This is a genomic window from Microbacterium sp. AC215 (genome assembly GCF_979258645.1).
On sequence record NZ_OZ409869.1, the window covers coordinates 834,692 to 1,061,776 of the forward strand.

212 protein-coding genes, 1 tRNA gene and 1 pseudogene (2 of these 214 only partly in view) are annotated in these 227,085 nt (G+C 68.2%); 88 read left to right on the forward strand and 126 right to left on the reverse strand.

Annotation, left to right across the window (positions count from 1 at the left end; all coding sequences use genetic code 11):
• Positions 1 to 653, forward strand: the 3' portion of a protein-coding gene (locus ACZZZF_RS04370) for a response regulator (RefSeq protein ID WP_187249520.1). Its footprint begins 46 nt before the window's first position; only the last 653 of its 699 coding nucleotides appear in the window; its start codon lies beyond the left edge, outside the window; it ends in the stop codon at positions 651 to 653.
• A gap of 83 nt (positions 654 to 736) precedes the next feature.
• Here ACZZZF_RS04370 and ACZZZF_RS04375 read toward each other — a convergent pair whose 3' ends face one another.
• From ACZZZF_RS04375 to ACZZZF_RS04385, 3 genes are all read right to left on the reverse strand, one after another.
• A complete protein-coding gene (locus ACZZZF_RS04375) occupies positions 737 to 2,089 on the reverse strand; it encodes an FAD-binding oxidoreductase (protein ID WP_463497206.1) in 1,353 nt (450 codons plus the stop codon).
• 80 nt (positions 2,090 to 2,169) lie between these two features.
• The gene (locus tag ACZZZF_RS04380) at positions 2,170 to 2,814 is read right to left on the reverse strand and encodes an FMN reductase (protein ID WP_463497208.1); all 645 of its coding nucleotides are present in this window, start codon (positions 2,812 to 2,814) and stop codon (positions 2,170 to 2,172) included.
• 1 nt (position 2,815) lies between these two features.
• Positions 2,816 to 4,039: an LLM class flavin-dependent oxidoreductase gene (locus tag ACZZZF_RS04385; protein WP_463497209.1), complete on the reverse strand. Its 1,224-nt coding sequence runs from the start codon at positions 4,037 to 4,039 to the stop codon at positions 2,816 to 2,818.
• Positions 4,040 to 4,148: 109 nt separating this feature from the next.
• Here ACZZZF_RS04385 and ACZZZF_RS04390 point away from each other — a divergent pair, with 109 nt between their 5' ends.
• Both ACZZZF_RS04390 and ACZZZF_RS04395 read left to right on the forward strand, forming a co-directional pair.
• Positions 4,149 to 5,306 (forward strand): acyltransferase family protein, encoded by a 1,158-nt coding sequence (locus ACZZZF_RS04390; protein WP_463497211.1) that lies wholly within the window; start codon positions 4,149 to 4,151, stop codon positions 5,304 to 5,306.
• Positions 5,303 to 6,166 carry a serine hydrolase domain-containing protein gene (locus ACZZZF_RS04395; RefSeq protein ID WP_463497213.1) on the forward strand — a complete coding sequence of 288 codons (864 nt, stop codon included), beginning with the start codon at positions 5,303 to 5,305 and terminating at the stop codon, positions 6,164 to 6,166. The genes ACZZZF_RS04390 and ACZZZF_RS04395 overlap by 4 nt, the downstream gene beginning before the upstream one ends.
• Before the next feature lie 13 nt (positions 6,167 to 6,179).
• On the opposite strand, the gene efeB is transcribed toward ACZZZF_RS04395, so the two are convergent.
• From efeB to efeU, 3 genes are read right to left on the reverse strand one after another with little or no spacing between them, the layout of a single operon-like run.
• Positions 6,180 to 7,493, reverse strand: coding sequence for an iron uptake transporter deferrochelatase/peroxidase subunit (gene efeB / locus ACZZZF_RS04400; RefSeq protein WP_400340901.1), 1,314 nt, complete (start codon positions 7,491 to 7,493; stop codon positions 6,180 to 6,182).
• A gap of 22 nt (positions 7,494 to 7,515) precedes the next feature.
• Positions 7,516 to 8,748: an iron uptake system protein EfeO gene (gene efeO, locus ACZZZF_RS04405; RefSeq protein ID WP_463497216.1), complete on the reverse strand. Its 1,233-nt coding sequence runs from the start codon at positions 8,746 to 8,748 to the stop codon at positions 7,516 to 7,518.
• Positions 8,745 to 9,695, reverse strand: a complete 951-nt coding sequence (efeU, locus tag ACZZZF_RS04410) for an iron uptake transporter permease EfeU (protein WP_463497219.1) — start codon at positions 9,693 to 9,695, stop codon at positions 8,745 to 8,747. The genes efeO and efeU overlap by 4 nt, the downstream gene beginning before the upstream one ends.
• Before the next feature lie 155 nt (positions 9,696 to 9,850).
• On the opposite strand from efeU, the gene ACZZZF_RS04415 reads away from it, so the two are divergent.
• The gene (locus tag ACZZZF_RS04415) at positions 9,851 to 10,855 is read left to right on the forward strand and encodes an isopenicillin N synthase family dioxygenase (protein WP_187249516.1); all 1,005 of its coding nucleotides are present in this window, start codon (positions 9,851 to 9,853) and stop codon (positions 10,853 to 10,855) included.
• A 108-nt stretch (positions 10,856 to 10,963) separates the two neighbouring features.
• Here ACZZZF_RS04415 and rpsO read toward each other — a convergent pair whose 3' ends face one another.
• A complete protein-coding gene (gene rpsO, locus ACZZZF_RS04420; protein ID WP_017203073.1) occupies positions 10,964 to 11,233 on the reverse strand; it encodes a 30S ribosomal protein S15 in 270 nt (89 codons plus the stop codon).
• 185 nt (positions 11,234 to 11,418) lie between these two features.
• On the opposite strand from rpsO, the gene ACZZZF_RS04425 reads away from it, so the two are divergent.
• Entirely contained in the window at positions 11,419 to 12,711 is a 1,293-nt protein-coding gene (locus tag ACZZZF_RS04425; protein WP_463497221.1) for an MFS transporter, read from the forward strand.
• Positions 12,712 to 12,738: 27 nt separating this feature from the next.
• On the opposite strand, the gene ACZZZF_RS04430 is transcribed toward ACZZZF_RS04425, so the two are convergent.
• The 4 genes from ACZZZF_RS04430 to ACZZZF_RS04445 all read right to left on the reverse strand — a co-directional run bounded on the left by ACZZZF_RS04430 (position 12,739) and on the right by ACZZZF_RS04445 (position 16,111).
• Positions 12,739 to 13,293 carry a YceI family protein gene (locus tag ACZZZF_RS04430; RefSeq protein WP_463497223.1) on the reverse strand — a complete coding sequence of 185 codons (555 nt, stop codon included), beginning with the start codon at positions 13,291 to 13,293 and terminating at the stop codon, positions 12,739 to 12,741.
• A 181-nt stretch (positions 13,294 to 13,474) separates the two neighbouring features.
• Positions 13,475 to 13,843, reverse strand: a complete 369-nt coding sequence (locus ACZZZF_RS04435) for an FKBP-type peptidyl-prolyl cis-trans isomerase (protein WP_053095804.1) — start codon at positions 13,841 to 13,843, stop codon at positions 13,475 to 13,477.
• A 219-nt stretch (positions 13,844 to 14,062) separates the two neighbouring features.
• Positions 14,063 to 14,758 (reverse strand): alpha/beta fold hydrolase, encoded by a 696-nt coding sequence (locus ACZZZF_RS04440; RefSeq protein ID WP_463497225.1) that lies wholly within the window; start codon positions 14,756 to 14,758, stop codon positions 14,063 to 14,065.
• A gap of 12 nt (positions 14,759 to 14,770) precedes the next feature.
• Entirely contained in the window at positions 14,771 to 16,111 is a 1,341-nt protein-coding gene (locus ACZZZF_RS04445) for a PrsW family intramembrane metalloprotease (protein WP_463497227.1), read from the reverse strand.
• 88 nt (positions 16,112 to 16,199) lie between these two features.
• Here ACZZZF_RS04445 and ACZZZF_RS04450 point away from each other — a divergent pair, with 88 nt between their 5' ends.
• Positions 16,200 to 17,066 carry a fumarylacetoacetate hydrolase family protein gene (locus ACZZZF_RS04450; RefSeq protein WP_463497229.1) on the forward strand — a complete coding sequence of 289 codons (867 nt, stop codon included), beginning with the start codon at positions 16,200 to 16,202 and terminating at the stop codon, positions 17,064 to 17,066.
• Between the two features lie 72 nt (positions 17,067 to 17,138).
• On the opposite strand, the gene ACZZZF_RS04455 is transcribed toward ACZZZF_RS04450, so the two are convergent.
• Positions 17,139 to 18,599 carry an aspartate ammonia-lyase gene (locus tag ACZZZF_RS04455; protein WP_053095801.1) on the reverse strand — a complete coding sequence of 487 codons (1,461 nt, stop codon included), beginning with the start codon at positions 18,597 to 18,599 and terminating at the stop codon, positions 17,139 to 17,141.
• Between the two features lie 93 nt (positions 18,600 to 18,692).
• On the reverse strand, positions 18,693 to 19,607 hold the full coding sequence (locus ACZZZF_RS04460) for a metallophosphoesterase (RefSeq protein WP_320488044.1): 915 nt from the start codon (positions 19,605 to 19,607) through the stop codon (positions 18,693 to 18,695).
• An 80-nt stretch (positions 19,608 to 19,687) separates the two neighbouring features.
• Here ACZZZF_RS04460 and ACZZZF_RS04465 point away from each other — a divergent pair, with 80 nt between their 5' ends.
• Positions 19,688 to 20,254: a TetR/AcrR family transcriptional regulator gene (locus ACZZZF_RS04465; RefSeq protein WP_056278461.1), complete on the forward strand. Its 567-nt coding sequence runs from the start codon at positions 19,688 to 19,690 to the stop codon at positions 20,252 to 20,254.
• A gap of 25 nt (positions 20,255 to 20,279) precedes the next feature.
• On the opposite strand, the gene ACZZZF_RS04470 is transcribed toward ACZZZF_RS04465, so the two are convergent.
• Positions 20,280 to 20,615 carry a peptidase gene (locus tag ACZZZF_RS04470; RefSeq protein ID WP_187249511.1) on the reverse strand — a complete coding sequence of 112 codons (336 nt, stop codon included), beginning with the start codon at positions 20,613 to 20,615 and terminating at the stop codon, positions 20,280 to 20,282.
• Entirely contained in the window at positions 20,612 to 21,991 is a 1,380-nt protein-coding gene (locus tag ACZZZF_RS04475) for an inorganic phosphate transporter (RefSeq protein WP_372983654.1), read from the reverse strand. The genes ACZZZF_RS04470 and ACZZZF_RS04475 overlap by 4 nt, the downstream gene beginning before the upstream one ends.
• A 159-nt stretch (positions 21,992 to 22,150) precedes the next feature.
• Between ACZZZF_RS04475 and ACZZZF_RS04480 the strand changes: the two genes are divergently transcribed.
• Positions 22,151 to 24,250, forward strand: coding sequence for a S9 family peptidase (locus ACZZZF_RS04480; protein ID WP_463497232.1), 2,100 nt, complete (start codon positions 22,151 to 22,153; stop codon positions 24,248 to 24,250).
• A 73-nt stretch (positions 24,251 to 24,323) separates the two neighbouring features.
• Here the strand turns inward: ACZZZF_RS04480 and ACZZZF_RS04485 are convergent, their stop codons facing one another.
• From ACZZZF_RS04485 to truB, 6 genes are all read right to left on the reverse strand, one after another.
• Complete coding sequence (locus tag ACZZZF_RS04485) at positions 24,324 to 25,352, reverse strand: ATP-dependent 6-phosphofructokinase (RefSeq protein WP_053095796.1); 1,029 nt, start codon at positions 25,350 to 25,352, stop codon at positions 24,324 to 24,326.
• 222 nt (positions 25,353 to 25,574) lie between these two features.
• Positions 25,575 to 27,719 (reverse strand): DEAD/DEAH box helicase, encoded by a 2,145-nt coding sequence (locus tag ACZZZF_RS04490; RefSeq protein WP_463497235.1) that lies wholly within the window; start codon positions 27,717 to 27,719, stop codon positions 25,575 to 25,577.
• 209 nt (positions 27,720 to 27,928) lie between these two features.
• On the reverse strand, positions 27,929 to 28,882 hold the full coding sequence (locus ACZZZF_RS04495; RefSeq protein WP_463497238.1) for a bifunctional riboflavin kinase/FAD synthetase: 954 nt from the start codon (positions 28,880 to 28,882) through the stop codon (positions 27,929 to 27,931).
• Positions 28,879 to 29,325, reverse strand: a complete 447-nt coding sequence (locus tag ACZZZF_RS04500) for a hypothetical protein (RefSeq protein ID WP_261987734.1) — start codon at positions 29,323 to 29,325, stop codon at positions 28,879 to 28,881. The genes ACZZZF_RS04495 and ACZZZF_RS04500 overlap by 4 nt, the downstream gene beginning before the upstream one ends.
• A gap of 53 nt (positions 29,326 to 29,378) precedes the next feature.
• Positions 29,379 to 29,747 carry a hypothetical protein gene (locus ACZZZF_RS04505; protein WP_053095792.1) on the reverse strand — a complete coding sequence of 123 codons (369 nt, stop codon included), beginning with the start codon at positions 29,745 to 29,747 and terminating at the stop codon, positions 29,379 to 29,381.
• Positions 29,744 to 30,637, reverse strand: a complete 894-nt coding sequence (gene truB / locus ACZZZF_RS04510; protein ID WP_463497240.1) for a tRNA pseudouridine(55) synthase TruB — start codon at positions 30,635 to 30,637, stop codon at positions 29,744 to 29,746. Before truB ends, ACZZZF_RS04505 begins: the two co-directional genes overlap by 4 nt.
• A 104-nt stretch (positions 30,638 to 30,741) precedes the next feature.
• Here truB and ACZZZF_RS04515 point away from each other — a divergent pair, with 104 nt between their 5' ends.
• Positions 30,742 to 31,641 (forward strand): HhH-GPD family protein, encoded by a 900-nt coding sequence (locus tag ACZZZF_RS04515; protein WP_463497242.1) that lies wholly within the window; start codon positions 30,742 to 30,744, stop codon positions 31,639 to 31,641.
• Positions 31,642 to 31,650: 9 nt separating this feature from the next.
• Here ACZZZF_RS04515 and ACZZZF_RS04520 read toward each other — a convergent pair whose 3' ends face one another.
• The 5 genes from ACZZZF_RS04520 to nusA all read right to left on the reverse strand — a co-directional run bounded on the left by ACZZZF_RS04520 (position 31,651) and on the right by nusA (position 38,620).
• On the reverse strand, positions 31,651 to 33,813 hold the full coding sequence (locus ACZZZF_RS04520) for a helix-turn-helix transcriptional regulator (RefSeq protein WP_463497245.1): 2,163 nt from the start codon (positions 33,811 to 33,813) through the stop codon (positions 31,651 to 31,653).
• Between the two features lie 100 nt (positions 33,814 to 33,913).
• Positions 33,914 to 34,348, reverse strand: a complete 435-nt coding sequence (gene rbfA / locus ACZZZF_RS04525; protein ID WP_053095788.1) for a 30S ribosome-binding factor RbfA — start codon at positions 34,346 to 34,348, stop codon at positions 33,914 to 33,916.
• A 71-nt stretch (positions 34,349 to 34,419) separates the two neighbouring features.
• Positions 34,420 to 37,227: a translation initiation factor IF-2 gene (infB, locus tag ACZZZF_RS04530; RefSeq protein ID WP_463497248.1), complete on the reverse strand. Its 2,808-nt coding sequence runs from the start codon at positions 37,225 to 37,227 to the stop codon at positions 34,420 to 34,422.
• 95 nt (positions 37,228 to 37,322) lie between these two features.
• Positions 37,323 to 37,577 (reverse strand): YlxR family protein, encoded by a 255-nt coding sequence (locus ACZZZF_RS04535; protein WP_072591126.1) that lies wholly within the window; start codon positions 37,575 to 37,577, stop codon positions 37,323 to 37,325.
• 59 nt (positions 37,578 to 37,636) lie between these two features.
• Positions 37,637 to 38,620 carry a transcription termination factor NusA gene (gene nusA / locus ACZZZF_RS04540; protein WP_053095786.1) on the reverse strand — a complete coding sequence of 328 codons (984 nt, stop codon included), beginning with the start codon at positions 38,618 to 38,620 and terminating at the stop codon, positions 37,637 to 37,639.
• Between the two features lie 131 nt (positions 38,621 to 38,751).
• Here nusA and ACZZZF_RS04545 point away from each other — a divergent pair, with 131 nt between their 5' ends.
• Positions 38,752 to 39,345 carry a flavin monoamine oxidase family protein gene (locus ACZZZF_RS04545; RefSeq protein ID WP_463497250.1) on the forward strand — a complete coding sequence of 198 codons (594 nt, stop codon included), beginning with the start codon at positions 38,752 to 38,754 and terminating at the stop codon, positions 39,343 to 39,345.
• Positions 39,257 to 40,108 carry a flavin monoamine oxidase family protein gene (locus tag ACZZZF_RS04550; RefSeq protein WP_463497253.1) on the forward strand — a complete coding sequence of 284 codons (852 nt, stop codon included), beginning with the start codon at positions 39,257 to 39,259 and terminating at the stop codon, positions 40,106 to 40,108. Before ACZZZF_RS04545 ends, ACZZZF_RS04550 begins: the two co-directional genes overlap by 89 nt.
• Here ACZZZF_RS04550 and ACZZZF_RS04555 read toward each other — a convergent pair.
• On the reverse strand, positions 40,077 to 41,117 hold the full coding sequence (locus ACZZZF_RS04555; protein WP_053095785.1) for an LOG family protein: 1,041 nt from the start codon (positions 41,115 to 41,117) through the stop codon (positions 40,077 to 40,079). The two genes, ACZZZF_RS04550 and ACZZZF_RS04555, sit on opposite strands and share 32 nt — an antisense overlap.
• 124 nt (positions 41,118 to 41,241) lie before the next feature.
• Here ACZZZF_RS04555 and ACZZZF_RS04560 point away from each other — a divergent pair, with 124 nt between their 5' ends.
• Positions 41,242 to 41,745, forward strand: coding sequence for a pyridoxamine 5'-phosphate oxidase family protein (locus ACZZZF_RS04560; RefSeq protein WP_053095784.1), 504 nt, complete (start codon positions 41,242 to 41,244; stop codon positions 41,743 to 41,745).
• 66 nt (positions 41,746 to 41,811) lie between these two features.
• Here ACZZZF_RS04560 and ACZZZF_RS04565 read toward each other — a convergent pair whose 3' ends face one another.
• Positions 41,812 to 43,569, reverse strand: coding sequence for a proline--tRNA ligase (locus ACZZZF_RS04565; protein WP_463497255.1), 1,758 nt, complete (start codon positions 43,567 to 43,569; stop codon positions 41,812 to 41,814).
• Between the two features lie 43 nt (positions 43,570 to 43,612).
• Entirely contained in the window at positions 43,613 to 44,383 is a 771-nt protein-coding gene (locus ACZZZF_RS04570) for an isocitrate lyase/PEP mutase family protein (RefSeq protein WP_053095782.1), read from the reverse strand.
• A gap of 163 nt (positions 44,384 to 44,546) precedes the next feature.
• On the opposite strand from ACZZZF_RS04570, the gene ACZZZF_RS04575 reads away from it, so the two are divergent.
• Both ACZZZF_RS04575 and ACZZZF_RS04580 read left to right on the forward strand, forming a co-directional pair.
• Positions 44,547 to 45,962, forward strand: a complete 1,416-nt coding sequence (locus tag ACZZZF_RS04575; RefSeq protein WP_463497258.1) for an RNB domain-containing ribonuclease — start codon at positions 44,547 to 44,549, stop codon at positions 45,960 to 45,962.
• A 40-nt stretch (positions 45,963 to 46,002) separates the two neighbouring features.
• Positions 46,003 to 46,695 (forward strand): nucleotidyltransferase domain-containing protein, encoded by a 693-nt coding sequence (locus ACZZZF_RS04580; protein ID WP_463497260.1) that lies wholly within the window; start codon positions 46,003 to 46,005, stop codon positions 46,693 to 46,695.
• A 7-nt stretch (positions 46,696 to 46,702) separates the two neighbouring features.
• On the opposite strand, the gene ACZZZF_RS04585 is transcribed toward ACZZZF_RS04580, so the two are convergent.
• Positions 46,703 to 47,569, reverse strand: a complete 867-nt coding sequence (locus ACZZZF_RS04585; protein WP_463497263.1) for an alanyl-tRNA editing protein — start codon at positions 47,567 to 47,569, stop codon at positions 46,703 to 46,705.
• 84 nt (positions 47,570 to 47,653) lie between these two features.
• Positions 47,654 to 48,805 (reverse strand): flavodoxin-dependent (E)-4-hydroxy-3-methylbut-2-enyl-diphosphate synthase, encoded by a 1,152-nt coding sequence (gene ispG / locus ACZZZF_RS04590; protein ID WP_187249498.1) that lies wholly within the window; start codon positions 48,803 to 48,805, stop codon positions 47,654 to 47,656.
• 230 nt (positions 48,806 to 49,035) lie between these two features.
• Here ispG and ACZZZF_RS04595 point away from each other — a divergent pair, with 230 nt between their 5' ends.
• Positions 49,036 to 50,919, forward strand: coding sequence for a chorismate-binding protein (locus ACZZZF_RS04595; protein ID WP_463497264.1), 1,884 nt, complete (start codon positions 49,036 to 49,038; stop codon positions 50,917 to 50,919).
• A gap of 43 nt (positions 50,920 to 50,962) precedes the next feature.
• Here ACZZZF_RS04595 and ACZZZF_RS04600 read toward each other — a convergent pair whose 3' ends face one another.
• Positions 50,963 to 52,279, reverse strand: a complete 1,317-nt coding sequence (locus ACZZZF_RS04600; protein ID WP_150115054.1) for a M50 family metallopeptidase — start codon at positions 52,277 to 52,279, stop codon at positions 50,963 to 50,965.
• Positions 52,280 to 52,361: 82 nt separating this feature from the next.
• Between ACZZZF_RS04600 and ACZZZF_RS04605 the strand changes: the two genes are divergently transcribed.
• From ACZZZF_RS04605 to ACZZZF_RS04615, 3 genes are all read left to right on the forward strand, one after another.
• The gene (locus tag ACZZZF_RS04605; RefSeq protein ID WP_463497267.1) at positions 52,362 to 52,934 is read left to right on the forward strand and encodes a hypothetical protein; all 573 of its coding nucleotides are present in this window, start codon (positions 52,362 to 52,364) and stop codon (positions 52,932 to 52,934) included.
• Positions 52,935 to 53,022: 88 nt separating this feature from the next.
• Positions 53,023 to 53,718: a YcnI family copper-binding membrane protein gene (locus ACZZZF_RS04610; RefSeq protein WP_463497270.1), complete on the forward strand. Its 696-nt coding sequence runs from the start codon at positions 53,023 to 53,025 to the stop codon at positions 53,716 to 53,718.
• A gap of 89 nt (positions 53,719 to 53,807) precedes the next feature.
• Positions 53,808 to 55,430, forward strand: a complete 1,623-nt coding sequence (locus tag ACZZZF_RS04615) for a Mur ligase family protein (protein WP_320488028.1) — start codon at positions 53,808 to 53,810, stop codon at positions 55,428 to 55,430.
• 84 nt (positions 55,431 to 55,514) lie between these two features.
• On the opposite strand, the gene dxr is transcribed toward ACZZZF_RS04615, so the two are convergent.
• A complete protein-coding gene (gene dxr, locus ACZZZF_RS04620; protein WP_463497273.1) occupies positions 55,515 to 56,597 on the reverse strand; it encodes a 1-deoxy-D-xylulose-5-phosphate reductoisomerase in 1,083 nt (360 codons plus the stop codon).
• 36 nt (positions 56,598 to 56,633) lie between these two features.
• Entirely contained in the window at positions 56,634 to 57,623 is a 990-nt protein-coding gene (locus ACZZZF_RS04625; protein WP_056278410.1) for an FKBP-type peptidyl-prolyl cis-trans isomerase, read from the reverse strand.
• A gap of 123 nt (positions 57,624 to 57,746) precedes the next feature.
• On the opposite strand from ACZZZF_RS04625, the gene ACZZZF_RS04630 reads away from it, so the two are divergent.
• A complete protein-coding gene (locus ACZZZF_RS04630; RefSeq protein ID WP_053095771.1) occupies positions 57,747 to 58,526 on the forward strand; it encodes a lysophospholipid acyltransferase family protein in 780 nt (259 codons plus the stop codon).
• Positions 58,527 to 58,538: 12 nt separating this feature from the next.
• Here ACZZZF_RS04630 and ACZZZF_RS04635 read toward each other — a convergent pair whose 3' ends face one another.
• Complete coding sequence (locus ACZZZF_RS04635; RefSeq protein ID WP_400340868.1) at positions 58,539 to 59,033, reverse strand: OsmC family protein; 495 nt, start codon at positions 59,031 to 59,033, stop codon at positions 58,539 to 58,541.
• 91 nt (positions 59,034 to 59,124) lie between these two features.
• On the opposite strand from ACZZZF_RS04635, the gene ACZZZF_RS04640 reads away from it, so the two are divergent.
• On the forward strand, positions 59,125 to 60,120 hold the full coding sequence (locus ACZZZF_RS04640; RefSeq protein ID WP_053095770.1) for an asparaginase: 996 nt from the start codon (positions 59,125 to 59,127) through the stop codon (positions 60,118 to 60,120).
• A 19-nt stretch (positions 60,121 to 60,139) separates the two neighbouring features.
• On the opposite strand, the gene ACZZZF_RS04645 is transcribed toward ACZZZF_RS04640, so the two are convergent.
• The 16 genes from ACZZZF_RS04645 to prmC form a co-directional block, all read right to left on the reverse strand.
• A complete protein-coding gene (locus tag ACZZZF_RS04645) occupies positions 60,140 to 62,914 on the reverse strand; it encodes an FtsK/SpoIIIE domain-containing protein (protein ID WP_463497275.1) in 2,775 nt (924 codons plus the stop codon).
• Between the two features lie 57 nt (positions 62,915 to 62,971).
• Positions 62,972 to 63,790, reverse strand: a complete 819-nt coding sequence (locus tag ACZZZF_RS04650; protein WP_053095767.1) for a PP2C family protein-serine/threonine phosphatase — start codon at positions 63,788 to 63,790, stop codon at positions 62,972 to 62,974.
• Positions 63,791 to 64,032: 242 nt separating this feature from the next.
• Complete coding sequence (locus tag ACZZZF_RS04655) at positions 64,033 to 64,812, reverse strand: DUF5684 domain-containing protein (RefSeq protein WP_157538147.1); 780 nt, start codon at positions 64,810 to 64,812, stop codon at positions 64,033 to 64,035.
• Positions 64,813 to 64,930: 118 nt separating this feature from the next.
• Positions 64,931 to 65,677: a YaaA family protein gene (locus ACZZZF_RS04660; protein ID WP_463497278.1), complete on the reverse strand. Its 747-nt coding sequence runs from the start codon at positions 65,675 to 65,677 to the stop codon at positions 64,931 to 64,933.
• Positions 65,678 to 65,749: 72 nt separating this feature from the next.
• Positions 65,750 to 66,010: a F0F1 ATP synthase subunit epsilon gene (locus tag ACZZZF_RS04665; RefSeq protein ID WP_053095764.1), complete on the reverse strand. Its 261-nt coding sequence runs from the start codon at positions 66,008 to 66,010 to the stop codon at positions 65,750 to 65,752.
• A gap of 2 nt (positions 66,011 to 66,012) precedes the next feature.
• Positions 66,013 to 67,467 (reverse strand): F0F1 ATP synthase subunit beta, encoded by a 1,455-nt coding sequence (atpD, locus tag ACZZZF_RS04670; protein WP_053095763.1) that lies wholly within the window; start codon positions 67,465 to 67,467, stop codon positions 66,013 to 66,015.
• Between the two features lie 23 nt (positions 67,468 to 67,490).
• Positions 67,491 to 68,390 (reverse strand): F0F1 ATP synthase subunit gamma, encoded by a 900-nt coding sequence (locus ACZZZF_RS04675; RefSeq protein WP_053095762.1) that lies wholly within the window; start codon positions 68,388 to 68,390, stop codon positions 67,491 to 67,493.
• 20 nt (positions 68,391 to 68,410) lie between these two features.
• Complete coding sequence (gene atpA, locus ACZZZF_RS04680) at positions 68,411 to 70,051, reverse strand: F0F1 ATP synthase subunit alpha (protein ID WP_053095761.1); 1,641 nt, start codon at positions 70,049 to 70,051, stop codon at positions 68,411 to 68,413.
• 47 nt (positions 70,052 to 70,098) lie between these two features.
• On the reverse strand, positions 70,099 to 70,887 hold the full coding sequence (locus tag ACZZZF_RS04685) for a F0F1 ATP synthase subunit delta (protein ID WP_053095760.1): 789 nt from the start codon (positions 70,885 to 70,887) through the stop codon (positions 70,099 to 70,101).
• Positions 70,887 to 71,441 (reverse strand): F0F1 ATP synthase subunit B, encoded by a 555-nt coding sequence (locus tag ACZZZF_RS04690; RefSeq protein ID WP_053095759.1) that lies wholly within the window; start codon positions 71,439 to 71,441, stop codon positions 70,887 to 70,889. The genes ACZZZF_RS04685 and ACZZZF_RS04690 overlap by 1 nt, the downstream gene beginning before the upstream one ends.
• 27 nt (positions 71,442 to 71,468) lie before the next feature.
• Positions 71,469 to 71,705 carry an ATP synthase F0 subunit C gene (gene atpE, locus ACZZZF_RS04695; RefSeq protein WP_042541851.1) on the reverse strand — a complete coding sequence of 79 codons (237 nt, stop codon included), beginning with the start codon at positions 71,703 to 71,705 and terminating at the stop codon, positions 71,469 to 71,471.
• 43 nt (positions 71,706 to 71,748) lie between these two features.
• Positions 71,749 to 72,531, reverse strand: a complete 783-nt coding sequence (gene atpB / locus ACZZZF_RS04700) for a F0F1 ATP synthase subunit A (protein WP_053095758.1) — start codon at positions 72,529 to 72,531, stop codon at positions 71,749 to 71,751.
• Between the two features lie 146 nt (positions 72,532 to 72,677).
• Complete coding sequence (locus ACZZZF_RS04705; protein ID WP_463497281.1) at positions 72,678 to 73,253, reverse strand: hypothetical protein; 576 nt, start codon at positions 73,251 to 73,253, stop codon at positions 72,678 to 72,680.
• Positions 73,250 to 74,422: an MraY family glycosyltransferase gene (locus tag ACZZZF_RS04710; RefSeq protein WP_053095756.1), complete on the reverse strand. Its 1,173-nt coding sequence runs from the start codon at positions 74,420 to 74,422 to the stop codon at positions 73,250 to 73,252. The genes ACZZZF_RS04705 and ACZZZF_RS04710 overlap by 4 nt, the downstream gene beginning before the upstream one ends.
• Entirely contained in the window at positions 74,419 to 75,126 is a 708-nt protein-coding gene (locus ACZZZF_RS04715; protein ID WP_053095755.1) for an L-threonylcarbamoyladenylate synthase, read from the reverse strand. The genes ACZZZF_RS04710 and ACZZZF_RS04715 overlap by 4 nt, the downstream gene beginning before the upstream one ends.
• A gap of 48 nt (positions 75,127 to 75,174) precedes the next feature.
• A complete protein-coding gene (gene prmC / locus ACZZZF_RS04720) occupies positions 75,175 to 76,035 on the reverse strand; it encodes a peptide chain release factor N(5)-glutamine methyltransferase (RefSeq protein WP_056278391.1) in 861 nt (286 codons plus the stop codon).
• A 99-nt stretch (positions 76,036 to 76,134) separates the two neighbouring features.
• Here prmC and cysK point away from each other — a divergent pair, with 99 nt between their 5' ends.
• Together cysK and epsC are read left to right on the forward strand one after the other, a co-directional pair.
• Positions 76,135 to 77,073 carry a cysteine synthase A gene (gene cysK, locus ACZZZF_RS04725; RefSeq protein ID WP_053095753.1) on the forward strand — a complete coding sequence of 313 codons (939 nt, stop codon included), beginning with the start codon at positions 76,135 to 76,137 and terminating at the stop codon, positions 77,071 to 77,073.
• A 7-nt stretch (positions 77,074 to 77,080) separates the two neighbouring features.
• Positions 77,081 to 77,650, forward strand: coding sequence for a serine O-acetyltransferase EpsC (gene epsC / locus ACZZZF_RS04730; RefSeq protein ID WP_053095752.1), 570 nt, complete (start codon positions 77,081 to 77,083; stop codon positions 77,648 to 77,650).
• 13 nt (positions 77,651 to 77,663) lie between these two features.
• On the opposite strand, the gene ACZZZF_RS04735 is transcribed toward epsC, so the two are convergent.
• Both ACZZZF_RS04735 and ACZZZF_RS04740 read right to left on the reverse strand, forming a co-directional pair.
• Positions 77,664 to 78,077 carry a hypothetical protein gene (locus ACZZZF_RS04735; protein WP_463497284.1) on the reverse strand — a complete coding sequence of 138 codons (414 nt, stop codon included), beginning with the start codon at positions 78,075 to 78,077 and terminating at the stop codon, positions 77,664 to 77,666.
• An 18-nt stretch (positions 78,078 to 78,095) separates the two neighbouring features.
• Complete coding sequence (locus ACZZZF_RS04740) at positions 78,096 to 79,640, reverse strand: CitMHS family transporter (RefSeq protein ID WP_320488019.1); 1,545 nt, start codon at positions 79,638 to 79,640, stop codon at positions 78,096 to 78,098.
• Positions 79,641 to 79,797: 157 nt separating this feature from the next.
• Here ACZZZF_RS04740 and ACZZZF_RS04745 point away from each other — a divergent pair, with 157 nt between their 5' ends.
• Both ACZZZF_RS04745 and ACZZZF_RS04750 read left to right on the forward strand, forming a co-directional pair.
• Positions 79,798 to 81,447 carry a sensor histidine kinase gene (locus ACZZZF_RS04745; RefSeq protein WP_463497287.1) on the forward strand — a complete coding sequence of 550 codons (1,650 nt, stop codon included), beginning with the start codon at positions 79,798 to 79,800 and terminating at the stop codon, positions 81,445 to 81,447.
• Positions 81,444 to 82,097: a response regulator gene (locus tag ACZZZF_RS04750; RefSeq protein ID WP_056278385.1), complete on the forward strand. Its 654-nt coding sequence runs from the start codon at positions 81,444 to 81,446 to the stop codon at positions 82,095 to 82,097. Before ACZZZF_RS04745 ends, ACZZZF_RS04750 begins: the two co-directional genes overlap by 4 nt.
• Positions 82,098 to 82,124: 27 nt before the next feature.
• On the opposite strand, the gene prfA is transcribed toward ACZZZF_RS04750, so the two are convergent.
• The 5 genes from prfA to lysA all read right to left on the reverse strand — a co-directional run bounded on the left by prfA (position 82,125) and on the right by lysA (position 89,109).
• Positions 82,125 to 83,204, reverse strand: a complete 1,080-nt coding sequence (gene prfA, locus ACZZZF_RS04755) for a peptide chain release factor 1 (RefSeq protein WP_053095748.1) — start codon at positions 83,202 to 83,204, stop codon at positions 82,125 to 82,127.
• 11 nt (positions 83,205 to 83,215) lie between these two features.
• Positions 83,216 to 85,195, reverse strand: coding sequence for a transcription termination factor Rho (rho, locus tag ACZZZF_RS04760; protein WP_463497290.1), 1,980 nt, complete (start codon positions 85,193 to 85,195; stop codon positions 83,216 to 83,218).
• Positions 85,196 to 85,393: 198 nt separating this feature from the next.
• A complete protein-coding gene (gene thrB, locus ACZZZF_RS04765; protein WP_072591107.1) occupies positions 85,394 to 86,323 on the reverse strand; it encodes a homoserine kinase in 930 nt (309 codons plus the stop codon).
• 2 nt (positions 86,324 to 86,325) lie between these two features.
• A complete protein-coding gene (locus ACZZZF_RS04770) occupies positions 86,326 to 87,633 on the reverse strand; it encodes a homoserine dehydrogenase (protein WP_053095745.1) in 1,308 nt (435 codons plus the stop codon).
• Between the two features lie 66 nt (positions 87,634 to 87,699).
• The gene (gene lysA, locus ACZZZF_RS04775; protein ID WP_463497293.1) at positions 87,700 to 89,109 is read right to left on the reverse strand and encodes a diaminopimelate decarboxylase; all 1,410 of its coding nucleotides are present in this window, start codon (positions 89,107 to 89,109) and stop codon (positions 87,700 to 87,702) included.
• Positions 89,110 to 89,259: 150 nt separating this feature from the next.
• On the opposite strand from lysA, the gene ACZZZF_RS04780 reads away from it, so the two are divergent.
• On the forward strand, positions 89,260 to 90,315 hold the full coding sequence (locus tag ACZZZF_RS04780) for a YihY/virulence factor BrkB family protein (protein WP_053095743.1): 1,056 nt from the start codon (positions 89,260 to 89,262) through the stop codon (positions 90,313 to 90,315).
• 7 nt (positions 90,316 to 90,322) lie between these two features.
• On the opposite strand, the gene ACZZZF_RS04785 is transcribed toward ACZZZF_RS04780, so the two are convergent.
• Positions 90,323 to 91,174 carry a DUF2993 domain-containing protein gene (locus tag ACZZZF_RS04785; protein ID WP_463497296.1) on the reverse strand — a complete coding sequence of 284 codons (852 nt, stop codon included), beginning with the start codon at positions 91,172 to 91,174 and terminating at the stop codon, positions 90,323 to 90,325.
• 38 nt (positions 91,175 to 91,212) lie between these two features.
• On the reverse strand, positions 91,213 to 92,877 hold the full coding sequence (argS, locus tag ACZZZF_RS04790) for an arginine--tRNA ligase (protein WP_463497298.1): 1,665 nt from the start codon (positions 92,875 to 92,877) through the stop codon (positions 91,213 to 91,215).
• 70 nt (positions 92,878 to 92,947) lie between these two features.
• On the opposite strand from argS, the gene ACZZZF_RS04795 reads away from it, so the two are divergent.
• The gene (locus ACZZZF_RS04795; RefSeq protein WP_463497301.1) at positions 92,948 to 93,757 is read left to right on the forward strand and encodes an SGNH/GDSL hydrolase family protein; all 810 of its coding nucleotides are present in this window, start codon (positions 92,948 to 92,950) and stop codon (positions 93,755 to 93,757) included.
• Positions 93,758 to 93,773: 16 nt separating this feature from the next.
• A tRNA-Arg gene (locus tag ACZZZF_RS04800) sits at positions 93,774 to 93,846 on the forward strand.
• Positions 93,847 to 93,951: 105 nt separating this feature from the next.
• Here the strand turns inward: ACZZZF_RS04800 and ACZZZF_RS04805 are convergent.
• Together ACZZZF_RS04805 and ACZZZF_RS04810 are read right to left on the reverse strand one after the other, a co-directional pair.
• Positions 93,952 to 94,509 (reverse strand): YegP family protein, encoded by a 558-nt coding sequence (locus tag ACZZZF_RS04805; RefSeq protein ID WP_463497304.1) that lies wholly within the window; start codon positions 94,507 to 94,509, stop codon positions 93,952 to 93,954.
• A gap of 57 nt (positions 94,510 to 94,566) precedes the next feature.
• Positions 94,567 to 94,788, reverse strand: coding sequence for a hypothetical protein (locus ACZZZF_RS04810; RefSeq protein WP_230100619.1), 222 nt, complete (start codon positions 94,786 to 94,788; stop codon positions 94,567 to 94,569).
• A 106-nt stretch (positions 94,789 to 94,894) separates the two neighbouring features.
• Here ACZZZF_RS04810 and ACZZZF_RS04815 point away from each other — a divergent pair, with 106 nt between their 5' ends.
• Positions 94,895 to 95,209, forward strand: coding sequence for a hypothetical protein (locus tag ACZZZF_RS04815; RefSeq protein WP_072591100.1), 315 nt, complete (start codon positions 94,895 to 94,897; stop codon positions 95,207 to 95,209).
• Positions 95,210 to 95,582: 373 nt separating this feature from the next.
• Here the strand turns inward: ACZZZF_RS04815 and ACZZZF_RS04820 are convergent, their stop codons facing one another.
• Together ACZZZF_RS04820 and ACZZZF_RS04825 are read right to left on the reverse strand one after the other, a co-directional pair.
• Positions 95,583 to 97,190 carry a DHA2 family efflux MFS transporter permease subunit gene (locus ACZZZF_RS04820; RefSeq protein WP_463497306.1) on the reverse strand — a complete coding sequence of 536 codons (1,608 nt, stop codon included), beginning with the start codon at positions 97,188 to 97,190 and terminating at the stop codon, positions 95,583 to 95,585.
• A 64-nt stretch (positions 97,191 to 97,254) separates the two neighbouring features.
• Positions 97,255 to 98,046: an SDR family NAD(P)-dependent oxidoreductase gene (locus tag ACZZZF_RS04825; protein ID WP_463497308.1), complete on the reverse strand. Its 792-nt coding sequence runs from the start codon at positions 98,044 to 98,046 to the stop codon at positions 97,255 to 97,257.
• A 250-nt stretch (positions 98,047 to 98,296) separates the two neighbouring features.
• Between ACZZZF_RS04825 and ACZZZF_RS04830 the strand changes: the two genes are divergently transcribed.
• From ACZZZF_RS04830 to ACZZZF_RS04850, 5 genes are all read left to right on the forward strand, one after another.
• Positions 98,297 to 98,671 (forward strand): MarR family winged helix-turn-helix transcriptional regulator, encoded by a 375-nt coding sequence (locus ACZZZF_RS04830; RefSeq protein WP_463499913.1) that lies wholly within the window; start codon positions 98,297 to 98,299, stop codon positions 98,669 to 98,671.
• Positions 98,672 to 98,800: 129 nt separating this feature from the next.
• Complete coding sequence (locus ACZZZF_RS04835) at positions 98,801 to 99,757, forward strand: HAD family hydrolase (RefSeq protein ID WP_400340834.1); 957 nt, start codon at positions 98,801 to 98,803, stop codon at positions 99,755 to 99,757.
• Complete coding sequence (locus ACZZZF_RS04840) at positions 99,754 to 100,872, forward strand: AI-2E family transporter (protein ID WP_463497310.1); 1,119 nt, start codon at positions 99,754 to 99,756, stop codon at positions 100,870 to 100,872. The genes ACZZZF_RS04835 and ACZZZF_RS04840 overlap by 4 nt, the downstream gene beginning before the upstream one ends.
• A complete protein-coding gene (locus ACZZZF_RS04845) occupies positions 100,869 to 101,576 on the forward strand; it encodes a potassium channel family protein (RefSeq protein WP_463497313.1) in 708 nt (235 codons plus the stop codon). Before ACZZZF_RS04840 ends, ACZZZF_RS04845 begins: the two co-directional genes overlap by 4 nt.
• A gap of 74 nt (positions 101,577 to 101,650) precedes the next feature.
• Positions 101,651 to 103,279 carry a SulP family inorganic anion transporter gene (locus ACZZZF_RS04850; RefSeq protein ID WP_463497315.1) on the forward strand — a complete coding sequence of 543 codons (1,629 nt, stop codon included), beginning with the start codon at positions 101,651 to 101,653 and terminating at the stop codon, positions 103,277 to 103,279.
• 16 nt (positions 103,280 to 103,295) lie between these two features.
• On the opposite strand, the gene ACZZZF_RS04855 is transcribed toward ACZZZF_RS04850, so the two are convergent.
• The 9 genes from ACZZZF_RS04855 to ACZZZF_RS04895 form a co-directional block, all read right to left on the reverse strand.
• On the reverse strand, positions 103,296 to 105,629 hold the full coding sequence (locus ACZZZF_RS04855) for an arylsulfatase (RefSeq protein WP_463497316.1): 2,334 nt from the start codon (positions 105,627 to 105,629) through the stop codon (positions 103,296 to 103,298).
• A 107-nt stretch (positions 105,630 to 105,736) separates the two neighbouring features.
• Positions 105,737 to 107,434, reverse strand: coding sequence for a SulP family inorganic anion transporter (locus ACZZZF_RS04860; protein WP_463497318.1), 1,698 nt, complete (start codon positions 107,432 to 107,434; stop codon positions 105,737 to 105,739).
• Between the two features lie 10 nt (positions 107,435 to 107,444).
• Complete coding sequence (locus tag ACZZZF_RS04865) at positions 107,445 to 108,074, reverse strand: hypothetical protein (RefSeq protein WP_053095729.1); 630 nt, start codon at positions 108,072 to 108,074, stop codon at positions 107,445 to 107,447.
• A 76-nt stretch (positions 108,075 to 108,150) separates the two neighbouring features.
• Positions 108,151 to 109,515: a coiled-coil domain-containing protein gene (locus tag ACZZZF_RS04870; RefSeq protein WP_463497320.1), complete on the reverse strand. Its 1,365-nt coding sequence runs from the start codon at positions 109,513 to 109,515 to the stop codon at positions 108,151 to 108,153.
• Positions 109,516 to 109,540: 25 nt separating this feature from the next.
• Positions 109,541 to 110,215: a GAP family protein gene (locus tag ACZZZF_RS04875; RefSeq protein ID WP_072591091.1), complete on the reverse strand. Its 675-nt coding sequence runs from the start codon at positions 110,213 to 110,215 to the stop codon at positions 109,541 to 109,543.
• Between the two features lie 31 nt (positions 110,216 to 110,246).
• Entirely contained in the window at positions 110,247 to 110,603 is a 357-nt protein-coding gene (locus ACZZZF_RS04880; protein ID WP_053095727.1) for an SHOCT domain-containing protein, read from the reverse strand.
• 1 nt (position 110,604) lies between these two features.
• Positions 110,605 to 111,036: a DUF6325 family protein gene (locus ACZZZF_RS04885; RefSeq protein WP_053095726.1), complete on the reverse strand. Its 432-nt coding sequence runs from the start codon at positions 111,034 to 111,036 to the stop codon at positions 110,605 to 110,607.
• Positions 111,033 to 112,700 carry a SulP family inorganic anion transporter gene (locus ACZZZF_RS04890; protein WP_463497321.1) on the reverse strand — a complete coding sequence of 556 codons (1,668 nt, stop codon included), beginning with the start codon at positions 112,698 to 112,700 and terminating at the stop codon, positions 111,033 to 111,035. Before ACZZZF_RS04890 ends, ACZZZF_RS04885 begins: the two co-directional genes overlap by 4 nt.
• A 108-nt stretch (positions 112,701 to 112,808) precedes the next feature.
• Positions 112,809 to 113,939 (reverse strand): AI-2E family transporter, encoded by a 1,131-nt coding sequence (locus tag ACZZZF_RS04895; protein WP_463497324.1) that lies wholly within the window; start codon positions 113,937 to 113,939, stop codon positions 112,809 to 112,811.
• A gap of 131 nt (positions 113,940 to 114,070) precedes the next feature.
• Between ACZZZF_RS04895 and ACZZZF_RS04900 the strand changes: the two genes are divergently transcribed.
• On the forward strand, positions 114,071 to 114,457 hold the full coding sequence (locus ACZZZF_RS04900; protein ID WP_053095723.1) for an SHOCT domain-containing protein: 387 nt from the start codon (positions 114,071 to 114,073) through the stop codon (positions 114,455 to 114,457).
• A 26-nt stretch (positions 114,458 to 114,483) separates the two neighbouring features.
• On the forward strand, positions 114,484 to 114,906 hold the full coding sequence (locus ACZZZF_RS04905) for a DUF6325 family protein (protein WP_053095722.1): 423 nt from the start codon (positions 114,484 to 114,486) through the stop codon (positions 114,904 to 114,906).
• Positions 114,907 to 114,937: 31 nt separating this feature from the next.
• Here the strand turns inward: ACZZZF_RS04905 and ACZZZF_RS04910 are convergent, their stop codons facing one another.
• The gene (locus ACZZZF_RS04910) at positions 114,938 to 117,478 is read right to left on the reverse strand and encodes a LuxR C-terminal-related transcriptional regulator (RefSeq protein ID WP_463497327.1); all 2,541 of its coding nucleotides are present in this window, start codon (positions 117,476 to 117,478) and stop codon (positions 114,938 to 114,940) included.
• A 225-nt stretch (positions 117,479 to 117,703) separates the two neighbouring features.
• Here ACZZZF_RS04910 and ACZZZF_RS04915 point away from each other — a divergent pair, with 225 nt between their 5' ends.
• The 9 genes from ACZZZF_RS04915 (at position 117,704) to ACZZZF_RS04955 (ending at position 127,541) form a co-directional block, all read left to right on the forward strand.
• Positions 117,704 to 118,417, forward strand: a complete 714-nt coding sequence (locus ACZZZF_RS04915; protein WP_072591087.1) for a GAP family protein — start codon at positions 117,704 to 117,706, stop codon at positions 118,415 to 118,417.
• Between the two features lie 111 nt (positions 118,418 to 118,528).
• Positions 118,529 to 120,871 (forward strand): arylsulfatase, encoded by a 2,343-nt coding sequence (locus ACZZZF_RS04920; protein ID WP_463497329.1) that lies wholly within the window; start codon positions 118,529 to 118,531, stop codon positions 120,869 to 120,871.
• 90 nt (positions 120,872 to 120,961) lie between these two features.
• Entirely contained in the window at positions 120,962 to 121,243 is a 282-nt protein-coding gene (locus tag ACZZZF_RS04925) for a MarR family winged helix-turn-helix transcriptional regulator (RefSeq protein WP_463497331.1), read from the forward strand.
• Positions 121,162 to 121,389, forward strand: a complete 228-nt coding sequence (locus ACZZZF_RS04930) for a transcriptional regulator, SarA/Rot family (protein WP_463499915.1) — start codon at positions 121,162 to 121,164, stop codon at positions 121,387 to 121,389. Before ACZZZF_RS04925 ends, ACZZZF_RS04930 begins: the two co-directional genes overlap by 82 nt.
• 25 nt (positions 121,390 to 121,414) lie before the next feature.
• Positions 121,415 to 121,837 (forward strand): organic hydroperoxide resistance protein, encoded by a 423-nt coding sequence (locus ACZZZF_RS04935; protein WP_053095718.1) that lies wholly within the window; start codon positions 121,415 to 121,417, stop codon positions 121,835 to 121,837.
• Positions 121,838 to 121,881: 44 nt separating this feature from the next.
• Positions 121,882 to 122,859, forward strand: a complete 978-nt coding sequence (locus ACZZZF_RS04940) for a zinc-binding dehydrogenase (protein WP_463497333.1) — start codon at positions 121,882 to 121,884, stop codon at positions 122,857 to 122,859.
• Positions 122,860 to 122,957: 98 nt separating this feature from the next.
• Positions 122,958 to 125,381: a glycosyl hydrolase family 95 catalytic domain-containing protein gene (locus tag ACZZZF_RS04945; protein ID WP_463497336.1), complete on the forward strand. Its 2,424-nt coding sequence runs from the start codon at positions 122,958 to 122,960 to the stop codon at positions 125,379 to 125,381.
• Positions 125,371 to 126,375: an acetylxylan esterase gene (locus ACZZZF_RS04950; protein ID WP_463497338.1), complete on the forward strand. Its 1,005-nt coding sequence runs from the start codon at positions 125,371 to 125,373 to the stop codon at positions 126,373 to 126,375. Before ACZZZF_RS04945 ends, ACZZZF_RS04950 begins: the two co-directional genes overlap by 11 nt.
• Positions 126,375 to 127,541 (forward strand): ROK family transcriptional regulator, encoded by a 1,167-nt coding sequence (locus tag ACZZZF_RS04955; RefSeq protein ID WP_083569309.1) that lies wholly within the window; start codon positions 126,375 to 126,377, stop codon positions 127,539 to 127,541. The genes ACZZZF_RS04950 and ACZZZF_RS04955 overlap by 1 nt, the downstream gene beginning before the upstream one ends.
• Positions 127,542 to 127,672: 131 nt before the next feature.
• On the opposite strand, the gene ACZZZF_RS04960 is transcribed toward ACZZZF_RS04955, so the two are convergent.
• The 3 genes from ACZZZF_RS04960 to ACZZZF_RS04970 all read right to left on the reverse strand — a co-directional run bounded on the left by ACZZZF_RS04960 (position 127,673) and on the right by ACZZZF_RS04970 (position 131,321).
• Positions 127,673 to 129,301: an extracellular solute-binding protein gene (locus ACZZZF_RS04960; protein ID WP_463497341.1), complete on the reverse strand. Its 1,629-nt coding sequence runs from the start codon at positions 129,299 to 129,301 to the stop codon at positions 127,673 to 127,675.
• 65 nt (positions 129,302 to 129,366) lie between these two features.
• Positions 129,367 to 130,350: a carbohydrate ABC transporter permease gene (locus ACZZZF_RS04965; RefSeq protein ID WP_463497343.1), complete on the reverse strand. Its 984-nt coding sequence runs from the start codon at positions 130,348 to 130,350 to the stop codon at positions 129,367 to 129,369.
• Positions 130,347 to 131,321 carry an ABC transporter permease gene (locus tag ACZZZF_RS04970; RefSeq protein ID WP_463497346.1) on the reverse strand — a complete coding sequence of 325 codons (975 nt, stop codon included), beginning with the start codon at positions 131,319 to 131,321 and terminating at the stop codon, positions 130,347 to 130,349. The genes ACZZZF_RS04965 and ACZZZF_RS04970 overlap by 4 nt, the downstream gene beginning before the upstream one ends.
• 454 nt (positions 131,322 to 131,775) lie before the next feature.
• Between ACZZZF_RS04970 and ACZZZF_RS04975 the strand changes: the two genes are divergently transcribed.
• The 3 genes from ACZZZF_RS04975 (at position 131,776) to ACZZZF_RS04985 (ending at position 136,830) form a co-directional block, all read left to right on the forward strand.
• The gene (locus ACZZZF_RS04975; RefSeq protein WP_463497349.1) at positions 131,776 to 133,689 is read left to right on the forward strand and encodes an alpha-galactosidase; all 1,914 of its coding nucleotides are present in this window, start codon (positions 131,776 to 131,778) and stop codon (positions 133,687 to 133,689) included.
• 89 nt (positions 133,690 to 133,778) lie between these two features.
• The gene (locus tag ACZZZF_RS04980) at positions 133,779 to 136,340 is read left to right on the forward strand and encodes a X2-like carbohydrate binding domain-containing protein (protein WP_463497352.1); all 2,562 of its coding nucleotides are present in this window, start codon (positions 133,779 to 133,781) and stop codon (positions 136,338 to 136,340) included.
• An 88-nt stretch (positions 136,341 to 136,428) separates the two neighbouring features.
• Positions 136,429 to 136,830 (forward strand): RidA family protein, encoded by a 402-nt coding sequence (locus ACZZZF_RS04985; RefSeq protein WP_400340800.1) that lies wholly within the window; start codon positions 136,429 to 136,431, stop codon positions 136,828 to 136,830.
• A gap of 15 nt (positions 136,831 to 136,845) precedes the next feature.
• Here ACZZZF_RS04985 and ACZZZF_RS04990 read toward each other — a convergent pair whose 3' ends face one another.
• The 5 genes from ACZZZF_RS04990 to ACZZZF_RS05010 all read right to left on the reverse strand — a co-directional run bounded on the left by ACZZZF_RS04990 (position 136,846) and on the right by ACZZZF_RS05010 (position 140,907).
• Entirely contained in the window at positions 136,846 to 137,922 is a 1,077-nt protein-coding gene (locus tag ACZZZF_RS04990) for a DNA polymerase IV (RefSeq protein WP_463497354.1), read from the reverse strand.
• 65 nt (positions 137,923 to 137,987) lie between these two features.
• Complete coding sequence (locus ACZZZF_RS04995; RefSeq protein ID WP_053095709.1) at positions 137,988 to 138,380, reverse strand: DUF1304 domain-containing protein; 393 nt, start codon at positions 138,378 to 138,380, stop codon at positions 137,988 to 137,990.
• A 28-nt stretch (positions 138,381 to 138,408) separates the two neighbouring features.
• A complete protein-coding gene (locus ACZZZF_RS05000; RefSeq protein ID WP_463497356.1) occupies positions 138,409 to 139,302 on the reverse strand; it encodes a CPBP family intramembrane glutamic endopeptidase in 894 nt (297 codons plus the stop codon).
• Entirely contained in the window at positions 139,299 to 140,024 is a 726-nt protein-coding gene (gene trmB / locus ACZZZF_RS05005; RefSeq protein WP_053095707.1) for a tRNA (guanosine(46)-N7)-methyltransferase TrmB, read from the reverse strand. Before trmB ends, ACZZZF_RS05000 begins: the two co-directional genes overlap by 4 nt.
• 43 nt (positions 140,025 to 140,067) lie before the next feature.
• On the reverse strand, positions 140,068 to 140,907 hold the full coding sequence (locus ACZZZF_RS05010) for a DUF3097 domain-containing protein (protein ID WP_463497358.1): 840 nt from the start codon (positions 140,905 to 140,907) through the stop codon (positions 140,068 to 140,070).
• A gap of 122 nt (positions 140,908 to 141,029) precedes the next feature.
• Between ACZZZF_RS05010 and ACZZZF_RS05015 the strand changes: the two genes are divergently transcribed.
• From ACZZZF_RS05015 to ACZZZF_RS05030, 4 genes are all read left to right on the forward strand, one after another.
• A complete protein-coding gene (locus ACZZZF_RS05015) occupies positions 141,030 to 143,078 on the forward strand; it encodes a TPM domain-containing protein (protein WP_463497359.1) in 2,049 nt (682 codons plus the stop codon).
• A gap of 55 nt (positions 143,079 to 143,133) precedes the next feature.
• Positions 143,134 to 143,877 (forward strand): PspA/IM30 family protein, encoded by a 744-nt coding sequence (locus ACZZZF_RS05020; RefSeq protein WP_053095704.1) that lies wholly within the window; start codon positions 143,134 to 143,136, stop codon positions 143,875 to 143,877.
• 67 nt (positions 143,878 to 143,944) lie between these two features.
• Positions 143,945 to 144,748 carry an arginase family protein gene (locus ACZZZF_RS05025; protein WP_463497362.1) on the forward strand — a complete coding sequence of 268 codons (804 nt, stop codon included), beginning with the start codon at positions 143,945 to 143,947 and terminating at the stop codon, positions 144,746 to 144,748.
• Positions 144,745 to 145,215: a Fe-S oxidoreductase gene (locus tag ACZZZF_RS05030; RefSeq protein WP_463497365.1), complete on the forward strand. Its 471-nt coding sequence runs from the start codon at positions 144,745 to 144,747 to the stop codon at positions 145,213 to 145,215. The genes ACZZZF_RS05025 and ACZZZF_RS05030 overlap by 4 nt, the downstream gene beginning before the upstream one ends.
• Here ACZZZF_RS05030 and ACZZZF_RS05035 read toward each other — a convergent pair.
• The 3 genes from ACZZZF_RS05035 to ACZZZF_RS05045 are packed head-to-tail and all read right to left on the reverse strand — an operon-like array spanning position 145,205 to position 146,910.
• Positions 145,205 to 145,675, reverse strand: a complete 471-nt coding sequence (locus ACZZZF_RS05035; RefSeq protein WP_295102786.1) for an SIP domain-containing protein — start codon at positions 145,673 to 145,675, stop codon at positions 145,205 to 145,207. The two genes, ACZZZF_RS05030 and ACZZZF_RS05035, sit on opposite strands and share 11 nt — an antisense overlap.
• A 33-nt stretch (positions 145,676 to 145,708) precedes the next feature.
• Positions 145,709 to 146,431 carry a tyrosine-protein phosphatase gene (locus ACZZZF_RS05040; RefSeq protein ID WP_053095700.1) on the reverse strand — a complete coding sequence of 241 codons (723 nt, stop codon included), beginning with the start codon at positions 146,429 to 146,431 and terminating at the stop codon, positions 145,709 to 145,711.
• Positions 146,428 to 146,910 carry a carboxymuconolactone decarboxylase family protein gene (locus ACZZZF_RS05045; protein ID WP_056278311.1) on the reverse strand — a complete coding sequence of 161 codons (483 nt, stop codon included), beginning with the start codon at positions 146,908 to 146,910 and terminating at the stop codon, positions 146,428 to 146,430. Before ACZZZF_RS05045 ends, ACZZZF_RS05040 begins: the two co-directional genes overlap by 4 nt.
• A 171-nt stretch (positions 146,911 to 147,081) precedes the next feature.
• On the opposite strand from ACZZZF_RS05045, the gene ACZZZF_RS05050 reads away from it, so the two are divergent.
• From ACZZZF_RS05050 to ACZZZF_RS05075, 6 genes and pseudogenes are all read left to right on the forward strand, one after another.
• On the forward strand, positions 147,082 to 148,008 hold the full coding sequence (locus ACZZZF_RS05050) for an alpha/beta fold hydrolase (RefSeq protein WP_463497368.1): 927 nt from the start codon (positions 147,082 to 147,084) through the stop codon (positions 148,006 to 148,008).
• Positions 148,009 to 148,102: 94 nt separating this feature from the next.
• Positions 148,103 to 149,623 carry an ABC transporter substrate-binding protein gene (locus ACZZZF_RS05055; RefSeq protein ID WP_463497371.1) on the forward strand — a complete coding sequence of 507 codons (1,521 nt, stop codon included), beginning with the start codon at positions 148,103 to 148,105 and terminating at the stop codon, positions 149,621 to 149,623.
• Positions 149,624 to 149,636: 13 nt separating this feature from the next.
• Entirely contained in the window at positions 149,637 to 150,584 is a 948-nt protein-coding gene (locus tag ACZZZF_RS05060; protein ID WP_053095696.1) for an ABC transporter permease, read from the forward strand.
• A pseudogene (locus ACZZZF_RS05065) lies at positions 150,584 to 151,449 on the forward strand (ABC transporter permease). The gene ACZZZF_RS05060 and the pseudogene ACZZZF_RS05065 overlap by 1 nt, the downstream one beginning before the upstream one ends.
• Positions 151,446 to 152,237, forward strand: a complete 792-nt coding sequence (locus tag ACZZZF_RS05070) for an ATP-binding cassette domain-containing protein (protein WP_463497373.1) — start codon at positions 151,446 to 151,448, stop codon at positions 152,235 to 152,237. Before ACZZZF_RS05065 ends, ACZZZF_RS05070 begins: the two are co-directional and overlap by 4 nt.
• A complete protein-coding gene (locus ACZZZF_RS05075; protein ID WP_187249456.1) occupies positions 152,234 to 153,028 on the forward strand; it encodes an ABC transporter ATP-binding protein in 795 nt (264 codons plus the stop codon). Before ACZZZF_RS05070 ends, ACZZZF_RS05075 begins: the two co-directional genes overlap by 4 nt.
• A gap of 9 nt (positions 153,029 to 153,037) precedes the next feature.
• Here the strand turns inward: ACZZZF_RS05075 and ACZZZF_RS05080 are convergent, their stop codons facing one another.
• From ACZZZF_RS05080 to ACZZZF_RS05095, 4 genes are read right to left on the reverse strand one after another with little or no spacing between them, the layout of a single operon-like run.
• Positions 153,038 to 153,655: a GNAT family N-acetyltransferase gene (locus ACZZZF_RS05080; RefSeq protein WP_320487976.1), complete on the reverse strand. Its 618-nt coding sequence runs from the start codon at positions 153,653 to 153,655 to the stop codon at positions 153,038 to 153,040.
• Between the two features lie 4 nt (positions 153,656 to 153,659).
• Entirely contained in the window at positions 153,660 to 154,370 is a 711-nt protein-coding gene (locus ACZZZF_RS05085; RefSeq protein WP_053095692.1) for a uracil-DNA glycosylase, read from the reverse strand.
• A gap of 2 nt (positions 154,371 to 154,372) precedes the next feature.
• On the reverse strand, positions 154,373 to 155,155 hold the full coding sequence (locus tag ACZZZF_RS05090; protein WP_463497376.1) for an SDR family oxidoreductase: 783 nt from the start codon (positions 155,153 to 155,155) through the stop codon (positions 154,373 to 154,375).
• Positions 155,149 to 156,135 (reverse strand): DMT family transporter, encoded by a 987-nt coding sequence (locus tag ACZZZF_RS05095; protein ID WP_463497378.1) that lies wholly within the window; start codon positions 156,133 to 156,135, stop codon positions 155,149 to 155,151. Before ACZZZF_RS05095 ends, ACZZZF_RS05090 begins: the two co-directional genes overlap by 7 nt.
• Before the next feature lie 34 nt (positions 156,136 to 156,169).
• Here ACZZZF_RS05095 and ACZZZF_RS05100 point away from each other — a divergent pair, with 34 nt between their 5' ends.
• From ACZZZF_RS05100 to metX, 4 genes are all read left to right on the forward strand, one after another.
• A complete protein-coding gene (locus ACZZZF_RS05100; protein WP_463497380.1) occupies positions 156,170 to 156,760 on the forward strand; it encodes a TetR/AcrR family transcriptional regulator in 591 nt (196 codons plus the stop codon).
• Between the two features lie 143 nt (positions 156,761 to 156,903).
• Entirely contained in the window at positions 156,904 to 158,226 is a 1,323-nt protein-coding gene (locus tag ACZZZF_RS05105) for a bifunctional o-acetylhomoserine/o-acetylserine sulfhydrylase (RefSeq protein WP_056278296.1), read from the forward strand.
• A 209-nt stretch (positions 158,227 to 158,435) separates the two neighbouring features.
• A complete protein-coding gene (locus ACZZZF_RS05110) occupies positions 158,436 to 159,281 on the forward strand; it encodes an endonuclease/exonuclease/phosphatase family protein (RefSeq protein WP_463499917.1) in 846 nt (281 codons plus the stop codon).
• 83 nt (positions 159,282 to 159,364) lie between these two features.
• A complete protein-coding gene (gene metX, locus ACZZZF_RS05115) occupies positions 159,365 to 160,573 on the forward strand; it encodes a homoserine O-acetyltransferase MetX (protein WP_463497382.1) in 1,209 nt (402 codons plus the stop codon).
• Here metX and ACZZZF_RS05120 read toward each other — a convergent pair.
• Genes ACZZZF_RS05120 through ACZZZF_RS05140 form a run of 5 tightly spaced genes read right to left on the reverse strand, consistent with a single transcriptional unit; the run spans position 160,570 to position 164,845 of the window.
• Complete coding sequence (locus ACZZZF_RS05120) at positions 160,570 to 161,178, reverse strand: NUDIX hydrolase (protein WP_463497385.1); 609 nt, start codon at positions 161,176 to 161,178, stop codon at positions 160,570 to 160,572. The genes metX and ACZZZF_RS05120 overlap by 4 nt on opposite strands.
• A 28-nt stretch (positions 161,179 to 161,206) precedes the next feature.
• Complete coding sequence (locus ACZZZF_RS05125; RefSeq protein ID WP_463497388.1) at positions 161,207 to 162,427, reverse strand: MFS transporter; 1,221 nt, start codon at positions 162,425 to 162,427, stop codon at positions 161,207 to 161,209.
• Between the two features lie 9 nt (positions 162,428 to 162,436).
• Positions 162,437 to 162,769 carry a thiamine-binding protein gene (locus ACZZZF_RS05130; protein ID WP_463497391.1) on the reverse strand — a complete coding sequence of 111 codons (333 nt, stop codon included), beginning with the start codon at positions 162,767 to 162,769 and terminating at the stop codon, positions 162,437 to 162,439.
• 4 nt (positions 162,770 to 162,773) lie between these two features.
• Positions 162,774 to 164,012, reverse strand: coding sequence for a hypothetical protein (locus ACZZZF_RS05135; protein ID WP_463497394.1), 1,239 nt, complete (start codon positions 164,010 to 164,012; stop codon positions 162,774 to 162,776).
• Positions 164,009 to 164,845: an NAD(P)H-hydrate dehydratase gene (locus tag ACZZZF_RS05140; RefSeq protein WP_295105615.1), complete on the reverse strand. Its 837-nt coding sequence runs from the start codon at positions 164,843 to 164,845 to the stop codon at positions 164,009 to 164,011. The genes ACZZZF_RS05135 and ACZZZF_RS05140 overlap by 4 nt, the downstream gene beginning before the upstream one ends.
• A 56-nt stretch (positions 164,846 to 164,901) precedes the next feature.
• Here ACZZZF_RS05140 and ACZZZF_RS05145 point away from each other — a divergent pair, with 56 nt between their 5' ends.
• A complete protein-coding gene (locus ACZZZF_RS05145; protein WP_053095683.1) occupies positions 164,902 to 165,969 on the forward strand; it encodes an NADH:flavin oxidoreductase/NADH oxidase in 1,068 nt (355 codons plus the stop codon).
• Positions 165,970 to 166,029: 60 nt separating this feature from the next.
• Here the strand turns inward: ACZZZF_RS05145 and ACZZZF_RS05150 are convergent, their stop codons facing one another.
• The 3 genes from ACZZZF_RS05150 to guaB1 form a co-directional block, all read right to left on the reverse strand.
• Positions 166,030 to 167,091 carry a hemolysin family protein gene (locus tag ACZZZF_RS05150; RefSeq protein WP_053095682.1) on the reverse strand — a complete coding sequence of 354 codons (1,062 nt, stop codon included), beginning with the start codon at positions 167,089 to 167,091 and terminating at the stop codon, positions 166,030 to 166,032.
• Positions 167,088 to 168,404: a hemolysin family protein gene (locus tag ACZZZF_RS05155; protein ID WP_053095681.1), complete on the reverse strand. Its 1,317-nt coding sequence runs from the start codon at positions 168,402 to 168,404 to the stop codon at positions 167,088 to 167,090. Before ACZZZF_RS05155 ends, ACZZZF_RS05150 begins: the two co-directional genes overlap by 4 nt.
• 114 nt (positions 168,405 to 168,518) lie before the next feature.
• Positions 168,519 to 169,973, reverse strand: coding sequence for a GMP reductase (gene guaB1 / locus ACZZZF_RS05160; RefSeq protein ID WP_053095680.1), 1,455 nt, complete (start codon positions 169,971 to 169,973; stop codon positions 168,519 to 168,521).
• Positions 169,974 to 170,132: 159 nt separating this feature from the next.
• Between guaB1 and ACZZZF_RS05165 the strand changes: the two genes are divergently transcribed.
• Positions 170,133 to 173,816: a multifunctional oxoglutarate decarboxylase/oxoglutarate dehydrogenase thiamine pyrophosphate-binding subunit/dihydrolipoyllysine-residue succinyltransferase subunit gene (locus ACZZZF_RS05165; RefSeq protein ID WP_072591063.1), complete on the forward strand. Its 3,684-nt coding sequence runs from the start codon at positions 170,133 to 170,135 to the stop codon at positions 173,814 to 173,816.
• 62 nt (positions 173,817 to 173,878) lie between these two features.
• On the opposite strand, the gene ACZZZF_RS05170 is transcribed toward ACZZZF_RS05165, so the two are convergent.
• The 3 genes from ACZZZF_RS05170 to ACZZZF_RS05180 all read right to left on the reverse strand — a co-directional run bounded on the left by ACZZZF_RS05170 (position 173,879) and on the right by ACZZZF_RS05180 (position 176,158).
• Complete coding sequence (locus tag ACZZZF_RS05170) at positions 173,879 to 175,183, reverse strand: GNAT family N-acetyltransferase (RefSeq protein ID WP_463497395.1); 1,305 nt, start codon at positions 175,181 to 175,183, stop codon at positions 173,879 to 173,881.
• Positions 175,184 to 175,247: 64 nt separating this feature from the next.
• The gene (locus tag ACZZZF_RS05175) at positions 175,248 to 175,493 is read right to left on the reverse strand and encodes a zf-HC2 domain-containing protein (RefSeq protein ID WP_053095677.1); all 246 of its coding nucleotides are present in this window, start codon (positions 175,491 to 175,493) and stop codon (positions 175,248 to 175,250) included.
• Positions 175,490 to 176,158 carry a sigma-70 family RNA polymerase sigma factor gene (locus ACZZZF_RS05180; RefSeq protein ID WP_053095676.1) on the reverse strand — a complete coding sequence of 223 codons (669 nt, stop codon included), beginning with the start codon at positions 176,156 to 176,158 and terminating at the stop codon, positions 175,490 to 175,492. Before ACZZZF_RS05180 ends, ACZZZF_RS05175 begins: the two co-directional genes overlap by 4 nt.
• Before the next feature lie 69 nt (positions 176,159 to 176,227).
• Between ACZZZF_RS05180 and aroA the strand changes: the two genes are divergently transcribed.
• Genes aroA through bcp form a run of 3 tightly spaced genes read left to right on the forward strand, consistent with a single transcriptional unit; the run spans position 176,228 to position 179,103 of the window.
• Positions 176,228 to 177,553 (forward strand): 3-phosphoshikimate 1-carboxyvinyltransferase, encoded by a 1,326-nt coding sequence (gene aroA, locus ACZZZF_RS05185; RefSeq protein ID WP_056278260.1) that lies wholly within the window; start codon positions 176,228 to 176,230, stop codon positions 177,551 to 177,553.
• The gene (gene rsgA, locus ACZZZF_RS05190; RefSeq protein ID WP_053099066.1) at positions 177,550 to 178,620 is read left to right on the forward strand and encodes a ribosome small subunit-dependent GTPase A; all 1,071 of its coding nucleotides are present in this window, start codon (positions 177,550 to 177,552) and stop codon (positions 178,618 to 178,620) included. The genes aroA and rsgA overlap by 4 nt, the downstream gene beginning before the upstream one ends.
• A gap of 9 nt (positions 178,621 to 178,629) precedes the next feature.
• The gene (gene bcp / locus ACZZZF_RS05195; RefSeq protein WP_053095674.1) at positions 178,630 to 179,103 is read left to right on the forward strand and encodes a thioredoxin-dependent thiol peroxidase; all 474 of its coding nucleotides are present in this window, start codon (positions 178,630 to 178,632) and stop codon (positions 179,101 to 179,103) included.
• A 3-nt stretch (positions 179,104 to 179,106) separates the two neighbouring features.
• Here bcp and ACZZZF_RS05200 read toward each other — a convergent pair whose 3' ends face one another.
• Positions 179,107 to 179,490: a hypothetical protein gene (locus ACZZZF_RS05200; RefSeq protein WP_053095673.1), complete on the reverse strand. Its 384-nt coding sequence runs from the start codon at positions 179,488 to 179,490 to the stop codon at positions 179,107 to 179,109.
• Positions 179,491 to 179,725: 235 nt separating this feature from the next.
• Between ACZZZF_RS05200 and ACZZZF_RS05205 the strand changes: the two genes are divergently transcribed.
• Positions 179,726 to 179,974, forward strand: coding sequence for a WhiB family transcriptional regulator (locus tag ACZZZF_RS05205; protein WP_028503730.1), 249 nt, complete (start codon positions 179,726 to 179,728; stop codon positions 179,972 to 179,974).
• A gap of 71 nt (positions 179,975 to 180,045) precedes the next feature.
• Here ACZZZF_RS05205 and ACZZZF_RS05210 read toward each other — a convergent pair whose 3' ends face one another.
• Entirely contained in the window at positions 180,046 to 181,530 is a 1,485-nt protein-coding gene (locus ACZZZF_RS05210) for a sensor histidine kinase (RefSeq protein WP_053095672.1), read from the reverse strand.
• Positions 181,531 to 181,554: 24 nt separating this feature from the next.
• The gene (locus ACZZZF_RS05215; protein ID WP_171821901.1) at positions 181,555 to 181,941 is read right to left on the reverse strand and encodes an Rv3235 family protein; all 387 of its coding nucleotides are present in this window, start codon (positions 181,939 to 181,941) and stop codon (positions 181,555 to 181,557) included.
• A 127-nt stretch (positions 181,942 to 182,068) separates the two neighbouring features.
• Here ACZZZF_RS05215 and ACZZZF_RS05220 point away from each other — a divergent pair, with 127 nt between their 5' ends.
• The gene (locus tag ACZZZF_RS05220) at positions 182,069 to 182,680 is read left to right on the forward strand and encodes a hypothetical protein (RefSeq protein ID WP_053099064.1); all 612 of its coding nucleotides are present in this window, start codon (positions 182,069 to 182,071) and stop codon (positions 182,678 to 182,680) included.
• On the opposite strand, the gene ACZZZF_RS05225 is transcribed toward ACZZZF_RS05220, so the two are convergent.
• Positions 182,668 to 182,946 carry a helix-turn-helix domain-containing protein gene (locus tag ACZZZF_RS05225; RefSeq protein ID WP_463497397.1) on the reverse strand — a complete coding sequence of 93 codons (279 nt, stop codon included), beginning with the start codon at positions 182,944 to 182,946 and terminating at the stop codon, positions 182,668 to 182,670. The two genes, ACZZZF_RS05220 and ACZZZF_RS05225, sit on opposite strands and share 13 nt — an antisense overlap.
• 97 nt (positions 182,947 to 183,043) lie before the next feature.
• Between ACZZZF_RS05225 and ACZZZF_RS05230 the strand changes: the two genes are divergently transcribed.
• Positions 183,044 to 183,664 carry a hypothetical protein gene (locus tag ACZZZF_RS05230; protein WP_463497398.1) on the forward strand — a complete coding sequence of 207 codons (621 nt, stop codon included), beginning with the start codon at positions 183,044 to 183,046 and terminating at the stop codon, positions 183,662 to 183,664.
• On the forward strand, positions 183,661 to 184,902 hold the full coding sequence (locus ACZZZF_RS05235; RefSeq protein ID WP_463497401.1) for an AAA family ATPase: 1,242 nt from the start codon (positions 183,661 to 183,663) through the stop codon (positions 184,900 to 184,902). Before ACZZZF_RS05230 ends, ACZZZF_RS05235 begins: the two co-directional genes overlap by 4 nt.
• Here the strand turns inward: ACZZZF_RS05235 and ACZZZF_RS05240 are convergent.
• Both ACZZZF_RS05240 and secA read right to left on the reverse strand, forming a co-directional pair.
• Positions 184,826 to 186,052, reverse strand: coding sequence for a pyridoxal phosphate-dependent aminotransferase (locus ACZZZF_RS05240; protein WP_053095668.1), 1,227 nt, complete (start codon positions 186,050 to 186,052; stop codon positions 184,826 to 184,828). The genes ACZZZF_RS05235 and ACZZZF_RS05240 overlap by 77 nt on opposite strands.
• A gap of 67 nt (positions 186,053 to 186,119) precedes the next feature.
• A complete protein-coding gene (gene secA, locus ACZZZF_RS05245) occupies positions 186,120 to 188,927 on the reverse strand; it encodes a preprotein translocase subunit SecA (protein WP_463497404.1) in 2,808 nt (935 codons plus the stop codon).
• Between the two features lie 175 nt (positions 188,928 to 189,102).
• Here secA and ACZZZF_RS05250 point away from each other — a divergent pair, with 175 nt between their 5' ends.
• Complete coding sequence (locus tag ACZZZF_RS05250) at positions 189,103 to 189,705, forward strand: PadR family transcriptional regulator (RefSeq protein WP_053095667.1); 603 nt, start codon at positions 189,103 to 189,105, stop codon at positions 189,703 to 189,705.
• 62 nt (positions 189,706 to 189,767) lie between these two features.
• On the forward strand, positions 189,768 to 191,105 hold the full coding sequence (locus ACZZZF_RS05255) for a coiled-coil domain-containing protein (protein WP_463497406.1): 1,338 nt from the start codon (positions 189,768 to 189,770) through the stop codon (positions 191,103 to 191,105).
• Between the two features lie 63 nt (positions 191,106 to 191,168).
• On the opposite strand, the gene hpf is transcribed toward ACZZZF_RS05255, so the two are convergent.
• The 5 genes from hpf to mtrA all read right to left on the reverse strand — a co-directional run bounded on the left by hpf (position 191,169) and on the right by mtrA (position 196,798).
• Entirely contained in the window at positions 191,169 to 191,825 is a 657-nt protein-coding gene (gene hpf, locus ACZZZF_RS05260) for a ribosome hibernation-promoting factor, HPF/YfiA family (RefSeq protein WP_053095665.1), read from the reverse strand.
• A 94-nt stretch (positions 191,826 to 191,919) separates the two neighbouring features.
• Positions 191,920 to 192,609, reverse strand: a complete 690-nt coding sequence (locus ACZZZF_RS05265; RefSeq protein WP_463497407.1) for a ComF family protein — start codon at positions 192,607 to 192,609, stop codon at positions 191,920 to 191,922.
• A gap of 109 nt (positions 192,610 to 192,718) precedes the next feature.
• Complete coding sequence (locus ACZZZF_RS05270) at positions 192,719 to 194,437, reverse strand: GerMN domain-containing protein (protein WP_053095663.1); 1,719 nt, start codon at positions 194,435 to 194,437, stop codon at positions 192,719 to 192,721.
• A complete protein-coding gene (gene mtrB, locus ACZZZF_RS05275) occupies positions 194,434 to 196,110 on the reverse strand; it encodes an MtrAB system histidine kinase MtrB (protein WP_053095662.1) in 1,677 nt (558 codons plus the stop codon). The genes ACZZZF_RS05270 and mtrB overlap by 4 nt, the downstream gene beginning before the upstream one ends.
• 7 nt (positions 196,111 to 196,117) lie before the next feature.
• Entirely contained in the window at positions 196,118 to 196,798 is a 681-nt protein-coding gene (gene mtrA, locus ACZZZF_RS05280) for an MtrAB system response regulator MtrA (RefSeq protein WP_053095661.1), read from the reverse strand.
• 96 nt (positions 196,799 to 196,894) lie between these two features.
• On the opposite strand from mtrA, the gene ACZZZF_RS05285 reads away from it, so the two are divergent.
• From ACZZZF_RS05285 to ACZZZF_RS05305, 5 genes are all read left to right on the forward strand, one after another.
• Positions 196,895 to 198,334 carry a DUF3824 domain-containing protein gene (locus ACZZZF_RS05285; protein ID WP_463497410.1) on the forward strand — a complete coding sequence of 480 codons (1,440 nt, stop codon included), beginning with the start codon at positions 196,895 to 196,897 and terminating at the stop codon, positions 198,332 to 198,334.
• Positions 198,331 to 198,972, forward strand: a complete 642-nt coding sequence (locus ACZZZF_RS05290; protein WP_320487958.1) for a DUF4129 domain-containing protein — start codon at positions 198,331 to 198,333, stop codon at positions 198,970 to 198,972. Before ACZZZF_RS05285 ends, ACZZZF_RS05290 begins: the two co-directional genes overlap by 4 nt.
• Entirely contained in the window at positions 198,969 to 200,162 is a 1,194-nt protein-coding gene (locus ACZZZF_RS05295; RefSeq protein ID WP_463497412.1) for a DUF4350 domain-containing protein, read from the forward strand. The genes ACZZZF_RS05290 and ACZZZF_RS05295 overlap by 4 nt, the downstream gene beginning before the upstream one ends.
• 99 nt (positions 200,163 to 200,261) lie before the next feature.
• Positions 200,262 to 201,185, forward strand: a complete 924-nt coding sequence (locus ACZZZF_RS05300; protein ID WP_463499918.1) for an AAA family ATPase — start codon at positions 200,262 to 200,264, stop codon at positions 201,183 to 201,185.
• Positions 201,186 to 202,493, forward strand: a complete 1,308-nt coding sequence (locus ACZZZF_RS05305; protein ID WP_056278220.1) for a DUF58 domain-containing protein — start codon at positions 201,186 to 201,188, stop codon at positions 202,491 to 202,493.
• 10 nt (positions 202,494 to 202,503) lie between these two features.
• Here ACZZZF_RS05305 and ACZZZF_RS05310 read toward each other — a convergent pair whose 3' ends face one another.
• Positions 202,504 to 203,496, reverse strand: a complete 993-nt coding sequence (locus ACZZZF_RS05310; RefSeq protein ID WP_053095656.1) for a stage II sporulation protein M — start codon at positions 203,494 to 203,496, stop codon at positions 202,504 to 202,506.
• 16 nt (positions 203,497 to 203,512) lie between these two features.
• Here ACZZZF_RS05310 and ACZZZF_RS05315 point away from each other — a divergent pair, with 16 nt between their 5' ends.
• Positions 203,513 to 204,322, forward strand: coding sequence for an RDD family protein (locus tag ACZZZF_RS05315; protein WP_053095655.1), 810 nt, complete (start codon positions 203,513 to 203,515; stop codon positions 204,320 to 204,322).
• A gap of 32 nt (positions 204,323 to 204,354) precedes the next feature.
• Here the strand turns inward: ACZZZF_RS05315 and ACZZZF_RS05320 are convergent, their stop codons facing one another.
• The 4 genes from ACZZZF_RS05320 to ACZZZF_RS05335 all read right to left on the reverse strand — a co-directional run bounded on the left by ACZZZF_RS05320 (position 204,355) and on the right by ACZZZF_RS05335 (position 207,663).
• Positions 204,355 to 205,569 (reverse strand): ABC transporter permease, encoded by a 1,215-nt coding sequence (locus tag ACZZZF_RS05320; RefSeq protein ID WP_053095654.1) that lies wholly within the window; start codon positions 205,567 to 205,569, stop codon positions 204,355 to 204,357.
• Positions 205,566 to 206,420 (reverse strand): ABC transporter ATP-binding protein, encoded by an 855-nt coding sequence (locus ACZZZF_RS05325; protein ID WP_372984452.1) that lies wholly within the window; start codon positions 206,418 to 206,420, stop codon positions 205,566 to 205,568. The genes ACZZZF_RS05320 and ACZZZF_RS05325 overlap by 4 nt, the downstream gene beginning before the upstream one ends.
• The gene (locus ACZZZF_RS05330) at positions 206,417 to 207,376 is read right to left on the reverse strand and encodes an efflux RND transporter periplasmic adaptor subunit (RefSeq protein WP_222839162.1); all 960 of its coding nucleotides are present in this window, start codon (positions 207,374 to 207,376) and stop codon (positions 206,417 to 206,419) included. Before ACZZZF_RS05330 ends, ACZZZF_RS05325 begins: the two co-directional genes overlap by 4 nt.
• Positions 207,377 to 207,456: 80 nt before the next feature.
• Positions 207,457 to 207,663: a DUF3499 family protein gene (locus ACZZZF_RS05335; protein WP_053095653.1), complete on the reverse strand. Its 207-nt coding sequence runs from the start codon at positions 207,661 to 207,663 to the stop codon at positions 207,457 to 207,459.
• A 165-nt stretch (positions 207,664 to 207,828) separates the two neighbouring features.
• Between ACZZZF_RS05335 and ACZZZF_RS05340 the strand changes: the two genes are divergently transcribed.
• On the forward strand, positions 207,829 to 208,170 hold the full coding sequence (locus ACZZZF_RS05340; protein ID WP_053095652.1) for a metallopeptidase family protein: 342 nt from the start codon (positions 207,829 to 207,831) through the stop codon (positions 208,168 to 208,170).
• 30 nt (positions 208,171 to 208,200) lie between these two features.
• Here ACZZZF_RS05340 and ACZZZF_RS05345 read toward each other — a convergent pair whose 3' ends face one another.
• The 4 genes from ACZZZF_RS05345 to manA form a co-directional block, all read right to left on the reverse strand.
• Complete coding sequence (locus ACZZZF_RS05345) at positions 208,201 to 209,583, reverse strand: DUF5719 family protein (RefSeq protein ID WP_394194281.1); 1,383 nt, start codon at positions 209,581 to 209,583, stop codon at positions 208,201 to 208,203.
• Positions 209,580 to 212,561 (reverse strand): glycosyltransferase, encoded by a 2,982-nt coding sequence (locus ACZZZF_RS05350; RefSeq protein ID WP_463497414.1) that lies wholly within the window; start codon positions 212,559 to 212,561, stop codon positions 209,580 to 209,582. The genes ACZZZF_RS05345 and ACZZZF_RS05350 overlap by 4 nt, the downstream gene beginning before the upstream one ends.
• Before the next feature lie 92 nt (positions 212,562 to 212,653).
• On the reverse strand, positions 212,654 to 212,971 hold the full coding sequence (locus ACZZZF_RS05355; protein ID WP_072591048.1) for a WhiB family transcriptional regulator: 318 nt from the start codon (positions 212,969 to 212,971) through the stop codon (positions 212,654 to 212,656).
• Positions 212,972 to 213,129: 158 nt separating this feature from the next.
• Positions 213,130 to 214,272 carry a mannose-6-phosphate isomerase, class I gene (manA, locus tag ACZZZF_RS05360; protein ID WP_463497417.1) on the reverse strand — a complete coding sequence of 381 codons (1,143 nt, stop codon included), beginning with the start codon at positions 214,270 to 214,272 and terminating at the stop codon, positions 213,130 to 213,132.
• An 84-nt stretch (positions 214,273 to 214,356) separates the two neighbouring features.
• Between manA and ACZZZF_RS05365 the strand changes: the two genes are divergently transcribed.
• The 5 genes from ACZZZF_RS05365 to ACZZZF_RS05385 all read left to right on the forward strand — a co-directional run bounded on the left by ACZZZF_RS05365 (position 214,357) and on the right by ACZZZF_RS05385 (position 218,746).
• Entirely contained in the window at positions 214,357 to 215,772 is a 1,416-nt protein-coding gene (locus ACZZZF_RS05365; RefSeq protein ID WP_285363038.1) for an O-antigen ligase family protein, read from the forward strand.
• Positions 215,769 to 216,575, forward strand: coding sequence for a hypothetical protein (locus tag ACZZZF_RS05370; protein ID WP_463497419.1), 807 nt, complete (start codon positions 215,769 to 215,771; stop codon positions 216,573 to 216,575). The genes ACZZZF_RS05365 and ACZZZF_RS05370 overlap by 4 nt, the downstream gene beginning before the upstream one ends.
• Positions 216,473 to 217,066, forward strand: a complete 594-nt coding sequence (locus ACZZZF_RS05375; RefSeq protein WP_463499919.1) for an O-antigen ligase family protein — start codon at positions 216,473 to 216,475, stop codon at positions 217,064 to 217,066. Before ACZZZF_RS05370 ends, ACZZZF_RS05375 begins: the two co-directional genes overlap by 103 nt.
• Positions 217,067 to 217,164: 98 nt before the next feature.
• Positions 217,165 to 218,121: a glycosyltransferase family 2 protein gene (locus ACZZZF_RS05380; RefSeq protein WP_053095647.1), complete on the forward strand. Its 957-nt coding sequence runs from the start codon at positions 217,165 to 217,167 to the stop codon at positions 218,119 to 218,121.
• Between the two features lie 4 nt (positions 218,122 to 218,125).
• Complete coding sequence (locus tag ACZZZF_RS05385) at positions 218,126 to 218,746, forward strand: hypothetical protein (RefSeq protein ID WP_463497422.1); 621 nt, start codon at positions 218,126 to 218,128, stop codon at positions 218,744 to 218,746.
• Between the two features lie 29 nt (positions 218,747 to 218,775).
• Here the strand turns inward: ACZZZF_RS05385 and ACZZZF_RS05390 are convergent, their stop codons facing one another.
• Both ACZZZF_RS05390 and ACZZZF_RS05395 read right to left on the reverse strand, forming a co-directional pair.
• The gene (locus ACZZZF_RS05390) at positions 218,776 to 219,141 is read right to left on the reverse strand and encodes a hypothetical protein (RefSeq protein ID WP_053095645.1); all 366 of its coding nucleotides are present in this window, start codon (positions 219,139 to 219,141) and stop codon (positions 218,776 to 218,778) included.
• Positions 219,142 to 219,184: 43 nt separating this feature from the next.
• Positions 219,185 to 219,874: a glycosyltransferase family 29 protein gene (locus tag ACZZZF_RS05395; protein ID WP_198032389.1), complete on the reverse strand. Its 690-nt coding sequence runs from the start codon at positions 219,872 to 219,874 to the stop codon at positions 219,185 to 219,187.
• A 92-nt stretch (positions 219,875 to 219,966) separates the two neighbouring features.
• On the opposite strand from ACZZZF_RS05395, the gene pseI reads away from it, so the two are divergent.
• Complete coding sequence (pseI, locus tag ACZZZF_RS05400) at positions 219,967 to 221,028, forward strand: pseudaminic acid synthase (RefSeq protein ID WP_053095644.1); 1,062 nt, start codon at positions 219,967 to 219,969, stop codon at positions 221,026 to 221,028.
• Between the two features lie 9 nt (positions 221,029 to 221,037).
• On the opposite strand, the gene ACZZZF_RS05405 is transcribed toward pseI, so the two are convergent.
• A complete protein-coding gene (locus tag ACZZZF_RS05405; protein WP_463497425.1) occupies positions 221,038 to 222,522 on the reverse strand; it encodes a GNAT family N-acetyltransferase in 1,485 nt (494 codons plus the stop codon).
• Positions 222,523 to 222,628: 106 nt separating this feature from the next.
• Between ACZZZF_RS05405 and pseB the strand changes: the two genes are divergently transcribed.
• Genes pseB through ACZZZF_RS05420 form a run of 3 tightly spaced genes read left to right on the forward strand, consistent with a single transcriptional unit; the run spans position 222,629 to position 225,473 of the window.
• Positions 222,629 to 223,618 carry a UDP-N-acetylglucosamine 4,6-dehydratase (inverting) gene (pseB, locus tag ACZZZF_RS05410; protein ID WP_056278197.1) on the forward strand — a complete coding sequence of 330 codons (990 nt, stop codon included), beginning with the start codon at positions 222,629 to 222,631 and terminating at the stop codon, positions 223,616 to 223,618.
• A 2-nt stretch (positions 223,619 to 223,620) separates the two neighbouring features.
• Positions 223,621 to 224,745 (forward strand): DegT/DnrJ/EryC1/StrS family aminotransferase, encoded by a 1,125-nt coding sequence (locus ACZZZF_RS05415; RefSeq protein ID WP_463497428.1) that lies wholly within the window; start codon positions 223,621 to 223,623, stop codon positions 224,743 to 224,745.
• Entirely contained in the window at positions 224,631 to 225,473 is an 843-nt protein-coding gene (locus ACZZZF_RS05420; protein ID WP_463497431.1) for a cytidylyltransferase domain-containing protein, read from the forward strand. Before ACZZZF_RS05415 ends, ACZZZF_RS05420 begins: the two co-directional genes overlap by 115 nt.
• A 25-nt stretch (positions 225,474 to 225,498) precedes the next feature.
• Here ACZZZF_RS05420 and ACZZZF_RS05425 read toward each other — a convergent pair whose 3' ends face one another.
• The 3 genes in view from ACZZZF_RS05425 to glf are tightly spaced (at most 10 nt apart) and all read right to left on the reverse strand, a layout consistent with a single transcriptional unit that may run on beyond the window.
• Positions 225,499 to 226,236, reverse strand: a complete 738-nt coding sequence (locus ACZZZF_RS05425) for an ABC transporter ATP-binding protein (RefSeq protein ID WP_053095640.1) — start codon at positions 226,234 to 226,236, stop codon at positions 225,499 to 225,501.
• A complete protein-coding gene (locus ACZZZF_RS05430) occupies positions 226,233 to 227,054 on the reverse strand; it encodes an ABC transporter permease (RefSeq protein WP_295105250.1) in 822 nt (273 codons plus the stop codon). The genes ACZZZF_RS05425 and ACZZZF_RS05430 overlap by 4 nt, the downstream gene beginning before the upstream one ends.
• A 10-nt stretch (positions 227,055 to 227,064) precedes the next feature.
• Positions 227,065 to 227,085, reverse strand: partial view of a UDP-galactopyranose mutase gene (gene glf / locus ACZZZF_RS05435; protein WP_072591042.1) — the 3' portion only. It continues 1,116 nt past the right edge of the window; the window shows 21 of its 1,137 coding nt (coding positions 1,117-1,137); its start codon lies off the right edge, out of view; it ends in the stop codon at positions 227,065 to 227,067.

Genomic DNA, 227,085 nt, shown 5'->3' on the forward strand with positions numbered 1-227,085 from the left:
TCCACCGCTCGTACCTCGAGAGGATCGACGGCTTCATCGTGGGCGGCGAGTGCACCGGCGCCAGGGCCGCATTGACCGCCGTGCTCGATCAGCCGCACGACGAGCCGTTCGACCTGGTCCTTCTCGACATCACGATGCCCGACGGCTCCGGCATCGATGTGCTCCGAGGGCTGCGTGCCCGACACGCTGCCGTCGATGTGATCGCGATCACCGGCGTGCGCGATGCGGACACCGTCCGGCAGATGGCAGCTCTCGGCGTCTACCAGTACCTCGTCAAGCCGTTCCCCTTCGCGGTGTTCCACGAGCGTCTCACCGCGTATCGCATCCATCGGGAGCAGGCACGGTCGACGGCCGGAGAGGCGACCCAGGCGGAGATCGATGCGCTTCTCGGGCGCACGACGGGGACGATCCCGATTCCCAAAGGGCTGTCGACCGCGACGCTGCAGAAGGTGACGACAGAGCTGCGCTCCTCCAGCGCCGCGGTCTCGGCGAGCGAGGCCGCCGCGCGACTCGGGATGTCACGCGTGTCCGTACGGAGGTACCTGGAGCATCTCACCGATTCGGGCATCATCACACGCAGCGCTCGCTACGGCGCACGTGGACGCCCGGAGACGGAGTACCGCTGGACGAGACGCGTCGACGGAGACGAATGATGCCGGCGCGGCACCCCGCCCGTCCCGATCGTTCGAACGACGCGGATCCTTTCCGCTGGATGCGGCCCGGTCTCAGCCCGGTGTCAGCGCGGGAGCCGCCCCTCGTGGATCAGCGAGTCGGGGTCGGCGGCGGCCCTGATGGCGCGAAGACGATCGATCGCCGTCGGGTCACCGCAGCGCTCGAGGGTCTCACCCGGACCCAGGAACGTCGGGACCGTGCACGGGGCGATCGCGTGCGCCAGCACCTCTCGGAAGCCCGCCATGCTCGCCTCCCCCGGTTCGCTCGGCACCCCGGGGAAGACGGGCACCAGGGCGTGGAGCAGCCAGCCGACGCCCTGAAGTGTCGCGAATCCGGCGCGTCGAGGATCGTTCAGCGCGCCACCGAGCATCCGGATGTCGATGCCCATGATCGGCCACTGATCCGGCAGCTCGCGGAACCGCAAGAGATCGTCGATCGTCGCGTCGTCGAGCGACGAGAGCGCAGCAGACACGCCTTTGCCCGGCGTCGGTTCGGTGGGTTCGCCGCTCGACGCCGCGACGGTCTTCGGCGATGTGGCCCCCGACATCTCACGACGGACCGTGCCCGCTCGCCGCACCCGCTCGAACAGCTCATCGGCGGATCCGACCGTGGACAGCGCCCGCACGCTGAGGAAGCTGCGTCCGCGGATCTCCTCGGGAAGCTGCGGAGCGTCGGGCATACGCATCGAATTCACGAACACGTTGAGCGATGCCGGGGCCTCTGCGGACAGATCGCGGACGGCCCGCAGCACCGACCCGGCGTCTGCGGCGTCGAAAGTGAGTTCGGTTCCCCACAGCGACGGCGCGGGAACCAGGTCGATCTCGAGGGCCGTCACGATTCCGACGACGCCGCCCGCTCCGCGAAGCGCCCACATCATCTCCGGGTCGCTCTCGTCGTCGACCCGATCATGGGTCCCGTCGCTCCGCAGCACCCACGCGGCCCTGAGGTTGTCCGACCCGAGTCCTGCTGTGCGACTGAACCAGGAATGGCCGCCACCCAGGGTGTACCCCGCGACGGCGACGACCGGGCTCGTGCCGGCAGGAGCCACCCAGCCCGTTCCTTCGAGCGCCTCGACGACGGCGCCCCAGCGGACTCCGCTGCCGATGCGGACCACCCCCGAACCGAGGTCGATCGACAGCTCGTCGAAGGCCGCCATTCGGACGATGACGGCGTCGGCCAGGTCTCCGCCGGCGCCGTGCCCGGTGGGCTGGACCGCGAGCGTCACGCCCGCGTCGCCCGCGGCGTCGAGAAGAGCGCGCAGATCGCGCAGATCGGCCGGTGAGGCCACGCCGGCCGGATGCTGTTCGATCGCCAGGTTCCACGGACGACGCGCCGCGTCGAAGGATTCGTCGCCGGGGAGGACAAGAGCGCCGCGCAGGGCATGCCGCGCGGATTCGAGGACAGAGCGAAGGGCCATGAGGTCACCGTACGACTCCCTTCGGACATCGTCTACGGCCTCATGGCCCTGCGCTCATTCCCGGTCGTGCCGGGGATCGATCACTCGCCGGCGAGACCGCCGAGCATGTGGCCGAACGAACGGCCCTCTCCGAGATACGTCGCCGGGTCGTACGGGTCGGCGGCCGCAGCCACCTCGCGCGTCGCGATCGCCTCAGCCAGCTCGCGAGCGCCCTTCTCGACGCGCTTGGCCAGAGGCGCGACGTCGTCGCCGCCCCCGCCCCAGTCGCTCGACGCCGCGAACACACCGGTCGAGACGGCGTCGGCATGCAGGTAGGCGAAGAGCGGACGGATGGCGTAGTCGATGGCGAGCGAGTGCCGAGCCGTGCCGGCGTTCGCTCCGATCAGCACCGGCTTGCCCGTGAGCGCGTCGGGATCGAGCACGTCGATGAACGACTTGAAGAGCCCGTTGTAGCTCGTCGAGAAGATCGGCGTGACGGCGATGAGCGCGTCCGCCGACACCACTGTGTTGATCGCGGTCTCGAGCGCGGGCGGTGCGAATCCGGTGAGCAGGTTGTTCGTGATGTCGTGGGCGTAGTCGCGCAGCTCGATCACGTCGACGCTCGCCTCGATGTCGTGCCCCGCGAGGGCCTTCACGGTCTCGGCCGCGAGGCGATCCGCGAGCATGCGCGTGGACGACGGGTTCGAGAGCCCGGCAGACACGACGGCGATACGACGAGTGGTCATCTCAGGCCCCCTTCCGGCTGAGTCCGAACGCGGCTCCCGCCGGAGCGGGAGAGTCCTGATAGGGCGAATCCCCCGTCAGGTTGTCACCGCGGTTCGCACCCGGACGAGCCTGACGCGTCGGTCCGTCGCCGAACTCGGCCCTCACCCGTGCGGCATGGGTCGGAGCATCCGGCACGCCGGCCGGACGATCCTTCGCCAGCTCCTTGCGCAGCACGGGCACGACCTCGGAACCGAGGATGTCCAGCTGCTCGAGGACGGTCTTCAGCGGAAGGCCCGCGTGGTCGATCAGGAACAGCTGACGCTGGTAGTCGCCGTAGTGCTCGCGCATGGCGGCATAGCGGTCGATGACCTGCTGAGGCGAGCCCACCGTCAGCGGGGTCATCTCGGTGAAGTCCTCCATGCTCGGTCCGTGACCGTACACAGGGGCATTGTCGAAGTAGGGGCGGAACTGATTCACGGCATCCTGCGACTTCGCCGCCATGAACACCTGGCCACCGAGGCCGACGATCCCCTGTTCGGGTGTCCCGTGTCCGTAGTGCGCGTAGCGCTGGCGGTACAGCTCGATCAGGCGCTGGTAGTGCTCCTTGGGCCAGAAGATGTTGTTCGCGAAGAAGCCGTCGCCGTAGTACGCGGCCTGCTCGGCGATCTCCGGGGTGCGGATCGATCCGTGCCACACGAACGGCGCGACTCCGTCGAGCGGACGAGGCGTCGAGGTGAAGCCCTGCAGCGGGGTGCGGAACTTGCCCTCCCAGTTCACGACGTCCTCACGCCACAGCTTGTGCAGCAGGGCGTAGTTCTCGATCGCGAGCGGAAGCCCCTGACGGATGTCCTGACCGAACCAGGGGTACACCGGACCCGTGTTGCCGCGGCCGAGCATGAGGTCCATGCGTCCGTCCGAGACGTGCTGCAGCATCGCGTATTCCTCGGCGATGCGCACCGGGTCGTTGGTCGTGATCAGGGTGGTCGACGTCGAGACGATCAGACGCTCGGTCTGAGCCGCGAGGGCGGCGAGGAACGTCGTGGGGCTCGAGGACCAGAACGGAGGGTTGTGGTGCTCGCCGATCGCGAAGACGTCGAGGCCGACCTCCTCGCTGTGCTTGGCGATCGCGAGGGTCGCCTTGATCCGCTCCTGCTCACTCGGCGTCTCGCCGGTGGTCGGGTCGCGGGTGATGTCGCTGACCGACATGATGCCGAACTGCACCGGGACGCCTGCCTGCTCACTCATGATTGCTCCGTCTTCTCCGAATCGGGTGCCCTGCATCCGGTTCTATTCATTTGAATGTATCTGAGTCAACGCGATGCGAGCAACTTTATTCCCCGAGTAGCCTCAGAGCATGCACAGCGACGGATCCGCCCTGACGAACCCCGCCACCGGATCCGTCCAGAAGCCCCGCAAGCGCGTGCCGTTCTGGGACAACGCGCGATATGCGTGCATCGTCCTCGTGGTGCTCGGCCACGCGATCCAGCGCCTCACCTACGACTCCGACATCGCGCTCGCGGCCTATCTCGCCCTCTACGCCTTCCACATGCCGGCGTTCGCGATCATCTCGGGCTACTTCTCGAAGTCCGGTTCCCCGACGCGTGTGCAGATGGCCAGGGTGATCACCGACATCCTGCTGCCCTACGTGATCTTCGAGTTCCTGTGGACCCTCACGAAATGGCTGGTCGAGGGTCAGGCCGACCCGAACTTCACCAAACCGTCCTGGACCCTCTGGTTCCTCCTGGCGCTCGGCATCTTCCGCCTCGTCCTCCCCTACCTCGCGCTGCTGCGGTGGCCGCTGCTGTGGACCGTCATCATCTCGATCGGCGTGGGCTATCTGCCCAACGTCGACAGCACGTTCTCGCTCTCGCGGACCCTGGGCCTTCTGCCCTTCTTCGCACTCGGCTGGTGGCTGCGCGAACGCGACGTCGTCACTCGCTTCCGCCTCCTCGAGATCCGCCCGTGGTGGATCCGCGTCGTCAGCGTCGTACTCCTCGCCGCGGCAGGATTCTCGGCCTGGCGGTGGATCGATGTCTGGAAGGAGCTCGATCTGCGCCACTGGTTGTTCTACGAGGACGCGTACGCGGACCTCGGCGGAGAGCAGTGGTGGGCCGGCGGAGTGCGCGTCGCACTCATGCTGATGGCAGTGATCCTGAGCGCCGCCTTCTTCGCTCTGATCCCCCGCGGAACCTACTGGTGGACGAAGTTCGGCCAGTACACGATGTACGTGTTCCTGCTCCACTCGTTCGTGCTGTACCCCTTCCGCGAGACCGGGGTGCTGCGCGACCTCGACCCGACGTGGCTGTGGCTGCCGCTCGTGACGCTGCTGTCGGTGGTGCTGGCTCTCGCGCTCGCCACCAAGCCCGTGCGCCGGCTCTTCCGCCCGCTGGTGGAGCCTCGCCCGTCCTGGCTCTTCCGAGACCCCGAGCTGGCTCGACGCGAGGGCCACCGCAGCGACCCGACCGGCTCTCGTCGGCCCCGTCAGGGCGCAGCGGCTAGCCTGAAGGAGTGACGAGAGCCGAGATGATCCGCGACCGCCTCGTGGACCATGCAGACTCGTCGGGGTTCGGGGCTCACGGGCTCCACGTGCTCGTGGGTGACGACGTCGCCGAGCACCGGTGGACTGCCGACGTCCGCGAGGAGATCCACTCGGTTGCGAAGGGCGTGTGCGTCCTCGCGGCCGGAATCGCTGCCGCCGACGGTCTCATCTCGCTCGATGCCCCGATCGCAGAGTACGTGCCGGACCTCACCTTCGGAGACGGCGTCGAGCACCTCACGCTGCGACGACTGCTCTCGATGTCGAGCGGAGTCGATCTCGCCTGGTCGGAGACCATGATGACGGACTGGCCCGATCTCGCACGAGAGTTCCTCTCGCGCCCGTCTCGCGGTCACGTCTTCCAGTACTCCAACGCCAGCACGTACGCGGCGATGATGATCCTGGCCACGCGGACCGGTGACGTCGTCGAGTATCTGCGCCCCCGGCTGCTCGCGCCTCTGGGCTTCGACGACCTCGAGTGGGAGCGGTGCCCGCAGGGACGCATCGTCGCGGGAGGCGGCATCGCACTGCGCACGGAGGAGATGGCGCGCCTCGGTCGGCTGATCCGCGACCGTGGCGAATGGCAGGGCCGACGACTCGTGCCGACCGAGATCATCGACGCGATGCACTCCGACTGGGTGGTCGCCGGTGAGAATGCCGGTTACGAGCGCTATGCGCTCGCGGGCTGGGACGGCCCGGGCCAGGTGTGGCGCCTGCACGGGGCGTACGGACAGCTGCTGATATTCGGTGAGGATGCCGTCGTCACGATCACAGCCGACGACCATTTCGGTGCGGATGCCTACGCGACCTTTGTCGCGGAGACGCTGCGCTCCTGACCCTCGACCGGCATCAGGCGAAGAGGTCGGCGCCGACGAACGAGCCCGGCTTCGAGCCTCCGGGGACCGCCCAGATCCCTGACCCGACATGCGTGACGTACTCATTCATCCGATCCGTCGACAGCCGGCGCTGCAGCGAGACGAACTGAGCGGGATCCCGCTGGTACGACAGGAAGAAGAGCCCCGCGTCCAGCCGTCCGAGATCGTTGTTGCCGTTGACGTAGTTGAATCCTCGCCGCAGGATCCGGATGCCGTCGTTCTGGTCCGGATGCGCGAGACGCACGTGCGCGTTCTGATCGATGGCCGACGTACCGAAATCCGGCGCCGCGAACTCGTCGCCGCCGGAGAGCGGAGCGCCCTCGCCCTTGTCTCGCCCGATGATGGTGTTCTGCTCGGAGAGCCGCACGCGGTCCCAGGTCTCGATCCGCATCGCGATCTTGCGCGCCACGAGGTACGACCCGCCGACCATCCACTCGGGCCTGTCATCGGGGCCGAGCCACACGTTCTCGTCGAGGGCGACGGAGTCATCGGCGAGGATGTTCGCGGTCCCGTCCTTGAAGCCGAACAGGTTGCGGGGCGTCGCCTGCGCCGACGTCGTGCGGGACGTCTTGCCGAACCCGAGCTGGGACCAACGCAGCTTGGCACGACCGAAGGCGATGCGGCTCAGGTTGCGGATCGCGTGCACGGCGACCTGGGGGTCGTCGGCGCACGCCTGGATGCAGAGATCGCCGTGCGAGGTCTGCGGGTCGAGATCGTCGCCGAGGAAGGCGGGAAGCCTCTCGAGCCGCTCGGGACGCAGGGAGGCGATGCCGTACCGGTCGCCCTCGTCGCTCTCGAACAGCGTCGGGCCGAAGCCGAACGTGATCGTGAGGCCGGCTGCCGTCAGCCCGAGAGCCTCGCCCGTGTCATCCGGCGGCACCTCCGCATCGCCCCCGACAGCGCCGGTGGCACTCACCTCGAGCCCCTGCGTCATCCGCGAGGCGGCATAAGTCCAATCCTGCAGCAGCGAGACCAGGTCTTCGCGGTCGGTGCGAGGCATCATGTCGAAGGAGGCGAAATGCAGATGCTCCTGCACGGGCGTCGTGATTCCCGCCTGATGGGCGCCGAAGAAGTCGTACGCACGCTGGGCGTCCGCTTCTGCTCTCGCGCGTCCGAGCGCGACTCCCCCCGACAGTCCGGCGCCGACTCCGACGGCGAGGGACGCGACGCCGCCGCCGAGTGCCAGTCCGAGGAGTCCGCGCCGGCTGAGACCCGTGGCCGAGGATGCCGCGGCCGCCGACTCCGGGAGGGAGTCGGCAGCTGCAGCGTCCTTCGCGCTGTCGTTCATGTGCGAGACCGTGTCCGTCGGATCAGTCGAGGACGGTGCCGGTGAGCTGCGAGAGCGGCTCTGCGAGGGCGTTGATGAGATCGGTGAACTCGCGCTTGTCCGCATCGGTGAGCTCGGCGTAGCCGACGAAGCCGTCGGAGAGCGAGCCGTGCGCCGCGAGGGATTCCTCGAGAGCGGAGTATCCGCCTTCGATCTCGGTCACGAGCTCCGCGCCTTCATCCCCCTGTGCCGTGGCGAAATCCTGAACGAGCGAGAACGCCATCTTCGACCCCTCGACGTTCGCGGCGAAGTCGTACAGGTCGGTGCCGGACCACCAGTCCTCCTCGCCGGAGATCTTGCCCGTCGCCACTTCGTCGAGCAGCGCGATCGCGCCGTTCGAGATGCCGCCGATCCCCTGGTCGTCGAGAGCCGCGGTGAAGTCGTCCGAGTGCACGTAGTCGTAGAGCTCCTGCACGTCGGCGATCAGCTGGTCGCCGTACTCGGCGCGCTCCTCCGTCGTCGACGGTGCCCAGTCCTGCCATGCGGGCGTCTCGCCGTCGGCGTTGAGGGCGTCCTGCGCCGGCACCCAGAGGTCCTTCTCGATGCGGTGGAAGCCCGTCCAGTCGAGGCCCTCCGCCACAGCGTCGACCTCGCGGTAGTCGATGCGGGGGTCGAGCGTCCCGAGCGCTTCGGCGACGGGCTCGATGCGCTCGTAGAACGCGCGCGTCTGGGGGAACAGCGCTCGCGCGGCCTCATCATCGCCGGACTCATAGGCGGTGACGAACTCGTCGACCGACGGAACCAGCTGACCGACCTGGTCCTTGACGAAGGCGGCGTAGAGGTCGACGGCCTGCTGCTTCTGATCGGCATCCTCGCCGTCGACCGCGACCCGGTCGCCGGTCACGGTGAACGCGGACTTGCCGACCCCCTCGCCGATCATGCCCGGCTTGCACAGCGTGAAGTACTCCCCCGGCTGAGCCACCACCGTGAGGGTCCGCGACGCTGAGGGCGCGATGTTCTCGACCTCGCCGACGATGCGGAGGCCGTCTTCTGCGAGCAGATAGAACTCCGAGGTCTGCGCGCTGTCGTTCTTCACATCGAACGTGAGTGTGCCGCTCTGGGCGGTCGCAGCCGAGACGGCGCACGCCGAGTCGGTCGACGAGACGTCGAAGGATGCACCCGCGGCGACATCGCTCTTGGCGACGCACCCGCTGAGGACGAGTGCTGCCGCGCCTGCTGCGGCGACGGCACCGAGGATTCGGCGAGAGGTGGTCATGCTGCTCCTTGCTGGGTGAGAGTGGATGCCGACGTGTCCCGGCCAGGGGACGTCTGCACATGTGGGGAGGCGGACCGGCGTGACCGGAGCCCCCGGATGAAGAAGAGCCCGACGACGACGACGTACACGGTCCAAGCCGTGACCTGGAGCCACGTCATCCGTGGCATGAAGCCGACGGTCGCCTGCAGGATGGTCGCCCAGGCACTGTCGGGCGCGATCACGTTCGTGACATCGAAGGCCCAGCCGAAGGGGAATGCCACCCAGCCGAGAGCGACCGCCCCGGTGGCCGCGTCGATCGGTGCCGCCGCGGTGAACGGTCCCGGCAACGCGCCGGCCTCCTGGAGGTCCATGATCGCGTAGGCGAGCACCCCGGCTGCGACGATGACGAGGAACCCACTGGTCCAGGTGAAGAACCGGCGAAGGTCGAGCCGGACGGCGCCGCGGGCGAGCGCCCAGCCGATCACCACGGCGGCGAGAAGCCCGAGCACCGCGCCGAGCAGCGCCGACGGAGCATCGCCGAAGGACTGCACCATCGACCACAGCAGAAGAGTCGTCTCGATCCCCTCGCGTGCCACCGAGACGAAGCCGATCGCGATCAGCGCCCAGACGCCGCCCTGTGTGAGCGCGCGGTCGAGTCCGCCCTCGAGGGTCGCCTTCATCGTGCGCCCGGCCTTCTGCATCCAGAAGATCATCCAGGTCACCATGCCCACCGCGAGCAGCGACAGTAGTCCGCCGATCAGCTCCTGAGCCTCGAAGGTCAGCGAGTACGCACCGAAGGTCAGGACGGCCCCGATGCCGAGTGCGAGGACGATCGCCAGGCCGACCCCCGCCCAGAGCCTGGGCAACGCGTCACCGCGACCGAGCCTGCGCAGGTAGGCGACGAGGATGCCGACGACGATCGCGGCTTCGAGGCCTTCACGAAGACCGATGAGAAAAGTGGCGAGCACGGAGGGAACTCTCTGGGAAAGACTGAGGTAAGGCATCCCTTACTTCAGAGACATTAGCACCCCTTCCGCTCGCGCCTCGCACGCACGCGATCGCCTCTCGGTAATTCGGCGCAACACTGAACCGCACTCGCCCAGACCCGATCTACGCTCGGTGAATGGCTGATCTCTCGCTTCCCATCCTCGACCTGTCCCAGCTCGATGCCGGTCCCGAAGCCGCTGCTCGGTTCCGCGACGACCTTCGCGCGGCCACGCACGACGTGGGCTTCTTCTATCTCACCGGCACAGGCGTCTCCCCCGAGCTGGAGGCGAGGTTGCACCGCGCGGCGCTCGATTTCTTCGCGCTGCCCGACGACGAGAAGCTCGCGATCGAGAACGTCAAGAGTCCTCATTTCCGCGGGTACACGCGGGTCGGCGGCGAGCGGACGCAGGGCAAGGTCGATTGGCGCGAGCAGATCGACATCGGCCCCGAGCGCGAGCCTGTCGAGGGCGGTCCGGCCTTCAATCGACTCGTCGGCCCGAATCTGTGGCCCTCCGCACAGCCCGAGCTCAAAGCGGTGATCACCGAGTGGCACGACACGCTGACAGAGGTCGCCCGCAAGCTCCTGCGCGCCTGGGCCGTCACGCTCGGGGCGGACGAGTCGTACTTCGACGAGCCCTTCCGTGATCCGTCGACGCTGATCAAGATCGTCCGCTACCCCGGCACCCACGAACCCGAGCCGCAGCAGGGCGTCGGAGCGCACAAGGACTCCGGAGTGCTGACCCTGCTCTGGGTCGAGCCCGGCAAGGGCGGCCTGCAGGTCGAACGAGACGGCGAGTGGGTGTCAGCCCCGTCCGTCCCGGGCGCGTTCGTCGTCAACATCGGCGAGCTGCTGGAGTACGCGACCGGCGGCTACCTCAAGGCGACCAACCACCGCGTCATCTCCCCTCGGGCACCCGAAGAGCGCATCTCCATCCCGTTCTTCTTCAACCCCGCGCTCGATCAGCAGCTGCCGCTTCTCGAGCTTCCCGCAGATCTCGCCGCGGCGGCGACCGGCATCACCGAGGACCCGAGCAACCCCATCCATGCCACCTATGGCGAGAACGCCATGAAGTCGCGACTGCGTGCGCACCCCGACGTGGCTGCGATCCACCACCCCGACCTGGTCGGCACGAACGCCTGACCCGGGGAGGCGCCGCACGCCTCCCCCCGAACATGACGAAGGCCGCCCCACACCTGGGGCGGCCTTCTCAAGAATGTTCTGCGCGATTGTACGCTGGCTCGCTCCGCGTTATCGGCGGAGACCCAGGCGTGCGATCAGCGAGCGGTAACGCTCGATGTCGACGCTCTGGAGATAGCCGAGCAGACGACGGCGCTGACCCACGAGCAGGAACAGGCCACGACGCGAGTGGTGGTCGTGCTTGTGCTCCTTCAGGTGCTCCGTGAGGTCCTTGATGCGCTGCGTCAGCATCGCGGCCTGCACCTCGGGGGATCCGGTGTCACCGGGGTGCGTCGCGTACTCTTCGATGATCGCCTTCTTGACGTCTGCTTCCAGTGCCATAGATTCGATCCCCTCTCTGCTTGTTGCGCGGTGCCCGACGCCTGATGCGGGAGCTCTCTTTATCCGCGGCCGATCAAACGGCAACCTGAAGAGTCTACCAGGACTCGATGCCGCTGGGTGACCGTGCCCACGCCCGCCCGACGGCACCTCGGATACTCTCGAATCATGCATGACGGATACGCGGCGTGAGCGCTGCACGCAGCCATCTGATCGATCTCAGCCCCCTGCGGGCCAGCCCTGCGTTCGCACGCATGTGGATCGGCTCGGTGCTCGCGGGGATCGGCGGGCAGCTGACGATCGTCACGGTGATGCTGCACGTCTTCGCGCTCACCGGAAGCACCTTCGCGGTATCGATGATCGCGGTCGCCGGACTCGTCCCCATGATCCTCGCCGGCCTCTACGGCGGGATGCTCGCGGACGCGTTCGACCGCCGCCGCGTGGCGTTGGTCGCGGCCACGGTGACCTTCGCCTCGACCGCGTTGCTCGCCGCGCTCACCTGGACCGGTGCGGAGACGATCTGGTGGCTCTATGTGCTGAGCATCGTCAACTCCGCCGCGAACTCGGTCGGCATGGCCACCCGGACCGCGATCGTGCCACGGCTCATCCCCCGCGACAAGCTGGCCGCCGCGTCCGCGCTCAACGGAGTGGCGTTCGGCCTCACCGTGATGGCCGGCCCCGCGATAGCCGGCATACTCGTCGCGCTGACAGGCTACGGGTGGACTTACACACTCGACGTCATCCTGATGCTGTCGATGTTCCTCGGCCTGTGGAGTCTCCCTCCGCTGCGGCCGGAAGGGGACATCGTGCGGCCGGGGTTCGCATCACTCGTGGACGGGTGGAGGTTCCTGCGCCGCGCGAACAACATCCGAATGCAATACGTGGTCGACATCATCGCCATGACATTCGGGCAGCCCCTCGTGCTCTTCCCTGCACTCGGCACCCTTCTGCTGGGCGGCGGAGCGGTGACCACCGGCATCCTCACCGCAGCCGTCGCCGCGGGCACATTCGCATCGAGCCTCTTCTCCGGTCGGGTCGTGCAGTACCGCTGGCACGGACGCGGCATCGAGCGCGCGGTCGAGGCCTATGGCGCGTCCATCCTGCTCTTCGGCGTGGTCCTGGTCATCGGAGCCATCTCTGCCGGGGCGACCGAGGCGACGCCGAACGTCGGGCTGATCATCGCCTCGTGCATCGCGCTCGCGCTCTCCGGCGCATCCGACAACATCAGCTCGATCTATCGCAACACGATGATGCAGGCGGCCGTGCCCGACACCATGCGCGGTCGACTGCAGGGGGTCTTCATCATCGTGGTCGCCGGCGGCCCCCGGATCGGCGCCCTCTACGCGGGCACGCTCGCGACCCTCACGACCCTGTGGTTCCCGCCGCTGCTGGGCGGATTGCTGGTGATCACCCTGGTCGCCCTGCTCGCACGGCGCAGCCCGGGATTCCGCGGCTACGACGCAGAGAACCCCGAGCCCTGAGGGCCCGGGGTTCTCGAGATCAGGTGATCAGTCCTGCTGCAGAGCGCCCTGCAGGTCGAGGCTGATCGTGACGTCCTTGCCGACGAGCACGCCGCCGGTCTCGAGCGCGGCGTTCCACGTCAGGCCGAAGTCCTCGCGGTTGATGACCGTCTTGGCCGATGCGCCGGCCTTGTAGTTGCCCCACGGGTCGGAGCCGAAGCCACCGAAGTCGAGCTCGAAGCTGACGGGCTTGGTGATGCCGCGGATCGTCAGGTCGCCGTCGACGAAGAGCTCGCCGTCGTCGGCGCGCGCACCCGTCGACACGAACTCCATCGTGGGGAAGTTCTCGGTGTCGAAGAAGTCGCCGGAGCGCAGGTGCGTGTCGCGCCCCTCGTCCTTGGTGTCGATCGAGGTGACGTCGACGCTCGCCTCGACGCGGGCCTCGAGCGGGTTCTCGGGAGCGATCAGCGTCGCGCTCTTGACGCCGAACGTGCCGCGCACCTTCGAGATCATCATGTGGCGCACGCTGAACGTGACCTCGCTGTGCGACGGGTCGAGCACCCAGGTGCCGGGACGGTAGCCGGGAATGTCGATGCTGGTCATGGTTTCTCCTCTGGAGACATCAGCCGCATGTGTGCGGCAACGGATGAGGGGCCGTGTTCACGGCGTCACGCGTAACAACTTACATGCACATGCATGTATTCCCCTGAATGCGGATATTTCCTCGGGCGACGAAAAGGCGCCGAGCCCGCAGTGGGCCCGGCGCCTTCCGGCGTCGATCGGGTCAGCCGACGGCGACGAGATCGATGATGAAGATGAGGGTCTTGCCCGAGAGGAAGTGGCCTCCTCCGACCGGGCCGTATGCGAGGTGCGGCGGGATGACGAGCTCGCGCCGTCCGCCTTCCTTCATGCCCGGGATGCCGTCCTGCCACCCCTGGATCAGGCCGCGAAGCGGGAACTGGATGGTCTCGCCGCGACCCCACGACGAGTCGAACTCCTCGCCCGATTCGAACTCGACACCGGCGTAGTGCACGGTGACCGTGTCGCCGGGCTTGGCCTCGGCTCCGTCTCCCTCGATGATGTCGCGGATCACGAGCTCCGCGGGGGCGGGTCCGGTGGGGGCGTCGAACTCAGGCTTTGTGCGATCAGTCATGTCCTCCATCAAACCCGAGTCGCACGGCGCGGGTCAACGCGATCGCTCCGCTGAGGGCGAAACGGCGATGCCGCCCGTCGACTGCCCCTAAGCCCTTGACACCCGCGCACACCGGGTGCACCCTGTTTACAGATCAACTCAGCGCCCGGTAGACATGCAGGCATCGCCGCAGCACCGGGCGCTGAGTCTTGGTACGGAACCTGCTTGACGGCTCGAGCATCATGACGCTTGCTGCTCCTGCGCGTAGGCGATCAGCATCGATGCGAGCTCTTCGGGCCGGCTGAGGGCGACACAGTGACTCCCCTCGATCTCGTCGGCGACGATGCCCAGGCGCTTCCGGGCGAGGTCGCGAAGGAATGCGGGCGGGAAGAATCTGTCCTCCGTGCAGACGACGAACCGAGTGGGAACAGAGGGCCAGGCCGTGAGCGGCCACGGGACGGCCATTGATGCGACCGACGGATGTGCTCTCTCCCGACCGATCGCCTCGTCGGCGAGCGCTCGCGGCACGTCGTGATAGAAGCCGATGTGCGGATCGTCGTTGCCGGTGAGGCCTCCGTCGCGGGCTGCCTGCGCCGCCACGGCATCCTCGAATCCGGTGTTGGACCACCACTCGTCCGGACGCTCCCCCGGGTCGGGAATCATCGCCGCCAGCATCACGAGCACGTCCGCCGCCAATCTCTCGGCGACGATCGGTGCGGTGAATCCCCCGAACGAATGGCCGACCACGACACCGCCCCGTCTCGCGTCTGCCGCGGTCACGACGGCATCCGCGTAGTCGGTGAGAGTGAGGGACTCGTCATCGCCCGGCAGGTCGGGTGCGATCACCTCATGTCCGCGCTCCCGCAGGACGGCGGCGAGCCGATGCCATGACCACCCCGTGTCTCCTGCTCCGTGCACGAGGATGAAGAGGGCCATGATCAGCGGGTCTCAGTAGGCCAGCAGAGCAGCCCGAGTGGCGCGGGTTCGGGCGAGCAGCGCCTGCTCGTCCGCCGGTGCCATAGGGTCGCGCCCCGTTATCGCGCGCTGACGGACGGATGCCAGCATGGTGGCGTCCTTGATGAACTCGCGCATCAGCGGACGCCGATCGCCCCGAAGCTGCGACGCCCATGCCAGGCCGGTCTTGCGCCCGGCGGGAGTCGCGAGCATCGTGACCTCCTCGGGGGTGAACCACCCGGCGGCCGCGTAATCGCCCAGACGCGCCTTCGTGAGGCGAGACTCCTCGCGCCTCAACGCGATGATCCCCACGATGAACCCCACGAACAGCGGCACCTGGAGGACGAAGTAGAGGAGGAAGAAGTTCGCGAAGGACGATCCGTTCCACAGGCCGTGGAGCACCATCGCCCCCAGCATCCCGAGCAGACCGAACCCGAGTGCGGCCCCTGTCGACGCGTGCCGTCGAGCGGCCAGGCCGATGGCGAGACCCGTCAGCGATGTGAACATCGCGTGGGCGAAGGGCGACATGATCGCCCGAAGGATGAACGTCACCGTCAGCTGCTCGCCGCCGCCCTCGATGAGGCTGATCGCGAAGTACTGGATGTTCTCGGTGAACGCGAAGCCGGCACCGACCAGCGCCCCGTAGACGATCCCGTCGACCGGACCGTCGAACGAGCGACGCGCGATCAGGAAGATCAGGAAGACTCCGAAACCCTTCCAGAACTCCTCGACGATCGGCGCCTGGATGACGGCGCCCGCCACTTCTCCCCGGAACCCCAGGAGCGCGGTCAGCCCGAGGTCGACGAGGAGCGTGAGTCCCACGGCGGCGATCGCACCCCAGGCGATCGCGAAGAACACCAGCGACTTGGGCTCGGGTTCCCACCGGTCGATCATACGGACGACGAAGAAGACGATGGCGAGCGGGACGAGCGCGAGGACGAGGCCGATGATCGATGCGAGCGGACCCAGGAACAGACCGAAGTAGGCGATGAGCCCGAGCATCAGCAGACCGAGGAAGCCGAACAGCGCGAACAGCGCGACGCGTCCGCCTCGGCGTGCCGCCGGCAGGGCAGGAAGACCGGGGGCAGGCGAGGGTGCGGCCGGAGCGGGAGGCGAATACGGGGTCGGCTGAGCGAGGACCGAGGCGTACTGAGGACGCTGGGAGAACTGCGGCGGGGCGTAGTTCGACTGCGCGTACTGCTGCGCCGAATACTGCGGGGGCTGCGCAGCATACTGCTGGGGATACGTCGGCGGCTGCTGGGGATACGTCGGCGGCTGCTGCTGCGCGGGCGGCGGCGTGTACGGCGATGGCTGGGACGGTCCTCCGGAACTCATAGCCAAAGCATATGGCGAACAACCAACTTCGCCCGGGTCTGGCGACTTCCTCCAGGCAATCGAGCCGAGCAGCGGATAGCGTAGGAGCATGCGGTTCGCTCATCTGCGTCGTGCCGACTCTCCCGCTGCGCATCTCGCAGTGGTGGAGGGTGCCGATGCCATCCTCGTCTCCAATCTCCTTCCCGACCCCCCTGCGACGCTTCAGCAGCTGATCGAAGGGGGCGAGCAGACGCTCACCGCTCTTCGCTCGGCCCTCGACGGCGATGCTCCGCGGCACCCGCTCGACGGGTGGAGCTTCGCCTCAGCGGTCATCGCTCCCCCGGCGGTCCTCGCGGTCGGCCTCAACTACGCGGCTCACTCGAGCGAGCTCGGTCTGAAGACCGACGCCGCTCCGACCGTGTTCACCCTGTGGCCGAACTCGCTGACAGGCCACGAGCAGACGACGTCGTGGCCGCGTTCGCTGAGCGAGGCTGTGGACTACGAGGCGGAGCTCGGTGTGCTGATCGGCACCCCGGCGAAGGATGTCGCAGAGGCCGACGCGCTCTCGCACGTCTGGGGCTACACCGTCGTGAACGACATCACCGCGCGGAACGTCCAGTTCTCTGAAGCGCAGTGGTCACGGTGCAAGTCGTTCGACGGCTTCACCCCGACCGGTCCCTTCGCCGTCACGGCCGACGAGGTCGCCGACCCGCAGGACCTGCACATCTGGGCGATCGTCGACGGCCAGACCGTCCAGGACGCGAGCACGGATCAGATGGTGCGGTCGGTCGCGAAGCTCATCGCGCATCTCTCGCAGTCCCTGACGCTGCTTCCCGGCACCCTGATCTCCACCGGGAGCCCCGGCGGTGCCGGATACTCTCGAGACCCCCAGATCTTCCTCCGGGATCGTTCGACGGTGACGGTCGGCATCGACGGCATCGGCGAGCTCACCACCCACTGTCGCGTGCTGGACTGATCCCCCGCTCGCTCTGTGACACACGGAAGGGCCCCGGCGAGATGTCGCCGGGGCCCTTCCGTGTGCTCGGAGTCAGATCTCGATGAGGTCCTCGGACCCGATCACCGGGATCGCGGCCGTGATGGCCTCGAGTCCCGACAGGCGCGCGGGCGACAACTGCTTGATGACCTCTTCGCGAGACATCAGTCCGGCTTCGACGACCAGGTCGGCGACGTTCCTGTTCGTCAGCAGCGCGGTCTTGGCCAGCGCCGCCGCGGCGGCGTATCCGATGAACGGCGTGAGTGCTGTGATGACGCCGACCGAAGCGCCGACCATGGCGCCGAGGCGGTCTCGGTTCGCCGTGATGCCATCGACGCAGTTGACGCGCAGCGTCCACATCGCCTGACGCATCCAGGTGATGGACTGGAAGATCGAGTGGGCGATCACGGGCTCGAACGCGTTGAGCTGGAGCTGCCCGGCCTCGGCCGCCATCGTCACCGTCATGTCGGCGCCGGCGACCGCGAACGCCACCTGGTTGACGACCTCCGGGATCACCGGGTTGACCTTGCCCGGCATGATGCTGGAACCGGCCTGCATCGCCGGCAGGTTGATCTCGCCGAAGCCCGCCTGCGGACCCGACGACAGCAGTCGCAGGTCGTTGCAGATCTTCGACAGCTTCATGGCGTTGCGCTTCAGGGTCGACGAGAACGACATGAACGAGCCGGTGTCGCTGGTCGCCTCGACGAGGTCGCCGGCCGTCACCAGGTCGAGTCCGGTGATCTCGCGCAGATGCTTCAGCACAGCGGGTGCGTAGTCGACGTGCGTGGTGATGCCGGTGCCGATGGCGGTCGCACCCATGTTGATCTCGAACATCAGCGAGGCGTTCTCGGTGAGGCGCGTGTGATCGTAGCCGAGGGTCGAAGCGAAGCCGTGGAACTCCTGACCCAGAGTCATGGGAACGGCGTCCTGCAGCTGCGTGCGTCCGACCTTGAGCACATCGTGGAACTCGTGCGACTTGTGCAGGAACGAGATGCGCAGCAGATCGAGCTCTTCGAGCAGCGAGCGGAGTGTCAGAGAGAGACCGATCTTGACCGCCGTCGGGTAGACGTCGTTGGTCGACTGACTGCGGTTCGTGTGATCGATCGGCGAGAGGAACGCGTAGTCGCCCTTCTCGCGTCCGGCGAGCTCGAGGGCGATGTTGGTGATGACCTCGTTGGCGTTCATGTTCGTCGACGTGCCGGCACCGCCCTGGATCACACCGACGGTGAACTGATCGTGGAACTCTCCGTCGATGACACGCTGGGCGGCCCGATCGATCAGGTCCGCACGCTCGGGGTCGAGGACGCCGATCTCGCGGTTCGCTCTGGCGCTGGCCTGCTTGACCATCGCGAGTGCGACGACGAGGTCCGGATAGACCGAGATCGGACGCTTGGTGATCGGGAAGTTCGCGTCGGCGCGGGCGGTGTGGATCCCCCAGTACGCGTCGGCGGGAATCTCCATGCTCCCGAGCGAATCGGTCTCGGTGCGGGTGGGGGCAGGCGCGGCAGAAGCCATGTCACATCCTTGTGGGTAGTGGCGAGTGTGTGGTGCGGGGGATGCATCCAGTCTACGCCTGCGTGCATGCACGGCCAGGGATACGACGGCGGGTCAGCGTTTGCGAGAGAAAGCCTCGAGACGCTCTGCCGGGCTGAGACGGGCCATTCTCTCCAGCCACGCCATCGAGAAGTGATCGCCGGTCGGCGCGTCGGTCACGGGCACCACGGTGTGGGTGATCGTCTCGGGTCGTACATGCACGATCTGGAACGCCTGCGCCGCATCCATGCCGTTCACATCGGCGGCCGGACGAGCGACATTCATCGTGTAGCAGGTCGCCGAGGACACGCTGACAGGCACGCCCGCGAAGGTGCCGTGCGACGAGTAATGCAGGTGGCCGGCGAGGATACCGCGCACGTCCGTGTCACGAATGACCTCTGCGAGTTCGTCCTGGTGCCGCAGCTCGAGTATGTCGAAGAGCGGAAGGTGGCTCGGGAGCGGCGGGTGGTGCATCGCGAGCAGCGTGCCGTGCGGCGCCGGTTGCTTCAGGATCTCCGCCAGCCATGAGAGCTGGCCGGGGTCCAGGTCGCCGTGATGCCATCCGGGCACACTCGTGTCGAGGGCGATCAGGCGCAGACCGTCGAGGTCCCATGCGCCCGTCACGGGCTCCTCCGTCGCGGGCAGGTCGAGCAGCCCCTCGCGCAGCGCCGGCCGCTCGTCGTGGTTGCCGGCAACCCAGACGACGGTCGTCCCCAGCTCCTGCGCCACCGGCTCGACGGCGCGGCGGAGACGGCGATACGCATCCGGCTCCCCCAGGTCGGCCAGGTCGCCGGTGATGACGATCGCCGACGGGTGCGGGTGCACGGCCCTGATCGCCTCAAGGGTGCGAGCGAAGTTCGACTCGACGTCGTATCGTCCGCCGAGCCGCGCTCCACCCGCGAGGAAGTGCGGGTCGCTCACATGGATGATGACGTGCGAGGCGGGATCATGGCGACCGAAGACGAAGCCGCTGTCGGAAGGCGCTGACATGGTCTCAGCCTAGGCCGCGGCGCGACACCGGACGGGCGACGACTCCACGGCAGCTGTAGTAGTCGCGATACAGTGCTCGGATGGCGAAGAACGAGACACGGCGACGGATCATCGCGGATGCAGGGCTGACCGTTCTGGCGACCGATGGCTCTCGCGGTCTCACCCACCGAGCCGTGGACATCGTCGCGGCCGTGCCGGTGGGCACCACCTCGAACTACTTCCGCAGCCGAGAGGCACTCATCGCGGGCCTCGTCGATCGGATCGGCGAGCGTCTCGCCCCCAGCGACGACGACCTCGCACGGCGGTCATCGGAGGAACCGAGCAGAGAGCTCTTCGCCGAGTACATCCGCGACATCGTGCGTCGCCTCACCGACGACCGCGACGTCACACTCGCACTGTTCGAGCTGCGGCTCGAGAGCAGCCGCCGCCCCGAGGTCGGCGCCCTTCTCGGCGCGTGGCAGCGAGCGGGGTTCGACGCGGACGTCGCTTTCAACGCGGGAGCGGGTCTTCCGGGCGGTCGCCGAGAGATCGCGCTATTCCACTATGCGATCGACGGCCTGCTGCTCGATCGGCTCACGACCCCGATCGATCCGGACACCACCACCGACGAGATCGTCGACGACCTCGTCGCCGGTCTCCTCCGCTGACGCCCTCCTGGGCAGGACTCGTCGGTCAGTGCCCGACGACGATGATCAGGATGCCTGCCACGACCGCAGCCGCGCAGAGCGCGAAGCATCCGTACGCGCCGAACAGTGCGATCCGTCGCTGCCCCTCGGTGAGCGGACTCTTCTTCGCCGCCTTGGCCGCCTGCTTGGCAGCCCGCTTGAGCTCCTTCTCGGAGATCACGGTGATGGCGTCGGTGAACTCCGCCGGACTCACGACCGGCGCGTGTCCGCTGCGAACAAGAAGCCGAAGACCGAACGCATAGAACGTCACGACCGCGCAGGCTCCGATCAGAGCCGCAAGGAACACCTGGACGAATGCGCCCCAGTCGATGCCGACACTCACTTCGACTCCTCGCTCTTCGCCGTCTCGGGACTGTCGACCCCGGGGCCGTCGACCCGCGTCGAGGCGCCCGCCTTCGGGGCCTTCTTCGCGGCCTTGGCCGCTGCCTTCGCCTTGGCGTCCGCCTTGGCCTGAGCCTTGACCTTCTCGCGCGCCTCCGCACGAGCCTTGGCCTCGGCCTTGGCCTCGATGATCCGCTGCTGTCGACGCGTGGGCGGGGGCGTGTCGGGGTGCTCGATCGCGAGCCCCGACTCGGCCACATCGCTCATGGCGTTCGCGGAGGTCACTGCATCCTTGCGGGAGCGAAGGAACAGGCCGATGATCACGGCCAGCGCCAGGACCGCGTCGATCGCGATGCCCCAGAGGCCGAGCCAGGTGATGAGCAGGGCCGCGAGGGCACCGACTGCGCCTGCAGCCGGAAGTGTGAGGAGCCAGCCGATGGCGATTCGACCGGCGGTCCGCCAGCGGACCGTGGAGCCGCGGCGGCCGAGGCCGGAGCCGATGACCGAGCCCGAAGCGACCTGCGTCGTCGAGAGCGCGAAGCCGAAAGCGCTGGAGGCGAGGATGGTCGCTGCCGTCGAGCTCTCGGCCGAGAAGCCCTGCGCGGGCTTGACCTCGGTCAGCCCCTTGCCCAGAGTGCGGATGATGCGCCACCCGCCGAGATAGGTGCCGAGGGCGATCGTCACCGCACAGGCGATGATGACCCAGAGGTACGGATCGGCCTGCTCGCTGCTCTGCCACCCGACAGTGATCAGCGCGAGGGTGATCACGCCCATCGTCTTCTGAGCGTCGTTCGTGCCGTGCGCGAGTGCGACCAATGACGACGTGAAGATCTGTCCCCAGCGGAAGCCGTCGCGCCCGTCGGGCTTGCCGTCGTAGCGTCGGGTGATCGAGTACGCGAGCTTGGTCGCCGCGAAGGCGATGATGCCTGCCGTCAGCGGGGCGATGAGCGCCGGGAGGATGATCTTCGAGAGCACCATGCCGAAGTCGATGCCGTTGACTCCGACGCCGACCAGGGTGGCTCCGATCAGGCCGCCGAACAGCGCGTGGGACGAGCTCGAGGGCAGACCCAGCAGCCACGTCAGCATGTTCCAGGTGATCGCGCCGATGAGACCGGCGAAGATCATCGGCAGGAACACGTCGCCTTGGATCGTGTCCTCGCGGATGATCCCGTGCGACACGGTCTTGGAGACCTCCGTCGACAGGAATGCTCCGACGAGGTTGAGGACTGCTGCGAGAAGGACAGCGGTCTTGGGCTTCAGCGCGCCTGTCGCGATGGGCGTGGCCATCGCGTTGGCGGTGTCGTGAAACCCGTTGGTGAAGTCGAAGAAGAGTGCCAGCAGGATAACCAGCACGACGATGAGGGCTGCGGTTTCCACCGTTCGCTTTCGGTCGTTGAGGAAGAAAGGAGAGGTGTCGACGGGATCGACGTGACGAACGAAGAGTTCACCGTGGGTTTTACTTCCGTTAACCGGCCCCGGTAGATCCTCCCACCCTCCCGGGTGCCGGTCAACTTGACCTGGGATAGCGTGGGAGGCGTGACTGATGCCCCGATCGCAGACCGCCGCTCGACCCTTCGCACGCACCACGGTGACACCTTCGATGATCCATACGAATGGCTTCGGGAGAAGGAATCCGGCGAGGTCATCGCACACCTCGAAGCCGAGAACGCGCACACTGAGGCCGAGCTCTCCCATCTGGCCGACCTCCGCGAGACTCTGTTCCAGGAGATCAAGGGCCGTGTGCAGGAGACGGATCTGTCCGTGCCCACGCGGCGCGGTGCCTGGTGGTACTACAGCCGCACCGAAGAGGGCGCGCAGTACGGCATCCACTGCCGTACCGCCGCGGCCGAGGACGACTGGACTCCCCCGGTGCTGGAGCCGGGCGTGGCGGTGCCGGGCGAGATCGTGCTGCTCGACGGCAACGTCGAGGCCGAGGGGCACGAGTTCTTCTCCCTCGGAGCGTTCGACACCTCGGACGACGCGACGAAGCTGCTCTGGGCGACGGACTTCGAGGGCGACGAGCTCTACACGGTGCACGTGCGCGACCTCGTGACCGGCGAGACGCTCCCCGACGAGATCCCAGACACGGGTGGCGCGTTCTTCACACCGGATGGCACCGGGATCCTCTACACGACACGCGACGAGGCATGGCGGCCCGACACTCTCTGGCTGCATCGTCTCGGCACTCCCGTCTCGGGCGACGTGAAGCTCTTCCACGAGCCCGATGAGAAGTACTGGCTCGGCGCCGGCATCACCCGCAGCCGCAAGTACCTGGTGATCGCCGTCGGATCGAGCATCACCAGCGAGGAGTACCTCGTCGATCTCGCCGGAGACCTCACCGCAGCTCCTCGGATCGTCTGGCCGCGCCGCGAAGGCGTCGAGTACTCGCTCGAGCACGCCGTGGTGGACGGCGAGGACCGCCTCTACATCCTGCACAACGATGAGGCCCTGGACTTCGAGCTCGTCTCCGTGCCCGCCTCCGACCCACAGAGTGAGCGCCGCATCGTCCTCGCGCACGAGCCGGGTCGTCGACTGCTCGGGATGGACGCGTTCCGCGACTTCGCGACGGTGGAGTACCGCCGTGAAGGCCTGGAACGGGTCGGCATCCTGGACTACACGACGGACTCGGTCGACGACATCGCCTTCGACGAGCCCCTGTACTCGGCAGGCGTCAGCGGCAATCCGGAATGGCACTCGCCGTTCCTCCGGCTCGGCTACACGTCGTTCGTGACTCCGGGAACCGTCTACGAGATGGATCTCGCCACCCGCGAGCTGCATCTGCGCAAGCAGGTCGCCGTCCTCGGCGGGTATGACCCCCGGGAGTACGGCCAGAAGCGCGACTGGGCCACGGCGTCGGACGGTACCCGCGTGCCGATCTCCCTCGTGTGGAAGCGATCGTTCGGAGAGCCTGGCGCCGACCCGCGCCCCGTGCATCTCTACGGCTACGGCTCGTACGAGCACTCGATCGACCCCGGCTTCTCGGTCGCGCGGCTCTCGGAACTCGACCGCGGCATCGTCTTCGCCGTCGCTCATGTCCGCGGCGGTGGCGAGATGGGTCGGCAGTGGTACGAGGACGGCAAGCTGCTGAACAAGCGCAACACCTTCACCGACTTCGTCGCGTGCGCCGAGCACCTCGTGGAGCAGGGAGTCACGTCGCCCGAGCGCCTGGTCGCCGAGGGAGGAAGCGCGGGAGGACTCCTCATGGGCGCGGTGACGAACCTCGCTCCCGAGCTGTTCGCCGGCGTGCTCGCGGCAGTGCCGTTCGTCGACGCGCTCACCACGATCCTCGACCCCTCCCTCCCCCTGACGGTGATCGAGTGGGATGAATGGGGCGACCCGCTGCACGGAGCCGAGGTGTACGAGTACATGAAGTCGTACTCGCCGTATGAGAACGTCCGCGACGGCGTGCGCTACCCGCGCATCCTGGCCGTGACCTCGCTCAATGACACACGCGTCCTCTACGTCGAGCCTGCGAAGTGGATCGCTGCCCTGCGCGTCGCCGGTGCGACCGACGCCCTGCTCAAGTGCGAGATGGTCGCCGGTCACGGCGGTGTCAGCGGACGCTACAACTCGTGGAAGGAGCGGGCGTTCGAGCTCGCCTGGATCCTCGACACGGTCGGCCTCGCATCGCGCTGACCTCTCGAAGAACGCAGAGAACGGGCCGATCCGCACGGATCGGCCCGTTCTCTGTGGTGCACGCGATCGAGACTCAGCCGAAGAGCGCTGCTGCCTCGTCGTAGCGGCTGCGCGGAACGGTGTTCAGCTCGCCCAGAGCCTCGGCGAACGGCACGCGCACGATGTCCGTGCCCTGCATCGCGACCATCTGGCCCCATGCCTTGTCGATGATCGCGTCGGCCGCGTGGAGTCCGAGGCGCGTCGCGAGCACGCGGTCGAAGGCCGACGGCGATCCGCCGCGCTGGATGTGGCCAAGGATCGTCGCGCGGGTCTCGATGCCCGTGATGCGCTCGATCGCCGGAGCGAGCTGGTCCCCGATGCCGCCGAGTCGAGGACGGTTGAATGCGTCCAGGCCCTTGTCGCTGTAGGCCTCATCCATACCGAGCAGCTTGAACCCCTCCGAGACGACGACGAGCGGTGCGCGACCGCGATCGTGCGCGCTCGAGACGAGCTCGGTGATGTCGTCGATCGACATGGGGACTTCGGGGATGCAGATGGCGTGAGCGCCCGCTGCCATGCCCGCGTGAAGGGCGATCCAACCGACGTGGCGCCCCATGACCTCGGCGACCATGCAGCGCTGGTGGGAGTCGCCCGTGGTGCGCAGACGATCCATCGCGTCCGTGGCGATGTTGACCGCCGTGTCGAACCCGAACGAGTAGTCCGTGGCGCGCAGGTCGTTGTCGATCGTCTTCGGCACGCCGATGACGTTGATGCCGTCCTTGGCGAGGCGGTCGGCTGCTGCGAGGGTCCCCTCGCCGCCGATCGCGATGATGCCGTCGATCTTGTGTCCGTACAGCGTCTTGGCGATGTTCTCGGCGCCGCCGCGCTCACCCTCGTAGGGGTTCGTGCGACTGGTGCCCAGGATCGTGCCGCCGACCTTCGACAGGCCCTTCACCTCGTGTCTGGTGAGCGGGAAGAAGTCCCCGTCGACCACGCCGCGCCAGCCGTCGCGGATGCCGACGAACTCGAGGTCGTAGGTGGTGGTGCCCTTGAGCACGATGCCGCGGATGACCGCGTTGAGTCCGGGGCAGTCGCCGCCGCTCGTCAGAATGCCGATCTTCATGCTTGCCTCAGACGGGTTCAGGGAAGGGGGAACAGGCGACGTTGCCTGCGATCGACACTAGCGCTCCGGGCGGACCGGGCGCCATTCGAGACGATGAAAACCGAGGATCTTGCCGCCGTTGCGCGACGATTCGCCAGAAATGCGCGATACGTCCGCCCGACATGAGAAATCGGCGCCAAGAAACAAAGTTCTTAACGCCGATTTCTGTCGACTCGAGAAGGCTCAGACGACGCCGAGCGTCTCCCGCAGAAGATGCATGAGAGCGCCCAGCTGCACAGGCTCGGCCGCCGCCTCGTCGACGGCCTCGCCGTCCAGGGCACGGGCCGCGAGGCCCTGCTTCTGATCGATGAGCTCCGCGATCTTGGCGTCGATCGTGTGCGCGGCGATGATCCGCCACGCCGTCACCGGCTCGTCCTGACCGATACGGTGCACGCGGTCGATCGCCTGAGTCTGCTCCGCGGCCGTCCAGGACAGTTCCGCCAGGACCACGTTGGATGCGGCCTGCAGGTTCAGGCCGACACCGGCAGCGGTCAGCGAACACACCGCGATGCCGACCTCGGGGTCGCTGTTGAAGTCGTCGATCGACTGCTGCCGCACGGTCGAGGTCTGGTCGCCGCGGATCGAGACCGAACGGATGCCGGCCGACGCGAAGTGCGCCTCCGCCTGGTCCATCACGTCGATGTGCTTCGCGAAGAACACGACCTTGCCCACCGATCGCTGCAGCTGGGCCGCGTAGTCGGCTGCCAGGTGCGCCTTCGCCTGTCCGATGCGCCGCACCATCGTGAAGACGTTGTCTCCCCCGGTGCCAGCGGCCTTCGACTCCTCGAGCTCGTTCTGGGCGACCAGACGCACGATGTCGTCGTCGATCTCGCCGTGTGCCAGTCCGCGATCCCCTCGCGCCTCGATGATCCGCCGGTAGCGGGCGGCGAGCCGCTCGCCCAATTCCCGCTCGGCCTGACGGATGCCGCGGCCGAACTCGTCGTCCAGCTGCACGGGAAGGTCGGCGATGAGCTTGTCGGGAAGGTCGGCGGCGACGTCCTTCTTCTTGCGCCGCACGATACCCATCGAGATCACGGCTTCGCGGGCCTCGGGGTAGAACGCCTTGTCTGCGGGGGTGAAGCCGGTCGCGTCGAGCTTCTCCATCAACTCCGGCCCGGGCTTCTCACCCGTCGTCCACCCGAGGAAGCGCCAGATGGCGTCGAAGTCCTCGACGTCGTTGATCAGTGGGGTTCCCGTGAGCGCGAGCATCAGCGGGTTGCCGCCGGGGGTGCGCTCGCGAACGCGATTCGCGAGCGACAGCACGTTCTGCGACCGCTGGGAGCTGAGGTTCTTGATGAAGTGTGCCTCGTCGACGACCATGCCCCGAAGCCCGATGGATGCGAGCCACGACATGTGGCGATCGAGGATCTCGTAGTTCACGATGAACACATCGGCGAAGGCGTCGATGTCATCACCATCGCCCTGGATCACGGTGGCCCTGCGCTGAGGGGTCCAGCGCTCGACCTCTCGCGCCCAGTTCATCTTGACCACGTTGGGCACGACCACGAGCAGCGGGTAGGCCCCGGCCACGGACGCCGCGAGCACCGACTGCGCCGTCTTGCCCAGACCGGGCTCGTCGGCGAGGAGGAAGCTCCTGTGCCCCTCTCGCACCGCTTCGAGGAAGCGGGACTGATGCACCATGACCTCGAGACCCTTGGGCGAGAGGTGGTCGTACTCGGGCGCCGGAGGCAGGTCCATACTGGCTGCTCCTCCCCCGGCTCCGGTCTCGAAAGCCTTGTACAGCGGGCCCATGAGCTCCCAGCCGTCGAGACGTCGACGCGGAGTCGTGGTGGCGCGCGGGGTGAGATCGGGCGCGAGGAACGGGTTCGCCAGTTGACGCGCCTCGACAGAGGGCGGGGTCACCTGGCGCTCAGCGATCGCGGCGGACACCACGGGTGCCTGAACGGGCGCGATGTCGGCGATGATCAGCTCTTCCGGAGCCAGTTCGGCTCCCGACTCGAGCAGCCAGTCGCGTCGCATGCGCTTCGCGACCGGTGAGGTCGCCTGATCGGCTTCGAGAAGCTGGATCAGGGACGTGTCGCGCGCCGCCGTCTTCGCCAGGATCGTGGCGACGCCGTCGAGTCGCTTGAGAAGCTCTGCGCGGGCGGCATCGGCGATGTCGGCATCCGCCTTGACCCTGGCGCGCTCTTCACGCACCAGGAAGGCGATGACCTGGAACTTGACCCGGTTGGTGGGTCCGAGCTTTCCTCGCTGCGACTTCGCCTCGATCTCACGCACCTTGCGGGCGAGGATCGGGATGAGGGGTGCCTCATCGTCGCGACGGGACGTCTTCTTGCGCCGTGTTGCGGCGGTTGCCGTGGTCGGCATGCTCCTCCTGAGCGTGAAGGCCGGAACACCCTGAGGATGCATCGGCCGTTCTCGGTGTCCGCGTGTGGCGTGAGCCAGGACCGTACGAACAGTATTTCCGGCGGTCGTCGACGAGCGAAGGACGCGCGAGGATCAGGGACCACCGAGGCCCATTCTATGCCATGCAGCCTGAGCCACGCAGATCAGGACACGCAGAGTTCAGGGCGAGTTCAGCAGGCGTCGCGCGACAGGACGGTCTCGGCATCGGTCACGTCGGCGGCCATCTGGGATTTCAGCTTCTCGATCCCCTCGAACGCGACCATTCCGCGCAGACGCTCGACGAACTCGACGGTGACGTCGTGACCGTACAGATCGAGATCGGTCTCTCCGATGACGTGCGCCTCGACCTGACGTTCGAGCACGTCGTCGAAGGTGGGGTTGGTGCCGACCGAGATGGCAGCCCGGTGGCGGAGGCCGGTCTCGTGGTCGACGAGCCAGCCTGCGTAGACTCCGTCGGCCGGCACGAACGAGTCGACGGACGCCGAGAGGTTCGCCGTGGGGAAGCCGAGCTCGCGTCCGCGCTTGAGTCCGTGCACCACCTCCCCGCGCACGTCGACGTTGCGGTCGAGCACACGCGCGGCGGCGGTGACATCTCCGGCCATCAGCAGTTCCCTGATCCAGGTGGACGAGACCCGACGGTCGGAGCCGTCGAGGAAGACGTCGTCGACGACCTCTACGGTGAAGCCGTATTTCGGTCCGAGCTGTCGGAGGAGATCGGGGTTGCCCGCTCCGCCGCGGCCGAACCGGAAGTCTTCACCCACGAGAACGGTGGACACGTGCAGGGCACTGGTCAGGATGCCGGCGACGAAGTCCTCCGCGCTGCGCGCTGCGAGCTCCTCGTCGAACGTCAGAAGCAGCGTGGCGTCGAGCTCGAGCTCGCTCAGCAGCTCGATCTTCCGCTCGACCGTGACCACGTTCTCCGGGCAGCGGTCGGGCCGCAGCACGGCGAGCGGATTGCGGTCGAACGTGACGGCCACGGCGCGGATCCCCGACTCGGCAGCGATCTCCTTGAGGCGCCCGATCACCGCTCTGTGCCCCGCGTGGACGCCGTCGAACTTGCCGATCGCCACGGCGGAGGGACCGAAACCGGGGGGAACCTCGCTCGGGTCTCGGAAGACGATCATGCGCTCGCCTCGACGCGGAGAGCGGACGCGACCGCACGGGCAGGCCTATGCGTGCGCAGCCACCAGATGCCGAAGATCGGCAGCACGAGCGGGATGAACAGATACCCGCGCCCGAACATCGACCAGACCGTGTCGTGCGGAAAAAGCTCGGGGAAGAAGATGCTGAGCGAGCCGACCACGAGGACGCCGGCGAGCTCGAAGACGATCGCCACCCAGGCCACCGCGTACCAGCCGCGTCGATTCGCGAGAACGAGTGCCAACGTCGCCAGGATGTACACGACGGCAGCGAGTGCCGAGAGCGCATACGCGAGAGGCGCTTCGCCGAACTGGCGGAAGATCTGCACGAAGCTTCGCCCGGTCGCCGCCAGCGCCATCACGGCGTAGACGATCACGAGGACACGACCGATGCCGGTCATGCGGGAGGTGGGAACGGTGGTGCTCATAGCGTCCTCCATTCTAGATCCGGGCGGGAAGCCCCGGATGCCTCGCCGACCGGTCAGGCCACCTGGATGGTCCAGATCACGTGCATGCGCCAGATCATGATCGCGACGGCCAGCGCCGCCACCCCGAGGATCACCGTGCTCCAACGGCTCCTCTCCATCAGCGCCCAGAGCACGGCGCCGATGGGGAGCAGCACCGCGGAGACGAGATAGACCCAGTACTCGAGCAGGTCGCCCGTCGGCGGGTTCCCCACCAGCGGCGCCACGATGGCGACGATCACCTGCACGACGAGGAGCAGCTCGACGAGCGCGAGCGCACCGACGGAGTAGTCGCTCGGACGTCGTCCGGCCAGGCCGAGTGACACGCAGAACAGTCCGGCCAGGGTCGCGACCGCCACCTGGGCGATCGTCAGCCAGAGGATCATCGAGCCGCCTCCGGCATGTTCATGGCGCTCTTGAGATCGGCACCGCGCCTCTCGACGACGCCGACCAGGACGCCGTCCTCGTCGATCGCAGCCGCGAGGGAGCCGGTCAGCCGATCCGCCTGGCCGACCAGCCGCTTGCCGTGACGCAGATCTCTCGCTTCCTCTGCCGACACCGGCATCACGTCCAGGACCCGCGCGGCCGCGGCGGCCGGAGTCAGCAGCGCTGTCTCGACGACGCCGTCGACCGTCACGGCATCCGCGACGTCGAAGTCGCCGACTCGCGAGCGCCGAAGGGCCGTGAGATGCCCGCCGACCCCGAGCGCTGCCCCGAGATCACGAGCGAGGGAACGGATGTACGTGCCGGAGGAGCAGTCGACGACGACGTCGAGATCGAGGAACCCGTCACCGGAACGCTCCGCCAGAACCTCGAACCGCGACACTGTGACGTCACGAGCGGCCAACACGACCTCTTCGCCGGCCCGCACACGGTCGTACGCGCGACGTCCGTCGACCTTGATCGCGGACACCGAGCTCGGGACCTGAGAGATCGCGCCGGTGAGCGCTTCGATCCCCGCCGCGACCCGATCGGGGGTGACCGAGTCCCAGGCCCCCGCCGTGGCTCGGGTCAGGATCTCGCCGTCCGCATCGTCCGTGCCCGTCGTCTGTCCCAGTCGGATCGTCGCCTCGTAGGTCTTGTCCGCTCCGACAATGTAGGTGAGCAGTCGCGTCGCGCCCTCGACGCCGATCACGAGCAGACCCGTGGCCATGGGGTCGAGGGTTCCGGCATGCCCGACCTTGCGAGTGCCGAGCGCACGTCGAGTGCGTGCGACGACGTCATGGCTGGTCAGTCCAGCTGGTTTGTCGACGAGGAGGATGCCGGGCGAGACCATCTCTCAAGCCTAGGGTGCGCTCGAACTCCCCTCTGCCCGTCGCGACCCATGTCGACGCCGTCCGCCGCTCTTCAGCGGGATCGGGGTTCGCCTAGGCTGACGAGGTGCCTTCGACTTCGCATCCACCCGCCGAGGTGTCCGAGCCTCTCGCGGACTGGTACCGGGGTGCCGCACGCGACCTGCCGTGGCGGCGCACGGAATTCCGCGAGGATTTCGGCGCGTGGGGAACGCTGGTCAGCGAGTTCATGCTGCAGCAGACGCCCGTGAACCGAGTGATACCGCACCTCGAGGCGTGGCTCGCCCGGTGGCCGACGCCCGCGGCCATGGCCGCCGCTTCACCCGCCGAGGTCGTGCAGCAGTGGGCCAACCTCGGCTACCCGCGCCGCGCACTCTGGCTGCATCGCGCGGCCATCGAGATCTCTGAGCGACACGGCGGCGTCGTCCCCAGCGACATCGATGCCCTCCTCAAGCTCTCGGGCATCGGCGACTACACGGCCAGGGCTGTCGCTGTCTTCGCCTATGGCGACCGGCACCCCGTCGTCGACACGAACACTCGACGTGTGATGGCGCGCGCCATCCTCGGCCAAGCACAGCCGGGACCGCCCTCGCGTCGCGACCTGGCGCTGATGGACTCGCTGCTGCCCGCCGATGTCGCCGAGTCCGCCGTGTTCAACGCGGCCGCGATGGAGCTGGGCGCGACGGTGTGCACGGCACGCTCGCCGCGCTGCGACGTCTGCCCGCTGAGCGACACATGCGCGTGGCTGGCCGCAGGGCGACCCGAGACCGGTGACACCCGCAGACGCCAAGCCGCCTTCGAGGGTTCTGACCGCCAGGCACGAGGAGCCGTGCTCCGGGTGCTGCGAACCGCCGCGCCCACCCCGGTGCTGATCGACTCCGTGCTGGCCGACTGGCCCGATCCGCTTCAGCGCGACCGTGCGATCGTCTCGCTCATCGCCGACGGCCTCGCCGAGGCCGATGGCGAACTGCTGTCGCTTCCCCGCTGAGTCCGCCCGTCAGACGAACTGCCCGATGCGGTGAGCGAGCACCGTGAGCTCGACTCGGGTCCTCACCTCGAGCTTCACGAAGACCCGACCGAGGTGCACCTCCACGGTGCGCACCGAAACGTGGAGCGCATCCGCGATGTCGCGGTTAGAAGCTCCGCCGACCGCCAGCATCGCCACCTCGAACTCTCGAGCGGTGAGCATCGACTCCCACACTCGCCGGCACGAGGAGAGCGGGTCACCGCTGGCGGCAGCTCCGCCGGAGGCCTCCACCTGCTCCAGACGCACGGAGACCGCTCTCGCCCATGCCGTCGCACCGGAGACCTCGAGCAGGTTCCGTGCCATCGAGAGGTGCTCCCGTCCGAGACCCACGTCTCCCTTGATCAGGGACCTCGTGCCGATCATCGCCTCGACCCGCCCGCGCGAGAAAGGCGAGGTCAAGGTCCGTGCGGCGGCGACCACGACCGGCCGCGCAAGGCGCCACTCGTCGTCCGAGCAGCTGGTGATCTGCACGCGCAGCCGTTGCGCCAGAGCGATCTCGGGCGGTTCGATCCGCTGCGGGCTCCATGATCCCCCATGCGTGACCACGATCGCCTCCTCCAGCCCCGGCACCGACAGGGTCGGCTGAGGAGCGCCGCGATCCCTCCAGAGCCGCATGCACGCCGCGGCTTCGGCCGAGTCTCCCGACAGGAATGATTCGATCCCCCTGTCCACCAGCTGATCGATGCGCAGAGGGGCCGGGAGGGCGGCGGTGAGAGCCTTGGCGAACGGCCCCAGATGTCCGAGAACCGCGAGATCGAGGCGTCGTGCGATCACGACGCCGAGCCCGGCGAAAGGCAGCGCCACAGGCAGCTCGACGGCCGCACGAAGCATCCTGTCGCGCGCGGCGCCGATGTCTCCACGCCACATCAGGAGCAGCACCTCGGCGACCGCGCGGTACGCCGCGACGAGTGGACTGAGCTCGAAGCCGGCCACGAACGGGTCGACCTCGACGCCGACCGGCGAGTCACCGGCGGCGAGCAGGCTCAGCCCCCGGTCGACGTCCCCGTCGACCGCCGCTTGCAGAGCCCTCAACAGGCCGCCGGTGAGGGGCCCGGCCCCGCGAACGTCGTCCTTCTCGCGGTCGCCGATGACGAGCCAGGCCAGTGCGACGACCGGATCTCGGAGTTCGCGATCGGCTTCGACGCGCGCGCTCGCGTGACGGAGAGCGTCGAGCCACGAGCGCATCGTGCGACGGTCACCGCGTTCGGCGCACAACATCGCCGCGAAGGCAGCAGCTCGCGCCCAGGAGTACCAGTGCTCCGCGTCATCGCGATCCGGTCGGATCACGCTCATGTCGACCTCGGGAACTGACCCCCGCAGATGCGTCTCGGCGACGAGCAGCCCGCCGAGACCCTGGATCCGATAGAGCTCGTCCCCACCGGGGAAGAGACTTCCGAGCCGTCGCGCCGCCTCGATCGCGTGCCCGGCCGCGATGGCGGCGACACCGGCGACGAGGTTCGCCTCGTCCTGCTCGACCCCGCTCGAATGGGCGGCGGCTTCTGCAGCGAGGTGGAAGGCGCGCTCGCTGAGTCCCGCCTCCGAATGTTCCCTGGCTATCCGTGTGAGCTCCCCGGCAGTCACCGGTTCGCCGTGCATCGCAGCTCGAGCGCTGTGCCAGTCGGCGTCCACCTGCTCGCCGCGTTCGTCGAAGAGTCGGTGGAGTCGCAGGTGCACTGCAGCAGCCGCGGAGGAGGGCGTCGTCGCTCGCAACCAGATCGCCAAGCGGGGGTCGGACAGACGGACGCGACCGGCGTGGATGTCGAGGAGCGCTCCGAGAGGGCCTGTGGTGAGCTCCGCGGCAGAACGACCGGCGAAATCGACCAGCGGATCCAGCCTGTCGTCGAGGCGCATCGACACCGCGATGAGCACCTCACGGTCGCTGTCGTCCAGCTCCAGCTGGGCGAAAAGCCTCTCGACCGATGACACCATCGGCAACGGTGAGGGGAGCGCCCTGAGCCCTTGCCGTTGAGCCGCGTCGAGACGAGCTGCGACGGCCAGGATCGTGGGAGGGTCCTCCGACAGCTCGGCAGCGAGTCGTGCCGCGACATGCGGCGCGCAGCTCAAGTCGTGCTTGAGGAGTTCCTCGAGAATCGTCTCGACAGCTGCCGGTGCGACCGGAGCTGTCCTCTGCACACGCGAAACGTCGATGCTGAACTCCCCAGTCCCCACGGGCGACCGCCCGTTAGGCCGAGGTTACCAAGACTGCTCACGCCCTCAGACGAGGGCGCGATATTCAGGCCTGCGTGTCGTCGTCTTCCTGGCGCAGGTACGGGTCTGCGTCACCGGCGTGCGAGGCGGAGGAGGCGAGCTTCGCCACGTCGGCATCGCGCTGCTGCGCCTCGCGAAGAAGCGCCGAGATGTGATCGGCGTTCTCGGGCAGAGCGTCGGGGATGAACTCGAGCGTCGGAACCAGGCGGGTGCTCAGCTGCTTCCCGACCTCGCTGCGGAGCATGCCGGTCGCGGAGGTCAGCGCCGCACCGCTGGAGAGGCGCTCCTCCTCGGTGCCCAGCACCGTGTAGAACACGGAGGCGTGCTGCAGGTCTCCGCTCACGCGGACGTCGGTGATGGTCACGAATCCGAGTCGCGGGTCGCGCAGACCCTTCTCCAGTCGCTCTGCGAGGATCACACGAATGCGATCGGCCAGACGTGCCTGTCGTTCACCAGCCATTGTTCTCTCCCTCTACGTACCCTTCGGGCGAGGGTGCATGACGCACCCTCGCCCGAAGATATCGAACTCGATCAGCTGCGAGGCTTCTCGACCAGCTCAGTGGTCTCGATCTCGTCGCCGATCTGGATGTCGTTGAACTTGCCGAGGCCGATACCGGCCTCGTAGTCCGTGCGAACCTCGGTGACGTCATCCTTGAAGCGACGCAGCGACTCGATGGCGAGGCCATCGGCGATCACCACACCGTCGCGGATGACGCGAGCCTTGGCGTTTCGCGTGATCGTTCCCGAGCGCACGATGACACCGGCGATGTTGCCGAACTTCGAGGAGCGGAACACCTCGCGGATCTCGGCGACACCCGACTGGACCTCTTCGTACTCCGGCTTGAGCATGCCCTTGAGCGAGCTCTCGATCTCATCGATCGCGTTGTAGATCACCGAGTAGAACCGGATGTCCACGCCCTCACGCTGTGCACGCTCGCGCGCCTTCGTGTCGGGACGGACGTTGAAGCCCACGATGATCGCGTTGTCGATCGTCGCGAGGTTGACGTCGGACTCCGTGATCGCACCGACACCGCGGTGGATGATGCGGAGCTGCACCGAGTCGTCGACCTCGATCTTGAGAAGCGACTCCTCGAGCGCCTCGACGGCACCGGAGACGTCACCCTTGATGATGAGGTTGAGCGACTCGACCTTGCCCTCTTCGAGAGCACGGGTGAAGTCCTCGAGCGAGATGCGCTTGCGGGCCTTCGCCAGCTGCGCGTTGCGCTCGACAGCTTCACGCTTCTCGGCGATCTGACGGGCCATGCGGTCTTCCTCAGTGACGATGAAGACGTCGCCGGCACGCGGCACGGAGTTCAGACCCTGCACCTGCACGGGACGCGACGGGTAGGCCTCGAGGACCTGCTCGCCGTTCTCATCCGCCATCGCACGCACGCGGCCGTACGCCGTTCCGGCGACGATCGCGTCACCGACGCGCAGCGTTCCGGACTGGATGAGCACCGTGGCGACCGAACCGCGACCCTTGTCGAGCTTCGCCTCGATGGCGACACCGCGAGCGGCCTTGTTCGGGTTGGCGGTCAGGTCGAGGCCTGCATCGGCAGTGAGCAGCACCGCGTCCAGGAGCTCCTGGATTCCGGTGTTCGCACGGGCCGAGACGTCGACGAACATGACGTCTCCGCCATACTCCTCTGCGACCAGGCCGTACTCGGTGAGCTGCTGGCGCACCTTGGCCGGGTTGGCGTCGGGCTTGTCGACCTTGTTCACCGCGACCACGATCGGCACGTTCGCCGCCTGGGCGTGGTTGAGCGCCTCGACCGTCTGCGGCATGATGCCGTCGTCGGCCGCGACCACGAGGATCGCGAGGTCGGTGACCTGCGCTCCACGAGCACGCATGGCCGTGAAGGCCTCGTGACCCGGGGTGTCGATGAAGGTGATGGCACGCTCGATGCCCTCGTGCTCCGTCCACACCTGGTACGCACCGATGTGCTGGGTGATGCCGCCGGCTTCACCCTCGATGACGTTGGTCTGACGGATGGCGTCGAGAAGGCGCGTCTTACCGTGGTCGACGTGGCCCATGACGGTGACCACCGGAGGACGGATCTCGAGGTCGTCCTCGCTCTCCTCCTCGAGCTCCTGCTCGAGGTTGAGACCGAAGCCCTCGAGGAGCTCCTTGTCCTCGTCCTCGGGCGAGACCATCTGGATCTTGTATCCGAGCTCCGCACCCAGGACCTCGAACGTCGCCTCATCCAGCGACTCGGTGGCCGTGGCCATCTCGCCGAGGTTGAAGAGGATCGTCACGAGGGTTCCGGGCTGGACCGTATAGCCGGTCAGCGTCTCGATCTTGTCGGCGAAGTCCGAGATCGACGCGCCGCGGCGCATACGAATGATCTCCCCGTTACCGCGGGTGACGTTGACGCCACCGACGACCGGGGCGCTCCGCATCTCGAATTCCTGCCGCTTCGCCCGCCGCGACTTGCGCTGCTTGCTCTTGCCGCCGCCCTTGCCGAAGGCACCTGCGGTACCTCCACCGGGACCACGACCGCGACCTCCACCGCCACCGGGACGACCTGCGAAGCCTCCACCGGGACGAGCGCCGGGACCTGCACCGGGTCCACCGGCACCGCCGGGACGACCGGGTCCACCCGGACGCTGCTGGAACGGTGCGCCACCGGGACAACCGCCCTGACCGCCGCGCGGGGCGCCGGGACGGGGGGAACCGGGACGAGGTGCACCCGGACGCGGCGCGCCGGGACGCGGAGCCTGCGGACGCGGGATGTTGCCCGGCGTCGGGCGCTGGCCCATCCCCTGCGCGGAGGCGAAGGGGTTGTTGCCGGGTCGCGGTCCGTTGGGCCGTTGACCCATGCCCTGAGCGGACGAGAACGGGTTGTTGCCCGGGCGCGGGGCTCCGGGCTTGGGTGCGCCGCCATCAGCGGGCTTGGAAGCTGCGCTGTCTGCGGACTGGGGAGCTGCCGGCGTGGCGGCAGCCGGAGCGGCGGCCTCGGCCGGAGCTTCGGGTGCCGGAGCGGCAGCAGGCGCCTCGGGCGCGGGCGCGGGCTTGGGCCCGGGCTTGGGTCCGGGTGTCGGTGCACCGGCACCGGGCTTGGCGGCACCGGGCTTGGCTGCACCGGGCTTGGCAGCACCGGGCTTGGCTGCACCGGGCTTGGCGGCACCGGGCTTCGCTGCGGCGGGAGCCGCATCCGCGGAGCCCTTCAGCGAGGCGTCCGACTCGATGGCAGCGCGAAGCTTGCGCGCCACCGGCGGTTCGATGGTCGAAGAGGGGCTCTTGACGAACTCTCCGAGTTCCTTGAGCTTTGCAAGTGCGATCTTGCTGTCGACGCCGAGTTCGGCGGCGATCTCGTGTACGCGTGGTTTACCAGCCACAATTCTCCTGTCTGGGGTCGGTCCACCCAGACAGGGCAGACCACTAGTCGCGGACGGGTCTCATTTCGAGCCGTTCACTTTGTTTCCATAGCCGTTCAGCCTTTGTTTCTTGGTGGGTGCTGTTCGATGATCCGCGTGTCCAGATCGCTGGAGACGCGCAGTGCTCTTCCGAAAGCCCGGCGCCGCAGAGCGGCATCCACGCATTCCGGTGTCGGATGGACCCACGCGCCTCGCCCTGGCAGAACGGCGCGCTCATCGAGGATGAGGATGTCGTTCTGGGACACCACTCTGAGAAGAGCGGCGCGGGGAGCACGCGTGCGACAGCCGACGCACGTTCGTACGGGTTCCATCTTACACCTGTGTTCCCGTCCGACTCGCGCGGCTGGCGCGAGTCGGACGTGGCGAGCGGTCAGTCCAGGACGCTGTCCGGCTGGATGTCGATCTTCGCTCCGGTGAGCTTGGCAGCCAGTCGGGCGTTCTGCCCCTCCTTGCCGATCGCGAGCGAGAGCTGATAGTCGGGCACGAGTGCACGCACGGCCCTGGTGTTCGCGTCGAGGATGAACGAGCTCGTGACCTTGGCGGGAGAGAGGGCGTTCGCGACGAACGCGGCGAGCTCCGGGTCGTGATCGACGATGTCGATCTTCTCGCCGGCCAGCTCCTCGGTGACGGCACGAACGCGTCGGCCCATCTCGCCGATGCAGGCGCCCTTCGCGTTGATCGCCGGGTCGTTCGCACGGACGGCGATCTTGGTGCGGTGGCCGGCCTCACGAGCCAGCGAGACGATCTCCACGAGACCTGCGGCGATCTCGGGCACCTCGAGCGCGAACAGCTTGCGGACGAGACCGGGGTGCGTGCGCGAGACGGTGATCTGCGGTCCCTTGAGACCCTTAGCGACGCTGGTCACGTAGACGCGGAGGCGCGACCCGTGGGTGTACTCCTCGCCCGGCACCTGCTCCTCCGGAGGAAGGATCGCCTCAACGGCTCCGAGATCGACGTGGATCATGCGGGGATTCGGTCCCTGCTGGATCACGCCGGCGACGATGTCGCCTTCCTTGTCCTTGAAGTCTCCCAGCACGACATCATCCGCGATGTCCCGCAGGCGCTGGCTGATGACCTGCTTGGCGGCGAAGGCCGCGATACGTCCGAAGTCATTCGGCGTCGCGTCCTCTTCGCCGATGATCGCGCCCTCTTCGTCCTTGACGACCTGCAGCACGGCGACGTGCCCGGTGCGACGATCGAGTTCGACGCGGACCCCCTCGGGGGTGGCGCCGTCGTCCGAGACGTGCTTGGAGTAGGCGGTCAGGATGGCCTGTTCGATGATCGAGACCAGCTCATCGAAGGGGATCGCCTTCTCCTTCTCGATCCCACGCAGCAGACTCAGTTCGATATCCATGACGACTCCCTATTCAGCTCTCGTCGCGCGGGTGTTCACGCGCGACATCCGTACCACGATACCCTGTGCCCACCGCCCGATGCCACGGAGGCGGCCGCACCGACGCGGTGCCGAGCGCGCAGGAGGACTCAGTGACGACGTACGACACCATCGTGATCGGGGCAGGGATGTCGGGTGTGACGGCGGCCCGCATGCTCGACGACGCCGGAGCCGACGTCATCGTCCTCGAGGCGAGGGATCGCGTCGGGGGCAGGATGCACACCGACCGCGCTGCGGGTTTTCCCGTCGATCGCGGTGCGTCGTGGGTCCACGGCATCGACGACTCCCCGCTGTGGGATCTCGTGCAGGCGCTCGGCATCCCCACCCTCGAGTACACCGTCGGCAGCTTCCAGGCCGGAGGCAGGCCGATCGAGAACTTCGACGGGGAGGGCAGGGCGATGGATCCTGCGAGCACTTCTCAGTGGGTCGCCGATGTCGAGCAAGCAGATCGACTGTTGGCAGAGGAGATCACCCGGTCCTCCCCCGGCGACACCTATCTGGATGTCACGGAGCGCGCGCTCGACCGCTCGGGCTTCGAGCCGGAGCGCATCGATGAGGTCCGCGAGTTCTTCCGTCACCGCGTCGAGGAGCAGTGCGGTGCATCGGGTCGGGGACCTCGACGCGCACGGGCTCGACGAGGATGCGATCGACGGCGACGAGGTCATCTTCCCGCGCGGCTACGATGAGCTCCCGCGTCGGATCGCCGCCGGTCTCGACATCCGACTCGGTCACGTCGTCACCCGCATCGAGCGGACCGACCGGGGCGTCACCGTGTCGACCCGGAACGGAGAGTTCTCGGCCCGCAACGCGCTGGTGACCGTGCCGCTCGGCGTGCTCAAGGCGGAGTCGATCGAGTTCGCCCCTCCGCTGCCCGACGCTGTCGGCGGACCGATCGCGCGACTGGGCATGGGAGTGTTCAACAAGGTGTTCATCCAGTTCCCGGAACGCTTCTGGCGCGAGGACAGCTACGTTCTCCGGGCGCTCGGCGAGGCCGGTGAGCACTGGCACTCCTGGTACGACGTCTCGGCGGTCAGCGGGATCCCGACGTTGCTGACCTTCGCCGCCGGCCCGTTCGGCCGCCGGATGCAGGATCTGTCGGATGAGGAGGTCGTCGCGGACGTCGTGAGCGCCCTGCGGTTCCTCTACCCGGATGCCGTCGGCGACCCCACCGCGCACTGGATCACGCGATGGGGACAGGACGAGTTCTCGAACGGGTCGTACTCGCATCTCGCGGTCGGCTCGACACACCACGACCACGACGAGCTCGCGGGGCCGGTCGACGCAGTGCTGCACTTCGCCGGTGAGGCGACATGGGGCGACGAGCCGGCGACCGTGGGGGCCGCGTACTACTCGGGGCACCGCGCCGCTGAGCGCATTCTCGGTCGGTCGATCGACCTGGCGGAATTCGCGGCAGGCATCACAGCGCGGGAGCGGACTCCAGCGAGTTGATCGCGCCGATCAGACGGAACAGGTTGCCGACCTGTCGCTGGTCGAGATGCAGGGAGAGACGAGGAAGGTGCAGCAGATCGTCGTCTGCGACCTCCGGCGACCGCGGAGCTGTCCGTTCGATCCGTCCGCTCGCCAGCATCCCGGCGAACCGGTCGTTGAGATCCTCGAGCTCTTCGTCCGTCGGCTCTCCACGCAGTCTCAGCACGAGCGAGTCCCCCACCCAGCGCAGCGAGTCGTAGTTGCGCCAGAACCCGGCGATCACGGCGGCTGCCGACTCGACGGAGTCGGTGATGACCACGCGATCGAAGTCGCCCTCCGAGATCACCCCTGTCGGCGCCAGGTCCTCGTCGATGAATCGCTTGAGGCCGTTCCAGAACGTGCCTCCCGGCTCGTCGAGCAGCACGATCGGCGTCGGCTCGGCCTTTCCGGTCTGTTGGAGGGTCAGCAGCTCGAACATCTCGTCGAGGGTGCCGAATCCGCCAGGGAGACAGATGAAGCCGCTGGACTCCTTGATGAGCATGAGTTTGCGGGTGAAGAAGTACTTCATCGCCACCACATGCTCGCTCGCCGCGATCAGGCTGTTGGCCTTCTCCTCGAACGGCAGCCTGATCGACACGCCGAGCGAGAGCGCGGGGCCGGCACCTTCAGCGGCAGCCTGCATGATTCCCGGTCCTGCTCCGGTCACCACCATCCATCCGTCCGCTGCGAGAGCAGCCGCGACATCACGGGCCTGGACGTAGAGCGGATCGTCGTGGAGGGTACGCGCCGAGCCGAACACCGTGACCTTCGGCACCCCTTCGAACGGTGCGAACAAGCGGAAGGCGTCCCGCATCTCGGCGAGGGCGGCGGAGGCGATCTTGAGATCGAGGCGGTTCGTGCCGTCCTCCCCCAGCAGGACCGCTGTGCGCATCATGCGCATCACGAGCCTGCGATCGGTCTTGACCCCTGCTTCGTCGAGGACGTTGTTGATCTCGGCGCTCAGCGACGCCGTCAGCGGTTCGTCGGTCATGCCCTCAGCCTGTCATGGGAGCGCGTCGGGCGGGCCGCCGCAACGCCGCCCTCCGCCCTCACCACGCTCACGTCCCCGTGTCAACGCCCGTGCCAAGTCAGGTCTCCTGCGGGACAGTGGCTGCATGACAGAGATCACTGGACCGGAAGCACTGGCACGCGTCACCGAACTCGTCGAGGACATCGACTTCACGATGCTGACGACCACCGACGACGACGGCAACCTCGTGAGCAGGCCGATGTCGACCCGGCAGATGGACGACGCCGGCGACATCTGGTTCTTCACCGCCGAAGACACCGAGAAGGTCGAGGAGGCGCGCGCCCATCGACAGGTCGGCCTCTCGTACTGCGACGCGAAGGGCATGCGATACGTGTCGGTGGCCGGCAACGCGTCCGTGGTGCACGACCGCGCGAAGATGGAAGAGCTCTATTCGCCCTCGCTCGACATCTGGTTCGAGGACGGGCTGGACACTCCCGGCATCGCACTTCTCAAGGTGACGCCGACGGTGACCGAGTTCTGGGAGCCCTCCAAGGGCAAGATCGCGATGGCGGCCGGCGCGCTCAAGGCCCTCGTGACCAAGGACACGCCCGATGACGACATCATGAACCACGGCCGGATCGTCTGCTGACGTCCGCTCCGAACGACAGAATGCCGCGCACCCGGTGAGGTGCGCGGCATTTCTCTGTCGTCGAGGTCAGCGCTGGGTCAGCTGATCGACGGCGTCGGCGACGGACACCGCGCTGCGATCCCCCGTGCGCCGGTCCCACAGCTCGACCTGACCGTCCGCGGCCCCTCGGCCGACGATGACGATCTGCGGAACGCCGACGAGCTCGGCGTCTCCGAACTTGACTCCGGGCGAGACCTTCGGGCGGTCGTCGTAGAGCACGTCGAGACCGGCGGACTCGAGCTGAGCGGAGAGCTCAGCTGCCACGTCGAAGGCCACCTGGTCACGACCGGCAGCCACGACCTGCACGTCGAAGGGCGCGACCGAAGCCGGCCAGATGAGACCCTTCTCGTCGTTGTTCAACTCGGCGATGATCGCCAGGATGCGCGTCACGCCGATGCCGTACGACCCCATCGTGACCGTGACGAGCTTGCCGTTCTCGTTGAGCACCTTGAGTCCGAGCGCGTCCGCGTACTTGCGACCCAGCTGGAACACGTGACCGATCTCCATTCCGCGCGCGAGCTCGACCGGACCGGAGCCGTCAGGAGCCGGATCGCCGGCGCGGACGTCGGCGATCTCGACGATGCCGTCGGCGAAGAAGTCACGTCCGGCGACAACCGAATGCGCGTGCTTCTCGTCGAGGTTCGCACCGGTGATCCAGCTCGTGCCCTCGCTCACACGGGGGTCGACCAGGTAGCGGATGCCGGTAGCCGATTCCTCGCCGAGCACAGCTCCCGTGGGCGACCAGGGGCCGATGTAGCCCTTGACGAGCAGCGGATTCTTCTCGAAGTCGTCTGCCGTGGCGGTCTCGACCTCGGCGGGCGCGAACGCGACCTCGGCCCGCTTCTCGTCGACCTCGCGGTCGCCGGGGATGCCGACGACGACGAGTTCACGGGTGCCGTCGAGGTGCGTGAGCGCGAGCACGACGTTCTTGAGCGTGTCCGCAGCCGTGTAGTCGCCGTCGAGGTGCACGTTCGAGTGCGCGACGAGAGTCTCGATCGTGGGTGTGTTCGGCGAGTCGAAGATCACCGGTGCCGCATCCGCGTCGAACGCGATGGCGTCGGGAACGGCGGTCGTGAATGCCTCCACATTGGCGGCGTATCCGCCGGCGCTGCGGACGAACGTGTCCTCGCCGACGGGAGTCGGGTGCAGGAATTCCTCGCTCCGCGAACCGCCCATCGCTCCGGCATCCGCCTGGACGATGACGTACTCGAGACCCAGGCGCTGGAAGATGCGCTCGTAGGCATCGCGCTGAGCCTGGTAGCTGAGATCGAGACCCTCATCGGAGGAATCGAACGAATAGGCGTCCTTCATCGTGAACTCGCGTCCGCGAAGCAGTCCTGCCCGCGGACGCGCCTCATCGCGGTACTTGTCCTGGATCTGGTAGAGCGTGAGGGGAAGATCCTTGTACGACGAGTACAGGTCCTTCACGAGCAGCGTGAAGGACTCTTCGTGCGTCGGGGCGAGCAGGTAGTCGCCGCCCTTGCGGTCCTGGAGACGGAACAGCAGGTCGCCGTACTCGTCCCAGCGTCCGGTCGCCTCATACGACTCGCGGGGCATGAGAGCCGGGAAGTGCACCTCCTGTGCGCCTGCCGCGGCCATCTCCTCGCGGACGACGGTCTCGATCTTGGCCTTCACGCGGAGACCCAGCGGGAGCCACGCGAAGATACCGGCAGCCTGCGGCCGGATGTACCCGGCGCGGATCAGCAGCTTGTGGCTCGCGACCTCTGCGCCTGCAGGGTCTTCACGGAGCGTGCGGAGGAAGAATTTCGAGAGACGAGTGACCACCGGGCAAGTCTACTGACCGGTGGTCGCTCGTTTTCGCGATGCGTCAGTTGAGCGCGGGCAGGCCGTTCGGGATCACGCCGCCCGCGTAGAGGCTTGCCGCAAGATCCTGGACCGCGGTCAGGGCGACCCGCTGAGGGAGCGGGCCGTAGGAGATGCGGGCCACACCGAGCTTCTCGTACTCCGAGGCGGCGAGGGTGCCGGGGAGCCCGATGACGCTGAGCTTGCCCTCGCCGAGCCCCTCCACGAGCTGACGCGTGATGTTGGCGTCGAGCATGCCCGGAACGAAGACAGCCGTGGCGCCGGCGTCGAGGAACGCCCGGCCGCGCTGGATCGCATCGGCGATGCTCTCGGCGACAGGACGGTGGCCGGCGCGCACGAAAGCGTCGGTACGAGCGTTCAGAGCGAACGGAACACCCTCGGCCTCGGCGGCCTTGACGATGGCCTCGACGGCCGCGACCGACTCGTCGAACGGCTTCAGACGGTCTTCGACGTTGGCACCCACCACGCCGGCGCCGATCGCGAGTCGCGTGGTCTCTCCTGCGTCGCCGTATCCGTCGTCGAGGTCGGCGGTCACCGGAACGGAGACGGATGCGGCGATGCGGCCGACCATGTCGATCATGATGTCGCGGGTGATGGTGCCGTCCTCGAAGCCGAACGAGGCGGCGATGCCGTGTCCGGCCGTCGCGATCGCCTTCGTCTCGGGAAGCTTGGCGACGGCGCGGGCGGACACGACGTCCCACACGTTCACGACGCGGAGGATCTCCGGAGCTTCGTAGAGTCCGATCAGGGTCTGGGCTTTCGCAGCAGTGGTCATGCCCCCACGCTAACGCCCAGTATTCCGGTCGGGGCCGGACGGACACGCGAATCTCAGGTTCCGGGTGGTGCGCATCGCTACGGCTGACGGCTCGACCCCTCGGCTCCCGCGGTGCTGCCCCGACGGCACCGGCTCGCGAAAGCGAAGGATCTAGTGTGGGGTCATGCCTCAGCGCCGATCCCACGTTGCTCCGTCAGCCGCGCAGACCGAGCTCGCCGTCGCGCTCGCCACCCTTCGGGAATCTCTGGGCGCCCCCACGGACTTCCCTGCGGCGGTCCTGGCGGAGGCTGCAGCCTCGGATGCTGCCACCCCAGAGCTCGATCTGCGCGACATCCCGTTCGCCACCCTGGATCCGCTCGGGTCGCGCGACCTCGACCAGGCCTTCCACCTCGAGCGCCGGGGATCCGGCTACACCGTCCGCTACGCGATCGCCGATGTACCCGCTTTCGTGCGACCGGGCGGCGCTGTCGACGCGGAAGCCCGCCGGCGAGGTCAGACCCTGTATGCAGCGGACGGCACGATCCCGTTGCATCCGAAGGTGTTGAGCGAGGATCGTGCGTCGCTGCTGGCCGATGTGGATCGCCCCGCGCTCGTCTGGACCTTCGCGTTGGATTCCGCGGGAGTCGTCGAGGAGTTCCGGCTCGAGCGAGCGCTGATCCGCTCGCGCGCCCAGCTCGACTACGCCAGCACGCAGGCGGCACTCGATCAGGGCGAGGCGGGTCCCGCCGAGCTTCTGCCGGAGATCGGCGCGCTCCGCGTCGCGCAGGAGAAGCTGCGGGGCGGTGCGAGCCTGAACCTGCCGGACGAAGAGGTCGTGCGGGGCGTCGACGGAACCTTCGCCATCGAACGCCGGCATCCGCTTCCTGTCGAGGAATGGAATGCTCAGCTGTCGCTCATGACGGGCATGGCAGCCGCGTCGCTCATGATCGACGCAGGCATCGGGATCCTGCGGACGATGCCCCAGCCCGACGAGAAATCGTTCGAGGCGTTCCGCCACCAGACCGAGGCCCTCGGGCGGCCGTGGACGACCGGCAGGTATGGTGACTACCTCCGCGAGCTGGACCGCGAAGACCCCATGACCCTCCCGATCCTCGAAGCTGCGGCGTCCCTGTTCCGCGGAGCGGGGTATGTGACCTTCGACGGCCCGGTGCCGCCCGACACGGAACAGGCGGCGATCGCCGCCCCCTACGCTCATGCCACCGCACCATTGCGGCGTCTCGTCGACCGCTGGTCGCTCACTGTCTGCCTCGCCGCATCCGAGGGTCGCGAGGTTCCGGGCTGGGTGCGCGAGTCCCTCGCCGAGCTTCCTGCACTGATGCAGGAGTCCGGCCAGCGTGCCTCCCGACTCGATTCCGCGACGATCAACTGCGTCGAGGCTGCGCTGATGACACCGCTGGTCGGCGCATCCGTCGACGCGACCGTCATCGAGATGCGCGGTGAGCGCGCGACCGTCCAGATCGCCGATCCCGCGGTGACGGCCTCCGCCCCTGTGCCGCCCGACACCGTCCCCGGCGCGATCGTGCGCCTCCGTGTCGAGCGGGTGGACGTCACCCGAGGTGAGATCGAGTTCGCCGTCTGACTCTCTCGGAACACACGCGGAGGGCCGTTACGCTGGCGGCGTGGACCACCTCGCCATCGCTGAACGATTCGTCGTCGCTCACTATCCCGAGGCAGACGTCGCGGTAGTTGCGGGGAGCACCGCGCGCGGAGAGCGGACACCGTCGAGTGACATCGATCTGCTGCTTCTCGGCGACCGCCCCTTCGCGGTCGAGGAGCAGACGAGCGAGGCCTCGACGCACGAGTTCGAGGGCGAGATCTTCGAGGTCTTCGCATACACCCCGGCGGGATTCGACGAGTGGGCCGACCGCGGCGTCGCACAGCATCGACCGGTGACGGTGCACATGCTCGTCGAAGGCATCGCGATCCGAGACGACGGTCGCCTCTCCGCGCTGCGCGCTCGATGGCAGAGCGTGCTCGACGACGGCCCCTCCCTGAGCGCGAAGGAGTCGGCCTTTCGCCGATACGTCATCACCGATGTGCTCGACGATCTCAGGGATGCGACGGATGCGCTGGAGCAGCAGGTCGAGGCCGCCATCCTGTTCGAGAGGATGGCGGAGCTCATGCTGTTGAGCGAAGGACGCTGGACGGCGACGGGCAAGTGGCTTCCGCGACGGCTTCGGAGCCTCAGTCGCGAGCGTGCCGACCTCCTGAGCACCCCTCTGCTCGCGCGGGACTACGCCGCCTTCGCCGCCCGGGTCGAGGACGAGCTCATCCGCGCGGGCGGCCGGGTGCAGAGCGGCTTCGTGCGCTGAGCGGGGCTCAGGATGCAGGCACGGCCCGCGTCGTCATGACCAGCAGCTGCGGATCGGTCAGGTCGAGTGTCACTGAGATCGAGACGAACTCGGCGAGGGACGCCACGTGCGTGCCGCCGCAGAGAATCTCGGCCGTGCCCTCCGGCAGCTCGCAGTGCCAAGTGCGGCGGTCCACGATCGTCTGGCCTTCGGTCACCACCCTGCTCGATGCGCCGGAGGCCACCCATTCGGCCAGCTGAGCGTTGATCGCCGCCTCGCGCTCAGCGAGCGTCGTCGCGAAGGTCTCCGTGTCGAAGCCTGCCCGGCGCAGACTCTTTCCCAGTCGGTATTCGTCCACAGCACCGTCGACGTGGATGCGGCTGGACTGATTGGCCTTCCCCTCGAAGTTCGGGTTGCCCAGAGCATCCTCGCCCGGGTCCTTCCGCCAGAGGTCGGCGAGAGCCAGGTCGAGCGCCAACGACGCGAGGTGGCAGGCCGTATGTCCGCGGCTGAGACCGGCCCGCCGGGACGAATCGACCGACAGCTCGACACGTGCGCCCTCGACCAGCCAGGACGGGGCCTCCCCCTCCAGCGGATGACCGACGAGCCATGTCCATCCCTCGGCGCCGCGCTTCACCGGGATGTCGGATGCTACGGCGAACTCGCCCTCGTCGGAGACCGCTGCCATCACAGCCTCGGAGACGCGGACTCTCGAACCGTCCTGCGCGATCTCGCCGCTGTCTCCCGGCTGATCGGGCCAGGTGTGGTCGACGGGGTGGAAGGGCGTCGCGTCGACGACGACGACGACACCTGCGGGAGTCCACTCGACCCGCGCGACGGTGCTCGAACCCGAGACGTCGCCACCGGCGAAGGACACGACAGTTGACGAGGACATGGAGCTCCTTGAGGTGTGCTGGATGGTCGCCGTCCCCCGCCGACAGGACCCGCTTTCGAGTCCGAGCGAGGGAACGCTCCGCGGTCAGACCGTGACGACCTGCGCGGTGCCGAGTGGCGCTTCCGGCCCCATGTCGGCCGCGATGCGGTTCGCCTCTTCGATGAGCGTCGCGACGATGTCGGCCTCCGGCACGGTCTTGATGACCTCGCCCTTGACGAAGATCTGTCCCTTGCCGTTGCCCGAGGCGACCCCGAGGTCAGCTTCGCGCGCCTCGCCGGGACCGTTCACGACGCATCCCATGACGGCGACGCGCAACGGCACCGTCATGTCTTTGAGACCCTCGGTCACGTTCTCGGCGAGCGTGTACACGTCGACCTGTGCGCGCCCGCACGAGGGGCACGAGACGATCTCGAGCTTGCGCTCTCGCAGGTTCAGCGACTGCAGGATCTGGTGACCGACCTTGACCTCTTCGGCGGGCGGTGCGGACAGGGAGACGCGGATGGTGTCTCCGATGCCCTCACCGAGCAGGATGCCGAACGCCGTGGCACTCTTGATCGTGCCCTGGAACGCCGGACCGGCCTCGGTCACACCGAGGTGCAGCGGCCAGTCGCCCCGCTCGGCGAGCAGGCGGTAGGCCTTCACCATGACGATCGGGTCGTTGTGCTTGACCGAGATCTTGAAATCGTGGAAGTCGTGCTCCTCGAACAGCGACGCCTCCCAGACGGCACTCTCGACGAGGGCCTCAGCCGTCGCCTTGCCGTACTTGGTGAGGATGCGCCGGTCGAGCGACCCGGCATTGACACCGATCCGCAGAGAGACACCCGCGGCCTTGGCCGCCTCCGCGATCTTGCCGACGTTGCCGTCGAACTCCCGGATGTTCCCCGGGTTCACACGCACGGCGCCGCATCCCGCATCGATGGCGGTGTAGATGTAGCGCGGCTGGAAGTGGATGTCGGCGATCACCGGGATCTGGCTCTTCATGGCGATGATCTTCAACGCGTCGGCGTCGTCCTGATGAGGGACGGCGACACGGACGATCTCGCATCCGGACGCGGTCAGCTCGGCGATCTGCTGGAGGGTCGCGTTGATGTCCGTCGTCTTCGTCGTCGTCATGGACTGCACGGTGACGGGAGCGTCACCACCCACGAGCACCTTGCCCACCTTGATCTGGCGAGACTTGCGGCGCGGGGCGAGGACTTCGGGGATCTTCGGCATCCCAAGATTCACTGCTGGCACAACCCCCAGCCTACGCCGCCTGAATGCACACAGGCTGGATGTCGCCCGGCTCGGATGCGCGTCATACGACCGGGAACGCGGCGTTCGGTGTGATAGTTTTCAGCCCATGCTCGCGAACTTCACCTGGTGGCCCGCCTCTTAGGCGGTGTGTTCGCGTTCCCACGAATCCAGACCGCCTCCGGGGCGGTCTTTTCGTTGAGCCGAGCCGGAGCCACGCACAGGAGACACCGATGACCCTCTCACGTCTTGCCGAGCTCACCGCAGATCCCACGGCCTCGTTCGTGCTGATCGCCCGCGACGGCGCCGACACCGTCGAGCTGCTCACAGGCGAGGTCGTCGACGTCGACCTGCTCGCCGACATCCCGCTCACGATCGAGGGCACCCTTCGCGAGATCTTCGCCATGGTGCCGTACCGCCAGGTGCGCGAGCGCGGGTTCGTCGCCCAAGACGACGGCGCGCCGCTGCGATGCATCGTGGTCGACGAGCATCTGCATCTCCCGGCTTCCGAACTGGTCGCCGAACTCCCTTCCGCCCCTGTCCCCCTTCGTGACGGCGGCTTCGACATCGCCGACGACGACTACGCCCAGATCGTCGAGACCGTGATCGCCGACGAGATCGGACGGGGCGAGGGCGCGAACTTCGTGATCCGCCGCGACTTCACCGCCGAGATCGACGTCGACGACCGAGCCGCGGCCCTCACCTGGTTCCGCGCCCTGCTCACGCACGAACGCGGCGCCTACTGGACCTTCGCGGTCGTCACGCCCGGACACATCGCCGTCGGCGCGAGCCCCGAGGCGCATGTCGTCGCGCGAGGCGGGGTCGTCACCATGAACCCGATCTCGGGCACCTTCCGCCACCCGGCCGGCGGAGCGACTCGGGACACCCTGGTGGACTTCCTCTCGTCGACCAAGGAGACCGAGGAGCTCTTCATGGTCGTGGACGAGGAGCTCAAGATGATGAGCGCCGTCTGCTCCGACGGCGGGCGCATCACCGGACCGCATCTGAAGGAGATGTCCCGCCTCACCCACACGGAGTACATGCTCCGCGGGCGCAGCACGCTCGACCCGCGGGACATCCTGCGCGAGACGATGTTCGCGCCGACGGTGACGGGCTCGCCGATGCAGAACGCATGCGCGGTGATCCGCCGGCACGAGAAGAAGCCCCGCGGATACTACTCGGGCGTCGCCGCACTGTTCACTCCGAACGTCGACGGTGGTCACGATCTCGACGCCCCGATCCTCATCCGAACCGTGTACCTGCAGAACGGATCGCTCAGCGTTCCGGTGGGTGCGACCCTGGTTCGGCACTCGGATCCCCACGGCGAGGTGTCGGAGACGCATGGCAAGGCCGCTGGAGTGCTCGGCGCGATCGGAGCGATCGACCGAGACCGCGTCGCCGAAGCCCGCGACGACGCGGACGCCCCGGGTCGGCCGCAGACGCTTGCCGACGACCCCGCGGTCTCGGAGCTCCTCTCGTCCCGCAATGCGCGGCTCGCGGACTTCTGGTTGAATCCGCAGGGCGACGACCTGAGCGGTCCTTTCGCCGGGCGATCGGCGATCGTCGTCGATGCAGAGGATCGTTTCACCACGATGCTGGCGCATCAGCTGCGCCACCTGGGACTCGACGTCGCGATCCGCGCCTGGAGCGACGCCGACGACGCGGAGCTCGATGCAGCCGACCTCGTTGTCGCGGGTCCGGGCCCCGGCGACCCCCGTGACGTCGAGAGCGACCGCATCACTCGACTGCGTGAGGTCGTGTCCCGACGCGTCGACGCCGAGGCGCCACTGCTCGCGGTATGCCTGAGCCACCAGATCCTCAGTGATCGCTTCGGCATCGAACTGACACCCCTCACGGCGCCACACCAGGGGCTGCAGAAGGCGGTGCCCGTGTTCGGCGAGAACGCCTCGATCGGCTTCTACAACACCTTCACCGCCAGGGTTGCTCCGGGCACGACGTCGATCGGCTCGGTCGAGGTGTCGGCAGACCCGGAATCGGGCGACGTCTATGCGCTTCGGGGCGACCGCTTCGCGTCGGTGCAGGGGCACCTGGAATCGATCCTGTCCCGCGACGGCATCCGCACTCTCGAGCGCCTGGTCACGCACGCGCTCAGCTGATCCTCGACCGGGCGCAGTCCGGTGGATCGGCCGCACCGGCCGCTCAACCTCCGAAGAGCTTCACGGGGTTGAACACGTCGGCGAGGAGCAGCACGGCCCCCATCGCGATGAGAAGAGTGGCGACGACGACCGTGAGCGGCACGAGCCTGGTCGCGTCGACGGGCGCGGGCGGCGGACGACGGAACAGCTTCGCCCAGGCGCGCCTGATGCCGTCCCACAGGGCGACCACGACATGACCGCCGTCGAGCGGCAGGAGCGGAATCAGGTTGAACACGAACAGGGCCACGTTCAGGGAGCCGAGAAGTCCGAGAAGCACGGAGAACCGATTGAGGACCGGCGCATCGGTCGCTGCGACCTCACCGGCGATGCGTCCGACCCCGACGACGCTCAAGGGTCCATTCGGGTCCCGCTCCGAACCGGTGACCAGTGAGACGCCCACGTCCCAGATCCGAACGGGAAGGGTGACGATCATCGACCCCACGCGGGCGACGGTGTCCGCGGCCATCTGGGGGCCGGCGGAGAGCGGCTGCGGCACGAAGCCCATCTGAGCGGCCATACCCACGTAGCCGACCTCTCGCACGACGGGTTGCCCGTCGTCGTCGAGGACGGGCTGCCCACTCGCATCCGTGATGGTGCGCTCAGCTTCGATAGGCGTGATGCTCAGCGTCTCCTCGGCACCGTCCCGCAGCACCACCATTTCCAGGGTCTCGCCCGGCGCCGCCTGCACGATGGCGGTCGCCTGAGCGAACGTCGACACCGGCTGCCCGTCCACGGACACGAGGACGTCGCCCGGGAGGATCCCGGCTTCTGCCGCGGGCGTGGCCGGATCGTCCGGCGTGCATTCGGTCGCCGATGAGCCGGCGGGGAGCACGCACTCGTTCACCGAAGCGATCGTCGTGGTTCCCTGCTGGACGCCGATCCCGGAGACGAGGACGGTGAAGATCACGACCGCGAGGATCAGATTCATCAGCGGACCGCCGAGCATCACGATGACGCGCTTCCACACGGGAAGCCGGTAGAAGACGCGGTCCTCAGCGCCCTCGGCGATCGTCTCGTCATTCGCCGTCCGTGCGTCCTGGACGAGAGCGCTGAACACGCCCTTCGCAGGCCCCGATGCGGCGGAAGCCGGGTACATCCCCGACATCGAGATGAAGCCACCGAGCGGCAGCAGCTTGAACCCGTACTCGGTCTCGCCGATTCGCTTGGACCAGATCCTCGGACCGAAGCCGATCATGTACTGGCCGACGCGCACGCCGAACAGCTTGGCCGGCAGGAGATGTCCGACCTCGTGCAGACCGATCGACAGACCGAGGCCGATCAGCATGAACACGATGCCGGCCAGATAGAGCAGTGCTTCCACTCCCCCAAGCTAGTGCTCGACGCCTAGGAATACGCCCCGAGAGCTGCACGGGGCGACCGCGTCGCACGGTTAGGCTTGTCCCGTGACCTCCCGCCAGCTGCGACTTCTGCGCGCAGCGACGGCATCCGGTGCTGCGACTCTCGTCGCCGCCGCATCGCACACCACCGCTGGCGGGGCCGCGCCGCATCCGCTCCTCGTGGTCGCCGTGGCGATCCTCCTGGTCCCGCTCGCCGCACTGCTCATCGGCGTAGGGATGTCTCGCGCGCGGATCGCTCTGACGGTGCTGATCAGCCAGGGGCTCTTCCACCTGGTGTTCCAGCTGCTCGGCACGCCGACCGGAACGGCGGCACCGGCGGGACATCAGCACCACCTCGATCTCGCCGCTCTGGGCCCGGTGGTCGCGACGACCGCCCCCGACTCCCTCATGCTCATCGGCCACGTCGCCGCGGCGATCCTCACCACTGCTCTGCTGTGTCACGGCGAATCGTCGGTGCGGGCCATCGCCGGATGGGTGCGGGCTCGCCTTCGTCACGCGGTCGCCGTGTTCCGGCCCATGTCCGAGCACCCCGCGATCCCCGTGTTCGCGATCCGACTGCCGGATCAGGACCTTCTCGCTGCGTCGGTCTCCCGCCGCGGACCTCCCGCACTCGTCTGATCTCGCATCGCCTCCCCGAGGCGTTTCCCCTTCCCGCGGACGACGCGCACACCGACGCGCCCGCAGATCAGCACACAGGAGTACCACCATGCGTTCCACCAACACCCGCACCACCCGTCGCAACGTCACCGCAGGCCTCATCGGGGGTGCGATCCTCGCACTCGCCATCCCGGCCATGGCCAGCGCACACGTCAGCGTCAGCCCCGACGAGCTGAGCGCAGGAGACCACGGCGTTCTGACCTTCTCGTTCGCGCACGGCTGCGAGAACTCTCCGACCACCTCGCTGAAGGTCACGATGCCGGAGGGGCTCGCGTCGGTCGCGCCCACCATGGACAGCGACTGGACGATCGACATCGAGAAGGGCGACGACGGACTCGTCAGCGCCGTGACGTACACCGCCGTCACACCGGTGCCCAACGACCTGCGCGGAGCGGTCAGCATGGCGGTCGGCCTCGACGAGAACACACCCGCTTCTCTCGCTTTCCCCGTGATCCAGACCTGCGTCGAAGGCAGCACCGAATGGACCCAGCTCGCGGAGGACGGCGAGGACCCGCACAGCCTCGACGCGCCCGCTCCCGTGGTCGAGGTGACCGCGGCCGCTGCCGACGGGCACGGCGAGCATGACTCTGCCGAAGATGCCGGAGATGCAGACTCCGCCGGTGCGGACGCGGCCGACGATGCGGGATCCGCGAATGCGGTCGGCACGGCGCTGGGCGCAGGCGGCCTCGTCGCCGGCATCGCCGCGCTCGTGGTCTCGGTACTGGCGTACCGCCGCGCGGCGTGACGCGCCGGAACGTCTCCCCGATCGCATGCGGCCGGGGAGACGTGCCGCACCCGGTCATCGCGCCGCGGGCGTGAGATCATGAAAGGGACATGTCGATTGAACAACAACCGAGCCTGCCTCCCGTGCTCCGCCCCGCGAACCCGCCCCGGCGTGAGCTGTCCGAACTCGCCTCTCGATTCGCACGAGACGTCCGTGGCGAGGTGACCGGTGTCACCCTGTCCGGCATCACCCTGGCCACCGCCGATCTCCGCCCCGGCGAGGCGTTCGTCGCGATCCGAGGCGTGAACCGCCACGGCGCCGATTTCGCGGTCACCGCCGCGGAGAAGGGCGCTGTCGCGATCATCACGGATGAGGACGGCGCCGAGATCGCCGAACCCGCGGGCCTGCCCGTGCTCGTGGTGGACGACCCGCGCGCAGTCCTCGGCGCCCTCAGCGCCTGGGTCTACGGCACCGGCGCAGGCGAGCCGCTCCCGCTGCTGTTCGCGACGACCGGGACGAACGGCAAGACGAGTGTCTCGCACCTCCTCGAGGGCATCCTCGACCAGCTCGGCGTCGTCACCGGACTCTCATCGACCGCCGAACGACACATCGCCGGCGAGGTGATCGTGTCGAGACTCACCACTCCTGAGGCATCCGAGATGCACGCGCTCCTCGCCTTGATGCGCGAGCGCGATGTCGAAGCCGTGGCCGTCGAGGTCAGCGCGCAGGCGCTCTCACGTCATCGCGTCGACGGCATCCGCTTCGACGTCGCCGGCTTCACCAACCTCAGCCATGACCACCTCGACGACTACGCCGACATGGAGGAGTACTTCGAGGCGAAGCTGCCGCTCTTCCGTCCGGATCGAGCGACCCGCGCAGTGGTATGCCTCGATTCCCCGTCGGGCGCCACGGTCGTTCAGCGCTCGGAGATCCCCGTGGTCACCGTCGGCACGCCCTCCATCGCCGCCGACCCCGATGCCGCGGCCCGTGCCGACTGGGTCGTCGTGATCGACGACGAACGCGCGTCCGGCACCACGTTCACTCTCACCGGCCCGGCCGGCAGGCTCACGACGACGGTTCCCGTGATCGGTCCGCACATGGCCGCGAACGCAGCACTCGCCATCGTGATGCTGCTCGAGGGCGGCTACGCCTGGGATCGAATCGCCACGGCACTCGACCGTGACGGTGGCATTCTGGCGCACCTTCCCGGTCGCACCCAGCTCGTCTCCGGCGACACCGGCCCGGTCGTCTTCGTCGACTTCGGGCACTCCCCCGACGCGTTCGAGAAGACGCTCGCCGCGGTGCGCCGTGTCACACCGGGCAAGGTACTGATGCTCTTCGGCGCCGATGGCGACCGCGATGCCAGCAAGCGCTACGACATGGCGCGCACGGCCGTCGAGGGCAGCGACATCCTCGTCGTCACGGACCACCACCCCCGTTTCGAAGACCCCGACTCGATCAGAGCCACTCTCGTGGCCGGCGCACGCGCCGCGCGCCCGGACGCGCAGATCCATGAGTACTCGCCTCCCGAGACGGCCATCGTGGCGGCCGTGGGCCTGGTCGGCGAAGGCGACTCGATCCTGTGGGCGGGACCCGGCCACCAGGACTATCGCGACATCCGGGGTGTTCGCACGCCGTACTCGGCCCGCGAGCTGGCGCGTCGTGCCCTCCGAGCAGCCGGATGGCCCGTGCCCGATTCTCACTGGCCGGTCCCCTACCCGGACGAGGACTGACCCGGGCGCGGATGCCGTCGACGACCGCATCCGCGCCCGGGTCGACCGCGCGGCCTGGGCGGAATACCGCCCAGAACCGTTCGGTCAGGCTCGAGCGATGAGCTGGTCGGCTTTGCGGCGCGCCCACTCCTCGGCATCCGCCAGCGACTCGACCGTCAGCGTCTGCGGGGGCTCGTGGGAGTCGACGACCCGAGAGATCGTGTCGACGATCCCGAGGAACGGCAGGCGACCCTCGTGGAAGGCATCGACGGCCTGCTCGTTGGCCGCGTTGTAGACCGCAGGGAAAGTGGCAGCCGCACGACCGACGGACTTCGCGAGATCGACCGCCGGGAACGCGACGTTGTCGAGCGGCTCGAAGGTCCACGAAGTCGCCTGAGTCCAGTCGAGCGGGCGACCGACGCCGCCCACACGGCTCGGCCAGTCGAGACCCAGCGAGATCGGCAGACGCATGTCGGGCGGGGACGCCTGAGCGATCGTCGAGCCGTCGATGAATTCGACCATCGAATGCACGATGGACTGCGGGTGCACCACGACCTCGATGTCGTCGTAGGCGACATCGAACAGCAGGTGCGCCTCGATCACCTCGAGTCCCTTGTTCACGAGCGTCGCGGAGTTCGTCGTAACCATCCGGCCCATGTCCCAGGTGGGGTGCGCGAGCGCTTCCTGCGGCGCGACATCGAGCATCTGATCACGCGAACGGCCGCGGAACGGACCACCGGATGCCGTCACGACCAGGCGGCGCACCTCGGCGTGCGTGCCGCTTCGCAGCGCCTGGGCGAGCGCCGAGTGCTCGGAGTCGACCGGGACGATCTGATCAGGGGCAGCTGCTGCGCACACCAACTCGCCTCCGACGACGAGGGACTCCTTATTCGCGAGAGCGAGCGTTCTTCCCGCCTTCAGCGCCGCGAGAGTGGCGCCGAGTCCGATCGATCCGGTGATCGCGTTGAGAACGACGTCAGCCTCGACGTCACCTACGAGCTGCTCGGCCTCGGTCGCGCCGAGCGCGATGTTCTCGACCCCGAAAGCGGCAGCCTGCTCTCCGAGCATCTCGGCATTCGTTCCGGCCGCGAGCCCGACGAGTTCGAAGCGACGTGGATTCGCCCGGATGACGTCGAGCGCCTGTGTGCCGATGGAGCCGGTGGAGCCGAGGACGATGATGCGACGCATGCCGCCAGCCTATGGCAAGCCCTCGACCCCTCCGTCTTACTGGGCCTGTTCGATCGGCGTGGTCGCGAGGATGTCGACGACGAAGACCAGGGTCTCGCCGGTCAGATCGGTGTCGTTGATCTCGCCCTCGCCATAGCCATCCTTCGGAGGCATGGTGACGATGACCTGCGAACCGACCTTCTGGCCCTCGAGTGCCATCTTGAAGCCCGTCACGACACCGCTGGTCTGGAACTGCGAGGGAGCTGCATCCCGGCTCCAGCTGGAGTCGAACTCCGAGCCGTCCGACCACTTCACACCGCGGTACTGCACAGTGACCAGGTCGCCTGCGCCGACGACGGCGCCGTCGCCCTGCTTGAGGACGGCCACCTCCGTCTCGGCGGGAGCATCGGAGTCCGGGAGCGTGATCGTCGGCGAGCCCTCGTCGTCGAGCTTCACGGTCGGCATGCCTTCGGTCGCGTCGACATCAGAGCCGGATGCGGTCGTAGGAAGCTGTTCGATCGTCTCGACGTAGAGGACGCTCGGGTTCATGCCCTCCTGCGCGGCGGGCAGCGTCAGCACGACACTCGAACCGATCGGGAGGCACTCGGCCGCCACCGTGAACACCGTGGACTGCGTCGGGTCGACGATCTGCTGAGGCTGCTGCACCGCGAGCAGGGCTGACAGTACCCCGTCAGGGCCCCGCTCCGAGGTGCTGAGCACCTCGTTGGTGGTGGCGTCGATGAGCTGGTAGCGCAGAGACACGAGATCGCCGGGCATGACGTCGTCGCCGTCACCCTCGACGACGACCGAGCGCTCGGCCTCCGCGAGGTCGGTGCCCGCCGGCACCGTGACCTTGGCGTCTGCCCCGGATCCCTCGACGGTCACGGCATCGGAGCCGGCGCCCGACGCGATGTCCGCCAGGCAGGAGGTCTCGGCGGCAGGGTCAGGAGTGCTCGTGGACTCGGGGTCCGAGCCTCCGGCGCACCCGGCCAGCAGAAGGGTCGCCGCGGCGACGGTGGACAGGACGATAAGCGGACGCTTGCGCACAGTGGAACCTCAGGATCGCGGGCGGGACACCCCATCATCCCCCATACCCCTTTGCCGATGCTGGGAGACTCGCTCCGGCGCTTCATTCCCACCGGGGCATGATCGCCGGGGTAATCTGCTCTGATGACGTCAGAGCAGTCCGTGGAGCCCGAGACTTCGCCCGCAGAGACTGAGAAGCCTCGCCACGCCGGCTTCGCCTATGCGCTCGGTCGCAGCCTCATCACGCCCCTCGCGCGCACGATCTACCGGCCCCGCATCGAAGGCAGGGAGAACGTCCCTCAGGACGGCCCGGTCATCTTCGCGAGCAACCACCTGTCGTTCATCGACTCGATCGCGATCCCGGTCGCCGCACCGAGGCCCGTGCACTTCCTCGCCAAGTCCACGTATTTCGAGGGCCCTGGATTCAAGGGCTGGCTCAGCAAGACGTTCTTCGAGTCCATCGGGGCGATCTCGGTCCGCCGTGGAGCGGGGAAGGCCGCCCTCGACGCACTCGACGTGCAGCGTCAGCTTCTCGATGAGGGCCTCGCTGTCGCCCTCTACCCGGAGGGCACGCGCTCGACGGACGGACGCCTCTACAAGGGACGCACCGGCGTGGCGTTCCTCGCCCTGCAGACCGGTGCGCCGGTCGTGCCGGTCGGCCTCGTCGGCACGGACAAGGTGATGCCCGTCGGCGCCAAGATGCCGACCCTGAAGGAGCGCATCACCGTGCGCTTCGGCGAACCTCTCGACCTCTCGCCCCACGGACCCGCCACGAGCGGGCGCGCCCGCAGACTCGCGACGGACGAGATCATGGCCGCGATCCATGCCCTGTCCGGGCAGGAACTGGCGGACGCCTACAACGAGGCTCCCGCGCAGGGCACCATCGAGAAGATCAAGCAGGCGCTGCCCCACGAGCGCCGCTGACGCCGCCGCCGGTCAGCTCTGCTGGGCGCGGACCGAGGCTTCGTGCCGCACGGGGAAGTTCATCGAATTCGCGATGAAGCACCATGCGTTCGCCTGGGCATGGGCACGTTCGGCCGCCTCTATCATCGAGGCGTCCGCGACGACGACCTCGGGCCGCAGCATCACCTCGACGAACGCGCCGCCGCCGCGCCCGTCCTCTCGCATCATGCCGGAGGCCGTATCGCGGTAGGAGACGACGACGACGCCAGCCGTCACGCACGCGTGCAGATACGAGAGCAGATGGCACTGCGACAGGGAGGCGAGGAGCAGATCCTCAGGGTTCCACCGGGACGGATCGCCACGGAACGGCTTATCGGCTGAGGCCAGGATGTCGGGCTTGCCGTCGACCTCGAGCGTGACATCGCGTCGATACTCGCGGTAGCCGCTGGTGCCGGTGCCAGAGTTTCCGGTCCAGGTCGAGGTGAGTGAGTAACGGTGCTCGCCGAGCGGCGCGAGTCGATCTGCCATATCGACAGTCTGCCACTCGACTCTGCCGGACGATGTGCCGGACGATGTGCCGGTGGCACGGTCGACGCCCATCCGACGATATCCTGGGGAGGTGCTGGAGACTCTCACCGTTCAAGATGCCGTGGAACTCGCCGTCGTCGAACGCAGCGGGTTCATCGAGTCCCGCCACGCGGGGGCGGCGGTGGTCCTCTCACCCGACGGCGACGTCGTCGCTCGATACGGCAACGCCGACGCCCTGATACTTCCGCGCTCGAGCCTCAAGCCGCTGCAGGCCGTGGCGTGCATCACCGCGGGTGCCGCTCTCGAGGACGAGCAGCTCGCCATGTCGACCGCGAGCCACAGCGGCACGGATCGTCATGCCTCCGTGGTTCGCGACGTGCTCACCGAGGGCGGTCTCACCGAGGACCACCTGGGCTGCCCGCCGGCGTGGCCGGGCGATACCGCCGCTCGCGATGAGCTCGTGCGCGAACACGGCGCACAGACACGTATCCGCATGAACTGCTCAGGCAAGCACGCGGCCATGCTCCGTGCCTGCGTCGCGACGGGCTGGCCGACCGACAGCTACCTGGACCCGGCGCATCCGCTTCAGCTGCACATCCGCGACGTGATCGAGCGTCTCACCGGCGAGAAGGTCGCTCACACGGCCATCGACGGCTGCGGCGCCCCGGTATACGCGATCACGCTGACGGGCCTCGCCCGATCGATCCACCGGATCGGCACCGCCTCGGACCGCTCGCCCTTCGCCCTGCACCGGGTGGCCGGCTCGCTGGTGCGCGCGGTGCGTGAGCACCCGTGGACGATCGACGGCCCGGGGCGCCCGGACACCATCGCGATCGAGACGCTCGGCGTGTTCGCGAAGGGCGGTGCCGAAGGGATCATGGTCATGGTCGCCCCGAACGGCACGACCGTCGCGCTGAAGATGCTCGACGGCGGGGCGCGCGCGTCGACCATCGTGGCGGCGACTCTGCTGGCGCGCGCAGGCGGGCTCACCGATTCGGACGTGGCGACACTCGCCGCCGCGCTGCCTCTCGAGGTGCTCGGCGGTGGGGCGACGGTCGGAGCCGTTCGCCCCGGCAGTGCCATCTGACCAGGAGACGACACGCTTCTCATCGCCGAGGCGCGAGTGCCGGGATCACGATTCGTCGGGGCCCGGAGTCGCCGACCAGCGACCACGCCCGGCCCGCATGCGGTCGCGAATACGGCGGGAGCTCTCGCACACCGGCGAGCTGCCGCAGCTCCGCGGCATTCTCGGCTCGGATGAGCACTTCGCCCTCTCGACGCACCCGCTGCCACAGCGTCCAACTGCGCTGCCACGCGTCTGCATCGCCGAGCAGGACGGTGGGACGCGTGGGTGCCTGAGCATCGCGCGGTTCGCCGCTCAGAGTGACGACGTCGCAGTCGGGATACGCAGCCGCCACTGACTCCGCCACCGCAGACACCCCCGGCGTGATGAGCGCCGTGAGGGCACGCCGCGGAGCCCAGCCGTCACTTTCCCGTTCCCGATATCGAGAGGTGCCACTGGATGAACCCGACGACCGCAGTCGCTCCTCGGGGACCCAGACCAGTTGCATCTCCCGATCCCCCATCCGCATCCGTCCCGGACCGCGCTGCGGATCGAAACCTGCGGAGTCCCCACCCGCAGCAAGGTGATCGACCCGACTCGGCATCCTGAGCAGCCCCCGACGCGGCAGAGCATCGAGAAGCCGCCCGACGGGCCCCGATGCTCTCGTCGCCGTGATCGCGATCGTGGCTCCGGCCCCGTTGCGGAGGATCTGCTCCCAGAGCTGCGCCAGCTGTTGGCCGTACTCGACGGGCAGCTCGCCGATCCGGACGTCGATGTCGTCGCACAGCACGAGCCCCCCGCGCGGAACTCCCCCTTCCGCCAGAGCCACGACGGCGTCCCACGAATGCTCTGGATCGGTCGGTATCCAGAGTGGATGCCCATGCTGCTTGGCGAGCGCACGCAAGGCCGAGCTGCGCCCCGACTCGGGTCCTCCGAGGAAGGCGATTCCTCGATCGGATCCGATCGACAGGCGCTCGAGTGGCTGCTCCTGACGTTCCGGCTCGTCGACTCGGCCCAGGATGACTTCGCCGTCCTTGCGTGTCTCAGCCTGAAGCTCCGCGAGAGGAAGCATCCGCGGCAGCACTGGTAGCCACGGGCTGCCCGGAACGTCGTCGTCAGCCCACCTCAGTGCGATCGTCCTGAGATCGGCGACGCCGGTCAGAGCCACTCGCATCGCTATCGGCGCAGCGTCCTGCGGGCGACGAACCAGAGCCAAGCCCCTCGACTCGACGCCGCCCGGTAGCTCAGCCGCGTCGTCGGCACCGATGACGGCCCGACTGTCAGCGGCGTCCGCAACACGCAGGCTCACTCTCAGCGGACAGTTCGCCGCCAACGCGTCGCGGATCACGCCGGACGCGCGCTGCGTCCCGAGGACGAGGTGCATGCCCAGCGCCCTTCCCCGAGCGGCGATGTCCGTGAACACAACCCCGAGGTCCGGATGATCCTGGAGCAGCGCGGCGAACTCGTCGACCACGATGACCAGCCTCGCCATGCCGACCTCACGGACGTCTCGTGCGCCGGCCTCGGCGAGGACCGACTCGCGGCGCCGCAGCTCGGCGGTCAGGCTGGAGACGCCCCTCCGCGCCCCCTCCTCATCGAGGTCCGTGATCACTGCAGCCACCTGCGGGAGCATCCGAAGCGGTTCGAAGGCTGTGCCGCCCTTGAAATCGGCGAGGACGAATGTCACTCGGTCGGGTCCATGGCGGCTCGCCATGGCCGTCACCCACGAGACCAGCAGCTCGCTCTTGCCCGTTCCGGTCGTGCCGGTCACGATGGCATGCGGCCCGTCATCGACGATGTCGAGAAGTATGTCCTCCCGCTCACCACGGCCGACTGCGGCCGGCAGACCAACGAGCGATTCCGGCTGCAGCAGGTCGCTGAGCGCCACCGACGCGGGGACAGAATCGAGTTCCTCTCCCTCTCCTGTGCGACTGACCCCGATCGCGATCGTCTGATCCCGGGACATGCACTCGGCGTCGACCTCGACGATCCCCTGCGCCGTGCGGACGCGCGCCCGGTGCGGCTCGGTGATGTCGATGACGGTCGTGATCCCCTCCGGAACATCATCATCCCGATCCAGCAGCCAGATCACGGCGTCGGCCGTCGGTCGAGGATCAGCGCCCTGCACCACGGCCACCCGGAACGAGCCGCGCCGAGCGGCGTGGGTCTGCGGGAACCCCGCGAGCCCCAGCTCTTCAAGACGGGAGCCGACGATGGACATCTGGGCGGTGCCGAATCTGAGACACAACTGCACCGCGAGCGCTCTCGTCGCGGCGGCGACGAGAGGATACGAGCCGCGCAGTCCGATGCCACCGCTGAGGGGCACCGTCACCGGCACCCGCTCGACCCTCGCGCATCGCATCCGGAAGTCCCGTTCGCGCTCCCCATCCCCGCCCGAAGCGCGCACGCCGCTGTCGCCCGTACCGCTGCCGACGACGACCTCAGTGGCGGCGTCGGGTGGGTCGAGGCCGCGCAGAGGCGGCTGCGCCAGGCCTGCCGCAGCGTCGGGATGTCGATGCCACCGCAACTGACGCTCATCATCGTGAAGCTGCGTCAACTGTGCTTCGACGAGCGACCAGGCAGCCTCGCTGTCGGTCGCAGCCACCCGCGACGCCTTGCGTCGGGATCGCGACCCGTCGATCAGCGAAGCGATGATCATCAGGGGACCCAGAACCGCGAAGCACAGGGAGAACAGCGACCCGGTGACGAGCCAGAGCACCACTCCAGCGGCTACGGGGACGAGTGCCGCGACGAACGGTGTCGGAGGCCTACGAGCCGGTGCGGGGGCGGCAGGGATCGCGATCGGCAGAGAGTCCATGCCTCCAGTGGACCGCACATGCGGGGCTCAGAATCAGCCCTCCACAGTGAAAGGACGTCAGACGGAGGACTCGTCCGTTGTGGAGGAGGACTCGTCCGGCACCGAGGGCGACTCGTCCGCGATCTGCACGATGACGAGCGTCACGTTGTCGCGACCGCCATTCTCGAGTGCCGCAGCGAGCATCGCATCGACGGCGGCAGCCGGATCGGCGTTCTCGCGGAGGAAATGCTGGATGCCGTAGTCGGTCAGCTCCTTCGTGAGTCCGTCAGAGCAGATCACGAAACGATCTCCCGGGCGCACATCGAGCGTGACGTAGTCGGGAGCGGTGAGCTCGCTCGCCCCGACCGCTCGTGTGATCACATTGCTGTACGGATGACCTTCGGCCTCTTCGGGGCTGATCTTGCCTGCCGCGATGAGCTCCTGCACGACCGAGTGGTCGGTGGTGATCTGCACCAGGCGGTCGTCCCTGAGGAGGTACACGCGCGAGTCGCCGATGTTGAGCGACGTCCAATGCGGCTCGTCGCCCTCGAACTCGAGGAAGACTCCGGTGAGCGTCGTCCCTGTACCCTCGTCCGTGGTCTCCGGATGGTCGGCGATATCGGCCACCGCCATCTCCAACGCACCCTCGATGGCGCCGCGATCGACCGCGCCCGCAGCGACCACGGCGTCGAGCCGCTTCACCGTGCTGCGGCTCGCGATCTCGCCGCCCGCATGGCCACCCATGCCATCGGCGACGATGAAGAGTGGATAGTCCGCGAAGAACGCGTCCTGGTTCGTCTCACGTCGCCGCCCCACGTCGGTGACGCCTGCCCAGGACAGGAGCAGCTGACGCTGCGCAACCGTGACGCGGCGCGTCTTCGTCGTCGTCTCAGCCACTCGTCGCCTCCGGATTTCCTGCGGTTCGGGCTACCCCAGGACACTCACATATCGTAGTGGACGCCGCGACGGCCGCACGCGCACCCCCGGCCATCACGCGGAGTCCTGCGGCGCCGACTCTGGGCTGCGACATGAGCATGCCTCCACGTTATCGTCTTCCACCGTTGCTCTTCACCACGCCGCGAGCGCCCCATACAGCACAGAGCCCCCGACAGAAGTCGAGGGCTCTGTGCCGTATGCGATCAGGCCGGAGGCTGCGTGGGATCCGTGGGCGGAACCTGCGGAGCGGCCGGAGGCGCTGCGGGCGGAGCCGGCGGTGCCGTGGGCGGTGCCGTAGGCGGCGTCGACGGAGCAGCCGGCGGAGCACCGGTGGTCGACGGGGCCGCGGGCGGAGCGTAACCGGGCTGGGCGGGCGGAGCGTAGCCGGGCTGCGCGGGCGGTGCGTATCCCTGCGGCGCGGGCGGCGCGTAGCCCTGCTGAGGAGCGCCGTAGCCCTGCGGAGCGCCGTAGCCGGGACCGGCTGCCGGACGCGGCTGCACAGGAACGCCATCCCAGACGGTGGAATCGGCGAGGAAGCTGTTTCCTGCCCACGGTGCGGGAACGATGTTCGGGTTCCAGCGCGACTTGTCGAACGCGTTGATGCCGTACCAGACGATCGAGAGCAGAACGAACAGGACCACCCAGACGGCATCCTTCTGCAGCTTCAGTCCGACCCGCCATGCGGCCAGAGCGAGCACCACAGCGAGAGCGATGCCGGTCAGGAAGTTGAGGTACGGAATGAACGAGAGACCGATGCCGATGAGGACGACCCACGGCGAGATGTCACCCAGCTTCGCGAAGATCATCGTGTTGTACACCGGCACCCACGCGCGCCACTTGCCCTGGACGCCAGCCTTTTCGAAGATCTTCATGAGGAAGATCGACGAGATCACATAGAACGCCAGCGCAAAGAGCAGACTGATCAAGAAGACGACGAACAGACCGGCGATAGCCGCCCCGTTGTCGTAATAGTCGTTGTACATGATCCCCTCCGGATCCGATGGAGCGGACGCTGTGCGCGCCGCGAGACCCACCATATCGGTGTGCTGATATTCGGGGCAACGACACACGCGGAGACAGCGCACTGCCCGTCATGCACCGTCATTCCGCGACGACGAGCTCCTCGACACCGCGGTCGTCGGTCGGTCGAAGGACGAGACCCCTGCTCGCCGCCCATGTCCGAAGCGTGCGAAGCGACCGAACTCTCGGGCGGTCCTCCGCTAAGGCGCGCACGAGAAGACCCTTGGACTTCTTGTTGAAGTGATTGAGAGCCCGTCCGTGCTCGGTGACGACCCGCACATAAGCGGAGGGCACGGAGTCCGGCACGGGGCCGAGCGCGACGTAGGCCTCACTGCGCAGATCGAGAATGAAGTCGGGGTCCTCCCCCGCTATGGCCGCCGTGGTCGCGGCTGCCCAGTGCCTGCGCAGCGCAGCCAGGCCCGGCACTGAGGTCCCGGCAGCGAGCCGGTACGGCGGAATGAGATCGAGCGCTCCGATCGGCCCCAGCGGCGCCGAGTGGATCCAGACGTGCGAACCGAGCCAGCGGCGAGACGCGGGGTCGAGACTGCCCGCGTCGAGAGCGTCATACAGAACGCCCGTGTAACGGTCGACCGCCGGCATCGTCGCGGCCGAGCGCAGCATCCGATTGTGCTCGACATCGCCTGCCTGCTTGGGGCTCAGCTTCAGCACTCTGCGCGCTGCTTCCTCGTCGTGCGCCAGATCGATGAGCGCATCGATCACCGCTCGGCGCTCAGCGACCAGACCGGGGAGCGCCAGCGAGCTCTCGTCGAGAGGCGCATCGCGTCCTCCGGGTCGCTTGGTCTCCGACGGGGGCAGCAGAATCTTCATGAGACCTCGGGATACAGACACGTCCGCCCCGACCCACTGAGGGCCGAGGCGGACGCGAGGAACTGAGACTGATCAGGCGATGAGAGCCGCGTTGCCTGCCACGATCGTCAGGACGTCGCTCTCCATCGAGAGGAATCCGTCCTGCGCGTTGGCGAGCACCTTGGTGCCATCCGTCTGCGTGATCCGGACCTCGCCCTGGGCGAGGATCGCCAGGACCGGCTCGTGGCCGGCCATGAATCCGATCTCACCCTCGACGGTCTTGGCGACCACGAGGCTCGCCTCTCCCGTCCAGACCTCCGCATCCGCGGAGACGAGGCTGACATGCAATGCCATGATCAGCCGTTCTCCTTCTGGATCTTCGCCCACTGCTCTTCGACATCGGAGATGCCACCGACGTTGAAGAAGGCCTGCTCGGCGACGTGGTCGAAGTCACCGCGGGCGATCGCATCGAACGACTCGATGGTCTCCTTGAGCGGGACGGTCGAACCCTCGACACCCGTGAACTTCTTGGCCATGTAGGTGTTCTGCGAGAGGAACTGCTGGATACGACGTGCACGAGACACGACGATCTTGTCCTCTTCGGAGAGCTCGTCGACACCGAGGATGGCGATGATCTCCTGCAGTTCCTTGTTCTTCTGGAGGATCTGCTTGACCGTGGTGGCGACGCGGTAGTGGTCCTCGCCCAAGTAGCGGGGGTCCATGATGCGCGACGTCGAGGTCAGCGGGTCGATGGCCGGGTACAGACCCTTCGACGCGATCTCACGCGAGAGCTCCGTGGTGGCGTCGAGGTGGGCGAACGTGGTCGCCGGTGCCGGGTCGGTGTAGTCATCGGCGGGCACGTAGATCGCCTGCAGCGAGGTGATCGAGTGGCCACGGGTCGACGTGATGCGCTCCTGCAGGAGGCCCATCTCGTCGGCGAGGTTCGGCTGGTAACCCACGGCGGAGGGCATGCGGCCCAGCAGCGTGGAGACCTCGGAACCGGCCTGCGTGAAGCGGAAGATGTTGTCGATGAAGAGCAGCACGTCCTGCTTCTGCACGTCACGGAAGTACTCCGCCATCGTCAGAGCCGAGAGGGCGACGCGCAGACGCGTTCCCGGCGGCTCGTCCATCTGGCCGAAGACGAGGGCCGTCTTGTCGAAGACACCCGCCTCTTCCATCTCGTGGATGAGGTCGTTGCCCTCACGGGTGCGCTCACCGACACCGGCGAACACCGAGACTCCACCGTGGTCCTGCGCGACGCGCTGGATCATCTCCTGGATGAGGACGGTCTTTCCGACACCGGCTCCACCGAACAGACCGATCTTTCCACCCAGCACGTACGGCGTGAGGAGGTCGATCGACTTGATGCCGGTCTCGAACATCGTGGTCTTCGACTCGAGCTGGTCGAAGTTGGGGGCCTTGCGGTGGATCGGCCAACGCTCGGTGACCTCGATGGTCTCGCCGGGCTCGAGGTTCAGTACCTCGCCGATCACGTTGAAGACCTTGCCCTTGGTGACGTCGCCGACCGGGACCGAGATGGCCTCGCCCGTGTCGCGGACTTCCTGGCCGCGGACGATGCCGTCGGTGGGCTTCAGCGCGATGGCGCGAACGAGGTCGTCGCCGAGGTGCTGAGCGACCTCGAGGGTGATCTCCGTGGACTCCTCGCCGATGACGATGGTGGTCTTCAGAGCGTTGTAGATGTCGGGGATCGAGTCGTGCGGGAACTCGATGTCGACAACCGGACCGTTGACGCGCGCGACGCGCCCGACGACCGCGGTCGCCGGCTGGTCAGCCGTAGCGGTGGGGGTCATTTCTTCGTCTCTTTCCTGATGGTCTATTTGCTCGACGAGAGTGCGTCGGCGCCGCCGACGATCTCCGCGATCTGCTGCGTGATCTCCGCCTGACGCGCGTTGTTGCGCAGACGGGTGTAGTCGGTGATGAGCTTGTCGGCGTTGTCGCTGGCCGACTTCATCGCCTTCTGCGTGGCGGCCTGCTTGGCGGCAGACGACTGCAGGAGAGCGTTGAAGACGCGGCTCTGGATGTACACCGGCAGGATCGCGTCGAGGACTGTCTCGGCATCCGGCTCGAACTCGTACAGCGGGTAGACGGCGCTGCCCGCTTCCGAGTCATCGGCTTCCGCGATCTCCAGCGGGAGCAGTCGCACGGATTCCGGCGACTGCGTCATCATGCTGACGAAGCGGTTGTACACGAGGTGGATCTCGTCGACGCCACCCTCATCCGCACCGCGCGAGAAGTCCTCGAGCAGCGTGGCCGAGATCTCCTCCGCCGTGTGGAACGACGGGGTGTCAGTGTCGCCCGTCCACTCCGCAGCAGCCGCGATGCGGCGGAACTGGAAGTAGCCGACGGCCTTGCGTCCGACGAGGTAGAACACCGGCTCCTTGCCCTGCCCCCGCAGGAGCTCCGCCACCTCGAGACCCTCACGGAGGATCTGCGAGTTGAAGGCTCCGGCGAGACCGCGGTCCGACGAGAAGATCACGACCGCAGAGCGGCGGATCGTCTCGGGCTCGCGGGTGAGCGGGTGGTCGACGTTCGAGTGCGTCGCGACGGCGGACACGGCCCTCGTCACGGCCCGCGCGAAGGGGCTGGACGCTTTGACGCGTGCCATCGCCTTCTGGATGCGCGAAGCCGCGATGAGTTCCATCGCCTTCGTGATCTTCTTGGTCGTCTGAGCAGAAGAGATCTTCTGCTTGTAGACCCTGAGTTGAGCGCCCATGAAATCAGTTCCTCACGCGATTACGCGCGACGACCCTTGACGATCTTCTCCTGGTTGACGTCCTCAGCCTCGGCTGCAGCGTGCTCCTCGTGACCCGGGGCGCCGATGGCCTGCCCCTTGCCACCCTGGAACTCCAGAAGGAAAGCGTCGGTGTGCTTGTCGAGCTCGGCGACGGTGTCGTCATCGAGGACGTTGGTCTCGCGCAGGGTCTCGAGCACCTTCGTGTTGCGACGCAGGTAGTCGAGCAGCTCGCGCTCGAAGCGAAGAACGTCCGAGACCTCGAGGGTGTCGAGCTTGCCCTTCGTTCCGGCCCAGATCGAGACGACCTGCTCCTCGACGGGGTACGGCGAGTACTGAGGCTGCTTGAGCAGCTCCGTCAGGCGCGCTCCACGGGAGAGCTGACGACGCGAAGCCGCGTCGAGGTCGGATGCGAACATCGCGAACGCCTCGAGGGAGCGGTACTGCGCGAGCTCCAGCTTCAACGTTCCGGAGACCTTCTTGATCGACTTGACCTGAGCGTCACCGCCGACTCGCGACACCGAGATACCCACGTCGACCGCCGGACGCTGGTTGGCGTTGAAGAGGTCGGACTGGAGGAAGATCTGGCCGTCGGTGATCGAGATCACGTTGGTCGGAATGTATGCCGAGACGTCGTTCGCCTTGGTCTCGATGATCGGGAGACCGGTCATCGAACCTGCGCCGAGCTCGTCGGACAGCTTCGCGCAACGCTCGAGCAGACGCGAGTGCAGGTAGAAGACGTCACCCGGGTAAGCCTCGCGGCCCGGCGGACGACGCAGGAGAAGCGACACCGCACGGTAGGCCTCAGCCTGCTTCGACAGGTCGTCGAAGATGATGAGGACGTGCTTGCCGCCGTACATCCAGTGCTGGCCGATGGCCGAACCGGTGTAGGGAGCGAGGTACTTGAAACCGGCGGGGTCGGATGCCGGAGCCGCCACGATGGTGGTGTACTCCAGAGCGCCGGCCTCTTCGAGCGCGCCCTTCACCGAAGCGATGGTCGAGCCCTTCTGACCGATGGCGACGTAGATGCAGCGCACCTGCTTGTTGACGTCGCCCGACTCCCAGTTGGCCTTCTGGTTGATGATCGTGTCGATCGCGATGGCCGTCTTGCCGGTCTGGCGGTCACCGATGATCAGCTGACGCTGACCGCGGCCGACGGGGATCATGGCGTCGATGGCCTTGATGCCGGTCTGCATCGGCTCGTGCACCGACTTGCGCTGCATGACACCCGGTGCCTGCAGCTCGAGCTCGCGAACGCCTTCGGTGGCGATGGAGCCGAGGCCGTCGATCGGGTTACCCAGCGGGTCGACGACGCGACCGAGGTAGCCGTCGCCGACGGGAACCGAGAGGACCTCACCCGTGCGGGTGACTTCCTGGCCGGCCTCGACGCCGGTGAAGTCGCCGAGCACGACGACACCGATCTGGTGCTCGTCGAGGTTGAGCGCGAGACCCTTGGTGCCGTCCGCGAAGGTGACGAGTTCGTTCGCCATCACCCCGGGCAGTCCCTCGACATGCGCGATGCCGTCGGCTGCGTCGATGACGGTGCCGACCTCGGTCGCCGCGGCCCCAGTGGGCTCGTATGCTGCGGCGAAGTCCTTCAGCGCGTCACGGATGACGTCGGGGCTGATCGATAGTTCTGCCATTGTCTTCCCTTTGTATCTGGGTGCGCGGTTCCCCGCGCGAAGTCGTGTTAGCCGGCGAGCTTCTGGCGAAGATCGGCGAGACGGGCGGAGATACTGCCGTCGATGACGTCATCGGCGATCTGCACGCGCAGGCCTCCGACGACAGAGGGGTCGTTGACCTCGTTGAGCGAGATCTTGCCGTCGTAACGACGCGAGAGAGCGTCGCTGAGACGGGTGCGCTGTGCGTCGGTGAGCGGTGTGGCGCTGTGCACCGTCGCGACCACACGGTCGCCCTGGTCGGCGACGACCCGCGTCGCACGGGTGAGCATCTGCCGAACGCGACGGTCACGAGGCTGGCGCACCAGCGACGAGACGATCACGGCGGTCGCGTCGCTGACGCCCCCGGCGAGAAGCCTGTCGACGAGCGCGCCCTTGGCGTCTTCGCCCCCGAGGCGGCTTCCGAGCGCGAGCTCGAGCTCCGCGTTCGCGGCGATCACCCGGGTGAAGCCGAAGAGCTCTCCCCCGATGTCAGCCTGCGGTTCGGCGATCGCCGCAGCCCTGATCGCGAGTTCCTCGACGCCGTCCACGAGCTGGGAAGCCGATGACCAGCGCTCGGCGACGACCGTCTTCAGGACGGTCTGCGCGTTCTGCGAGAACCCGCCGAACACCGCGGCGACGACGTTCTGTCGCGCCACGACCGGAGCCGACGGGTCAGCGAGCGCGCCGCTCAAATGAGACGACTCCGCCACGGCGCGTGCGGCTGCGAACAGCTCCCGCGCCGTGTCGAGAGTGACGTCCGTCGCTGCGGCAAGCGTCTGAGTGGATGCCGCGAGTGCCTGAGTGGTCGCGCTGCCCATTACTGAGCCGCCTTCTCGGATGCTTCGAGGTCGGCGAGGAAGCGGTCGACGACCGCGGTCGCACGTGCATCGTCGGAGAGCGTCTCGCCGACCACGCCACCGGCGAGGTCGATCGCGAGCGAGCCGACCTCGCTGCGCAGCGAGACGAGAGCGGTCTGCCGCTCGGCCTCGATCTGCGTGTGCGCGGTCGCGGTGATGCGAGCTGCTTCGCTCGACGCGGCTTCCTTGGCCTCGGCGACGATCTTCTTGCCGTCCTCACGGGCGGCTTCGCGGATCTCACCGGCCTCGGTGCGTGCCTCGGCGAGCTGACGGGTGTACTCCTCGAGCGCGGCCTCAGCCTGCTTCTGTGCTTCGTCCGCCTTGGCGATGTTGCCCTCGATGGCGGCGGACCGCTTGTCGAGCATTGCCGTGAACTTCGGAAGGGCGACCTTCCACACGACGATGAGGATGACGAGGAACCACAGACCCGACCAGATGATGTCGTACCACGCAGGGATCAGAGGGTTGGGTGTTTCACCCTCTGCTGCGAGGTTCGTGACAAGAGCGTTCAGCATCCTGTCTCCTTCAGAAGTCGGTTCGGATTACGGGAAGGGGATGAATCCGACGGCGATGCCGACGAATGCAAGCGCCTCGGTGAAGGCGATACCGATCCACATGAGGACCTGCAGGCGGCCGGCCAGCTCGGGCTGACGAGCGACACCCTCGATGGTCTTGCCGACGACGATACCCACGCCGATGGCCGGACCGATCGCTGCGAGGCCGTAGCCGACCGATGCGAGGTGACCGTTGATGTCTGCGAGAACCGTAGTAGCGTCCACGGGTTTTTCCTTTCGTTGGGTGGGACGGCAGTTGCCGACCCGCTCAGTGCTCTTCTGCGACCGCGAGCTGGATGTAGACCGCGGTGAGGACGGTGAAGACGTATGCCTGGAGAACGGCGACCAGGATCTCGAAGAGAGTGAAGGCGCCGCCGAAGGCGAGGGTTCCGACACCGAGAGCGGCCCAGCCGCCACCTGCGGTGAAGAAGAAGAACTGGGTGGCTGCGAAGCACAGCACCAGGAGCATGTGGCCGACCACCATGTTCATCAGGAGTCGGAGCATCAGCGTGACGGGCCGGATGATGAACGTCGAGAGGAACTCGATCGGCGTCACGATGATGTAGACCGGCCACGGAACGCCGGCCGGGAACAGCGCGTTCTTGAAGAAGCCCAGCGGGCTCTTCTTGATACCCGCGTAGATGAAGGTGATGTAGCTCACCAGCGCGAGCGTCAGCGGCACGGCCGCGATGCTCGTGCCTGCGATGTTCAGGAACGGAATGATTCCCGTGATGTTCATGAACAGCACCATGAAGAAGATGGTGGTGAGGATCGGCAGGAATCGGTTGCCGTCCTTGCGTCCGAGCAGATCGTGCGCGATATTGGTGCGGACGAAGTCCAGCCCCATCTCGACGACGCTCTGGAAGCGTCCGGGGACGATCTTCATACGGCGGGTTCCGAGGACGAGGATCAGCACGACGGCGACCACGGCGAGGAACTGCACGAGGTGGATTCGGTGCACGGGGATACCCGCGACTTCGAAGAGGATCTCCGGGAAGAACTCGTCGATCGAAGGTCCGTGGAACTCGCCGTCAGAGGCGAGTTTGGGCATCAGGGTCGCAGCAAGATTGAACAGCGCGGGCTCCAGCTTCGGGGCACCGGTCAGAACCGGGGCGACGATGGTCGGTGTGCTTCAAGCGCAAGCGCTCGCGGGCGAGCGGCGGGCACGTCTCAACACTATCAGAATAAGAGGGTGTCCTAAGACCGCGGGGGCTGTTCGCCGGAGCCGTCCTGCACAGGGGGTTCGGGCACGATGTGGTGGCGTCCGGGCGCACGATCCTCCGGCACGACGGTCGGCAGCTCCACCCCCGGCGCGCGGTCGATCGGAGCCTCGGAGGGAAGGGACGCGTCGCTCACGTGCGGAAGGCGCATCCGCGTGATGACGATCACGTCGATGACGAGGGTCGCCACCACGCCCGTGACGATCGACAGGAAGAACACCATCGGCTCGATCCACGGCTGCCCGCTCAGGACGATCATGATCACGACGAAGAGACCGAGCTTCAGAAGCCATCCGCCGAGCACGATCGCGAAGAACAGCTGCACGTAGAGCGGATCGCCGAACCAGCGGTTGGCGATGAGGATGCTGAGGGCCGTGATGCCGAGGAACAGCATGGCGAGCACGACGCCCAGCAGGCCGCTGACGAGACCTTCCGTCCCGCCGACGAGGAGGCCGATCGCTCCGGCGACGATCGCGAGGACCGCCATCGAGACCGCGGACCAGATCAGCGTCCTCCGCAGGATCGGATTGCTGGAAACAGGGCTCGGGCTCACGGGGACTCCACGGGTGTCGGGTCGGACTCAGCAGACGCCGCGGGCTTCCGTCGGCGCAGAGGATTCAGGGTGATGACGAGGCACGCGGCGATTCCCACCAGGCCGAACACGACTCCGGGGAGGTACTGGCCGGGCCAGTCCTCACGCGCGCCCACGTACATGAGGAGGACGGCCAGGGAGATGACCGCGGTCCAGGCGTAGAAGATGAGCACGGCGTCGCGGTCGCGGTGGCCGAGGTCGAGCATGCGGTGATGCAGGTGCTTGCGGTCGGGTGAGAACGGCGACTTCCCCGCGTTCATCCGTCGCAGCACTGCGAGCCCGAAATCGAGGAGCGGCAGCAGCACGACCAGAAGAGGGAGGAGGATCGGGATGAACGCGCCGAGGAGCTGCGATCGTCCGAGACGCTCGGGATCGAGGGCCGACGGCTCGAGCTGCCCGGTCACGGCGATCGCGGACGTCGCCATCAGCAGACCGATCACGAGCGCTCCCGAATCGCCCATGAAGAGCTTCGCAGGACTCCAGTTGAACGGGAGGAAGCCGAGGCACGCGCCGATCAGCACTGCGGCGAGGAAGGATGCGAGGTTGAAGTAGCTCGATGCTCCGGTGTCACGCGTCAGGATGTAGGAGTAGGCGAAGAACACGCCGTTCGCGATCAGGCAGACGCCGGCGACGAGGCCGTCGAGGCCGTCGATGAAGTTGACGGCGTTCATCACGATGACGATCGCGAACATTGTGATGGTGATGCTCAGCCAGCTCGAGAAGACGATCAGATCGCCGAACGGCAGGGAGAGGATCTGCAGCCCGCCACCGACGGTGATGATCCCGGCGGCGAGGAACTGTGCGCCGAGCTTGATCATCCAATCGAGATCCCACAGATCGTCGACGACGCCGATGACGGCGATCAAGAGGGATGCGGCGAGGATCGACCACATCGTCTGCGGCGGCATCCACATGGTGGTGAAGAACGGATTCAGAGCCGAGACCCCGATCGCCGCTGCGATGCCGAGGAAGATCGCGACGCCACCGAGACGGGGAGTGGGAGTCGTGTGCACATCCCGCTCTCGGATGCCGGGGTACAGCTTGAAACGCAGGCTCAGCTTCCAGACCGCCCAGGTCAACGCGAAGGTGATCGCGGCGGTCAGGATGATCGTGAGGAGGTACTGCTTCACGAATCCCCGTCCGATTCCGGCGACGGCGCCTCGGGTTCGAGCAGGTCGCCGAGCACCTCCTCCAGCCGTTCGCGGCTGACGGCGCCGGCTCTGAGGATGCGAACACCACCGGCGGCGGGCTCCGCGCCGCGGGGAACCAGGGAGGTCGCGTCGACGATCGTCGACGCGACCCCGTCGCGACTGACGCCGTCTGCGAGATACACCGACACGCTGTCTCCGAGCATCCGCTCGGCATCGAACGCGGAGATCGCCGACTCACGGCCGGTGAGGTTCGCGCTGGAGACGGCCAGCGGTCCGGTCTCCGCCAGGAGCTCCAGCGCGACGCGCCCTTCGGGCATCCTGACGGCGACGGTCCCCTCCGTGTCGCCCAGGTCCCAGACGAGAGAGGGCTGAGCGGGGAGAACGATGGTCAGGCCGCCGGGCCAGAAGGCGTCGACGAGTCGCTGGACGGGCTCGGGAACGGACTCCGCCAGCGCGTGCAGCGTCTCCTTCGTGCCGATGAGCACGGGAGGCGGCTGATTGCGCCCTCGCCCTTTGGCGTCGAGGAGGCGCTGTACGGCAGCGGGAGAGAACGCGTCGGCGGCGACGCCGTAGACCGTGTCGGTGGGCATGACGATGAGTTCGCCGCGGGCGATGGCCTGGCGGGCGTGGCGCATGCCGGCGAGGAGCTGGGCCTCGTCGCCGCAATCGAAGATGGAGGACATGACGATCCGATTCTAGTTGGCGATGTCTGTGCGGTTCGTGTCTGCGCGTCAGGGACGCAGAGCGGTCGTCGCGCGGTCTCGCAAGGTGAGGTCGCGGTGCGTCGCGGCGGCACGCCAGCCGTCGCGCGTGAGGATGCTGCGGATCTCCTCGCCCTGGAGCTCCCCGTGCTCGATCACCAGCAGCCCACCCGGATGCAGCAGCTCGAGCGCACGGACACTGAGCACACGCACGATGTCGAGCCCGTCTTCTCCCCCGTACAGCGCCATCGACGGATCGAAGAGCCGAACCTCAGGGTCACGAGGCACCGCGGCGTCCGGAACGTACGGCGGGTTCGAGATCACGACGGAGGCAGTGCCGTCGAGCTCCGCGAACGCGTGCGCCAGGTCGTCGTTCACGAGCGTGAGGTTGGCCACCCCCGCCGTGTTCCGAGCCGCCCACGGATACGCGTCGGGCGAGAGCTCGGCGGCGAAGATGCGCGCATGGGGCACCTCGGTGGCCATGGCGAGTGCTATCGCCCCGCTGCCGGTGCCGAGATCGATGCCGATCGGGTCGGGAAGCGCGGACCCGAGGAGCGCGTCGATCGCGTACTGCACGACCGTCTCGGTCTCAGGTCGCGGGACGAAGACTCCGGGCCCGACCGCGAGCTCGAGGTGGCGGAACGGCGCCGTTCCGGTGATGTGCTGCAACGGCTCCCTGCTCGCACGACGGGCGACCAGAGCCCGCAACGCCTCGGCGTCCGCCTCCTCCACCGCATCACCGCGGATGATCGATGCCTGCACCTCACCACGCCGCGCGCCGAGGACGTGACCGGCGAGCAGCTCCGCGTCGACGAGAGGATCCGTGACGCCGGCGTCTGCGAGCTGTCGGGCCGCCGCATGCACGGCGGAGGCGAGGGAGAGATCGGACATGGATCAAGCGTAGAGCGCGGCAGGTGTCATATTGCCCACCCCCCTAGGGCTCTCGCCTAGGCTGGAGTGCGCAGTCCCCCGCACAGGAAGGCTCTCCCCATGCCCGGTATCCACTCCGACATCACCTCCGCTTTCGGCAACACTCCCCTGGTTCGTCTGAACCGGGTCACCGAGGGCCTCGGCGCGACAGTTCTCGCCAAGCTCGAGTTCTACAACCCGGCCTCGAGCGTCAAAGACCGGCTCGGCATCGCCATCGTCGACGCTGCGGAGGCCTCGGGCGAGCTGAAGCCCGGAGGCACGATCGTGGAGGCGACCAGCGGCAACACCGGTATCGCGCTGGCGATGGTCGGCGCCGCACGTGGGTACAAGGTGATCCTCACGATGCCCGCGTCGATGTCCAAGGAGCGGCGCCTCCTTCTCAAGGCGTTCGGCGCCGAACTCATCCTCACGGACCCCACGAAGGGCATGACGAACGCGATCGCCGAGGCGGAGGCGATCGCCGCCCGCACTCCGGGTGCCATTCTCGCGAAGCAGTTCGCCAACGAGGCGAACCCCGCGATCCACCGCCGCACGACGGCCGAGGAGATCCTCCGCGACACGGAGGGCTCCGTCGACTACCTCGTCGCCGGCATCGGCACGGGCGGAACCATCACGGGCGTCGGTCAGGTCCTGAAGGAGCGCGTCCCCGGCGTGAAGATCGTCGCCGTCGAACCCAAGGATTCGCCCATCCTCACCGAGGGACACCCCGGGCCGCACAAGATCCAGGGCATCGGACCGAACTTCGTGCCTCCCATCCTCGATCGTGATGTCCTCGACGAGGTCATCGACGTCACGTTCGACGATGCCATCCGTGTCGCGCGCGAGACCGCGAGCCGCGAGGGCATCCTCGTGGGCATGTCGAGCGGAGCCGCGATCTGGGCCGCTCTGCAGGTCGCCCAGCGCCCGGAGGCTGCGGGGAAGACGATCGTCGTCATCATCCCCTCGTTCGGCGAGCGTTACCTCTCGACCGCGCTCTACGAGGATCTGCGCGAGGCCTGAACTCCCGATGGACATGATCGGCCGAATGCGCGAGGACATCGCGGCAGCCCGACTTCGCGACCCCGCCGCGCGCAGCGGCGCCGAGGTGGCACTGCTGTATCCGGGGATGCACGCGATCTGGGCACATCGGGTCTCGCACGCGCTGTGGCGCCGCCGGCTGCGGCTGCTCGCCCGTGCGACATCACAGGTGTCGCGATGGCTCACCGGGATCGAGATCCACCCCGGCGCGCGGATCGGTCGACGCTTCTTCATCGACCATGGCATGGGCGTGGTCATCGGCGAGACGGCAGAGGTCGGCGACGATGTGATGCTGTATCACGGGGTCACTCTCGGCGGCCGCACGCGTGACTCAGGCAAGCGGCATCCGACGCTCGGCGACGGCGTGGCCGTGGGAGCAGGCGCGAAGATCCTCGGACCGATCACGATCGGCGAGGGCTCCGTGGTCGGAGCGAATGCCGTGGTCACGCGCGACGCTCCGGCGGACAGCATCCTCGTCGGCGTGCCGGCCAAGCCCCGCGCACGGGTCATGGGCGAGGACACCCGAGCGGTGCTCACCGCACCCGACTACTCGATCTGAGGCGCCCGCGCTGTCAGGCCGCCCCGCGGCGAGACCTCGCCTTGTCGACCTTCTTGCGAAGGAAGATCAGTGGCAGCAGCACGCTGCCGAGCGCCGTGATCAGCCAGACGATCACCGATCCGAGCAGCCAGCCCACGAGATCGACGATGCGCAGCCCGCCGATCGGCAGCAGGACGACGACCACGAGGGCGATGAGCGTCGAGAAGATGCCGATGCCGCCCATCAGGACCGGTGCATAGCGATCCGCGATCTTGCTGACCCATGGTGAGAGCACGCTCTGCAACACGGCGAAGATCAGGATGCAGAGCACGAACCCCCACCACTGGTCCCACTGGATCTGGAACCCCTCGAGCGCGAGGTCGGCCACGATGAGACCGAGACCGGCCGAGATGACGTACATCAGCGCGCGGAAGAGGAAGGTGATCACGCGCTGAGCCTATCGCTCTCACTGGGCGACGAAGAAGGGGATCGCGCCCGACAGGATGCCGACGGCGAGCATCACGAGCGACACGATCACCGCGCGCCACAGCACCTTCCTGTGGTGATCGCCCAGGTTGACGCTGGCGAGCGAGACGAGCAGCAGGATCGCCGGCACGAGCGGGCTCTGCAGGTGGACCGGCTGACCGATGATCGATGCCCTCGCCATCTCGACGGGGTCGATGCCGAACGTCGCCGCGCTCTGCGACAGCACCGGCAGGATGCCGAAGTAGAAGGCGTCGTTCGACATGAAGAACGTGAACGGGATCGACAGAACACCGGTGATGGGTGCGAGGAAGGGGCCGAGCGCAGGCGGAAGCACGTCGGTGATCCAGGTCGCCATCGCATCGACCATCCCGGTGCCGGTCAGGACGCCGACCAGGACTCCGGCCGCGATCACCATCGAGACGACACCGACGATGCTGGGCGCATGGGCCACGATCTCCGACGCCTGCTCCTTGATCCCTCGGAAGTTGACCAGCAGCGCGACGGCGGCACCGACCATGAACACGTACGGGAGCGGCATGATGTCGAGAACGAGCAGCACCATGACGGCGACGGTGAGCGCGAGGTTGAACCAGATCAGTCGCGGCCTCAGCGTCGGGCGCGCGGGGTCGAGCATGGTGTCCGCCATGGCGGTGTCGGCCGGGTCGACGCTGGCCGCGGCGACGGGCCCTCGCCCACCGGCGACGACGACGATGTTGCCGGTGCGGAGCGCTGCACGGGCGCCGGGCTTCGGTCCGGCACCGCGGAAGATCTTCGGCACTGTAGAAAGAGCACCGCCGTCGGAACCCGTGAGCAGCCCTTCGGAGTCGAGGCGCCCGAGTCGGCGGCGCTCCCCTAGCCCGAGCATCCAGGCGAAGCCCAGCGTCACGACGATGCCGACGCCGAGAGCCGGCAGCATGGGGACGAAGATGTCCGTCGGCTGCAGTCCCAGAGCGGTCGCCGCGCGCACCGTCGGCCCGCCCCAGGGAACGATGTTCAGAGTGCCGTTCATCAAGCCGGCGACGCACGTGAGGACGACCGGACTCATGCCGAGACGGAGGTAGATCGGCAGCATCGCCGACGTCGTGATGATGAACGTCGTCGAGCCGTCGCCGTCGAGCGAGACGGCTCCCGCGAGGATCGCGGTTCCCAGCACGACCTTCGCCGGGTCATCACCGAGAACACGCGTGATCACCCGGATCAGCGGATCGAACAGGCCGACGTCGATCATGATGCCGAAGAACATGATCGCGAACATCAGCAGCGCTGCGGTCGGGGCCATCGTGGCGATCGAATCGAGGATCATGTCGCCCATGCCGAGCCCCGCACCGGCGAACAGCCCGAACACGGTCGGCACGAGGATCAGTGCCACCATGGGCGTCAGTCGCTTCGTCATGATCAGCGTCATGAAGGCCAGCACCATGGTGAATCCCAGGAGGACCAGAACCCATTCGGGCGGCACGAACGCGACGTCGTAGGTCGGCGCCTCTTCTGCGGCCGTGGACAGGCCGGTGAGTGCATCGAGCATGCTGTGACTCCTTCGTCGAAGCTCCGTCGACTGCGACGGATCCTGACGAGACTAGGCAATCCCTCCCCGCAGAGCGCGGTATGCCGCATTCTCGGATGTTGTGCGCGTAGCGTGGGTTCTGCGCATATTGCGCGGGAGCAGAGAGGGAAGGACCACGGTGTCGACGACGACGACGCGACCTCGGTTCGCGACCCGCACGCTGCTGCTGCATCTCGCCACGGTCGCCCTTGTCGTCGTGATGTGCACCGGCGTGTACCTCCTACTCGCCGTGCAGCAGCTTCGCACCGAAGCCGAGTCCACCGCCCTCGGCATCGCCCGGACCCTCGCCGAGGACCCGCAGGTCCGCGACGAGGTCGCACGAATCTCGGCCGCCGAAGAGGCGCCGGACCCGGACGAGCTCAGGAAGGGCGAGCTCGCGCGCCTTGCAGCGGACGTCTCTGACCGCACCGGTGCACTGTTCGTCGTCATCGCCGATGAGGACGGCATCCGCCTCGCCCATCCCACCAGTTCACGCATCGGCCAGATGGTGAGCACACCCTTCGAGGAGGTGCTCGCCGGGAACGAGGTGGTCGACTGGCAGACCGGAACCCTCGGCGAGTCGGCTCGCGCCAAGGTCCCCGTGCTCGACGATGCGGGGATCCCCGTCGGCGAGGTCAGCGTCGGATTCGAGCGCACAGGCGTCTTCGATGACCTGCCTCCGCTGCTCGCGGTGATCGGCATCACCGCCGCCGGTGCCCTGGCGCTGGCTCTCCTCGCGTTCCTGCTGCTGCGCCGTCGCTGGGAGCGCCTGACGCTCGGCGTGCAGCCCGAGGAGCTCGTGGCGCTCGTGCAGAACCAGACAGCAGTGCTGAATGGCGTGGATGACGGCGTCCTGGCCGTCGACACGGCAGGGATCGTGCGGGTGAGCAATGATGCGGCCGATCGGATGCTCGGTCTCGACGCCGCTGTGGGACGACCGCTGGCGGAGCTCTCGCTGCCGACCGCTGTCGTCGAGACCGCGACGGGAGCGCCCACGACATCGAGCACCATCGTGGACCACCGCGTGCTCTACCTCGATTCCCGTCCGGTGATCCGCGACGGGAGGCCGCTCGGACATGTGCTGATCATCCGTGACCGCACCGACCTCATCGCTCTGACGGAGCGACTGGAGACCGTGCAAGCCGTGACCGCCGCCCTGCGCGTGCAGCGTCACGAGTTCGCGAACCGGATGCACGTGGTCGCGGGGCTCATCGACGCAGCCAGGATCGACGATGCCCGGGGATTCCTCGACGAGCTCGTCGAGCGCGGCTCGGTCGCATTCCCCGTCGCCGGGCTCGACCTGCTCAGCGACCCGTTCCTGCACTCTTTCCTGGGCGCCAAGGGGATCGAGGCCGGTGAACGCGGCGTCTCCCTGCGCGTCGCGGACGAGAGCCAGATGATCGGCAGCGTGGCAGAACCGGAGGACGTCGCCGCCGTCGTGGGCAACCTCGTCGACAACGCGGTGACCGCCGCCGTCGCCGGAGCGCGGACTCCCCGCTGGGTCGAGGTCGCGGTGCTCGGAGACGGCGACGCGCTCGTCGTCACGGTCGCAGACTCGGGACCGGGCCTCGCGGGGATCGACCCGATGGCTCCGAGTCAGCCGCGCGACGACGACACAGACCGCGTGCACGGCCGCGGGCTCGGCATCCCGTTGGCTCGAGACATCGCGCGCCGCCGCGGCGGCGATCTCTGGATCATCGACGCAGGAGGCGAGGAGCACGGTGCCGTGTTCGCCGCTCGACTCGGTGGCGCCGTCACCGACACATCGACGACTGAGGAGAACCGATGAACGATCCCCTGCGGGTGCTGATCCTCGACGACGACTTCCGCGTCGGACGACTGCACCGGAGCATCATCGACGACCAGCCCGGATTCTCGGCACTGGAGCCCGTCCGCACCCTCGCCGAGGCACGGGACGGCATCCGCTCATCACGCCCTGACCTCCTCCTGGCGGATGTCTTCCTCCCGGACGGCGACGGCATCGCCCTCGTGCGTGAGAGCGGCGTGGACGCGATCCTCATCTCGGCCGCCGACGACGCGCCGACGATTCGACGCGCGCTCAGATCGGGCGCCGTCGGGTACCTGCTGAAGCCGTTCGATCGTCGGGCGCTCGTCGGTCTGCTCGAGCGCTACGCGCGGTACCGCAACCTGCTCGCCGGAGATCGTCCCCTTCGCCAGGAGGACACCGATCGCGCCCTGGCGATCCTCCACGGATCCGGAGAACCGGTGTCTGTCTCGCGATCCGCGACCGAGCAGCTGGTGCTCGCCGCTCTCGGCGACGGCGAGGCGTCGGCCGCAGAAGTCGGAGAGCGCGTCGGGATCTCGCGCGCCACCGCGCAGCGCCACCTCGCGGCTCTCGCTGCTCGGACGGTCGTGGAGGTCCGCCTGCGCTACGGGGCGACCGGACGGCCGGAGCACCGGTACGCGGCCCGCTCCTGACCCGCGCCGCAGCTCAGCGGCGTCACCTCAGGAGTCGGAGCCCACCGCGGCGAGTCGAGCCTCTTCGTCGGCCTGGATCGCACTCTCGATGATCGGCTCGAGAGCGCCGTCCATCACCTGATCGAGGTTGTAGGCCTTGAATCCCGTGCGGTGGTCGGCGATGCGGTTCTCGGGGAAGTTGTAGGTGCGGATGCGCTCGGACCGATCCATGCCGCGGATCTGCGACTTGCGCGCATCGGATGCCGCGGCATCCAGCTCCTCCTGCTGCTTCGCCAGCAGTCGCGCCCGGAGCACGCGCATCGCGGCCTCACGGTTCTGCAGCTGCGACTTCTCGTTCTGCATCGACACGACGATTCCACTGGGCACGTGTGTGATGCGCACCGCCGAGTCGGTCGTGTTGACGGACTGTCCGCCCGGGCCCGAGGACCGGAAGACATCGATCTTCAGGTCGTTCTGATTGATCGCGATCTCGTCGGGCTCGTCGACCTCGGGGAACACCAGCACTCCGGTGGTCGAGGTGTGGATCCGCCCCTGCGACTCGGTCGCGGGCACGCGCTGCACGCGGTGCACGCCGCCTTCGTATTTCAGGTGCGCCCAGACGCCCTGGGCGGGGTCCGTGGACGATCCCTTGATCGCGACCTGGACGTCCTTGTAGCCGCCGAGATCGGATTCGTTGCGCTCGAGGAGCTCGGTCTTCCAGCCCTTGGAGGCTGCGTACTGGATGTACATGCGCAGCAGATCCGCGGCGAACAGCGCCGACTCGGCGCCGCCCTCCCCCGCCTTGATCTCCATGATGACGTCGCGCGCGTCATCGGGATCGCGTGGGATGAGCAGTCGGCGCAGCTTCTCCTGCGATGACTGCACCCCCTCTTCGAGGGTCGGGATCTCAGCGGCGAACGCCTCGTCCTCGCGGGCGAGCTCCCTCGCGGCGTCGAGGTCATCGGATGCCGCCGCCCACGCCTCATAGGCGGCGACGATCCGCGACAGCTCGGCGTAGCGACGGTTGACGCGCTTCGCCCGAGCAGCATCGGCGTGCACCGCCGGGTCGGAGAGCTCCTCCTGCACCCGGCGATGCTCGTCGATCAGAGTCTGGACGGACTCGAACACCCCGGCTCCGCTCAGCGGATGTTGTTGTCGTGTCCGTGCGCACCCGAGGGGAGCGTCGGAATCGACTTCTGCATCTGCACGAGGAACTCGACGTTCGAGTGGGTCTCCCTGAGCTTGCCCAGGACAACCTCGAGCGCCTGCTGCTGGTCGAGGCCTGCAAGGGCGCGACGCAGCTTCCAGGTGATCTTGACCTCGTCGGTCGACAGCAGCATCTCTTCGCGGCGGGTGCTCGACGCGTTGACGTCAACGGCCGGGAAGATGCGCTTGTCGGCGAGCTGGCGCGACAGGCGCAGTTCGCTGTTGCCGGTGCCCTTGAACTCCTCGAAGATCACCTCGTCCATCTTGGAGCCGGTCTCGACCAGCGCCGTGGCGAGGATCGTCAGGGATCCGCCGTTCTCGATGTTGCGCGCAGCACCGAAGAAGCGCTTGGGCGGGTACAGCGCCGAGGCGTCGACGCCACCCGAGAGCACCCGTCCGGATGCCGGAGCAGCGAGGTTGTACGCACGGCCGAGGCGGGTGATCGAGTCGAGCAGCACGACGACGTCGCGGCCCAGCTCGACGAGACGCTTGGCGCGCTCGATGGCGAGCTCGGCGACCGTGGTGTGGTCTTCTGCCGGACGGTCGAAGGTCGAGGCGATGACCTCGCCCTTCACCGTGCGCTCCATGTCGGTGACCTCTTCGGGACGCTCGTCGACGAGCACGACCATGAGGTGGACCTCGGGGTTGTTCTGCGCGATCGCGTTGGCGATCTGCTGCAGGACGATCGTCTTGCCGGCCTTGGGCGGCGCGACGATGAGGCCGCGCTGTCCCTTGCCGATCGGGGCCACGAGATCGATGATGCGCTGTGTGAGCTTCTCGGGCGCCGTCTCGAGGCGCAGACGCTCCTGCGGGTAGAGCGGCGTGAGCTTGCCGAACTCCACACGGGTCGCGGCGTCGTCGATCGACAGGCCGTTGATCGAGTCGACCTTCACCAGCGCGTTGTACTTCTGGCGGCCCTGCTGCTCGCCCTCGCGGGGCTGCTTGATCGAGCCGACGATCGCGTCGCCCTTGCGGAGGTTGTACTTCTTGACCTGTCCGAGCGACACGTAGACGTCGCTGGGGCCGGCGAGGTATCCGGTCGTGCGGACGAAGGCGTAGTTGTCGAGCACGTCGAGGATTCCGGCGATCGGGACGAGGACGTCGTCCTCGCCGATCTCGGTGTCGAACTCGTCCGTCGGCGCGCCGCCGCGGCGCTTGTTGCGCTGACGGTTGCGGCCGTTGCCGCCCTCGTCTTCGGCGGGTGCCGTCTGCGGCTGCTGCTGCTGGGGCTGCTGCTCGCCGCCCTGGCCGTTGCCGTTCTGGCCGCGTCCGCGGTTACGGCTGCGGTTGCGGTTGCGGTTGCGACCGCCCTGCTCCTCGCCGTCGCCGGAATCAGAGGAGGAGTCCGCCGCGGGTGCTGCCTCGGCCGGTGCGGCGTCAGCGGGCTTCTCGGCTGCGGGAGTCTCGGCCTCGGCAGCAGGCTTCTTCGCCGTGCGGCGTCCGCGACCGGTGGTCTTCTTCGGCTCGTCGGCAGAACCCGCCTCTGCGGAACCGGCGTCCGCGGAGCCGTTGGACTCTGCGGTCTTCGCTGCGGGAGCCTCGGTGGATTCGGCGGGTGCCGGCGCGGAGGCTGCAGGAGCCTCGGCGGTCGCCGCAGGAGACTCAGCGTTCTCTGCGTCAGCCTTCTTCGCACGGCTGCGGCGAGGGGCCTTCGCCTTGGGTGCCGCGTCGGCGGCGGGTGCCTCGGCTGCGGGAGCCTCGGTGGCCGGTGCGCTGTCGGTGGATGCTGCGGCCTTCTCGGCCTTCTCAGCCTTCGCGGCGGCGGTCGCGGTGCTCGCACGGCGCGGAGCGCGCTTGCGGGCCGGTGCGACCTCGGTCGCGGCGGTCGTCGCGGCGTCGGAGCTCGCGGCCTTCGCCGCAGCCTCGGCGGCGGGTGCCGCCTGGTCGTTCTGGGTCTCGGAGAAATTCTCCACGAGTACTCCCTCTTTGGTCTCGGGGACATGAGCGGCACGCGCACAACGGGTGCTGCGCGCGATCGCACGGGCTGACGCTCGGCGTCAGCCAGCCTCTGCACTGGGTTCTCGGAAAGAACGAGGTTCTCGGTGAGAGCAGTGCGACAGGGGTTTTGCGTGCGGGTCTTGCAGAGTTGCAATGGGGCCAGATTCACGCAGTTACGTGGAGCCCTCCGCTCGATTCCCCACTGTACCACCACGCACGTCGACCGCGAGCAGCAGCGCGTCCCACGGGGTGTCGGTCGTCGATTCCGCGAGTTCCACGGCGTCCTGACGACTTCCGGGGCCGTCTGCGAGAACCAGCACGCTGGGTCCGGCGCCGGACACCACGGCGGCGAAACCTGCCGCACGGAGCGTCTGGACGAGGCGCTGCGTCTCGGGCATCGCCTCGGCGCGGTAGTCCTGATGCAGTCGGTCGGCGGTCGCGTCGAGCAGCAGCTCCGGGCTCTGCATCAGCGCGGCGATGAGCAGCGCCGAGCGCGAGACGTTGAAGACCGCATCGGCCGTCGACACCTGCGGCGGCTGCAGCGATCGCGCCTTCGACGTCGACATCGTGTACGACGGAACGAGCACGAGCGGCGAGACGCCGCGGTGCACGAGGAGCTTCTTGTGCTGGGGACCTCGTTCGCCGACCCAGGCGATCGTCAGACCGCCGAACAGCGCGGGAGCCACGTTGTCGGGGTGCCCTTCGATCTCGGTGGCGAGGCGCAGCATGTCGGCGTCGTCGATCTCGACGTCGCCCTCGAGCAGGCCCTTCGCCGCGAGGATCCCCGCCGCGACCGCCGCGCCGGAGGACCCGAGTCCGCGCCCGTGGGGCACCCCGTTCTCCGCGACGATGCGCAGGCCCGGGACGGCGCGATCGACGTCGGCGTACACGTGAGCGATCGTGCGGACGATCAGGTTCGAGTCGTCACGAGGGATCTCGCTCGCGCCGGAACCCGAGACCTCGATCTCGAGCTCGCCGGCGGCGAGCTCGGTCACGAGAAGCGTGTCGTAGACGCTGAGCGCGAGTCCGAGCGTGTCGAATCCGGGACCGAGGTTGGCGCTGGTCGCCGGCACGGTCACCTCGACCGTGCGCCCTGCCGCCATCGTCACTCGCCTTCCACGCGGAGCACCGAGACGACCCGCTCGACGACAGAACTGGCGGCGAGTGCGTCGACCGTGGCGCTGAGCGCGGCGTCCGTGGCCCGGTGCGTGCCGATGACGAGACGAGCGGTGGGCTCGTCCTCTCCTTCGACCGTCTGCACCACGGTCGCGACGGAGACCGATCCGTCGCTGAGGATGCCGGCGACGGTCGCGAGCACACCGGGAGCGTCCGAGACCTCGAGGGTGATCTGGTAGCGGGTGGTGACATGACCGATCGGCACCACCGGGAGGTTGGCCCTGGTGGACTCCCCCACGCCGACGCCGCCGGCGATATGGCGTCGAGCCGCCGACACGACGTCTCCGAGCACGGCGGATGCGGTCTGCACGCCACCGGCGCCTGCGCCGTAGAACATGAGCGAGCCCGCAGCCTCGGCCTCGACGAACACGGCGTTGTTGGCGCCGTGCACCGACGCGAGAGGGTGCGACGTCGGCACGAGGGCCGGGTAGACGCGCACCGAGATCGACTCGGTGCCGTTGGCCTCGATGCGCTCGCACACGGCGAGCAGCTTGATGACGAAGCCGGCTGCGCGCGCCTCATCGATCATCGACGCGGTGATGGTCGTGATGCCCTCGCGGTACACGGCGTCGAGCGGAACAGCCGTGTGGAAGGCGAGGCTCGCGAGGATCGCGGCCTTCTGCGCGGCGTCGTATCCCTCGACGTCGGCGGTCGGGTCGGCCTCGGCGTATCCGAGACGCTGCGCGTCGGCGAGCACATCGGCGAAGTCGGCGCCCTCGGTGTCCATGCGGTCGAGGATGTAGTTGGTCGTGCCGTTCACGATTCCCATGATGCGCACCACGCGGTCACCGGCGAGAGAGTCGCGCAGCGGGCGGATGATCGGGATGGCACCGGCGGCGGCGGCCTCATAGTAGACGGATGCGCCCACGCGGTCGGCCGCTTCGAAGAGCTCGGGGCCGTGAGTGGCCAGCAGCGCCTTGTTGGCGGTCACGACGTCGGCACCGGAGCCGATCGCCTGCAGGATGCTCGTGCGGGCGGGCTCGATGCCGCCGATCAGCTCGATCACGATGTCGGAGCCGAGAATCAGCGATTCGGCATCGGTCGTGAACAGCTCTTTCGGCAGATCGGTCTCGCGCGGCGCATCGAGGTTGCGCACCGCGATGCCGGCGAGCTCCAGCGTGGCACCGGCCCGGTCGGCGAGCTCATCGCCGTGGCGCAGCAGCAGGGCGGCCACCTGGGAGCCGACCGCTCCGGCGCCGAGGAGCGCCACCCGAAGTCGTCGATACTCAGTCGTCATTGCATCTCTCCTTAGGAGGGTGGTTCAGTCGTGCTTCGTCGGGGACCGCGTCGTTCGTCGCGCGGATCACCCGTGGCTCTCGGGGGCCGCGACACCGACGTCGCGAGACAGCACGTCGGCGATCGTCTCACCGCGGACGATGACCGCCGATCGGCCGTCGCTCACAGCGACGATCGGAGGGCGAGGGACATGGTTGTAGTTGCTCGCGAGCGGCGCACAGTACGCACCGGTCGAGGGGACCGCGAGCAGATCGCCGGGAGAGACGTCGGCCGGAAGGTACTCATGGTCGACGACGATGTCGCCGGACTCGCAGTGCTTGCCCACGACCCTGCTGAGCTGCGGCGAGCCGATGCCGATCCGGGCGGCGAGTCGAGCCGAGAACTGCGCGTCGTACAGCGCCGTCCTGGCGTTGTCGCTCATTCCGCCGTCGACGCTGATGTAGCGCCGGGTCGCGCCCGAATCGAGCGCGACGTCCTTGGTCGTCCCGACCTCGTAGAGCGTCACTCCGGCGGTGCCGACGATGGCCCTGCCCGGCTCGAACGACAGCGTGGGCACGGCGATGCCTCGCGCGGCGCAGCCTTCGGCGACGGCGGCGACGATCTCGCCCGCGAGGGTCTCGATCGGCGTCGGGTCGTCGACGCTCGTGTAGGCGATTCCGAACCCTCCGCCGAGGTTGAGCTGCGGAACCGGTCCGCCCTCGAGGAGAGTCGCATGGAGCTCGAGCACGCGCGACGCCGACTCGCGGAAGCCCGCGACGCCGAAGATCTGCGATCCGATGTGGCAGTGAAGGCCGGCGAACTCGATTCCCGGAATCTCCCTGATGCGCGCGACGGCCTGCTCGGCCTCGGGCAGCGGGAAGCCGAACTTCTGGTCTTCGTGGGCCGTCGCGAGGAAGTCGTGAGTCTCGGCGTGCACGCCGCTGATGACCCGCACCAGCACCCGCTGCACAGCGCCGGTCCTGGCGGTGATCGCCGCGAGACGCTCGATCTCGATCGCGCTGTCGACGATGATCGTGCCGATGCCCACCTCGACCGCGCGCTCGAGCTCGGCGACCGACTTATTGTTCCCGTGGAACCCCAGCGACGACGGAGAGACGCCGGCCGCGAGTGCGACCTCGAGTTCACCACCGGTGCACACGTCGACGTTGAGTCCCTCTTCGGTCACCCAGCGCGCGATCGTCGTGGTCAGCAGCGCCTTGCCGGCGTAATACACCCGCGCAGTCGTGCCGTGGGCGGCGGCGGCCGCGTCGAAGGACGAGCGGAATGCGCGGGCCCGAGATCGCACCTCGTCCTCGTCGATCACGAGCAGCGGCGTGCCGTACGACTCCGCGAGATCGGTGGCGGAGATCCCCGCGAGCCGCAGCGCTCCGTCGTCACCGCGGACGGCGGACGCCGGCCACACGGCGGTGGGAAGATCATTCGCGTTGTCGGGCACGACGAGCCATTCCGGGGCGAGCGAGTCGGCAGGGGAAAGCAAGGAACACCAATCGTGGGACGGGTCTCGGGCGGATGCGCGCACTGCGAGGTTGCCCCCGATTCTAGGGCACCGAGCATGCCGCATCAGTCATGGTGACGCCCGGCGTCAACCCCCTGCGGACACATCCCACCGACTCCTAAGGTGGTGGAGATGAGCACCGAATCCGCAGCACCCGATGCCCGACGCCCCGGCCTGATCGCGCGCGTCAGCGCGTCGGCGATCCGCTGGGCTCTGACACGGCGCCCGGTCCGCGCGTTCCTGCTCTACTCCGAGCGGCGGGGCCCGATGCTCGCCGACAGCGTGACATACCGCGCTCTGTTCAGCGTCTTCGCCGCCGTGCTCCTGGGGTTCTCGATCGCCGCCCTCTGGCTCGCCGGCAATCCCGACGCCTGGAACGCGATCATCTCCGCCGTGCAGTCCGTGGTGCCCGGTCTCATCGGCGAAGACGGCGTCGTCAACCCCGACGATCTCAAGGAGCCGATCTCGCTCTCCGTCGCGGGCGCCATCTCGACGGTCGCGCTGATCGGCTCGGCGCTCGGCGCCGTCGGATCGCTGCGCACCGCGGTGCGCGTCCTCGCCGGAACCGCGCATGCCGACGTGCTGTTCATCTGGGTCATGCTCCGCAACCTGCTGCTCGCGGCCGGCGTCGCCGTGCTGTTCGTCGCCGCAGCGGCCGTCACATTCGCCGGTCGGCTCGGGATCACCTGGATCAGCGGTCTGCTCGGCATTCCCGAGGATTCGCCCGCTGCATCCTGGAGCATCCGGATCGTCTCCCTGGTCGTCGTGCTGGCACTCGACACGGTGCTCATCGCCGGGGTGTTCCGTCTGCTCTCCGGGCTGCGCCCCGCAGCCCGCTCGCTCTGGATCGGGTCCCTCATCGGCGGAGTCGGGCTGCTCGTGCTGCAGGAGCTGTCCGGCCTGTTCATCGGCGGCGCGACGAGCAACCCTCTCCTCGCCTCCTTCGCCACCCTGCTGGCGCTGCTCATCTGGCTCAATCTGTCGACCCAGGTCATCCTGATCGCGTGCGCCTACATCGTCACGTCGGAGGAGGAACGCAAGGACCGGGTGCACGCGCGGTTCGGCGCGACGACCTTCCCCCAGCGACGTGTGCAGCGCGCCGAAGCGGAGGTCGCGCTGGCGACGTCCGAGCTTCGGGAGGCGCAGAAGGCCGAGCGCGAGGCCCGTCTCGGAACCGACGAGGACTGAGCCCGTCTCAGGGGCAGGTGCCCTTTCCGAGCAGGGTCTGATCGGTCGCGATCGCACCGTCGACGTCGACGTCGATCACAGCCTCCGATCCGTCGATCTGGAGGCCCGTGAGGGTGATGCCGGCGGGAAGCTGGTCCGCGATGCAGATGCGCTGCGTCTGAGTGAGCTGCTCCCCCAGAGCACCGAGACTCGAGCCGACCTGATCCGCGTCGACCTCGAGTCCGCCGACGGTGAGGCCGACAGGAGTGAGCTCGAGATCTCCCTCGGCCACCCCCGGGGTCACCGTGAGCGATACCGGGATGGCGAGGCCGAGAACGCTCACCGAACCCGCGACCGTCGCGTTCGGCGATTCGAGCGTGACCGTGTCGATCGGCAGCTCGGTGTTCGAGAGCAGGGACGTGAACTGGGACTCGTCGATGCGGATCGTGCCGGATGCGGATGCGAGGTCACCGCCGCGCAGCGGCACGCCCGTGGCGGTGACGTCGACGGCGCCCGTGATCCCCTCCAGCGTGACCGAGTCGGTCGAGAGATGCAGGGTGTCCAGCGTTCCGCCGATCAGCTGCGGGATCAGGATGCCGTCGGCCTCGACGGCGAGCTTCTGGTCGGCCGGCAGGTCGAGCTGCTCGATCACCATGCCCCGCACGATGCCGGGCAGGACAGCGCGCGCAATGAGCTCCGCAGCGACGGCGAGAACAGCGAGAACGACCACGACGATCAGCAGCACCCAGGGCCAGCGCTTGCGCGCGCGCTTCGGCGGCGTGGCACCCGCATCCCCGCCGTCCTTCCCACCCGGGATCACGAGCGTCGGATGCTCGGAATCCGCGGACGGGTAAGGAAGGGTGTGATTGTCGTCGCTCATGCTGCCATCCTGCCCTACGGCACGGACGACGGCAGAGGTCACATGCGCTCGGGAGCGGACACGCCGAGCAGGTCGAGGCCGTTGCGGAAGACCTGCCCTGCGGCGTCATTGAGCCACAGACGCGTGCGGTGCACGGTCTCGATGGGGTCGTCGCCCTGCGGGATCACGCGGCAGTTGTCGTACCAGCGGTGGTACAGGCCGGCGAGCTCCTCGAGGTAGCGCGCGACGCGGTGCGGCTCGCGCACCTCGGCCGCGAACGCCACGATGCGCGGGAACTCCTGCAGAGCGCCGAGCAGAGCGCTCTCGGTCTCATGCGTGAGCGTCTCGGGCGCGAACTCCGAGCGATCCACACCCGAATCGGCGGCATTGCGGGCCACGTTGTGCGTGCGGGCATGCGCATACTGCACGTAGAACACCGGGTTGTCGTTCGTGCGCTTCTGCAGTAGCTCAGGATCGAGAGCGAGCGGCGAGTCAGCAGGCGAGCGCTCGAGCGAGTAGCGCAGCGCATCGGTGCCGAGCCATTCGCGCAGATCGTCCATCTCGATGATGTTGCCCGCACGCTTGCTCAGCCGCGCTCCCCCGACCGAGACCAGCTGACCGATCAGCACCTCGACGTTTTTCTCGGGGTCTTCCCCGGCGGCGCCGGCGATCGCCTTGAGGCGGTGGACGTAGCCGTGGTGGTCGGCTCCGAGAAGGTACAGCTTGTACTCGAAGCCGCGGTCACCCTTGTTCAGGTAGTACGCGGCGTCGGCGGCGAAGTACGTGTACTCGCCGTTGGAGCGACGGATCACGCGATCCTTGTCGTCACCGAAGTCGGTGGTGCGCACCCACACTGCACCCTCGTCGTCGAACACGTGTCCCTGCTCGCGCAGGCGGTCGACGGCGCGATCGACGAAGCTGACGCCGTCCGCGTCCTTGGCGTGCAGCGTGCGCTCCGAGAACCACACGTCGAAGTCGACGTTGAACTTCGAGAGCGACTGCTTCTGCTCCTCCAGCTGGAACCCGTAGGCGAGCTCCCGCGTGACGACCGCCTGCTCGTCACCGGAGAGCTCGAGCAGGTCCGGACGCGCCACGAGAACACGAGCGGCCAGATCGCCGATGTAGCTGCCGGCGTACCCGCCCTCGGGAGTTGGTTCGCCCTTGACGGCGGCCAGCACCGAATTCGCGAAGCGCTCCATCTGCACTCCGGCGTCGTTGATGTAGTACTCCCTCGCGACCTTCGCGCCGGAGGCTGCGAGCACCCGGGCGATCGCATCGCCGAGCGCCGCCCAGCGAGTGTGGCCGATGTGCAGCGGCCCGGTCGGGTTCGCGCTCACGAACTCGATGTTGATGCTGTGACCGGCCTGCGTGTCGTTGCGCCCGTACTCGGTGCCGGCTTCGACGATGAGCTTCGCCAGCGCGCCGGCGGCAGCCGCGTCGAGGCGGATGTTGATGAAGCCCGGCCCTGCGACCTCGGCGGTCTGCACGCCATCCACCTGCGCGAGGCCGTCGGCGATCTGCTGCGCCAGCTCGCGCGGGTTCGTGCCGAACGGCTTCGCCAGGCGCATCGCGATGTTCGAGGCCCAGTCGCCGTGGTCGCGGTTGCGCGGACGTTCGAACACGATGTCCGACGCGGACAGCGAGAACGGCTCGCCAGGACGTCGTTCCTCGGCGATCGGTGCGAGGACGGCGAGGAGGGCTGTGGCGAGCGATTCAGGGTTCATAGGCCTCCCAGTTTACGGCGCGTCACGCGCCCGAATTTGCGAGGGCGGATTCGTGATCTACAGTCATGCCATGAAGGCCGCATCCGCCCGCTATCGTCTGCCCGTCGCGGGCCTCGCCGTCGCAGTGATCCTGGCGGTCGCGGCAGTCGTCCTCGGCGTGTGGCGGCCCTGGGTTCCGATGCCGTCTTCGGCACCCGTCGGTGCTGCGGCGGCAGCGGACGAATCGGTCGCGATCGCGCCGGTTCCCCTTCTTCTTCCGGAGCATCCGACCGTTCTCGTGTTCGGCGACTCCTGGACCTACGGCTCGGCCGCGACCGAGCCGACCCTCGGATACGCCTATCAGCTCGCCGACCTGATCGACGGACAGACGATCGTCGACGGAGTCCGCGGCAGCGGGTACCTCAAGCCCGGACTCGATGGCCCGGCCTTCGGTGTGCGCATCGCCGCTCTGGACCCGACACTCACTCCCGACCTGATCATCCTCCAGGGGTCGATCAACGACCGGGCGCAGGGCGAGGCCGGATACCGCGAGGCCGTCACCGCCGCGTGGGATGCCATGGCTGCGAAGTATCCGCAGGCGTCGATCGTCATTCTGGGGCCGGCGCCGCACGAACTTCCCGTGGGCGCTGAGACCGCGCGCATCGACGCCGATCTCGGTGAGCTCGCGGCCGCTCGCGGATGGTGGTTCATCTCCCCCGTCGCACAGAACTGGATCACCGACCAGAACTACCTGTCGGTCATCGACGTCGAGATCGGCCGCAAGCATCCGTCGACCGACGGCCACCGCTACCTCGCCGAGAAGCTGGCCGCAGCGCTCGGCGAACTGGGCGACGCGCCGGTGACCGAGGCCGGTGGGTCGGAGACCACTCCCGAGCAGTGATATTGTCGATCGGTACGCCTCCGTAGCTCAGTGGATAGAGCGCCGGTTTCCGGTACCGTAGGTCGCAGGTTCGACTCCTGTCGGGGGCACACACGGGTCACGCGCTGCATGAATGGAATTCGCACGCGGAGTCCGAGACAACGAGAAAGGCCGCCTGGTTCCAGGCGGCCTTTCTCGTCGCGCTCGCGGCCCACTTACTCCGGTGGCTCTCTGCCGAGTTCACGACGGGCCAGTTCGAGCGAGCTCATCGCGGCAGCCTCGCTGGAGTGCCCCTCACTGACGGCCAGGTAGTGGCCTCCCGCGCTCTTGAGGCGCCATCGGTAGTCTCCGGACGCGTCGCGGTAGACCTCGAACCGGCCCTTCGGCCCTGGCGCCACTCTGCCGAGCGCAGCGGCGACCGCCGGGTTCCTGACCTCCGCAAGGATCGTCGCGCGCAGCTGCGCCGCCGGCGCCTCAGCCACCCTCGTGAGAGACGAGAGGATGCTCACCGCGGTCGCCCGATCTTCGTCCGTGACCCACCGCTCACGCGCGAGCGCCTCGATGAGCGTGAGCCCACTCGCCGCCTCCTTGAGGTCGGAGCTGAACGCGAGCTCATGCGCGTGCTCGAATCGCCGCGACCACTCCTGACGAGCATCCGTGGCTCGCTGGGTCCGCCTCGTCAGCATGAAGCTGACGACAGACCAGATCAGTCCGACTCCTGCCACGCCGGCCGCGATTATCGCGGCGAGGAGTGTCGCGCCGGAGTCCGTCATGCCCACACGATAGCGCGCACCGACCGAGCCGGGACAAGGATTCCGTCCGCCTGACCCCTAGTCGTAGCTGTGGTGCACATGCCAGCCGTCCTCACCCCGGAAGACGTCGAACACCAGGGAGTGCCCCTCGTCATCCGTGCCCTGGAACCGCCATCCGTACAACCCTCGCTCCGACTCCGGCGCCGCTGACCAGATCGAGTCCCGCAGTCGCGTGGGCGTGTCGGAGACCTTCCACCGACGCCCGGCGAAGACCATTCGCGACGGGATGTCGTCGACCATCCATATAGTCGCAGGCAGATGAGCAGGAGCTGGTCGCATGAGTCGAGAATAGAACAAATCTTCGAATCTTGCTACCGTTGTCACTGGGCCGGAGAAGGGAGCCGGCATGGGCACGAGCAAGCGCCTGGCAGCCCACTACGACATGCGCTCTCAGCATCAGACCATCCTCACCGCAGCGCGCGCCGGCGCGCTTCAATCCCTGACGGAGCGCGAGCTGGCGCTCCGGGAACAGCCCGTCACGATCTATCCGCAGCCGTATCGTGCGGTCCGCGCGTGGGTGCGCTTCGGGCCCGAAGCGGTGCGGGTCGATGCGAAGCTCGCGCGGTCGACACCGTTGGCCGCAGGCATCGAGTTCCGGGCAGGCGACCGGACGTTCCGGTGCTGGGTGTGGGGCAATGCGGTGACCGTCGATGAGGGCTAGCGAGACCGACTTCGGAGCAGAGGCTCTTGACGCCGGAACAGAAGCTCGTCGGGAGACCTCCTGGTCGCCATCGGCCAGCTATCGAGCTACTGGACTCTGACGGACGAGCAGCACGCTACTCTGATCGACATGCTCGTCGATGCGCGCGGGCTCACGGTGCTGGGTGAGTCGCACGACCGGCTCGGCCGAGACGTGGTCGGGCTCCGGGTGAGCGATGAGGGGACGTCCTACGAGAACACCCTCCTCATCTCCGAGGACACCGGCCGGATCACAGGCATCGAGAACGAGCTGACGAAAGCCGATGGCGTTCATCCCGGCCGGCGTCGTCGGCTACACGATGTGAGACATCGAGTAGCCCCGATACTTGACGGAATCAGGCGGCCGACGTCGCGTCGGGCTGGTCCTCACGTCGGGTCTTGGCGGTCGCTCCGAGGGAGATCGTCGACAGGAGACCGAGGGACAGGAACCCTGCCGCCGTCCACGCCGCGAAACGCGTGCCGTCGGAGAACGCGGCCTTGGCGTCGTCGGCGATGTCAGCCGTCTCGGGCTGCGCCTCCAGTCCGCTGATCGCTCCGCCCGCACTGTCGACGACCGCCGACACGATCTGATCGCGCTGCTCGGCCGGGAGTCCCCGAGCGTCGAGTGATGACGCGAGGATCCCGGCTGTGCTCGTGAACAGCACGGTGCCGAGCACTGCGACCCCGAGCGCTGCACCGAGCTGTCGCGACGTCGACTGCGTGCCCGAAGCCGCGCCGCTGTCGTCGACCGGCACATCGGCGAGCACGACGCCGGTCAGCTGAGCGGTGGCGAGGCCGACACCGAGGCCGTAGACGAAGAGGAACGGGATCAGCGGCACCCACGACGCATCGGGGGCGATGACGAAGCCGACTCCGGCGACGCCGATGATCTCGGCGATGAGGCCCGCACGGACGACCCACACCGGAGCGATCTTTCCGCTGGCCGCCCCCGCGGCACCGCTCGCGACGAAGGATCCGAGGGCGAGCGCGAGCAGCAGGAGTCCGGTCTGCAGCGCATCGAAGCCGAGGACGAACTGCAGCCACAGGGGCAGCGCGAGGATGATGCCGAACTCTCCCAGCGACACGACTGTCGCCGCGATGTTGCCGTTGCGGAACGAGGGGATGGAGAACAAACGCAGAGCAAGCAGCGTGGACCTGCCCTGCCGCTCGCGATGCACACCCCATCCGATGAACGCGACGAGTGCCACGATCGCCAGCGCGAAGGCGAAGGGGATCGGAGAGACATCGAGCGGCCAGGCCCAGTCGCCGATCTGCGGACGTTGGTCGACGAGCCACCAGCCGTACGTGCGCCCCTCGATGAGGCCGAACACGAGGCTGGCCATGGTGATGACCGAGAGGATCGCCCCGACCACATCGATCTTCGACGTCCGGTCGCTGCGCGACTCCGCCACCGTGAGCAGCACGCCGATGACGATGATGATGCCCAGCGGAATGTTGATCCCGAACGCCCACCGCCAGGAGAAGGCAGTCGTCAGCCATCCGCCGAGCAGCGGTCCCACAGCGGCCATTCCGCCGATCGTCGACCCCCACACCGCGAAGGCGATCCCCCGCTCGCGCCCGCGGAAGGTGGCGTTGATGATCGACAGCGTGGTCGGCAGGATCATCGATCCGCCCACTCCCTGCGCAAGACGGGCGAGGATCAGCATCCCGCCGTCCGGAGCGAAGGCCGCGAGCACCGAGGATGCGGCGAAGACCAGGACTCCGATGATCATCACGCGCCGACGCCCGAACCGATCCGCGAGGCTGCCGAACACGAGCAGCAGCGCGGCGAACACCAGCGTGTACGCCTCCTGCACCCACTGCACTTCGGTGGAGGTGATGCCGAGATCGTCGACGATCGCCGGAATCGCCACATTCACGATCGTCGAGTCGACGATGATCAGCGAGACGGCGATGCTGATGAAGACCAGGCCCGCCCAGCGCAGGCGAATGTAGCGTTCCATGACTACTAGCTTAGCTAGCAATAAGCGCGGCGTGCGGTTTTTTCCGATCTCGAGGTGCACGCGGTTACAGCATCGCGGTGAGCACTCCCCCCTCTGCCCGCAGCGCCGCGCCGTTGGTAGCCGATGAGCGAGGACTCGCGATGTAGGTCACCAGACTCGCGATCTCATCGGGCTCGATGAACCGCTCGAGCAGCGTCGTACGGTTCTGACCGATGATGGAGGCTTTCATCACCTCGGTCGGAAGGGACTGCGCCTCTGCCACGGCTGCAACGCTCGCCGCCACCCCGTCCGAATACGTCGGCCCTCCGAGGATCGTGTTCACAGTCACGGCGGTGCCTCTGGTGCGCTTGGCCAGCCCGCTGCCGAGAGCGGCCATCGCGGCCTTCGTCGTGCCGTAGTGCACCATGTCGGCGGGAATGTTCACCCCGGACTCGCTGCTGATGAAGACGACACGGCCCCACCCCCGCGCGAGCATGCCTGCGAGAAGGTGGCGGGACAGCCGGACTCCGCTCATGACGTTCACCTCGAAGTAGCGAGTCCAGTCGTCGTCTGTGATCGTCTCGAACTCGGCAAGGCCGAAGATTCCCACATTGTTGACGAGAATGTCGACGTCGCCCAGGGCCTCCGTCAGGCGCTCCACCTCTTCTCTCCTCGCGAAGTCCGCCGCCAGTCCCGAGACCGTCGCGCCGGGGTGCTCCGCACGCAGTCGCCGGACCGCCGCATCCACACGCTGCTCATCACGTCCGTTCACCGTCACGTCCACGCCTTCGCGGGCGAGCGCGGAGGCGATCGCGAACCCGATGCCCTGCGTCGAGCCGCTGATGAACGCCGTCTTCCCGTGCAGCTGCAGATCCATGGTGCTTCCTCTCCTCGACGCACACGCGTCTGTTTACTTGCTTGGGAAAGTTAACCGTAGATCCTGAGGCTTGCTCAGGCAAGTTCACCGATAACCATCTCCGAGGCACGATGACCTAGTCTGAGGTCATGTCAGAGCAGCCGGACGCCTCCCCCTGACCACGGAACAGCTCGATATCTGGGCATCCGTCGCCACGCTCATCGAACGACTGCCGACGGCACTCGACGCGCAGCTGCAACGCGACAGCGGTCTGACGCACTTCGAGCACGGCATACTGTTCGCTCTCGACTCGGCGCCCGAACGATCGCTGCGCCTGAGTGTGCTCGCCGGGTACGCGAGCTGCACCCTCTCGCGCCTCTCGCGGGCGATCACCCGTCTCGAATCGAGAGACTGGGTGCGTCGCGTCGCGGATCCCGATGACGGGCGCTTCACGCTCGGAGTGCTGACGGCGGCGGGACACGAGAAGGTCACCCGGTCGACGCCCGGCCACCACGCTCTCGTGCAGCAGCTCGTCTTCGATGCGATCACCGCCGCGCAAGCTCGACAGCTCGCAACGATCAGTCGACGGATCTCGTCGGCTGTCGGGCCGGACTCCGGGTGGAGCCCCACGGCAGCAGCCGACTGAGGCCCCAGGACGGCTGCGCTCCCTCGCCCGAAGCGGGTGACGGGGTCTCCACCGCGCGCTCGGCCGGTGTCAGGATGGGCCGACGAACGGCCCGCACGACGCACCAGTATCGAGAGAATCGAGAGCGCGATGGACGACCCGGCACAGCTGCGATCCTGGAACCAGGGTGCGACGCGCGACGCGATCGAGCGCTTCGTCCTGTCGGTCACGGAAGGTGCGGACGCGGTTCCCGTCGAAGAGCGCATCGCCGTGTTCGACAACGACGGCACCCTCTGGTCGGAGAAGCCCATGCCGACGCAGCTCCACTACGTCGTCGAGCAGTGGCGTGTGGCCGCCGAGCTCGACCCGGAGCTCGCGCAGAAGCAGCCGTACCGCGCAGCTGTGAGCGGTGATCTCGCGTGGCTGGGCGCGGCCATCGACAAGCACTATTCGGGTGATGACTCGGATCTGGGCGTGATCCTCCAAGCCCTCGGCGGACTCACCGATGGCGTCAGCGTGGAGAAGTACGCCGAGTCGGTGGCGGAGTTCTTCGCGACCGCGACACATCCCGTGCTGCAGCGACGCTACGCCGACGCGGTCTATCAGCCGATGGTGGAGCTCCTCCGGTATCTCGAGCAGCACGGCTTCACCTGCTACATCGTGTCAGGCGGCGAGCGCGATTTCATGCGACCCATGACGCAGAGCAACTACGGCATACCGCCGGAACGCGTCATCGGCTCGGCGTTCGGGCTCGGCTACGACGCGGAGAAGGCGGTGGTGCGCTACGCGCCGTCCTTGGCGTTCTTCGATGACGGGCCGGAGAAGCCCGTGCGGATCTGGAGCAGGATCGGACGCCGACCGCTCTTCGCGGCCGGGAACTCCAACGGCGACATGCCGATGCTCGATTTCGCTCGCCGTGGCCCCCGTCCGGGCCTGGCCCTGCTGATCCACCATGACGACGACTCCCGCGAGGACACTCCGTACGATGCGGGTGCCGAGACGGCTCTCGCGAGCGCCGTCGACGCCGGTTACATCGTCGTGAGCGTGCGAGACGACTGGGAGACGGTGTTCCCGGGCGTTTCCGGATCACCCGCAGACGTGCCGTGAGCACCCCCCGCGCCGCCGGCACCCACGTCCTCGTGGTCCTGGCGTGCGCGACGATCGCACTGGCGGGAGCATGGCTCCTCCGCGACGTGATCGCGCCGCTCGCGGTCGCTCTGGTGGTCGTCGTGATCTGCAGCCCGGCGAGCAGCGCTCTCGTCCGGCGCGGGTGGCCACGGGGACTCGGCGTGACGGCGATCATCCTCCTCGCCTACTCTGTGCTGCTCGCGATGGGCGCCTTGGTGTGGATCGCCGGAGTGCAGTTCATCGATCTCCTCGGCGACCTCTCCCCCGGCGGCGATCTCACGCATGTCGCATCGCAGCTCGACAGTTGGGCCGCTCTGGGCACCGGAGGCCCGAGCTCGGACTCCGGTGACGCCGCGCGCATCGTCGTGCCCGCTCTCGTCGCCGTCGCCCAGGGCGTGAGCAGCGCCGTCCTCGGCATCGCCGTCGCTCTCTTCCTGGTCTGCGCCTACGTGGTCGTGATGGCGGTGGATGCCGGACGCTACCAGCATGCGTCGACCGTGTTCGGCGCTCGCAAGGCCGAGACGATCGCGCGCATATCGCGGCTGAACACGAACATCCGGCGCTACTACGTGGTGAACACCGTGTTCGGCGCCATCGTCGCGACGCTGGACGGCCTCGCGCTCTGGTGGCTGGGAGTGCCGGCCCCCGTCCTCTGGGCCGTCCTGGCCTTCGTGACGAACTTCATCCCCAACATCGGATTCGTCATCGGACTCGTGCCCCCGGCGATCCTGGCTCTCGCGGTGGGTGGGTGGCCGCTGCTTCTCGGCGTGGTGATCGTGTACTGCGTCGTCAACGTCGTTCTGCAGGTGTTCGTTCAGCCGGCTTTCGTCAGTGATGCCGTCGGGCTCAGCGTCACGCTGAGCTTCTTCGCCGTCGTTTTCTGGACCGTGATCCTCGGACCGGTCGGCGCTCTGCTGGCTGTGCCGCTGACTCTCCTGGCGCGCACTCTGCTTCTCGAAGGCAGTGACGACACCCTCTGGCTGCGCTGGGTATCGGGAGACCGCGGCGCTCGCCCGTCACCGGCGACCAGGGAAGGGCGCGTCGTTCGTCGCATCCCCTGGGATTCACGCCGCGTCCGACGGTGGTCGCGGTGACCGACGACATGACCGGCACCGCCCGAGACGAGCCGCAGGGTGCGCGGGAGACGCTGCAGCGCTGGGAGTCCGCTGCGACCGTTCCCCTCACGGTGCTCGGCCTCGGCTTCATCGTTGCGTACTCGGTGATCGTGCTCGTGCCTGGCCTTCCAGACTGGGTACGCCTCGTGCTCGTGGTCGAGATCGCGATCACCTGGCTCGCATTGGTCATCGACCTCATCGTGCGAGTGGCGCTCACCCCGGCCGGGAGCCGCGTCGCATTCCTGGTGCACCATCCCGTCGAAGTCCTGTCCGTTGTCGTCCCCCTGTTCCGAGCGTTCCGCGTCGTCGAGCTCGCACGCGGCCTCCCCTATTTCCATCGCCGCACCGGCGATGCGGTCCGGGCGCAGATCATCACCTTCGCCCTCGCGTACACGGTGCTCTTCGTCTACTTCATCTCGCTCGCCACCCTGCAGGTGGAGCGCGGCGACCCTGAGGCGACGATCATCGACTTCGGCACGGCGATCTGGTGGGCGTGCGTCACCATCGCGACAGTCGGCTACGGCGACACCTACCCGGTGACGACTCTCGGACGGGTGTACGCGGTGTGTCTGATGATCGGCGGCATCGCGATCGTGGGCACCACCTCGGCGCTCGTCATCTCGTATATCGGAGACCGGGTGCGACGGATCACCCACCGCGATGAGACCCGTGAGCAGCTGTGACCGGCACGACGCTCCTCGCCCTCGACGGGTGACATGCCGGCGACCGGTCTGCGTCTCGATGCCAGCATGAGCACATGAGCGACCACGCCACGAGACGCGCCCCGCGAGTCCTCCTGCCGAGCATGGCGGGGTACCGTCGCGAATGGCTGATGCGCGATGTCGTCGCCGGCCTCGCAGCCGGTGCCGTCGTGGTGCCGCAGGCGATGGCATACGCCACCATCGCGAACCTGCCCGTGCAGGTGGGGCTCTACACGTGCATCATCCCGATGCTGGTGTATGCGCTGCTCGGCGGGTCCCGCGCGATGAGCGTGTCGACGACGTCGACCATCGCCACTCTCACGGCCACGACGCTGGTGACGGCATCCGTCGCGTCGAGCGTCGAGGACCCGGCCGGAAGCCTGATGACCCTGGCGATGCTGGTCGGTCTGCTGCTCATCGGTGCGCGCCTGCTGCGGTGGGGATCGCTGGTCGAGAACATCAGTGCGGCGACGATCCTGGGGGTCAAGATCGGTGTCGGCGGCACAGTCGCCGTGGGGCAGCTCCCCAAGCTCCTGGGCGAGACATCGGAAGTCTCGGGAGAGGGGTTCTTCCGAACCATCGAGGCCGCGATCGCGGCCGCTGCGAGCATCAACCTGCCCACGGTCGCGCTCTCGGTCGGGAGCCTGATCGTCCTCCTCGTGCTGAAGCGGTTCGCCCCTCGGATCCCCGGAACCCTCGTCGTCGTGGTCGGCGGAATCGTCCTGGTCGCACTCGCGAACCTCGACGAGAGAGGTGTGGCGCTCATCGATCCCGTGCCCTCGGGACTCCCGACCCCCGGCATTCCCGACCTCACGCAGATCGGAGCGCTGCTTCCCGGCGCCCTCGCGATCGCGGTGATGGTCTTCCTCGAGACCGCGGCAGTCGCGCGCAGCATGCGCCGCATGACCGAGCCCGCCATCGACGCCGACCAGGAGCTCGTCGCCGTGGGAGCCGCCAACCTCGCCGGCACCTTCTTCACCGTGCTCCCCGCCGCCGGCGGGTTCTCGCAGAGCGCGGTCAATCGGGACGCCGGTGCCAGGACCCAGCTCGCGACGCTCGTCACCGTCGCGCTCGCGATCGTGGTCGCCGTCTTCCTCGGCCCGGTGGTCTCGCTGCTTCCCCAGGCGACTCTCGCGGCCATGGTCTTCCTCGCCGTGGCCGGGCTCATCGACATCCCCCTGCTGGTCCGGTGGGCGCGGATCAGTCCGACGGACTTCTGGATCGCGCTCATCGTCGCCGTGCTCGGCTTGACCGTCGGGCTGCTGGCCGCGGTCGCCGCCGGAGTGGCGTTGACGCTGATCCTGGTACTGCGAGAGCTCAACATCCCGCGGCTCGAGATCATCGGAGAGCGCGACGGACGCCTCGCGATCCACACTGTCCGCGGGCTCTACACGGCCAACGCTCTCGCATGCGAGAGGGCGATCATGGACATCGTCGCCGAACGGCCCGAACCTGTGCGCATCGTGATCCTCGACGCCCTGCGGCTCGACATCGTCACGATCACGGTCCTCGACATGCTGGAGGACCTCGACCGTGAGCTGACCGCGATGGGCAGCACGCTGCACATCGCCGCGCTGCCGGAACGCGCCACGACGATCGCGGTGAAGACCGAGTGGTATCAGCGCATGATCGCCGAGGGCCGGGTGCATGCGAACGTCGACGAGGCGTTCACCGCGACCGGCTAGAGGCCGGGCCTGCGGTCTACTCCCGGGAGAGCATCGCGGCGGCCTCCAGCTCGAGATCGAGGTACTGCTCGCCGCTGACGTCGACACCGACCCCGAGCAGCTTGCCCCCGGTGAACGGGAACGGCACCCCGTACTGGCTGCTCACCGGATCCGCGCTGTCCCATCCGATGCAGAGCCCATCTCCGCACAGCGTGAACTTGCCGATCTGAGCGCGCATCGGTCCAGAGGCGACCGCCTGGTCGTCGACGTAGAGCGTGGCTGTGCCGAGCGACTCTCCGTGCTCCCCCGCCCCCTCCCGCACGAACTCCACGCCGAGGGTGTGCGGACCGGGAGTCAGCTCCTCGGAAGTGAAGGTCTGCTCCGGCGGGATGCCGAGGAAGTTGTACACGTAGGTGAGGCGGTTGTCCTTGATGAACAGCGAGTGCCCGCCGAACCTCGATCCGTGGGCGAACAGCACCCCCTGTGCGCCCTCGTCGAGCACGACGTCGGCGATGATCTTGTACGAGCGCCCTCGCACGTTGACCGCGACGCTCTCGGGCACCGCTGCGGTGTCGGGGTAGTAGACGTACCGCTCCCGGGGCTTCTCGGCCTGGGGCCGATCGATGGTGAGCTGCTCTCTCGCGGAGCGGTCGTCCAGAGGAAGGACGAAGTTGGCATCGGCCTCCTCGAACCACGCGGCGATGAGCTCCTTCAGCTTCTCAGGCTCGCTGGCCGCGAGGTCGTTCGACTCCGAACGGTCGACCTCGACGTTGTAGAGCTCCCACACGTCGTCCTCGAAGTGTCCTTTGCCGGTCAGCGGCGCGTGCACGGCAGCCGCCTTCCAGCCGTCTTTCCAGATCCCTCTCGTGCCGAGCATCGCGTAATACTGCGTCTTCTTCTCGGTCGCCGCATCCGGCGCCGCGTCGAAGCTGTACTTCATCGAGACCCCGTCGAGCGGATGCTGCTCCACGCCACGGAAGACCTCAGGCATGTCGATGCCGACCACGTCGAGCACCGTGGCGACCACGTCGACCGAGTGGTGGTACTGGTGACGCAGCTCTCCCTGCGCGCGGATGCCCTTCGGCCAGTGGATGACCATCGGGTCGCACGTGCCGCCGGCGAACTGCGAGTAGCGCTTGAACATCTGGAACGGTGTCGAGAACGCCACCGCCCAACCCGTCGGATAGTGGTTGTAGGTGTCAGCAGACCCCAGGCGATCGAGCATCGCCAGGTTCTCGGCGAGGTCGTCCGGGTATCCGTTGAAGAACTTGTTCTCATTGACGGAGCCGTTGGGGCTGCCCTCGCCCGACGCACCGTTGTCGGCGCAGTAGAAGACCAGCGTGTTGTCCAGCTGGCCGCTCTCCTCGAGATAGTCGATGATGCGCCCGACCTGCGCGTCGGTGTACTCGGAGAACCCGGCGAACACCTCCGCGAACCTCGCGAACAGACGCTTCTCGTCGTCGTTCAGCTCGTCCCAGGGGCGCACCTCGTCGGCGGGGTTCGCGACGTCGTCCGGCAGCGGGTTGATCGGCGTCAGGGCAGTCCCCTCCGGGACGATGCCCTTCTCGACCATGCGGGCGAGCACCCACTCGCGATACGCGTCATAGCCGTCGTCGAACGCGCCCTTGTACTTGTCGATGTACTCCTGCGGCGCGTGGTGGGGCGCGTGGTTGGCACCCGGGCAGAACCACATGTACCAGGGCTTCGACGGGTTCGAGGACTGCTGGTTGCGGATCATCCGCAGAGCCTGATCCGCGAGGTCCTTCGAGAGGTGGTATCCCTCCTCCGGCGTTGCGGGGGCGTCGATGAAGTGGTTGTCCTCGACGAGATCGGGATACCAGTTGTTCGTCTCGCCGCCGAGGAAGCCGTAGAAGCGGTCGAAGCCGAGCTGAAGGGGCCACATCGAGCGGTTGCCGCCCGGGGCGACGTCCTCCTCGGGGACGTTGTGGTTCTTGCCGACCCAGAACGTCGAGTATCCGTTCTGCTGCAGGATCTGACCGACCGTGGCGCATTCGGCAGGGAGCCGCCCCGCGAACCCCGGGAAGCCGTTCGTACCCTCCATGATCACGCCCGCACGGTTGACGTGATGGTTGCGGCCGGTGAGCATGGTCGACCGGGTCGGCGAGCACAGCGACGTGGTGTGCCACTGCGTGTACGTGAGACCCGCTTGCGCGAGGCGATCCATGGTCGGCATGTTGATGCGTCCGCCGTACGGGGACCAGGAGGCGAGGCCGGTGTCGTCGTAGAGAACCACCAGCACGTTCGGCGCGCCCTCGGGTGCCACCGGCAGCTCGTACGGCGACCAGTCGGGCACGGAGTCCCGGACGTCCAGCTCGATCCTGCCCGAGAAGTCCGCGTTGAATTCCGACATCGTCTCTCCTTCGTCGCCGTATGAGAAATGGTCCGTCCCGAGGAGGCTAGTCATGCCGCGATCCCCCCCACCCTCACGCGTCACCCGTGACGGGTGAGGGACATCGATCACCCGGCGTCGAGTCGGCGACGCGACACCTCGGCGAGCGCGTCCTGCAGCGCGTCTCCGAGTCGGGGCTGCTCGACGAAGATGTTCTCCTCGCCGACGACGGCGCGCACCCCCGTCGACGCCAGCTGCGCCTGCACCCGGGGGCCGACGCCCGCGACCATCAGAGTGGCCCCCACCGCCGCAAGCTCTTGGGCGTAAGTGCGGATCATCGTGAGGAAGGTCACTCCCAGCTCGTCCGTGCCGCGGAGGCGGATGATCACGAATGCTCCGGGGCTGCTGTGCTCGGCGTCGGGCAGCTGCTGACGGAACGAGGGCGCGGAGGCGAAGAACAGACTGCCGTAGGGGGTCAGCACGACCGTCTCCCCCGGTTCGAGGGTCGGGGGCGGATCCTGCTCGATCGGACGCCCGTTCGGCTCGTCGAACACCCACCGACGCACCCGCACGCGATTCGACTGGCGTGCGATCTGCAGCACCACGGCGAGACCGACACCTGCGAGCACCGCGTACTGCAGCGGGATGAGGAGCGTGAGCGCGAAGGTGACGAGGAACACGGCGATCTGCACGGCGCCCGTCTTGAACACCATGACGATCTGCCGCGGCTTGACCGTGCGGACTCCGACCAGGATCAGGAGGCCGGCGAGCGCGGGCATCGCGATGTATCCGATGAGCGGCCCGAACACGAGCACGCTGAGCACCATCACGACGGCGGCGATGAGATTGCCAGCCGCACTGCGGGCCCCTGCTGCCCGGGACAGCGCCGTCGCCGACATGGATCCTCCGACGGGGATGCCCTGCAGCATCCCGGTGGCGATGTTGGCGATGCCCTGCCCGCGGAAGTCGGCGGAGGCATCGGGGTAGCGACCGTCGGGGTTCGGGATGGACCCGGAGATCGCGGCTCCCTGCACGAGACCGACCAGTGCGAGCGACAGCGCGGGGACGATGAGCACGAAGATCATCGACAGGTCGGGCAGGGAGATCGAGGGAAGACTCCGACCCGCCTCTGCCACGTCGGAGATCGTCGCGACCGCGCCGTCGGGCAGCACCACGGCGAGCGCGGATCCGACGATGATCGCGACGACCATCGAGAGCGCGCCGAGCGGGGTGCGCTCGAGCAGAAGAATCAGTCCGATCGTGACGGTGCCCACGATCACGGACCACCAGCTGATCTGCAGCAGGTTAGCGGCGATGTCGACGACCCTCAGCAGACGAGCGTCGGCATCGCTGTCGAACCCGGTGAAGTTCTCGAGCTGACTGAGCACGATGTTGACGGCGACGGCGTTGACGAATCCGATCAGCACCGCCGTCGGGATGAAGCGCACGAGGCTGCCCAGCCGTGCGACGCCGAGCACCAGCATCACGATGCCTGCCATCACGGTCAGCATCGCCATCGCGCCCATGCCGTCGTCTCCGTGGACCTCGGGCACATCGGCGATGATCACCGCCATCGCGCCTGTCGCCTGCACGGACATGAAGACCGATCCGGTGGCCAGCGCGCCGGCGAACGTCCCGACGATGTAGGCGTTCAACCCCATCACGGGGTTCACCCCGGCGAGCAGACCCGACGCGAGCCCGTCGGGGACGCTCTCGACCCCCAGCACGATTCCGGCCTTCAGATCGCTGAGGACGGTGCGGCGCGAGCCGAACCGACGCCGATAGCGCAACCAGCGCTGTCGCAGCTCCTCCCCGGTCATCTGCATCGGAGCGGAGTCAGATCTTGATCGGGAACGTCAGCAGGATCACGAGCCCCACGAGGGCGATCACACCGCTGAGTGCGAGGAATGTCCTGCGCCGCCAGACCGCGCTCTGGTGCTGCGACAGTGCGGCGAAGAACAGCACCAGGGCGAACAGCACCGTCAGCAGCGAATAGTCGTCGCCGCGCTGGTTGTTGGCGAGGGCCTCGTCGAATTTCGCATCGGCTCGCGCGTTGAGCTCCTCGGCCTCCCTCGTGCCCGGGGGCACGTACTCCTCCATCACGAACGGTCCCTGCGATTCGCGGTCTTCAGCGATCCAGGCGTCGAACGCGACCGTGAACTCGGGGGTGAACCGCTGCTCGATGAACTGCACCAGCTCCTGCCTGCCGTCCGCCTCCGCCAGCACCCACTCGGTGTAGATGGTGAGGTCGTACTGACGCGCGGCCTGGGCTGTCGACTGGGCCGACGCCGCCTGCACCCGGGCACTGGATGCCTGGCTGAAGGCGATCGACATCTCGCCGCCCCACTTCGACGCCTCGAATCCGCACCAGGCCGTGACGACCGCGGTGATCGAGAGCAGGACGACCGTGACGATGTCGAGGATCCGCGTGGCTCTCGTGCGTTCGGGTGTCGAGTCGTCCGTCATGCGCCCATCTTCTGCGTTGATCCGTGTCGAATGCAGCGGCGCTCACCCGTCGAGGGTGAGCGCCGCCGGGGCCGGGCTAGCTCACGGCATCCGGAGCACGCTCCGTCAGCGGCTCCGACACCGGTTCGGCTCGCGGATCACGTGCCACTGGCTCGATGTCCGCGTCCCCCTCCGGCCGACGCAGCAGCTCGATGAGGATCGCGAGGACCAGCAGGCCCGCTCCGACTCCGATGACCACCCCGAACGACACCGGCCGCGTGACGATCAGCAGCGTCATCGCCGCGAGCGCACCGACGAGGAAGATCGGACCTCGGAAGCGGTCCACCCCTCGACCGAAGGCACCGGTCGTGAGGCCTCGCCGCTCGGCCGCACCGCGTACGGCCGAGAACCCGCTCTCGAGGAGTCCCCTGAACGCGACCGCCGTTCGACCCGAGCCTGCGAGCCACGCCCAGATCGCGATGAGCACACCGACGAGGGCGAGCGCGGCGATCGTTCCCGCAAGGAGCGACGTGAGCTGTTCGAACAGCGCCGTCGCCGCCGCGGCCGACATGATCGACGGGCTCACCGCGCGGATGAACACACCTCGCCCGATGCCCATGCCCGCCGTGAGCAGCAGGAACACGAGAGCGAAACCTGCGCTCGACCAGAAGAGCGCTCGAGGTCGATCGCGCATCAGCAGCACGCCGGCGACGAAGAGGCCGAGCACGAGCCACGGCAGCCAGAAGCCGCCGATGTCCGCGACCTGGTACACCGTGCGCACCAGCGCGAGGGCATCCGCCTGGGCGATGGGAATCGACCTGTCGATCTCGGGGATCACGTCGGCGAGGCCGATCCCGCGCTCCGACATCGCCTCTTTGACCCGGTCGATCACCACTCCGAGTTCGATCGTGACCGCGCCGTCGTCGCCGAGCTGCACCGCCGTGCCCGGTGCGTTCTGGATGATCGCCGTGGCCCGCTCATGGGTGAAGCGCAGCGACTGCGTCCAGATGTCGGCGAACTGGTCTGACCGCACCACATCGCGCACCACTCCGTCGATCAGCGAGATCGCGCCGTTCGCGGCGGGGCCCTCGAGCAGTGAGATCGCCGTGTCGGCGCGCGGTGGAAGCCCGAGCGACCGGATGCCGTCGAACACCTCGCCGACGACCGCCGAGATGTCGACCTGCTCGTCTATCGCGGTGGTCACCTGATCGGCGACGAAATCCTGCACATCCGGATCGGACGCGAGCGGGGCGAATGTGGCGACGAAGCGCTCGGTGTCGACCAGCTGCAGACGGGCCCAGGTTCCCATCGCGGCGACGGGCGCGAGCACCACAGCCAGCACGAGCAGGATCGCACCGACGACGCTCTTCGCTCGGAATCGTCGCTTCTTCGGCGTGCGGAGTTCGTCGTTCTCCCGTTCGAGCGCGACGACGCGCTCGCGGAGCTCATCCAGTTCACTCATCCGAGTCCCCTCCGTTCTGCGTCGCTCACCCGAAGGCGGCGATGCCCTTGCCGATGATCACCACACCCAGCACGAGAAGCAGCACCGTCATGATGACGGCGTTCTCCGCCTGCAGCCAGTCGCGCAGTCTGCCCAGCGGCGCGCGCAGGCGCTCCGACGCGAGCAGGAATCCGACGACCGGGATCAACACCGTCGACGACGCGAGGATCGTGTAGATCACCACCACGACGACCATGTCTCCGACACCGAGCCCCGCGCCACCCAGAGTCACGCCGGCACTGGCTCCGAGCAGCAGGTTCTTGGGGTTCAGCGCCGCGAGCAGCAGTCCGAGCCCGAGTGCCGCGAAGAACGTCATCCCGTCGATCTGCGCCATCCACTTCGGCATCTCGGGCTGTGCGCCCGGCTTCGGCCGACCCCGCCATTGGCGCACCGCCATGAGCAGCATCAGCACACCGAGGACGAGCTGCACCACCCCGAGAATGGGAGTGGCTCCGTCGCCGGACTGGTCCGGGAGGACCGACGAGAGGGCGGCGAACAGCACAGCCACGATCACGATCCCCCCGAGCCATCCGACGAGGAAGCCGACCCCTGTGGAGCGGGCGCGGGGAGACATCAGCATCAGGATGCCGGCGATCACCGGCAGCGGGCTGATCGCGATGCCCACCGCGAGCGGCAGCAGCTGACCGATCACCGGACCCATGACGTCTCCCTCTTCTCGCCCGCTCGGCCGCTCAGCTCAGCAGCTTCTGCTTCGCCGCGGAGAACTCCTCCTCCGACAGCACGCCGGAGTCTCGCAGCGATGCCAGCTGCTGGAGCTTGGCGATCATGTCGTCTGCGCCGCCCGCAGCCGGAGGCGCAGGGGGAGCTGCGGGAGCGGCTGCGTACTGCGCCGCCGCGTTCTGGGCTGCGGCATCTATCTGCGCCTGCTGCTGGGCGGCCTCGTACTGCTGCTGCTCGTACTGTCCCTCCGCCCGCTGCTGCTGGTGACGCATCGACGCCCCCGACACCGCCGACGCGGTTCCTGCGACGACTGCTGTTCTCGCGGCGAGTCCGATCAGTCCCGGACGGCCGAATCTCCTCAGAGGCATGTCACTCTCCTTCCTGCTCGAGGATGTCCATCATGGCGTTGACGACCGGGGCGGGGATGCGGTCGGTCCGCAGCACCTCTCCCCCGGCACGTGCGAGGTTCTCGGCGAGCGCCCTCGCGAAGGCGAGCTCGAGCACGACGATCGCGGCCGAGCTGCCGGCGGGCACGAGCTCGGCGAGCATCTCGATGTCCTCGTCGCCGGCGAGGCCTGCGGCCAGCGGGTCGAGCTCGCTGAGGCCTGGCACCTCGCCCGCTTCGAGGTCGAAGACCTCGATCTCCCCGTCGTCCGATTTCGCGAGGACGACGACATCGAGCAGTCGCACCGTCCCCGCGCCTATGAGGTCGTCCAGCGCTCCGAAGATGCTCGGATCCGGATGCCTCCCCTCGAACCCGACGAGGTAGTACTCCACGGGTCCGTAGCGGAAATCATTCATCTCGTGTTCCTCTCTGACGGTGCGCGCGCGCTGAGCTCTTCGATCGCCGCACGATTGGTGTCGAAGACCCTCTGATCGTCGAGGATCCCCAGCTTCTTCAGTCGGTCTTCCGCCGATGCGCGCAGACGGCTGAACGACACCGTCACGCCATGGGATCGCATCGACTCCATGAGGCTCTCGAACGATTCCGCCGCGGTGACATCCGCATCGGTGACCGCCTCCATGTCGATGACGAGGTGGCGCACGGCACCCGGCCCCGGCGCCTCGACCGCCGAGCGCACCGCCGTCGCGAACGCATCCGCGTTCGCGAAGAACAGCGGCGCAGCCATCCGCACCACGACGATCCCGGGTGCGGTCATCGCGCCCGGTTGCGCGGCGTCGAGCAGCGATGCCGTCGGCCGATCATCGTCGGCGAGCACGTCGATCGCCGGGCTCGACGCGCGCCTCGCCAGGTTGATGAGAGCGAGCACGAAGGCGATCAGGATGCCGGGGATCGAACCGACGAACAGCGTCACCAGGAAGCACACGGCGCCGATGGCGAACTCGAACCGATCGATCCGCCACAGTGCGGCGAATTCCCTGATGCCCAGCAGCGGGAGGATCGCGACCCCCACGATCGCGCCGATCGCGGGCGAGGGGATGTCCTCGAGCAGTCCGGTGCCGAACAGCAGCAGCAGCAGTGTCCCGGCGGCGAGCACGAGCGAGGGCAGCTGAGTGCGCGAGCCCGACTGGTCCATCGCCGCGGTGCGGCTGGTCGACGACCCGACGGCGAAGCTGCCCTGGGCCCCGGCGGCGATGTTCGCGACGCCGAACGCGAGCAGGTCTCGGTTCGGAGACGTGCGGTAATGCCGCTTCTCGCCGTACGAGCGGGAGACGAGCAGCCCCTCGGCCGTGGTCACGAGGGTCAGAGCCATGGCCGACGGCACGAGCAGCAGCCACGTCTGCCAGTCGAGCACGGGCCAAGTGAGGGTCGGTGCGCCCGCAGGCACCTCGCCGAGCACGGCCACGCCACGATCCGCGAGGCCGGTGCCGAGCACCACCACGGTGGCGAGCACCATCACGACGAGCGCCCAGGGCACCGCGCTCAGCATCCGCCGACCCAGCACGAGGATCGCGACCGACGCGATGGAGATCGCGAGCGACCACGGGTTCGTGGTGCCGAGACCCCCGACGAGACCCGCCAGCTTGTCGACGAACTCGCCGCCTGAATCGATCGAGACGCCCAGCATCTTGGCGATCTGCGAGACGAGGATGTCGAGGGCCAGGCCCCCGACGAATCCGACCAGGATCGGCTTCGAGAGGAAATTCGCGAGGAATCCCAGTTTGAAGACCGCGAGCAGCACGAACATGACGCCGCAGATGATCGCCTGCGCGAGTGCCATGGTGATGTAGTCGTCTGAGCCGGCCGCGGCGAGGCCTCCGATCGATGAGGCGACCAGCGCCGCCGCCGCCGCGTCCGGCGAGGCGACGAGCTGTCTCGACGAGACGACCAGCACGTAGACGATCGTCGGCACGACGAGTGCGTAGAGCCCTGCGGTCGGGGGAAGACCTGCGATCTGCGCATACCCGATGTTCAGGGGGATCGCGATCGCGAGGAGCGTGACGCCGGCGAGCAGCTCGCGCACGAGGTTGTGACGGGTGACGCCGGCCAGCGGTCTCTGCACCTCGTCACCTCCGCGCTCGCGCCCTCGATGCGGGACGATGTGCCCATGCTGACATCGGTGCGTCGGCGGAGACGCCGCCGCTCACCCGAAGCGGGTGAAGGGCGCCGGTCACTCGATCGGCGGGGTCGTCTCGCTGTCCTGGCGCGGGATCCACACCTGGCGGATGACGATCAGGATCGATGCGGTGATCGGGATCGCGACGAGCGCCCCGAGCAGACCGAGAAGCGTGGCGCCGATCATCGCGCCGATGATCACGAGCACGCTCGGCACGGCGGCAGCGCGACCCATCACCCGCGGCGTGACGACGTAGGCCTCGATCTGGATGTAGGCGAAGTACGCGATCACGAAGATCAGCGCAGCCGTCGGGCTCACGAACAGCGTGGCGATGCCGCCGATCACGAGGAAGACCAGTGACCCGATCATCGGCACGAGGGTGACGAAGAACGCGGCGATCGCCAGCACCGCCGGCGCGGGCGACCCCACGAGCAGCTGGAGGACGAGCACCACGGCGGCATTGATGGACGACAGCGTGACTCCCCCGGCGACCACCCCGCCCACCGACGACGTCACCTCGTCGAGCAGTCGTGAGAAGCTCGCTCGCCGATAGGCGGGGACGAGCCGAGCAACTGACCGCCTGATGCTCTCCAGCGACGCGACGAAGTAGAGCGTCAGCACCGAGACCATCACGAAGCTCGACACCGCCCCGATGACTCCGAATCCCGCTTTCAGGACCCCTCCCGAGATCGTCAGGAACGATGACAGGGTCGTGAGCGACTGCACCCCCTCCGCGACCACCGCCGAGAGGTCGACGCCGAGATTGCGTTCGAGATCGAGGTACCACTGGCTCTGCTGCATCGACTCGATCGTCTCGGGCGCGCCGACGACCACCGCGGCGAGCTGACGCACGATGGCCGGAACGACGACGAGCAGGATCGCGACGACGAGCAGCAGGAAGGCGACCGCGACGATCGCGACGCCGATGGGGCGGCGCACGCCGCGGCGCTCCAGCGCCCGCACCGCCGGATCGAGCCCGAGGGCGAGGAAGACGCCGAGGAAGATCGACATCAGCACGGTGGAGATGCCCGCGATCGTGGCGGCGATCGCCATCGCGAGAAGCACTCCGAGGGCGACCGCGAAACCCGAGCGCAGCGGATGCGCCGGGAGCACTCGCTGCAGACGACCCCACCGCGACGGGGTCGCCGGCGTGGCCACAGGATCCTGCGGGTCGGTCACATCCACACGAGGACTGTATCGAGGCGTCCGGACGGGTCCGGGCGGCCGCTCGCCCGCTCCGGGTGAGGGGGCGGCGATTTCGATGATGCTCGGTGCCACTATCACCACAGACAGAAACTCAACGAGAGGAGTCTGCAATGTCCATATGGGATAGCTTCTGGGCCATCATCTGGTGGTTCTTCTGGGCTTTCGTATTCATCTCCTACCTGATGGTGCTCTTCAACATCGTCGCCGACCTGTTCCGTGACCATGCGCTGAACGGATGGCTCAAAGCGCTGTGGATCATCTTCCTGGTCTTCGTGCCCTTCCTCACGGCACTGGTGTACCTGATCGCCCGCGGCCCCGGCATGGCAGAGCGCAACGTCTCGTCCATGCAGGCGCAGCAGCACGCGGCCGACAGCTACATCCGCAGCGTCGCCGGCAGCAGCCCGAGCGACGAGATCGACAAGGCGGCCAAGCTCCTGGCCTCCGGAACGATCACCGAGGCGGAGTTCGCCTCCATCAAGGCTCGGGCCCTGGCCTGACAGCCGAGACTGGGGCGGGCGGACAGATGCCTCGCGAACTCGGGGATGTGCAGATCCTCGTCGTGAGGATCGGGTCCGACCGTCCCAGTCCTGCACTGCTCGAGTCGCTGCTGCGCCAGGTCGAGAGCAGCACGGTGCAACTGCTCGACTTCTTCCTCCTGCATCGACGGAGCGAAGGGGGCTACGACCTCACCGAGATCGACGAAGCCGAGTTCTCGCTCGCCGGCCTGTCACTGCAGATCGCAGGCCTGGTCGGCAGCGACGACGCCCGGCGCATCGCGATGGAGCTCCCTGTCGGCGCCTGGGCAGCCGTGGTTCTCGTGGAGCCGATGTGGTTCGCACAGCTCTCCTCCGACCTCGCCCGTCTCGGCCACCCGCTCATCGGAACCTATTCCGTGTCCGCGGCGACGGCCAACGCCGTCTGGGAGCGCGCGCGTCGCCGCACCTGAGGTGTGATCGCCCGCGTGCGGGACCTGCGCCTCACAGCGTGGTCCGCACGGCCTCCCGCCGCGACGACACCGCCAACTTGCGATAGATCGACCGCTGATGGGTCTTCACCGTGTTGATGGACAGGCCCAGCTCGCTCGCGATCTCCGGGAGAGTGCGAGAGGTCTGCAGCTGCCGGAAGACGTCTCTCTCACGGTCGGACAGCGAGCCGGTCACGGGACTCGCTGCATCCGATGCCAGGCATCGGCCGATGAAGTCCTCGAATTCGGAGCCATGGTGCACGTGCTCGCTGAGGAGTCGCCGGACAGCCGTCTCCCGGCGCCCGAACGGCAGACGCACGTTCTCGCCTGACGCGACCGCGATCGCCGCCTCGCACAGGTCATGCGCCTTGTCGTGATCGCCCACGTGACGGCGCATGACCGCGGCCGTGATCAGCGTCGACGACTTGACGTACGAGACCTCCGCGAAGATGCGCATGGATCGCAGCATCTCCAACGCTGCGGCGTAGTCTCCACCCCGGCGGAGCACCCCGGCGAGCGCGACGCCGATGAGGGGGAGGTCGGGGATCGCCAGGTGTCGGCGAGCGATCCGCAGGGCTCGCTCCTCGTTTCCGACGGCCTCCTCGAGGAGTGCGATGGCCGACTCTCGGAACACGGGCCACGAGACGCCGTGGAGCAGTTCGAGGGGGATGTCCTGGACGCCGATCGCAGCCCGTCGGCATGCTGCGGCCTCGCCTCCCTCTGCGGCCGCGTACGCCAGCATCATCCGCGCGACCGCCGTGAATGACGGGTCATGCCCGCTGGTCAGAAGCACCGCCTCGAAGTGCCGCACCGCATCGTCGGTCTCACCCGCCCAGTAGGCGACCAGACCGGCTGCTGCTGAGGTGCTGCCGCCGGCATAGCCGATCGCGGCCGACAGCGCGGTGCCGGGTGCCTGGATCTCGGCGAGGGTTCTCTCCGCATCCGTGAACCGGCCCTCCCAGGTCTGGCCGAATGCGAGGTGGCCGAGCGCCCGCTTCCACAGCCCCACCTCGCCCGAGCCCTCGATCTCTCGGGCTGCGGCGCCGAAGTACTCGGCCGGAAGCGTGGGGTTGGTGGGATGCCGGATCTCCGACCATCCGATGAGGTAGTTGACGGCGGCGCGGTCGACCATGAGCTCTTTCGAGCTGGCGAGCAGCGAACGCAACGTGGAACCCGCCGACATCGCGTGCTCGCGGTCATCGGCGACGAACAGCTGTGCGATCGCGAGGGTCGTCGAGCATCCTCCCCCGGCGCGCTGGTGTGCGGCCTCGGCGCGATCCAGCAGCTCGCGGGCGAGATGATGCTCGCCCAGCACATCCGTCGCGCAGGCTCGGACGGCGAAGATCTCGGCGTCGTCCGGGTGATAGCCCAGCAGGACGGTGGCGAGGCGCTCGACCTCGGCCGCGCACACTCCCATGACCAGACGCATCCAGTGGCGCATGAAGGTGGCTCTGGCCCCCGTCGGATCGTTCGCCCGCAGCGAGTGCGCGACCGACATCAGCGGATCGGTGGCCTCCCAGAACTGCGCCACGCGTCTATGACGCTCGGCGCTGCGCTCGGGATCCTTGCGAGCGATCTCGATGCACTGCCGGGCGAACGAGCCATGCCAGCGGTAGACGACACCGTGCGGCGCCTCGAACCGGTCGAGGAAGAGCCCGAGCCTCACGCAGTCGTCGAGCAGCGACGCCGCATCAGCACGCCCGGTCACAGCGCTCGCGAGCTCTGGCGTGAGCTCATGGCAGATGGCGGCATCGAGCACGAACTCTCTGGTCTCGTCAGGCAGCGCGCTGAGCACGTGGTCGCGCACGTAGTCGCCGAGGAACGCGGATGCCGTGGCGGCGTCGGATGAGGGGCGCGCCCCGCCGATCGCCACGAGCTTCACGGCGATCGGCCATCCGTGCGTCTCGCGCAGGATGGTCTCTGCGTCCAGCCCCGTCGCCCCCACGCCCTCGATCCGCTCGATCTCGGACCGCGTGAAGCGCAGTGTGTCGGATCCGACGAAGGCGCCGGGGTCCATCAGATGCTCCCGCGACAGCGTGATGTCCAGAAGCGTCGTTCCCACGAGCACCAGGTGGAGATTGTCCGGCGGCTGTTCGGCCAACAGTCCGAGCAGTCCGTCTCGCCAGTGCTCACCGGCGCGCTGCGCGTCGTCGATCACGAGGTGCACGATGTCGTCGACCGTCTCGAGGCCCTCGCAGATCTCGGCGTAGGCACGCATCGGGTCGAGGAGACCGCGTGTCAGGGCGAGGGAGCGGCCCGCTCTCTCACTGCCGACGATCAGCGCATCGACCACTCCCTGCGCGAGGAACCCGGGTTCAGCATCCGACGGAGTCAGAGCGAGCCAGGCGAGTTCGTCGGTGCCGGATGCCCATTCGGCGACTGCCGTCGTCTTGCCGTACCCGCTCGGAGCGCTGACGACGCTGAGGTGCCGCCCGCTCGCCGCCTCGACCAGCGCATCGTTCACACGCGCTCGCCGCACGCCTCCCGGTTGTCGTTCCGGAGGGCGGAAGCGCACAGCGGGTACAGGACGAGACAGGCGCGTGGGGGAGGCCATGCCCTCAACCTAGCGACGGGCGGTATATCGGACAAGACCGTGTCTCCCTGACGATCACAGTCAGTGGGGAGCGGTTCCACGTCGTCACATCCCCGACGACACCGTCCCGCGAGCCCTCACCCGCATGGGGTGAGAGACCCGCCATCCGCGCCGTCCTCGGTGCACTCTGAGATCAGCGCGTCGGTTCGTGCGCAGGGAGGTTCGCGATGACGGATGAGGCCGGCCATGGGTGAGCTGCTGGTCACACTCATCCCCGTCGCGCTCGGAGTCGTCCTGAGCCCCTTGGCGATCATGGCTCTGGTGGCCGTGCTGCTCTCCCGACGAGCGAGTGCGAACGGCATCGCGTTCCTGATCGGGTGGGTCGTGGGGCTCGCCGGCCTTCTGGCGCTGGCTCTCTGGCTCTTCGGCGTGTTCGAGGTGCACGGGCTTCGCGAACCGCCGCTCTGGGTGCCGATCCTCCGTCTGGTGATCGGACTGTTCCTCGCGGGCGCCGCCGTCTGGGTCTACCGCAAGGGCTCTGCGCGCATCCGTCAGATGGCCGCCGCATCCTCGCCGCAGCAGGTGGTCGCGGCCGCTCCGCAGCTGCCGGGGTGGCTGCATGCCGTCGAGACGTTCCGGCCCGTGCGCACCGGATTCCTCGGGCTGGCGCTCTTCGTGCTGAACCCCGTCGACGCGTCCTGCGCCATCATCGCAGCGCTCGACATCTCGCTCGCGCAGGTCGGCGACGACGCGGTCTGGGTCGCCCTGGCGTTCGTGGTCGTCGGGACGTTGCCCATCGCGGTGCCGGTGTTCTACGTCGCGATCCGAGGCGAGCGCTCGCAGCCGCTGCTCGACTCCGCCCGACGATGGGTCGCCGGAAACACCCACGTGATGAACGCCGCTCTGCTGCTCGTGATCGGCGCCCTCCAGCTGCAGAAGGGCATCTCAGGGCTCCTGTGAGCGAACGAATTCGTTGCGTCATGACGCACCATGACTCGCCCCGATCCACTTCGGGTCGGCCGGCTGCACTGCTCGGGAACACCGCGTTCCCGAGAGACGAAGGAGGCAGAGATGGTCCGTGAATTCCAAGGGAAGATCGAGCTCGACGTCCGCGATTCGCAGGCGGACTGGGACGCCTTCCTCGCCTCGCCGCCGCCGCAGGGGGCGCCGAACGTGCTGGTGGTGCTCTACGACGACACCGGTATGGCCGCGTGGTCCCCCTACGGAGGCAGGATCAACATGCCGACCATGGATCGGCTGGCGAAGAACGGTCTGACGTACTCGCAGTGGCACACGACCGCACTCTGCTCACCCACGCGTTCGACCTTTCTCACGGGCCGGAACCACCACCAGAACGGCTTCGCCACCATCTCGGAGTCGTCGACCGGATTCCCGGGCTACAACTCGCACATCCCCGAGTCGAACGCGACCATGGCACATGTCCTCCGCGACGCGGGCTGGGCGACTTTCTGGGTGGGCAAGAACCACAACGTCCCGATCGACGAGTGGACCGCGGGGGCGTCGAAGAAGCACTGGCCGCTGGCGCAGGGCTACGACCGCTTCTACGGCTTCATCGGCGGCGAGACGAACAACTGGTATCCCTCGCTCGCGGAGGACAACCATTACATCGATCAGCCCTATCTGCCGGAGCAGGGCTACCACCTGTCGAAGGACCTCGCCGATCAGGCGCTGACGATGATCCGAGACGTCAAGCAGACCGAGCCCGACAAGCCGTGGTACCTCTGGTTCTGCCCGGGTGCCAACCACGCGCCCCATCACGCCCCGCAGGAGTACATCGACAAGTACAGGGGCGCGTTCGACGACGGCTATGACGCCTATCGCGAGTGGGTGCTCGCCCGGATGATCGAACGCGGCATCCTGCCGGAGGACACCGAGCTCACCGCGTTCAATCCGATGCCGGACGGCACGTTCAACCCCACCGACGAGGTGCGGCCCTGGGACACGCTGAATGACGAGGAGAAGGCGATGTTCTCGCGGATGGCCGAGGTCTACGCGGGGTTCAGCGAGTACACCGATTCGCAGATCGGACGCATCGTGGACTATCTCGAGGATTCCGGTCAACTCGACAACACGCTGATCCTGTACTGCGCCGACAACGGGGCGTCCGGTGAAGGCAGCCCCAACGGATCGGTCAACGAGGGCAAGATCTTCGGCGGCTACCCCGACGACGAGGCGGAGAACCTGCGGATGGTCGACAAGCTCGGCTCTCCGGAGACGTACAACCATTACCCCACCGGCTGGGCGGCCGCCTTCTCGACGCCCTACAAGATGTTCAAGCGTTACACCTATCAGGGCGGTGTCTGCGACCCTCTGGTGATTCACTGGCCCGCCGGAATGCGGGCGCGTGGCGAGGTGCGGCATCAGTACCACCACTCGACTGACATCGTGCCGACCATTCTGGAGGCGTGCGGGGTGCAGTTCCCCGACGTGTACAACGGCGTCGAGCAGACGCCGCTCGCGGGGGTATCGATGACCTATTCATTCGATGCGGCCGCCGACGGGCCGACCGAGAAGCACACGCAGTACTACGAGATGCTCGGCCAGCGCGGCATCTGGCACGACGGCTGGAAGGCCGTCGCCGTGCATGGCCCCATGGCCGGCACGAGCGGGTTCGAGAACGACGAGTGGGAGCTTTACCACACGGATGTCGACAGGGCGGAGGCCGTGAACCTGGCGGCCGAGCACCCGGATCGTCTCGAGGAGCTCAAGGCGCTCTGGATGGAAGAGGCGAAGGCCAACGATGTGCTGCCCCTGAACGACCTGCAGATCATCGGCAACCCGAAGGACTTCGAGACCTTCGTCGCGATGGAGTTCCACCAGCCGGCCCCGCCGTCCGGACGTTTCGTGTACTACCCGGGCACGACCGAGGTGCCGGAGCGCTCTGCGGCGAACACGCACAACGTGTCGTACAAGATCGCGGCCGAGATCGAGTTCACGCCCGAGACCGAGGGCGTCATCTTCGCCCACGGCTCACGGTTCGGCGGCCATGCGCTCGTCGTGAAGGACGGCGAGGTGCATTACCTCTACAACTTCCTCGGGATCCCGCCGGAGGATCGCGTCTCCGCTCCTGCGCCGACCTCCGGCAGACACATCATCGGCGTGGAGTTCACCAAGGAGGGCATGGGCGAGCACCGCGAGGGCGTCGGTCCGGTGAAGCTGTACATCGACGAGCAGCAGGTCGGCGAGAAGAGGATCCGGACCGTGCTGGGACACTTCTCGCTCTGCGGCGAGGGACTGACGATCGGCCGTGACAGCGCCGACCCCGTCTCGTCTCTGTACGGCTACGGGTTCGACTTCACCGGAGGAGAGATCGCGCAGGTGGTGTTCGACATCGCTGATGACGCCTACCTCGACCTGGAGGCGCATCTGGCCGCGGCGATGGCCAGGGATTGACGGAGCGCGCACCCGGGATCTCGGCATCCCGGGTGCGCAGTCTCTCCCAGATAGGTTGTGCACCATTTAATCGCGTGCAATACTCGAGGTATGGCCGTGACCGATGAGATGGTGTGCTTCTCGCTGTATTCCGCCGCCCGAGCGACGACGCAGGCGTACCGTGCCCTCCTGGCGCCGTGGGGTCTGACCTACCCGCAGTACCTCGTGCTCGCGATCCTCTGGATGGAGGGCGAGCAGACGATCGGCTCGCTGGGCGACGCCATGCAGCTCGACTCCGGCACCCTCTCCCCCTGGTCCGCCGCCTCGAGCAGGCGGGCTACGTCGCGCGGGCCCGCAGCACGGCCGATGAGCGCGTCGTCACCGTGCGACTGACCGACACCGGCATGGCTCTGCGCACTGAAGTCGCTCCGGTTCACACCAAGATCGCCGCCCTCGCCGGAATGCAGGACGACGACCAGCGTCACCGCCTGATCACCGAGCTGCAGGAGCTCACCGCACGCCTGCAGCTCGCCGACTGACCCCAACCCGGAAGGAGTCCACACGATGGACGCTCTCTACACCGCCGAAGCACTCGCCACCGGAGCCGGACGAAACGGCCGCGTCACAACAGGCGAGGGCCGACTCGACCTCGACCTCGCCATCCCGAAGGAGATGGGCGGCAGCGGCGACGGCGCCAACCCCGAGCAGCTGTTCGCGGCCGGGTACGCCGCCTGCTTCCACTCCGCGCTGCAGACCGTCGCGCGTGCGCAGAAGGTGAAGATCACCGATTCGTCGGTCGGGGCCCGCGTGCAGATCGGGTCGAACGGCGAGGGCGGATTCGGCCTCGCCGTGCAGCTCGAGGTCGTCATCCCCGACCTTCCGCACGAGCAGGCTCAGGCGCTCGCAGACGCCGCCCACCAGGTCTGCCCGTACTCCAACGCGACGCGCGGCAACATCGACGTCGCGATCACCGTCTCCGACGACTGATCCCGCTCGACCTCCACCACGACCGATCCCACAAGGAGAACATCATGCGCGCCCTCACCCACGAGACCTTCGGCGAACCCGAAGAGGTCCTCACCGTCACCGAGCGTCCGACGCCGGAGCCCGGCCCCGGCCAGGTCCGACTGAAGATCGTCCTCTCCCCCATCCACAACCACGACCTGTGGACGATCCGCGGCACCTACGGCTTCAAGCCGGAGCTCCCGGCAGCTTCGGGCACCGAGGCTCTGGGAATCGTGGATGCTCTCGGCGAGGGTGTCGACGATCTCTCCGTCGGTCAGCGCGTCGCGACGGGCGGCACCTTCGGCGCCTGGGCGGAGTACGTCGTCGCGAACGCCGCGGGCCTCATCCCCGTGCCGGAGTCGCTCAGCGACGAGAGCGCCGCGCAGCTCGTGTCGATGCCGTTCAGCACCATCAGCCTGCTGCACTTCCTGGGCGCCGAGAAGGGCGACTGGATCGTCCAGAACGCGGCGAACGGCGCGGTCGGTCGCATGCTGGCACAGCTCGGCGCCGCTCGTGGCGTCAACGTCATCGGGCTCGTCCGGCGCTCGGCCGGTGTCGATGAACTGCGCGATCAGGGCATCGAGAACGTGGTCTCCACGGATGCGGACGACTGGCGCGAGCAGGTCGCCGCGATCACCGGTGGCGCGCACGTCGCCTTCGGCATCGACTCGGTGGGCGGCTCGTCGGCCGGCGACGTCCTGTCGCTCCTCGGCGAGGGCGGCACTCTCGTCGCGTTCGGTGCCATGAACTCCCCCACGATGGAGATCGCCTCGGGCGATGTCATCTTCAAGCAGGCGACCGTCAAGGGCTTCTGGGGCAGCAAGGTGATCCAGACAATGGATGCCGGCACGCGCGGCGCCCTGTTCGGCGAACTGATCCAGCGCGTCAGCGACGGCACGCTGACCCTGCCCGTCGCCGGCGTCTTCGATGCGGCGGATGCCGCCGAGGCAGTCCGCGCGAGCAACACCGCGGGCCGGGTGGGCAAGGTTCTCCTGCAGTTCTGACCTGGTCAGGCGCAGGGCGGTCGGGTTACTTGACAGCGGCAATTAATGCCGCCTACGCTGACGGTGACATCGAGATCGATCGAACACACCGGAGTGCGATGACCGACACCCTGCGCCTCACCTGGGACGCCCCCGCCACCCGCTGGGAGGAGGCGACGCCCCTCGGCAACGGCCGCATCGGCGCGATGGCGTTCGGCGGCTCCGACGGCCACTATCAGCTGAACGACTCGACGATCTGGTCGGGAACGCCCGACGGCCCCGCGCGTGCACTGCAGAAGGTGCGTGACGGGGGTGCCGGTCCCGAACGGCTCGCGGTCGTCCGTGAGGCCCTCGCAGCCGCCGACGTGCGCCGGGCGGAGGAGCTGCTGATGGCGTTCGAGGGCCCCTACTCGCAGGAGTTCCTCCCTCTCGCCGATCTGCTCGTGCGCGTGGCGGACGCTCGATCGGATGAGACCACCCCCGCTCGCATCCTCGATCTCGACAGGGCGACCCTCGTCGAGTCACTGCGCACCCCCGCCGGTCGAGTGACGCGACGGTCCTGGGTCTCGGCTCCGGCTCACGCCCTGATCATCGAGCTCACCTCGGACGACGAGTTCGAGACCACCATCGAGCTGTCCACCCCGCTCCGCGGTCGCGTCGTCGACGCGTCCGACGCGCTCGTGCTGGATGTGCAGGTTCCGATCGACGGCGCCCCGCTGCACGAGGACTCCGTCGACGCCCTGCGCTATGCCGACGACGATGCCGAGTTCGACGCCTACGCGGCCGTCGCCGTCTCCCTCGACTCGGATGGCGAAGTGGGTCGCCACGACGATCGCATCGTCGTCCGCCATGCCCGCCGCCTGCTGATCGCCCTGTCCACTTCGTCGCGCGCCGGGTCGTGGTGGGCCGACGCCGACGGGGACTGGCGGATCGCCTCACGCGAGGCGATCCGGGATCGCGCACGAGAGAGGACGGAGGCCGCGGCTCAGCGCGACGCCTCGTCTCTCCTCGCCGAACACGTCGCCGACCGGCGCCGCATGACTCGGGCGCGATTCGCGATCGGCAGTCGGCGTGAGGGCGAGTGGAGCGTCGATAGCGACGTTCTCCGCGGCTCCGACCCCCTGCTCCGCGCGACGGTCGCCGCCGAATTCGGGATGTACCTCCTCGCGTCGAGCTCTCGTGCCGGCAGCCCTGCGGCCAATCTCCAGGGGATCTGGAACGACCAGCTGCAACCGGCCTGGTCGTCGAACTACACGATCAACATCAACACCGAGATGAACTACTGGGCGGCGCCGATGCTGCTCGATCCTGATGTCCTCGAGCCGTTGATCTCCCTCGTCGAGCGCCTCGCCCGCACGGGCACCGACACCGCCAGGGAGCTGTACGGAACACGCGGATGGGTGGCGCATCACAACAGCGACGTCTGGGGGTGGAGCCTGCCGGTCGGCGACGGGCACGGGGCGGCGAGCTGGGCGATCTGGATGATGGGCGGAGTCTGGCTCACCCACAACCTCTGGGACGCGTACGAGTTCGGTGGCGACGATGAGCTGCTCCGCGCTCGCATCTGGCCGCTGATGCGGGGCGCGGTGGAGTTCTGCCTCGACTGGCTGACTCCGGGCCCCGACGGGCACCTGCACACCTCGCCGTCGACGGCCCCCGAGAACTCCTATGTGGCCGCCGACGGTCTGCCGACGCCGCTCGGCCTGACCGCGACGTCGGATCTCAGCCTCATCGGCTCGCTCTTCGAGCGCGCGCTCGTCGCGATCCGCCGACTCGGCATCGACGACGCACTGGAAGCCGAGGTGCGCGAGGCGCTGGCAGCCCTCGCTCCGTTGCGCGTCGGCTCCGACGGCCGACTGCTCGAATGGTCCGAAGAGGTCGACGAGCATGAACCGCTGCACCGGCACCTCTCCCCCGTGGTCGGACTCTTCCCGCTCGACCAGGTGACGCCCGAGCGGACTCCGGAGCTGTTCGAGGCGTCTGTGGCGCTCATCGACGCACGCGGGCCGGGAGCCATGGGCTGGTCGTGGGCGTGGAAGGTGGCACTGCGTGCCAGGGCACGGCAGGGCGACATCGCCGCGTCGCTGCTCGAGGAGGCGCTGACGCCGTTCGACGGCGACGCCACGCGGCACGGGCCCGTCGACGGCTCGGAGTGGGGAGGCCTGCTCCCCAACCTCTTCAGCACGCATCCGCCCTTCCAGATCGACGGCAACCTCGGATTCCCCGCCGCGATCACCGAGATGCTCGTGCAGAGCCACGGCCGCACAGTGCGTCTGCTTCCCGCGCTCCCCGCATCCTGGCCCCACGGAGACGTCCAGGGCATCGCCGTGCGTCCGGGCCTCGTGCTCGACCTCGCCTGGGCGGACGGGCGGGTGATCTCGGGTGCTCTCCGCAACCCCGGCGAGCGCGACAGGGAGGTCTCCGTCTCGAACGGCGAGCGGGAGGCGATCATCGCTGTGCCGCCGGGCGCTCGGATCGATTTCGCCGATCATGATCTTCTCTTCTCCGCGTCGGCCGACCAGGAGGAGTCCCGTGCGCGGTGAGGTGCGTGATGTCGTCGCCCCCACCACGCAGACCGAGCCTGATGACTTCGATGCCTTCTGGGCGGACACGATCGCTCGCACTCGGAGCTTTCCGCTCGACCTCTCCGTGACCCCGCTGCCCACGCGTCTCACCCAGATAGACGTGTACGACGTGTCGTTCCGCGGGTACGGCGGAACACCGATCCACGCCTGGCTGCGCGTGCCGCACGCTGCCACGGAGCCCCTCCCCGGGCTCGTGCAGTTCTTCGGCTACGGTAACGGCCGAGGTCATGCTCTGCGCGATCTGCGGTGGGCTGCCGCGGGCTACGCGCACTTGGTGGTGGACGCGCGGGGGCAGGGACACGGCGACACCGATGACGATCATGCCGACGGCGGTCCGTCCGCCGGCGGATTCCTCACCCGCGGCATCCGCTCGCCTCAGGAGTACTACTACCGCAGGGTGTATGCGGATGCCGTGCGAGCCGTCGACGCGCTCCGTGCCGTCGACGTCGTCGACGCGGATCGCGTGGGTGCGGTGGGCGCGAGCCAGGGAGGCGGGATCGCGCTGGCGATCGCCGGCCTGGTCCCCGACCTCGCCGTCGCGATCGTGCAGGCACCCTTCCTCTGTGAACTCGACCGGGCCGCCACGCTGAGCACCGAGCACCCGTACACCTTGCTCACGCAGTACTTCGCGGATAGACGCGGCGACGTCGCAGCGGCTCTCGAGACGCTCCGATATTTCGACGGGATCAACCACGCGAAGCGTGCGACGGCCCCGGCTCTGCTGAGCACGGGGCTCCTCGACGGCATCGCGCCGCCCGAGACCGTGCTGCCCGCATTCGCCGCGTACGGCGGCCATAAGACCGTGGTCCTGTGGCCGTACAACGGGCACGAGGCCGGCGGAGACCTCGACGAGGAGAACGCCCTGGAGTTCGCGGCCGAGCACCTGGGCCTGCACAGCCGACCGCCTCACGGCGGATTCGCTACGATAGCCGACACGACACGAAGGACCTGATGGACCACGACACCGCAGCGCGAACCACCCTGATCCGCTCGGCGTCCGACGCGGGATCACGGGTCTTCGAGACGATCCTGACGCGCAGTCCCATCAGCCGGATCGACATCGCCCGCCAGACGGGGCTCTCCCAGGCCGCCGTCACGAAGGCGGTGGCCCCGCTCGTCGCGGCCGGCCTCGTCGACGCGCCGCCCGCCTCGCACCGCGACGGCACCCCCGGACGCCCGGTGAGCCCCGTCTCCATCGTCCTCGAGTCGATGGTCATGATCGGCGTCAAGGTCAACGTCGACGAGATCATCGCCGTCGCGACCGATCTCGCCACGACCGTGCTCGCCAGCACCCGTCGTGCGCTTCCCGCCGACGATCCGCACACCGTCATCGACGCCATCTCCGACGTCGTCGCCGCGCTCGCGGCCGAGCTCGGCGAGAGCGCGTCGGCCATCGCGGGAGTCGGAGTGTCGGTGTCGGGTGACGTCGACAGCATCACCGGGATCGTGCGCGAGTCGAACATCATGGGGTGGGCGGACGTGCCGCTCGGCGACCTGCTCCAGGAGCGCCTCCCCTGGCCCGTCACGCTCGAGAACGACGTGCACGCGCTGACGATCGGAGAGCACTGGTTCGGTGTCGGGCTCGGCACCGCCTCGTTCGCGATCGTCACCATCGGACGCGGGATCGGCAGCGGACTGCACCTCAACGGAGAGGTCGTGAGCGGCGCGTTCGGTGTCGCGGGCGAGATCGGGCACCTGCCGCTCGCCGATCCGGCACTCGTCTGCCCGTGCGGGCGTCGCGGCTGCGTCGAGGCCGCCGCCTCGACCGGAGCGATCGAGGCGGCGGTCTCCGGTGCCCTCGGCCGGCCGGTCGCGATCGATGAAGCCGTGGCTCTCGCCCACGCCGGAGACGCCGACGCCGACGCCGCGTTCCGCGAAGCCGCCCGCCTCATCGGCACGGCCATCGCCACCCTCGTGAACCTCACCGGTCCCGAGGTCGTCATCATCGGCGGCGAGGGCGTCTCGGACTTCGACCTGTTCGAGAAGACCCTGCACGACGCGTTCGAGGCGCACGCGTTCGGCGCTGCGGCGCGCTGCCGCATCCTGACCCGTCCGCACACCTTCGAGGACTGGGCGCGAGGCGCATCCGCCGCCGCCATCCAGTCGCTCGTGCGCTGACCGTTCGGGACGAGCGGAAGAGAAGGGGACGGATGCCATCGGCATCCGTCCCCTTCTCGCGCCCAGCCCGCCACGGTCCGCAGCGCAGAGATGCGCGGGACGGATGATCCGCCCCGCGCATCCCGTGTCGATCAGAGTGCGTCGTACGCGGTCTGCAGCAGCTCCAGGTAGCGTGCGAGCCCGAGGCCCTCGATGTCGGCGACGTACGCGTCCCACGCGCCGTCGTCCGTGATGTCGCGCTGCCCCGTGACGAACTCCGCCTGGGCCTGCGTGATGTAGGTGGCGATGTTCGTCTGCAGCTCCGCGAGCTCGGCCGAGGTCTCGAGGTCGGGCCACAGCTTCTCGATCGGGAAGATCACGCTCTCGTCGGGCTGGAAGGGCTCGTACTCCTGCGTCGCGTAGAGCAGACGTCGCTCGTATCCGTCGGGCGTGTAGATGTCCTCCGGCACGACCTGGGCGTTGCGGAACTCCAGCGAGTCCCAGTACTGCGACATCGAACGCCACGCGGCGTTGGAGGTCTCGTCATACGTGATGGGACGGAATGTCGGCTCGAGCTCGGGGTCGAGCGCGAGGTCGCCGTCGACCGCGGGCACCCACGCCTCCCCCTCCGGTCCCATCGACGCGCGGATCTGGCCCTCGTCCGTCGCGAGGTAGTCGAGCAGCTTGATGGCCTCGATGCGCTCGTCCTCGGTCGACTTGTTGGTCAGCGCGAACGTGCCCACCGGATTCACCGGCGACCGCCACGTGGCGAGCTGAGTGCCGTCCGGACCCGCGATCGGCGCGACCGCGTCGTAGTTCTTGTCACGTCCGTCAGGAGAGTCCGCCGAGACGAACACGTACGGGTGCAGCGTGACGGCGGAGCCGAGGATCTGCGCGTCCCCGCTGTCTCCGAGCGCCTTGAGGGCGTCGCCGTTCTGCGTGAACGCCCCGGTGTCGAGCAGCCCTTCCTGCGCCAGCGACGTGATGTACTCCAGCCCCGCCCGCCAGCTGTCCGAGGTGGCGTTCAGCGCGACCTCATCGCCGTCGAGCACGAGAGGCGGCGGGCTCGAGGGTCCGCCGACCGGCGCATAGGTGAAGGCGTTCATCAGATAGTTGATGATCGGCTCCGACGCCGAGCCGCTCAGCGGCACCTCGTCGGCGGCGCCGTTGCCGTTCGGGTCGCCGTCCTTGAAGGCGCGCAGCACCGTGCGCAGCTCCTCGGTGGTGGTCGGCTGCTCGAGTCCCAGGGCGTCGAGCCAGGTCGTGTTCATCCAGAGCTTCGACGGGTAGCTGCAGTGGAAGCACTCGCTCCACTGGGTGATCGCGTAGATGTGGCCGTCAGGCGCGGTGACCGACTGCTTCCAATCGGGCTTCTCCTCGAATCGCTCGGCGAGGTTGGGGGCGTAGTCGTCGATGAGGTCTTCGAGGGGCACGAGCACCCCCTGCTGCCCGTACTTGAGGATCTCATTGCGCGAGAATCCGTCGACCCACGGCACGAGGAAGTACGCGTCGGGGTAGTCGCCGCTGGCGAGCGAGATCTGTCGCTTCTCCCCCGCGACGCTGCCGTCGTAGGTCGTGGTCTGCCAGTCGAAGTCGATGTCGAACTTCTTCTCGACCTCCTGGGTGAACAGATTGTCCTTGAGCGAGCCGTTCTCGCCCTGCGGGCCGAATGCGACGAGCTGGCCGTTGTCGTCGCTCGCCGGGGTGCAGGCGGCGAGCGCCAGTCCCGTCGCGACGACGGTGACCGCCGCGATCGCGCCTCGTGTGATGCGGTGTGTCATTGCCGGAATCTCCTTTGACCGGTTCAGGTGTGCGGGTGGGTGTGGTGGGTCTGTGAGAGGAGTGGTCAGCCCTTGACGGCGCCGACCATGATCCCCTTGCTGAAGTGCTTCGCGACGAACGGGTACACGATCAGCATCGGCACGGTGGCGATGATGACGGTCGAGTACTTGAGCAGGTCGGCGAGCTCTCGACGTTCGAGCTGGGCGGCCAGGTCACCGCCGCCTCCGCCGTCGTTGAGGATGAGGATGCCTCGCAGCACGAGCTGCAGCGGCTGCAGGTCGGCGTCGCGCAGATAGAGCAGCGCGTCGAAGTACGAGTTCCACTGCATGATCGCGTACATCAGCGCGATGACCGCGAGCAGCGGCTTGGCGAGCGGCAGCACGATGGTCCAGAGGATGCGGAGTTCGCTCGCACCGTCGAGCTGTGCCGCCTCGTAGACCTCGTCGGGGATCGACGAACGGAAGTAGACCATCGCGATGATCACCTGCCAGACGCCGATCGCGTTCGGGAGGAGCATCGACCATCGGGTGTCGAGCAGGCCGAGCGACTGGACGACGATGTACATCGGGATCACTCCGCCGGAGAACAGCATCGTGAAGACGACGCCGCCGGTGAGGGTCTTGCGCCCGAACAGGTTCGCCCGGGACAGCGGATACGCGATGGCGACCGTCCCGGCGACGCTGATGATCGTGCCGACCACGGTGTAGAACACCGAGTTGCCGAATCCGCGGAGGATCGCGGGGTTGTTGAGAGCTTCGGTGTACCCACGGAGGGTGAAGTCGACGGGCCAGAACAGCACCCGGCCGGATGACACCGCCTGAGGGCTGGAGAACGAGCTGGCGACGATGTTCAGCAGCGGCAGGAGCACGACGAGCAGGAAGACCGTCAGCAGCAGGTAGGCGGCGATCACGAAGACGCGATCCGCTCTGGTCTCCTTCACCTTCACCCCGGAGGCCAGGGGGTCCCGTCGGCGGCGGCCGCGCCCTGAGGCCGATCCGACGACGATCTCCTCGGTGAGCAGGGGCTGCTCTCTGATCACGGTGCTCACCACAGCCCACTTCCTGTCACTCGCTTGGATATGCCGTTGACGACGAGCAGGAGCACGAGGCTGATGACGGCGTTGAAGAGTCCGATGGTGGCTCCGAGGCTGAAGTTGGCGTTCAGGATGCCGGTCTTGTAGACGTACGTCGGGATGATCTCCGACGTCGAGAGGTTCAGCGCGTTCTGCAGGAGGAACGCCTTCTCGAACCCGATCGCCATGATGTTGCCGACCCCGAGGATCAGGATGATCGTCGCTGTCGGCAGCAGGGACGGCAGGTCGACGTACCAGATCTTCTGCAGCCGTGATGCGCCGTCGATCTTGGCGGCCTCGTAGAGGGAGGTGTCCACGGACGCGAGGGCGGCGAGGTAGATGACCGCGGAGTACCCGGTGGTCGTCCAGATGTCTGTCGCCACATAGATGTGCCGGAAGAAGTCGGCGCTCGCCAGCAGATCGACCTGACCTGCGCCGAAGAAGCTCAGCGTCCGGCCCAGGATGCCCACGCGTGGAGACAGCAGCAGGATCGTCATCGACACGATCACGACGGTGGAGATGAAGTACGGCGCGTACGTGACGAGCTGGACCGTGCGGGTGAAGAACCGCAGTCGGACCTCGTTGAGCAGGATCGCGAGGATGATCGGCAGCGGGAAGCTCGCGATGAGGGTGTAGACCGCGAGGATGAACGTGTTGCCGATGAGCTTGGGGAACACCGGGTTGCGGAAGAGTGCGGTGAAGTTGTCGATTCCCACCCAGGGACTCCCCCACACGCCGTCGATGGGGTTGTAGTTCTTGAACGCGATGACCGCGTTGGCCATCGGCACGTATCGGAACACGATGAACCAGATGACGGGCAGGAGCAGCAGCAGGTACAGCTGCCAGTAGCGGCGCAGGCTGCGGACGAATCGCGAACGTGCGTCGGTGCGTCGAGGACTCGGCGGCGAGATCTCGACCGGTGGTGCGTGCTCAGCACTGAGCTTCATGATCGCCCTCCCAGGGCAGGATTACTTTACGTCGTAATAAAATCACGCCGAGCCGAAAAAGTAAACGCTCGATTTCCGGTCGGCGATTTCGAGGGATCGCTTGCACGTCCATCTCAAACGTGATTTATTGACGTTGTCAAGTAACTACCGGAGGGTCTCATCCCATGACTTCCCGTGCAGACACCGTCGTCGCACTCCGCGCCGCTGGTGCCGCCTTCATCGTCCAGATCTCCGACCCGATCCCCCGTGTGCTGCACTGGGGCGCGGACCTCGGAGCCCTCGATCCCGCGGCCGTCTCGGCGCTCGCCCTCACCGCCGGGCCCGCCAAGCTGAACAACTCCCCCGACATCCCGCGTGCCTTCTCCGCGCTGCCCACCGAGTACGAGGGCTGGTCGGGAACCGCGGCTCTCTCCGGTCACGCGAGCGGACGCGCCACGACCCCCGACCTCGACTCGTGGGACACGATGTCGAGATCCCGTCCGACGGCGTCGGCGGGCGCATCGTGCTCCGGTTCGACGACACGATCAGCGGCATCCGCACCGAACTCGCATATCACCTCGACCCGCACGGAGTTCTCGCGGTCGACATGTCCCTCGCACGCGACGCCGCCCTCAGTCCGCGCATCGGCCGGACCCCCTACACGGTGGGCGCCGTGCTGTCGCTGCTTCCGCTCCCCGAGCGCGCGACCGAGATCCTCGACTTCACCGGGAAGTGGTGCCGCGAGCGCTCCCCGCAGCGTTCGCCCTTCGGCTTCGGCACCCACCGTCGCGCCGCGCACCGCGGCAAGCCGGGACACGACTCGCCCTTCCTGCTCGCGGCCGGAACCGGCGGATTCGGCTTCAGGCACGGAGAGATCTGGGCCGTGCACCTCGCGTGGAGCGGTGAACAGCAGTACCTCGCCGAGCGCCTTCCCGAGGGCGCCGGCGTGTTCAGTTCGGTCATCGGAGCCGGTGAGGAGCTCCACCCGGGCGAGATCATCCTCGAAGACGGCGACCGCTACGACGCACCGACCGCGCTGTTCCTCTGGTCCGACAGCGGACTCGACGCCATCAGCGACCGACTCCACCGGCGCCTGCGCGCGCGTGCGACGCATCCGCGCTCGCCGCGACCCCTGGTGCTCAACACCTGGGAGGCGGTCTACTTCGACCACGACCTCGAGCGCCTCACCGCGCTGATCGAGCGTGCGGCGGAGGTGGGGGTCGAGCGCATCGTGCTCGACGACGGCTGGTTCCGCGGACGCCGCGAAGCGGATGCCGGCCTGGGCGACTGGTTCGTCGACGATGAGGTGTGGCCGGACGGACTCGGGCCCCTCGTCGATGTCGTGCGTGCTCAGGGCATGCAGTTCGGTCTCTGGTTCGAGCCCGAGATGATCAATCTCGACTCCGATCTCGCGCGCGCCCACCCGGACTGGGTACTGGGTCCGGCCGAGGGCCTCGGCCCGGAATCCCGGTCGCAGCACGTTCTCGACATCGCGCGCCCCGAGGCGTACGACTACCTTCTCGCGCGTCTCGACGCTCTCGTGCGCGAGCACTCCATCGATTACCTGAAATGGGATCACAACCGCGATCTTCTCGAAGCGGTCAGTCGCAGCGGCGATGGGGACAGGCCCAGCGTGCACCGGCAGACGGCCGCGCTCTACCGCCTGCTCGACGAGCTGCGGTCGAGGCACCCGGGGCTCGAGATCGAGACCTGCTCGGGCGGCGGCGGACGCATCGACCTCGGGATCCTCGACCGCACCGATCGTGTCTGGGCTTCGGACTGCAACGATCCGGTCGAACGCGTCCAGATCGAGCGGTGGACGCGCAGCCTCGTCCCTCCCGAACTCATCGGCTCCCACCTCGGCTCCGCGCGATCGCACACCACCGCCCGCACCACCGATCTGTCGTTCCGTCTGGCGACGTCGCTGACCGCGCACGCGGGCATCGAGCAGGACCTCACCGTCGTCGACGACGGCGAGCTGGCGGCGATCGCCCGCTGGACCGCGATGTACCGCGAATTCCGCGACCTGCTGCACAGCGGTCGCGTCGTCAACGCGGACCTCGCGGATCCCGCGACATCACTCTCGGGAATCGTGGCCCGAGACGCATCCGAAGCGCTGTTCACCTGGAGCCGGTTCACGACATCGGCATCGGGCCAGTCCGGTCGGGTGCGTTTTCCCGGACTGGATGCCGCTGCGCCGTACACCGTCCGGATCCGCGAGGATCTCGGCGCGTCGAGCAGACACGGCGGAGACCCCGAGTGGGTGACGGCCGCCGTCGCCGCTCCGGTCGAGATGCCGGGGTCCGTCCTCGTCACCGCCGGCGTCCCCCTGCCGACGCTCAATCCGCAGCAGGCGATGCTCATCGAGATCAGGCGCGCAGACGACTGACGGTCACACCTCCTTCCCATCCCCCGACAGAGCAGTCGAACGAGAGGAAAGCAATGAACGCACACCGACAGAGAAGGAGAGCGGCCTCGTTGACCGCGGCACTCGCCGCGACAGCGATCGTCCTCGCTCTGGCACCTGGCGCGAGCTGGGCCACCGAGGCGACACCGGAACCGACTCCGGCGCCGGAGACGACGCCGACGACGGCTCCCGCGCCGACGGAAGACCCGGCCCCGACCGAAGAGCCGGCACCGACTGAAGAGCCGGCACCGGAACCTGCTCCCCCGAGCGACCCGGAGCAGGATCCACCGGTGGATGCGACGCGCACGCCTGCGGACGAGACCGAAGACGGCATCTCGAACCGATCAGCCGCCCCCTACATGGGCTGGAGCAGCTACAGCATGCAGGTGTACGAAGGGGGCCAGTGGATCACCGCCGATCAGATCATGGCTCAGTCGGATGCCATGCATGACAAGCTCCAGGATTACGGCTACGACTACATCAACATCGACGCCGGCTGGAACGGGGGCCAGGACGAGTACGGACGCCCCATTCCCAGCACGACGCTGTTCCCCGACGGGCTGGACGCGGTGATCGACCACGTGCACGACAACGGCCAGAAGGTGGGTCTGTATCTGATTCCCGGGATGAGCCTCGAGACGGCGCAGAAGGCGCTCCCGATCTACGGCGCTCCCGGCTGCACGACCGAGAATCTGCTCAAGCAGCCTCTCCAGCAGGGCGACTACTGGGGCTATGGGTACCGACTCGACTTCGACAACCCCTGCACCGAGAAGTACATCGACTCGATCGCCGATCTGCTCGGCGAATGGGGAGTCGACTTCATCAAGTTCGACAGCGTCACCCCCGGCTCCGGAATCAGCGACCTGTCGATGGACGCCCGCGAGGAGGTCGCCGCCTGGTCTCGGGCGCTCGACCGCAACGACATCTGGTTCGAGCTCTCCTGGGCCGTCGACATCGACTACGCGGACTACTGGAAGCAGTATGCAGACGGCTGGCGCATCGACTGGGACGTCGAATGCTACTGCGGCGATGAGGCCCTGACCACCTGGGAGAACGTCGCTCGCCTGTTCCCGAGGCTCTCGGACTGGTGGCGCCACGCCGGGCCCGCAGGCTGGAACGACCTCGACTCCCTCAACGTGGGCAACGGGAAGATGGACGGCCTCACGCGCGACGAACGCCGCACCGCGACGACGCTCTGGGCGACCTCCGCGGCGCCGATGTACCTGGGCAACGATCTGACGAACCTCGACGAGTACGGGCTCGAGCTGATCACCAACCGTGAGGTCATCGCCGTGAACCAGGCAGGCGTGCCCGCTCGCCCCGTCTCGACGGCCACGAAGCAGCAGGTCTGGTACGCACTGAACCCGGATGGCACCTACACCGTGGCGCTGTACAACCTGGGCCGTGCAGACGCCGACATCACGGTCGACTGGTCCGACATCGGACTCGACGGCTCCGCGAAGGTCCGCGATCTCTGGGCCGGCAAGAACCTGGGATCGGAAGCGGAGGGCTTCACCGCCGAGAGCGTGCCGATCCACGGCGTGCGCCTGCTGAAGGTGACGCCCGCGAAGCAGGCGGCACTCACCGTCAACGACGACTCGCTGCGGGTCGGCTACGACGGGGCGTGGGTGCGCAACGACGGCAACGAGGTGCCTGCGACATCGCAGCCCTTCACCGTCGCGGTGTCCGACACCCCGGGTGGAGGCACGCCCGAACCGCCCGCCACCGGGCTGACAGTGACCCTGAACGACGACGATTCACGCATCGGCTACAGCGGGTCCTGGGGCGACAGCAACAACCGCGGGCTGGGCGACCACGGCGACGACGTCCACTATGTCGAGACGAACGGAGCGGCCTTCGAGTACACGTTCCAGGGAACCGGGATCCAGTACGTCACCGAGAAGCACGAATCGCAGGGCGAGGTCGAGGTCTACCTCGACGGACAGCTGGTCGAGACCGTCGACACCTCGCTGCCCGCGGCCGACGGGCGCCTCTCCCAGCAGGTGGTCTACGCCGTCGCCGATCTCGCGAGCGGAAGCCACACCCTGCGGGTGGTCAAGAAGTCCGGATCCTTCATGCTGCTCGACAAGCTCGTCGTCACTCTCGACAGCCAGCTGAGCACGACCTCGGGTGCGTTCAACAAGGCCGCTCCCGCCGACGTGACGGTCGATGTGCTGCGCGACCCGAGCGAGCTCTCCTCGATCAGCCTCGGCGGTGAGCCGCTCGAGCGCGACGCCGACTACACGCTGTCGGGATCGACGGTCACACTGAAGTCGTCGTACCTCGCCGCGCTCCCGGTGGGAGACGCGACGCTGGACTTCGCGTTCACCGGAGACCATCTCGACGATGTCCACGCCACCACGGCCGACGGCGACTCCGTGTCGTTCACGTTCCGCGGGACGGGCGTCGCGTGGCTCGGCCCGAAGGCACCCGACCAGGGAGCCGTCGATGTGTACATCGACGGCAAGAAGGTGAAGAGCGTCGACACCCACGCCGAGTCGCGCGTCTCGAATCAGACCCTGTTCGAGGCGACCGGGCTGAAGGACGGCGAGCACACGATCAAGGTCGTGAAGACGTCAGGAGACGTGCTCCGCACGGACGTGTTCCGATACACGGTCAAGAAGGTCGGCTGACCCCCGTCGGGGCGGGCCCCGTGCCCGCCCCGACGCACCGCCGACGAACCCTCTCGCGGATGTCCGCCCCCGGATGCACACTCTGCAGATGGAGATCACACTCGCACAGCCGGCGGGACTCGTCGTGAGCCCCGCCTTCAGTCATGTCGCCGTCGTCCCGCCCGGGGCCACGACGATCCACGTCGGCGGCCAGAACGGCGTCGATGAGACGGGCGCGCTCGTCTCGACGGATGCCGCCGATCAGTCGCTCCGAGCGGTCGAGAACGCTCGGATCGCGCTCGAGTCGGCGGGCGCAGGCCTCGACGATGTCATCAGCTGGACGATCTACATCCACCAGGATGCCGATCTTCGTGCCGCCTACGGTGCCGTCGCAGCGACGCTCGCCCGTGATGGCGCCCCTCCGCTGGTGACCGCAGCCCTCGTGGCCGGCCTCGGCGTCCCGGGCGCAGTGATCGAGGTGAGCGCGATCGCCGCCGTCATCCGCGAATGACCGCGGCGAGCCGACTCAGATCCTTCCGCGCACCGGGGTCCGCTCGGCCGAGTCACCGCCCTCGGGCATCGCCATCTCCGCGCGGACGCCGAGCAGTCTGACCTCCCGGTCGTGATCGAGCGTGGCACCGAGCGCCAGTGCCGCCTCGATGACCGTCGCGCGCCGGGTGGTCGGCTCCGGCAGCTTGCGGCCGAAGGTCTTGGTCTCGAACGGCGCATAGCGCACCTTCAGATGCACGCGGACGACCGGGCGCCCCTCGGCGGCGCAGTCGTCGAAGGCCTGCCCCGCCAGTTCAGTCAGCGCCGCCTGAACCTCTGCAGTCGTCGTGAGGTTCTGCTGGTACGTCATCTCGCGACTGTGGCTGCGGGCCACCCATGGGGTGCTGTCGACCACGGTCGGACCGCGACCCGAGCCCAGCCCGTGGTACCAGACGCCCATCCGCGGTCCGAACTCCGCGATGAGCTCTGCCTCGTCCGCGTCAGCGAGTTCCCGGACCGTCGTGATGCCGTGGGTGGCGAGCCGCTTCTGAACCTTCGGGCCGACTCCCCACAGGTCCCGAGTAGGCCGGTCTCCCATCACGTCGAACCAGTTCTCGGCGGTGAGCCGGAAGACGCCCCGGGGCTTGCCGAACTCGGTGGCGATCTTGGCCCGCACCTTGTTGTCGCCGATGCCGACCGAGCAGTGCAGTGCCGTCGACTCGAGCACCGCGTTCTGCGCGCTGCGCGCCGTCTGCTCGGGGTCGTCCGTGGTCACGCCGAGAAAGCACTCGTCCCAGCCGATGACCTCGAGCACCACCCCGGGCAGTGCACGCAGTGTCGACATCACCTCGGTGGAGGCCGATTCATACGCGTCGTGGTCCACCGGCAGGAAGACCGCGTTCTCAGGCGCCTTGCGCGCCGCGATCTTCAGCGGCATCCCGGATCCGATGCCGAACTTCCGCGCCTCGTACGACGCCGTCGACACGACGGCGCGCTCCGTCGGGTCACCCCGGCCGCCGACGATCACGGGAAGCCCGGCGAGCTCCGGTCGGCGCAGCACCTCGACCGCAGCGATGAACTGATCCATGTCGACGTGCAGCACCCAGTCGGTCATGCACCGAGTGTGGCCCGTGCCGGGCGAGTTGTCACCCCTCGGAGACGATCAGCGCATCACCGAGATCAGCCGATCGAGACGGCGATCGCGGTCGCGATCACGGCGAGGAGCGGCAGCGTGCCCTGCATCACCGCGGCACGCGCCTTCGTGCGATCGGAGAGGATCAGCACCAGTGCGGCGGCGAGCATCATCCCCGTTCCGGCGAACACGAGAGTCAGTCCCACCGTTGTGAAGCCGATGATCACGAAGCCGACGCCGAGCAGCGCGGTCAGCGCGAGGAACAGGTTGTAGAAGCCCTGGTTGAAGGCGAGCGCCTTCGTCGTGAGGGCGTCCGCCTCGCTCGCGACGCCGAAGATCTTCCTCGTCTCGGGCTCTGTCCATCTCAGCGACTCGAGCGCGAAGATGAAGACGTGGAAGGCGGCAGCGGCCGCGGCGAGGACGAGTCCGACGATGAGCATGACTCGATCGTATCGATGTCCGCTCGCGCTAGATCAGGAAGATCGGCAGAAGCCCGGGGTTGTGGGCGTGTACGAGCACCCCGAACACCACCGCATCGAACAGCAGGTGCACCGTGACGACATAGGCCAGCGAGTGCGTCCGCATGAAGATGAACCCCTGCAGCAGCGCGAACGGGATGGTCAGCAGCGGTCCCCACTCGCGATAGCCCAGCTCCCACAGGAATGAGACGAACACGATCATCTGCAGCACGTTGGCGAGGGCGTCGGGGAAATGCCTGCGCAGCAGGGCGAAGACGGTGCAGATGAAGAACAGCTCGTCCCAGATGCCGACCGCTCCGACGCCGACGAACAGCCGGGCGATGAGGTCGGGCGAGTCCACGACCGGCCAGTTCTGATAGACGCCGCTGGTGATGAAGTAGAACGGCAGGATCAGCCAGCCGAGCACCAGGACGGCGACGAGCCAGCCCCACTGCAGGCGCCCCCACCGGCGGTGCGCCCGCCAGGGGAAGCCGATCGCCCGGTCGCGGAACACGAAGCGGGAGACGACGTACGGAACCGCCACCGCGCCGCCGAGGGCGAGCGTGAACCGCAGCATGGCGAGGTTGTCGAGCTCTGCCGCGAGCGGGATCGCGCTGACGATGAGCATGCCGAGGGCGATCAGGGACAGGTCCCTGGTGAGTGAGGGCTGACGGCTGGTCCCCACGACTCGGGCGCTCTCGCGACGCGTGCCCACGCGCACCGTCTGATCCGCCGTCACCGGCAGACGGCGCTCGACGAGCCACGCGCTCCCGACGCCGAGTGCGAGCAGCGCCCAGCCGAGCCACGGGATCTGCACCACGAAGAATGCCGGCGCCGCAGCGCACACGAAGAGCGCGGAGACGACCGCCGGCCACGTCGCCGAGATGCGCTGCGCGGTGATCACGCGCGCGACTTCCGCCGATACACGAGATCGCGGATGTCTCGCCCCTTGGCGATCCCCTTGCGTTCGAACGCGGTCATGACGCGTCCATCGAATCGCTCGGCCCAGTCGCCGTCGAAGGCGCGCTCGAACAGAGGCTCCGCGTCGAGCACCTCGCGCATCTGCAGCGCGTAGTCCTCCCAGTCGGTCGCGAGGCGGAGCAGACCTCCGTCACGGAGTGCGCGAGCGGCGGTGTCGGCGAACCCCTGGCGGACGAGACGGCGCTTGGTGTGCTTCTTCTTGTGCCACGGATCAGGGAAGAAGATCCAGACCTCTGCCGCTGCCGCTTCGGGGAGGTACGACGAGAGCACCTCCGGCGCATTCGCCTCGACCACGCGGACGTTGCGAGCACCTTCGCGGTCGGCGTCGAGCATGGTCCTGGCGAGACCCGCGCGGAAGACCTCGACCGCGAGGAAGTCGTCGTCGGGGCGGGACGATGCGGCAGCGACGATGGCGTGCCCCTGACCGGAGCCGATCTCGACGTACAGGTCCGCATCCCGCCCGTACTCGGAGGCGGGATCGAGACGCGCCTCCGGGTGCACCGAGGTCCAGGCGACATCGCGGGGCACGTCGAGGAGGTAGTGCGGTCCGAGCTCTTCGAACGCGCGCTCCTGAGCATCGGACATCCGGCCGCTGCGGCGCACGAAGGAGACCGGTTCGTCGCGGAAGGTGCGGGGTTCGGGCATGCTTCCAGGGTAGTCGGCGGCGCTGAACGCCACCGACCGCGGGTCAGGAGGCCGGTGCCGTCACGAAGTCGATCAGCTCCTCCACCCGACCGAGGAGCGCGGGCTCGAGGTCGCGGTAGGTGTGCACCTTCGACAGGATGTGCTGCCAGGCGCGACCGGTGTCCGCCTGCGTCTCGTACGGCCACCCGAATGCGCGGCAGATCCCGGTCTTCCAGTCCGTGCCCCGGGGGATCTCCGGCCATCTCGCGATACCGAGAGCCCGAGGGGTGACGCACTGCCAGACATCCACGAACGGGTGGCCGACGATCTTCACATGCCTGCCGTACGGACCCCGGGCGACGGCGTCGGCGATGCGCGATTCCTTCGACCCGGGCACGAGGTGATCCACGAGGACCCCGTAGCGGCGCGATGCGCTGGGAGGCTCTGCGGCGAGCAGCTCGTCGAGCAGGTCGACTCCCTGCAGGAACTCGACGACGACGCCCTCGACCCGCAGGTCCGCTCCCCATACCTTCTCGACCAGCTCGGCGTCGTGCTTGCCCTCGACCAGGATCCGGCTGGGAAGCGCGACCCTGGCCCGTTGATCGGCGGCGACGAACGAGCCGGATGCCGTGCGTCGGAGGCCCTGCTCCTTCGCGGCCGGGACCGTGAGCCGCACCGGTGATCCGTCGATCAGGAACCCGCCTCCGAGCGGGAAGAGGCGCTTGCGCCCCACCCGGTCCTCGAGTTCGACGTTGCCGCCCTGCACCCGTGTGACCGCTCCGCAGAATCCGTCCTGCGCCACCTCGACGACGAGATCGAGCTCGGCGGGAACCTGCGGCACCGGCTTGGCTGCTCGTTCCCTCCAGCCGGCAGCGAGCACATCGGATCCGTACCTGTCGTCCATGCCATCCAGCGTATGTGTCTCCGCTGAGGGCGAACGGCTATCCCCGCTCGGAAGGTGTCGCGTGTCGGCCTCTGTGCATAGACTCGTGCCATGGGGCTCGGCTGCCGGTCGGAGGGAACACGATGAAGACACGGTGGCTGGCGCTGGCCGCACTGACTGCGGCGGCTGCAGCAGCCGCGTTCTCCGCATCTGCTGCCTCCGCGACCGACCCCGTGACGCTCGACTCGGGATACGTGACGGACGACGCCGACGTCCTCAGCCCGAGCCAAGAGGACGCCGTCGAGGCTCGACTCCAGACGCTCAGCGACAATTCCTCGTCCGATCTCTTCGTCGTCCTCGTCGATGACTTCACCTCGCCGACCGACAACGTCGCCTGGGCCGATACCGTCGCAGAGAACAACAACCTCGGCTCCGAGCAGTACCTGCTCGCGATCGCGGTAGAGGGACGCAGCTACTACATCTCGGCAGCACCCGACGGCCCGCTCAGCGACAGCAAGCTCGACGACGTGGAAGACAAGATCCAGGGTCTGGCCGCACAGGAGGACTGGGAGGGCATGATCGTCCTCGCCGCCGACGAGATCGAGGGCGACGGCGGTGCGGGCGCTCTACGGGCCACACTGATCGTGGTCGCCGTCATCGCGGTCGGCCTGATCATCTGGCTGGTCATCGCCCTCATTCGCCGCGCGCGTCGCAATGCCGCGATCCGCAGGCGCGGCGCCATGCCCGAGACGCCTGATCCGAACGATCCGTTCTCCACGCTGACCGACGACCAGGTGGAGACGCAGGCGGGAGCCGCACTCGTACAGGCGGACGACGCGATCACCTCGAGCCGCGAGGAGCTCGGCTTCGCCGTCGCCCAGTTCGGCGACGCGGCGACCGCCGAGTTCAGCGGAGCAGTCGAGACCGCGAAGTCGAAGATGTCCGAGGCCTTCGATCTGAAGCAGAAGCTCGACGACGAGATCGAGGACACCGTCCACGATCGCCGCGCCTGGCACATCCGCATCATCCGGCTGTGCGACGAGATCGACGACGTCCTCGACGAGAACACCGACGCGTTCGACGCGCTCCGCAAGCTCGAGCAGAACGCACCACAGGAACTCGACAGAGTCCGCGGCGAGCGAGCCGCTCTCGTCCCGCTTCTGACTTCCGCGGCTCCCGCTCTGGCCGCGCTGTCCGGCACCTACGACGCATCGGCGCTGAGCACGGTGTCCGACAACCCGGCACAGGCTCAGGAGCGGGCAGCCCTGGCCGACCGCTCGATCGAGGCCGCGCAGCAGGCGATAGCGGCCGGTCGCTCCGGCGAGGCGGCGTTCGCCATCCGCACGGCCGAGCAGTCGGTGGCGCAGGCGACACAGCTGGTCGAGGCCATCACCGCGCTGGGCACCGAACTCTCCCGTATCGAATCGCAGGCGCAGGCTCTCGTCGCCGAGCTGCAGGCCGACATCGCCGCGGCACAGCAGCTGCCTGACGCCGGAGGCACGCTCGCCGCGCTCGCGGCCGCAACCTTGCAGCAGCTGCAGCGTGCGCAGGCCGACCTCTCCGGAGCATCGCGCAGTCCGCAGCGCGTGCTCGAAGCGCTCAGCGCGGCGAACACGCAGATCGACGCCGCGATCGCGGAGGGCACCCAGGCCGTGGAACGGGCGCGACGCGTGCAGCAGCTTCTCGAGCAGACCCTGACGCAGGCGGGCTCCGAGATCCGAGCAGCGCGCGAGTACATCGAGACGCGGCGGGGAACCGTCGGCTCCACGGCTCGCACCCGCCTCTCCCAGGCCGACGCGACCCTTACTCAGGCCGTGAGTCTGCGGTCGTCGGATCCCGAGACCGCGCTCGCAGAAGCAGGACGCGCGCTCGAACTCGCCCGGCAGGCCACCTCGTCCGCCCAGGCGGATGTCGCGGCCATGAGTCCGAGCCGCTATGAGAGCGGATGGGGCGGCGCCGGCGGCAGCATCTTCGGCGGCGGATCAGGCTCCGGCGGTTCCGGCCTCGGCGGCGACATCCTGGGCGGCATCATCGGCGGTCTGCTCTCGGGCGGCGGCGGAGGCGGCGGCTCCTCGCGCAGCAGCAGCTGGCGTTCCAGCGGTGGCGGCGGGTTCCGCAGCTCCGGTTTCGGCGGAGGCGGCGGCAGCCGCTCCAGCGGCCGCAGCGGCCGTTCGGGAGGGCGACGCTTCTGAACCGCACACCTATCGACCCCAGACATCGAGTCCGACCCTCTGAAAGGAACCACGCATGACCAAGCAGTCCATCTTCGGACGTATCTCGACCCTCGTCCGCGCGAACATCAACTCGCTCCTGGACTCTGCGGAAGACCCGCAGAAGATGATCGACCAGCTCGTTCGCGACTACACGAACAGCATCGCCGACGCGGAGTCGGCCATCGCCGAGACCATCGGCAACCTGCGTCTGCTGGAGCGCGACCACGAGGAAGACGTCCAGGCCGCCACCGAGTGGGGCAACAAGGCTCTCGCCGCCAGCCGCAAGGCCGACGAGATGCGCTCCACCGGCGACGCCGCCGATGCCGACAAGTTCGACAACCTCGCGAAGATCGCTCTGCAGCGCCAGATCAGCGCCGAGCGCGAGGCGACCGGGGCCGAGCCGCAGATCGCCGCTCAGACCGAGATCGTCGACAAGCTGAAGTCCGGCCTCAACGGCATGAAGGACAAGCTCGGCGAGCTGAAGAACAAGCGCAGCGAGCTGCTCGCCCGCGCCAAGGTCGCCGAGGCTCAGACGAAGGTGCAGGATGCGGTCTCCTCGATCAACGTCCTCGACCCCACCAGCGAGCTGGGACGTTTCGAAGACAAGGTCCGCCGTCAGGAGGCCCTCGCCCAGGGCAAGATCGAGCTCGCGGCATCCAGCCTCGACGCTCAGTTCGAGAGCCTCGAAGACCTCGGTGAGCTCACCGAGGTCGAGGCTCGTCTCGCCGAGCTGAAGGCGGGCGGCTCCGCCCCTCGCCAGGCCATCGAAGGCTCCTGACACACCTGCGGGTGCCTCGGATCCTCGCGTCCGAGGCACCCGCTCCTCTTCTCAGCTGGAGGCACCCATGGTGCGTTTCCTCGTCGTCCCGCAGTGGCAGGGCTCCCCCGCCGCTCGCGCGATGCTGCTCGTCGACGGCGCCTCGGCGATCGCCGGCGACCTTCCGCGTGCCGCGACCACGGTGCTCGATGTGCCGGTCGAAGCCGGTGAATCCCTCGGCACCGGCGTCCGCCGACTCAGCGCTCTCCTTCGCACCCGAGAGCTCGTCGAAACCGGCATGACCGCCGACACCGTGATCATCGGCGGCGACTGCAGCGTGACCGTCGCCGCCCTGGCGGCTCTTCCCGGCGGAACCGACGACCTGGCCGTCGTGTGGTGCGATGCCCACGCCGACCTGCACACGCCGGACACCTCATCCTCCGGAGCGTTCTCCGGCATGGCGCTCCGCGCGGTACTCGGCGACGGAGAGCCTCAACTCGCGCTCTCGCCCGGGATCCCCCGCGATCGGGTGGTCACGGTGGGCATGCGCAATCTCGACGACGACGAGGTCACCGCCCTCGACGGCCTCGCCCAGCTCTCCGTCGACGATCTGGAATCGCCCGACGCTCTCGCCGACGCGGTCGAAGCGACCGGCGCGCGCCGCGTATGGGTGCACATCGACGTCGATGTGCTCGACCCTGCGGAGATCGCCGGCGTCTCCTCCCCCGCACCGTTCGGACTCTCGCCCGCGAGTCTGAGCACCGCGATCCGCGCACTGCGGTCCCGTGTGCCGCTGGCGGGCGCCACCATCGCGGGGTTCGCCCCTCGCTCACCCGCTGACGCGGTCGACGACCTCGGCGCGCTGCTCCGTCTCGTCGGAGCCGTCGCATGACGTCCGACTGGCGGCCGGCCGCCGAGCGCGCTGTGGCTCGCGGTCGGAGACTCGACCGCCGGATCCCCGCGTTCCTCCTGCGTTCGCCGATCAGCCGGATCGGCTACTGGTGGGGCACGTCCGTGGGCTGGATCTGGGGGTCCCTGTGGAGCACGGGTCCCGTCGAACGCCGATCGGGCCTGTGGGTGTTCCAGGGGATGCCGAACTGGACGTTCAACCGCGGCGGAGTGTGCGTCGGCGGCTGCTTCCTGACGGGTGACGCCCGTCCGAGCGAGGCCGTGCTGCGCCACGAGGCGGTGCACAAGGCGCAGTGGCTGCGCTACGGCATCCTGCTTCCGGTGCTCTACCTGTTCGCGGGCAGGGATCCGCTGCGCAACCGCTTCGAGATCGAGGCGGGCCTGGAAGACGGCAACTACGTGCGCCGCAGCAGGTCGCGGCCGTCGAGCGCGGAAGCGCTCAGCGGTTGACGGGCAGCAGCCCGAAACGCTCCGGAGCGTGGATCTGAGCAGGCTGGATCTCGAGGGCGCCCGTCAGGTGCTCAACGATGTCAGCCGTGCCGAGGAAGCCTCCGAGAAGAGTGACGTGGGTGTCGAGCTCGTCGTCGCAGAGCATCTCGTCTGCCCACGCGCAGGTCGCTCGGGCGAGAGCCTCGCCGGGTGCGCACGCTCGCCCGCTTCCCGGTGCGCCCGATCGCTGGGATCGAGCGAGCCACGTGACCGTCATGCGTCCAGGGGCTTCGATCACGCCGATGTCGGACGCGTCGGCGACCTCGATGAAGATCCGACCCGACGCGCACAGCGGCAGAGTGGCGAGGAAGACCTCGAGCTCGGTGAGCGAGTGCTCGTCGGCCGTCACCAGGTGGTGAGCACGGCGACGTGCGGCGCGGCGTTCGGCACGCGTGCTGCGGGTCTCGAGGAAGGTCTCCATGATGCATCCATCATACAGCACATGAAGGGTTGCCTAACCTTGCTCGGGGACTTCTTCCACAAGTGCGTATCGCAGAGCCTCGAGTTCCTGGTCCGTCATCCCGTTCGCGCGCAGGTAGCCGGCGGCCGAACCCCAACGTTCGTCGACCTGCTCGAGCAGCGCCCGCATCACCGGTGCCGGCGACTGCGTCGCCAGAGCGACGGCGTGCACAGCCTGCGGATGCTGCGACCTCAGGTATGCAGCGATGCGCTGCGACCGCTCGGCGGGCAGCAGCGACTCCGTGAGCGCGTAGTCCGCGACGATCGCCTCACGGTCGGCGCCCACTGCGGCGAGTGCGAGCGCGACGGTCACCCCGGTGCGGTCCTTGCCGACCGTGCAGTGAACGAGAGTCGGCTCCCCCTCAGCGATGATGCGGATCGCGGCGACGAGCCGATCTCCGCTCTCCTCGAGCAGGTGCAGATAGAGATCCTCCAGGCTCGTGTCCGTCTCGAAGAACGACCGCACGGATCCGAGGAACAGCGGAAGGTGAGTGGTGTCGGGACCCTCGATCTCGGTCGGCTCTGCGGCGACCTCTTCGCCGTCGCGAAGATCGACGATGTGAGCGACGCGGCGACGGACCTCGTTCACCCCGGCAGTGGTCGCCGCCGAGAGCTGGCCGGATCGCAACAGCACGCCCGAACGGATCCGACCACCGTCTGCGAGCATCCCTCCGACGTCGCGGAAGTTGTTGACCCCGTCGACCTCGAGAACGCTCATGCCTGCGCCTGCGCCTGCGGCGAGCGCGGCGGAACCGGGTATCTTCCGGCGATCACGACTCGGTTGAAGGCGTTGATCGAGATGCAGGCCCAGCTCAGTGCCGCGTACTCCTTCTCGGTGAACACTCCACCGACCCGGTCGTACACGTCGTCGGAGATGCCCTCCTCGGAGATGAAGGTGAAAGCCTCGGCGAGCTCGAGCGCGGCTTCCTCGCGGTCACTGAAGACATTGCTCTCGCGCCACGTCGCGATCTGCATGAGCGTGTCGGTGTCGATGCCCGCCTTGAGCGCGCGATCCACATGCAGACGCGTGCAGTAGCTGCACCCGTTGAGTTGCGACGAGTGGATCATCACGATCTCCTTGAGCCGATCGTCGATCCCGTTGGCTGCGCAGATGTCTCCCACGGTGCGGGCGAAGGCGTCGAGCGCCTGGTAGGCCGCCGGCTCGGTCTTTGAGAGGTGCACTCGCGTCTCGCTCATGGCTCAATGATATTCCGTTGTGCACTCAAGCTGGCGAGCCGCTCACAGGAAGCGAGAATGCAGAGCGCGAAATGACAGCGCCGATTTGATACCTTTTCGCCAAGGGTGAGCCGGGTTACGGCAAACATAATGCTCCCGCATTTCCCCACCACCCTCGAAGCAGAGCAGAATATGCAGGTGGCGATCGACACCAGCGAGTTCAGCTATCTTCCCGCACAGGCGCAGACGATGGGGGTCGCCGAACCGTCCGTTCGACGCCTGACGCTGCCCCTGCCGGACGGCCGCCAGGTGAGCGCGCTGCGATTCGGCGACGAGGCACCTCGAGTGACACTGCTGCACGGCGCCGGTCTCAATGCGCACACGTGGGACACGACCGTGCTCGCGCTCCAGCAGCCGGTGCTGGCGATCGACCTCGCCGGTCACGGCGACTCGTCGTGGCGCGACGACCTCGATTACACCCCTCGCACTCTCGCCCTCGACGTCGCCGCGGCGCTCGACGCCTGGACGGACGCCCCGCAGCTGGTCGTGGGCCACTCGCTCGGCGGCCTCACCGGCGCAGCTCTTGCCGCTGCCCGTCCCGACCTCGTGTCGGAGCTGATCGTGGTCGACATCACCCCGGGCATCGACACGTCCGCCGGGCCCGCCGCCCTACGCGAGTTCTACGCCGGCCCCACGGATTTCGAGACGCGCGACGAGCTCGTCGACCGCGCGATCTCGTTCGGGTTCGGGGGCGCCAGGTCTGACACCGAGCGGGGCGTATTCCTGAACACCCGCGTGCGCGCCGACGGCCGCATCGAGTGGAAGCACCACTTCGCGCACCTCGCGGCCCAGACGCTCGCTGCGCACGACCGCGGCGACGTCTCGGCGCCGTCCGCACTTCACACCACCGGCTGGCAGGATCTCTCCCAGACGTCGGCACCCCTCACGCTCCTCCGCGCGATCGACGGCTTCGTGACCGCAGCGGATGCGCAGGAGTTCGCCGATCGTCTGCCTCAGGCCCGCGTGGTCGCCGTCCAGGCCACCCACAACGTCCAGGAGACCGCGCCCGGGCAGCTCGCCGCGGTGATCTCGTCCTCGCTCCCGCCGCACGGAATGTGACGTTCCGTTCCACATTCCGCCCTCACCCACCCGACACATCCCTAGGCTCGATCCATCGGCACACAGCAACTGCCGCACCGAGAGGAAACAACCCATGTTCCGACGTACGCGACGACTCGCGCTGATCTCCGCCATCGCGGCGAGCGCCATCGTCCTCACCGCCTGCGCAGGTGCCGCAGAGCCCGAGACCACTGAGCCCGTCGGAGAGCCCGATCCCGACGCGACGCTCCAGGTGGGGCTCGTCCTCGAACCCACCAATCTCGACATCCGTCACACCAGCGGCGCCGCCCTCGAGCAGATCCTCATCGACAACATCTACGAGGGTCTGATCAGCCGGACGCAGGAGAACGAGATCGTGCCCCGCCTCGCCTCGGACTACGAGGTCTCCGACGACGGACTCACTTACACGTTCACCCTCAACGAGGGCATCACGTTCCACAGCGGAACCGCACTCACCTCCGCCGACGTGGTCGCCTCGTACGAGGCCGTCCGCACGGACGCGACGCTGCAGGGCAACGCCGAGTTCGCCTCGGTGGCCTCTATCACCGCCCCGGACCCCGCGACGGTGCAGATCGTGCTCACGGAGCCGAACCAGAACTTCCTGTTCTCGCTCACCGGGCCTGCGGGTCTCGTCTTCCAGACGGGCGACGCGACCGACCTCAAGACCGCCGAGAACGGAACCGGCCCCTTCACCCTGACTCGGTGGAACAAGGGCAGCGCCATCACCTTCGCCCGCAACGACGCCTATTGGGGCGAACCGGCGGGAGTCGCCGAGGTCGAGTTCCAGTACATCCCCGACTTCACCGCCGGAGTGAACACCGCTCTCGACGGCGGGGTCCAGGTTCTCACAGCCGTCGACCCGAATCTCGCCCCGCAGCTCGAGGATTCCGGCGACTTCGCCCTCACGACCGGGCGCACCACCGACAAGGCCACGCTCGCGTTCAACAACGCCAAGGCGCCTCTCGACGACGTCCGGGTACGCGAGGCACTCCGCCTCGCGATCGATCACGAGGCTCTCGTCGAGGCCGTCGGTGCGGGATCCACCCTGTACGGACCGATCCCTGAGCTGGACCCCGGTTACGAGGACCTCTCCGATGTCGTCTCCTACGACCCGGAGAAGGCGAAGGAGTTGCTTGCAGAAGCCGGCCAGGAGGATCTCGAGCTCACCCTGACGATCCCCAGCTTCTACGGAACGACGGTCCCCAAGGTGCTCATCTCGGACTTCCAGAAGGTCGGCGTCACCCTCGATGTCGACTCCGTCGAGTTCCCGGCCTGGTTGGAGGACGTCTACACCAACCACGACTACGACCTCAGCTTCGTGCTGCACGTCGAGCCGCGCGACTTCGGCAACTTCGCGAACCCCGACTACTACTTCGGCTACGACAACGCCGAGGTGCAGGGCCTGTACACCGAGGCGCTGGCCGAGGTCGATCCCGACAAGTCCGCGGACCTGCTCGCCGAAGCCGCGCGCATCGTGTCCGAGGACCACGCGGCGGACTGGCTGTACAACGGTGCGACCATCACGGCCGTCAGCCCGCTCGTGACCGGCTTCCCCGAGGACTCGATCAACTCCCGCATCAACCTGGCCGGGGTGACCGTGGCCACCGAGAAGTGATGACGCGCACGTCGTGATCCGCTACGCGCTCGTTCGAGGAGCCCTGCTCATCGCAGGGCTCCTCGTCTCGAGTGCGGTGATCTTCCTGACCCTCAGGGTCTTCCCCGGCGATGTCGCACAGCTGATCGCGGGCACGCAGGCCTCCCCCGACGAGGTGGAGGCCCTTCGCGAATCCCTCGGTCTGAACCGTCCTCTCCCCGCGCAGTACGCGGAGTGGATCGGCGGGATATTCCGCGGCGATCTCGGCACGTCGCTCCTGTCGGGCGCCTCGGTCGGCGAGGAGCTGCTCGAGAAGGCGCAGGTCACGGTCCCGCTCGGCATCCTCTCCCTGCTCATCGCCGTCCTCATCGCCGTGCCATTCGGCATTCTGGCCGCGCTTCGTCGTGGCGGTCGCGGAGGCACGGCGCTGAGCGTGGGCGCGCAGGCTCTCGCCGCGGTGCCCGTCGTCTGGGCGGGCATGATGCTCATCGTCGTCTTCTCGGTCTGGCTCGGCTGGCTTCCCCCGCAGGGCTTCCCCCGCACCGGGTGGAGCACGCCCTGGCGAGCGATCGAATCGCTGCTGCTGCCCGCTCTCACGATCGGCATCGTCGAGGGCGCGATGCTCATGAGATTCGTGCGCAGTGCGACCCTGCAGGCTGCGGGACAGGACTTCGTCCGCACCGCCGCCGCCAAGGGACTCACCCGCACGCGCGCACTCATCTCCCACGGCATACCGGCAGTCGGACTCTCGATCATCACTGTCCTCGGACTGCAGGTCGCGGGCATCATCGTCGGCTCGGTCGTCATCGAGCAGCTGTTCACCCTCCCGGGTATCGGGCGGATGCTCGTGGCCGACGTCGGAACGCGCGACCTCGTCAAGGTGCAGAGCGAGCTGCTCGTGCTCACCGGTTTCGTGCTCGTGGTGGGCTTCCTCGTCGATCTGGTCCATCGTGCGATCGATCCTCGGCAGAGGGAGGCCTGATGTCCGGTTGGCTGTCGAGACTGTGGCGGACCGCGACCGGGCGATTCGGTCTGATCGTCGTCGCCATCGTCGCTCTCACCGCGCTCGTCTCGCTGTTCTGGACGCCGTTCGACCCGCAGGAGTCCGATCTGGCGGCTCGCTGGGGTGCCCCGGCTGGCCGCATCTGCTCGGCACCGACGACACCGGGCGCGACATCCTCAGTCTGCTCATGGCGGGCTCTCGGACGACGGTGTTCGTGAGCATCGGCGCCGGGCTCGTCGCCACGGTCGTCGGCATCGCCCTGGCCGCGCTCGGCGCGCTCACGGCACGGTGGCTGCGTGAGACGGTGGCCGTGCTCGTCGACATCCTGATCGCCTTCCCCGTGCTGCTCATCGCGATGATGATCTCGTCGGTCTGGGGCGGCTCGCTCTGGGTGGTGATCTGGTCGGTGGGCATCGGCTTCGGCGTCAACATCGCTCGCGTCACCCGACCAGAGCTGCGCCGCGTGCAGCAGAGCGACTTCGTCCTCGCCGCGCGGGCCTCCGGCCTGACGACCGGTCAGAGCCTCGCGCGCCACCTGCTGCCCAACGTCGCGCCCGTGTTCATCGTGCAGCTGTCGTGGTCGATGGCGGTCGCCGTGCTCGCCGAAGCGGGACTGTCGTACCTGGGCTTCGGCGCGTCGGTGGTGGAGCCGAGCTGGGGGCTGCTGCTCGCCGATCTCCAGCGCTACATCGGCGTGCATCCCCTCTCGGTCATCTGGCCGGGCCTCGCGATCACGATCACGGTGCTCGCTCTCAACCTCCTGGGCGACGGCCTGCGCGAGGCCACCGATCCCACGCTGCGCCATCGCGCCGCCGAGATCCACACGCCGGCGGTGATCGCATGAGTCTCGAAGTGACCGACCTCGTCGTCCGCATCGACGGACGGCCGGTGGTCGACGGCGTCTCGTTCGAGGTGCCGGACGGATCGCGCCTGGGCCTGATCGGCGAATCCGGATCCGGCAAGTCCTTGACCGCCCTGGCCGTTCTCGGGCTCCTTCCCGACGGCGCGACCGCGAGCGGCAGCATCCGCTGGAACGGCACTGAGCTGATCGGAATGCCGGATCGCGAGCTCGCACGCCTGCGCGGTGACGAGATCGGGATCGTCTTCCAGGAGCCGCGCACCGCTCTGAACCCGATCCGCACGGCCGGCAGGCAGATCGCCGAGTCGATCCGCATCCACGAGGGCATCGGTCGACGAGAGGCCCGAGAGCGAGCGATCCAGGAGGCGGCTCGCGTGCGCCTGCCCGACCCGACGTCGATCGTCGATCGGTATCCGCACCAGCTGTCCGGCGGTCAGAGGCAGCGGGTGGCGATCGCGATGGCGCTCGCGTGCCGACCGCGTCTGCTCATCGCCGATGAGCCGACGACCGCTCTCGACGTCACGATCCAAGCCGAGATCCTCGCTCTGCTGTTGAACCTCGTCGAGGAGCAGGGCATGTCACTCGTGTTCATCACCCACGATCTCGCCGTCCTCGCTCAGGTCGCGACCGAGGGCGTGGTTCTCGAAGACGGCCACGTGGTCGAGGCGGCTCCCGTGAGCACGCTCCTCACCGCCCCGACGTCGCCGATCACCCAGGGGCTGCTCCGCGACGCGACCGCGACCCTGTGGCGGCCCGAGGGAGGCACGCGATGAGCCTGATCGAGGCGCGGTCTCTGCGGCGTGACTTCGTGATCCCCAAGCGCTCCGCCTTCGAGCCGACGCGCAGGCAGACAGCCTTGGCACCGACCGACCTCGACATCGTCGAGGGGTCGTCCGTCGGGATCATCGGCGAATCCGGGTCGGGGAAATCGACGCTCGTCAGACTGCTGCTCGGACTCGACCGTCCGACGTCCGGCACCGTCACCGTCGACGGAAGAGCCGTGGATGCCGCGGCATCCGCCCGCTCGCTGCACTGGCTGCGCCGTCAGACCGGGCTCGTGTTCCAGGACCCGTACGCATCGCTGGACCCTCGCATGACCGCCGCCCAGATCATCCGCGAGCCCCTCTGGGCGCTCGGCATCGAGGGAGACCACCGCGCGCGCGTGCGCGACGTGCTCGAGCAGGTCGGCCTCGAACCCGAGATGGGCGACCGCTACCCGCACGAGTTCTCGGGAGGGCAGCGGCAGCGGATCGCGTTGGCCCGCGCCATCGTGCATCGACCCCGCATCCTCGTCGGAGACGAGCCCCTGTCGGCGCTCGACGTGACCGTGCGAGCTCAGATCCTCGAGCTCCTGATCGAGCTGCGACGCAGCGCCGACCTGACGCTCGTCCTGGTGTCGCACGACATCGGCGTGGTGCAGAACCTGTGCGACACGGTGGTCGTGATGAAGGACGGCGCCGTCGTCGAGCGAGGACCCACCGCAGACGTGCTGCTGCGCCCGACGCAGGACTACACGAAGGCGCTCCTCGCCGCGATCCCCGTGATCCCCGCTCCCCCGTCGTGAGCAGGGTCGTCAGCGCGTCGAGCTCGTGCTGAAGAACTTCCGCCGACGGCTGGGACGCAGCGCGCGGCGCATGTAGACGGTCCCGAGGTCGCGGCCGAACTTGTGCCCGACTCGGCCCATCCGTCCGGCCTCGACGAAGCCGAGCTTCGCGTGGAGCCGAATCGAGGCGTCGGCCTTCGTGTCGCTGATCACGGCCACCATCTCGCGGATGCCGAGCTGTTCGCAGGCGTCGATGAGTGCCTGCAGCAGCGCAGCTCCGAGCCCCTTGCCGCCGGCTCCCGGACCGAGGTAGATCGAGTCCTCGACCGTGTACCGGTACGCGTTCTTGCCCGCCCACGGCTGCGCCAGCGCGTACCCGATCACGACCCCCGCCGGCGAGACCGCCACCAGGAAGGGCAGGCCGAGCTTGCTCAGCAGCGCGAACTTCTCACGCCAGTAGGGGATGCTGCTGCGCCGCTCATCGAGAGTGACCACCGAATTGCTGACGAAATGGTTGTAGATCTCGCGCACGTACGGGAGGTCGCCCGAACGTGCGGGGCGGATCGAGTACGAGAACACGTCGGGTTCGGGCTGCGGGCGCAGATGGCGCGGCAGCACACGGCGGCGATCACCGGGCTCGAACTGCATGCGATCAGCTTAGAGGGGGCGCTTCGCCGACGCGCCAGTCGATCGGACTCGCACCGAGTCCGTCGAGCAGCTCGTTCGCTCGCGAGAACGGCCGAGAGCCGAAGAATCCGCGCCGTGCGGAGAGCGGAGACGGGTGCGCCGAGGCGATCACGGGGGTCTCGCCGAGGAGGGGCTGCAGATTCGCCGCGTCCTTGCCCCACAGGATCGCGACGAGCGGCTGGTCCCGCGCGACGAGTGCGCGGATCGCGAGCTCGGTCACCTGCTCCCATCCCCAGCGGCGATGGGAGCCGGCCTCGCCGGGCCGCACGGTCAGCACCCTGTTGAGCAGCAGGACCCCCTGGTCGCTCCACGCGGACAGATCTCCGTGCGGGGCGGGCGGGATGCCGAGATCGCTCTCGAGTTCCCGGTAGATGTTCCCCAGGCTGCGCGGCAGCGGCCGCACGTCATGGTCGACGGCGAACGACAGCCCGATCGGGTGCCCGGGAGTCGGATACGGGTCCTGACCGGTGATGAGCACCTTGACGTCGGACATCGGGCGTTCGAAGGCGCGCAGCACGTGATCGCCCGCGGGAAGATAACCGCGTCCTGCGGCCTGCTCCTCCCGCAGCCGCTCCCCGAGGGCGGTGATCGTCTGCTGAACCGGAGCGAGTGCGTCCGCCCATTCGGGGTCCATGAGACCGTCGCCGGCGAGCTCGGCGAGAGTGCGCGCGGTCATCCTCAGTCGATCGGCCGCACGCGCAGCGGTCCGCGGGCGAGAAGATGGTTGGCCGACTGCGCGACGGGTCGCATCGTGACGAGGTCGAGATTCACGTGAGCGGGCGCGTCGAGGGCATAGGCGATCACGTCGGCGACGTCCTCGGCGCGCAGCGGCGCCTCGACGCCCGAATACACGGCCTCTGCCGCGACCGCGTCTCCGCCCAGACGGTTGAGCGTGAACTCCTCGGTGTGCACCATTCCGGGAGCGATCTCGGACACGCGGATCGGCTCGCCGTTCAACTCGAGACGGAGGGCGTGCACGAGCATGGCCTGCGCGGCCTTGGCGGCGTTGTAGCCTCCGCCGCCCGGGTAGGCCACCTGGGCGGCCGTCGAGGTCACGAACACGGTGTCCGCGTGACCGTCCGCGGCGGCTGCCCGACGAAGCAGAGGCAGGAGCCCCGCCACCAGACGCTGGCTCGACAGCACGTTCGCGTCGTACATCCACTGCCAGTCGTCGATCGACGCGTTCTCGATGCGATCCGTGCCTCGCGCTCCGCCCGCGACCTGCACGAGAGCGTGCACGGGTCCCGAATCCTCGAGCTCCGAGACCAGCGCTGCGACGGCTTCCGGGTTCGTCAGGTCGCACGCGACCGTCGACGCCCCGGTCTCCGCCGAGAGCGCCTCCAGTCGGGACGCCCGTCGTGCGACTCCCACGACCCCCCAGCCGCGGGCGCGCAGCGCGCGCACCGTCGCCTGTCCGATACCCGAACTCGCACCCGTCACCACTGCACGCCTGTTCACCATTCCTCCACCGTACGATGTTCCGGCCGCGAAAGCCGCTGCGCATCGTCGGGTCGTCTCGACGCGCCGCGTCGGGAGTCGACGCGCGCCGACCGGACCTCGGAGACGAGGACGAGTGCGACCCCGGCTCCGCACAGGGCGAGTCCGGCGATCGTGAGGATCGTCAGAGGCTCCCCCAGCAGGATGGTTCCGGCCAGTGACGTCGTCGGCGCGATCAGGAAGAGCAGCGCCTGCAGGGCGGTGATGCCGATGCGCTTCAGCAGCCACCAGTACAGACCGTAGGCGGCGAGCGTCGGAGCGGCCGCGGTCAGCACCACGGCGAGCCAGAACGATCCGGAGGCGGGCGGAACCAGCGTCCCCGTCACCGCCGCGATCACCACGAGCAGCGCCGCCGTCACCGTCACGTGGACGGTCAGCGTCACGAGCACGCCGGTCTGCACCCCGGTCTTCCGCTGCAGCAGGGTGCCGACGATGAGGCACACCATGGCGACGGCCGGCAGCGCATAGGCCGCAGGTGGAGCCTCGGTGGCGCCGAGCTGCGACTGGACGACGAGCAGCACTCCGATCGCGCCCACTCCGAGCCCGACCCATTGAGCTCCGCGCACACGCAGACCGAGGATGGGCCCGACGAGCACAGCCACCACCAGGGGCTGCACCGCGTCGATGAGAGCCACGGTGCCGGTGGCGATGCCTGCGGCGACGGCACCGTAGACCGCGATGCAGTAGCCGAACTGCGCGAAGATCCCTATCGAAGCCTGGATCCGGAGCTCACGTCGGTGCATCCCCGTCGCCGCTCCTGAGACGACGACAAGCACGAGCAGCGCGACGGCCAGGGGTGCGAACCGCCACACGAGGAGCGTCAGGGGCGAGACCTCGACGGTGGCGAACGCCGGGATGATGAACCCCGAGCTCCAGGTCACGACGAATGCGGTCGCGGCGGTCGCCGTCGTCACGACCCGAAGTACACCGATCTGTTTACTCATGATGCCGACTATACAGACTGGTATAGTCGTCCGCATGACCTCGTCCGTTCCCGAACTCGTCCCGCTCACGCCCGGAGGGCGGCGCGTTCTCGACGCCGCATCCCGACTGTTCTACGAGCGAGGCATCCACGCGGTCGGGGTCGACACGATCGCCGAGGCGGCCGGAGTCACGAAGAAGACGCTCTACGACCGCTTCGGGTCGAAGGAGGCGCTGGTCGTCTCCTACCTCCAGCACCGGGATGCGCGGTGGCGCGACCACGTCGCCGGCCAGCTCGCCCGGGTGCCCGATCCCGGCGCCGACCGTGTGCTCGCGGTCTTCGACGCCGCGATCTCCTGGTCCGACGAGAACAGCCCGAAGGGATGCAGCGCGATCAACGCTCGAGCCGAGATCGGCGAGGGCAACGACGACCACCCGGTGTTCCCCGAGGTGTCTCGCCAGAAGGCCTGGCTCCTCGATCTGTTCGAGGAGCTCTGCGGCGAAGCGGGGATCACCGATCCGCAGGCGATGGCACAGGCGATGATGCTGCTGTACGAGGGCGCGATCGTCACGGTCGGGATGACGACGTTCGCCGAGCCGTTCGCGATCGCTCGCACGTGGGCGGCGAGGCTGCTCGGCCGGCCCTGAACCCGCACGCGCAGCGGCACCGGGATCCGGCCGGCGTTCATTACGTCACATTTCCTACCCACTGTTGACAACTTCCGATATTCCGTACTGTCGCATCAACGACATCAGTCGAATCGACCTTCCAACAGTTCCAGGGGGAACACATGTCCGCACCCGAGACCTGGCGTTTCGAGACAAAGCAGATCCACTCCGGCGCTGCTCCCGACCCCGTGACCAAGGCCCGCGCCACTCCGATCTACCAGACCACGTCCTACGTGTTCGACAGCGCGGATCACGCCGCGAACCTGTTCGCCCTGGCGGAGTTCGGCAACATCTACACCCGCATCCAGAACCCGACGCAGGACGTCCTGGAGCAGCGCCTCGCGGCGCTCGAGGGGGGCACCGGAGCCCTCGTCCTCGCCAGCGGTCAGGCGGCGTCGACGTTCGCTGTGCTGAACATCGCGCAGGCCGGTGACCACATCGTCTCGTCCAGCTCGATCTACGGCGGCACGTACAACCTGTTCAAGTACACGCTCGCCAAGCTCGGCATCGAGGTCACGTTCGTCGAGAACCAGGACGACCCCGAAGAGTGGCGCCGCGCGCTGCGACCGAACACCAAGCTCTTCTTCGCGGAGACCATCGGCAACCCGCAGATCAACATCCTCGACATCCGCACCGTCGCCGACGTGGCGCACGAGGGCGGCGTCCCGCTGATCGTCGACAACACGATCGCGACTCCGTACCTGATCCGCCCGTTCGAGCACGGCGCCGACATCGTCGTGCACTCGGTCACCAAGTTCCTCGGCGGCCACGGCACCACCATCGGCGGCGCGATCATCGACGGCGGCACCTTCGAGTGGTCGAAGAACGTCGAGCGCTTCCCCGGCCTCACCGAGCCCGACCCGTCGTACCACGGCGCGAGCTACACCGCCGCGGTCGGCGACCCGCTCGCCTACATCATCAAGGCCCGGGTGCAGCTGCTCCGCGACCTCGGCTCGGCCATCGCGCCGCAGAGCGCCTGGAACCTCATCCAGGGCATCGAGACGCTGTCGCTGCGCATCGAGCGTCACGTGCAGAACGCCCAGGAGATCGCCGAGTGGCTCGACAGCCGGGACGACGTGGCATCCGTCAACTACTCTGGCCTGCCCTCGTCTCCCTGGTACGCCAAGGCGAACCAGTACGCACCCAAGGGCGTCGGTGCGGTGCTGTCGTTCGAGCTCAAGGGCGGCGTCGAAGCCGGTCGCGAGTTCGTCAACAGCCTGTCGCTGTTCAGCCACCTCGCGAACATCGGCGACGTGCGCTCTCTCGTCATCCACCCGGCGTCGACCACCCACGCGCAGCTCACGCCCGAGCAGCAGCTCACGGCCGGCGTCACCCCCGGCCTCGTGCGACTGTCGGTGGGCATCGAGAACATCGACGACCTCAAGGCAGACCTCGACGAGGCACTCGCCGCGGCTCGCCGCGTGTCGGAGGCCGCTCGCGCCTGACCGCCATCACGCAGAGCAAGTGCCCCGGGCTTCGGCTCGGGGCACTTCTCGTCCCCGGCTCGTTCGGCCCGTGCACAGGCGGCGCGGACGACAATGAGAACCCACCCGAGGAGCTCACGATCGCCGCCACGACGCATCCGCCGACCCGCCGACGCACGCACGTACCCGCAGGGCGAGCCATCGCCGTCGTCGCACTGGTCGTGCTGGTCATGATCGTGTGCGTCTGGGTCCCGGGCGTGGTGGGAACCGCGGCCGCTGCGCTTCTCCCCTGGTGCGGTCTCGCGCTCGGAGTGCTGGCGGTGGTCGCCCTCCTCCTCGCCCGCCGTGTCCTCCTGGTGCTGCTCGTGCCTATCGTCGCGTGGATGATGGCGATCGCTCCGTCTGCTCCGGGCTTCGCATCGGGCAGCGCCGACGAATCGCCCGGCGTGCGGATAGTCAGCCAGAACGTGCGCGCCCACTCCGGTGGCGCGGCGGAATCCGCGACGGACCTCGCTGGCTCCGGCGCCGAGGTCATCGCCCTCACCGAGCTCGACGCCGACAGCCTCGCGGCGGCACGCGACACGCTCGCCGCCGACTACCCGCACTCGTATGCCGTCGGCACGGTCGCCGTGTGGAGCCGCCTGCCGATCACGGATGCGCAGGCGCTGTCGCTCGGACTCGACTGGAAGCGCGCACTGCGTGTGGTCGTGAATGCGCCGGACGGCGACGTGGCCGTCTACGTCATGCACGCGGCGTCGGTCCGCCCGGGCGTGCAGAGCGAGCGGGACGCGATGCTGTCCGGCATCGCCGATGCCGTCGCCGCCGATTCATCGGGGTCGGTCGTCGTCGTCGGCGACTTCAACGCCGCCTCTGCAGATCCTGCCCTGGGCGCCATCCGATCTCAGCTCGACTGGGTCAGGCCGACCGACGGCGCCCTCGGGTTCACGTGGCCCGCCGCACTCCCGCTCGCCAGGATCGATCATGTCTTCACGCGCGGCCTGACCGTGCTCGGTTCGACGACCATGCGGGCAGGCAGCAGCGACCACCTGGCGACGGTCACCACCCTCGCGTTCTGAGCGATCCGACGACGCATCCGTCCGCGGCGCACCGGGCGCGTAACCTGCGGCCGGCGCGTCGCGCGTCAGGCGAGAATGGAAGCATGGACTGGCAGACGACCTCTGAGGACACGGTGCCGTCGGCGCCCGTGACGGAGGCCGACGTGCGCCTGCTTCGCGCGCGACCTCCCGCCACCGGCGCCTGGCGCGACGGGGACCCGGCCGGCGGACGGCGTTTCGCCTCGTTCGGCGCTTTCCCGACCGAGAGCGGCGCCGAGCTCCCGGGCTTCCGCCTCGCGTTCGAGACCTGGGGCGAGCTGAACGACGACCGGGACAACGCGGTCCTCGTCCTGCATGCGCTCACCGGCGACAGTCACGTGCGCGGCGCCGCCGGGGCGGGACACCCGACCGCCGGCTGGTGGGAGGACATCACCGGCCCCGGAGCACCGCTCGACACCGACCGCTGGTTCGTCATCGCACCCAACATGCTCGGCGGCTGCCAGGGATCCACCGGCCCGGCCAGCATCGCCCCCTCCGGATACGAGTGGGCCTCGCGCTTCCCCTACCTGACGATCCGCGACCAGGTCGCCGCGCAGGTACGCCTCGCCGACTCGCTGGGCATCGACACCTGGGCCGCGGTGATCGGCGGCTCCATGGGCGGGATGCACGCGCTCGAATGGGCGGTCTCGCACCCCGAGCGTGTCGCTCGCCTCGCCGTGCTGTCATCGCCTCCGGTCACGACAGCCGATCAGATCGCCCTGAACACGGTGCAGCTCGAGACCATCCGGATGGATCCCCGGTTCCTGGGCGGCGAGTACTACGATCTGGCCGACGGCGACGGCCCGCACCGCGGACTGGCGCTCGCCCGTCGCATGGCACTGCTCAACTATCGCAGTCCGATCGAGCTCAACCAGCGGTTCCAGCGCTCGTGGCAGTCAGGGGTGTCGCCTCTCGGCCATGGCGGACGTTTCGCGGTCGAGTCGTACCTGGACTTCCACGGCAACAAGTTCACCCGCCGTTTCGACGCGAACAGCTACATCACCCTCGTCGAGGCGATGAACTCGCACGACGTCGGCCGCGATCGCGGCGGGGTCGAAGAGGCGCTGCGCGCCGTGACGGCGACGACGCTCGTCCTGGGCATCGACAGCGACCGCCTCTTCCCCGTCGACGGCCAGCACCGCATCTCCCGCAGCATCCCGAACACCCTCGACGGCACCGAGGCCGTGGTGCTGAACAGCGATTTCGGGCATGACGGCTTCCTCATCGAGACCGAGGCGGTCGGCAGCAACCTGCGGCGGCTGCTCGCGAGCTAGATCGGATCGATCGTCCACGGCAGGGATCCGGTGCGCAGCCGTAGGCCCTCCCACTCGAAGTCGGTGCCCTGTGGCGACTGGACCACTCGGGTCGCGAAGTGCTGCGCCTCGCCAGCCGACGCGAGAGCGTCCTCGGCCGTGTCGAACCGGCTGAGCTGATGCAGGGTGACCCAGGTCGGCGGGAAGAGCGTCCACTCCCCCGTCGCATGCCTCGACAGAGCTTCGGCAGGGCTCAGCCAGACCGCGTCGACGACCTCGTCGGGCGAGAACCGCAGGTCCCCTCGCGGCGCTCCGGCGAGGAAGAACCACGTCCGGATGCGGATCGGCGCCTCGGCCGGCGGCTGCCAGCGGGACAGCAGCACCGGATCGGCGATCGTCAGGCCGACCTCCTCGCGCGTCTCACGGATCGCCGCTCGACGCGCGTCGTCGCTCTCCTCCGCCCCCGCGCGGCGGTCGGACGGCTCCACCTTGCCGCCCGGGAACACCCACGCACCGGCGAACGAACCGCGATCCGGCCGGCGCATCAGCAGCACAGCGAAGCCGTCGGGTGTCGAGCGCAGCAGCACGGCCGTCCCGGCGACGGGCAGATGGTCGAGATCGGTCACAGCCTCACTCTATGAGGCGCAATGCCGCTCAGGCCTGAACGAGGACGGGCTTGCGCGCCTCTGTGCGATACGACAGCAACGCGATCACGAGGCCCGCGACGGCGAGGGCCGCCCCGGTCCACGACGGCGCGACGAAGCCCCATCCGGCCGCGATCACCATGCCGCCGAGGAACGCGCCGAGGCTGTTGCCGATGTTGAGCGCAGAGTGGTTCATCGCCGCGGCGATCGACTGATTGTCTCCGGCGACATCCATCAACCGCGTCTGGATCGTCGGGCTGAGCACCGAGGACACGAAGCCCACGACGAATACGAGGATGGCGAGGCTGACGATCCAGAATGCGAGCACGGCGAGGAGTGCGAACACGAGCGCCATCGCTGCGAGTCCGAAGAGCAGCGTGCGTCGCAGGTCGATGTCGGCGAGATGCCCGCCGACGAGGTTGCCGGCGGTCATGCCCAATCCCATCAGCACCAGCACGATCGGCACCGCCCACTCGGGAGAGCCCGCCACCTCGGTCACCAGGGGCGCGATGTAGCTGTAGACCGCGAAGAAGCCGCCGAACCCGATCGCACCGACGCCGAGCGTGAACCAGACCTGCGGGATGCGGAACACGCCGAGCTCCTCGCGCATGGTCCGGCCGGGAGAGCCGGGATGCTCGGGCACGAAGAAGATGATGCAGACGGTCGCGAGGGCGAAGACGAGGGTCACGACCGCGAAGGCTGCCCGCCACCCCCAGAGCTGACCGAGGAAGGTCCCGAACGGCACCCCGACCACGTTCGCCACCGTCAATCCGGTGAGGATGAAGGCGACGCCCTTGGCTCGGTTGCCCGGCCCCATCACGTCAGCCGCGACCAGCGCGCCGATGCCGAAGTAAGCGCCGTGAGGCAGCCCCGCGAGGAATCGCGAGGCACCGACGAGTTCGAAGGTCGGGAGGAAGACCGTGAGCGCGTTGAACAGGGTCAGCGCCAGAGCCAGCCCGATCATCACGCGATGCCGCGGGTAGCGCGCGACGAAGCCGGCGATCGTGGGAGCTCCGACGACGACGCCGAGAGCGTAGAGCGAGATCAGCCAGCCGGCCTGGCTCAGCGCGTCTTCGGGGCTGCTGGCCCACAGCGTGGGCAGCAGCTCGTCAGCGATGTTGGGCAGCAGGCCCATGACGACGAACTCGGTCATGCCGATGCCGAAGCTGCCGATGGCGAGCGAGAGGAGCGCCCACTTCGCCGCACCCCTCGATTCAGTCGAGGGATTCACCCGTCGAGTCTACGGGGTGTCCGAGTCGTCGATCGCCGCTTCGAGCCGCTCGATCTTCGCATCGAGCTCCCCCTCGTACCCGGGTCGGATGTCAGCCTTGAGCACCAGCGAGACCCGCGACCCGAACGGCATCACGGCGTCGGTCGCGCGCTTGACGACGTCCATCACCGAGTCCCAGTCCGGTCCCTCGATCTCCGTGAACATGCTGGTCGTGCGGTGCGGCAGTCCCGACTCGCGCACGACCCGCACGGCGGCGGCGACCGCGTCGTGGACCGACGCGTCTGAGCGCTCCGATCCGTCGGAGGGTGAGCCGCTCGGCGCGACGGAGAAGGCGATCAGCATGGGTTCACTCCCGGGTGGTGGACGGATTGCGGGCGGGCACACGGACGACGGCGCGGATGCCGACGGCGAGGAGCACGATGAGGAGGACGTTCCGCGCGGTCAGGATGACGATGGGCAGCAGCTCCGCGCGCAGCAGCGCGTCGTAGCTGAGCGGGTAGACCAGGCACGTGAGGGCACAGAGCGCGAGCACGAGCACGGCGGGCCAGACGGCTCGTGCGCGGTCGAAGACGAACCACAGGATGACCGGAGCGATCAGCCACGTCTGGAACTGCGGCGAGCCCACCTTGTTCATCACGATCAGGGTCGTGACGAGACTCAGCGCGAGAGGAGGCAACAGCCGCGCCGACGATGCGCCCCGCGCAGCCTTGAGTCCCCCGACGACCATCACGACGACCACGAGGACCGCCATCAGCGGTGTGAGCACCGCACTGACCGCGTCCGCACCCTGAGCACTGATCTGGAAGGTCAGGATGTCGAAGCTGTACTCGATGCGAGCGGCACCCGAGATCGCGAGCCAGAGGAACGGGGTCGCCGCGACGGCTTCGATCTGGAGGCCCCGCCCGGTCTGCTCCGTCAGGAATCCGAAGATCTCGGTGTCGGCTCCGAGCAGGAACAGCAGCGAGATGACGACGGCGGACACGGCTGCAGCCGTGAGCAGGACGCGCATCCTGCTCACGAGCGCGACCACGGCGGCGAGCACGAGGGCGGCCGGCCAGATCTTGATCCAGGCGCCGATCGTCAGCAGTGCGGCTGCCGCAGCGGGGCGACGGACCAGCCAGAGCCCGCCGATCACCGCCAGAGGCACGGTGATCGCGTCGATGCGGTACATCGCGATCGGGCCGAGCAGAAGCAGGGCGGCGACCCAGAACCACGCCGCCGCACGCCGCGGCCGAGATGACGCGCGGCCGAGAAGCACCGCGAAGGCGATCGCATCGAGCACCGTCACGAGCGCAGCCCACGCGATCAGATAGGCCTCCGAGGCGCCCACGACGGCGATGAGCGGGGCCGACAGGACCTTGGCGAGCAGCATGGGAACGAGCGCGAGCTGGGGATAGACCCACGACTCGGTGATCCCGACGATCGCTCCTCCCGAGAGCGCGGCGGTCGACCAGGGTCCGTAGACCAGCACCACGTCGCCCATCGGCTGGCTCGGGTACAGCCACCCCATGACCGCGATCGCGATATGCACGGTCGCGAACGCGCTCCACAGCGCGACGAGACGAATCGTCGTGGTGCGGCTCACGCGATGACGTCCGCGATCGCGCGAGGAAGAGCCTCCGCGACATCCAGGGCGACGATCGGATGCCCCTGCGCGCCGCCGATTGCGCCGATGCCCGCAGCGATGCGCCCGGCGTGACCGTGCAGCCAGGCGGCGGCGGCCGCGATCTCCGCAGTCGATGCGTCGACGTCGCCCGCGAGCAGCGCTCCGAGAACACCCCCGAGGACATCACCGGTGCCGGCCGTCGCCAGCCAGCCGGTGCCTGCCTCCACTCGGATGACGCCGCCGTCGGGGTCGGCGATCAGCGTCTGCGCGCCCTTCAGCAGCACGGTCGCGTCGATCTCGCTCGCCACGCGGGCGACCGCGGTCGCCCGATCATCGTCACCGGCGAAGCCGAGCTGAGTCTGCAGCCGCTCGAACTCGCGTCGATGCGGCGTCAGCACGAGCGGCGCGCGGCTCCCGGGCGCGAGATCCAGTGCCCCCGCGTCGACGACCACCGGGACGGAGCCGTCGAGCAGGTCGCGGAGCTCGCGTTCCTCGTCGGAGGTCCTGCTCGCGGCATTCGTCCCCGATCCGATGACCCAGGCGCCGACGCGTGCGCCGGCGGCCCGCGGGCTGACCACCGTCTCGGGGCGGCGCGCGATCACGGCATCCGCCGCTCGTCCCTCACCGATATACCGGACGAATCCTGCTCCGGCACGCCACGCCGCTTCCACGCCGAGCACGGCTGCGCCGGGGTAGTCCGAAGACCCGGTGCGCAGGCCCACGACCCCGCGGGAGTACTTGTCGTCATCCGCGCCCGGCACGCGCAGGAGGCGGGCGGTGTCGTCGCGGGACCAATCGCGTGCGTCGGGCATGACTCCACGTTAGTGCGACGGCCCTCCTCGCCCCAGCCGCACAGTAGCGTCGAGGGGTGAGCATTCTCTTCTCTCCCCTGAGCATCCGTTCCTCCACTTTCCGCAACCGGCTCTGGGTGTCCCCCATGTGCATGTACAGCGCGGTGGACGGCGTCGTGCAGGAGTGGCACCACACTCACCTCGCGCAGTTCGCCTCCGGCGGCGCGGGCCTGATCGTCGCCGAGGCGACCGCTGTCGTGCCGGAAGGTCGCATCTCACCGCGAGACGCCGGGCTCTGGAACGACGAGCAGCGCGACGCCTGGGCGCCGATCGTCGAGGCGATCCACTCGCGCGGTGCCGCTGCGGGCATCCAATTGGCGCACGCCGGCCGCAAGGCGTCGACCTGGTGGCCCTGGGCCGACGAGCGCGGATCCGTGCCCGAGACCGACGGCGGATGGACGACCACGGCCCCGTCCGCGATCGCCTTCGAGGGCTTCGCCGCACCGGTCGCACTCGATGCGGCCGGCATCGACGCCGTCGTGGCGGGATTCGCCGCCGCCACTCGACGGGCGCTCGACGCCGGCTTCGACGTGCTCGAGGTCCACGGCGCACACGGATACCTGCTGCACCAGTTCCTCTCTCCTCTGTCGAACCTGCGGGACGACGAGTACGGCGGATCGCTCGAGAACCGGGCTCGGCTGCTCCTCCGGGTGGTCGACGCGATCCGCGAGGTCGCCGGTGACGATGTGCCGGTGTTCGTCCGCATCTCGGCGACCGATCACGCCGAGGGCGGGTTCACGCCCGAGGAGGCGGCGACGGTGAGCACCTGGGCTACCGAGCACGGGGCCGATCTCATCGACGTCTCCAGCGGCGGGCTCGTCGCGCATCAGCAGATCAGCGTGTTCCCCGGATACCAGGTGCCGCTGGCCGAGTCGGTACGCCAGGGCGGACGCATCCCGGTGTCCGCCGTGGGCCTGATCACCGCTGCCGAACAGGCCGAGCAGGTGCTCGCCGACGGGGCCGCCGACGCGATCTTCGCCGGCCGGGAGTGGCTGCGCGACCCGCACTTCGCGCTCCGCGCCGCGCACGAACTCGGCGCGGACATCACCTGGCCGCCGCAGTACGAGCGCGCGCACTGGCGCTGACCACCACCCACGGCGAAGGCCCCGGTCCGCTCGGACCGAGGCCTTCGTCATGTGTGCGGCTCAGTGGCCGCGGATGCGACGGGTCGCGTCCTGCACCTCGCCCACGAGCTCCTCGAGGATGTCCTCCAGGAAGAGCACGGCGGTCGTGCGCCCCTGGGAGTCGCGCACCTTCGCCAGGTGTCGACCCGCTCGGCGCATCACCGCGAGTGCGTCTTCCAGATCCGTGTCCTCCTGGATCGGCACCATGTGGTTGATGCGCTTCGAGGGCAGCGGCTCGACCAGCTTCGCGGCAGAGCCCGGCCCGTCCGACGCCCGCAGGATGTCCTTCAGGTGGACGTACCCGACCGGCGCACCCTCGTCGTCGACGATCACGTAGCGCGAGAATCCGTACCGGGCGACGGCCTTCTCGATGTCGTCGGGCGTCGTGGACTGCGGAAGGGTCACGAGATCGCTGAGCGGAACAGCCACGTCGCGAGCCTTCTTGTCGGTGAACTCCACGGCGGCCGCGACCGTGCCCGCCGTGTCGGTGAGCACGCCCTCGCGCCGTGACTGGTCGACGATCGTCGCGACCTCGTCGAGTGTGAACGTCGACGCCGCCTCGTTCTTGGGCTCGACCCGGAACAGCCGCAGCACGCCGTTGGCGGCCGCGTTCAGCAGCCAGATCACCGGCATGAAGATCTTCGACACCAGCACGAGCGGCGGCGCGAGGATGAGCACCGCGCGATCCGGCACCGAGAACGCGAGGTTCTTCGGCACCATCTCACCGAACACGACGTGAAGGAACGACACGATGAGCAGGGCGATCGTGAACGACACCGCGTCGACGACGCCGTCCGACCAGCCGATCGCGTGCAGCGGCACAGCGAGCAGATGGTGGATGGCGGGCTCTGAGACGTTCAGGATCAGCAGCGAGCAGATGGTGATGCCCAGCTGCGAGGTCGCGAGCATCAGCGTCGCGTGCTCCATCGCGTAGAGCGCGGTCTTGGCCGAGCGCGACCCGCGGTCGGCCTTCGGCTCGATCTGCGATCGACGCGCGGAGATCACTGCGAACTCTGCGCCCACGAAGAACGCGTTCGCCACCAGCAGCACGACCAGCCAGGCCAGTCCTCCCCAGTCGTTCATCGTCCGACCACCTCTCCCGGCAGATCCGGACTCGGAACGTAGCGGATCCGATCGACGCGGCGACCGTCCATCCGGACGACCTGGAGCGTGCCCGTGTCGAGGGCGACCTCGTCGCCCACCGACGGCACGCGCTCGAGGACGCTCATGACATACCCGCCCACGGTGTCGTACACATCTCCCTCGGGAACCTCCACGCCCGCTCTGCGGCGCAACTCATCGGGCCGCAGCTCCCCGGGGAACGTGATGCCGTCCCGATTGCGGACGACACCGGCGCGCGTGCGGTCGTGCTCGTCGGAGACCTCGCCCACGAGTTCCTCCACGAGGTCCTCCAGCGTGACGAGACCGGCAGTTCCGCCGTACTCGTCGACGACCACCGCCAGCTGATATCCGCGGGCTCTGAGCTCAGAGATGAGCGCATCGACGTGCACGGTCTCCGGCACGCGCAGCGGATCGGTCGAGAGCGCGCCGACAGGGACCTCGCCGCGTCGCTCGCGCGGCACGGAGATCGCGGCCTTGAGGTGAACGACACCCGTGATGTCGTCGAGATCGTCGTCGTACACCGGGAAGCGACTGTGCCCCGTCCGGCGAGCGAGCTGGATGACGTCGTCCGCCGAGTCTCCGACGGCGAGCGCATGCATGCTCGGCCGAGCCGTCATCACATCGGCGGCCGTCAATCGCGAGAACGTCAGGGTGCGGTCGAGCAGGCTGGCGGTGTCGGCTTCGAGCAGCCCGGCGCTCGCCGAACGACGCACGAGAGAGGAGAGCTCTTCTGCGCTGCGGGCGCCCGAGAGCTCCTCCTTCGGCTCGATGCCGATGCTCCGCAGGACCCCGTTCGCGCTGCCGTTGAGCACGACGACGGCGGGCTTGAAGACGGTGGTGAAGGCGACCTGGAACGGGATGACGAGTTTCGCGGTCGCGAGCGGCAGGGCGAGAGCGAAGTTCTTCGGAACGAGCTCGCCGAGGATCATCGACAGCACCGTGGCGACCAGCATGGCGACGATGGTGGCGATCGGGCCGACGGCCGCGTCAGGGATGCTCCACGCGACGAGCGTCGGACCGAGGAGGTTCGAGAGCGCCGGCTCCATCGTGTACCCCGTCAGCAGCGTCGTCAGGGTGATGCCGAGCTGGGCGGACGACAGGTGGGTCGAGGTGTGCTTGAGTGCGCTGATCGTCAGCGACAGGCGGGACTCGCCCCGGGCCTGGCGGGCTTCGAGGTCGGCACGGTCGAGATTGACCAGCGCGAACTCGCTCGCGACGAACAGCCCCGTGCCCACAGTGAGCAGAAGCCCCACGCCCAAGAGGATGTAGTCCATCAGTCGTTCCTCCCGATGTGGAGAGGCAGGCAGTGGGGCGATGTACTACAACTGGGAGGGTCGTCCATGGTGTCCACGATTCTACGGGATGCCGGTGCGACGGAGGACGGACCGCTACCAGCTGACCGGCAGCGCCTTGCCCTCTTCGTATCCGGCCGCGGACTGCAGCCCGACGAGCGCCCTGTCGTGGAACTCGGGCACCGAAGACGCACCGGCATAGGTGAACGACGACCGCACGCCCGAGGTGATCATGTCGAGCAGGTCCTCGAGTCCCGGGCGCAGCGGATCGAGGTAGATCTTCGACGAGGAGATCCCCTCCGCGAACAGCTCCTTCCGTGCGCGCTCATAGGCATCGAGGCGTCCGAATCGGGCCTGCACCGCCTTCGTCGAGGCCATCCCCCAGGATTCCTTGTAGAGACGGCCCTCCGCGTCGCTCTGCAGCTCCCCGGGCGCTTCGATCGTCCCGGCGAACCAGGAGCCGACCATGACGGATGCTGCGCCGGCGGCGAGCGCGAGCGCCACATCACGCGGATATCGCACGCCCCCGTCCGCCCAGACGTGCGCGCCCTGCTCGCGTGCCGCTTCTGCGGTCTCGAGCACGGCGGAGAACTGCGGTCGGCCGACCGCGGTCATCATCCGCGTCGTGCACATGGCACCGGGCCCCACGCCGACCTTGAGGATCGAGGCGCCCGCCTCGACGAGGTCCTTGACGCCGTCGGCGGTGACGATGTTCCCCGCCACGATCGGGATGCCGAGGTCCAGAGCGGCCACGGCGCTCAGCGCACGCAGCATCCCCTCCTGGTGCCCGTGCGCCGTGTCGACCACGAGCACGTCGACGCCTGCGGCCGCCAGTGCCTTCGCCTTGGCGGCGACGTCTCCGTTGATGCCGACCGCCGCCGCGACGGCGAGACGGCCGTCGCGGTCCAGGGCCGGCCGATACAGCGTCGAGCGCAGAGCACTGCGCGCGCTGAGGGTGCCCACGAGATGTCCGTGGTGCGTGATCGTGACCATGTCGACGCCCGCGTCGGTGATCACGTCGAACGCATGACGCTCGGATCCGATGTCGTCGGCGTCGAGCGACGGTGTGCCGACGTGCACGAGATCGCCCAGCTGCGCATCGGGCAGCGCGGTCGCCAGCCGTGTCGCGGGCAGGACGCCGAGGATCCTCTCCGCATCGTGCGGTGCCTCTCCCGTGGCGACGACGATGCCGTGCCCGGCGGTGGCCGGCATCAGACGAAGGGCATCCGCCACCGACGCCTCGGGCGGCAGCACGATCGGCGTGTCCCACAGCACCGGCTGCGCCTTGACATCGCGGATCGCGGCGTCCAGCCCCTGCAGGGGCATGTCCTGCGGAAGCACTCCGAGCCCGCCCCGCCGTGCGAGCACCGCGGCGAGCCGAGGACCGGTGACGGAATTCATGTTCGAGGCCACGATCGGGAGCGTCGCGGGAGTCCCGTCCTGCGGCGCCAGATCGACCTGCAGACGACTCGTGACAGCCGATCGTCGCGGCACGAGGAACACGTCGGAATAGGTCAGATCGACTGCGGGTGACTCACCGGAGAACTCCATACCCCCACGGTACTCAGATAGCGCCGCCGAGGGCGCATGCCTTCGACGAATGCCCGAGGAAACACGTTAGGCTTGGAAGTCGAGAGTGTGCGGGCCCGGACGCATCACGCGTCCTGGTGTGCATATATGGACTTCAGCGATGAAAGAGGGCGATCGAGCGTGTCGAACCAGGTGACCGGCGTCGGGGGCGACGGGGGGTTCGGAGCCAATTCCTGGCTCGTGGAAGAGCTCTACGAGCAGTACAAGGTGAACCGCGACTCCGTCGACAAGGAGTGGTGGCCGATCCTCGAGAAGTACCAGTCGGATGCCGCGACCGGCAGCGCGGTCCCCGCAGCCGCCACGGAGCAGCCGGCTCACCCCGTGACCGCGCCCATCCCGGTCATCGGCGCACAGCCCGTCGCACGGACCACGACCAAGCCCGCCGCTGCAGCCCCGATCCCCGCGCAGGCTCCGAAGCCCGCAGCCAAGGCCGAGGCGCCCGAGTCAGCCGAGCCCGTCGAAGAGGACAAGGTCACGCCCCTCCGCGGTCTGCCCAAGACCCTCGCCGCGAACATGGACGAGTCGCTGACGGTTCCGACCGCGACGAGCGTGCGCACGGTGCCCGCGAAGCTGATGATCGACAACCGGATCGTCATCAACAACCACATGGCGCGCACGCGCGGCGGCAAGATCAGCTTCACCCACCTCATCGGCTGGGCGCTGATCCGCACGCTCGACGAGTTCCGCAGCCAGAACGTCTTCTACGCCGAGATCGACGGCAAGCCCTCGGTCGTGGCTCCGGCTCACGTGAACCTCGGCATCGCGATCGATCTGCCCAAGCCCGACGGCACGCGCGCTCTGATGGTCCCCAGCATCAAGCGCGCCGACACGCTGACCTTCAGCGAGTACCTCGTCGCCTACGAAGACCTCGTGACGCGCGCCCGCAACAACAAGCTGACGGCGGCCGACTTCCAGGGCACCACGGTCTCACTCACCAACCCCGGCGGCATCGGCACCGTGCACTCCGTGCCTCGACTGATGAAAGGGCAGGGCTGCATCATCGGCGCCGGTGCCCTCGAGTACCCGGCCGAGTTCCAGGGAGCGAGCGAGAAGACGCTCAACGAGCTGGCGATCGGCAAGACGATCACGTTGACGAGCACCTATGACCACCGCGTCATCCAGGGCGCCGGCTCCGGCGAGTTCCTGAAGAAGGTCCACGAGCTCCTGATCGGACAGCGCGGCTTCTACGACGACATCTTCGCCGCTCTGCGCATCCCGTACTCCCCCATCCGCTGGAACCCCGACATCGCGGTGGATCTCGCCGAGCGCGTCGACAAGCAGTCCCGCGTGCAGGAGCTCATCAACTCGTTCCGCGTGCGCGGTCACCTGATGGCCGACATCGATCCGCTCGAGTACGTCCAGCGCTCGCACCCCGACCTCGAGATCGAGAGCCACGGGCTCACCTTCTGGGATCTCGACCGCGAGTTCGTGACGGGCGGGTTCGGTGGCCGTCGGGTCGCCAAGCTGCGCGACATCCTCGGCGTCCTTCGCGACTCGTACTGCCGCACGCTCGGCATCGAGTACATGCACATCCAGGACCCCGAGCAGCGCCGCTGGTTCCAGGAGAAGGTCGAGGTCAAGTACCAGAAGCCCGGCCACGACGAGCAGCTGCGGGTTCTCCGCAAGCTCAACGAGGCCGAGGCGTTCGAGACCTTCCTGCAGACCAAGTTCGTCGGTCAGAAGCGGTTCTCGCTCGAGGGCGGCGAGTCTCTCGTCCCGCTGCTCGACGAGATCCTCCAGGGTGCGGCCACATCCGGACTCGAGGGCGCCGCGATCGGCATGGCGCACCGCGGCCGTCTGAACGTGCTGACGAACATCGCGGGCAAGACCTACGGTCACGTGTTCCAGGAGTTCGAGGGCACGCAGACCCCCGGCAACCAGCGCGGCTCGGGCGATGTGAAGTACCACCTGGGCACCGAGGGAACGTTCGTCGCCGATGACGGCTCCGAGCTCCCGGTGTATCTGGCCGCGAACCCGTCTCACCTCGAGACGGTCGACGGAGTCCTCGAGGGCATCGTGCGCGCCAAGCAGGACCGCAAGCCGATCGGCACGTTCGCCTGGCTGCCGATCCTCGTGCACGGCGACGCGGCGTTCGCCGGTCAGGGCGTGGTGGTCGAGACGCTGCAGATGTCTCAGCTGCGCGGGTATCGCACCGGCGGCACGATCCACGTGGTGGTCAACAACCAGGTCGGCTTCACGACCCTCCCGAACGACTCGCGTTCCTCGGTGTACTCGACCGATGTCGCGAAGACCATCCAGGCACCCGTGTTCCACGTGAACGGCGACGACCCCGAGGCTGTGATCCACGTCGCGCAGCTCGCGTTCGAATACCGCGAGCGGTTCCACCGCGACGTCGTCATCGACCTCGTCTGCTACCGCCGCCGTGGTCACAACGAGGGAGACGACCCCTCGATGACGCAGCCGCTGATGACCGACCTGATCCAGGCGAAGCGATCGGTGCGCAAGCTGTACACGGAGTCGCTCGTCGGTCGTGGCGACATCACCGAAGAGGAGTACGACGAGGCCAAGGCCGACTTCCAGAACCGTCTGGAGATCGCGTTCGCCGAGACGCACGCCGCCGAGACCGGCGCCAACCCGGTCGCGCAGGATCTGCCGCCGGTCGACGAGCAGGTCGGCGCTCCGGAGATCACCGGAGTCTCGAACGAGGTCATCCAGCTCATCGGCGACGCGTTCGTGAACAAGCCCGAGGGCTTCACCGTGCACCCCAAGCTGCAGCAGCAGCTCGAGAAGCGTCTCGACATGAGCCGCAACGGCAACATCGACTGGGGCTTCGGCGAGCTTCTCGCCTTCGGTTCGCTCCTCGTCGAGGGAACGCCCGTGCGGCTCGCCGGGCAGGACTCGCGCCGCGGCACGTTCGTGCAGCGTCACGCGACTCTGCACGACCGCGCGAACGGCCAGGAGTGGCTGCCGCTGTCGAACCTCTCCGAGTCCCAGGGCCGCTTCTTCGTCTACGACTCGCTCCTCAGCGAGTATGCGGCGCTCGGCTTCGAGTACGGCTACTCCGTCGAGGCTCCCGAGGCCCTCGTGCTGTGGGAGGCCCAGTTCGGCGACTTCGTCAACGGCGCTCAGTCGGTCATCGACGAGTACATCTCGGCTGCGGAGCAGAAGTGGGGACAGCAGTCCAGCGTCACGCTGCTCCTCCCCCACGGCTACGAGGGTCAGGGGCCGGACCACTCCTCCTCGCGCATCGAGCGGTTCCTGCAGATGTGCGCGCAGGACAACATGATCGTCGCGCGCCCCTCGACGCCCGCGTCGTACTTCCACCTGCTGCGCCGCCAGGCCTACGCGCGTCCGCGCAAGCCGCTCATCGTCTTCACCCCGAAGGCCATGCTGCGTCTGCGTGGGGCGACGAGCCCGGTCGAGGCCTTCACGCAGGGCCGTTTCGAGCCGGTTCTCGACGACAACCGGGGCCTCGATCGCAATGCCGTGAAGCGCGTCCTCGTGCACTCCGGCAAGGTGCACTGGGATCTCAAGGCCGAACTCGAGAAGAACCCGAACCCCGAGATCGCGCTGGTCAGGCTCGAGCAGCTCTACCCGACCCCGATCGACGGACTGAAGGCCATCACCGATTCGTACCCGAACGCCGAGCTGGTGTGGGTGCAGGAGGAGCCGGAGAACCAGGGAGCCTGGCCGTTCCTGGCACTCGCCTTCGCCGATGTCCCGGGTGACCGCAGCTTCCGTCCGGTATCGCGTCCGGCTTCGGCATCGCCCGCGACGGGCTCGTCGAAGGTGCACGCGGCCGAGCAGGCGAAGCTGCTGCGGGATGCCCTCACGCTCGGCTGATACCCGGCAGACATGAAAGGGGCGCCTCGACTTCGGTCGAGGCGCCCCTTTCGTCTGAGAGTTCAGTACCAGATGTCGAGTGCCGGCGCGGGGAATGCCACGAACGCGCGGTCCAGCTCTTCGACGACGGCGGCGTCGGCATCGATCCGTCCGGCGACGTGCAGAGACGAGGCCCGCACACCCCCGGCATAGAGGATGGAGAGCGCGGACACATCGAGCTCCGCATCCACGGCCGCGGTATCGTCCACGGCCTCGACGGACGCCTCCCCCGTCTCGTCGACGCGCAGACGCCAGTCACCCGACGCGAAGCCGAGCGGATCGCGAACGCGCAGAGTCACATCGATGGGCGCCGAGTATCGTCGCGCAGGGAGAGCCGCGGGGACGTCGAGCAGGCGCAGCCAGCCATGGTCGTGCACCGTCTGTGTGACACCGCGCGGGTCTCGAACCAGCCACGGAAGGGCATCGTCGAGCGGGCGCAGATCAGCGGTGACCTCGTCGACGAGATCGTGCTGCAGCGCGAAGCCCCACAGGGCGGCAGTCGCTTCGGGAGTCTCCGCGACCAGCAGGCGCACGGCGAGGGCGAATCGGAAGGATCCGGTGCGCTCGCTGAGGGTGAAGGCCATCGCCCCACGCACCTCGCCGTCCGCATCGACGAAGCGGATGCCGCGCACCTGATCGCGGTCGGTGTCACTCGGTGACAGGCCGGCGATGCCGGTCCATCGCGAGTGCCACCCGGGGATCTGGCCGCCACGATGGCCGCGGACCCGATCATGCACCGCTCCGAGTTCCGCGGCGAGCGACTCGCGGTCGAGGTATTCGACGCGGCCGTCCGAAGACGGACCTGCCCAGCCGGCGCGACGGGTATCGACCGTGACGCGCGACATATGCACAGCCGACCCGAAGCCATACCTGCCGTAGATGGTCGCCTCCGAGACCGTCAGCCCCGCGATCGGCACTCCTGCCGTCGCCGCTGCCCTGAGCTCGCCCTCGAGGAGCGCTCGCGCGATGCCGCGACGTCGGTGCGTGGCCGACACCGTGACTCCGCTGATCGCCCACATCGGCATCTCGCCCCCACCGGGCAGCGTCAGCGGCGTGACCCAGGAGTCGATCGTGGCGACCGGAGGGGCGTCCGTCGCCGCTGCGTCGTAGACGCCGATGTTGCGTCGCGACTCGAAGGCCGCTCGGCCGAAGGCGAGCACTTCCGGTGTGGGCTCCGCGCCGAGGAAACCTCGGGTCATCGCCCTCTGGAAGCTCTCGGACTGTGCGTCGTCAGCGGTCTCGACGACCCGGTAGACCAGCGATTCCGCCGCCAGTCGCTCGGTGGAGGTCGGATCGGCCGGGATGTCGCGTGAATCGATGAGCGTCATGCTTCCAGCCTATGGGCGGATGCCGACATCACGATCTCAGGGGTCGACGGCTGCTCGCCCGCGGTCAGTGCTGAGCGGACTGCACCTCGCGCAGTCGCGCGAACACCTGGTCGCGCAGCTCCTCCGGAGCCGTCTCCTTGCAGGCGCGCGCCACGACCTCGGTGAGGGTCGTCGCCACGAGTGCCTCGTCCCGACAGGACGGGCAGTTCTCGAGATGCTCGCGGATCTCCGTGTGCTCGGTGTTGCAGACCTCGTTGCGGAGGTACTCCTCGAGATCCTTGCGGGCCTTGTCGCAGCCGCAGTCGGTCATTTCTTGCTCCTCGGGTCGGCCGCGGAGATTCCCCGCTCCACGGCGTAGTCAGCCAGCAGCTCCCGCAGCATCCGCCTGCCTCTATGCAGGCGACTCATCACGGTGCCGATGGGCGTCTTCATGATGTCCGCGATCTCCTGGTAGGCGAAGCCCTCGACGTCCGCGAGGTACACCGCCAGCCGGAAGTCCTCGGGTACGGCCTGCAACGCGTCCTTGACGACCGATGCGGGCATATGGTCGATGGCTTCCGCCTCCGCCGAACGGCTGTGCGACGCGGTGGTCGTGGTCGACTCCGCACCGCCCATCTGCCAGTCCTCGAGCTCGTCGATCGTGCCCTGGAACGGCTCCCGCTGCTTCTTGCGGTAGATGTTGATGTAGGTGTTCGTGAGGATCCGATAGAGCCACGCCTTGAGGTTCGTGCCCTGCGAGAACGTCGCCCAGGATCCGTACGCCTTGACGAAGGTCTCCTGCACGAGGTCAGCAGCATCAGCCGGGTTGCGCGTCATGCGCATCGCCGCGGCGTAGAGCTGATCCATGAACGGGATCGCCTGTTCCTCGAATTCGCGCCGAGGGTCGCTGACCGTCTCTGCGGTTGCCGTGTCATCCATCACCGGCCAGTCTAGGCGGGCGAGGTCCACCGACTCGCGTTCCAGCGTTGCGAGCATGCTCTCTCCTTGTCGTCGAGCGCCCGGATTCCGTCATGCGAGCACTCGCGTTTACTAAGGTGGGAACCGATGAGCGCCAACAGGTATTCCCCCTCCCCTGTCCAGGGCGTCTACGTCGCGCCGACCAGCGCGAACGCCGTCCACGCGACCGTGACGATCCCGGGTTCGAAATCGCTCACGAATCGCGAGCTCATCATCGCCGCGATCGCTGACGGACCGGGCCGGCTCATCGCTCCGCTGCACTCCGACGACTCCCGCCGGATGATCGACGCGCTGCGTGCGTTGGGTGTGGGCATCGAGGAGGTCGACGGCAACGGAGACTTCGGCCCCGATCTGGCGATCACTCCCGCCAAACTCGTCGGCGGCACCACGATCGACTGCGGACAGGCCGGCACGGTCATGCGCTTCATCGCGCCGCTCGCGGGCCTCGCGCAGCACGACGTGCACCTCACCGCTCACGAGACCGCGCTCCACAGGCCGATGGGCGGCCTCATCAGCGCACTGCGCGACCTGGGAGTCGACATCGACGACGAGGGGACGTGGGCGCTGCCGTTCACCGTCCGCGGGCACGGCCGCATCCGCGGTGGACGGGTCGAGATCGATGCCTCGGCATCCAGCCAGTTCGTCTCGGGACTGCTGCTCGCGGCGCCGCGGTTCGACGTGGGTCTGCACCTGGTGCACACCGGCGAGCATCTGCCGAGCCTGCCCCACATCGACATGACGATCGAGGCGCTGAGTCGTCGTGGCATTCGCATCGAGCGGCCCGCCACCGGAGAGTGGCTCGTCGAAGCCGGGGTGCCCCGCGCCAAGGAGATCGCCATCGAGCCCGATCTCTCGAACGCCGCGCCGTTCCTCGCCGCCGCCCTGGTCACGGGCGGGGCGGTGTCGGTTCCCGGCTGGCCGGTGCACTCCACCCAGCCCGGCGCACTGCTTCCCGAGATCCTGCAGGCGATGGGCGCGCACGTCGGCCGTCACAGCGGGACGCTGACGGTCAGGGCCGGCTCCGAGATCCGCGGACTCGACATGGACCTGTCCGCAGCGAGCGAGCTGACTCCCACCCTCGTCGGGCTCGCGGCGTTCGCGTCCGGCCCGACGACGATCCGCGGAATCGGTCACATCCGACTCCACGAGACCGATCGCATCGCGGCCCTCGTGGGCAACATCCGCGCGCTGGGAGGCGAGGCCGAGGAGCTCTCCGACGGTCTGCGCATCATCCCGCGGGATCTGCACGGCGGCGGCTGGGCGGCGCACCACGACCACCGCATGGCGACGACGGGCGCCCTCATCGGCCTGCGCGTTCCGGGAGTCGAGATCGACGACATCGGAACGACATCGAAGACCCTCCCGGAATTCACCCTCCTGTGGGAGCGCATGCTGCGGGGCGCGTCCGCGTGAGCTGGCTCGACGACTCCGACGACCTCGAGGACGACTTCGAGGACTTCGATGAGAGCAGCATCCGCGCGCGTCCGAACCCGAAGGCGAATCGCCCCCGCACGAAGCGGCGGCCCGCCCATGACGATGCGCAGATCGGACGCGTCCTCGGTGTCGACCGCGGCCGCTACTCCGTGCTGCTCGATGAGGACACGCCCGACGAGCGGATGATCACCGCGGCACGGGCACGAGAACTCCGCAGGAACCCGATCGTGACGGGCGACCAGGCGAAGGTCGTCGGTGACATCTCCGGCGAGGACGGCACACTGGGGCGCATCATCGGCATCGCCGATCGCACCTCTCTGCTCAGGCGCAGCGCCGACGACACCGACCAGGTCGAGCGCGTCATCGTCGCGAACGCCGATCAGATGCTGGTCGTCGTCGCCGCGGCCGACCCCGAGCCGCGAGCCCGACTGGTCGACCGCTATCTCGTCGCCGCTCTGGACGCCGGCATCCGCCCGCTCCTCGTCGTGACCAAGACCGACCTGGCCGATCCCAGCGCCTTCCTGTCGCACTTCGACGGCCTCGACCTGCGCGTCTTCACGAGTGCGCAGGACGAGATGCCCGTCGATGAGATCGGCGCGGCACTGGTCGGTCACTCGACGGTCTTCGTCGGCCACTCCGGCGTGGGCAAGTCGACGCTCGTGAACGCCCTGGTGCCCAGCGCGCTCCGTGCTACAGGGCACGTCAACCAGGTCACCGGCCGTGGCAGGCACACCTCCTCGTCCACCGTCTCTCTGCGGTACGTCGGCCCCGAGGGTCGCGGTTGGGTGATCGACACCCCGGGGGTCCGGTCCTTCGGACTCGGGCACGTCAACCCTGCGAACATCCTCGCCGCATTCACCGAGCTCGCCGAGATCGCCGAGAACTGTCCGCGCGGCTGCACGCACCTCGCCGATGCCCCGGATTGCGCTCTCATCGAAGCCGCGGAGAGCGGCGAGCTCAGCGAGACGGGACGAGCGCGTCTGGACTCCCTCCAGCGGCTCCTGCAGACCTTCGCCGACAAGGCGGAGCAGACGCCCGGCCGCTAGGCTGGAGGGGTGACTGTGCGCCTGGAACCCGGAACCGCTGCCCCCGACTTCGCTCTCCTCGACCAAGACGGACAGACCGTCACCCTCGATGATCTGCGCGGCCGCAAGACGGTGCTGTACTTCTATCCCGCGGCCATGACCCCGGGCTGCACGACTCAGGCCTGCGACTTCCGCGACAGCATCTCGTCGCTCGAGGGCGCCGGATACCGGGTGGTCGGGGTCTCGCGCGACGAGCCTGCAAAGCTCGCCGAGTTCCGCGAGCGCGACGGCCTCACCTTCACCCTTCTCAGCGACCCCGACCACGCGGTGCACTCCGCGTACGGCGTATGGGGCGAGAAGATGAACTACGGCAAGGTCGTGGAGGGCGTCATCCGATCGACCTTCGTGCTCGATGAGCAGGGCACGATCGCACTCGCCCAGTACAACGTCAAGGCCACCGGACACGTCGCGCGCCTGCGCAAGCTCCTCGGCGTCGACGCCTGACGGTCACTCCGCCGGGCGCTCGTTCTCGGCTCGCGTGCTGGCGATCAGCAGCGCGAAGCACAGCAGTGCTGGCAGACCCACTCCGACGGTGAACGCCCACGCGACCGGCTGCAGCGTCAGCGAGGCGAGCGCGAGCGCGATGGCGAGCACCTGGAAGACGACGCCACCCGATCGCGCCCATGACCGCCCCGTCCTCGTCCCGATCGCGAACGCGATGAGCGCGGCGGCGCCGAGGAGAGTGAGCACGATGAGAGCGAGAGCTGTCGGCAGTGAGGCTGCGTCCCCTGCACCGAGGCCCACGAGCTCGATGAGAGCGAAGACGATCAAGGCGGCGCCCTCCGCCGCGAGGACCGCGGATGCCGCCAGAGCGAGGCCGGGTGAGCGCACAGTTGTCTCCTGAGAATCGGATGAGAACGGCGGAAACCCTTGATTTCGCCGGTTTCATGTAACAGAATAGACAGCGTCATGTGCTCCCACAGCGGCGTGGGGCGGGCTTCGAGCTCGCATCACAGAAAGCGGGCATCCGTCCGTATCTCATACAGGGTAGCTGAACCCGATCTGCACCCGAAATCCGAGTCGTCGCAGTGCGTCGATTTCTGAAAAACCACACCGAGGAGCCCCCATGGACTGGCGCGATAAGGCCGCCTGCTTGACTGTCGACCCCGAACTGTTCTTCCCTGTCGGGAACACGGGTCCGGCCGTCGACCAGATCGAGAAGGCGAAGACCGTCTGCGCCACCTGCACGGTGACCGAGATCTGCCTGCAGTACGCCCTCGAGTCCAGCCAGGACTCGGGCGTGTGGGGCGGCCTCTCCGAGGACGAGCGCCGCGCACTCAAGCGCCGCGCCGCCCGCGCCCGCCGCGCCTCCTGAACATCGAGAAGCGGCCCGAGACGATGTCTCGGGCCGCTTCTGCGTATCTGCTCACCGCCGCAGCGGACTCGTCACGCGGTGAGCCAGCGGAGCGGGATGTCGATGACGACCTCGGTGCCCTCTCCCTCGCTCCCCCGCCACTCGATCGATCCGCTGAGTTCCCCCTGGATCAGGGTGCGGATGATCTGCGTTCCCAGTCCCTGACCGATGCGCCCCTCCGGCAGCCCCTTGCCGGTGTCGTGCACCGTGACGCGCAGATTCTCCTCGGTGCGCGCGGCGTCGATCGTGACCATGCCCTCCTGCCCTGCGAGGCCGTGCTCCACCGCGTTCGTGACGACCTCGGTGAGCGCGAGAGCCAACGGCGTCGCGTACTCGCTCGGCAGGACCCCGAAGCGCCCGGTCGACCGAGTGCGCGCACGGGTGTTCGGCGCGGATGCGACCTCGGCGACGAGCTTCAGAACCCGGTGGAACACCTCGTCGAAGTCGACCTTCTGAGTCAGCCCCTGAGCGAGGGTGTCGTGAACCACCGCGATGGAGTCCACACGTCTCATCGCCTGGGTCAGCGCATCGCGCGCCTCGTCCGAGTGCGTACGACGCGCCTGGATGCGCAACAGCGATGCGACCGTCTGCAGGTTGTTCTTGACTCGGTGATGGATCTCACGGATCGTCGCGTCCTTGGTGATGAGCTCCTGCTCCTGATGACGCAGCTCCGACACGTCCCGGCACAGGACGATGGCACCGATGCGCGTCCCGTGATCCTTGAGGGGAATCGCCCGCAGCGAGACAGTGACGCCGCGTGCTTCGATGTCGGTGCGCCACGGGGCGCGCCCCGTCACGACGACGGGCAGCGACTCGTCGACCTGTCGCGACGGCGGCACGAGCCTGGTGGTGACCTCGGCGAGAGACTCGCCCTCCAGTTCGTCATCGAAACCCATGCGATTGAACGCCGAGAGCGCGTTCGGACTGGCGAACGTCGTGATGCCGTCGACGTCGATCCGGATCAAGCCGTCTGACGCTCGGGGAGCTCCGCGGCGCGGGGAGGTCGGAGCCGCCGGATCGGGAAAGCTGCCGTCGGCGATCATCCGGAAGATGTCGTTCGCGCACTCGTCGAACGTGATCTGCTGTCGCGACGGCGTCCGGGCCTCGCCGAGGTTCGTGTGCCGGGTGACGACGCCGATGACGGTCCCCTGGTGCTCACTGCCGCGGCGCTCGTTGACGATCGGCACCGCTCTCACGCGCGTCGGGGTCTCCTCGAACCAATCCGGCGAGGACGAGTCCACGATCTCCGCCGAATCGAACGCCCCCTGTACCTGCGTGCGCCACTGCGGCCGCACCCGCTCGCCCACGATGTCGCGGTAGAACAGGGTGGCCGCTCCGCTCGGACGGGCGTGGGCTACGGCGACGAACGATCCGTCGTCGGTCTCGATCCAGACGACGATGTCCGCCGACGCGAGGTCCGCGAGAAGCTGACCGTCGCCGGCGAGTCGATGCAGCCACTCGACATCGTTCTCGGCAAGACGGCCCTGGGCATTGGCGAGGTCGCTGAGCGTTGACACCCCACCAGCCTAGAGCGCGTCCGCTCAGAGAACGGCCAGCGACGTCGCCCGCCAGCGTCGGTCGAGACCTTCGAGGCGAATCGCCACCGCCCGGGTGCGACCGGGACCCGCGACCACGACGACAGCCTCCACCTTGCCGTCCACCGGTTCCGTCACGCGGATCGACAGGATCTCGAAAGTCGGGCGCGCAGGCGAGACCCCCCTCGCGCTGCGCGCCCTCGCCGACAGATTCGCCCGCGTCACCAAACTCCGGTACGCGTCTTCATTGAACCAGCGGGCGAGCTGATCGACTTCTCTGACTCCCGCGAGTACCTCGAGCACGCCCTGGGTCAGGCTCCGCAGCAGCGGACTCGGATCCGGCAGCTCGGCGCGGGGTGTCGGCTGTGGTGCGAAGTACTCGTGAAGCATCATCTGAGGCACTCTCCATCGGGAAGACTGCGCCAAGTAGAGCATGCGTCGACTGGCCGATCCGGTCGCGTTCGTGATGTATGTGGATAACTCGTACATGCGCTCCCGGACTTCATTTACGGTGGTCCGCGTGCACTGGGATCGACTGTTCGAAGACCTCGAAGGCCAGCTGGCCTCCGAGTGGGAGAGCGAGCGCGCGGCGCTCGACGCCGAGTCGGAGCGCCTGCGCATCTCGAGGCTCGAGTTGCGCAGCCGGCTCAGAGTGCTCTGTGCATCGGCCGCTCCCGCCACCCTGGATCTGCCGGGTGGAGCTCGCGTTCGGGCACGACTGAACGCGCTGGGCTCCGATTGGATCGCTGCGACGATCGCGCAGGCCGAGGAATCACGGACGACGCGGTCGACCGTGATCGTCCCCCTCCACGCGCTCCGCGGACTCACCGTCGATCACGGCCTGCTGCTGTCGAGCCTGGACGAAGAGGACGAGCCCGCCCCCGTGCTCCGCGAGCGCATGTCGCTCGGGTTCGTCCTCCGTGACCTCGCCCGGCGGCGGGTTCCGGTCAGAATCGTCAGCGTCGATGCATCCGACCTCCACGGGACGATCGACCGAGCGGGCGCGGACCATCTGGATCTCGCCCTGCACGACCCGGGCGAGGCGAGGACCGCCTCGGCGGTGCGTGCGTTCCAGATCATCCCGTTCGCAGCCGTCACGTCGGTTCAGACCGCGGGAGATCAGATGCCGTGACGGCGGGATGTGCCCCAGACCTCTGGGAAACTCGCCTCATTCGCCTCACGCCACAGCGCCATCCGTCTGGCCTCTTCGGACTGCTCGGCGAGATACTCCGAAAGGCTCGACTCCTCGACGCGCCACCGGGCGGGTGCACCGAGCTTGGACCCGCGCAGACGTCCCGCGTAGACGAGTTCGATGACCTCGTCGACCCCGATGCTCAGCAGTTCCGCCACCTGCGCCGGCGCCAGGAAGCGCTGCGTGGCCTGAGAGGAATGGGGCATGCTCCCATTCTCCCCCTGCCGTGCCGATACGCCAGGGCCGATCCGATGCTGTGGATAAGTCTCGAGCAGCCGCGGCGATTTCTGTGACCATGTCGCCATGAGCAAGTTCTCCCGTTCACGGCGTGCCGTCTGGGGTGATGCCCGCTTCCTGATCGGCATCGCCGTGGTCGCGCTGTCTGTCGCCGGCGTGTGGGCCGTCGTCTCCTCCTCCGGCGCCACGACACCGGTACTCCAGGCGACGCGAACGATACCGCTCGGCGAAGCGCTCGTCTCCGGTGACTTCCAGGTGGTGGACGTGGGACTCGGCGCCGTCTCGGCTCGCTACCTCGCACCCCAAGACCTTCGGCCCGGTCAGATCGCGTCCCGGACGGTCGTCGACGGCGAGCTGATGCCGACTTCTGCCGCCGAGGACGCGGATGCGAACAGAACCACCACGATCGTCGTCGAGAGCAGCACCGGCATCCCGGCCGATGTGGGCGCCGGGAGCATCATCGAACTCTGGCATTCTCCTCCGGTGGACGATGGCGCCCTCCCGGGGACGCCGCGCATCCTCGTCGCCGATGCGATCGTGACATCGGTGACGAAGACCGAAGGAATGCTCGCCGCCGACGGCACCACGGCTGAGATCGTGATCGACCGAGCGGATGTCGCCGATGTGCTGTCCGCGATCACCGGCGGCTCTGTCCTGTCCGTCGTGCCGATCGGCTCGACCTCGTGACGTCGGTAGTCATCGCGCTACCCGATTCCCGTGCACGCACCCTGGCCGAGGAACTCGAGCTCGAAGGCATCAGCGTGGTTTCCGTCGTCGCGCCGAGCAGGATCCTGCCCCTGCCCGACGGCGTCGATGCCGTCATCGTTCCCGCCAGCCGCGCGGTGCTGACGCCCGCGCTGGTCGCCGACTGCGACAGGGCAGGAGTGCGGATCCTGCCGCTCGGCGACGGCGACAGCAGACTGCTCGGGCGCTATGGCCTCGCGGCCGCACTCCCGACAGAAGCGCGCGGCTGGGAGATCGCTGCAGCGCTCACCGCCGACCTTGCGGGCTCCGTCGAGCGAATCGCGCAATCTCCGCGTCGTGTCACGGTGGTCTGGGGTCCGTCCGGTGCGCCGGGACGATCGACCGTCGCGATCCAGCTCGCCGTCGAGCTGTCCAGGGCAGGACGCCGCACTGCCCTGGTGGATGCCGACACCGTCGCTCCCTCCCTCGCGCTGCTGCTGGGACTCAGCGATGATGCACCCGGGATCGCCGCCGCGTGCCGTCGGGCAGAACTCGGCGCACTCGACTCGGCAGAACTCACACGGCTGGCGACCGTCCTCGACACGAGCGCAGGAGAGATCGAGGTCCTCGGGGGCATCAATCGCCCTGGGCGCTGGCCGGAACTCGGCGCACGTCGATTGGAGGCGACGCTGCGCGCATGCCGCAGCTGGGCAGAGGAGACCGTCGTCGACGTCGCGAGCGCCTTCGACGCCGACGATGAGGCGACGTACGACCTCACCGGCCCGCGTCGCCACGCAGCCACCGTTGCCGCGCTGCAGGAGGCAGACCTGATCATCGCCATCGCGGCGGCCGACCCGCTCGGCATGAGCAGGTTCATCAGGGAGCATGCCGAGCTACGACGGCTCACGACCCCGACGCCCATCAGAGTGGTGGTGAACCGCGTGCGCCCCGGCCCCCTGGGCATGGATGCGCGAGGTCAGATCCGGCGCACGCTCGAGAGGTTCGCCGGCATCACGGACGTCGCGTTCCTCCCTTTCGATCAGCGGGCCGCCGACGCCGCCCTCCTGCACGCCCGACCGATGGCGGACCTCACTCCGCGCTCGTCCCTCGTCGCCGGCGTGCGCCGCGTCGTGGAGACTCTCGTCTCCACATCAGCAGAGCCGCCTACTGGCGGTAGCTCGAGAGGAAGTTCCCGAGGCGCTCGACGGCTTCTGCGAGCACGCGGGGCTCGGGGAGCGTGACCAGTCGGAGATGGTCGGGGGTCGGCCAGTTGAAGCCGGTTCCCTGCACGAGGAGGATGTGTTCGGAGACCAGCAGGTCGTAGACCAGCTTCGCGTCGTCCCTGATCTCGTGGACGTTCGGGTCCAGACGAGGGAAGGCGTACAACGCGCCGACGGGCTTGACGCACGAGACACCGGGGATCGATTCGAGTCCCTTCCAGGCGATGTCACGCTGCTCATGCAGGCGCCCGGTCGGCGCGATCAGCGAGTCGATGGACTGCACTCCCCCGAGAGCCGCCTGAACCGCGTACTGGGCGGGGACGTTCGGGCAGAGACGCGTCGAGGCGAGCAGGTTGATCCCCTCGAGGAACCCCTTCGCGTGGTCCTGCGGCCCGGTGATCACGAGCCACCCTGACCGGAAGCCGGCGACCCGATAGGTCTTCGAGAGCCCGTTGAACGTCAGACACAGCAGGTCCGGCGCCAGGGTCGCCGTCGGGATGTGCACCGCATCATCGAACAGGATGCGATCGTAGATCTCGTCGGAAAGCAGCAGCAGCTGGTTCTCACGGGCGATCTGCACCATGCCCTCGAGAACTTCGCGTGAGTAGACCACGCCGGTCGGGTTGTTGGGGTTGATGATGACGAGAGCTTTGGTGCGCGGAGTGATCTTGGATCGGATGTCCTCGAGGTCGGGCTGCCATCCGTTGTCCTCATCGCACAGGTAATGGACCGGGGTGCCGTCGGCAAGACTCGTCATGGCGGTCCACAGCGGGTAGTCGGGTGCCGGGATGAGCACCTCATCGCCCTCGTCGAGAAGAGCCTGCATCGTCATCGTGATGAGCTCGGAGACGCCGTTGCCGAGGAAGACATCCTCGGGATCGAATCGCGGGAACCCGGGGATCTCCTCGTACCGGCTGACGACTGCTCGCCGTGCCGAGATGATCCCCTTGCTGTCGCTGTACCCGTGAGCGGTCGGAAGCGCGGCCAGCATGTCGTGCACGATCTGGTGGGGTGCCTCGAAGCCGAAGATGGCGGGGTTGCCCGTGTTGAGCTTGAGGATCCGATGTCCCTCGGCCTCGAGCCGCGCCGCCTCGACGAGCGTGTTTCCACGGATCTCGTACAGGACGTTCTTGAGCTTCGACGACTGGTCGAAGTGGCGCGTTGGTGTCATTGAGCAAGCCTACAATGACGCGACGAGGGGCCGATCCCCACGGGCCGGCCCCTCGTCATGCGCTCTGCTACTTCTTCTTCTTGCCCTGCGCCCGCCGCTGCTCGCGGTTGCCCGCGGGAGCTGCCGAGCCCTCGGCGCGCTGCCCGAATGCACCGCGCGGAGCCTCAGCCGACTCGGCCTCCTCGGCGGGCGCCTGACGCGCGGCCGCTGCCTGACGAAGCTTCTCGGTCGCGGCCTGCTGAACCTGACCGCGGTCGTTGCGGACCTCGACCTCGCCGGCGTCGTTCGCGGCAGAGTACTCGAGCCGCTGGTCTCCACCGTCTTCGGCGAGGCCCTTCGCCTCGACCTCGGCCGTCTGCGAATCGCCCGCCCGACGCACCTCGACCTCGAGATTGTAGAGGTAGCCCACCGACTCCTCCTTGATCTGCCCCATCATCGACTGGAACATCGCGTAGCCCTCGCGCTGGTACTCGATGAGCGGGTCGCGCTGCGCCATCGCACGGAGACCGATGCCGTCCTTGAGGTAGTCCATCTCGTAGAGGTGGTCGCGCCAGCGGCGATCGAGCACCTGCAGCACCACGCGTCGTTCGAGCTCACGGGTCGCCGCTTCTCCGAGCGACTCCTCACGGGTCTCGTATGCGATCTTCGCGTCCGACAGCAGCTCGCGGGTCAGACCCTCTGCGGTGATGCCACCCTTGCGGCCGGCAGCCTCGGACACGACCTCGTCGATGGTCACGCTCACCGGGTACAGCGTCTTGAGCTCGGTCCAGAGTGCGTCGAAGTCCCAGCTCTCGTTGTGACCCTCGCCGGTGTGATCGCGCACCACTCCACTGATCGCGTCCTCGATGAAGTGCTGGACGCGGTCGGCGATGTCATCGCCCTGCAGGATGTGACGGCGGTCGGCGTAGATCGCCTCGCGCTGACGGTTCAGGACGTCGTCGTACTTGAGGACGTTCTTGCGCATCTCGGCATTGCGCGACTCGACCTGCGACTGCGCGCTGCGGATCGCCCGCGACACCAGGCCCGACTCGATCGGGACGTCGTCGGGGAAGTTGGTGCGCGCGAGGATCGCCTCGGCGGCGCCCGACTGGAACAGGCGCATGAGATCGTCGGTGAGGCTCAGATAGAAACGGCTCTCGCCCGGGTCGCCCTGACGGCCCGAGCGACCTCGCAGCTGGTTGTCGATGCGGCGCGACTCATGGCGCTCCGTACCCAGGACGTAGAGCCCACCGGCCTCGATGACCTTCTCGGCCTCTTCGGACACGATGGACTTCATCGCCTCGTACGTCTCGTCCCACGCGATCTCGTACTCCTCGGGCGTCTCGACGGGGTCGAGTCCCTTGCCCTTGAGCTCCTGCACGGCGAGGAACTCGGCGTTGCCGCCGAGCATGATGTCGGTTCCACGACCGGCCATGTTGGTGGCGACGGTCACGGCGCCGAGGCGCCCCGCACGAGCGACGATCTCGGCCTCGCGCGCGTGGTTCTTCGCGTTGAGGACCTCGTGCTTGACGCCCTTCTTCGCGAGGAGCCGCGACAGGTACTCGCTCTTCTCGACGCTCACGGTGCCCACGAGCACCGGCTGGCCCTGCGCGTGACGCTCCGCGATGTCCTCGACCACCTGCGTGAACTTGGCGGTCTCGTTCTTGTAGACGAGGTCGGACTGGTCCTTGCGAATCATCGGACGGTTCGTCGGGATCGGGATGACACCGAGCTTGTAGGTCGACATGAACTCGGCCGCCTCGGTCTCGGCTGTACCGGTCATGCCGGCGAGCTTGTCGTACAGGCGGAAGTAGTTCTGAAGCGTGACCGTGGCGAGAGTCTGGTTCTCGGCCTTGACCGGCACGGCCTCCTTCGCCTCGATGGCCTGGTGGATACCCTCGTTGTAGCGACGTCCGACCAGGATGCGACCGGTGTGCTCGTCGACGATCATGACCTCGTCGTTCATGACGACGTAGTCTGTGTCCTTCTTGAACAGGGCGAGGGCCTTGATCGAGTTGTTGAGGAACGAGATCAGCGGCGTGTTCGCGGACTCGTACAGGTTGTCGATGCCGAGGTAGTCCTCGACCTTCTCGATGCCGGGTTCGAGAACGCCGACGGTGCGCTTCTTCTCGTCGACCTCGTAGTCGACGCCCGCCTCGAGGGTGCGCGCGATCTTCGCGAACTCCGCGAACCAGCGGTTCGCCTCACCGGAAGACGGTCCTGAGATGATCAGCGGCGTGCGCGCCTCATCGATCAGGATGGAGTCGACCTCGTCGACGATCGCGAAGTAGTGCTCGCGCTGGACGAGGTCTTCCTTGCGCCACGCCATGTTGTCGCGGAGGTAGTCGAAGCCGAACTCATTGTTCGTGCCGTAGGTGATGTCGGACGCATACTGCTCGCGGCGCACAGCCGGGGTCTGGCCCGAGACGATGATTCCCGTCGACATGCCGAGGGCCCGGTACACGCGCCCCATGAGCTCTGCCTGATAGCTCGCGAGGAAGTCGTTGACCGTGATCACGTGGACGCCCTCGCCCGCGATCGCATTGAGGTACGCCGGGAAGGTGGCGACCAGGGTCTTGCCCTCACCGGTCTTCATCTCTGCGATGTTGCCGAGGTGGAGAGCAGCACCACCCATGATCTGCACGTCGTACGCGCGCATACCGAGGGTGCGCTTCGCCGCTTCGCGCACGGCGGCGAACGCCTCGGGCATGAGCTGATCGAGCGACTCGCCCTTCGCGAACCGCTCACGCAGCTCGGTGGTCTCGTTGCGAAGTTCGTCGTCCGTGAGCTTGGAGATGTCCTCTTCCAGCGCGTTCACGGCCTTGACCACCTGGTTCAGGCGTCGGATGACCCGCCCTTCTCCAGCGCGCAGCAGCTTCTCAAGAGGATTGGCCACAGATGTCATCTCCCTGTCGATGGTTCCGGCGGCGCCGCGTGTCGGGCGCGTGCCAGGCATACCTTGTCATGTTACCGGTCCGTGACCTGCACGTCGTCTGCACGTCGTCTGCATGGCGTGCCTACAACGCGTTTCCGAGTATGTATATATTGGTCCACGACACCGGGAGGTCCATATGTCGGTCCGACAGAGTCTGCTCGCGATCCTCGCTCAGGGCCCCTGCTACGGCTACCAGTTGCGGCACGAGTTCGACCGCCGCACGGGCTCGGTATGGCCGCTCAACGTCGGTCAGATCTACAACACGCTCGAGCGCCTCGAGCGTGACGGGCTCGTCGCTCGCGGTGCAGCGGACGAGCACGGCCACGTCTACTGGGAGATCACGGCCACCGGCGCGTCCGAGGTGGACCGCTGGCTCGCGTCTCCCGCGCCACGAAGCCAGGCGACGCGCAACGAGCTCGCCATCAAGCTGGCTGTGGCGGCAACCCTCCCCGGCGCGGACGCCGCCCGAGTCATCGCGGCCCAGCGCGCGGCGTCGGAAGAGCATCTCGCAGATCTCACCGCGACGAGGGCGACGCGCGAGGACGACAGCCCCGAGGGGCTCGCATGGTCGCTCGTCGTCGATTCGATGATCTTCACGGCGGAGGCCGAGGTCCGCTGGCTCGACCATGTGCAGACCCGGCTCGCCCAGCACCCTGTCCACGCCCTCGCTCTCGAGTTGACGACCGATCGACCCAAACGTGGCAGGCCTTCGAGGGCAGACGTGGCGGCACTCGTCTGACGGGTTTCGCCTCAAGCGTATGCACAGCCAGCGGCGTCGCCCGGGAAACTAGGATCAGTCCTATGGCTGGAATATGGGGCAGACGCAAGCGCGAGCAGGAAGAGCTGGCCGCACAGGACGCCGACCTGGCTCGCCGCGCTGAGCAGGCACTCGTCTCGGCGGACGAGCGCATCAGGAGCACCTCCGACGAACTGGCGTTCGCGGAGGCCGAACTCGGGGATCAGCTGACTCGCGACCTGAAGAAGGCGCTCGCTGCGGTGCGCACGCATCTGCGCGAGGCATTCCAGCTCCACCAGCTCAACCACGATGAGATTCCCGACACGCCTGAGGAGCTCCGCACCCGCAACGCGCGGATCATCCAGCTGTGCGATTGGGCGCAGGATCTGCTCGACGAGAAGACGTCGGATCTCGCGGCATCGATCTCGAAGGTGCGTCGCGCACCCGAGATCATCGCCCAGGTGCGTGCCGATGCCGAGGCGCTGAGCGCACGGATCCCGCACACGAACGAGACCGTCGCGCGTCTCTCCGCGCGTTACTCGGACTCGGCGATGCACCAGATCACGGCGAGCGCCGCCGAAGCAGAGCAGCTGATCGCGTTCGCAACGCACGGCGCGGCCGTCTCAGAGCGTCGCCGCGCAGCGAAGCAGAACGAGGAGGCGAACCTCGCACTGGAGACCGCCACCGAGGCCACGCGTCGTGCTTCCGCGCTGCTCGACGCCGTGGAGGACTTCGAGATCGAAGCGCTGCGAGCGGAGTCGACCCTTGCCGAGGTCGTCGCTGATTCACGCAACGACCTCATCGCCGCGCGCACCGCACCCCAGGTGCCGGCCGTCGCGGTCGCCGTCTCCGCGCTGCAGGACGCGCTGAGCGCCCTGTCGCCCGCGGGGACCCCCGGGGATCCCTTCGCCGAGCTGTCGCAGCTGCGCGACGCGAACACGGCTCTCGACGACGCGATCGCCACCGCTCGGCACCGCGAGGCGCACCCGCTGCCCAGCATCCAGCAGGTGCAGCATGCGATCGATGATGCCGACCGCCAGCTCGGCGTCGCCCGCGGACTCATCGCCGGGCACCGCGGCTGGATCGGCGCCGACGCGCGCACGCGCCTCGCCGAGGCCGAGAGGCTGCGGGTCGATCTGTCGGAACTGCTTCCGGCGGAAGAGACGCGCGACGAGGCTCTGGCCAGTGCACGACGCGTCGCACACCTGGCTTCTGAGGCCCTGCAGCTCGCCCAGCGCGACATCGATTCCTCACGGCCGCAGGATCAGGGCTGGGGCGGCGGAAACGGCTGGGGCGGCGGCGGCTGGAGCGGCGGGGGCCGACGCGGCGGTGGCGGCGACGTCGCCTCGGGCATCCTCGGCGGTCTCGTCATCGGCAGCATCCTCGACGGCATCTTCGACTGACGCCGTCGCACAACGCGACGACGGCCCGGCTCCCTCTGGAGCCGGGCCGTCGTCGTCTCAGCCTCAGGAGGCGAGCGCCTCAGTGGGCGGAGCCTGCGTCTCGAGAGCGATCACACCGTAATCCCAGCCCTTGCGTCGGTAGACGACGCTCGGGTGGTCGGTGCGCACGTCCACGAACAGGAAGAAATCGTGCCCGACCAACTCCATCCGGTCGACGGCCTCTTCGACGGTCATCCATTCCGCTCCGAAGTTCTTGGTGCGGATGACCACCGGCGAGTAGACCTCGTCGTCCTCGTTCTGGATCGGCACGTTGCCGGTCGCGACGGCCCGCAGGACATCCACGGATGCCGGCTGGACATCGATGCCCTCCAGCGCTCCGCTCTCCTTCTCGAAGTGCGCCCCGCGTGGGTGCTGACGTCCGTCGACTCGCTTCTCCTTCGCTCGACGAAGCTGCTCGGCCATCTTGTCGACGGCCATGTCGAGTGCGACGAACTTGTCTCCGTCCGTGGCTTCAGCGCGCACGACGGGGCCCTTGCTGACGAGCGTGAGCTCCACGGTCTCGTCCGGCACGTGACCGTTGCGGTACACCCGGTGGGTGACCTTGACATCCAGCCGTTGCGCACGGGACGCGAACGTCTGGATCTTGGCGATCTTCTCTTCGACAACGGCTCGGAATCGATCGGTGATACCCACCCCGACGCCAACGATGCTCGTTTCCATTGCTGCCTCCTTGTCCCGGTCCTCCCGGCCAAGGGCGGACCGTGGTCGCCTTGTGACCCCCAACGGTAGTCGGCCTGACCTCGGATGTCACGGGTCAGTTGCTGCGTGTCCCCGATGCGTTCACATTCCGTTCGCTGTGACGCGGCGTGGCGGCGAGCGCGACCGCGGCCAGGACATGGGCGCCCGCGTCTGTCAGCGCGCGAGCCGCCTCATCGAACGTCGCACCCGTCGTGACCACGTCGTCGACGAGCACGACGGTCTCCCCCTCGAGCACACGTCGCGCTCGCATGCTCCCGCGGACGTTCTCCGCTCGGCTCACGGAATCGAGGCCTCGCTGATCCGTGCGCCGACCCCGCAGAACGAGCAAGCGGTCGGGAAGCCGACCCGCCCGCCGGATCAGCAGCTCGGGCACCCGGTAGCCGCGCCGTCGAAAGGCCGTCACCGATGTCGGGATCGGCACGAGGTGGAGCGGCCGATCGGCATCCGGGCGTGCCTCGAGCACGTCGAGCACCTCCCCCAGCGCCGATCCGAGCGGGCGAGCGAGCAGCGTCTCGCCGTCGTCCTTCATCCTGCGGATGCATCGCGCCGCGACCGACTCGAAGGGCATCGCCGCGCGGACCTCCAGTCCGGCGGGCGTGCGGCGGACGAGCGGCTCCGGTCGGATGCTCTGTCGGCACGAGCCGCAGAGCAGCGTCTCGGGCCGGTCGCACCCCGCGCAGGTCGCCGCGAGCAGAAGGGCGAGTATCTCGAGTCCTACGCCGCGGGCCGGTGGATGCGGTGACATCCGTCGATGCTCTCGCAACAATCCCGCGCCGGGGCTGCGGAGGCTGCGCGGAACGCGGCCGTCATGGACTGTCAGTCGATGTCGGACGGCCGTGCAGGGACAGTCGCGCTCAGTGCCCCGCACGCGTCGCGAGAAGTGAGACTCCGCTGATCGACTCGCTCCATGCCGAGCCCGCACGGGCGAACACGGCGCCGTCCGCGCCCAGCACTCGCAGACCGGTGGCTGCGCGCGCACCCGCCAGGGACACCGCGCCGGTCGGAGCCACCTCTGACGTGCCAGGCCCTCCGACCACCTGCGTGACGACCATCCGGTCTGCGGGATCCGTCAGCAGTCCGAGACGATCCGCGCCCAGCCAGACGAGGCCGATGGCGCCGCCGTCGAGCTGCGCCAGCGGCTCGGTGGGTCCGAGCTCGGTCGGAAGCCCGGCCTCATCGCGGATCACCGATGACACGACGATCCAGCGCTCGCCCCCGATCACGACGGCCGCGGCGACGCGGGCCCCATCCGCCGAGACGCGGATGGCGGATACGGAGGAGGCCTCCGGCCACGCGCCCGCGATGCTCTGAGGGGCGACATCGCTGCCGATCGCCTGCAGAGCCGCCGGTGCGTTCGAAGGGACCGACCACGTGTAGTCGTAGGGATCCATGGACGGCCGCACCAGCGATGGGCGGTCGTCCAGCTCGTTGAAGCTGCCTTCACCTGCGAGCCACACGTGCCCGTCGATGAGCTGCACGGCCGCGTGGGAGCTGTCGACCGACACGTCGACCGCTGTGACGGGCTGACCCGCGTTCACGATCTGGTCCGAGACGCCGGGGATCGGCGTGATCTCTCCACCGACCAGCATGCCGAAAGTCCCGTCCTTCAGCACGAGACTGCCCGGATCGGCCTTGTCCGTCACGACCTCGACGACCCCGGCCTCCAGTGTGCGGCCGTCGACCGTGAAGCGCACCTGGTCGATCTGCACGCCCCCGGCGGTCAGGGTCGCCTGGAGCTGGGTGCGCATGCGCGCGAGGGTGGTCGGGTCGAGGCCCAGCGCCGCCCGGTTCAGGGCGACGTCGGCGATCTGGTCGGGGTCGATCGGCACGGAGTCCCGTGCGAGCTGCACCTCCTGCGGGAACGCGCTCTGCACGGCCGGATCGAGCCAGGGGCTGGGCGCGCCGCCGATCAGCGACTGCGCGATGGTCGTCGCCACCGTGGCGCGTCGAGGGAACCAGCGCACATCGGGCACGAGTCGTTCCCACGTCTGATCGAAGTACTGCAGCGCGTAGTCGTCGTACACGCGCGAGAACCTGGATTCGTCGATCACCACGCCGTCCGGCGCCTCGGCGATCCGCCACTGGCCGTCTGTGAGTTCGACCACGAAGGCCGAGTTCGAGGCGCCGAACGCCTCGGAGTACGCTCCGGTCGCGTCTACGCTGGCGACCTGATCGAAGGCGACCCTCACGTCGGCCGTGTCGCCGTCATCGGCATCGTCGTCTTCGTCGACATTCGAGCTGAACGAGCGGGTCGCCGAGCTCACATCGATCGACACGCCGGTGTTCGGACGCCAGGTCGATGCGAGCTCCGGGGTGAGAAAGCTGCGAGCGGTGTTCCAGTTGTCGGCCGGGGTGATCGCGGCCTCCATGAAGCCTTCGACGATCGCCGCAGGCCCCGCGCCGTCCACCGGACCCGAAGCGAGCGGGAGGAAGTCCTGCCCCTCGGGGGACGCCCCGAGAGGCTTTCCCGGCTGTGCGTCTCCGCTGGTCGGAAGACCTGTGCACGCTGACAGGATGAGCACGGTCGCCGCGATCACGAGACCACGCAGCGCGCGCCGAGTCCGCGCGGTCATTCGATGCTCCCTCGATCGAAGAGCTCCGCCGGGACATCGGCGAGCTGGATCGGCTGCGTGGCATCGCCGAGTTCGGCGAGCGGCTCCTGCGGCTCGATCGGGATGGGCGAAGGCCCATCCGTCGCATCGCCACGGCGAGGCAGGGTCAGAACGAAGTTCGTCCCGACGCCGAGTTCGGACCACACCGCGAGCGATCCGCCGTGGAGAGTCGCATCGCCGAGCGCGATCGACAGTCCGAGCCCCGTGCCCCCGAGAGTGCGCTGGCGGGAGGGATCAGCGCGCCAGAATCGGTCGAACACCCGCTCGGCATCCGCCGGGTCCATGCCGAGCCCGAAGTCGCGTACGCCGGCGGCGACCGCATGCTGATTGCTGTCGACGGTGACGACGATCGGTCGGCCCTCGCCGTGCTCGATCGCATTGCCGATCAGGTTGCGCAGCACTCGTCGCACCCGCCGCGGATCCATGTCGACCGGCGAATAACCGCCGGGGGCGACGAGCCTCAGCTCGCTGCCGCGATCGTCGGCGAGAGGGCGCATCTGCTCGATGATGTCCTCTGCCAGATGCGCGAGGCTCGTCGCCTCGAGCTCGAGCTGCACGGAGCCTGCGTCGTAGCGGCTGATCTCGAGCAGATCCGACAGCAGCGTCTCGAACCGCTGCACCTGCGTGTGCAGGAGCTCGGTGGTGCGAGCGGTCGTCGGATCGAACTCCTCCCGCTGATCGTTCAGCATGTCTGCGGCGAGGCGGATCGTGGTGAGCGGAGTCCGCAGCTCATGCGACACATCTGACACGAAGCGCTGCTGCACGAGTGACAGCTCGCCGAGCTCCTTGATCTGGGATTCGATGCTGTCGGCCATGGCGTTGAAGGAGCGTCCCAGGGTCGCGATCTCGTCTTCCCCGTGCACGTCGATGCGGACGCCGAGGTCGCCCGAGGCCAGACGTGCGCTCGTCTCGGCGGCCTCGACGATAGGCGTCGACACGGTGCGGAGAACGATGAAGGAGATCGCGGCGACGATCGCCACCAGACCTATGCCGGCGACCCACAGGGTGCGCTGCACGAAGGTGAGAGTGTTGTCCGCATCCGCGAGGTCGTACGCGAAGTAGATCTCGAACGGCCCCGCCTCGGGAACCCGCAGCTGCTGCCCCACGATGATCCCGGGGACAGCTCGGCCGCCGACCTCGAGTGATACGGACTGCCAGGACTGCCAGTCGTCGAACTCGACCACCCTGTTCCTGAGGCCCGAGGTGATCAGATTGTCGCTCAGCCCGGCGGTGAAGCCGTTGAGCGGGACGTCGGGGTCGACCTCCATGCGGAATCCGGCAAGACCTTCGGCCGTCGAATTGCGTCCGAGGTCCTCCTGCACGCTGTCCCACAGCTCCGGCAGGGCTGCCGGGTCATCGCCCAGCGCCGTCGCGTCCAGGGTCGCCTGCGCCTGGTTCACCGAGCGGGCCGCGTCTTCGAGCGCCTCGTTCTTGCGGGATTCGAACAGATCGTTCTGGATCACCAGCGCCATCGTCACGCAGGTGATCAGGATCGCGGTGGACGTCAGCAGGAGCGTGATCGTGAGCGTCCGGAATCGCAGAGAACTGCGCCACAACGCCTGGACGACGGTCGGCCAGCCACGCCAGTCGCGGATGACAGCGACCGCCGTGGTGGTCGCTGTGGTCGCGGCCATCGTGGGCCTAGCCCGCGCTCCCGGCACGGTAGCCGACGCCCCGTACCGTCATGACGATCTTGGGGTTGTCCGGGTCGAGTTCGACCTTCGCCCGCAGACGCTGCACGTGCACGTTGACCAGCCGCGTATCGGCCTTGTAGTGGTAGCCCCACACCTGCTCGAGCAGCATCTCCCTCGAGAACACCTGCTGGGGCTTCGACGCGAGCGCGACGAGCAGCTGGAACTCCAGTGGAGTGAGAGCGATCGGAGCCGTGCCGCGGCGCACCTCATGGGCGTCGACGTCGACGGTGAGGTCTCCCACGCGCAGCTGCTCCCCCACGTTCTGCGACGTGGGCCGCAGTCGGGTTCTGATACGAGCGACGAGCTCCTTCGGATTGAAGGGCTTGACGATGTAGTCGTCGGCTCCGACCTCGAGTCCTCTGACCACATCAGCGGTGTCGCTGCGGGCGGTGAGCATGATGACGGGGACTCCGGATTCGGCGCGGATGCGCGTGCAGATCTCGATGCCGTCCATCCCGGGCAGCATCAGGTCGAGCAGCACGAGATCGGGACGCTGTGCGCGCCACTCGTCGACCGCCCGCGCACCGTCGGCGCAGAACACCGGCTCGAAACCTTCCGTGCGCAGCACGATGCCGATCATCTCGGCGAGCGCGGTGTCGTCGTCGACCACAAGAATGCGTGAGGTCATAACTGTTACCTTATGGCACTCAGTACCACGGTCCTCCTGTCTACGCGCCCGACGGGTCATGTGACACGATGGGAGCGCACGACGGAGGGAGTGCCGGTGAGCGGCCAGACATGGACCCCTGCCCCGAAGAAGGGCATCATCCCCCTGCATCCGCTGACGTTCGGGATGCTGTTGAGCAAGTCGTTCGTCGCGCTGCGCCACAACCCCAAGGTCCTCTTCGGCTTCGGCGTCGTGATCCAGCTCGCGGTCGTGGTGCTCAGCGCCACGGTGATGGGCTTCGTGTTCGTCACGACGTTCACGCGGCTCGAGTCGCTCTCTCCCTCCTCCCCGGACTTCGAGGCCGTGTTCGCCGGAACGATCGCGATGAACATCGTCGCGGGCATCTCCGTCGGTCTCGCGTCCGTCGCATTCACCGCTCTGATGCAGGGCGTCGTCGCAGCCGAGATCGGCTACGCCGCGATCGGCGTGAAGGCCACGCTGAAGACCCTCTGGCGCAAGATGACCCCGTCGTTCTGGCGGCTGGCCGCCTTCGCTTCACTCTCGGTCATCTTCATCTTCGGTGTGATCGTCATCCTCTTCGTCATCGTCGCCGGCTTCGTCGCCAGCGGGCTCGGCGGATCCGCTGAGGCCATCGGCGGCGTCGTCATCCTCGTGCTGCTCGTCCTGCTCACGACGATCCCCCTCCTGGTCTGGCTGACGACCAAGCTGCTGCTGGTGCCGTCCATCCTCGTCCTCGAGCGCGCGAAGCTCCGCGATGCGCTCGTGCGCTCGTGGCGACTCACCCGCGGTCGCTTCTGGATCGCCTGGGGAGTCACCTTCCTGATCGGCGCCATCATGGGCGCCGCGATGCAGCTCGTGAATCTCCCCGTGTCGCTGCTGAGCTCGATGCTCGGATCGGTCATCGCCCCGACCGGCTCTGCGGACACTGCCGCGATCATGGGGTTCGTCTTCGCCCTCCTCGCCCCGCAGATCCTGCTCCTCGTGCTGCAGGCCATCACGCTCGTGGTGCAGAGCACCGCAGGCACCCTCGTGTATCTCGACAGTCGGATGCGCTACGAGGGTCTCGACCAGGCGCTGATCAGTCATGTCGAGCGACGCGACCTGGGGTGGACGGAGGAACAGCTCGGCGACCCCTTCGTCGTCGACGCCACGCGCGCCGTCTCGAGTGCACCGCCGCCCAAGCAGGTGCCCGAATGGGCGACGATGACGCCGGCCGGCTATGAGGCGCAGCCGTATGGAGGGCAGCCGTACCCCGGGCAGCAGTACCCCGGGCAGCAGTACCCGGCACAGCCGTACCCGGCACAGCCGTACCCGGCACAGCCATACCCGGCACAGCCGTACCCCGGGCAGCAGTACGGGTACCCGACTCAGCCTGCCCCGCCACAGCCGCCGTACGCGCCGCCGGCTGCGACCGCCCCGCCTCAGCCACCGGCGTATCGGCCGGCACCGGCGCCCACCGCTCCCCCGGCATCCTCGGCGCCCGCGGACGACTCCACCTGGGCGGCCCCCGGAGCGGGCAGCGAAGGATCTGCATGATCCGCCCGCTGGACGATGTGCTGGTGCCTGACGGAGACGAGGCGAGACAGTGGGCCGAGCAGGAGCTCTCCGACCCGCGCTATGCCGATGCGAAGCCCACGTGGTTCGATCTCGTCGCGCGTGACATCGGCCGGTTCCTCGCCGATCTGTTCAGCTCCGACAACGGCGCCAGCGTCGGGCCGTCTGCACTGATCATCGTCAGCGTCATCGTCTTCGGCGCTCTTGTGGCGGCCCTCATCATCTGGGGTCGCCCTCGCCGCTCTCAGGCGATCCGTCGGCCGGGTGCCGGGCTTCTCGGCGCCGAGGATGACCGCTCGGCGGCGCAGCTGCGTGCGGATGCCGACCGCGCCGCGCGAGCGGCGGACTGGGACGAGGCGACGGTCCTGCGGTTCCGCGCGCTGGCGAGAGGACTCCTCGAGCGCGACCTCATCGAGCCGTCCCCCGGCGCGACGGCCCAGGCGATCGCGCGCGAGGTCTCGGTCGTGTTCCCTGCGGAGACGACGCCCGTCCGCCAGGCCGCCGTGTTCTTCGACGACGTGCGCTATCTGCGGCATCCCGCGACCGCTGATCGCTACGCGGAGCTCGCAGCGACAGATGACCGGCTCAGTGCCCTGCGCCCGGAAGCAGTGACCGCGTGAGCGTTGCCGAGCAGCAGGACGTCCCCGCGTCGACCGCCGAACGCGCGCCTCGAGGCCGACGATCGCGAGCTCTGCTCGGATGGCTGATCATCGTGGCGCTCGTCCTCGGCGGCGTCTTCGTCGCGATACAGGTCGGTGTGCGCATGCCCGATCAGCGGGGTTCACTCGATCCCGAGAGCGTGAGCGACTCGGGTGCCATGGCCATCGCGCAGATCCTGCAGGAGAACGGTGTCGAGGTCTCGGTCTTCCGTTCGCGCACCGAGGCGAGCCAAGCGCTCGATGACGACGCCACGCTCGTGATGGCGAATCCGTACACGCTCTCCGACGAGGCGATCACCGAGCTCATCGATCCCGCCGACCGGGTGGTCTTCCTGTCGAGCAGCACACACCTGCTGAGCCTCTTGAGGATCGGCGACAACGCCACCCCGGATTTCACCCCGGTGCAGGCGGACTGCGACGCACCCGAGTTCGCGGACGTCGGCTCGATCCGTCCTGATCGGCTGTTCACACCCGCCGACGGCGTGGAGGGATGCTTCGGCGACGACGACGCGGCGGCCGTGCTCATCGATGAGAGCGACGGAGCCACGCATGTCGTCGTCGAGGGTGCGCGCCTCTTCAGCAACGCCTATCTCGCAGACGACGGCAACGCCGCACTCGCGCTCGCGCTGCTCGGACAGACCGAGCGCGTCGTCTGGTACGTGCCCAGTTTCGGCGACACGGACATCGAGGGCGAGACCGAGGACACCCTCGGGTCGCTCACACCGGGATGGGTGACACCGGCCATCCTGCTGCTCATGCTCGCCGGCGTCGCGGCAGCACTGTGGCGCGGTCAGCGCTTCGGACCGCTCGTCGCCGAGACGCTGCCGGTGACGGTGCGCGCCTCGGAGACCATGCACGGTCGCGCACGTCTGACCGCGAAGGCCGGCGACGCTGCGCACGCGGGCGAAGCTCTCCGAGACGGGAGCCGGCGCCGCCTGGCGCGCAGGCTCGGCCTCGCTGTCACCGCGAGTGCCGAGGAGGTCGCGGATGCCGCAGCCGACCGGCTGCGCGTGCCGCGTGGCTCGCTGCACGAGCTGCTCGCGGGCGCGCCACCCGTCGACGATCCGTCACTGATCGACCTCGCGCGCCGACTGCAGGAACTCGAGAGCGCCGTCGACGCCTCGTCCTTCACGGAGCGGAGATCCGAATGAACCGCCCCCGCCGAACCGCCGTCCATCCATCATCCGACCGGAAGCCGAGGACACCACGTGACCGCTGAGAACTTCAACGACGCCGAGCTGCGTCAGGCCATGCACCGCGTGCGCACGGAGGTCGACAAGGCCGTCGTGGGCCAGGCGGGCACGGTGACCGGCCTGCTGGTGTCGCTGCTCGCGCGAGGACATGTGCTGCTCGAGGGCGTGCCCGGGGTGGCGAAGACCCTGGTCGTGCGCTCGTTCGCGCGGGCGCTCGGCCTCGACACGAAGCGCGTGCAGTTCACCCCCGACCTCATGCCGGGAGACGTCACCGGTTCGCTGGTCTACGACGCCCGCACGGGCGAGTTCGACTTCCGTGCGGGTCCGGTGTTCACGAACATCCTTCTCGCCGACGAGATCAACCGCACGCCTCCGAAGACCCAGGCCGCCCTGCTCGAGGCGATGGAAGAACGTCAGGTGTCCGCCGACGGTGTCAGCCGAGCTCTGCCCGACCCGTTCCTCGTCGCCGCGACGCAGAACCCGATCGAGCACGAGGGCACGTATTCGCTGCCGGAGGCCCAGCTCGACCGCTTCCTGATGAAGCTGGTCGTGGGAATGCCGGAGCGGGATGCCGAGGTGTCCGTGCTGCGCAAGCACGCCTCCGGCTTCTCCCCGCGCGAGCTCACCGGCGTGGAGGCGACCGTCTCCGCGGACGAGATCCGTGCGGCTCAGGATGCGGCAGGATGCGTCGAGGTCACCGATGACGTCCTCGGCTATGTCGTCGACCTCGCCAGAGCCACGAGGCAGTCGCCCTCGGTCGAGCTCGGCGCGAGCCCCCGCGCCTCCACGGGTCTGCTCGCCGCTGCGAAGGCATGGGCGTGGCTCAACGCATCCTCTGCCGTCACGCCGGATCACGTGCAGACGATGCTCGTCCCCGTCTGGCGGCACCGGCTGCAGCTCCGTCCGGACGCCCAGATGGAGGGCGTGTCCGCGGATGCCGTGCTCACATCCGTCGTCCAGCAGACCAGGGTGCCGATCTAGGTGTTCGTCACCGGCCGTCTCGCGCTTGCCGTCGCCGTCGGCATCGTCCCGCTCGTCCTCGCCGGGCTGGCGGACTTCCCGCCCTATGCCGCCCTCGGCATCTGGGTGCTGCTCTGCGTCCTGCTGATCGTCGTCGATGTGCTGCTGGCTCCGAGCCCCCGCTCTGTCGTCGTGACCAGGCGCGTGCCGACGCGCACCCGCATCGGCGAGCAGGTCCCCGTGAGCGTCGCGCTGCAGAATCAGGGTCCCCGGACGCTCCATGCGCTGATCCGCGATGCCTGGCAGCCGACGGCCGGAGCGGGTGAGGCCCGTCAGCGACTCAGCGTCCCGCCGGGTGAACGGCGACGCGTCTCCATCCCCCTGCTGCCACGACGTCGCGGCGAGCTGGCGAGCGAGTTCGTGATGATCCGCTCGCTCGGTCCGCTCGGCCTCGCCGGCCGGCAGGCCCGTCACCTCGTACGCGGGACCATCCGGGTGCTGCCCGCCTTCTCGTCGCGGAAGCACCTCCCCTCCCGCCTCGCGCGTCTGCGGGAGCTCGACGGGAACACGAGCATCCAGGTGCGCGGTCAGGGCACCGAGTTCGACTCGCTCCGCGAGTACGTCCGAGGGGATGACGTGCGGTCGATCGACTGGCGCGCCACCGCTCGCGCGGGCACCACGATGCTGAGGACGTGGCGACCGGAGCGCGACCGCCACGTCGTGATCATCATCGACACCGGCCGCACTGCAGCCGCGCGCGTCGGCGACGGCACGAGGGTCGATGCCGCCCTGGAGGCGTCTCTTCTGCTCGCGGCCCTCGCCGCGCGTGCGGGCGACCACGTGCATCTGCTCATGTACGACCGGGTCGTGCGGGCGCGCGTGACCGGTGTGGAGGGGACAGCGCTGCTTCCGGCGCTGACCGATGCGATGGCTCCGGTGCACGCGCGTCTCGTCGACACCGACTGGCCGGGTGCTTTCGCTGCCGTGCGCACGCTCACGACCCGTCCTTCGCTCATCGTGGTGCTCACCGCTCAGGATGCGGCCGAGTCGGCTCGCGGATTCCTCGGTGCGTTCCCCGACGCGAGCAGGTCGACATCGATCCTCGTCGGTTCGGTCACCGACGACGGCATCGCGGATCTCACGACGCGGCGCGGATCTCGAGAGGAGATTTACCTCGCTGCGGCGGCCGAACGCACGATGCGCGACGCGGAGAACGTGGCCGACGCGGTGCGCCGCGCGGGAGGCGAGGCGATCGCCGCTGACCCCGAGTCGCTGCCTCCGAGGATCGCAGACCGGTACCTGGAGCTGAAGGCCGCCGGGCGCCTCTGAACGCAGAGAGTCAGCCGGCCAGGAGCCTGGGCGTACCTGCCTCGTACTCGACGAGGTCTCCGGTCTCGCCGCGGCGATACGCTCGACCGCCGATCACGAGCATATAGATGAGGAACGCGGCGAGGGCGGCGACGCCGATGCCGATCTTGACAGGCCAGGGCAGCGCCCACCCCGTCACGAATCCCTCGATCAGTCCGGACACGAACAGCGCGAAGACGAGTCCGATCGCCACTGTCGCGAGCGAGCGTCCCTCGGACGCGAGTGACTCGCCTCTCGAACGGTGTCCCGGCGCGACCCACGACCAGAACAGGTGCAGACCCGCCGCAGCCGCGACGAAGATCGACGTCATCTCCAGCAGTCCGTGCGGGAGGATGTAGAGGATCATCACATCGACCTGGTCGTGTGCGGCCATGACGGCGCCCGACACGCCCAGCCCCATCGCGTTCTGCACGAGGACGTTGATCGGCCAGATGCCGGTGATGCCGAACAGCACGCATTGCAGGGCGATCCAGGCGTTGTTCCACCAGACCATGCCCATGAACACCGCGGCCGGGTTCTCGGTGTAATAGCCGGTGAAGCTCTCGTCGGCGTACTGCTCCAGCAGGTCCGGCGGGCCGAGGGTCGCGAGGAGTGCCGGATCTGCCGAGATCCATGTCGCGGTCCCGACGACGATCGCGATGAATGACGCCGCGATCACGAGCGTCGTCCAGCGCAGTCGATAGAGCGCGGCGGGCAGCTGCAGCGAGAAGAATCGGCCGGTCTGGGTGAGGATGCTGTCGGACGCCCCGGTGAGTCGCAGCCGCGCGCGCACGAGGATCGTCGAGAGGTACGCACCTTGAGGCGACTCCCCCACCGAGGTCTTGAGCTCAGCGAGATCCGCGGACGCCGCGCGGTAGCGGACGATCAGCTCGTCGACGCCCGCGCCGTCGAGCCGAGCACGGCTCAGCTGGTCGAGCCGTTCCCACTCGGCGCGGCGTGCATCTGTCAGCGCATCGGCATCCACCTGATTTACTGTACTCATGTCCGCCGCGCTCGATGCATCCGACGAGGTCCTCTCGGGCGAGGCCGTCGCGATCGACGTGCAGCCGATCGGCTTCGTGTTGCGAGCCGCGGGCGCGATCATCGACCTCCTGGTCGGCCTCGCGGTGTTCCTGTCGACGATCTTCCTGCGGATCTGGCTCCTCGACATCGGCGTCCTGACCCAGGCGACAGACACGATCGCGCTGATCGCCTCGATCGTGATCAGCTTCGTGGTGCTGCCGATCACCATGGAGGTCGCCCTCAAGGGCCGCAGCCTGGGCAAGCTCGCCGTCGGGGGTCGGATCGTGCGACTCGACGGTGGCGCGACCGGTTTCCGCCATGCGTTCATCAGGGCACTCCTCGGCGTCCTCGAGATCTACATGACGCTGGGCAGCATCGCGGTGCTCGCCGGAGCGTTCAGCGCCCGCTCGCAGCGGCTGGGAGACATGGTCGCCGGCACCTACAGCCAGCGCGTGCGCACGCCGAAGCTGATCCCGAGCGTCCCCGTGCTGCCGCCGATGCTCGCCGGCTGGGCGCAGATCGCCGATGTCGCGCGCCTCCCCGACCGTCTCGCGCGCCGCATCTCGCAGTTCCTGCAGAGCGCTCAGCGGATGGTCCCGTCAGCTCGCGCCCGAGTGGCGCAGGATCTCCTGACCGAGGCATCGCCGTTCGTCTCGCCTCTGCCTCAGGCCGCCCCGGAGGTTGCGCTCATCGGCATCACCGTGCTGCGGCGCGAGCGGGAGCGCAGAGCGCTGGAGAACGCCGACCGCCGAGCGGAGAAGCTCACCGGTCGACGCGTCGGGGCCTGAGCACACCGGTCTCTTCGCGAACCCCGGCGCCGTCAGAATCGGATCGCGTCGATCACCTTGACGCGAAGGGCGACCAGTGCAGGGATGAAGCCGGCGACGGCGCCGACCAGGATCGACGCGGCGAGACCCACGAAGGCCGCGCGCATCGGGAACGGCGGAACGTCCTGGATCCCGTAGAACAGCGAGGTGACGACCCAGTCCGAGCGGAGCACCGCGACGACGATCGCGATGCCGACGAGCCCCGCCACCGTCGTCGCGACGAGGCTCTCGAGGAAGACCGAGAAGAAGACCCGGCCCGAGGTGGCGCCGAAAGCGCGACGCACGCCGATCTCACGCACTCGCTGCCGCATCGCGACGAGCTGGATGTTGATCAGACTCAGAGCTCCCAGCGCGAGGATCACGGCAGCGATGCCGCCGGTGACCATCTCGAAGGTCGCCTGCGCATCCAGCGCACCCGGCTGAGCAGCCCAGTCCGAGCGGCTCACCGACACCGTCTGCCCGTCCGGGAGCCCTGCGCGAAGATCCATGGCGAGCACGGGTGCGATCTCGTCGACCTGCTCCTGTCCGAGCCAGACCTCGTACTGCGGCCAGGCGCCCTCCGGCAGAGCATCGACGCGGGCACGATACGCGTCGTAGAGGATGTCGACCCGAAGCTCCTCGTCTCCGAACCCCTGGCGAGGCACGACACCCACGACCTGATAAGTGCCACCCGCAGGCCCCGCGAGCGTGAGAATCGGATGCTCCGCGACGGGCGTGCGACCGATGCGATCCCACAGCGCCTCCGTGATCACGACGGGCGGGGAGAGTGCGTCGGCATCCGCATCCCGCATCCATCTGCCCACGAGCAGCTGCTCGCGGTGGATCTCGGAGTAGAGCGGATCGATCAATCGTGAGTTGACATCGACGATGCCGTCCGGCAGCTGCACCGGAACGACCATGCCCTGTGCGATCCGGGCCGTGTGGCTGAACTCGAACCGCTCCGTGACGCGCGTGAACCTCTCATCGAAGGCGTCGAAGTCGACCGGCGCCCCGTCGTCGCTGCTGATCGTGACGACCAGGGTCGCCGCCCTGCCTCCCCAGCGATCCGACTGCTCTGCCTGGAACTGACGCTGATATTCCGAGACGGCGACGACCCCGGTGAGGGCTGCCACCGAGACCGCGATGCCGATCAGGCTGAGCAGCACACGCAGCTTGTGGACGCGGATCTCCGCCCACGCATCCGACAGCGCTCCGAGGATGCCGGTCATGACGCGGCTCCGCGACGCGAGTACGGCATGGCCGGCATGCTGCCGGGTGTCGGCATCTCGGCCCCGGTGGACGCAGCCGCCGGTGCGGATGCGGCCGGGACGGATGAAGAGGGAACGGATGCGGAGGGAACGGACGCCGCGAGGGTCGAGGCTTCGAAGGCGCGGCTGAGATCCGCAGGCTCGAGGACCCCGGCGTCGAGTCGGTAGTGCCGTCGGGCACGGGCGGCCACATGGAGGTCGTGCGTGATGGTCACGAGTGCCGCGTCGGTCTCGGTCGCGACCTCGTCGAGCAGCGACATGACGGACGCGCCCGTGTCGATGTCGAGTGCGCCGGTCGGCTCGTCCGCGAGGATCAGCACGGGCCTGCGCACGAGGGCCCTCGCGATCGCGACCCGCTGCTGCTCTCCTCCCGAGAGTCGATCGGCGACCTGCTCGATGCGATGACCGAGGCCGACTCTCTCGAGCATGTCAGCGGCGATCTGCCTCCTGTTCCAGAACAGCCGACCGCGCGCATGGCCGAGTGGCATCATCACATTGTCGAGCGCGGTGCGCCCCGGGAGCAGATTGAACTGTTGGAACACGAAGCCGACGTTGTCGCCGCGCAGCCGGTCCAGCCGCCCCGACCGCATCCGACGCACTTCGCGATCCTCGAACGACACGGAGCCGGTGGTCGGAGCGTCGAGCATCCCGAGGATGTTGAGCAGCGTCGACTTCCCGGAGCCCGACCTGCCGACGATCGAGACGTGATCGCCCGCACTGACCTCGAGCGTGATCCCTCGCAGGATCTCCAGCTCCGAGTCGTCAGCGAGCCGCACGCTCTTCGTCACATCGCTCAGCGCGACGAGGGTCACCAGCTGACCCCGCTGTCGCACTGCTCGACTCCGGGAGCCACCTCGTAGCAGACCTCCTCGACCGGGGCGACGAAGCCGGGGACGAACTGGCGGATCGACTCCCCCTCTTCGAGGCCGGAGACCACCTCGACCATTGCCCCGTCGTTCACGCCGAGCTCGACCGCTCGCTCTTCCGGTTCAGCGCCGTCGCCGGCATCGACCCAGACGTTGCCCGTGCCCGCGCCACCCTGCACAGCGGTGACCGGCACCACCAGGGCGTCGTCCACCTGCCCGAGCGCCAGATCCATCGTCGCCGGCAGACCGGCGAAGACGACCTGGTCACCGGGCACCGCGCATCGCACGCTCGCTGTGCCCTCGGCGCTCACCTGCACCCGCACTCCTGTGCACACGAACGGCGCGGGCCCCCCGGTGATCGTCACCGATGCGTCGGCCGGCGCATTCACCAGGCGGTACAGCTGGACCGGCTCGACGGTCGCGAGCAGGTGGTAGCGCGCGGGCGTGAGCGTGAAGATCTCGGTTCCGGTGGATGTCGCCTGACCCTTCACGAGAGCGATCTCCGAGACGTCGCCGGCCTCCGGCGCGACGACGTCCACATCCTTCTTGGGCTCGTCCTGCCTGATCGTGAAGAGCTTCTGCCCCGCCGCGACGGTCGCCCCGTCGGGGACATGCACGGCGATGACCGTTCCGGTGATCTCCGACCGCACCGGGAACGCGTCATCGCGTGCGACGTTGCCGCTCAGGGTGAGAGCGTTCACCACCGAGCCCCGTTCGACCGGGATGACGGGATCGACGATCGACGACTCGGGGCTGACCATCGCCTCTGTGGCGTCCGGGAAGAACGCGATCTTCACGAGAGCCGCGGCGCACGCGCCGAAGACGAGAACGAGAAGAAGAGGGAAGATCCAGCGTCGCCAGACGATCACGGCTGCCTTTCCGGCGGCGCCGCCCTGGCGCATCCGCGGTCAGCGTATCGGCATGCGTCGATGACCCACCCGCCCCGAGGCGGCGTGTCCCCGTCGGCGATGCGGACGGTATATCAGGCGCGAAGCGCCTCGTGCCGGACGACGAGCCATCCCGCGGGAACGGACAGGCGATCCGCATGCTGTGCGCACAGATCATGCGCGTTCGGGTGGCGCGCCATCCCCAGGGGCCCGAGCGCGGCCATCTGATCGCCGTAGTCGTAGGTGAGAGTGGCCACGGCCTCGCGCGCGCAGCCGACCTTCGAGCAGAGTCTTCCGTCCATTCACGCCAGGCTACGTCGAGGTTCATCGGATGAGCGGATGCCGCGCCGCCGCGCCCGTCGGACTCGGCCTAGACTTTCGCTATGCCCCGTCGCTCCCGCACCTCTGACGCACCCCGCCGCGGGGCCAGGCACGGGCGCCACGGTCGGCTCGGACGCAGCGAGGTCGTGCGCCCTCCACTCGCCCCTCTCGACGGGCGCATCGACCGGTTCGATCTGACCGTCGGCACTGCGGTGGAGTTCCTTCGAGGAACCTGGCCCGAACTGCAGGAGGTGCGGTTCGAGATCGGCGCCATGCCCGCGTTCGAGGCCGCAGACGAGGTCCCGCGCTGGTACCTCGATCACGAGAAGGCGCGCATCGTGCTCTTCCGGCTTCCCATCGAACGGCTGCTGCCGCCGGGGCACGACGACTCCGCCCACCGCAGGATGGCGATCGAGAGCGCCGTGTTCAGAGCTGCGGCCGAGTACGTCGGCCGCGAGCCCTGGGACCTCGGCGGCCACGAGCACTGAGCTCAGAGACCGTCCTCGCCGGTCCGCGGGTCACGGGTAGACGGTGATGCTCTGCTGCGCTCCCGCAGCCGGCCATACCGGCCAGACCGCGAGCGCTCCGGGCGCGCTCATCGTGACGGAGGCATGCACCGGCGCCGAGGTCGACAGCGCATACACCGTGCGCGGCGTCACATCGACCGACGCCGACGAGTGGGCGGGGACAGTGACCTCGACGGGCTCTCCGCCCGATGTCGATGCGACCTGCACCGTCGCATCGGAATCCTCGTCGTTGGCGAGCACGAGGCGCGGCGTCGGCCCGGCAGGAACGGCGACGTACACGTCATCCTCGAGCTCCGGCGCCGGCGTGACCCAGGCGAAATCGTCCTGCGGCCCGGCGACATCCTGCTGCCGCACCGCGGCGAGCACAGGGTTGTCCGATTCGATGCTCATCGTGTAGTCACCCGGCGACAGCGCGGAGAGCGACAGCTCGGTGGGTGCGTCGGCGGTGAGCGGAACGGTGAACTCGTCGGCGATCGTCGACGCACCGACCTCTCTGACCGTCACGACGGCCTGGGAATCGACCTCGGGTGACATCAGCCGCAGAACCGCCATGTCTGCGTTGTCGCCCTGGTTCTCGAAGACCTGGATGCCCGGGAGCACCGGCTGACGCTGCGCAGCGGGAACCGCATCCTGCAGGTCGATGCCCGAGGGATCGAGGGTCCGGGTGAGCGACGACTGCAGTACAGCCCGCACGGGCGACCCTGTCGCGGTCACCTTGACGATCGGGAAGTCCGATCCGGCGGCGATCGATGACAGCGCGAGCGCGACCTGAGACTCCGCGGGGACGATCACGGTGCTGGACGCCCGCGCAGACCCGAACACGCCGAGAGAAACAGTGGAGGGCACGACCCCGGGGTTCGTGAGAACGATCAGGTCCTCGGTCCCGGTGGCGACCGTTCCGCCGACGAGCCACGACTCGATGCCCGCAGGACGGCAGGGCGCCGCGGCGAGACCGAACAGGTCCGCCTCCTGCACGCTGACCGACTCCGTGGCGCCGAGCAGCGGCGCCTGGCGTCCCTCGACAGGGCCCACGAGGCGTTGCGCGGATCCGCCGTCGGCGAGGTCCTTCGCAGGCAGGGGACTCGACTCCGGTCGCCCGGACGACCCCTCGGAGGTCAGTTGGGGAGACGCCGCCGACACCATCTCGAGCGGGTTGGAGGGATCTCGACCGACCGCGCGAAGGTCACCGTTGCAGACGAGAACGGTGTCACCCGGAAGGGGCGCCACCTGCGCCTGAGCGGGCTCGTGCGAGACAGTCGGCCACGGCGCGGTGATGCCGACGACGACACCGACGACGCACGCTCCTGCGACGACGGCGCCTGTCAGGACTCGAGCGCCGGTCGCCGCCACCCGGAATGCGCGGTTGCGGGTCATCGCCGCTCCTCCTCACCCTGTTCGGTCGACGGATGGGCCTCGACTGCCGCATCCGGCTCGGGCCCGTCCGAGGGCGCGGCGTCGGCTGTTGCGGCTGTCTCAGCGACCTCCGGATCGCCGTGCGGTTCTGCGGCGCCGTCGCGGTCCTCGGGGTGCCGAGGCAGCACGAGCGGCTCTTCCGGTGCTCGTCCGACGATGCGCGAGCGGGCGCGGGCTGCTCGCCGCGACGCACGTGTCGGCACGGACAGCAGCAGCGCCGCGAGCACGAGCACGAGCTGGACCGTGATCACGAGGCGCGCTGTCGCCTGCTGAGCGGTCGAGAGCGGAGCCCATGGCGAGGCGTCGGCCTCGAGCCTGTAGAGCACACCACGGTCGGTCGAGCCGGCCTGGACGAAACCGGCCCGCTGGTCGAGCGATGTCACCGCGGCCGTGCGCAGAGAGCGAGCACGGTCCGACTCCTCACCCGAGACCTCTGCGAGCAGGACGTACGAGATCCCCGTCCGAGCCAGCTCATCAGCCGCATCGAAGTCCCTGGCCGAGAGCAGATCGACCGCGAGCGTCGTGAGGTCGGAGCCGCGCAGCTCCGTCGCTGTCGAGAGGATCGTCGTCTGGGCGCTCAGCGTCTCGCTTCCGCCCCACGCCACCTCGGTCGCCAGGCCGCCGTCGTTCTGCGGGGTGAGCACGAGGGTTCCGATCTGACGGTCGGCACCCGCCTGCGCTGCGACATACGCCGGCAGCGTCGATGCGGGACCGTCTCGGAGCTCCGACTCGTCCGCGTGGACCGCGGCCAGGGCAGGAACAGCGCACACGGCGATCGCAAGACCGGCGACCGCCGCGCTGAGCACCCGGACCCGTGGCATGGTCACCGCGGTGTCGAGCGTCACGAGGGCGGCTCCGGTGACGCCGATCCACGCGAGGCTGAGACCCGAACCCGGCCAGATGGCGACGGGAGTCCCTTGGGCGAAGGACACGGCGACTCCCACGGCCAAGAACGCGGTGGCCAGGCCGCAGAGCGCGACAAGCAGAAGAGTGATTCCGGCTCGCCAGCGCGGGGCGACCGCTGATGCGAGAGCGAGGAGCGCGAGCGGGGCGAGCAGCACCCCCACCCACGGCGCGAGCTCGAGGCCGAGCCACGTCGCCCACCCGGCCATGTCACCGCTGGGGAACCCACTGGCCAACGCGAGCCTGCCTGCGGCATCGGCCGCTGCCTGCGGACCAGCCCAGATCGAGCCGGGATCCGCGAGCACCGCGAGGATGTCTCCGCGGCTCAGCTGCCAGACCACGAGCGGCGCGAAGAGGGCGACGGCGGGAATCGGCACCCAGACCAGGCGGACGGCTCCGCGGATACGAGCGCCGGCGAGGGTGATGCCGAGCGCCACGACCCACAGCAGGAGGAGTGCCGGGGCGAGCGAGGGCGCACATGCCGTGACCGCGGCGAAGAGGAGCGACGCTGCACCTGCCGCGCCCCACGAACGATGGGCCACCGCCCCTGCGTGGAAGAGCCAGGGCAGGAGGAGGTGCACCAGCACAGCGGCGGGGCGACCGTCCACGAGCGCGGTGAGGAAGGTGGGAGCGAGCGCCCACACGATTCCGGCGAAGATGCGCAGACCCGCACGATCGGTCACTCGCGTGGCCGCGAACCAGCCGCCGAGCACGGCGAGGGGCAGCGCCAGCACCCAGAGGAGCACGAGGGAGAACGACGGGGCGGCCGGCCAGAGGGAGCCGAGCACAGCGAGCACTCCGGAGAAGGGATCCGCGGGGCCGACGACGTCGACTCCGAGACCGCGCAGCCCCCAGGCGGCGTCATTCCACAGCGCACCCACCGTCGACCGCAGCGGAAGCAGCGCACCGCCACCGAGCACGGGCCACGCGAGGATCGTGGTGAAGGTCGCGATGCTGACGACGAGGGCGCCCAGCACCGCCCAGGCGCCGCCGCCCGAGAAGAACCGGAGCTCACTGACCGCTCCGCCCTCGCTGCCGTGGCCGTCATCCAGCCGACGACGAAGATCGGAGCTGCTCACACGCAGCGGGGCGATGCTCGACCAGCTCGAGGTGCGGAAGGAGCGGATGCGAGAACGAGACCGCGCGATCGCGCCGAAGCGGAACATCGCCGTCACCGCAGCCGCCCACTCGGGCGCGACGGCCTCCGGCCGCTTGCCGATCAGGTCGGCCATGGATCGCCAGAGCGCGAGAGGAAGCAGAGTGAGCCAGTGCAGCGGGACGGAGATCGCCGGGGCATAAGCGAGGCGGCGGTGCAGCTGGGCGAGTCTGGTCGCGAACGCGCGCCTGCCCCGCGCGGTCGGAGGTGTCCCTGGTCCGTCCGGTGACACGGATACGCGCGCCGAGGGCGCGAGCACGACGCGTCCGCCACCGAGGCGGGCACGGACTCCGAGGTCGAGACCCAGGTCGGCTCCCGCGAGCGCCGGATCCGGACGGAGCGCATCGCGGACCTCACCGCGGATCAGCATGCCGCGGATGTCCGCACCGAGCGCGTCGTCGCTGGCATCGTGCTGTCCTTGGTCGAGCTCGCCGCCGGCCAGCTCCACCGAGCGCCCCAGAGTCGTCATGCTGACGCCCAGAGAGACGATCTCGCGGTCGTTGTCGGTCTGCACGAGCTTGGGCGCCACGATCGCCGCCGACGGAGATCGTTCGAGAGTGCCGATCAGGCGCTCGAGCGCTCGCGGGTGCGGAGCGGTGTCCTGTGCGAGCAGCCAGACGGCGCTGCCCTCGAGTATGCGGGGTCGGGCGAGTTCGACGGCATCCGCGAATGAGGTGTTGCCGCGCGCCTGGATGATGCCCTCGACTGTGCTCGTCACGGCCTCGCTCTCGCGAGCCGACGCCGCGTCGCCGCACATCACCAGGGTGATGGCGGCTGCGGGCGTCGTCTGGGAGCGCAACGCATCGAGTGTGCGGAGCAGCTGCGCGCGGGCGGAGGAACCGGGGCGCGCGACGATGATTGCGTGAACTCGGGCTGGCATGACGTGGTCAGCCTATGCGTGCGACAGGAATCGGGGGCTGACCCGACCCGGCGTGGCCGCGAAGCTATGAACGCGGACGAATCACTGCCGGGTCAGCTCGCGCGACGCTTGAGCTTGCGGCGCTCGCGCTCGGAGAGCCCGCCCCAGATTCCGAAGCGCTCGTCGTTGTTGAGCGCGTACTCGAGGCACTCGCCGCGGACATCGCAGGACGTGCAGATCCTCTTGGCGTCGCGGGTCGATCCGCCCTTCTCGGGGAAGAAGGCCTCAGGATCAGTCTGCGAGCACAGTGCATCGCTCTGCCATGCGAGAGCATTGTCATCGTCGGTCTCGACCTTGCGAACCCCGGGAACACCGAGGTTGATCGGATCGACGAACCAGTTCTCCGGTACGTCTGAACGGTAACCCGTCATCTCGCTCTCCAACCCCTAAATTCCGCCCCCTCGGCGGGCCGTGCTCAACTAATTACACCCGTGTCATTCCCATCGGTCAAGTCGCGGATCGTAAACCCTCAATCCGGTCTTGAAGGTTCTTGACCTCCGTACGGCGTGTCGCACGTCCGCCCGAGGAGTCAGCGGCCGGAGGCGAGATCGCCGGGCGATGCGACGAACGCCTCGCCCTGGCCGCCGACGGTCAATCGGACCTCGTCGGCGGACGCGAACGCGACGGTGCCGACCGGAACATCGAGCACTGCACCGTCCGCACCGCCCACCCTGACGCGACCGGACGTCGCGAGGACCATCGTCGGTCCGTCCACGTCGATGACGACGTCCTGGCCGTCGAGTTCGACCCTTCTCAGCGAGAAGTCCGCGACGGGCACCGGGTACTCCGTGATCGCACCATCCGTCGTCGGGCGCAGCACCGGCACCTCGCCGGTCGTCGTGTCGAGGACCGAGAGCAGCTCGGCCACATCGATGCGCTTGGGCGTGAGACCGCCGCGCAGGACGTTGTCGCTCGCCGCCATGATCTCCACTCCGAGACCGGCGATGTAGGCATGCAGGAGCCCGGCCCGCAGGAAGATGCCCTCGCCCCTGCGAAGCACCACGTGGTTCATGAGCAGCGCGACGACCACACCGGGGTCTCCCGGATAGGTCTCCGCGATCGCCGCCACACCGCGGAGCGTCTCGGCCCATTCGCCCGACGCGGAGGCTGCGGCCGCGCTCACCGAGGCGACGACGTCGTCGACCACGGACCGCGCATCGCCGGACAGCAGCCAGCCGATCGTGTCGCGCAGGACGTCGCCCTCACCGCGGAGACGATCAGCGAGTTCCTCGACCCCGGTGCTCTGCTCCAACTCCCCCAGCAGACCCAGGGTGTCGCCGACGGGGCGCAGCCCGCTCAGGGATTCGAACCGTTCGCTCAGGGCGACGATCAGCTCGGGCTTGTGGTTGTCATCGCGGTAGTTGCGAGTCGGGTCCGTGGCGTCGAGCGTCGATTCCCTCGCCCACCCGGCTCTCGCCTGCTCGACGGTCGGGTGCACCTGGATGGACAGGGGCGATGCGGCCGCGAGGAGCTTGAGCAGGTACGGCAGAGCACCGCTCGTGACGGCGTCCAGCGTCCCGCCGCCCTGCACGTCGGACGGGTCTCCCGGGTGGTCGCCGAACCACACCTCCGCCTCAGGCGCACCCGTGGGGGTGCGGCCTTCCAGGTCGGCCAGGAGCGTCGGGGATCCCCACGCGTAGTCACGGGGTGCATTCGAGAGACTGAGCAGCATGCCACCAGGCTATTGGCAGGGAACCCACCGTGCCACGACCGTCCCATCGGTGACTCCCGACTTCCGCGCGGTAGCCTGAACGCGATGGCGCAATACACGAAGCACCCGGTCGCCGCCCCGCCCGCCGCTCCCGAGCGCGAGTCCACGGGGCATCTTCTGCTGCGCGGGTACATCGGTCTGGTGCTGTTCGCGACCTTCGCGCACTCGGCGGTGTACAACCTCGTGGGCGAGATCGGCGCATTCATCACCCTCCTCGTGTTCCTGATCGCGACGCTCTCCATCGGCGTTCCGATGATCGCCCGTCGGCGACCTGCCGCGTTCGCGTGGCGTCGCCTGCCCTGGGCCGCCGTCGCATACACCACGCTGGCCCTGCTCTCGGTCGCGTGGTCTCAGTGGCGCGGAGCGACCATCATCACCTGGGTCCTGCTCGCCACCGTCACGGTGAACGCGCTCTTCATCGTCCACGTGCTGACCTGGCACGAGATCGTGCGGGCGCTCGCTTCCGCGTTCAAGTGGATCCTCGGCCTGTCCCTCGCGCTCGAACTGTGGGTCGCCCTTGTCGTCCACGCTCCGATCCTGCCGAACTTCTTCGTGCGGCCGGACGGCGAGACCAACGCCCACTGGTACTGGGTTCGCGGCAACCTCGTGGACGGCGGCCGGATCCAGGGCATCGTGGGCAATTCGAACGTGCTCGCCATCATCTGCCTGTTCGCGATCCTCACCTTCGGCGTGCTGTTCGCCGCGCGCACGCGCTGGCGCACCACTCTCGCGCTCTGGGCCCTCCTCGCGGGATACTTCCTCGTCCGGGCCGGATCCGCGACGGCATACGTGTGCGCCGCCGCTGCCGCCGCAGTCCTGGTCGTCGCCCTGCTGATGCGCCGCGCGACGTCTCCGGGCGCACGAACACGACTGTATGTGCTGTTCATCGGCGGCGCCGTGGTCATCGGATCCGCCGTCTGGCTCCTGCGTGAACCCCTGTTCGCCCTCATCGGTCGCAGCGCAGACCTCACCGGGCGCTCCGACAAGATCTGGGACAAGGTCCTCGCGCGCGCCGCGGAGCATCCGATCTTCGGCAACGGGTTCTCGAGTCCCTGGGTTCCCTTCGATCCTGCCTTCGCCGGATGGATCGAGGATCACGGCATCACGGTGTTCCACGCGCACAACATGTGGCTCGACGTGCTGATGCAGCTGGGCGTGGTGGGGGTCGTCCTCATGGCTCTCGCCTATCTCAGCCTGCTCTGGCGTTCGTGGTTCTTCGCCATCGACCGCCCTCGCTGGGATCTGAGGTCGGACCGCGACTATTCGGCGATCACTCTGCTTCCGAGCCTCTTCACGGTCGTGCTGCTCGTGCAGGGTCTGACGGAATCGACCCCGATCATGCTCTGGGGCTGGATGCTGCTGGTCCTGCTCTCGTTCAAGATCAAGGTCGTGCCCCTGGTCGGCGTCGGTGAACGCGAGCGTGTGATCGAGCGCGGCGAGCGAAGCCGGCGGGTTCCGTGACGCCCGAACGTCGTCTGAGCGATCTGCTCGGCTCGGCCGAGTTCGCCCGCGCGTATACGATCGCGGTCCTCACAGCGGTCTTCTCGTCGTTCGCGATCGAGCACATCGCCTCATCGGTCACCCTCGCGACGATCATCGCCGTCCTGTGCGTCGTCGGCGCCTGGATCCTGTGGGTGCGCAGGGAGGAGCTGTCGCTGCTGCGGATCGCCCCGTCGTCGCTGCTGGCCTTCCTGGCGTGGGCCGCCGTCAGCATCGTGTGGACGACCGACAAGTCCGACACCGCTTTCGGTTGGATGGAGCTCTTCGGCTTCGCCTTCCTGGCGATCACCGTCGGCCACATCCGCGACACCCTCCAGACCGTCCGCGCCCTGGGCGACTCGCTGAGGTTCCTCCTCCTCGTGTCGCTGGGCCTGGAGATCCTCTCCGGCGTGCTGCTCGACACGCCCTTCCTCTTCCTCGGCATCCAGGGAGACCTGGCCGTCGGCGGACCCGTGCAGGGGATCTTCGGCAGCAGGAACATGCTCGGTTTCGTCACCGTGATCGCACTCATCACTTTCGTGGTGGAGTGGCGGTCGCAGTCGCTGACCGCTCGCATCGCGATCCCCTCGATCGCGCTCGCGGCGCTGCTGGCCTTCTTCTCCTCCTCCCCACCGTTCTCGTGCTCGCGGCCGCAGTCGGCGTCGTCGCCGTCGCGCTCGCGATCGTCCGTCACACCCCGCCCGAGCGGCGGACCATCGTGCAGTGGGTGCTCGGTGTCCTCGTCGCTCTCGCCCTCGCCGCCGCGTTCGCACTGCGCCATGTGATCATCGCGCTGCTCGATGCCGGTTCGGACTTCTCGATCAGAGCGACCCTGTGGAACACGATCCTCGATTTCGTCGCTCTCAAGCCGGTCGAGGGGTGGGGCTGGTACGGCGCGTGGGCCCGCGGAGAGTTCCCGTTCACGTACATCAACTTCCTGCTCGACGACCACCACCAGAGCGCGCTGAACGCGTACTTCGACGTCCTGCTGCAACTGGGCGCCGCCGGCCTCGTGCTCTTCCTCCTGTTCGGCGGCATCGCCACCGTCCGGTCCTGGCTCGTCGCGAGCGCTCGACGTTCGGTGGTCTACGCCTGGACCCCGCTCATGCTCGTCACACTCGCCGTCGAGTCGATGTTCGAGAGCTTCACGATCGTCGGCGCGGGCTGGTTCATGCTCGTGCTCTGTGCGCTGCGGGCCGGCCAGACGAGGTCGTGGCGGGAGAACATCGACGCCGCGCACACCGGAGCGATCCCGACGCTGCGTCCCGAACGCTGACCTCCGCGCCGCGCCCTCGGCGGATTCCGAACTGCTCCGGGTAGGGTGGATCTGCTCGCGGCGCCCTGCGGGCCCCGAGCCTCCGGAGATTTCACCTCGTGACTCACGCCCCCTTCGACCCGGCCTCCGCGACGATCGTCATCGTCACGTACAACCGGTCTCACCTCCTGACCGGCCTCCTCGAGAGCATCACGGCGATGGACCCGAAGCCGGGCCACGTCGTGATCATCGACAACGCCTCGTCCGACGACACCACCGAGGTCGTCGACTCCTTCCGTCCTCGGCTCGGCACCGAGATCATCTACCGACGCCTCGAGACGAACACCGGTGGGTCTGGCGGCTTCAGCGAAGGCATGCGCACGGCGTACGAGCTGGGTTCGGAGTGGATCTGGATGATGGACGACGACGTCGAGGTCGTGACCGACGGCCTGGCGAAGATGGGCAAGTGGGCCCCGCGGTTCAAGAGCATCCAGGGCCGCCGGTACGACTACGACGGCAGCGAGTTCTACTGGCAGTACCGGATCGCCGAGCGCATGGGCATCCCGATCCCGTTCGCGCCGTCCGGGTTCGATGCGTCGGGCTACAAGGAGATGAACAGCGGATGCTTCGAAGGCATGTTCATCCATCGGTCCATCGTGAAGCAGATCGGTCTGCCAGATCACCGCTTCTTCATCTACTGGGACGACCAGATGTACGGATGGCTCGCCTCGCGCAAGACCACTGCGGTGATCGTCGATGAATTCGTCCTGCGACGCACTCGCGAGATCAAGCAGTGGGACATGGGCATCCGCCACATGAATGCCTCGAGCAACGCCTACCGGTTCTACATCATGCGCAACCGGGCGTACATCAAGCAGTACTACCGCGTTCACCGCAACTACAACCCGGTGCTGTTCGGGCTCGGGACGTCGATGACGTTCGCGAAGGAGCTCATCCGGCTCCTGTTCGTCGAGCGCACGGTGCGAGGGACGAGCAATCTGTTCCGGGGACTCAAGGAGGGCGGCAAGCTCGGCCGCGATCGCTCCTGGACGCCCATGCCCGCTCTGGAGGACTGACCGCATGACCGACGAACCGCAGCCGGAACTCCGCTGGGCGCCACTGGAGCCGAAGCCGAGCAATCGTGGTCGTGTCTGGCTCATCGTCGGGCTCGTCGTCGCCGTGCTCGTCATTGTGGGCGTGCTGCTGTTCTTCCTCCTCCCGCGGGGCGAGACCCCGACTCCGGGAGCCAGCGGCTCGCCCTCCCCCTCCGCGTCGGCATCGACATCCCCGTCCCCGTCAGCGTCAGCGTCGCCGACGCAGACCGAGACCCCTCAGCCGACGGCGGAGCCCGCGCCGACGATGACACCGATCACGACCCCGCCCCCCGTCGCGGACCCCTCGGTCGACGCCTTCCGCGGACAGGTTCAGGGCTGGCTCGATGATGCGCTGACGGGACTGCAGATCGTCAGCGAGTCCAGTGGGCAGGACGCGACCGAGGTCATCGAGAGCCTCCAGGCGGACGCGCAGCGGCTCGGCGAGAGCGCTCCGCCCTCATCCATCGAATCCGCCTGGGGCAGCGCGCTGAGCGAGTACGACCAGGCGCTCAGCTCGCTGCACTCCGACGCGGCCGCAGGGATGCAGCCGAGCGTCGACAGCGCACGCTCGGCTGCGAATCAGCTTCGAGGCCTCGTCGGGCTCTGACCCCGCGGCGGCGGCCCGATCCGTTCGGCTCAGTCGCCGTCGGACTCGAGGCGGCGCAGGCGCTCCTCGTAGTGCGCCGCGAGTTCGAGGCGCAGTCGCGCGCGCTCGTGCTCCGACTGGGCGCGGCTGAGCGCCTCGTCGGCTTCCAGATCAGCCACATCGAGGCGCACGCGCAGCCACTCGAACCGCTGCTCGAGCGCGGCGACCTGAGGAGCGATGCGATCGAACTCGGATCTGATGTAAGAGAAGTCGGCCTGGGTTCCCGCGAGGCGTGCCTCGTAGTCGCGCTGCGCGTGTTCGACCTGCTCGAGAGCACGCCCCATGCGGGCGTCCACTCTCGCGTCTACACGGCGTTCGACGACGGCGTCGAGTCTGCGACGGAGTCGGTTCAGCATTCAGTCCTCAATCATTCGGGTGATTGTCGATGGTCTGTGGGATTCAGCGGTGATACGTGACGCGGCCGGAGTCGATCCAGTGCCGCACGAGCGCCGACTCCAGGTCGATCCGGTGCTCTGCTCCGACCGCCGAGGGGTCTCCGTAGGCGTGGTTCCATGATGTCTGATCCGGCGCGTCGACGAAGGAGAATCCGGCCGCATCGACCGTGGCGTCCGGGAACAGGCGGGTGGCGATCCAGAGCATCACCGTCCCCGTCGTCGCCCACTGGCCACCGCTGCGCGGATCGGCTCCCATCGCCTCGCCGAGTGGCAGCACCACCTCGCGGTTCGGCATCGTCACGATTCCGAGATCCGCGGGCCAGAAGGCCGGGAGCTTCGGGTTCTCCCAGAGCAGGCGCCCGGGTTCGATCATCAGGTAGAGGCGCTCGGAGTAGCCCTCGAAGAACCAGGGCGTCGGACGCACACCGCGATTGAACACGACGACGTCGGCGCGCCGACCCACCGACGGCATGCCGTCGACGTCGTCGACACGGAAGCCGTTGACTCGGAACACGATGTCAGCCGTGTCGATCATCGCGGCGCGCTCGTCGGACGGCTCGAGCGGCTGATTTCCGACGACGGCGATCCGACGAGCGGTATCCGCTCGCCCATATGCCGTGACGAGCGGACGGAGTCGGTCGTAGAAGTCGACCTCTCCGGCAATCGCCCTGTCATCACCGACAAGATCCGTCACACGCCCCATGAGACCTCAGCTTAGGGCACCGACGCGGCTGTCCCATCGGCGGGGCGGCGAGTCACGGAGAGGACGCGTCTAGAGTTGTCGGCGTGACTTCTTCGCAGACCATCCCGCTCTCCACGGCGAGCATCGGCACCGGCTCCCCCGTGTTCACGATCGCTGAGATGTCGGGAAACCACAACGGCGACATCGATCGGGCGCTCGCGATCGTCGACGCGGTCGCCGCCACCGGTGCCGACGCTCTCAAGATCCAGACTTACACCGCCGACACGCTCACGATCGACTCCGACAAGCCCGCCTTCCGGGTCGCGAGCGACCACGGGCTCTGGGGCGGCAGGAACCTCTATTCCCTCTACCAGGAGGCTCACACGCCGTGGGAGTGGCATGCGCCGATCTTCGATCGCGCGCGCAGCCACGGACTCATCCCCTTCTCGACGCCCTTCGATCCGAGCTCGGTCTCGTTCCTCGAAGAGCTGGGGGTCGAGATATACAAGACGGCATCCGCTGAGATCGTCGATATCCCGCTCCTCCGGGAGGTCGCCCGCACCGGTAAGCCGATGATCGTGTCGACCGGCATGGCGACGCTCTCGGAGATCGATGCGGCGGTCACCGCCATCCGCGGTGCCGGAGGCACCCAGCTCGTGCTGCTGGCCTGCACAGCGGCCTACCCCGCGGTTCCCGAAGAGGCGCGACTGGGCAACATCGCGGCGCTTCGAGACGCCTTCGACGTGCCGGTGGGACTCTCGGACCACACGCTCGGGATCGGGGTCGCGGTCGCCGCTGCGGCCCTCGGCGCGGTCGTGATCGAGAAGCACGTCACGCTCGACCGAACAGACGGCGGCGTCGACGCGGACTTCTCTCTCACGCCCGACGAGTTCAGCGCTCTCGTCGTGGCCTCCGAACAGGCGCGCGTCGCGTCCGCGAGCGGTGTGTCCTTCGGACCGACCGCTCAGGAAGAAGCGGTGCTCGCCCTTCGCCGTTCGCTGTTCGTCGTCGCCGACGTCCGAGCCGGCGACACCGTGGGACCCGAGAACGTGCGGTCGATCCGCCCCGCCGGCGGACTCCGCCCCGATGACTTCGCTCTGGTGAGCGGACGCACGTTTACGCGAGACGTCGAACGCGGCACCCCGCTGACCTGGGATGCGCTCTAGACCGCGCTCCTACGAGAGCCGCCACCGGGCGAGGGTGAGGAAGCCGGCATCGTCGGCGGGCAGGTACGGCAGATAGCCGGCGCGCTCGAACAATCGTCGTGATGCGACGTTGTCTCCGTGCACGGTGGCCACCATGCGCACCGGCGGCTGTGCGGCGAGGGCTCGCTCCGCGGCCTGGAGCACCGATGCCGCCAGCCCGCGGCCACGGCTCTCGGGTGCGACCGTGATCGAGATCTCCCACTCGTCGGCCGACCGTCGGTCCCATCGGCAGGTGGCGACCGGCACCCCGTCGGACTCGACGATCAGGAGTCGCCGGTCGGGGTTCCGCAGGCTTCGCGCGAGCCAATCGGTGTGCGATCTCCAGTCGATCTCGCCGCGTGAGCGCGAGCCGGAGCGGACCTCCGGGTCGTTGCGCCACTCGAACAGTCTCCGCCCGTCGTCGACGTTCGCCGCACGGGCGACGAGTCCGGAGGGAGGCTCGTCGGAAGGGCGGGTCGTCAGCAGCTGTTCCCAGGACGCCACGATCCGCCAGCTCCCGAGTCCGTCGACGGTCCGCTTCAGCTCGGCGGCCGTCCGGGCGAGCGATGCCGGAGAAGCCAGGAGATCGGCGAGCGCGCCGATCCTCTCCTCGAGTCCGTGATGGGGCGGCTCCCCGAGGCCCACCGCGAGCCCCTGTTCGACGACCTGACGGTAGCCGACCCGCTGGTTGTCCGCCACGCAGACGAGCGCCATGGGAAGACCCATGCACGCGAAGTCCCAGACCGAGGTGCCGGCAGCCGTCACGGCCAGGTCGTGGGACGCGGCGATCGCGGGGAGGTCCTCGACGAAGCCGAGGACCTGGACGGCATGACGCGAGGACCCCGCCGCGGACAGCACGTCGGGACGCCGCCGGGGGTCGATCACCGTGATCTCCACCGGAGAAGGAACGCGATCGAACGCGGCGACGACGCGCGCGGTCACGCCGTGAGGGTCCGTGCCGCCCATCACGATCAGCACGCGAGGCGCTGCCGCCGCCGTTCTCCGGGCGTCGCGCTGAGCGAGCACCTGAGCGCGTACGACAGCCGCGTCGATGCCGGCCAGATGACTCCGGCTGCGTTCAGGACTCGCGAAGGTGCGCTCGGACGCCAGATTGGCATCGATGGCCAGATCGGCGTCGCGCACACCGAACGGACCATCCTGCATGTTGCTGAGCAGCACTGCGAGGGACGAGAGATCGGGGACTTCGCGATAGGTGTCCAGATGGATCACGTCGGCGTCCCGCCCGAGCTCCGCGAAGTCGCCGAGGCTCGCCGCGGCGCCGTCCACGGTGAGCAGTTCGAGTTCCGGATCCATCCGGCGCAGGACCTCCGCACCGACCGCATCCACATCGCCGAACACCGACGCCGCCCACCCCCGGTCCCGCGCCTCGCGGGCGATGGTGAGAGTGCGCATGAGGTGCCCCATGCCCGCCTCGACACCGGCATTGCAGTGCAGGAGGACCCGTCGCCCGCTCATCACACGTCCCTCTCCTCGGGGGCGCGGCTGCGCCCACCCGATAGGATAGGCCGGGCATGGAACAACCCGAGCATCCGTGCCATCACGACAACGCTGAGGAGACAGAGTGTCGGTTCTCGAGGGCGCGAGCATCCTCATCACTGGCGGCACCGGGTCGTTCGGCAAGGCGTTCATACGTCACGCCCTGACCCACATCAATCCCCGGCGTCTCGTCATCTTCTCGCGCGACGAACTCAAGCAGTACGAGGTGCGGCAGCAGTTCGGCGACGACCCTCGACTCCGGTGGTTCATCGGCGACATCCGCGACGAGAGGCGACTCGCTCGCGCGCTGCACGGCGTCGACTACGTCGTTCACGCCGCTGCCCTCAAGCAGGTGGACACGGCCGAGTACAACCCGTTCGAGTTCGTGAAGACGAACATCCTCGGCAGCCAGAACGTGATCGAGGCGTCGATCGACGCCGGTGTGAAGCGCGTCGTCGCGCTGTCGACGGACAAGGCCTCGAGTCCGATCAACCTCTACGGTGCGACCAAGCTCACGGCCGACAAGCTCTTCATCACCGGCAATCACTACGCAGCCGCGTACGACACGCGGTTCGCGGTGGTCCGCTACGGCAACGTCATGGGATCCCGCGGCTCGGTCATCCCCTTCTTCTCCCGCCTGGGTGCCGAGGGAAAGCCGCTTCCCATCACTGATCTTCGATGCACGCGGTTCTTCATCACACTCCCCCAGGCGGTCGAGATGGTGATCGACACGTTCGAGCTCATGCAGGGCGGCGAGCTCCTCGTTCCGCGGATCCCGTCGATGAAGGTCACCGATCTCGCCCACGCCGTCGTGCCGGGAGCGGAACTCGTCGATGTGGGCCTGCGCCCGGGCGAGAAGCTCCACGAGGAGATGATCAGCCCGGAAGAGGGCCGTCGCGCCGTCACGGTCAGCGATGGGAAGTACTTCATCATCCAGCCCGACCTCGCGTCCTGGGGCTATCAGATGCCCGCCGGAGCCGTACCCGTGCCGGAGGGCTTCGCGTACCGGTCGGACAGCAACGATCAGTGGTACTCGCAGCAGGAGATCTCCGAGATCATCGAGGCGGGGATCTGACGATGCTGCCCTACGGACGGCAGTCGATCTCCGAGGAGGACATCCAGGCCGTCGTCGAGGTGCTCCGTGGCGACTGGCTCACGACCGGCCCGGCAGTGGCCGCATTCGAAGCGCGACTCGGCGAGATCGCCGGCGGGCACCGGGCGGTCACCGCGACCTCGGGCACGGCGGCGCTGCACATGGCGTACGCGGCTGCGGGGGTCACGCACGGAGACACCGTGATCTCGACTCCGATGACCTTCATCGCCACGACCTCGATGGCGTCGGTCCTCGGGGCCGACATCGTCTTCGCAGACGTCGAGGAGGACACAGCGCTCATCGACCCGGACGCGGTCGACGCCCTGGTCGATGAACGCACCAAGGTGATCGCCGCCGTGGACTATGCGGGACACCCCGCCGACTACGACAGACTGACAGAGATCGCGGCGCGTGTGAACGCGCTCGTCCTCGACGACGCCGCCCATTCGATCGGCAGCACGTACCGGGGTCGGCCGGTCGGCGATCTCGCGGACCTGACGACGTTCTCGTTCTTCCCGACGAAGAACCTCACGACCGGCGAGGGCGGTGCGCTCGTCGCCAAGGATCCGAAGATCGCCCAGCGCGCCCATGAGTTCCACTTCATCGGGCTGGTGCGGGATGCCGATCGCTTCGCGATGACGACGGAAGGCGCGTGGCATCAGGAAGTCCATGAGTTCGGGTTCAATTATCGCCTCGACGACATCGCCTGTGCACTCGGGATCGCCCAGCTGGCGCGGCTCGACTCGTTCCGGCGGCGACGCGCCGAGATCACGCGGCGCTACGACGCGGCTCTCGCAGGCGTCGACGGGGTCCGTACTCCGATCCAGCGTGACGACGTCGAGCTGATCCGGCATCTCTATCCGGTGCGCATCCTCGACGGACGCCGTCGGACGGTCTTCGACCGGATGCGCGCGGACGGCATCGGGGTGCAGGTCAACTACATGCCCGTGTACTGGCACCCCGTGTACGCGGACGCCGGTTATCGCCGCGGAATGTGCCCGAACGCGGAGGCCTTCTACGCCGAGGAGCTCTCGCTCCCCATCCACCCCGAGCTCACCGACGACCAGGTCGACCAGGTCGTCGAGTCGCTCCTCAGGGCTCTGCGTTGACGCGGATCGGGATCATCACGCAGGCGCGGATGACCAGCACCCGTCTTCCGGGGAAGGTGCTGATCCCGGCCGGCGGCCGCTCCATGCTCGACCACCACCTCGACAGGCTCGCCGCCACCGATCTGCCGATCGTGCTCGCCACCACCACGAACGCCGCAGACGACCCTCTCGCCGGGCTCGGGCACGCACGCGGCATCGACGTGTTCCGCGGCAGCGAGACCGATGTGCTGAGTCGGTTCGCGGGGGCGGCTTCCTCCGCCGAGTTGGATGTCGTCGTCCGAGTGACGTCGGACTGCCCGCTGATCGATCCCGCCGTGGTCCTCGAAGGCGTCCGTCGATTCATCGAGCTGGACGATCCTCACGCTCATGTCTCCAACGTCCTCCAGCGCACGTACCCGCGAGGCTTCGACTTCGAGGTGTTCTCCGCGGCCGCTCTCGCCGACGCCGACCGGAACGCCACCGAGCCGGCGGAGCGCGAGCACGTCACCCCTTATCTCTACGCGGGCGGGTCACCGCGGGCGAACATCCACTCGATCACGCAGGACGTCGATGCCTCGCACTATCGGGTGACGCTGGACACTCCGGAGGACCTGACGGTCATCCGCAGGCTGATCGAGGAGCACGGTGCCGCGTCGCTGGACGCGACCGGGATCGTGGCGGTGCTCGACGCGCATCCCGACCTGGCCGCGGTCAACGCGCACGTCGAACAGAAGAAGCTCGGCGAATGACCGGGAGATCGCCGGCGAATCCCGCTCAGCCGCGGTTGTAGTCGGCGTTGTACCGGTCGAGGACGTCGGTGATCGGCCCGTCCAGGGCGAGCGTGCCCTTGTCGAGATACAGACCTCGGGTGCAGAAGCGACGGAGGTCCCGCTCGTTGTGGCTGACGAAGAAGAGCGTGCGCCCTTCGGCGAGGAGCTCGTCGATGCGCTTGTAGCACTTGTCTTTGAACGCCTTGTCTCCAACGGCGAGAACCTCGTCAACGAGCAGGATCGGCTCGTCGAGCTGGGACACGACCGAGAACGCCAGGCGCACCTTCATGCCGTTGGACAGGTGCTTGTAGGGAGTGTCCTCGAATCCCGCCAGCTCGGCGAAGGCGATCATGTCGTCGTAGCGCAGCGCGACAGCGTCGCGCGGCATTCCGTGCAGACCCGCCATCAAGGCGACATTCTCCCGCACGGTCAGATCTCCCACGAAGCCGCCCGTGATCTCGATCAGCGGGGCGACTCCACCGTGCACGGTCACCGCCCCTTCGTCGGGGAGCAGCACGTTCGCGACGAGACGGAGCAGCGTGGACTTGCCCTGGCCGTTGCGCCCGACGACGCCGATCGACTCCCCCTGCTGCACCGTGAACGAGACGTCACGCAGTGCCCAGAACTCACCCGAGCGCGACCGCCGCGCCGCAGGGGCGAACAGGTCTTTGAAGTTCTGGCGCCCACGGCGATTGCGGCGGAACCGAACGCCCAGCCCGTTGGCCTCGATCGCGACGGTCATCCCAGCTCCTTCAGAACGGTGCGCTCGAGGGACCGGAAGGTCCATACGCCGAGCGCCAGAATGACGAGGGTCATGCCCACGCTGACCAGCAGAGTGAAGGGGTTCCACTGGTCGGGGAAGAACGGCATCCGATAGAGCATGAAGATCCCGGCGAGAGGATTGAATGCACCGAGCGTCTGGAAGATGCCGGGGAGGTCGGTGACGTTGTAGATGATCGGAGTCGCATAGAACATGGCGCGCAGAATCAGCGCGGTCGTGCGCTCCAGGTCGACGAAGAGGACGCAGAGCGGGGCGACCAGAAGCCCCAGGCCCACGAGCAGGACGGTCTGCAGGAAGATCGCGACCGGCACCCAGAGGACTCCCCAGCCCACCTGCACCGTGTGCGCCGGATCCTGCTCGACCAGCAGGTTGATGATCACGAAGGCAGCGAGCACAGGCAGCGAGAAGAGGAACTCGATTCCCTTGCTCAACACGATGCGGTTGACCCAGATCGAGCGCGGGATCGCGGTGGATCGTACGAGCCGCGCATCCTTCTTGAACGCGCGCGTGAAGTCCGTGACCGACGTGTTGAACCACACCCAGGGCAGCAGAGCGCTGATGAGGAACACGATGTACGGGTCCTCGCCGACGTCGCGGTTGAAGATCTGCGTGAAGACGAACCAGTAGATCACGCTCATGACGAGCGGATCGAGCACCGACCACAGATAGCCGAGCAGGCTCGTCGAGTACCGCACCTTGAGGTCTCTGGCCGACAACAACCACAGAGAATGCAGATAGCGCCGGGGCGTCCCGGGCGCCCCGACAGCAGCGTGACTCACGATGTCGAGTCTACGAGAGCGAGTTGTTCCA

Excerpts from the sequence above, each read along its gene's own strand:
- ACZZZF_RS05345 (WP_394194281.1), bottom strand. The coding sequence starts at position 209,583 with ATGACCCGCAACCGCGCATTCCGGGTGGCGGCGACCGGCGCTCGAGTC.
- ACZZZF_RS04995 (WP_053095709.1), bottom strand. The coding sequence starts at position 138,380 with ATGCTCATCGTCGGACTCGTCCTCGCCGCGGCCGCTGCCGCCTTCCAC.
- ACZZZF_RS04715 (WP_053095755.1), bottom strand. The coding sequence starts at position 75,126 with ATGTCCTCCATCTTCGATTGCGGCGACGAGGCCCAGCTCCTCGCCGGC.
- epsC (WP_053095752.1), top strand. The coding sequence starts at position 77,081 with ATGGACATGATCGGCCGAATGCGCGAGGACATCGCGGCAGCCCGACTT.
- ACZZZF_RS05320 (WP_053095654.1), bottom strand. The coding sequence starts at position 205,569 with ATGACCGGCATCCTCGGAGCGCTGTCGGATGCGTGGGCGGAGATCCGC.
- thrB (WP_072591107.1), bottom strand. The coding sequence starts at position 86,323 with ATGGCGGCAGGGCGCACGGTCGAGGTGACCGTGCCGGCGACCAGCGCC.
- ACZZZF_RS05330 (WP_222839162.1), bottom strand. The coding sequence starts at position 207,376 with ATGCGCCAGGGCGGCGCCGCCGGAAAGGCAGCCGTGATCGTCTGGCGA.
- ACZZZF_RS04415 (WP_187249516.1), top strand. The coding sequence starts at position 9,851 with ATGGCTGATCTCTCGCTTCCCATCCTCGACCTGTCCCAGCTCGATGCC.
- aroA (WP_056278260.1), top strand. The coding sequence starts at position 176,228 with ATGAGCGCCAACAGGTATTCCCCCTCCCCTGTCCAGGGCGTCTACGTC.
- ACZZZF_RS05010 (WP_463497358.1), bottom strand. The coding sequence starts at position 140,907 with ATGGACGACAGGTACGGATCCGATGTGCTCGCTGCCGGCTGGAGGGAA.
- ACZZZF_RS05225 (WP_463497397.1), bottom strand. The coding sequence starts at position 182,946 with ATGCCCCATTCCTCTCAGGCCACGCAGCGCTTCCTGGCGCCGGCGCAG.
- ACZZZF_RS05290 (WP_320487958.1), top strand. The coding sequence starts at position 198,331 with ATGATCCGCCCGCTGGACGATGTGCTGGTGCCTGACGGAGACGAGGCG.
- ACZZZF_RS05130 (WP_463497391.1), bottom strand. The coding sequence starts at position 162,769 with ATGCTGATCGCCTTCTCCGTCGCGCCGAGCGGCTCACCCTCCGACGGA.
- ACZZZF_RS04500 (WP_261987734.1), bottom strand. The coding sequence starts at position 29,325 with ATGAGCACCACCGTTCCCACCTCCCGCATGACCGGCATCGGTCGTGTC.
- dxr (WP_463497273.1), bottom strand. The coding sequence starts at position 56,597 with ATGCGTCGCATCATCGTCCTCGGCTCCACCGGCTCCATCGGCACACAG.
- ACZZZF_RS04940 (WP_463497333.1), top strand. The coding sequence starts at position 121,882 with ATGCGCGCCCTCACCCACGAGACCTTCGGCGAACCCGAAGAGGTCCTC.
- ACZZZF_RS05175 (WP_053095677.1), bottom strand. The coding sequence starts at position 175,493 with ATGACCGACTGCGGCTGCGACAAGGCCCGCAAGGATCTCGAGGAGTAC.
- ACZZZF_RS04780 (WP_053095743.1), top strand. The coding sequence starts at position 89,260 with ATGAGCACCGAATCCGCAGCACCCGATGCCCGACGCCCCGGCCTGATC.
- ACZZZF_RS04945 (WP_463497336.1), top strand. The coding sequence starts at position 122,958 with ATGACCGACACCCTGCGCCTCACCTGGGACGCCCCCGCCACCCGCTGG.
- ACZZZF_RS04665 (WP_053095764.1), bottom strand. The coding sequence starts at position 66,010 with ATGGCATTGCATGTCAGCCTCGTCTCCGCGGATGCGGAGGTCTGGACG.
- ACZZZF_RS04955 (WP_083569309.1), top strand. The coding sequence starts at position 126,375 with ATGGACCACGACACCGCAGCGCGAACCACCCTGATCCGCTCGGCGTCC.
- ACZZZF_RS05425 (WP_053095640.1), bottom strand. The coding sequence starts at position 226,236 with ATGACCGTCGCGATCGAGGCCAACGGGCTGGGCGTTCGGTTCCGCCGC.
- efeO (WP_463497216.1), bottom strand. The coding sequence starts at position 8,748 with ATGACCACCTCTCGCCGAATCCTCGGTGCCGTCGCCGCAGCAGGCGCG.
- ACZZZF_RS04390 (WP_463497211.1), top strand. The coding sequence starts at position 4,149 with ATGCACAGCGACGGATCCGCCCTGACGAACCCCGCCACCGGATCCGTC.
- ACZZZF_RS04870 (WP_463497320.1), bottom strand. The coding sequence starts at position 109,515 with ATGAGTGAACTGGATGAGCTCCGCGAGCGCGTCGTCGCGCTCGAACGG.
- ACZZZF_RS04655 (WP_157538147.1), bottom strand. The coding sequence starts at position 64,812 with ATGTACAACGACTATTACGACAACGGGGCGGCTATCGCCGGTCTGTTC.
- ACZZZF_RS05050 (WP_463497368.1), top strand. The coding sequence starts at position 147,082 with ATGCAGGTGGCGATCGACACCAGCGAGTTCAGCTATCTTCCCGCACAG.
- ACZZZF_RS04505 (WP_053095792.1), bottom strand. The coding sequence starts at position 29,747 with ATGATCCTCTGGCTGACGATCGCCCAGGTGGCGGTCGCGACCCTGGCC.
- ACZZZF_RS05180 (WP_053095676.1), bottom strand. The coding sequence starts at position 176,158 with ATGCTCGCAACGCTGGAACGCGAGTCGGTGGACCTCGCCCGCCTAGAC.
- ACZZZF_RS04385 (WP_463497209.1), bottom strand. The coding sequence starts at position 4,039 with ATGAGTGAGCAGGCAGGCGTCCCGGTGCAGTTCGGCATCATGTCGGTC.
- ACZZZF_RS04615 (WP_320488028.1), top strand. The coding sequence starts at position 53,808 with ATGTCGATTGAACAACAACCGAGCCTGCCTCCCGTGCTCCGCCCCGCG.
- ACZZZF_RS05030 (WP_463497365.1), top strand. The coding sequence starts at position 144,745 with ATGACGTCCGACTGGCGGCCGGCCGCCGAGCGCGCTGTGGCTCGCGGT.
- ACZZZF_RS04635 (WP_400340868.1), bottom strand. The coding sequence starts at position 59,033 with ATGGCAGATCGACTCGCGCCGCTCGGCGAGCACCGTTACTCACTCACC.
- ACZZZF_RS05205 (WP_028503730.1), top strand. The coding sequence starts at position 179,726 with ATGGACTGGCGCGATAAGGCCGCCTGCTTGACTGTCGACCCCGAACTG.
- ACZZZF_RS04860 (WP_463497318.1), bottom strand. The coding sequence starts at position 107,434 with ATGCAGATGACCGGGGAGGAGCTGCGACAGCGCTGGTTGCGCTATCGG.
- ACZZZF_RS05265 (WP_463497407.1), bottom strand. The coding sequence starts at position 192,609 with ATGTCACCGCATCCACCGGCCCGCGGCGTAGGACTCGAGATACTCGCC.
- ACZZZF_RS04885 (WP_053095726.1), bottom strand. The coding sequence starts at position 111,036 with ATGAATGATTTCCGCTACGGACCCGTGGAGTACTACCTCGTCGGGTTC.
- ACZZZF_RS04375 (WP_463497206.1), bottom strand. The coding sequence starts at position 2,089 with ATGGCCCTTCGCTCTGTCCTCGAATCCGCGCGGCATGCCCTGCGCGGC.
- argS (WP_463497298.1), bottom strand. The coding sequence starts at position 92,877 with ATGAACCCTGAATCGCTCGCCACAGCCCTCCTCGCCGTCCTCGCACCG.
- ACZZZF_RS04865 (WP_053095729.1), bottom strand. The coding sequence starts at position 108,074 with ATGACGGACGACTCGACACCCGAACGCACGAGAGCCACGCGGATCCTC.
- atpA (WP_053095761.1), bottom strand. The coding sequence starts at position 70,051 with ATGGCAGAACTATCGATCAGCCCCGACGTCATCCGTGACGCGCTGAAG.
- ACZZZF_RS05090 (WP_463497376.1), bottom strand. The coding sequence starts at position 155,155 with ATGGTGAACAGGCGTGCAGTGGTGACGGGTGCGAGTTCGGGTATCGGA.
- ACZZZF_RS05240 (WP_053095668.1), bottom strand. The coding sequence starts at position 186,052 with ATGACACCAACGCGCCACTTCGACCAGTCGTCGAAGCTCAAGAACGTC.
- ACZZZF_RS04630 (WP_053095771.1), top strand. The coding sequence starts at position 57,747 with ATGACGTCAGAGCAGTCCGTGGAGCCCGAGACTTCGCCCGCAGAGACT.
- ACZZZF_RS05385 (WP_463497422.1), top strand. The coding sequence starts at position 218,126 with ATGACCGACGAACCGCAGCCGGAACTCCGCTGGGCGCCACTGGAGCCG.
- ACZZZF_RS05250 (WP_053095667.1), top strand. The coding sequence starts at position 189,103 with ATGTCGGTCCGACAGAGTCTGCTCGCGATCCTCGCTCAGGGCCCCTGC.
- ACZZZF_RS04585 (WP_463497263.1), bottom strand. The coding sequence starts at position 47,569 with ATGTCCTCGTCAACTGTCGTGTCCTTCGCCGGTGGCGACGTCTCGGGT.
- ACZZZF_RS05095 (WP_463497378.1), bottom strand. The coding sequence starts at position 156,135 with ATGAGTAAACAGATCGGTGTACTTCGGGTCGTGACGACGGCGACCGCC.
- ACZZZF_RS04740 (WP_320488019.1), bottom strand. The coding sequence starts at position 79,640 with ATGCTCGATGCACTCACCGGCCTGTCCACGGCCGCAGAAGAGGCGCCG.
- ACZZZF_RS04875 (WP_072591091.1), bottom strand. The coding sequence starts at position 110,215 with ATGGGTCCGGTGATCGGTCAGCTGCTGCCGCTCGCGGTGGGCATCGCG.
- ACZZZF_RS05355 (WP_072591048.1), bottom strand. The coding sequence starts at position 212,971 with ATGACGGGTTACCGTTCAGACGTACCGGAGAACTGGTTCGTCGATCCG.
- ACZZZF_RS04485 (WP_053095796.1), bottom strand. The coding sequence starts at position 25,352 with ATGAAGATCGGCATTCTGACGAGCGGCGGCGACTGCCCCGGACTCAAC.
- ACZZZF_RS04785 (WP_463497296.1), bottom strand. The coding sequence starts at position 91,174 with ATGAGCGACGACAATCACACCCTTCCTTACCCGTCCGCGGATTCCGAG.
- ACZZZF_RS05080 (WP_320487976.1), bottom strand. The coding sequence starts at position 153,655 with ATGCAGTTCGAGCCCGGTGATCGCCGCCGTGTGCTGCCGCGCCATCTG.
- ACZZZF_RS04920 (WP_463497329.1), top strand. The coding sequence starts at position 118,529 with ATGGTCCGTGAATTCCAAGGGAAGATCGAGCTCGACGTCCGCGATTCG.
- ACZZZF_RS04815 (WP_072591100.1), top strand. The coding sequence starts at position 94,895 with ATGGGCACGAGCAAGCGCCTGGCAGCCCACTACGACATGCGCTCTCAG.
- ACZZZF_RS04610 (WP_463497270.1), top strand. The coding sequence starts at position 53,023 with ATGCGTTCCACCAACACCCGCACCACCCGTCGCAACGTCACCGCAGGC.
- ACZZZF_RS04880 (WP_053095727.1), bottom strand. The coding sequence starts at position 110,603 with ATGCCTCTGAGGAGATTCGGCCGTCCGGGACTGATCGGACTCGCCGCG.
- ACZZZF_RS04810 (WP_230100619.1), bottom strand. The coding sequence starts at position 94,788 with ATGGTCGACGACATCCCGTCGCGAATGGTCTTCGCCGGGCGTCGGTGG.
- ACZZZF_RS05170 (WP_463497395.1), bottom strand. The coding sequence starts at position 175,183 with ATGACGCTCATCGATTCACGCGACATCCCGGCCGATCCGACCTCCACC.
- ACZZZF_RS04835 (WP_400340834.1), top strand. The coding sequence starts at position 98,801 with ATGGACGACCCGGCACAGCTGCGATCCTGGAACCAGGGTGCGACGCGC.
- ACZZZF_RS04440 (WP_463497225.1), bottom strand. The coding sequence starts at position 14,758 with ATGGCCCTCTTCATCCTCGTGCACGGAGCAGGAGACACGGGGTGGTCA.
- ACZZZF_RS04435 (WP_053095804.1), bottom strand. The coding sequence starts at position 13,843 with ATGACTGATCGCACAAAGCCTGAGTTCGACGCCCCCACCGGACCCGCC.
- ACZZZF_RS05055 (WP_463497371.1), top strand. The coding sequence starts at position 148,103 with ATGTTCCGACGTACGCGACGACTCGCGCTGATCTCCGCCATCGCGGCG.
- ACZZZF_RS04750 (WP_056278385.1), top strand. The coding sequence starts at position 81,444 with ATGAACGATCCCCTGCGGGTGCTGATCCTCGACGACGACTTCCGCGTC.
- ACZZZF_RS04445 (WP_463497227.1), bottom strand. The coding sequence starts at position 16,111 with ATGAGTTCCGGAGGACCGTCCCAGCCATCGCCGTACACGCCGCCGCCC.
- ACZZZF_RS05105 (WP_056278296.1), top strand. The coding sequence starts at position 156,904 with ATGTCCGCACCCGAGACCTGGCGTTTCGAGACAAAGCAGATCCACTCC.
- ACZZZF_RS05350 (WP_463497414.1), bottom strand. The coding sequence starts at position 212,561 with ATGCCAGCCCGAGTTCACGCAATCATCGTCGCGCGCCCCGGTTCCTCC.
- ACZZZF_RS04675 (WP_053095762.1), bottom strand. The coding sequence starts at position 68,390 with ATGGGCGCTCAACTCAGGGTCTACAAGCAGAAGATCTCTTCTGCTCAG.
- ACZZZF_RS04915 (WP_072591087.1), top strand. The coding sequence starts at position 117,704 with ATGGGTGAGCTGCTGGTCACACTCATCCCCGTCGCGCTCGGAGTCGTC.
- ACZZZF_RS04905 (WP_053095722.1), top strand. The coding sequence starts at position 114,484 with ATGCCTCGCGAACTCGGGGATGTGCAGATCCTCGTCGTGAGGATCGGG.
- ACZZZF_RS04685 (WP_053095760.1), bottom strand. The coding sequence starts at position 70,887 with ATGGGCAGCGCGACCACTCAGGCACTCGCGGCATCCACTCAGACGCTT.
- efeB (WP_400340901.1), bottom strand. The coding sequence starts at position 7,493 with ATGAACGACAGCGCGAAGGACGCTGCAGCTGCCGACTCCCTCCCGGAG.
- ACZZZF_RS05215 (WP_171821901.1), bottom strand. The coding sequence starts at position 181,941 with ATGATGCTTCACGAGTACTTCGCACCACAGCCGACACCCCGCGCCGAG.
- ACZZZF_RS05415 (WP_463497428.1), top strand. The coding sequence starts at position 223,621 with ATGCTGCCCTACGGACGGCAGTCGATCTCCGAGGAGGACATCCAGGCC.
- ACZZZF_RS04595 (WP_463497264.1), top strand. The coding sequence starts at position 49,036 with ATGACCCTCTCACGTCTTGCCGAGCTCACCGCAGATCCCACGGCCTCG.
- ACZZZF_RS05110 (WP_463499917.1), top strand. The coding sequence starts at position 158,436 with ATGATCGTGTGCGTCTGGGTCCCGGGCGTGGTGGGAACCGCGGCCGCT.
- ACZZZF_RS05070 (WP_463497373.1), top strand. The coding sequence starts at position 151,446 with ATGAGTCTCGAAGTGACCGACCTCGTCGTCCGCATCGACGGACGGCCG.
- ACZZZF_RS04460 (WP_320488044.1), bottom strand. The coding sequence starts at position 19,607 with ATGTCAGCGCCTTCCGACAGCGGCTTCGTCTTCGGTCGCCATGATCCC.
- ACZZZF_RS04575 (WP_463497258.1), top strand. The coding sequence starts at position 44,547 with ATGCCTCAGCGCCGATCCCACGTTGCTCCGTCAGCCGCGCAGACCGAG.
- ACZZZF_RS04805 (WP_463497304.1), bottom strand. The coding sequence starts at position 94,509 with ATGACGGACTCCGGCGCGACACTCCTCGCCGCGATAATCGCGGCCGGC.
- rbfA (WP_053095788.1), bottom strand. The coding sequence starts at position 34,348 with ATGGCTGGTGAACGACAGGCACGTCTGGCCGATCGCATTCGTGTGATC.
- ACZZZF_RS04960 (WP_463497341.1), bottom strand. The coding sequence starts at position 129,301 with ATGACACACCGCATCACACGAGGCGCGATCGCGGCGGTCACCGTCGTC.
- ACZZZF_RS05390 (WP_053095645.1), bottom strand. The coding sequence starts at position 219,141 with ATGCTGAACCGACTCCGTCGCAGACTCGACGCCGTCGTCGAACGCCGT.
- ACZZZF_RS05230 (WP_463497398.1), top strand. The coding sequence starts at position 183,044 with ATGAGCAAGTTCTCCCGTTCACGGCGTGCCGTCTGGGGTGATGCCCGC.
- ACZZZF_RS05405 (WP_463497425.1), bottom strand. The coding sequence starts at position 222,522 with ATGAGCGGGCGACGGGTCCTCCTGCACTGCAATGCCGGTGTCGAGGCG.
- guaB1 (WP_053095680.1), bottom strand. The coding sequence starts at position 169,973 with ATGGAGTTCTCCGGTGAGTCACCCGCAGTCGATCTGACCTATTCCGAC.
- ACZZZF_RS04770 (WP_053095745.1), bottom strand. The coding sequence starts at position 87,633 with ATGACGACTGAGTATCGACGACTTCGGGTGGCGCTCCTCGGCGCCGGA.
- ACZZZF_RS05315 (WP_053095655.1), top strand. The coding sequence starts at position 203,513 with ATGTCCGCCGCGCTCGATGCATCCGACGAGGTCCTCTCGGGCGAGGCC.
- ACZZZF_RS04535 (WP_072591126.1), bottom strand. The coding sequence starts at position 37,577 with ATGGAACCCGTACGAACGTGCGTCGGCTGTCGCACGCGTGCTCCCCGC.
- ACZZZF_RS04850 (WP_463497315.1), top strand. The coding sequence starts at position 101,651 with ATGAGCGACCACGCCACGAGACGCGCCCCGCGAGTCCTCCTGCCGAGC.
- ACZZZF_RS05085 (WP_053095692.1), bottom strand. The coding sequence starts at position 154,370 with ATGACCGCGCGCACTCTCGCCGAGCTCGCCGGCGACGGTCTCATGGAC.
- cysK (WP_053095753.1), top strand. The coding sequence starts at position 76,135 with ATGCCCGGTATCCACTCCGACATCACCTCCGCTTTCGGCAACACTCCC.
- hpf (WP_053095665.1), bottom strand. The coding sequence starts at position 191,825 with ATGGAAACGAGCATCGTTGGCGTCGGGGTGGGTATCACCGATCGATTC.
- ACZZZF_RS04925 (WP_463497331.1), top strand. The coding sequence starts at position 120,962 with ATGGCCGTGACCGATGAGATGGTGTGCTTCTCGCTGTATTCCGCCGCC.
- rpsO (WP_017203073.1), bottom strand. The coding sequence starts at position 11,233 with ATGGCACTGGAAGCAGACGTCAAGAAGGCGATCATCGAAGAGTACGCG.
- ACZZZF_RS05025 (WP_463497362.1), top strand. The coding sequence starts at position 143,945 with ATGGTGCGTTTCCTCGTCGTCCCGCAGTGGCAGGGCTCCCCCGCCGCT.
- metX (WP_463497382.1), top strand. The coding sequence starts at position 159,365 with ATGGACTGGCAGACGACCTCTGAGGACACGGTGCCGTCGGCGCCCGTG.
- ACZZZF_RS04380 (WP_463497208.1), bottom strand. The coding sequence starts at position 2,814 with ATGACCACTCGTCGTATCGCCGTCGTGTCTGCCGGGCTCTCGAACCCG.
- ACZZZF_RS05300 (WP_463499918.1), top strand. The coding sequence starts at position 200,262 with ATGCACCGCGTGCGCACGGAGGTCGACAAGGCCGTCGTGGGCCAGGCG.
- ACZZZF_RS04855 (WP_463497316.1), bottom strand. The coding sequence starts at position 105,629 with ATGTCGGAATTCAACGCGGACTTCTCGGGCAGGATCGAGCTGGACGTC.
- ACZZZF_RS04970 (WP_463497346.1), bottom strand. The coding sequence starts at position 131,321 with ATGAAGCTCAGTGCTGAGCACGCACCACCGGTCGAGATCTCGCCGCCG.
- atpD (WP_053095763.1), bottom strand. The coding sequence starts at position 67,467 with ATGACCCCCACCGCTACGGCTGACCAGCCGGCGACCGCGGTCGTCGGG.
- ACZZZF_RS05270 (WP_053095663.1), bottom strand. The coding sequence starts at position 194,437 with ATGACCGCGCGGACTCGGCGCGCGCTGCGTGGTCTCGTGATCGCGGCG.
- ACZZZF_RS05335 (WP_053095653.1), bottom strand. The coding sequence starts at position 207,663 with ATGGACGGAAGACTCTGCTCGAAGGTCGGCTGCGCGCGCGAGGCCGTG.
- ACZZZF_RS05100 (WP_463497380.1), top strand. The coding sequence starts at position 156,170 with ATGACCTCGTCCGTTCCCGAACTCGTCCCGCTCACGCCCGGAGGGCGG.
- ACZZZF_RS05015 (WP_463497359.1), top strand. The coding sequence starts at position 141,030 with ATGAAGACACGGTGGCTGGCGCTGGCCGCACTGACTGCGGCGGCTGCA.
- nusA (WP_053095786.1), bottom strand. The coding sequence starts at position 38,620 with ATGGATATCGAACTGAGTCTGCTGCGTGGGATCGAGAAGGAGAAGGCG.
- ACZZZF_RS04795 (WP_463497301.1), top strand. The coding sequence starts at position 92,948 with ATGAAGGCCGCATCCGCCCGCTATCGTCTGCCCGTCGCGGGCCTCGCC.
- ACZZZF_RS04430 (WP_463497223.1), bottom strand. The coding sequence starts at position 13,293 with ATGACCAGCATCGACATTCCCGGCTACCGTCCCGGCACCTGGGTGCTC.
- mtrB (WP_053095662.1), bottom strand. The coding sequence starts at position 196,110 with ATGGCCGCGACCACAGCGACCACCACGGCGGTCGCTGTCATCCGCGAC.
- ACZZZF_RS04990 (WP_463497354.1), bottom strand. The coding sequence starts at position 137,922 with ATGACCGACTGGGTGCTGCACGTCGACATGGATCAGTTCATCGCTGCG.
- ACZZZF_RS04465 (WP_056278461.1), top strand. The coding sequence starts at position 19,688 with ATGGCGAAGAACGAGACACGGCGACGGATCATCGCGGATGCAGGGCTG.
- ACZZZF_RS04560 (WP_053095784.1), top strand. The coding sequence starts at position 41,242 with ATGACAGAGATCACTGGACCGGAAGCACTGGCACGCGTCACCGAACTC.
- manA (WP_463497417.1), bottom strand. The coding sequence starts at position 214,272 with ATGCTGCTCAGTCTCTCGAATGCACCCCGTGACTACGCGTGGGGATCC.
- ACZZZF_RS04555 (WP_053095785.1), bottom strand. The coding sequence starts at position 41,117 with ATGACCGACGAACCGCTGACGGCGTCGCTGAGCGCCGAGATCAACAAC.
- ACZZZF_RS04570 (WP_053095782.1), bottom strand. The coding sequence starts at position 44,383 with ATGACCACTGCTGCGAAAGCCCAGACCCTGATCGGACTCTACGAAGCT.
- ACZZZF_RS04820 (WP_463497306.1), bottom strand. The coding sequence starts at position 97,190 with ATGGAACGCTACATTCGCCTGCGCTGGGCGGGCCTGGTCTTCATCAGC.
- ACZZZF_RS04825 (WP_463497308.1), bottom strand. The coding sequence starts at position 98,046 with ATGGATCTGCAGCTGCACGGGAAGACGGCGTTCATCAGCGGCTCGACG.
- ACZZZF_RS05075 (WP_187249456.1), top strand. The coding sequence starts at position 152,234 with ATGAGCCTGATCGAGGCGCGGTCTCTGCGGCGTGACTTCGTGATCCCC.
- ACZZZF_RS04985 (WP_400340800.1), top strand. The coding sequence starts at position 136,429 with ATGGAGATCACACTCGCACAGCCGGCGGGACTCGTCGTGAGCCCCGCC.
- ACZZZF_RS04900 (WP_053095723.1), top strand. The coding sequence starts at position 114,071 with ATGTCCATATGGGATAGCTTCTGGGCCATCATCTGGTGGTTCTTCTGG.
- ACZZZF_RS05365 (WP_285363038.1), top strand. The coding sequence starts at position 214,357 with ATGGCGCAATACACGAAGCACCCGGTCGCCGCCCCGCCCGCCGCTCCC.
- ACZZZF_RS04495 (WP_463497238.1), bottom strand. The coding sequence starts at position 28,882 with ATGATCGTCTTCCGAGACCCGAGCGAGGTTCCCCCCGGTTTCGGTCCC.
- ACZZZF_RS05045 (WP_056278311.1), bottom strand. The coding sequence starts at position 146,910 with ATGAGCGAGACGCGAGTGCACCTCTCAAAGACCGAGCCGGCGGCCTAC.
- ACZZZF_RS05140 (WP_295105615.1), bottom strand. The coding sequence starts at position 164,845 with ATGCCCGACGCACGCGATTGGTCCCGCGACGACACCGCCCGCCTCCTG.
- prmC (WP_056278391.1), bottom strand. The coding sequence starts at position 76,035 with ATGTCCGATCTCTCCCTCGCCTCCGCCGTGCATGCGGCGGCCCGACAG.
- ACZZZF_RS05035 (WP_295102786.1), bottom strand. The coding sequence starts at position 145,675 with ATGGAGACCTTCCTCGAGACCCGCAGCACGCGTGCCGAACGCCGCGCC.
- ACZZZF_RS04935 (WP_053095718.1), top strand. The coding sequence starts at position 121,415 with ATGGACGCTCTCTACACCGCCGAAGCACTCGCCACCGGAGCCGGACGA.
- ACZZZF_RS04660 (WP_463497278.1), bottom strand. The coding sequence starts at position 65,677 with ATGAAGATTCTGCTGCCCCCGTCGGAGACCAAGCGACCCGGAGGACGC.
- ACZZZF_RS05150 (WP_053095682.1), bottom strand. The coding sequence starts at position 167,091 with ATGAACGACTGGGGAGGACTGGCCTGGCTGGTCGTGCTGCTGGTGGCG.
- ACZZZF_RS04910 (WP_463497327.1), bottom strand. The coding sequence starts at position 117,478 with ATGGCCTCCCCCACGCGCCTGTCTCGTCCTGTACCCGCTGTGCGCTTC.
- atpB (WP_053095758.1), bottom strand. The coding sequence starts at position 72,531 with ATGCCCAAACTCGCCTCTGACGGCGAGTTCCACGGACCTTCGATCGAC.
- ACZZZF_RS04490 (WP_463497235.1), bottom strand. The coding sequence starts at position 27,719 with ATGCCGACCACGGCAACCGCCGCAACACGGCGCAAGAAGACGTCCCGT.
- truB (WP_463497240.1), bottom strand. The coding sequence starts at position 30,637 with ATGGTCTCGCCCGGCATCCTCCTCGTCGACAAACCAGCTGGACTGACC.
- ACZZZF_RS04645 (WP_463497275.1), bottom strand. The coding sequence starts at position 62,914 with ATGGACTCTCTGCCGATCGCGATCCCTGCCGCCCCCGCACCGGCTCGT.
- ACZZZF_RS04455 (WP_053095801.1), bottom strand. The coding sequence starts at position 18,599 with ATGGCTTCTGCCGCGCCTGCCCCCACCCGCACCGAGACCGATTCGCTC.
- ACZZZF_RS04450 (WP_463497229.1), top strand. The coding sequence starts at position 16,200 with ATGCGGTTCGCTCATCTGCGTCGTGCCGACTCTCCCGCTGCGCATCTC.
- ACZZZF_RS05020 (WP_053095704.1), top strand. The coding sequence starts at position 143,134 with ATGACCAAGCAGTCCATCTTCGGACGTATCTCGACCCTCGTCCGCGCG.
- ACZZZF_RS05040 (WP_053095700.1), bottom strand. The coding sequence starts at position 146,431 with ATGAGCGTTCTCGAGGTCGACGGGGTCAACAACTTCCGCGACGTCGGA.
- ACZZZF_RS04690 (WP_053095759.1), bottom strand. The coding sequence starts at position 71,441 with ATGCTGAACGCTCTTGTCACGAACCTCGCAGCAGAGGGTGAAACACCC.
- trmB (WP_053095707.1), bottom strand. The coding sequence starts at position 140,024 with ATGCCCGAACCCCGCACCTTCCGCGACGAACCGGTCTCCTTCGTGCGC.
- mtrA (WP_053095661.1), bottom strand. The coding sequence starts at position 196,798 with ATGACCTCACGCATTCTTGTGGTCGACGACGACACCGCGCTCGCCGAG.
- ACZZZF_RS05155 (WP_053095681.1), bottom strand. The coding sequence starts at position 168,404 with ATGGACTACATCCTCTTGGGCGTGGGGCTTCTGCTCACTGTGGGCACG.
- ACZZZF_RS05255 (WP_463497406.1), top strand. The coding sequence starts at position 189,768 with ATGGCTGGAATATGGGGCAGACGCAAGCGCGAGCAGGAAGAGCTGGCC.